The organism is Lentilactobacillus senioris DSM 24302 = JCM 17472 (genome assembly GCF_001436555.1).
Taxonomy (GTDB): domain Bacteria; phylum Bacillota; class Bacilli; order Lactobacillales; family Lactobacillaceae; genus Lentilactobacillus; species Lentilactobacillus senioris.
The window spans coordinates 145,417-370,706 of record NZ_AYZR01000008.1 but is presented as its reverse complement, the minus strand read 5'-3'; the positions used below and the strand labels follow the sequence as shown (position 1 = coordinate 370,706).

Here is a 225,290-nt window from a genome sequence, read left to right as displayed (position 1 = left end):
CCGTATAGCTTGTTTTCTACAAAAGCTCTAACTACTCCCGCCGTTCCTTCCGGACGTAAACTAATATGACGATCACCTTTATCATGGAAATCATACATTTCCTTAGTAACTACGTCAGATGTATCTCCAGACGTTCTTGAAAAAACTTCAAAATTTTCAAATAAAGGAGTTCTAATTTCTGAGTAACGATAATCTTGAAATAGACCCCGTGCTGTTTCTTCAATATAATTCCATTTTTGTGATTCTCCGGGTAAAATATCCGCTGTTCCCTTTGGCCGTTGAAATTTCATTTCAAACCTCCCAATTTTCAATAAAAAACCACTTTTGGTTAAAAGTGGTAAGCGCAAGTTTTTTAAAAATCGTCCGATTAAGGGCAATTAATCGTTTACTAACAGCATTTAGCCTAATTGAAAAATAAAAAAAAGTCAAGATCCAACCAATTATAGATTTGGTATAAAAAAACTGCGGTATAATAATGGCAATTCTTATTTTTTAATTGGAGGATTTTAGTGAAAAAGATTGTACAAAATCGAGGTTGGATAATTGCTGGAACAATTGCCATTTTTACCTTTTCAATTTTATTAACCATTTTTTTCTCCAACTCTGTTACCGTAAAAGTGGCTGAATTAAACGTCCGTTCCGGGCCGGCAATATCTTACTCCGTCAAGGGAACTGTTAAAAAGGGTTCTCATCTACAAGTTATTAAACGCCAAAATAATTGGTTAAAAGTAATCGCTAATCACCGACAAGTAGGCTGGGTTGCCTCGTGGCTGGTTAACGATACCCAAATTACTAACCCTCATAAAATTGCTGAAGCTACCATCGTCATTGACCCTGGACATGGTGGAGCTGATACTGGGGCTATTTCTAACACTGGAAAGCAAGAGCAAACTTATACCCTAAAAATTGCACAAAAAGTAGCCAACCGCTTAAAAGCTACTGGGGCACGTGTAATCATGACCAGAAATTCCAACAGCACCGTTTCACTAAATAAACGGCCTGATATTGCTGAAGCTAACCACGCAGATGCTTTTATCAGTTTCCACCTAGACTCATCTGATGATCCTAATAGTGCCAGTGGTGTAACTAGCTATTATTACCATCCTGGCCGCTCTAAACAAATTGCCACGGCCATTAACGACCAATTTAGAAGCACTCTGCCACTTCCTAATCGGGGAGTACAATTTGGCGATTTCTTAGTTATTAGAGATACTAACGTTCCATCAGTTCTTTTAGAAACTGGATATATTAATTCCGACTCCAACTTTTCAGAAATTAAATCTCCAAGTTATCAAAATCAAGTTGCTGACTCAGTAACTAAGGGACTAACTAACTACTTTGCTAAGCAAGCTTAAAATAAAAAGACCTTTAATGATGATACTCATTAAAGGTCTTTTTATTAACTTTTAGCTAACCATAACTTTAGTTCTGGCATAGCAGCAACTCGAATTTCTGGATCACCAGTTTGGACAATTAGGCCATCTGGATCAAATAGACTAGAAGCAATATTAGCATTATGGCCAGCTAACACATCTAGTTCACGATCCCCAATCATCATTGCCGCTTTACGGTCAACATTGTGTTTATCAATCAAATAATTCAAGGAATCTGGCTTGGGCTTTCTTGGAAATGGCATATCAGCAGTTACGGCATCCACAAATTGGTTCTTAAAACCATTGTCAGCTAATAACTGTTTAGCTTGATCGTTTCTGTGAGTAAGCAAATAGTTAGCTCCACCGTTATCAATCGCTTGTTGCAAAATTTCGGCAACTCCAGCAATTGGCTTTGCACCAGCAACTTCCTGAACTTCATGACGGTAGTAAGTGATTTTTAATTGGTCCAAATTAAGTCCAAATTCTGCCCCGTATTGGTCAAATGCTGTTCCCAGTGATTGTTGCCGCATTGTGGTATAGATAGAATGATCGTCAATTTCAACTTCGTCTACATTTAAGTCCATCAAGGTTAAATGAAAAGCTCTGACCATTGCTGGGTAAGTATCAAACAACGTTCCATCAAAATCCCAAAAAAGTTGATTAATCATAATCGTTTCTCCTAAATAATTAATTATTTATTTTGTGTATCAAACAAAATGGTTACCGGGCCATCATTGGTTAATTCTACCTGCATATCAGCCCCAAATTCACCAGTGGCAACCTCAATTCCGGCATCCTTTAATCTTTGAACAAATTGTAAATATAATTGTTCAGCGTGTTCTGGCTTACCGGCTTTAGTAAAGCTTGGTCGATTTCCTTTTTTAGTATCAGCAAATAACGTAAACTGCGAAATAGCTAAAATCGAACCATTAACGTCCGTTAAGCTTAGGTTCATTTTATGATTAGTATCTTCAAAAATTCGTAGGTTAGTTATCTTATGAACCAGATAATCAAGTTCAGCTTCCCCATCTTCATCGGCAACTCCGATTAATAAAACGTAGCCCCGATCAATTTGACCGACTATCTTACTAGAAATACTGACCTGGGCCTGAGACACCCGTTGTAATACAACTCGCATCTATACCCCTCCTATCTAAATACCCGTTCCACCAAATAAACGTCCTTAATGGATTTAACACTATTGATCACTCTCTCTAGTTGTTCAATATTTCTAACTCCCACCGTTAGTGAGATGGTAACTAATTTGTTGTGATCAACTTTACCATTAATAGAAGCCACGTTTTTAGTAACATTGCTTACGCTACCTAAGACATCTGCTAACAGTCCGCCACGATTGTAACCTTGAACGGCAATATTAGCCAAATAATTACTACCATCGCCATCAATCTTATCCCAGGCAACTGAAATTACTCGTTCAGCATTTTGTTCTGCTTCCTTAACGTTAGGACAAGTATCACGGTGAACGGAAACTCCACGTCCTTTAGTAATGTATCCGATAATGTTGTCTCCTGGAACAGGGGTACAGCAATGACTTAAGCGCACCAATAAATTGTCTACGCCTTCGATTACAACTCCATTCGATGGTTTGCTCTTAGGCTTATGGTTACGTTCATCCACTTCTCTTCCGCTAAGCGTTTGATGTTCTTCTAGCAATTCTCGTTCAGCTTGATCTTGTCGTTCACGCTTTTGAGCAGCCCGTAAGTCCTCCGTTAACCGATTGACAACACCGGTAGGTTGAACATCCCCAAAACCAATTGCTGCCAATAAATCATCAGCGTGCTGATAGTGCATACTTTGAGCAACAGCTTCTAAACTATTGTCATCTAAAACGTTAAAGTCATCAAAGCCTTCACTGTGAATTTTATGCAAAATGGCTTCCCGACCAGAAGCGATATTTTCATCTCGATCCTTAAGTCTGAAGAATTGCTTGATTTTATTTCTAGCTCGCCTGGTATGCACCAATGGGATCCAGTCACGGCTAGGTCCAGCTGAATTAGTAGAGGTGATAATATCAACAATATCTCCGTTTTTCACTTGATAATCTAGCGGCACGATCTTACCGTTAACCTTAGCACCGGTAGTATGATTACCCACTTCAGTATGAATCATGTAAGCCATGTCTAATGGGCCCGCTCCCTTAGGCAGTTCATAAACGTCGCCCTTAGGAGTAAATACATAAACCCGGTCCCCAAAGAGTTCTCCCTTAACACCATCCATAAAATCAGCAGCGTCGTCAGTATCTTCTTGTAACTCAATAATTTGTTTGAACCAGTTTAATTTACTGTTATCGCTAGTGCCTTCAACTTCATCAGTAATGCCCTCTTTGTAAGCCCAATGAGCAGCAACCCCAAATTCAGCAATTTGATGCATTTCCTTAGTTCGAATCTGCACTTCTAACGGCTTGCCTTCTGGTCCAATCACGGTTGTATGCAAGGATTGATACATGTTAGCTTTAGGCATAGCAATATAATCCTTAAACCGTCCTGGCATTGGTTTCCACTCAGTATGAATAGCTCCCAAAACAGCGTAACAATCCTTAATAGAATTAACGATAATCCGAATAGCCAGTAAATCATATATTTGATCAAATTGTTTATGTTGATCAACCATTTTCCGATAGACCGAATAGATGTGCTTAGGTCGACCGTAAATTTCAGTCTCAATTCCTAAATCACTAATTGAATCCTGAACTTCACTAATCGCCTTATCAATATAGTCAACCCGTTGATCTCGTCTGGAATTCATTAAATGCACAATTCGATAATATTGTTGAGGATTTAGATACCGTAAAGCAGTATCTTCTAGCTCCCACTTAATGGTTCCAATCCCTAGTCGATCAGCTAACGGAGCATAAATTTCTAATGTTTCTTTAGAAATTCGACGTTGTTTTTCTGGGCGTAGGGACTTCAACGTTCTCATGTTATGCAATCGATCGGCTAACTTGACAATCATTACCCGAATATCCTTACACATTGCTAGCAATAGCTTTCGATGGTTTTCTGCTAAACGTTCTTCGTTAGATTTGTACTTAATTTTGCTCAATTTAGTAACGCCATCGACAATCAAAGCCACATCATCACCAAATAATTCTTGAACATCAATTAATTCAACACCGGTATCTTCTACAATATCATGTAAAAACCCAGCACTAATGGTAGCAGGGTCCATGTGAAGATCCGCCAATATTCCGGCCACTTGAACGGGATGAGTAATATAAGGTTCTCCCGACTGTCTACGTTGATCACGGTGGGCGATTTGAGCAAACTGATAGGCTTTTTTAACTTCCGTCAAGTGTTCTTCATTCATATATTCACTAACTTTTTGAAGTACTTGGTCAGCAGTCCATTCGATTTTAACCATTTTTATCCTCCTCCCAAATTACATTTGGCTTAATTCCAAAATAACAGAAACAGCACTCAAAAAGTACATTGGGGCGGTTTCAGTTCTTAAAATTCTAGGTCCCAACCCAACTGGTTGATAACCATGATCAGTTAGCCAATTGACTTCCGTATCAGTAATTCCACCTTCTGGTCCAAAAACGCAACTTACTGACTCACCTGAACTTAGTTGTTCCAAATTCTGTACCAGCTGCGCTTTTTCTCCTTGCTTAGCTGCTTCTTCATAAGCAATTAAAGCTCGGTCATAATTTTGATCAGCTAATTCGGTTAATTTAGCTAGATACCTAATATTAGGGACGCTATTGCGGTGAGACTGTTCTGCGGCACTAACTGCTACTTCTTGTAAACGTTCAATTTTTTTCTCACTCTTACTTCCCCACTTAACGATTGAACGTTCCATAGGAATAAAAATTACTTCAGCCACCCCTAACTCAGTTGCTTTTTGGACAATTAGTTCTGGCTTACTTTGCTTAGCCAGTCCACAGATAATTGTGGCTTCAACTGGCAAGTCGGTCTGTCGGTCTAATTGAGTTTCGATTTTGACGGTTCCTAGTTCCGGGTCAATAGCAATTGCTTGAAAAACAATATGGTTTTCGTCTACCAACTCTAATTTTGCTTTTGGCTGTGACCTTAAAACTCCAAAAAAATGATGTTTGATTTTAGTAGGTAGTTCTACAATTTGATCGACTACCAAAGATTGTTTTAAAAAATAATGTTGCACGTCTTACTCCTTAGTTGGATCTGGTCGTTGTGCAATCACTCCGTACCATTCACCCATTTTTAAAGTTTCGCGAATTGCAAACCCTTGTTGCTTCATTGCATTAGTTACTAAATCAAGTTTATCATCAATAATTCCGGAGGTGACGAAATATCCATTCACCGGCAGATTATTCCAGGCTTGTGGAACTAATGGGACAATTATTTCAGCTAAAATATTAGCCACGATAATATCTGCAGTTTGATTAATTCCATTTAATAAATCGTTAGCGATTACGTTAACCGGACCAATTTCAGGGTTTAACGCTAAGTTTTTCTGAGCTGAATCTACAGCGACATCGTCTAAGTCAGTTGCTAGAATTACGTTAGCTCCTAACAACTCAGCTCCGATCGTTAGTACGCCAGAACCAGTTCCCACGTCAATTACTGTTTCTCCACCACGAATCACTGATTCTAATCCCTGTAAGGATAATTTAGTAGTAGGATGAGTTCCAGTACCAAAGGCCCGGCCTGGATCCAGTCGAATTACGCGTTCATCATTATTTTTAGGAGTGTATTTCTCCCAATCAGGCACAACCGTCAAAAAACGGGTAACCGGAACTGGATAGTAATATTTTTCCCAAGCAGTAGCCCAATCAGTATCGTTAACCGGCTTGGCAATTACTTCGGCAGCTCCAGGATTTAGTCCTGCTTGATTTAAGTTTAATACTCTTGTGGTAATTTGAGGAACTTGTTTTTCCACTTGTTCACTCTCAGGAAAATATGCAGTTACCAATGCCCCGGTTTCAATATGTTTTAATGAATCAGGATCCACAATTTCACCATGGTCACCGTATTTGCCAGCTTTAATATTTGCAAAATCGGCAGCATCTTCAATTGCTACCCCGCTAGCTCCTGTTTCCATTAAAATATTGGCTACTGCTTCCACTGCCTCACTACTTGTTCGAACTGCTACCTGCATCCATTCCATAAAATACCCTCCCAGGCTTAATTTAAAATACAAAAAAAGCATCTTTTAACGAGATGCTTCTTTAGAATTTTCATTTTAACTAGTCTCGTTATCGTGAACCTTTGCTTCATGACTTAGAAGATGGTCTTCTAAATAACCCAATAAATCTGTTTCGGTCGCAAAAACACGTGGGTGTCGTTGCTTGTGTAACCTTAAATCGATTTCTTTAATTCGTTGCCGCCCAGTCCATTTATGGTCATAACGAATAATTAGTCGATTATCTAGCTTTTCACGCCCAAATTTGAAAATATAAATATTAGCAGGCGTCAATAACGGACGCATGTATTCTTTTTTATACTTATAACCATTATCGGTCAAAAATTGCTTTGTTCTTTCTAAAATTGTGGCCACCTCCTCACTCATTAAAGTATTACGTTAATTAACGATAACCTTTCGTCAAGAAAAAAAGAAACGTGTTATGATATAAAATAAACCATATTCGGAATGATTTCCAGTTAAAAATTTATTAATCCAATTGGCGGAGGATATCATGCAACTATTTAAAATTTCTTTTATTAATAAGATCAAGCCAGATACAGTAGAAATCAATTACGTCGCTACTCTTGAAGGAACTCAAAGTGCTCCTATCTTTGAAGGTCGACAATTATTTTATCGAGATAATATTGATTCTCAGCACCTTAAAAACGGAGCAGTTGCAATTAAAGCAATCATAAACATTCTCTCCGTAACTTCTCCTGATCTTATTTTAGATCGAGTTTTATTAAACCAATCCCAAGATAAAAACATTTTAAATTCTATGTCCAAACAGGACTTCGACAAAGCGCTAACGGCTCGTCACTTATTAAATAGGTTAAAAACCCATTTAGATGATAACCAGCAACCAGTTATTGATACTGAAATTATTACCGAAATGCGCATTGGCTAGCTTGAAACGACCAGTAATGGTCGTTTTTTTGTATCAGGTAGGAAAATGGTAGGAAAAACCGCATTTATGGACTTTTTCCAAAAAGCAAAATGCCTATTTGGCGCCACTTTCGTCGTCTCCGGTCTGTAAAACTGCCATGAAAGCTTGCTGTGGAATTTCCACCTTACCAACTGATTTCATCCGCTTTTTACCACGTTTTTGTTTATCTAATAACTTAGCTCGCCGATCAGGATCACCAGTGTGAATTTTAGCGGTAACATCCTTACGATAAGCCTTAATATTCGTTCTAGCCACGATCTTAGAACCAATTGCAGCTTGTACTGGAATTTCAAAGTTTTGTCGGGGAATAATAGTTTTTAGTTTCGAAGTAATTTCTCTGCCTCGATCTGCAGCAAATTGACGGTGAGCGATAAAGCTTAATGCATCCACCTTATCACTATTTAATAAAATATCAATTTTTACTAAATCACTTGGTCGGTACCCAGCTAATTCGTAATCTAGAGAAGCATAACCTTTAGTGCTTGATTTTAACTTATCAAAGAAATCAAAAATAATTTCAGATAATGGCATGTAATAGATCACGTTTACTCGATACTCGTCTAAATATTCCATAGTATCAAATTCGCCCCGTCGATGTTGGCAAAGTTCCATGACTGCCCCTACGTAGTCATTAGGAACCATAATGGACGCCTTAACATAGGGTTCTTCAATTGACTTCATTGCTGAAACATCTGGCATATCCGCTGGATTATCAACTGTTTTAACACTACCATCTGCCATGTTAACTCGATAAGTTACAGAAGGAGCGGTGGTAATTAAGTCTAAATTAAATTCTCGTTCCAGACGTTCTTGCACTACGTCCATATGCAATAATCCTAAGAACCCACACCGAAAACCAAATCCCAAAGCTTGAGAAGCTTCAGGTTCAAATTCCAATGCCGCATCATTTAACTTAAGTTTTTCCAAGGCTTCTCGTAAATCATCAAACTTAGCGTTATCAGTAGGATAAAGACCAGCATAAACCATCGGGTTCATTTCCCGATACCCTGGTAATGCTTCATCTGCTTGATCATTAGCATTAGTGACAGTATCACCCACTCGTGTTTGGGTGATGTCTTTGATACTAGCGGTAATATAACCTACATCACCAGACATTAAATAATCTCGTTTAACGGGACTAGGAGAGTTAACTCCCACTTCAGTGACTTCGTATTCACTACCACTGTTCATTAAGCGGATTTTATCACCAGGCTTAACGGTTCCTTCAAATAATCGCACACTAAGAACCACTCCGCGGTAATCGTCATACACGGAGTCAAATACTAAAGCTTTTAACGGTTTGCGTAATTCTCCATCCGGAGCTGGAATTTTATGGACAATCTGCTCTAATAAATCCTCAATTCCGATCCCCTTTTTCGCACTAGCTAAAACAGCATCCTCAGCATCAATTCCAATAACGTCTTCAATTTCTTGTTTGACCTTTTCAGGATCAGCGGAGGGTAAGTCAATTTTATTAATAACCGGCACGATTTCTAAATCATCGTCTAAAGCCAAATAAACATTAGCTAACGTTTGCGCTTCAACACCTTGGGCCGCATCGACTACCAGCACAGCCCCTTCGCAGGCTGCGAGGCTACGAGATACTTCATAAGAGAAATCCACGTGTCCTGGTGTATCAATTAAATGTAACTCATAATCATGACCATCTTGAGAATGGTAAGTTAGCTCAACCGCATTTAGCTTAATCGTAATTCCCCGTTCCCGTTCCAATTCCATATTATCAAGAAGTTGATCCTTCATATCTCGTTTGGAAACGGTATCAGTTAGTTCCAAAATTCGATCAGCTAAGGTTGATTTACCATGATCGATGTGAGCAACGATGGAAAAATTCCGAATATATTTTTGGTGCTCTGCCATTTGTTCTAAATCCATGTTGTTAATCTCACTTTCATACGTATTCAAACCATTATAACAATCAAAACGGCTTTAATAAAGCATCTTACCGCCGAATTAACAAAAAAGCTTAAGGAACTTTGTCCTTAAACTTTTAGTTAGTTATTTTTTGCCCTTTAATTTATCGAAAATATTGCCGCCTTTGCTACTTGGTTTTTCACCACTAGCTTCAGCAAATGCTTTTAAGGCATCTTTTTGAGATTTATTCAGTGATTTAGGAGTAGTAATTGCTACCTTAACTCGTTCATCACCATTACCGTTTCCTCGAAGTTTAGGGGCACCTTTGCCCTTCAACTTAAAGGTAGTCCCAGTTTGGGTACCAGCAGGAATCGTTAACTCAACATCACCATGAACGGTTTTAGTTTTAACTGTGCCGCCTAACGCAGCGGTAGCAAAACTAATTGGTTGGTCGAAGTAAATGGTTGAACCATCACGTTTAAAGTCTTTACTTGGTTGGACGTAAAATACGATGTACAAATCACCATAAGGTCCACCGTTAGCACCGACATCGCCTTGTCCTTGAAGTCTCATTTGTTGACCATCTTCAATTCCGGCAGGGACAGTAACATCAATTTCATGACGTTCATCAACCTTACCACGGCCATCACAAGTTGGGCATTTTTCCTTAATTTCTTTACCAGTCCCATGACAAACTGGGCATTCTTGACGACTTTGCATCCGACCCAGTGGAGTATTAGTTTCAACAGTAACAAAACCAGCTCCGCCACAGTTCGTACATTTAATTGGAGAAGTTCCTGGTTTAGCACCAGAACCCTTACAAGTATCACACTCCGCTTCGCGGTTATACTTAATGCGGGTCTTCTTTCCAAAGATAGCTTCTTCGAATTTCAAATTCATTTCATATTGTAGATCACGACCCCGTTGTGGTGCTGTCGGATCAGCTTGGCGTTGGCCACCACCAAAGAACGAACTGAAGATGTCATCAAAGCCGAAGCCACCACCGTCAAAGCCGCCGCCAAAGCCGCCACCCGCGCCACCAAATCCTTGGGGACCATCAGCAGAACCATATTGATCGTAATTAGCTCTCTTTTGCTTATCTCCTAAGACTTCGTAAGCTTCTGTAACTTCCTTGAACTTAGCTTCAGCATCAGGTGCCTTATTAATATCTGGATGATATTTTTTCGATAGCTTTCGATAAGCCTTCTTGATCTCATCGTCGCTGGCATCCCGAGAAACTCCCAGGACTTCATAATAATCCTTATTTGCCATGCGTAACTCCCATCTCACTAAAAATGTTAAACTTCTAAAATAGAATACCACATTTCAATAAGAAGCCAAAACTCAATAGTCTTGGCTTCTTACATTAGGGTTTATTTTTTGTCATCGTTAACTTCGCTAAAGTCACCATCAACAGTACCATCATCGTTACCATTGTCAGCTGCGCCTTGAGCTTCTTGACTATTATCTTGTTGTTGGTATAACTTAACTGCAAGATCTTGGGCAATCTTAGTCAATTCGTCTTTCTTAGCTTTCATTTCGTCAACGTTATTATCTTCACGAGCCTTCTTCAATTCATCACGAACGTCAGTAGCCTTCTTGATTTCATCTTCAGAAACTTTGTCTTTAACTTCTTCAAGGGTCTTATCAGTTTGGAAGATTAATTGGTCAACTTCATTATTCAAATCAGCTGCTTCTTTACGTTTCTTATCAGCTTCTTCGTTTTCTTGAGCTTCCTTCATCATCCGATCAATTTCAGCATCATCTAAACCAGATGAATCTTGGATGGTGATCTTTTGTTCTTTACCAGTTCCCTTATCCTTGGCAGAAACGTTAACAATCCCGTTCTTGTCAATATCAAAGGTAACTTCAATTTGAGGAACCCCTCTAGGAGCAGCAGGAATGTCAGTTAATTGGAATTGACCCAATGTCTTGTCATCTGCGGCCATTGGACGTTCACCTTGGAGGACATGGATATCAACGGCTGGTTGGTTATCAGCAGCAGTTGAGAAGACTTGTGACTTGCTAGTTGGGATAGTAGTATTTCTATCAATCAACTTAGTGAACACGCCACCCATAGTTTCAATACCCAATGATAATGGAGTAACATCAAGCAAGACAACGTCTTTAACATCACCGGTAATAACCCCACCTTGAACGGCAGCCCCTAAAGCAACGGCTTCATCAGGGTTGATGGAACGGTTAGATTCTTTACCAGTCCATGACTTAACGGCTTCTTGAACGGCAGGAATCCGAGTAGAACCACCATTTAAGATAACTTGATCAATATCAGAAGTTGAAAGACCAGCATCTTTTAGTGCGTTATCAAATGATACTTTTGTTTTTTCAACTAAATCTGAAGTTAATTCATTGAACTTAGCCCGGGTTAAAGTAGTTTGCAAATGCAAAGGACCATTAGCACCGGCAGAAATAAATGGTAAGCTGATTTCAGTTTCAGTAACCCCAGATAAATCCTTCTTAGCTTTTTCAGCAGCATCTTTTAGTCGTTGTAAAGCCATCTTGTCTTGGGATAAATCAACGCCGTTTTCAGCCTTGAAGTTATCGATTAACCAATCCATGATACGCTTATCAAAGTCATCCCCACCAAGGTGAGTATCACCATTAGTTGAAAGTACTTGGAAAACCCCGTCGCCTAATTCAAGGACGGAAACATCGAAAGTACCACCACCAAGGTCATATACTAAAACTTTTTCATCTTTTTCTTGCTTATCAAGACCGTAAGCTAATGCAGCGGCGGTTGGTTCGTTAATAATTCGTTCAACTTCCAATCCTGCAATCTTACCAGCATCTTTGGTTGCTTGACGTTGAGCATCGTTAAAGTAAGCAGGAACAGTAATAACTGCTTTTTCAACAGTGTCACCCAAGTAGTCTTCAGCAAAGCCTTTAATGTATTGCAAGATCATAGCTGAAATTTGTTGAGGGGTGTATTTCTTTCCGTCGATATCAACGGTGTAACCTTCTTCACCCATATGACTCTTAATAGAGATCACAGTATTAGGATTAGTAATTTCTTGACGCTTAGCTACTTCCCCAACTTGTGGTTGACCGTCTTTAAACGCAACTACTGAAGGAGTAGTTCTAGAACCTTCTGGATTAGGAATAATCTTAGGTTCGTTACCTTCTAAAACCGCAACTGCGGAGTTTGTGGTACCTAAATCAATACCGATAATTTTATTACTTGCCATTAATAAAACCTCTTTTTTATTTATTATTTGATAATCTTAATCAGCAGCGACAACTACCATTGCCGGCCGTAAAACCCGGTCTTTGAGTTTGTAACCAGCTTGTAGAACTGAAACCACCGTATCAGCTGGATGATCGTCATCAGCTGGGACCGTTTGGATTGCTTGGCTAAACTGTGGATCAAACGGTTTGCCCAACACATCCAATAGTTCAACTCCGTTGTCCTTCATTGCACTAATTAGATGGTCAGATACCATGGAAACACCTTTTTTAAGTTGTTCACCACTTTCATCGCTCACTTCTACTTGAAGAGCTCGCTCTAAATTGTCAATAATGGGTAAGATATCTTTAGCCAAAGGCTGTACCCCATATTTAATCAAATCAGCTTGCTCTTTTTTGGCGTGGCTTTGAATATTTTGAATTTCAGCCTCTGCACGCAAGTACTTATTTTCCAACTCATCGATTTTCGCTGTTAACTCATCAACCTGAGCTTGTTGGCTTTCAGCCTTACTTGCTTCAGCATTAGTATCTTGAGAATCTTCCGTGGAATCAGTTTGCGAATCAGTAACCTGTTCATCCTTAGCTTCTTCACTAAATTCAGCCAATTTGTCGCCTCCTAATCGATTTAACGATTACCATTTTCGTAGTAACCGAGTAATTTTTTAGTTAATTCTTCTTGTAAGGCCCCTACAATTCCAATCACTTTAGAATATGGCATTCTAGTAGGCCCCAAGACAGCAATTACTCCCTGACCGTATTCTTTTAAATCATACGTGCCGGTAATAATGCTGTAGTTTTTCAGTAAATCGTTGCGTAATTCGCTACCAATTTTAACCTGAACCTTATTAGAATCGGGATTAATAATTTTAGCCATCCCATCTCCAGTATCTAATAAGTTATAAAGAGGCTTTAGATAGTCTAAATCTTGACGTTCAGCAAACTTTAATAAATTCAACTTACCGCCAACATGCACCCGATCTTTGCTGGCGTTATTTAACATATCACCAAAGATCTTTATAAAGCCATCCGGACTATGCACGTATTGTGCTAATAGAGCCGGCAATTCAAATTGAAGCGCCTTGGAAACCTCACTCAAGGATTTACCAACCAGTTGATCATTAATGATTCTAACAATGATCTCTAGCTGCTCACTTGAGACATCTCCTAATTGAAAAACTTGATTTTCAACGTGACCATTTTGAGTAACCAAAATGGCCATTACTTGGCGCTCATCTAATTTAACCAACCTAAAACCGCCAAGCTTAAAATCATCACTACGCTCAGGGTTAAAAGTCAGTGCCATATAATTGGTTAAATCAGATAAAACACGGGCAGATTCTTGAATGATTTCGTCAATTCGATTAAATTCGCCATGAAGGGAATTCTTAATCATATCTTCGACGCTATCTTCAATTGGATCAGGTTGTACTAAATGATCAACGTAGTACCGATAACCTTCCATGGATGGAACCCTGCCTGAAGAAAAATGAGTTTTGGTAATTAACCCCTTTTCCTCCAAAGCCGCCATTTCATTTCTGACAGTGGCAGAACTAACATGAGTATTTAATTCTGAAGCCAGCGCTTTAGAACCCACTGGGTTACCAGTATTAGTATAATCACGAACAATCACTGAAAGAATTGCTTTTTGTCTATCCGTCAACATAGTTATCACCTCTTTTTAGCACTCTGTTCTTTCAAGTGCTAAGGCACATTTATAATCTAACAAACCCTTACCAATTAGTCAAGAAATATCAGCGTTTTTTTAGCAATTATTTTGTTAGAGTGCTAATTTGAGTTTGTACCGAAAAATTGTCTAGTATTTTGTTCGTCAACTTGTAGCTGATCAATTAATTCTTCAACGCTGGCAAATTTTTCTTCTCCACGCAAATACTTTAACCACTCTACCGTTACAACTTCTCCATAAACATTTTGCTTAAAATCTAATAGGTTAATTTCCACCGTCACGGGGTGATCGTTATAAAAAGTAACGTTTTTGCCAATGGAAGCCATCCCCTGATACCATACTTCACCGATCTTAACTCGAACAACATAAATACCAATCGTAGGCAACCACTGGAGTGGATTATGCTCTACATTAATGGTGGGATAACCGATAGTTCTGCCTACTTGTTCTCCGTGAACAACGGTGCCTATGGTAGTAAAGTTACGGCCTAACATTTTATTAACCGAAGTAACATTACCGCTATCCAGTGATTCCTTAATTGCCGTAGAACTAACCTTTTGGGCCTGTTGTTGCAATTTAGGAACAGTAATAATTTCAAATCGTCCCTGACTAAATTCAGGTAGCCGTTCCATAGTAGCAATTTGCTTTTCACCATAGGTGTGATCAAATCCGGCTACTACTACCTGTGCGTTAAATCTTACTAAGTAGTTTTGAATAAATTCTGCTGGAGTCTGATCTTGAAAAGCATAAGAATAGTTGATCAAAAAAACTTGATCAACTCCTAATTGCTCTAAAAGCTGAAATTTTTGTTCTGGTAACGTTAAATAACGCCTATCATGTTCATCTAACCGCTTATAAACAACTTGCGGATGATGATCATAAGTTAGCACGGCAGCTTTAATTCCTAATTGTTTAGCCCGGTTAACCGCAGTTTTAATCACTTGTTGATGACCCAAATGAATTCCATCAAAAAAGCCCATCGCTAACACAACCGGCTCTGAAAATTGCAGTGAATCTGCCATTGGATGGTGTATTTTAATTACTTTCATCAGTCCCTGATCCCCTAACTATGAATAAACATTTTATATGGTCTGTATAGCTTTTTATCAACGTCCCAACGATAAAGAGCTAGCAGTTGATTTTGATACATTATCCTAACGATTTCTGGTTTAGGATCTACTTGATTGCCCTTAATAAAAGCGCCGTGGTGAACCTTTTCATTTTGGGCTTCATCAATATTTAATTCTGGAAATTGCTTTAAGGCTTCATTTAATGGTTTTAAAACCGAAGTCAAATCATTATTTTCCTGAGCTTCAGCTACCTGTTGTAATGTCGTGGTTTGATCAATATTAAATCCACCACTTTGGATTCTAGTAAGATCACTCATCACCGCAGGTACATTAATCAACTTGCCAAAATCAGTAGCTAAGGTTCTAACATAAGTTCCCTTAGAACAAGCCACTTCAAAATAAATGGTTTGTCGTTGTTGTTCAGTATCATAAGTAGCTGGTTTGGATTGCTTAAAACTAGTAACGGTGATTTTTCGCGGTTTACGTTCTACTTCAATTCCCTCACGAGCGTATTCATATAGCTTGCGGCCGTTAACCTTAACTGCAGAATACATAGGGGGAATTTGTTCAATTGTCCCCGTTAACTGAGCTAACACTGCATTAATTTCATCATCGGTAAGGGGAGTCGTAATTGCTTGTTGCTCAATTACGTTACCAGACAGATCTTCCGTATCCGTAGCAAGCCCTAAAGTGATACTCCCCCGGTAAATTTTCCCGGAATTCATTACAATTTCACTAATTTTAGTAGCTTCTCCCACACAAATTGGTAAAACTCCATCGACATCTGGATCTAAGGTTCCAGTATGTCCAATTTTTTTAGTATGCAAAATTTTTCGTAACGCTCTAATCGCATCAAAGCTAGTCATGCCACGTTCTTTATACAGAGCAATTAATCCGTCCATTTTTATCTCCTATATTAAAACACTATTAGTCAAAATTATAACATAAAAACAGCCACCCTCCAGACGGAAGATGGCTGCTAGATTAATCTTTACGGTTCATTTCGTTAATTAACCGATCAATATTATCACCGTATTGAACTGATTCATCTCGAACAAATTTTAATTCTGGAGTCTTATAGATACTAAGACGAGAACCTAATTCTTTTCGAATCAAACCGGTGGCTTTTTCTAGACCAGCGGCAGTCTTTTGACCTTCACCAGCCTTGTCAGACAAGATGCTGTAGTAAATGGTGGCCTGTTGTAAATCACCGGTCACTTCTACTCCAGTTACGGTAACCCCTTGTACTCGAGGATCACGTACCCGTTTGAGTAAAATATCATTTACTTCTCGTTGCACTTCTTGTTCTAATCGACCTACTCGATATTGAGCCATTTAATAGCCCTCCTTACTTAACTGGAACTTCTTTCATAACGTAAGCTTCGATCACGTCGCCGACTTTAATATCATTGTAATCTTGAATAGTTAGTCCAAGTTCGAAACCTTGCTTAACTTGGTTAACATCATCCTTGAAGCGTTTCAAACTGTTAAGTTCACCATCATAAATCACTACGCCGTCACGAATTAAACGTACTTTACTATTCTTGTTAACTACTCCGCTAACAACCATCCCACCGGCAATGGTACCAACTTTAGATGCCTTGTAAATTTCACGAACTTCAACTTCACCAGTTACTTCTTCTTCGTAAGTTGGTTCAAGCATCCCTTTCATTGCTGATTCTACTTCATCGATAGCGTTATAGATAACTTGGTGTAAACGCATATCAACTTTTTCGGATTCAGCTTGAGCCTTGGCCTGTGGAGTTGGGCGTACATTAAACCCAATAATAATAGCGTTACTTGCAGCAGCTAAGGCGACATCACTTTCGTTAATGGCACCTACTCCAGTATGAATAATGTTGACCTTCACACCTTCGACATCAATCTTTTGTAAGCTATTAGCTAAGGCTTCAACTGAACCTTGAACATCGGCTTTAATCACGATATCAACTGATTTCATTTCGCCTTCTTTAAGGGAATCAAACAAGTTGTCCAAAGTAACGTGGTTAGTTTTCCGACGTTCTTCCATTTGAGCTTCTTTAGCTCTAGCTTCACCCGCTGCTCGAGCACTCTTTTCATCAGGGAAGACTACAAAGTGATCCCCAGCTTCTGGAACTTCGTTAAGCCCGGTAATCTCTACTGGAGTAGATGGGGTGGCTTTCTTTAAATCACGACCCCGTTCATTAGTCATAGTTCTAACCCGACCAAAAGTATGACCCACAACGATTGGATCACCAACGTGCATCGTACCTTGTTGAACAAGCAATGTAGCTACAGAACCTTTACCTTGATCTAATCGAGCTTCGATAACTGAACCAACAGCTGCTTGATCAGGGTTAGCCTTTAATTCCATCATTTCTGATTGAAGGACGATCATGTCTAGTAATTCATCAATATTTTCGCCAAATTTAGCAGAAATATTAACAAAAATAGTATCGCCACCCCAGTCTTCAGGGATTAATCCGTATTCAGCTAATTGTTCAGTAACGTGGGCTGGATTGGCATCTGGTTTATCAACCTTGTTAACTGCCACGATAATTGGTGTTCCGGCAGCTTTAGCATGGTTAATGGCTTCGATAGTCTGAGGCATAACCCCATCATCAGCGGCTACCACCAAAATGGTAATGTCAGTGACGTTAGCACCACGTGCACGCATTTCAGTAAAGGCAGCATGTCCGGGGGTATCTAAGAACGTAATAACATTGTCGCTATGGCGAACTTGGTAAGCACCGATCGCTTGGGTAATTCCCCCAGCTTCTCCAGCAGTAATATGAGAATGACGAAGATGATCAAGCAAAGTAGTTTTACCATGATCAACGTGGCCCATGATAGTAACAACTGGTGGCCGGTTTTCTAAGTGTTCGGTATTTTCCATTTCTTGATCATACAAAGTATCAATATCAGAAATATTTTCTTCTATTTTTTCTTCTGCACCAATACCATAATCAGCAGCTAAAATTTCAATAGTATCTTTATCCAAAGATTGATTTTGGTTAACCATCACACCCAGCATAAATAACTTCTTAACGATTTCGGCTGGTTCTCTGTGCAAAATTTTTCCTAGATCTTGAGCGTTCATGCCATCAGAATAAACTAATACTTCTGGTAATGGCCGTTCTTTTCGAACAGATACATGGTGTTCAGTTTCTTTTAACCGTTGATTCTTTTGTTTCTTTTGGCGTTTGTTTTGCTTCTTGTTAAATTTCTTACTGTTACGGTTACCTGAATTATTATTCCGGTTCAAGCTACCACCGTATCTGCCACCACCATTGTTGCCATGGGATTGATTTCCAGCTGGTTTATGGCTACTGGTAGTCGAACGGTTTTGATTGCTACTACTAGTATAATTTTGGTTACTAGTGTGGCTTTGGTTACCATTCCGATTAGAATTATTAGAACGGTTTTGATTATTATTTCTATTTTGTCCATTAGCATGATTTTGATTGCTAGAATGGTTGTTATTATGTTGGCTATTAGCCGAGTGTTTAGCATCACTGCTGTTATGATTTTGGTTACCAGCATTGTTAGTATGGCTGGCAGTATTTGTAGGTTTAGTAGTGCTCTTTTGATTTTGTTTTGAAAACACTTGGCGAATTCTCTTTTCCTGAGCATCGTCGACAGTTGACATATGATTTTTAATATCATAGCCAGCTCGATTTGCATCATCAATAATTTCTTTACTAGATACATTCAATTCTTTTGCTAGTTCATAGATACGCTTTTTCCCCATATCATCACTCTCCTTTTTGATTATGGATAAGGGTTACCAGCTTTTTAGCCATTCCGGCATCTAAAACACCGATAATTGAACGTTTTTGTCCAATGGCAGTACTTAACTCATCCTTAGTGTAACCGTTATAAACGGGTACATGGTAATAATTTGATTTATCAATAAATTTTTTAGCAGTATTAACCCCGGCATCGGAAGCAACAAACACAAATTTGGCCTTTTGATTTCTAATTGCTGTTAAGACTAAATCTTGCCCCGTAACTAGTTTACGAGCTCTCCGTGCCAATCCCAAAAATTGTAGAGTAGCTTGTTTATTGTCCATTTTCAAACAACTCTTTTCGGGCCTGCTTATGATCAACATATTCAATTAATTCATCATAAAATTCATCAGGTACCGTTACAGAGAATGTTTTTTCAAAGGCATGCTGAGCTTTAGCCTTCTTGGCTACATCCACATTAATTGAAACATATGCTCCCCGTCCGGATTTTTTGCCGGTTTCATCGATGGACACGTTACCTTCACTGTCACGAACGATTCTAACCAGTTCCTTTTTAGGAGCCATTTCTCCGGTTACGACGTCTTTTCGCATTGGAATTTTTCGGTTTTTCACTCGTGCCACCTCCTAATATTTATTAATTGTCTTGTTCAAAATTTGCAGCTTGTTGATCATTATCTAATTCTTCAACATAATGAGCTTCATCAAAACCATCATCAGCTTCTACATCCACACTATTATCTACTTGTTGATCATCAGCGTCATTGAATAACTCTTGAGCTTCTGATTCTGATTTGATGTCAATCTTAAAGCCGGTTAGCCGTGCTGCTAAACGAGCATTTTGACCTCGTTTTCCGATTGCCAATGATAATTGATAATCTGGAACAATTACGGTACATGCCCGATCGTTTTCCTTATCAAAGATAACATCAACTACTTCTGCTGGATTCAATGCATTGGCAATATACTTAGCATCGTCATCATTCCATTCAACGATATCCATGTTTTCACCATGTAATTCGTTCACAATGGTTTGAACTCGCTGTCCCCGAGGACCAACGGTAGTACCCACAGGATCAATGTCACTATTGTTAGACCGCACTGCTACTTTAGCTCGATCACCGGCTTCTCTAGCAATAGATACAATTTCAACAGTTCCATCATAAACTTCAGGAACTTCTTGTTCAAACAACCGCTTAAGCATTCCTGGAGCTGTCCGGCTAACGAAAACTTGAGGTCCCTTGCTAGCATTTTCTACCTTAGTTACATAAACTTTGATCTTATCTTGAGCCCGGTAGGTTTCATTAGGCATTTGATCTTTGGCGCCCATTACGGCTTCCACGTTGCCTAAATCAACGTAAACAAAACGAGTATCTTGGCGTTCAACTTCACCAGTTACCAATTCATCTTGGTACTTGCTGTATTGGTCAAACACGATTTCTCGTTCAGCTTCACGAACCCGTTGCATAATCACTTGCTTAGCAGTTTGGGCAGCAATTCGGCCGAAGTTTTTAGGGGTAACTTCAAATTTAATGTCATCACCTAGTTCATATCCACGATTAATTTGTAGGGCATCGGATAGGCTGATTTCTAGTTGGGGATCCAAAACTTCCTCTACTACCTTTTTAACGGCGTACACGTGAAGGTCACCGTTTTTTTCATCAAAGGTAACATCAACATTTTGGGCTTGACCATAATTACGTTTGTAAGCAGATACTAATGCTGCTTCTAACGCTTCAATAATGATCTCTTTTTTAATCCCTTTTTCCTCTTCAAGGGAACTTAATGCCCCTAAAAGTTCTTTACTCATTTTCCATTCTCCTTTAAAAACTAGAATTTAATCGCCAAACGTGCTTTTGCAATTTGATCACGTGGAATTTCAATTACGGTCTTACGACCTGCAACATTGTCTAATACTAAAGTGTCGGAGTTAACTTCAGTTAAGTCACCCTCAAATACCTTTTGTCCCTCTAGGTTTTGGTAAAGAGAAACGTGAATATAACTTCCCAACACGTCATTTAAATCTTTTTCGTTACGTAAAGTTCTTTCCGCACCAGGGGAAGAAACATCCAAGTAATACGCTTGTGGGATTGGATCAGGATCCATTTCATCTAATTTTTCACTGACCTCATCACTAACTAATACACAATCATCGATAGTGATTCCCCCGGGTTTGTCAATATAAATTCGCAAATACCAGCTCTTTTGTTCTTTAACAAATTCAATATCGTAAAGATAAAAGGAATGTTCAGCCAAAATTGGTTCAACTACCCCTTTGACTGTTTCGACTACTTCACTCAATCAAGCGCCTCCTAATTTTTTCCATTAAAAAGAGCGAGCATTTCTGCTCACTCCTTTCGAGTTATTCAATAGATTAACTATAACACACCTACTGCATAACTACAAATCTTAGTTACATCATATCAAATAGACTAAGTTGATTTTCATCTGGTAACCCAGCTAAAACTCCATTATCGGTCATAAAATCGATCAGGGTCTTAGAAACCTTCCCTCGCTTAGCTAAATCTTCCTTGGATAAGAATGGACGGTCTTCTCTAGCAGCCACAATTTGTTTAGCCACGTTTAAACCTAATCCCGGAACAGAATCAAACGGTGCAATCAAAGAATTGCCATCAATTAACCATTCACTAGAATCCGATTTTTCTAGATCTACCATCTTAAATTTATAACCACGCTCAGTCATTTCATTAGCTAATTCCAAAACGGTTAATAAATTCTTTTCCTTGGTAGAGGCTTCCATGCCTTTATCGTTAATTTCTTTCATGGCTTTTTTAATACCATCCTTACCCCGGCACATTGAAACGATATCGAAATCGTCCGCCCGGACAGAGAAGTAAGCCGCATAATAAACTAGTGGGAAATAAACTTTAAAGTAAGCGATTCGTAAAGCCATCAAAATATATGCGGCAGCATGGGCTCTAGGAAACATGTATTTAATCTTCAGACAAGATTCAATATACCAATCTGGAACATCAGCTTCTCGCATCTTATCCTGCCATTCATCAGGAATCCCTTTGCCTTTTCGCACATGTTCCATAACTTGAAAGGCAATTTCAGAATCTAGTCCCCAATGAATCAAGTCGGTCATGATGTTATCCCGACATCCGATAACATTAGCAATTGTGGCAGTACCGTTTTTGATTAATTCTTCCGCGTTTCCCAACCACACATCGGTTCCGTGAGAAAGTCCAGATATTTGTAGCAATTCTGAATAGTTCTTTGGATGGGTCTCCTCTAACATCCCTCGAACAAATCGAGTTCCAAATTCCGGCACCCCTAAAGTTCCCGTTTTAGACTGAATCTGTTCTTCATTCACCCCTAGAATTTCTGGACTAGAAAAAAGAGACATCACCCCGGGATCGTTCATTGGAATAGTTTTAGGATCTATTCCGGATAAATCCTGAAGCATCCGAATCATCGTGGGATCATCGTGTCCCAGAATATCAATTTTTAAGATATTATCATGAATTGAATGGAAATCAAAATGCGTGGTTTGCCAGGCAGCTGATCGGTCATCAGCCGGATATTGAATCGGGGTAAAATCATAAATATCCATGTAATCTGGCACAACGATGATTCCGGCCGGATGTTGTCCGGTGGTCCGCTTAACCCCGGTGGCTCCCTTGGCTAACCGATCTTCTTCAGCTTGCCGGTACACTTGACCTTTATCTCGTTCATAAGCCTTAACGTACCCATAGGCAGTTTTATCCGCCACGGTACCAATAGTTCCCGCCCGAAATACGTTCTTTTCCCCAAACAACACCTTAGTATAGTTATGGGCAATTGGTTGGTAATCTCCCGAGAAATTCAAATCAATATCGGGAACCTTGTTACCAGTAAAACCTAAGAACGTTTCAAACGGAATATCGTGGCCATCGCCGATCATCGTTGTACCACAGTTAGGACATTCTTTAACCGGTAAATCGTAGCCAGAACTATATTCACCCTTGGTAAAGAATTCAGAATACTGACAATTAGGACAACGATAATGAGGGGGCAACGGATTAACCTCCGTAATTCCAGTTAAAGTGGCTACTAAACTGGAACCAACTGATCCCCGAGATCCTACTAAGTATCCGTCCTTATTACTTTTAGCTACCAACCGTTGGGCAATCAAATAAATTACCGAGAACCCATTTCCGATGATACTTTTCAGTTCCTTTTCTAATCGTTGATCTACAATCTCAGGTAAAGTTTCACCATACATTTCATGGGCAGTATCCATTGTCCGGCGTTGAATTTCATCTTCAGCCCCATCCATTCTCGGGGTATAGAGCTTATCTTTTAAGGGATGAACTTCATCGATTCGGTCGGCAATTAAATTAGAATTAGTAACTACCACTTCTTCTGCTTTTTCCTCGCCTAAGAATGCCAAGTCACTAAGCATTTCATCAGTAGTCAAGAAATGAAGATCTGGAAAAGTTTGCCGGTTTAAGGGATTAGCGCCCCCTTGAGAATTAATTAAAATTTTCCGGTAAATATAGTCGTGAGCGTCTAGATAATGAACGTCACCGGTGGCTACCACTGGCTTATCCAATTCAGCTCCTAATTCAACCATGTTAGTCAAAATTTCTTCGAGATTTTCTTGTCCCTTAATCATTTCAGAATCAATTAACGGTTTATAAGCCGCCGTAGGTTGAATTTCTAAATAATCATATAATTTGGCCTTACTTTTGGCTTCCGCCTTCCCTTTTTGCATCATAGCGGTAAAAACTTCTCCGTTAGAGCAAGCAGAACCAACTAAAATTCCTTCACGATATTTTTCTAACGCACTTCTTGGGATTCTAGGGACCCGGTAAAAGTATTCTACATTAGATAAAGAAACCAGTTTAAACATGTTTTTCAAGCCTTCTTGGGTTTGTGCTAACAAAATAGCATGAGAAGGTCTGGCGTGTTTATATGCGTCATTATCATTCATATGACCGTTTAACTGGTCATGAAATTCAATACCGTACCGGTCTTCAGCATCCTTTAAAAACAAGTAGTTTAGATGACCGGTAGTTTCAGCATCATAAATGGCTCGGTGATGGTGTTCTAGATTAATATCGAATTTTTTGGCCAACGTATTAAGTCGGTAACCCTTTAGATTAGGATATAAGAACCGAGCTAACGTAAGGGTATCAATAATTGGATTAGCAATTTCTGGCATAGAATACCGTAAATAACCAGTGTTCATAAAGCCTACGTCAAAAGTAACGTTATGACCAACAATAATGTCATCACCACAAAATTCGCGGAATAACTTGAAAACTTCTTCTTCACTCTTAGAGCCACGAACCATTTCATTGGTGATCGACGTTAAGTTAGTGGTTTGTTCTGATAGCGGAAATCCCGGATCAATAAACTCTTCAAACTGATCAATTACGTTATTATTTTGCATTTTAACCGCTGATAATTCAATCACCCGGTCATAAATAGCCGATAGACCAGTGGTTTCCACATCAAAAACAACGTATTCAGCATTTTTGAGATCTTCATGGGCATCGTTATACGCAATTGGTACCCCATCATCGACTAAATTAGCTTCCACGCCGTAAATCATTTTAATGTCGTTTTTCTCAGCAGCGTGAAAGGCATCCGGAAATCCTTGGACCCCACTATGATCGGTAATGGCAATTGCCGAGTGCCCCCAACTTTTGGCTTGCTTAACAAAATCTGCGATGTTATTAGTGGCATCCATCTGACTCATTTGGGTGTGTAGATGCAGCTCTACCCGTTTGTTTTCAGCGGTATCTTGCCGTTTAGAATGGGAGATACCATTGATATCATTAGCGTTTAGGGTTAGCTCGTGAGAATAATTATCTTCAGCTACGTTCCCACGGACCTTAATCCAATCACCTGGATTCACCTGATCAAACAAGGCCTCGTCATCTTTACCAGAAAACTTCTTCACCTGAAAAGATGAAGTGTAATCAGTTACTTTCAGCATTAACAGTTTTCGCCCTGAACGCAATGATCGAACTTCTTTGTCAAAAACATATCCAGAAACAATAACTGAATTTTCTTCATCCACAATGTTAGCCATTTGCATTACAGGTGCTTTCGGATCAATTTTACGGCCGATCACCAGCTTGCCGGTAGACGGTTTAGCTTGTTTGGGGCCATTATCGGACTGTTTTTTCTCTTCATTAGCTTGCTTAGCAAAAAACGCTTCTTGGTCAGCGCGCATTTTTTGCAAAGCCTCAATTTTTTGTTGAGAAGCTGATTCATCAATAAAAGTATGGATAGAAAAGTTGGGAAAGCCCACACTTTGGTAAGCTTCTTCGATTGGGCCCAGGGCCTGAGTAGTTAGAAAATTTTTAACTACTTCATTTTCAGCTAAAAATTCAACCCGCTTATCATTCAAGACAGGTAATTTATTGCCGCCACAAAGCTCTTGAATTAGTGGGGAAGTAACCCCACTATTCATTACCGCCCACTGCCAGTATTCCTGCATCAAAGACTCACTAAACTCAGTATCATTAGTCTTAATTTGGAGTTCCACATGGGCAATTTCTTGAAAAGCCGCTTTTAAACGAGCATAAAATTCAGTAAAAACGTCAAATGGCAAGATGTTTTCCACGTGAACATTAAAATTCCAAATTTGGCTTTGTTGGTGAACTTCAATTTTTTCAATTTGGGCATCGTTAAATACCGAATTAGAACTCATTTCGGTCCAGTTTAACTGCTCTAATAACTTGTTGAACAGTTCATGTTGATTCAGTCCCAAGTGATTTTCCTCCCGTATGATTAAAAAAAACTGGGAAGCTCCCAGTTTTTTGGTTTCTCATATTATCTTAAAACATTTTCAAAAATTTGCAATTAGTCAATTGAAGCTAATAAAGTGTTAACCGTCTCCAAAACGTTAGCAACCGGAACTTCTTGACTTTCACCAGTTTTTCTAACCTTAATTTCAACGATACCTTCTCCAGCCTTCTTACCAACCGTTACCCGGACTGGAATCCCAATTAAGTCTGAATCAGCGAATTTAACACCTGCTCGTTCTTTTCGATCATCTACTAAAACTTCTAATCCTGCTTGGGTTAAGTCGCTTTCAAGTTGATCAGCGATGTTCATTTGTTCTTCATTCTTGGCATTAACCGGGATTACGTGAACCGTAAACGGAGCAATTGCTTTAGGCCAAACTAACCCATTTTCATCAGCTTGTTGTTCTGAAACAGCAGATAATAATCGACTCACTCCGATTCCGTAAGATCCCATGATTACTGGTTTGGAACGTCCATTTTCATCTAAAACGGTAGCTCCTAAACTATCAGAATAACGAGTTCCTAGCTTAAAAATATGGCCAATTTCAATTCCACGAGTAAATTTAAGAGTTCCTTTACCGTCAGGAGAAGGTTGGCCTTCTTTAACCATAACTAAATCTGCGATTTGACTAGGTTGATAATCTCGATCGATATTCACGTTAATATAGTGGTAACCATCTTCATCGGCACCAGCTACAGCATTCACTACCTTAGCAGCTTTGTTATCAGCCAAAATAGTAACTTCATCAGAAACCCCAACTGGACCTAACGAACCAAAGCCGGCTCCCATATACTTAACAGCATCATCTGGAGTAGCTGGTTCGAAGAAATCGGCCCCTAATAAGTTTTTAACTTTCACTTCGTTGACCATATCATCGCCACGAACCAATACTAAAACTGGTTTTTCATCGGCAATATACAACATGGACTTAATAGTAGTTAGTGGATCAATATCTAAAAATTCTGCTACCTTTTCAATTGTTTTGGCACCTGGAGTTTCAATTTTTTCTAAAGGTAACATTTCCTTAGTGTCATCTTCAGTGGTATTTAAACTAGTTGCCATCTCTAAGTTAGCTGAATAATCACTTTGATCAGAATATACGATGGTATCCTCACCAATAGCTGCAGGAGCGGAAAATTCTTTAGAATCAGATCCACCCATTGCCCCACCGTCACCGATGATTACCCGATATTTAAGACCAATACGGTCAAAAATATTAACGTAGGCTTTTTCCATAGAATTAAAAATAGTATCTAAGTCTTCTTCATTAATTGAAAAGGAATAGGCGTCTTTCATGATGAATTCACGACTTCTTAGCAGACCATAACGGGGACGATCTTCATCTCGATACTTACTTTGAATTTGGTAAAGTGAAAATGGTAATTGCTTGTATGACTTGATGGAGTCCTTAATTAAGTCAGCAAAAGTTTCTTCGTGGGTAGGCCCTAAAATGAAGTCAGTTTCGTGACGGTTCTTAAATTTAAATAATTCTGGACCGTATGTATCATAACGGCCAGAACGTTGCCATAATTCAGCTGGTAAAACATCTGGCATCAACATTTCTTGAGCACCAGTGCTTACCATTTCTTCTCTAATAATAGCTTCAATTTTAGCCAAAACTCGATATGCTAAAGGTAAGTAAGCATACATCCCAGCTGAAATTTGGCGAATGTATCCAGCTCTTAATAAAAGTTTGTGGCTTAAAACCTCAGCACCACTTGGGTCTTCCTTAAGGGTTGGACTTAAAATAATGGATTGTTTCAATTGTGTTGTCTCCTTTAATAATTAATGCAAGAAATAGCGTTGAATATCATTCCAGGTAACTAAAATCATCAGAATCATCAAAAAGGCAAAGCCAATAAGAGTAATAACCGTTTCTGTTTTTTCCGAAACTGGCTTGTGGCGAATAGCTTCAATAATGTTTAATACTAATTTACCACCATCTAATCCCGGAATTGGAATTAGATTAACAATTCCTAGGTTAAGTGATAGGAAGCCTAAGAAACTTAATACCCCGGTAATACCAAGTTTAGTTGCCTGTGAGGTAGTAGCAAAAATAGCAACTGGCCCACCTAAATCATTTAGACTAAAATGACCAGTAAACATGGATGCTAAGGCGGTAAATAGTTGCTTAGTCATTGACCATGATTGGGTAAACCCTGACAAAATTTTTGCTTTAAAACTATGGTCTAGCTGTTGAGTCACACCAATTACTCCGACTGATTTACCATTTGTAGTCTGCTTATCCGGCGTTAACTCAATTTGCTTAGTTTTACCATTTCGACTAACTGTAACATCAGTCTTTTTTCCTGGTCGTGCCTGAATTTGAGTGGCAACGGATTGCCAATCATCGGTCTTGTGGCCTTCAACCGCAATAATACGGTCACCGTTCTTAATCCCGGCATCTTTGGCAACCGAATCATGACTCATTACGTCTACCTTGTTGGTGTTAGTAATCACACCACCCTGGGCAAATCCCAAAATTGTATAAACAATGATTGCCAATAAAAAGTTATTAAAAACGCCGGCAAAATTGGTTAGCATTCGATTCTTTAAAGATGCTGATTGAAATTGTACATCTTTAGGAGCAATTTGCACTTCCACTCCGTCGCTTTCAATAATCGTAGCATCATGATCTACATTGAATCGCTTAACTTCAGTCTCGTCACCATTTTCATATCCTTCTATCCAAAGATCTTCTTCTAAATCAGAATTAGTAATGGTTAATGGAATGCCTTGGAATAAAGAGGTCTTGTTGCTAATGTTAATAGATGAAACTCGATTATTAGCATCTAATTGCAGTGTTGCCGGAGTCCCCGGTTTGATCTCTTCATCCTCATCATCCGAACTGCCAGCCATCCGGACATAACCACCCACAGGTAATAAACGCAAAGTAAACGTAGTTTCGTTTTTGCGATAATAAAATACCTTGGGCCCCATACCGATAGAAAATTCCCGAACTAAAATTCCCGACCGTTTGGCCATTATATAATGCCCAAATTCATGAAATACTACTAAAATCCCGAAGACGATGATGAATACAATTATCGTTGTTATCAAGGATGTAATTCCTCCCAACTACTTTTTAAATGATTCCCAACAAATGAAGTGTTGGTAATACGAACAATAAACTATCAAATCTATCTAGGATTCCGCCATGCCCTGGCAAAATCTTTCCAGAATCTTTAACTCCATAGTAACGCTTCAATGACGATTCAACTAAATCTCCAAATTGACCGACAATTGACAAGCATAACGTTACTAAGACCATCAGAATACCACTGAACCCTGGAATTGGAAAGAACCAGGCCCAGATGCTACAAATGATAGTTCCAAATAAAGAACCGTAAATAGATCCTTCCCAAGTTTTATTGGGACTAACGTGGGGAGCTAATTTATGTTTACCAAACATTCTACCGAAAATATATGCTCCACTATCAGTAGTCCAAACAATAAATAAAGCATAAAGTAGCATAGTTAACCCGACGTGTCGAGCAGTTAAAAAGTAATGAAAACCAATTCCAATATACAGCATTCCTAAAGTGAGCACTCCAGCATCATCAAATGAAAACCGATTTTTAGAAAAGACCGTATAAAGTAACAACAACATAACTAAGATGTAGAACAAGAAAAATTGACTGGCATGAGCTGGTAAGATATTAATCCAGCTTTCCGGAGCAATAATACTTAAAACCCCGATGTAGGAAATAATAGCTTCAGGAGAAATTAATAATTTCTTCTTCATCACTAGTATTTCAGAAATAGCCACAATCCCTAAGACAGCAGCAGCAATATCAATCCAAATTCCTCCCGCTAAAATAATTGGAATAAAGATAATTAACGCCACTACTGCAGTAATAACTCTTTGTTTCACTTTTTTCACCTACTCCTTTTTATCAGGATCTAACCCACCAAATCGTCGGTGACGTCCTTGATATTCAATTATTAAGCTGGCAAAAAGTTCTGCAGTGAAATCAGGCCAATATGTGTCAGTAAAAATCAGTTCACTGTATGCTATTTGCCACAATAAGAAATTAGAAATCCGTTCCTCACCACTAGACCTAATCAAAACATCTGGTGCTGCCAAATTCCCTAAAAATTTAGTCATTAAATGCTGATCTATGGTTTGTTCATTTATTTGGTTAACATCTAGAGTTCCCTCAGCGGCTTCTTGAGCAATCTCTTTAACCGCCGTCGTAATTTCTGCTCTAGAGCCATAGTTAAGAGCAAAATTAAGAATCATTCCGGTACAATCTTTAGTCTGCTCCACGGCATCATTAACCGCTTTTTGAGTAGCGGCTGGTAACTGATCGACATACCCAATCACTTTTACTGAAACATTATTCTCTATTAAGTCTGGGACGAAACTGCTAAAGAAAGTAGTCGGTAAGCTCATTAAGTAATTAACTTCATCAGTCGGTCGTTTCCAGTTCTCGGTTGAAAAAGCATAAAGAGTTAACACCTTAACTCCCATTTCACTAGCAGCCATCGTGATAGTTTTAACAGTATCCATTCCTTTTTTATGACCCGCAATTCGGGGTAAATGCCGTCGTTTGGCCCAGCGACCGTTACCATCCATAATAATCGCGACATGCTCAGGAACATTGGTTTTATCCAATTGATCGGTCACTATTTTCTTGGTATTAAAAACCATACAACTACCTCCCTATTTATCATTTTATTTCAAAAATAAAGGATGAGGTCTAACTCATCCTTTATTACTATTCTTCAATGTTGGGGTTCTGGTTTTTTTCAATCATTCGCCATTCTCCACGTTTGGCGTCAACCAAAGTATTGAAATATTGTAATAACTGATTAGCTGATTCTGGACTAACTTCACCCATTGAATTTAAACCTTCACCGGTAGTCATTGGTTCAGATAGATCAGTAATTTCGTTGCCATTTTCAATTTCAGCAGTGGAAAAGGCAATTACCCAGTCGTTTTCAACTAGAGGTGCAACGATAAAAAATAAGTTGAAATTATCATCAATATATGCAGGCATTGCATACATGTCAGGTTGGACTTCTTGTAGTTGGTTACCACCAAAGTTCAAGACAGCTAAATTGTCATTATTTACTTCACCATTAATTTTAAACAACATTTGTTCAAATTCGGGTGATCCAGGAATTACTTCAATCTCATTATTTTCGTCTGCCATTATTATTTCCCTCTTTCTTAACCACTAATAACTTCTTTTTCTTTGTCCGCAACCATTGAATCTACCTTTTTAATTGCATCATCAGTAATTTTTTGGACTTTGTCTTCGTAATTGTGTAGTTGATCATCGGTAATTTCGTCAGCTTTGTTACCTTTTTTCAAAGAATCCATCGCTTCACGGCGAACATTTCTAACTGCTACTTTACTCTTTTCACCAGTTGCTTTAACTTGTTTGGCGATTTCTTTACGCCGTTCTTCAGTTAATTGAGGAACAACCAACCGGATAGCAGTCCCGTCATTAGCTGGACTAATTCCTAAATCAGCTTCATAAATCCCTTTTTCAATATTTTCTAAAGCAGATTTATCATACGGGGTAACCATAATTACCCGTGCTTCTGGAATAGATATTGCAGCAATTTGGTTTAATGGAGTTGGAACATCATAATAATCTACCATTACCCGATTCAATAAACTGGCATTGGCATGTCCCGCGCGAATTCCACCTAATTCCCGACCTAAAACATCTTCGGCTTTTTTCATTTTGGTTTTTGCTTCGTTTAAAATTGTATCTACATCTGCCATTTTATTTCTCCTTCACAGTTGTTCCAATGTTATCACCACTGATAACTTTTTTAATGTTACCTGGTTCGTTTAAGTTAAAGACTACCAATGGAATATCATTATCCATTGATAATGAACTTGCGGTTGAATCCATAACCTTTAGACCCTTGCTCAAAATATCCATATAAGTTAGTGAATCAAACTTAACTGCATCTTTGTTAGTTCTTGGATCAGCAGAGTAAATACCATCTACACCATTTTTAGCCATCAAAATAGCATCCGCATCAATTTCAGCAGCCCGCAAAGCAGCAGTGGTATCAGTAGAGAAGTATGGATTACCAGTTCCCCCTGCAAAAATAACCACTCGTCCTTTTTCCAAATGCCGAACGGCTTTTCTACGAATGTATGGTTCAGCAATTTGGCGCATTTCGATTGAAGTTTGTACTCTAGTTGGTACTCCAATGGATTCTAGGTTGTCTTGCAAAGCTAATCCATTCATAATAGTCCCAAGCATGCCGATATAATCAGCTTGAGCTCTTTCCATTCCCATCTCGGCTCCGGCTTCACCACGCCACATGTTTCCGCCACCAACAACGATGCCGATTTGAATTCCCATTTCGTAAATGGCTTTAATTTCTTCTGCTACAGTTTTGATTACTGGTGGATTAATTCCAAAGCCATTGTCACCTGCAAGGGCTTCTCCACTCAATTTTAAGACGATACGTTTGTATTTTACTTCAGACATCAAAATGCCTCCTATGGTTAATCGTTATATTCAATTTTAGCATAATAACTACATTCACAACAATAAATCTGGTCAAATAAAAAACCATGAAAAGAATAAACTTTCCATGGTTTTTAATAAACGGTAATTTAGCCGTTCATTTGTTCACGAACTTCGTCTTCAAAGCTCTTTTGTTCAACTTCGATACCTTCACCTACTTCGTAACGAACGAAGCTAGTGATTGAGCCACCTTTAGCAGCTACATATTGGCCAACAGTTTGGTCAGGATCCATAACAAAAGGTTGGTCTTCAAGGCAAATTTCTGCCAAGAACTTGTTCAAACGACCTTCAACCATTTTTTCAACGATCTTTTCAGGCTTGCCTTCGTTTAAAGCTTCCTTAGTTAATTCTTCTTTTTCTTGAGCCAAACGTTCAGCAGGAACGTCGTTACGGTTCAAGAATTGTGGGTTAGTAGCAGCAACGTGCATTGCAACTTCTTTAGCAACACTAGCATCTACACCCTTCAAGACGGTCAAAGCACCAATCAAACCACCATTGTGAAGGTATGCTCCAAATACTTCATCGTCTTCCTTAGTAACTACTTGGAAACGACGCAAACTAACTTTTTCACCAGTAATTTGAGTAGTTTCTACGATAGCATCATTAATAGTACCTTTAGCAGTAGGAAGAGCCATAGCACCTTCCATTGAGTTAGGTTTCTTAATTGCGATTACATCAGTAACCATATCAACTAAATCTTTGAAAGTATCATTAGTTGAAACAAAGTCAGTTTCTGAATTGATTTCAGTAATAGCAGCATCGTTGTCATGAACGGCAATCCGTGCTAAACCATTAGCAGCGACTTTATCATTCTTCTTAGCAGCCTTAGCGGCACCTTTTTCACGAAGAATTTCAGTTGCTTTTTCGAAATCACCATCAGCAGCAACTAAAGCCTTTTTGGCGTCCATCATACCAACACCAGTTTTTTCACGCAATTCTTTAACTTGAGAAGCAGAAATACTTGCCATATTTAAAACCCTCCTAAAAATAAAAGCTGACCGTCACTAGGCCAGTAAGGTCCGGAGCGACTAGTCAGCCTTGTTAAATATTAATTATTTTTCGTCGTTGTTTTCAACAACATCGACAATTTCTTCGATTGATTCGTTTCCATCAGAAGCTTTTTCAACAAAAACTTCTTCGTTTACATCATCTTCGCCTTGGTGACCTTCGATGATAGCGTCAGCCATCTTAGAAGTAATCAAACGTACGGCCCGGATAGCGTCATCATTTGAAGGAATAACAACGTCAATTTGGTCTGGGTCAGTGTTAGTATCAACCATAGCAACGATAGGGATGTTAAGTTTTTGAGCTTCGTGAACTGCGATTTGTTCCTTACGAGGATCAACGATGAATAATACATCTGGGATCCGTGGCATATCTTCAATACCACCTAAGAAACGTTCAAGCTTTTCACGTTGCTTAATAAGAAGTGAAACTTCTTTCTTAGGCAAACGTTCAAAAGTACCATCGTTTTCCATTGCCTTAAGATCTTTAAGACGTTGAACACGTGATTGGATGGTATTCCAGTTAGTCAAAGTTCCACCTAACCAACGATGGTTAACGTAGTATTGACCTGCACGAGTAGCTTCTTCAGCGATTGAATCTTGAGCTTGTTTTTTAGTACCAACGAATAAGATAACAGCACCCTTTGCAGATTCATCCTTCATAAAGTTGTAAGCAGCATCGATGAGCTTAACAGTCTTTTGAAGATCGATAATGTAGATACCATTTCTTTCAGTAAAGATGTATTGCTTCATCTTAGGATTCCAGCGACGAGTTTGGTGACCGAAGTGTACCCCGGCTTCCAACAATTGTTTCATAGAAATAACAGCCATTGTAATAGCCTCCATTTAGTTTTTTCCTCCCCGCAATTCACCTGATGATCACACCAATCGGCACTTAATCATCATCGTTGCGGGTGTGTATTTAAAACACTCTTAAAATTATACCTAATTATTATTTAGATAGCAAGTAATTGTTTGGTTAATCTACCTGTACTAATTTATCAGACTTACCAGTTTCAAAGAGGTCTTTGTTAGCATCCATGGCATAGTAAACCATATTTTTAACGGCCCGCTTAGTATAAAAGGCAATATGAGGAGTAACAATTACGTTTTCTCGTTTCATTAAATCCTTGAGTCGTTCGTCTGGAATGGCATCAAAGCTACCAAAATCGCTATTGAAAATTCCAACTTCATCTTCATAAACATCTAAGCCGGCACCAGCTACTTTGCCACTGTCAAGGGCTCTAATTAAAGCATCTGTATCAATTAATGTTCCTCGAGCAGGATTTAAAATCCAAACGCCATCCTTCATATTAGCAAAAGCTTGGTCGTTTAACATATGTTCATTTTCTGCAGTGGCAGGAGCATGAAGAGAAATGACGTCACTTTGAGCGTATAACTCTTCTGGAGTATCCACATAAATTCCCTCTGCGTCCAATTCAGGATTACGGTAAATATCATAAGCAATTACCTTAGCCCCGAAGCCCCGATAAATATTAATAGCTGCCCGACCAATCTTGCCCGTAGCATAAACCCCTACGGTCATTTGATTAAGTTCATCAGCAATATCTGGAGCCCACTTAAAATTACCTTGAGACTCTTTACGTATAAACTGACGGGCGTGTCGTAATAACATCATTAAAGTAGTTACCGTGTACTCTCCAATTGCCTCGGGGGAATAGGCAGGCACGTTAGTTACTTGAATATCATTAGCTTTAATAGCTGGCCAATCAATGTTATCGATCCCAACGTTTCTGAGCGACATAAACTTAATTCCATATTCTCCTAGCTTATTAATTACGCTAGCAGTATAAGGTTTTTGTTGGTAGACGACAATTCCATCTGCACCTTTAGCGTCTGCAACAGTTTGGTCATCTAATAATTCACTTTTCCCTACCACTTCAACGTCTGGATTTTCTTTGCTCCATTGATCTAAAAATGGTCGTTCATCGTCACGAATTCCATAAGCAACAATTTTCATTAGTGAAACCTCCTGTAATTGTCAGTTCTATAAAATTATTGTATCATTTTTCCGGCTTCTAGAAGAGGTAAATCGGATTCATTTTCGGTAATATAGGTTAGTTTTTGCTTGCGACTTTTCTTCTTAAATTCTGCTTCAGCATGTAATGCAGCATGCTGATTATCAAATTGTTCATAATAAATAAGCCGCTTGGGTGGGTGAGCTTTAGTATACTTAGCTCCCTTACCACTAGCATGTTGCTTAAAACGACGAAGCACATCGGTGCTATAACCAGTATACAAAGAACCGTCTAGGCACTCAATGACGTACATATAGTAATTATTGTTCACCATATAGCATCTTCTTCACTGTTTTTGAATAGTGATCACCATCGTAAACGATGATATCTTCAATCACTTTTACCCCGTTCAATTTACCATCTTTAATTCCTTCCACTAATACCATATTAGCGTTATCACCTTCACGTGAACGAACAAATTGAATTCGTTTAGGTTCGATTCTATTAGTTCTCATCGTCACCAATAGATCTGTTAGCCGATCAGGGCGAAAAACACAAAAGAATTTAGCATTCATCTTAAGTAACCCCGAGCTCGTTTTAACCACGGTTTCCAGATTAGTTGCTAGTTCATGTCTAGCAATTGCTAAGTGTGGATTAGGATTCTTTTGACTATCATCATAGTTAACAAAATAAGGAGGGTTGACAGTAACTACATCTACGGAGTCCTTCTTTAAATATTCAAAACTGTCTTTCAAATCTGCATTAATTACTTTTACCTGTTCAGTTAAGTAGTTTAATTCTATGCTTCTTTGCGCCATATCTGCTAACCGGGGCTGAATTTCAATCATCGTAATTGAAGCGTTAGTTTTACCGGTTAAAAATAACCCTACAGCACCGTTACCAGCGCATAAATCAACTACTTGGCGATCTCGACCTCCTACCCTACTAAAATTGGCTAGCAAGACTGCGTCTAAAGAAAAAGAAAAAACATCCGTACTTTGTATAATTTGTACATTTTGACTATAGAGCTGATCAATTCTTTCACCGTCTTTAAGCATCTTATATCCTCTTTTCAATACAATTTAACTTGCTAATTATTTTGATTGTACGTACTATTAATCTAGTATCTTTATAATCAAGGAGAGTAATATTGGTATATTCATTTTTAAGAGTTGTCGTTCGTTTTTTACTATTTTTAATTAATGGTAATGCGCATTACTTGCACAAGGAACGGCTCCCCAAAGGAAATTATATTCTCGTCGGTCCTCATAGAACTTGGTTTGACCCCATTTATTACGCCTTAGCAGCTAGTCCGAAAAAATTTAGTTTTATGGCCAAAAAGGAACTTTTCCAAAATCCAATTATCAGATGGATTTTATTACACGTCAATGCTTTTGCTGTTGATCGCAGTAACCCAGGACCGTCCGCAATTAAAACTCCAGTTAAGATCTTGAAGAAAACTGATTTATCGTTAATTGTTTTTCCATCAGGAACTAGGCATTCATCAGAATTAAAGGGAGGAGCATTGTTAATTGCCCAACTGACTGGCCTACCACTAGTACCGACAGTCTACCAAGGACCATTAACTTTTAAGCGTCTTTTTAGTAGAAAAGCAGTTACCGTTGATTTTGGTGAGCCAATTTATATTGACCGCAAAACCAAGCTAACTGCTGAGAATCAAGCTAAGTTTGATGAACAAATGCAAACTGCATTTGACCAGCTAGATAAATCAATTAATCCCGACTTCAAATATGTAGATGTCTCTAAGAAAAAATAGAAAACCTGCCAGACGGCAGGTTTTTTATTTTTGATTACGACTTTGATTTTTCATGCTGTGCATCATTTGATTGATCTTCTTTTGTGAAGGTTTTTGACCCATTTGCATCATCATTTGTCGCAACTGGTCTTCACTAATTGGCGGGTTATCCTTGATGTAGTTTTCCATGTAACGACGTGCGCCATAGAAGCCACCAACAAGTCCCAATACCAAAGCTAATACAATAAGTAAAATCCAAACCCAAGTAGCCAAGTTCAGTCCTCCTTTATAATCTCACCCTTTAATTCTACACAAGAGTAGGCAAAATTAAAAGCAGGAATCTTAAATTTAATCGTCCCGAAGCCCTTTTTCCCGTTGGATATCCTTTACTTTATCAGAAGTAACTTCTTTACCTTCTTTATCGTAAATCTTCATCATTTCAATTTGTGATTTGAAGTTTTCCCGGAATCTCTTAACGTATTTGTCCCGTAAGTCCTTTTGTTCCACTTTTTCCAATTCCGTTAAGCCTTCTGCCTTAGCTTTTTTAGCCAGTTCGTTAATTCGAGGTACAATTTGTTTCATTACCTCATCTTCAATTTGGTCTAATTTGTTTTCTTTTTTATCTTCAGCCATCAAAATGCCCCCTATCGAATTTTCTATCTCAACCATTATACCAGCTTGTTACTAAATACGCTAAGAAATTAGCCGAACATTTGTTTGAATTGGTACCTTAGTTATGCTAAAATGTGATTATTCAAACGATTAAACTGAGGTAAGGAATATGACGGATTCACCAAAAAACAAGCAAATACAAATTTTGCATTACATCTGGGAAAAGGTTAACGAACATGGTTATCCGCCTACCGTTCGCGAAATTGGCGAAGCAGTCCATTTATCTTCAACATCCACCGTGCACGGACACATATCCCGGTTAGAAAAAAAGGGATTTTTAGTTAAAGATCCTTCTAAACCCAGAGCATTAGAAGTCACTGCTGCCGGATTAGAAGAGCTTGGTGTCGAACCAGAACAGAAACAAATTCCCGTGCTAGGTACTGTAACAGCCGGGGAACCTATTTTGGCTGTAGAAGAAGCTACTGATTACTTCCCACTACCACCCAACCTAGGTAACTCCGATCAACCGCTCTTCATGCTACAAATTCGAGGAGAAAGCATGATTAATGCTGGAATTTTAAACGGTGACTACGTCATTGTTAGAAAACAAAATGTCGCTGATAATGGTGAAATCGTAATTGCAATGACTGATGAAAATGAAGCCACTTGTAAACGATTCTATCGAGAAAGCGACCATTATCGTCTGCAACCAGAAAATGATACTATGGCTCCTATTATTTTGACCCAAGTTGCTATCTTAGGAAAAGTAGTTGGTCTTTATCGTAATGAGATTGAATAAAAAAGGAATTAACACTCAGTGTTAATTCCTTTTTGCTTTTTAAATTACCTTGCCATCATAAGGTACTAAAGGTAGGTCTTCAAAATTATAGTCTTGTAATTGTTTATCAGTAGTTAAGTGTGCCTTTAAGCTTTCTGACACCATTAAATTCAAAATAGTGTCTTTTTCATGAAAAATGACAAGAGGTTTATTAGTACTGTATGCATAGCCAATTTCAAATGCTGTACCGCTGTCAACATCGTCATCATCAAAATCAACAACTGCAACTACTACATCACACCAGTCAATTTTTGAGGTATCATACTTAAAAATTTCTTGAGCCCATTTTTTTGTGCCCATTTCATATTGTTCCAATTGATTTTTGCGGGGGCTAAACACTTCACCAACCGTCGGATTGGCTGCTAAGTCTTCCTCAACCCTAGTTACTCGTTCATTTTGTTCATCACTAAAAAATGGTGCGGCTAGATAAATGTTTTTCATGTTGTCACTCTCCCGTTTTTTCTTAATTTTAAGGGAAATATACGAACGTTTCAAGTCAAAATTTAATTATTTTTCGTATTTACATATAATAATTGGTGATTTTGCTGACCCTTCAAGTAAAATTGTGCTTTTTCTTCAGAAAGATCAAATGCGTAATCACCAGCTTCAAATGGTCGTCGGGCCTCAAACATAGCTTCATACTCTTTAATACTTATTTGCCGACGCTGATTCAATGAAGCCTCCATTTGCATTTTTAAATTCTGTAATTGTGTTGACGGGCCCACATTACCAGCAAAGAATTCTCCTTGTGCCCCAGAGCCAAAACTAAAGAAACCAACATGGTTACCTGAAGCAAGCGTTTGTGAATTAACCAACCAAGAAATTAAACTTAAATATAAAGAACCAGTATAGATATTTCCAACTTCTGCGTTAAATTTTTTAGCAGCTTCAAACTCGGTCAGTAAGTCTTGCGAGTGTTGATCATCACTGGTAATTGTTCGTAAGGCCTTTAACCCCATTTTGGTGTAAGGCAAATGAAATAGGAAAGCATCAAAATCACTGATATTGGTATCCGTTCTATTTTGAAACTCCTGCCAAGTTTGATTAAAGAAATCAATATAGACATTATTGGAATAATGGCCATCTACTAAGGCTTCTGATCTATAAAGTGGTCGCCAAAAATCCATTACATCTGCAGAATGAAAAACACTTTCGGCTTCTAATTCGATCAAATCAGGATCAGCTTTAATTAACATTGCCACTGCCCCAGCGCCTTGAGTTACTTCTCCAGGGGTATTTAGACCGTAACGAGCAATATCTGCCCCGATTACTAATACGCTGGCTGTAGGATGACTTCTCACATAATCACAAGCCATTTGTACTCCGGCGGTAGCACCATAACAAGCTTGTTTAATTTCTACTGCCCTAACATCAGCGGATAATCCCAGAAGTGTCTGCAAATAAACAGCGGTAGCTTTAGAATTGTCCACGCCACTTTCAGTTCCAAACAAAACCATTTTGATTGATTGTTTGTCAGCCGGCGTTAATATTTTGGTAGCAGCATTAGCTGCCATGGTTACCACGTCTTGGGTGACTGGGGCAATTGCCTGTTTTCGTTGACCAATTCCTATCAAATATTTGGCGGGATCTTCTCCTCTAGCATTAGCCAACTCAGTCATATCAATATAGGTCTCCGGCGTGTAAAATCCTAATTTGTCAATTCCTACTTTCATGATAACCTCCTAAAAGAAAAAGACCGCATCCAGCAGTCTATGTAACGTTAAATAAAATGAATTTTGTACGTATTTAATCCAGTAATTGATTTGATTTCTTGTCCTTCTTCAAAAGAACCTGCAAAAACAAATCCTTCGAGTTCTGGTGCTCCTGGAACAAATGTCCATTGAACCGTTTGAACTTGACCAGGAATTCCGCCAAAAATTCGTACTCCCGATAATTGCCCCTTAGCGCCATTAGATAAATTAACTTGCTGGTTCCCTAAATTACCATTTAAATTTAAAGTTATCATATTTATTATTCTCCTACCAAAATTACTATTATATTCTATCCTTATTTGGCTAAAAAAGAAACTTTTTGTTTGAAAACTTAGGTATTTATTAATAGACTTATGATTAAAAGAGGTGATAACATGAAAATTCCTATTCATCGATCAAACAATAAAGTCATCGCTGGTGTCATTGCCGGCCTTAGCGAACATTTTAATTGGAACACCAATTTAGTACGGATTTTATTTGTTTTATTAGCAATTACCCCACTGTTTCCAGGAATCATAGCTTACTTGGTACTATGGATTTTAATGGAAGATCCCGTTAACTAAAATTATACAGAATCATCATAAATATGAGAATCTAGTCTAGATAGCTGCTACAATATTTGGAATTAACTTACTTCCCAATCAAAACCTTATAACCGTAAAACAAAAAAGGACTGATAAATTCAGTCCTTTTTTGCTGCTTTAATTTGATAACGAATCATTAACAAAAGCACTAGGATTCCTATAGATACTAATGCCCCAAATAGCAAAAAACAAAGGGCAAAAAAACCATCTGGTAACATATTAATTACTTCGTCACGATTAGGATCGAACAACCAATAATCATTTCGGAAGAATAACTGATGAAACCAAATAAAGGCTTGATCAAAATTAACGAGCATTATCCCCGCGATACCAATTATGATTGTTACTAATATCCTTAAGGGATTTAATAAATTGTATAATTGCTTATTTTGAACCAACTTATTTAGCACTAGCCAACTAGCAACTCCGCTAATTAACATTACAAGGTTATTAACCATAACTAGTGAACGAACATCTTTAAAATGTTGCAAACCCTGACTAGAACTAGCAAAAAAATCAAAATGCAAGCTAGTTTGCCAAGGTAGTTGTAAATAACTAATCATTTTTAAATATTCATGCATCATCTGCGAAGTAGTTAGTCCAGTTTGATCAGTAAGGTGAAATAACGGAATTGATAACCGAAACAGCCATACAGAATTAATCGTAACGAAGATAGCCAGCGAAATAATGAACAAAAATACAATCAGGGCTTGGAACGCTCTTTTAAGCATCTTAAACTTCCCATTCATCAAGACTATTGATGAAATTAGTTGGTTGGATAGCTTCTTTAGCCACCAGTTCCGGCGTTGAAACCCCTGTATAAACCAGTAGTGTATCTACCTGAGCGTTAATCCCCGCCTTGATATCGGTATTGTAATTATCCCCGACCATTACAACATCCGTTGCTGGTAAATTTATCCGTCTTAGAGCTGTATTAATTATCTGAGCCTGTGGCTTGCCAATCATTACTGGCTCTACCTGAGTTGCGTAACGAACAAAGTCAACCACTGCCCCAGCTCCTGGAAGTAATCCTCGCTCCTTAGGAATGTTGGTATCTGGATTAGTTCCCACAAATCTAGAACCGTTTCTAATCGCTAAAACAGCCTGGGTAAGCTTTTCGTAGGTTAAGTCAGAATCTAGTCCCACAACTGTAAATGCTGGATTATCAATAGCTAGTGTGTAGCCCGACTGCAAAATCACTTGTTTTAAGCCATACTCTCCAACTACTAATACGGTTTTGTCTTCAGCTGGCCAATCTTTGGTTTCTTGGTTCAAATAATCTACCGTGGCCATGCCAGAAGTATAAACATTTTGTGCATTTACATAGATATCATGATTATTAGCTAAGTTAGTAGCAACTGCTTCTGGAAGCTGAGTTGAATTGTTAGTAACGAATAAAAACGGAATCTGCTTTTGTTGTAGGCGTTCAATAAATCTTTTAGCAGCCGGAATTTTCTTAGTACCAGCATACACAGTACCATCAAGGTCAATCAGGTATCCTCGATATTGCTTCATAATAAATTATTTTCCCTTCTTATTTTCCTTAATCACAAAATTATGGTTACCGTTCTTGCGTTTTTCTTTCACTACCATTTTACGTTTGCCTTCATTATTTTGTACTTTAGTAGTCGTTGTTTTAAAACCGCCGTTCTTATTATCTGAATTACGTCGATTGCGTTGCCGACCCCTTCTAGAACGTCGACGCCTAGAACTACTTCTAGGAACCGGAATAGGTCTTGGTTCTAGGTTTTGAATAATATAAATATCGTCACTAAAAATCAGTTGCTCAACCAAAATATCATTCAATTGGCCAATAAAAGGTCCGTCTGCATTATCTCGACCGGCTTCATAAAAACCTCTCAGTCGTAATTGATTATCAAATAATTGGCCCACAATGTAATCAAATTTACTAAATGACGAATTAAATGCCATTTCAAATTGATGAACATCAAAACTATTATTATGATCACTAATCATCTTATATTGATGATCATTAATAGAAAACGAGGTTAAATCTTCAAACGTAATTTTTACCATTGGTTTTCGTTTTGCGTTACGTTCTTCAATTAAATCCTTTAGTTCATTTTTATCCATAAGTTACTCCGTTTCATTTCATTTACTTGATAGGAAATTGATCACTTAAATAATGAGCAAATACCTGCCGTAAATTTTCATCAAAGTAAATTTCATTTTTACCACAAATTTGGATAGTTGGGAAAAAGGGAATATACAGGTAATGGTCCAACATCGCAACTTCATAGTTTTGCTGTGGATTTAATGGCTCTCCATGCCATAAAACTTTCCCCGTTGCCTTTTGATATTCAATACCTTGGTAATGTAATTCTCCAAAAACTTTTCCCCGAAATCCCATTCCCTTTTGCGGGTAACGTAAGAGGAAATTTCTGTTTTTTTCCATTTCCTGAATTAATCGCCAAAGATTATAACCATCTAAAGTCACTTTCATGACTTGCATCGCATGTGGCAATACATCATGTATTTGGTTTTCATCAATTATTCCAGCAGGTAAACTCTTTAAAAATAACCCGGTATTGATGACAGCACCCTGAGTTTTAGTTTTAGCTTGTAACGCCTTTAATCCCAGATCAACCATTTCTGAATCACCAATTAATTGTGTAGTTACTGGATGATCTAGTTGGGCAACCTTTTGTGCAGATAATAAGGCAGTCCCCATGCTAAAAGTCTTATTGATCTCTTTTAAATCTACTGGTTCAGAAGGCAATGCTGCCACTTCTTGAACGGAAACAGTTTGTTCAGTAATCTGATGATTATCTAACGTTAACGTAACGTGACCAACGTAGTTTCCCCATTTTTGAGCAGCTGCTAACATTGTTTGGTTAACCAGCTCTCCTTCCATTAACAGGTGATGGGTATGGCCTCCTAAAATTAAGTTAATAGCTGGAAATTTTTGCGCTAATTCACGATCAGTAGGCAGTCCTAAATGAGATAGTAAGATACAAATATCATACTGTCCTTCATATTTAGTTAAAATCCGTTCTGCAGTTTGATTAACATCCTCAACTTCCCAACCTAATTTAGGATAGGTACTAGAATACGGAGCCGTCATTCCAAATACCAAAATTCTGGTATGTTGTGGCGTAACGATTAATTTGGCTTCATTAGCCCATTTAGGCAAAGAATTAGTTTGCGGATCTTTTAAATTGGCTAATAAAATATCAAAGTTGGCTTTCTGATACAGTTGATTTAACTGTTCCTTAGAGTTGGTTAAACCTTCATTGTTACCAATTGTTACCCCGTCATAATTTAATTCATTCATAAATTGCACTCCGGCCTTACCGTTAGTTGCTTCAGTTAGGGGTTCGAAGCGATCCATGAAATCACCAATATCAAACGTTAAAACAGTGTCCCCTAAGGCCCTATCTCGTTGTTTACCAGATTGAATGTACCGTTTAATTTTTGGCCAGTTGGCAAAATGCGAATGAAAATCATTAGTATGAAAAATAGAAATAGTTTCGTGATTATCTTCGTTTAGCAAAATCGATCCCTTTCTGAGTTACAATCTCTTCTAGTTCCGTGGACGACAAGGGCGCCCCAAACGGAACTGCTGTTTTTAAATAGTCTAAATCTCCGGAGTCAGGTCCCACATTAATATTTTCTTTAATCGGAACCGTATAGCGATGTAAATGACCATGCACATTAATGATCTGCTTAACAATTCCCAACATCATCGGATAATGAGTTAAATAATACTGACGATGGTTCATTTTAATTAAGACTCCCACATCATGAAACTCAAATTTAGGTTGACCATCTATCAAAAAGTTATGACGGTCCAAGTACTTAAACAGTTCTCGACTATCATGATTTCCCTTAATTAAAATTAAATGGCCATTTAACCTACTTAAAATTTCAAAAATCCGTTCATCCGCTAATTTACTGGGTTTAGTGTGGAGCATGGCAATATCGCCTAAATGATATACCGTATCATTAGGTTTCACTTTTTCATTCCAATTTTGCACAATAACTTCATCCATGTCTGCCGCATCAATGAAGTTACGATTAGAAAAGTCGTTAACTCCCACTAATTGATCATGAAAAAAATGGGTGTCTGAAGTAAAATACTGCATTTGTGCCCCTCCTTTACTAACTAATTTGATAATACCATTAAAAAAACGGTGAGACCATCGTCCACCGTCTAAACTTAGTTATTTTTTCGAAAAATAGATATCAGCCATAAAATTGCTAGCCAAATGACCGAACCAATCAAGGCGATCAAGGTATTTAATCTCATCACCAAAACTACTATTACGACTGCATAAAATAACAATACAAAGTAATCTGATAATGGAAATAATGGCATTTTAAATTTTAATTTTGACTCGCTTTTAGTTTGCTTAACTGATTTACGGTATCGTAGATGGGCGATCACTATCATACTCCAAACAAACAAGAAACAGGTAGTGGCCACACTAGATATAAAGGTAAATAAGTTTCCGGGCAAGAAAATCCCTAAAATAATTATTAAAGCAATTATTAACGTGGAAAAAATAATACCATTGCGAGGAATTTGCCGGAGGGACAATGAACCCAACTGCTTACCAAACTTAGATTTGGAGTTGTAGTTCATTGAAAAAATCATTCTACCAGTTGTAAAAATAGCACTATTACATGAAGAAGCTGCTGCAGTTAAGACTACGAAGTTGATAATTGCTGCTGCAGATTGAATACCAATTCCAGAAAAAACCTGCACAAACGGACTGGAATTAGGAGAAACTTGTTGCCATGGATAAATACACATAATCGCTAGCAACGAACCGATATAAAAAATAATTACCCGTTGTGGCACTTCATTAATACTCTTAGGAATAATGACTTCTGGATCTTTAGTTTCAGATGCCGTCATCCCAATCATTTCCACGCCAGCGAAACTAAACAAAACCATTTGAAATGAAAGGAGGAATCCTTTAGCACCATGAGCAAAAAATCCATTAGAAACCAAGTTAGACACGCTAGCATGTCCAAATGGTGTTTTATAGCTTACTAATACCATTACGATCCCAGCAATAATTAAACCTAAGATTGCCACGATTTTAATAATTGAAAACCAAAATTCGGTTTCACCAAACGCTGAAACGGTAAAAATATTCATCGCAAATAAAATTGCTAATAATACCAGAGCCGTTACCCACACCGGAATATGAGGGAACCACATTTGAACATATAAACCAGCAGCCGTTAATTCGGCCATGGCAATGGAAATCCAACAAGTCCAATAGGTCCAGCCGACTACAAAAGCAGCCTTATCCCCCATATATTTTTGAATGAAATCAACGAACGAGTTGGTTTCTAAATCAGAAAGTAACAATTCACCTAAAGCACGCATTAAAAAGAAACACGCGATTCCGGCAATAATATAAGAAAGTAAAATGGCCGGTCCCGCTAAGTGAATTGATTCACCAGCACCCAAGAATAACCCGGTTCCGATCGTACCGCCTAATGCGATTAACTGAACGTGCCGATTCTTTAATTCTCGTGATAGTTGCTGGTGATTAGAATTGTTCTCCATAAACTATCTCACCTCTTAACTTTTAAATAATGATAGCATATTTTCTGAAAAATAAAAAAGCACCCCGTAATCGGCAATGCTTTTTTATTTAAAATTATTTTCTTAAACGTTCAATATCACGAACGATCATTACTTCTTCATCAGTAGGAATTAATAAAGTTTTAACTGTGGCATCATCAGAACTTAAATCACGTTCTTCACCACGAATATCATTTTTGGCATCGTCAATTTTAACACCAAAACAAGCTAATTTTTCAGCTAATTCTGCACGAATACCTTTATCATTTTCACCAATTCCGGCAGTGAAGACAATCGCATCTACTCCACCCATTTCAGCAATATAACTACCCACATAACGTACTACTCGGTTAATAAAGATATCGTGGGCTAATTGTGAACGATGATCCCCTTCTCCAGCTTTCTTTTCAATATCACGCATATCAGCAGAAACACCAGAAATACCAAGTAAACCAGATTTATGGTTCAAAATGTCAATCACATCATCAAAATCAGAGATGTCTTCTTTTTGCATGATGTATTGTAATACTGAAGGATCAACATCTCCAGAACGAGTTGCCATAGTAATTCCAGTTACCGGAGTGAATCCCATGGAAGTATCGAAAGATTTACCGCCTTTAATAGCATCTAATGAAGCACCTGCTCCCAAGTGCATGATAATCATTTTAAGATCTTCAATAGGCTTGTCTAACATAGCAGCAGCTCGGGCAGAAACGTAACGGTAACTTGTACCATGAGCGCCATATTTACGAGCACGATATTTTTCGTAGTATTCATATGGCAAACTATACATATAATTAGTTTCTGGAAGTGTAGTGTGGAATGAAGTATCAAATACCGCTACGCTAATAACATCTGGCAATATTTTCTTAAAAGCCTTAATTCCCATAATATTAGCTGGTTCATGCAACGGAGCAAATTCAACTAAATCTTCAATTTTAGCCAATACTTCATCATCAATCACAACGGAATCCGTAAAGTATTCACCACCAGCAACCACTCGGTGACCAACACCAGTGATTTCACTATAATCATTAATAATTTTTAAGCTAAGTAGTTTATCTAACAATAATTGAATTGCTTCTTCATGGTTTTGGATGTTCATAGTTTCTGAAAACTTTTCGCCGTCTCCATACTTAATAGTAACATCAGAATCACCCAAACCGATTCGATCAATGGCACCACTAGTAATAACTTCTTCTGATGGCATTTCATAAAGCTTAAATTTTAAAGTTGAACTCCCTGCGTTAATAGCAATTGATTTTCCCATGACTAAATTCTCCTAATTATTTAAATTTTTTAGTTCCCAATCATCAATTTCTGTTAGGAATCGTTTCATTGCTGCTGGATCCTTGAAGGATGGAAATTCTCCTAGCATCACTTGGCTTACTTGCTTAGCGCCTTTACCAGGTTTTTGTAATACCAAAATAGACTTGGCAGCCGCCTTATTCTGAAATAATTCAGCCGGTAGGTTTAAAATTCCTTGTAGATAAACGGATTCTTTTACCCATTCCAGTAAAGCTTTGGATTCTTTGTCTTTAAAAATATTGCTAGGAATTAAGAATAATCCAAAACCGCCTGGATTAACGTGTTCCATTCCAAACTCGATCAATAAGTGGTGTAGATAAGAATGCCCCTTTTGAGCCTTCGTTTTAAACTGAACCACGTTATCATCTATTGGATAATATCCCACTGGTAAATCAGAAATAACGTAATCTACATTTCCTGCTACTACATCTTGAATTGTATCTTCATGATATAAATTAACTTCGGATCTTTGCAATTCAAAGTTCAAACTAGCCAAATCTGCTAAAGCATCATCATTTTCTAGTCCGGTAGCGACAACCACTTTACCGGCTTCTCGTAAATAATTAACTACCGAAGCTAACAGGTTACCTGAGCCCACGGCAGGATCTAACAGACTAATTTCCTCATCTTTTTTAGATAACCCACTAATCAAATAACTAAATAACCCAGCAATTGTATCAGGAGTAATCTGGTAGTTAGCCTGAAGGTTATCCTGCTTAATCGCTTTTAACATGGCCATTTGAATTGTCTTGCGGGCATCTTCTGCAGATAGGTTTTGAAGATCGAAGCTTTTCATCTTGCTTGTGAAATTTTCAAAATCTTGTGCTGATAGTCCCTCAATCCCTTCAATATCGTTCACATTTTGAATGATATCTAGGCTTTCAATTAATGAATCTATATATGAAAGATCTAGTTTTTCTTGGAGAAAAAGTGAAGAGTCATCAAGAATTTGAAACAATTCTTGGATTTGTTTTTCTGCCAGGACAATCAACTCCTTTTCAGTAATTAAAGTACCACAGTAAATAGTACCAGATACTAGGGGTATAATTCAAGACTAACCCCGATAAAAATACTATCCCAAAAGCGATGAAAGGGGTACCATTTTTCTATGTGCTTATTTTAAATATTGTCTAGTAATTTCCGTAATTGTACTAAACCTACTGGAAAAAACAACACATTGTAAGACTACGAAAATCATTATGATGCTTATGAAAATAATCGCCGCTACTGTTAATGATGATCGTCTTTTAGTTGCCATTAAATATTGAAATTGATGAAAATTTTTCACCATTGTCGAATTCTCCTTTTATTAAAATCTGCGTCGTACTTTGTGATTTCCAACTAGCTTCTTTCACATGCTCTAAGACGGGAATATGGCCTTTAGTAAGTCCTTGTAATCTAAGCGTATCATTATACTTAGTTAAGCGATATTTTTTCCTGGTCTTTGGACTATAAAAATAAATGGTATTAGGATTAATATCCACTAACTTGAATTTAAAATCATTGCTTTCTATAGTACGTAAAAATAGCTGATAATCTAATTGATAGCTATGAGTTTGATTAATCAAGTTTTGCATTACCAAACAAATTAACCCCACTCCCATTCCGCAAAATAATAAACTAACGATGTTGTCGATCATTAAAAAGCCGGTTCGTACTTTTAATTTGTTTTTGTTCATAAGCTCTCCGGGCTTTTTGCATCTGAACTTCTTGATGCATAATTTTTTGATTCATTACTCCAGTTACTTCGCCATATAAAAAGCCAAACATTGTGATAATTGTCAAACCAATTAAAGAATCAGCGGTTGTAAATCCCAGTAACTTTTTTCTTTTCAATCTTAAATCCACTCCACCCTAACTGAAATTTTTGTAAATACTTAAGTTCTCCGTTCAGTGCATACCATTTAACAGTTTGCGGACTGATGAATCCACTAGCAGCCACCCGTACGAGCTGACCACCTGCTAGTTTGATGGATTTAGGTATTGGAATCTTCCTGATAGTTATCGCCTTAGCCGTTTTAATTTGAACCAAAACCTCATTATCTTTTTGGAAAATAATTTGTAATGGAGTCCTATAAATATTGGCTGAAGTACTACTTTCATTCACTGCAGTTTTAAGGGTTTCAAAAAAACGTTGTTCGGCTAACCCCTGTCTTTGGTTTAAAATGGCGATAGCAGTTGTACTAACTCCTAGAACTAGAGTCATAATTAACAGCGCACAGCAGGTTTCTATTAAAGTAAAACCCGCTTTCTTTTTAATTAGCTTCATTATTTGTAATCCTAATTTTTTCAGATTTAGCTTTTTGCACTTGCTTTTTAGTAAGATACCCTTCAGCTTGTAGTTCTTCATAGGTAACATTGAGATCTGATGGATGCACATTAAGATAAGCATCAATTTGAGATTGGACAATAGAAGTCATGGCACCGGCATGGATCGTTTCTGCATTTTTTCGTTGCTTGGTAAGATTGGGAATTATGATCAATATCAGCAGAGAAATTACAAACAAAACAATAGTCATTTCGATTAATGTAAACGCTTTCCTTTTGCCGCTGATTTTCATTAGTAAAGCCCCCTAATAGATTGATATATTGGCATTAAGATTTGAAGATAGGCAATGGTTACTACTAGTCCAATAACAATAAATACTGTCGGTTGGATCAAAGAAATTAATTTATTTGAATCTCGAATTAAATTATTAAATACCAGTTGAGAATAAGCAGTCATTAATTTGGCCATCTCTGTGATCGTTTCACCACTGTCCAATAGTGAAATTAATTCTGAATCTATTAATGAATGACGAAATAACGAAACCCTATAACTATCACCGTTTTGTAAATGATACGCAACTTCACTTCCCAATTCGTAGATCAATGAATTGGGATTAAATTGGGAAATTACCGTTAAAATATCCTTGCTAGTTAATCCGTTTTCTAATAAAACCGCTAAGTTAGTTGCCAAATAATAGTTAACATATTGCTTAACCAATTTCCCTATCAACGGAATCCTTATCAAAATACTATATCGTTTCACCGTTGGCATTTTCTTCAATATCAATCCTATAAATATAATAAATCCTAATGCTATTCCTATTAGTGCTAACGGGCGCGCCTGATTATTGGGTCGAACGCTCATTCCATTTAGATCAGCCAGCTGAGGTAATAAAATATTATGAATCAGCGCTAGCAATACTGCTAAAATCACTATTAGCATTAATGGGTAAACTAATAGCGCCCTGATTTTCTTTCGTTGCTCACTTCGCTGAAAATTAAATCGAGCTAGTTGCTCTAAGGTTGTATGGAGCTGACCATGCTGCTCGGCTATTTTTAGTTGATCTACCACTTCAGAAGTTACCAATTCTGTGCAAGCTTGGGAAAATGATTCACCACGTTTGAGTCCTAATATTATTTGTTGAGTAGTTTTAGTTAGACCCGGATAGGTTTGCCCGATAAATTTTAATCCTTGATTTAAAGAAAAACCGATTGTTAATAAATCTGCTAATTTATTGAACAGTTGGCTTTGTAGCTCTTTAGATAATTTATCCCCACCAATACTTTTCAATATTTTGTTCATCAATTTCACCTTGCTCCACTAATTTTGTGAGATTTTGTTGCCAGTCACGCCAATCATACTTATTTTGTCCGTATAATTCGCCTGGCTCGTTAACAACCATTAACGCCTTAAGCTGTTTGTCACTGTTAGCAATTAAACGTTGATAAACCAGCCCAGTAACTGCTTGTGTAATAAAATCCGGTTCAATTCCCAATTGTCTGAGGCGTTTAATGATTCCTAGTGGGCTTTGAGCATGAACGGTGCTAAACACTAAATGCCCGCTTAACGCTGATTGAATTGCGGCGTTGGCTGTGCCAGGATCTCGAATTTCTCCAATTATGAATATATCTGGTCGATGTCTTAATCCTACCTTGATCAACTCTTCATATCCCATATCCGCTTTATCGTTGACTTGTAACTGTAAAAAACGCGGTTCCAAGATTTCTACCGGATCTTCAATCGTCATCACCAAACTAGTGTCTGTATATTCTTGAGCTAACTGATAAATAGAAGTTGTTTTACCAGAACCAGTAGGACCAGCAAATAAAATTAATCCTCGTTGAGCAACTAGTTTCCGCAACCGATCTGTTTTTGCAGGTAAATACAAGCTCTTCTCCATGGATGTTAGCGGATAGATAATCCGGATTACTAGTGTTTCGTGAGCGTTAAAATCTCCTACCGTTGATAGTCTTAACGAATAAACGTGATTACCTTCATACCAATTTAAAGCCCCAACTTGTGGTCTGCGATGTTCGCTAATAGCCATATCAGCCTTAAATTTACAGTAATTTAACCATTTATGACCATCAATAATTGTTAGTATCTTGTACAATACAATTTTATTTTGCCACCGCATCTTAATGAAGTACTTATCTCCTTGAGGCAGCAAATAAATATCACTTACTTTTTTCTGGACCGCCTCCTTCATTAAATCATTAAATGCATTTTCCACTACCATGTTCTCCCTCCTTTACTTGTACATACGAAAAAAGAACCAATTGGAATTAATTCCAATTGGTTCTTAATTATGAAATATATTATTCAGCATCCTCAGGAAGGGTAGCAGCTTCGTAAACATCTTGAACATCGTCATTTTCTGACAATTCGTCAACTAAGCCGGTATATTGTGAAACCTTACCTTCAGGAACTTCAGTAGTATTTTCTGGGAACATGGTTACTTCAGCAGTATCCAAATCATAACCCTTAGCTTGTAAAGCATCACGTACTTCTGGTAATGATGAAGGATCAGTGTAGATTTCGAAAACTTCATCTGAAGTCTTCATATCATCAGCGCCAGCATCTAAAGCATCCATCAACATAGTATCTTCATCAGTATCTAAACCGTCACGTAAGATAACAATGTAACCTTGACGATTAAACATGTATGAAACAGAACCACTGGCTCCTAGTGAACCACCGTGATGAGTGAAAGCTGAACGAACTGCAGCAGCAGTCCGGTTCTTGTTGTCAGTTAAGGCAGAAACCATGATAGCAGTCCCACCAGGTCCGTATCCTTCATAAGTGATTTCTTCGAACTTAGCTCCACCAACGCCAGAAGCCTTGTCCAATGCACGTTGGATATTATCCTTAGGCATGTTAGCAGCCCGTGCTTTTTCCATAACAAGACGAAGTTGAGCGTTACTATCTGGGTCTACCCCACCAGCTTTGGCAGCTTGATAAAGATCACGAGAGATTTTTTGGAAAATTTTTCCACGTTTTGCATCTTGGGCGTTTTTACGTCCTTGGATGTTATGCCACTTTGAATGTCCTGACATATTTAAACAACTCTTTTCTTAATTAATTTAATTTACTGTTTACATACTCATTTATTTTATCAAACTAACAGCGGTGTTTCAAGGTTAGCAGCTAACTTGCTTATCGTATTAAGTTAATAAGATCTATCTAGTTTAAATTGTTATCTTAATGATATCATCTGAATCTGTTTACACTGACTAGGTTAATCAATTGCTTTCTTAATAATCACCCCCATATAGTCAGGTAATAAAAAGAGATCTTCTCATATCAAGAAGGTCTCTTTCATCTTAATTAATTATTTAATCCGCTACTTTAATCATTGCCTTGATGGTTTTACGGTTTTGCATATCTTGATAAGCTTGATTGATGTCTACTAAATCATAAGTGTTAGTAAATACCCGACCGGGATTAATGTCACCATCTAATACTGCTTTTAACAAAAAGCGTTTGTCGTAAGTAGTTACTGAAGCTGAACCCCCAGCAATCGCAATGTTTTGCGCAAAAGTTGAGCCAATTGGATGAGTGTTGTAATGTGGTACTCCCACAAACCCAACACGACCACCATTATGCAATACGCCTAGAGCTTGTTCAATGGCTGCTTCAGTTCCGACACATTCAAGGGCAGCATCTGCACCGTCACCACCCAGAATTTCTCGTACCTTAGCAATCCCTTCAGCGCCTCGTTCAGCAACTACCGCAGTAGCGCCAGATTGAAGGGCCATTTGTTGGCGATCTGCATGGCGACTCATCAATATGATTTGGGAAGCTCCCCGCATCTTAGCAGCAATCACGGCACATTGCCCTACCGCACCATCACCAATCACGACGACTTTATCGCCTTTTTGGGCGTTAGCTGACCGCGCAGCATGGTAACCAGTTGGCATAACATCGGCTAAGGTTAAGAGAGACTTAAGCATCCCATCAGTGTAATCTTCGGGATGGCCCGGAATTTTAATCAATGCCCAATTGGCATAGGTAAACCGGATATATTCTGATTGAAAACCGTTAGACCAGTTAGTGTAACCGGGATGCCGATCACAGGTGCCATCAAATCCAGCTAGACAAGCAGCACACTCCCCACAACCATGGGTAAATGGTGCAATCACGAAATCGCCTGGTTTAACGGTCGTAATTGCTGAACCAATTTCTTCCACAATTCCGATAGCTTCGTGACCATCATTAATGGAATGAGCCGGTTTTTCGTCACCATTAGCATATGACCACAGATCCGAACCACACACACTGGCTCTAACTACCCGAATAATAACATCATCGTCAGCTTGAATTGTGGGTTTATCCACATCTTCAACTTGGACTAATTCTGATTGTTCAAAAATAGTTGCTTTCATATTGTTCTCCTCTGTTAAAACGCAAGTTTAATCAAGTAAATACCTTATTAATATTGGTTTACTTTTTACCAGATTTCCTTAGCCAAATTAAACGCTGACCAAGCTTTCGGCCAGCCCACATAAAAGGCCAAGTGGGTGATCATGGCGACAATTTCTTCTTTAGTAATCCCGTTTTGTTTACCGATGTTTAAGTGCGCTGGTAATTGTTCTAAGTTACCGCCAGAAATTAACGCTGAAATCGTGATCATACTTCGATTATGAGCTGATAACTCATCCTCTTTAGCCCAGACTTCTCCGAATAAAACATCATCATTTAAAGCAGCAAATTGAGGAGCGAACTCACCTAAATTATCGCGACCGGCTGTTTGTTTTTTTGCCATTATTAGTCCTCCAATTGATCGTATTCTGCATCGCTAACTGGTTCCAACCATTCCGGAGTGCCAGCAGTAATTGCAATGTGTTCAAACCAACTATCCTTAGTCGCTCCGTGCCAGTGTTTTACGCCGTCATGGGTCACAATCACGTCACCCGGATGCAGAAGTTGAGCAGGTTGCCCTGCTTCTTGATACCAACCTTCACCACCGGTAACTAATAAAATTTGATAACCATCATGATGAATGTGCCAATTGTTGCGACAACCCGGTTCAAAAGTCACGTTGCCCACTCCCACATTAACGGCCGGATCATTGACTAATCCTTGTAAATAACTTTGGCCCACAAAGTATTTGCCGTACTCTACGTTAGGTTCACCAACTGGAAAGATAATTCCATTTTTAACATTTTCATTTTTTACCATCGAACTTACTCCCTTACTCAAATCGTTTGAGATATTCTTCAAAAGTTTCATCTTTATCAATGGAATGATCAAGTTTGCCATCGTACCAGTCAATTTTCTTACTAAGGACGGCCAAACTATTTTGGCGTTCCCGGATTTCGGCTTCACTTTCTCGCTTCACCCGCTCTAATAACTGACTCCGCTCCGCAATAGTGCTGTCTCCTTGCGCTCGTAATCTAACGTAAGTTTTCAGATCCGTGATCTTCATCCCGGTTCCTTTGAGATGCAATAAGAATCCTAACCATTTAACATCCTGATCAGTATAGTAACGGACGCCATTGGTATCTCGTTGGGACACAATCAACCCTTCATTTTCGTAATATCGTAACGTATGGGTCGATAAACCTACCAACTGAGCAAATTCACCAATTTTATAGTATTTGTCCGATTCCATTTGATCACCCCCTTAAGATTGTCTCCATTTAATCACTTAGAGTGTACTCTAAGTCAATAAAAAACTTTTAATAATAAATTATGATGCAATTTAATACCAGATCCTAACTACTTATTAAGTTAATCCAGTCATTATCATCTGTTAAACAAATTCAACTAGTTCATTTATTAGCGACCCATTAATTACCTTTTTATCAGCAGATAGCACAAGTTAGCCAAAAAAAGAGACCCTCTCACATCGAGACGGTCTCCTTTTTAATTATTCAAACTTAGTCTTTGATACCACGTTTAACCTATCACCTTTTTATTACTTTACTTAATATTTTTTATGATAAATTACTTATTATTATTTATAATTAAACCTTGAAAGCCGGTTATAAAGTGAACAAACAAGAAGTATTTGATTATTTAGATAGCAAGAACATTTGGTATGAAGTCACAGAACATCAAGCCGTCTACAATATGGAAGAGGTCGCAAAGTTAGATGTGCCATACCCCACCGCCAATGCTAAAAATCTATTTGTCCGTGATGGCAAAAAAAGAAACTATTATCTTATCACAACAAAGGCTGATAAACAGCTTGATTTAAAGGAATTTCGCAATCATAACAATACCAAAAGACTATCGTTTGCTTCCCCAGATGAATTAATGCAAATCTTAGGTCTAATTCCAGGTGCTGTCACCCCACTAGGCTTATTAAACCCTACTGAGAGTAATATCGAATTCTTCATTGACGAAGAATTCCTAAGTCAGCCCGGAATTATTGGTGTTCACCCTAACGATAATACCGCTACTGTCTGGATTAAAACACAAGATTTAATCCAATTAATTGAGGATCATGGAAATTCAGTTCACATTATTAATCTGGAATATAAATAACAAAAAGAGCTAACCACATTTATGGTTAGCTCTTTTACGCTCTCATTTTAAAAATTATACAACTGATTAACTAAAATCACGTCGATCAAGGTTAATCATTTGTAGTACTCCTTGGGCACAATCACGCCCTTTATTGCCACCTTTACCACCAGATCGATTAAGGGCTTGTTCAATATTATCAGTAGTTAGCACCCCAAACATAACCGGGTTAGCACCTTGCAGTGATAATTCTGCTAAACCTTTTGCAGTTTCAGCACAAACATAATCATAATGTGACGTTTCACCACGAATTACCGCTCCTAATGCAATGATTCCGTCAAATAGCTCAGTTTCCATTAATCGCTTAGCAGCCCGTGGCAATTCGAACGCACCGGGTACATGGACAACTTTAATATCTTTCGTTTGAATTCCTAAGTGGTTCAACTCTGATAGTGTACCTTCTAGTAGTCGTGAAGTTACAATCTCATTGAAATCTGCTACTACAATACCAATCTTGGCCGTTGACTTTTGAGTTAAAGTTTGCTGGTTATTCATTAGTTAATCTCCTTCAATAGATGATGAAATTTATGCTTTTTAGTTTCCAAATACTTAAGGTCTTCTTTAGTCGGTTTTATCTCTAATGGCACCCGTCTATTAACATGAATACTTAAATTTTCTAGTTGCTTAATTTTATCCGGATTATTCGTCAATAAATCAACGTTTTGAATCCCTTTAGAATGCAAAATAGCTACCGCGGTACCATAATCTCGTTCATCAGCACCAAATCCTAAGTGTTCATTAGCTTCTACCGTATCGTATCCATTTTCTTGTAAATGGTAAGCTCGCAATTTATTAGCCAAACCGATCCCACGACCCTCTTGCCGTAAGTAAAGCACTGCCCCGCTGCCATTTTCTTCTATCATTCTTAGAGCAGTTGCTAGTTGCTCACCACAATCACATCGTTGTGAACCCAATACATCACCAGTTAAACATTCCGAATGAAGCCTTAATAGTAAGGGTCGTTCAAGATTAATTTTCCCCTTGGTTATGAGCAATGTTGGTTCTTGATTTTCACTAGTTATAAAAGCCTCTAAGTTAAAATGACCATATTTAGTAGGTAAATCAACTTTAGCAATGGATCTAACTACATCAATATTTTTAAGATAACGATAATTTCGAATATCTTGAATTGTAATCATGGGTAGTTTCATACCTTCAGCTAGTGCTTTTAAATCATGTCTTCTAGCCATTTTACCGTTCTTTTTGAGAATTTCGCAGATGTAAGCCACCGGAGCTGAACCTGCCAGTTGGGCTAAATCGATCGCTGCTTCTGTATGCCCGCCTCTTTGCAAAACACCGTGTGGTTTAGCATTAAGTGGAAAAACGTGTCCCGGCTGATAAAAATCATTAAACGTTGCCAACGGATCTGCTAACTTACGAATGGTTCTCGCACGATCAGCTGCTGAAATACCAGTCGAAGTGGTTTTAGCATCAACACTTATAGTAAAAGCCGTCCCAAATGGCTCAGTTTCGTTGACCACCATAGGAGCCAATCCTAATTTTTGAATATAATCTGTACTCATTGGTACACAAAGTAATCCTCGCGCTTTTGTTACCATCATATTAACCGTTTCATTAGTAGCATATTCAGCTAATCCCACCAAATCACCTTCTGCTTCACGACTCTCATCATCGGCAACAATGATTAGTCCACCTCGTTGTAAACTACTAATAGCTTGCTCAACACGTAAAATTGATTTATTTTTCATCGATTACGCCCTCCTGCAAATGCACAAGGTACTTCCCGATAATATCAGTTTCCAAATTAACCTTTTCCCGCTTAGATAATGAACCTAAGTTTGTATGCTTAAGGGTGTATGGAATTAATTTGACCGTAAAGTTAGTTGGCTGCACATCAGTTACTGTCAAACTAACCCCATTGATCGCAATAGACCCTTTTTCAACAATATAAGGAAAATATTTACTACTAAAAGCAATTGTTAAGTTAATTGTTTCTTGATCACGCACAATGTTCAATACTGAACCAGTAGTATCCACGTGACCTAATACAAAATGGCCAGCCAATCGCTCTGTTGCTAATAATGCTGGCTCTAAATTTATCTGTTGGTCAATTTTTATTTGTTCTAAAGTTGTTCTGTTCAATGTTTCTGGCATAACATCAACACAGATATAGCGTTGGTCCGTATCCGTAACGGTTAAGCAAACTCCATCAATAGCAATACTATCTCCATTCTTAATTTGCCAGTTTTGTGGTTGATTAAGCTCTATTCTTAATCGCTTAATATTATTGCAATTTCTAATATCTTTTATTGTGCCGGTGCTCTTTATTTCTCCAGTAAACATTAGCTTTCTCTCCTTGCATCAATTCTTAAGTCTTTACCTACTTGTTTAATCGCCTTTATTTCAAAATTTAATTGCGAACTGGCCGTTCCGTAAACGGCAGGTAAAGCAGTACCACCTAAAACTAAGGGCGCTAAATAAATAGTTATTTGATCTACAATTTCTGAAGAAATAAACCGACTGTGTGTACGACTACCACCTTCAATCAATAGTGATTGAATTCCTTGCTCGGTTAGTAATCTGGTAATTTCTGTAGGTGTCCAACTTTTTTGGTCAAATACTGTCACAAAATCAGGCCAATGACGATAATTTGGCTGTCGTGATAAAAGCCAAATCGGAGCAGAGTTTGTAAAAAGTCTTAAATTAGGATTTACCTGGTTAGCATCATCAACCACAATAATTCGAATTGCTGGAAAATCCGTTTGTTGATTTGGCACAATTAATAAAGGATTATCTATTGTCAGAGTGTTTTCACCAATCAAAATTGCTTGATACTGAAGTCTTAATTTTTGACTGTCTACTTTAGACTCCTTGCCAGTTAATAATGTCCGTTTAGGTTCAGGACCATTAATCTTTCCATCTAGTGAGACCGCATACTTCAAAGTAACAAACGGACGTTGTTGGTGATAAAAGAAATTATAAAATTGATTTATATTACCCGTTTGATTTAAAATCGTAACTTCTATTCCTGCTTCTCGTAAGTGTTTAACCCCTTTACCGGCAACTAATGGATTAGGATCTAATTGACCAATTACCACTTTTTTAATACCAATATCAATTAATTGTTGGGTGCATGGCGGAGTCTTACCAAAATGATTACAAGGTTCTAATGTTACATAAATGGTGGCCCCCTGAGCTATCTTTATTGATGGCAAATTTTTGATAGCATTAACTTCTGCATGGGATTGTCCATAATGTTGATGATATCCAGTTGCCAATACTTGATCATCCTTGACGATTACTGCTCCCACCAATGGATTAGTCCAAGTCTGCCCCATTCCATTTTGGGCTAATGAAAAAGCTAAATTCATATATCGTTGTGTTGCTATAATCTTACTCACCTCATTAAAAAAAGCCCTGCAAATTGCAGGGCTTAGAATTTTGATAAGCTAAATAAGATTTCATACGAAGGAAGCAACGACAAAAAAGCCGTCACTAAAACTATGAAAGGTTATTTTTTCTTCTCTCATCCAGACTATACTGTCGGTCCTAGACTTACACTAGGTCCACCGCAAAAGCGGGTCACGGACTTCAACTTATGTTGTCACCGTCGGTCGGGAATTACACCCTGCCCCGAAGAAATCTATTCAGTTTTCAATAACATGCTAACGTAATTGTTTTTGAATTGCAATAACTTTTAGATAGTAGTTTCTCACTGGTGACCGTTTTATCATACGTTATTGCAAGTCAGCAAAAAAGAGACCCTCTCACATCGAGACGGTCTCTTTCATTTTAATCAATTTAATTAGTCAAGCTTAGTCTTTGATACCACGTTCACCTTGTCACTATTGGTTCACCAGTAGCTATTTCAAGGTTGATTATATCTTCACCAGAAATGCCTTCGATTTTTTCGTCTCATATGCATACTCATTAATTTAAAAAAATATACATTTTAATCTAAATTCCAAATTTTGCTAAAAATAAAAACGGCCCTTAGACCTAATAGTCATGAGCTGTTTCACATTTCGATACTTTATTAAAGAGTCTCTATAACCTAATCTAAATTAATATAAGTTCGACTATTAACTGGTTGCCTTTATCCCTGTCCATCCTTAAACGCTGGGTAGAGGGTCATTCCACCATCAATGAATAAGGTAATCCCGGTTACATAGCTAGATTCATTAGACGCTAACCAAGCCGCACCTGCAGCAACTTCTTCGGGGTCCCCTATCCTATCCATAGGCACCATATTAACTGTTTGATCATATTGAGCTTTATCAGCAAATTTTTCAGCATTAATTGGGGTATTAATTGCCCCAGGACCAATTGCATTTACCCTAATACCATCTTTAGCGTATTCCATCGCAATAGTTTGAGTAAACAATTTCACACCGCCTTTAGCAGCCGCGTAACTTGCAAATGTGGGCCACGGAATTCGTTCGTGAACTGATGACAGATTGATAATGTTTCCTTTTTTCTGCTGTTTTTTGAAGTAAGCAAGTGCTGTTTTCGATCCTAAAAAAACACCAGTTTGATCAACAGCAATTACCTTATTCCAGTCTTCCAATGAAAGTTCATGGGTTGGGGATTTGATTTCTAAGCCTGCATTATTAACCCAAACGTCTAAATCACCATAGTTATTAATAGCTGCGGTTAGTAATTCTTGAACACCCTGTTCCGTAGCCACATCTGCTTGTACAATTATTGCGTTTCCGCCAGCTTCAATTACTTCATCAGCGGCTTTTTGGGCACCAGCTTGATCGCTATTATAGTTAATAACTACCTTCATCTTTTCTTGTCCAAAACGCTTAGCAATTGCGGAGCCAATTCCTTTCGATCCACCTGTTACTACTGCTACTTTTTCTTTTAAATCGTCATACATTTTCTTCACTCCTTTTTAAAATAACCTCATTATCAACTTTTAGAGTTGAAAACATCCCCCGTCATTAACTACCTTTAGTAGTCACAACAATTTTAACATTATGGTGGCAAAACAGATAAAATAACGATGGTAAGAATCAAGCTCCATTACCGTACATAATATGAAAAAGCGACTATCTCAATGAGACAGTCGCTTCAGATTTAATTGCTAGTTCGTTGTATTAATTTGGCCAAATATTGCGTAGTTAAACTAGTTGAATTTTTAGCTAATTCCAATGGACTTCCAGCAGCCATAATTTTACCGCCATTATCTCCACCCTTAGGCCCTAAGTCAATCATGTAATCGGCATTGGCCATCAGATCAAGATCATGAGTAATCGTAATAACAGTAGCTCCCTTATCTAGCAGTTGTTGTAATACTTGAATCAGTGTTTGAACATCAAGTGGGTGTAACCCAATTGTAGGTTCATCAAAAATAAACAAGGCCTGATTAAGTTTTCGCGCCAGGTGGGTAGTTAATTTTAAGCGTTGAGCTTCTCCTCCAGAAAGACTAGGAGTGGCTTCACCTATTAGTAGATAACCTAATCCTATATTATTTAGGATTTGAAGGGTTTGTAATATTTTATCATTGTCTTTAAATGTATTGATAGCTTCTTTTACTTCCAAGTCCATTACATCCGCTATGCTGAGATCATGCCATTTAACGGTCAATACTTTAGGATTATATCGTTTCCCATGGCAAGTCGGACAAACTTCTACCATGTCTGGTAAATATTGGATATCTAATGATACTTGCCCAGTTCCTCCACAAGTTGGACAAGCTCCTTCTTTATTGTTGTAAGAAAAGTAAGCACTAGTAAAATGTTTGCTTTTAGCCTCTGGTTGAGCTGCAAATAATTTTCTTAGTTCATTCATAATATTAGTGTAAGTTGCAACGGTAGATCTGACGTTTTTCCCGACTGGGGTAGCATCGATACTAACAACTTGGTTAATATCTGGATCAGTTAATTGAGTTACATAACTAGGTAATTGCTGATTGTTAAGCTTATCCTGTAACGCCTTATAGAGACCATCTAAAATCAAGGTAGTTTTACCCGCCCCAGAAAAACCAGTAACTGCAGTTAAACGATTAATGGGAATATCTACGGATACATCATGTAAATTAAACCGTTCGTTAATCGCCATAGTAATTTTGCCAGCAGTCATTATGTCTTCAGCTGATTTAGGCTTTCTCACTAGTAACGGTGCCGTTCCTTTTAAGAAGGGCCCAATTAAAGATTTAGAATCAGCTTTAATCTCCGCTGGAGTTCCTTGAGCAATAACTTCTCCACCATCTTTTCCTGATCCTGGACCAATTTCTATAATCCAATCAGCCGCATTAATGATTGAAGTTTCGTGATCAACTACTACTAAAGAATTCCCTTGATTAATTAACTCCCGCATAATATGAATTAATCCTTGAACATTATCCGGATGTAGGCCCACTGAAGGTTCATCCAATACATAGAGGACTCCAGTAGTCTCCGTCCTCAACGTACGAGCCAATTGAATACGTTGCAATTCCCCAGTAGATAACGTCCCTCCCGAACGTTCCATCGTTAAATAATCTAACCCCAATTCCAACACTGGGTTTAATTGATTTAATAATTCGGTGGTTAAATTATCTGCCAACTTGGCCATATTATCAGGTAACCATTGTTTTAGTTGAGCCACCCAATCAGTTAAGTCCGCTAGTTCTAAGGTGCTCACTTCAGCAATATTTTTGCCATTCACTAATTGAGTTAATCGATTAGGATTAAGTCTGGTTCCATGACAGAGAGGACAAGTGGAAAATTCATAAAACCGATTAAGTCGTTTTAAAGCCACTTCACTTTTGGTATTAGCCATACTTTCAGAAATAGAATCATAGGCGTTTACGTATTGGGCATTATCCATATGAAAAACCCGACCAGTTTTAGTCGGTATATTAATGTCATACGTTTTTTTAAGACCATGTAAAACAAAGTCCTTTTGCTGGTCAGTTAATTGTTCGTACGGAATATCAATCGGAATACCAGCAGCTTCAGCTACCGTAGGCATGAAATTACGACCGGGTAACTTCCAAGCAGCAACTGCTCCATCCTTAATAGATTTACTAGGATCATCGATTAATTTATCTGGATTAATTTGCTTAGTTACTCCTAATCCATCACAAGTTGGACAGGCTCCGGCAGAATTAAATGCGAAGTCTTCTGCACTATAGGCATGAAATTGTACCCCGCAAACTGGACAGGTAATTAATCCCATTGCATCACCAGTTAAATTCATGGATTCAGCAATCTTTATTGTGGGCGAATCTTGATGGCCATTAGGGCATTTAGGAGATCCCAACCGAGAAAAAATTAACCGTAACACGTTATAAAGTTCAGTCATCGTTCCCACGGTTGACCTAACCCCCGGGACATCTGGACGCTGTTTTAATGCTAATGCTGATGGAATGTGCTTAACGGACTGAACATCAGCCTTTCCCGCCTGGCTAATCCGTCTTCTAGTATATGTAGACAAAGCATCTAAATAGCGTCTAGAACCCTCAGAATACAAAATTCCCATTGCTAGAGATGACTTTCCAGATCCAGATAATCCAGAAATAGCTACAAATTTGTTTAAGGGAATGTTAACATTTATGTTCTTTAAATTATTAACTTTGCCCCCGCGAACCTCAATTTGTAAATTATTTTCCATAATTTTCCCCAAGTTATCTTTTATTTGTAATGTATCACTGTTAGCCAAGCATGTCAGGCATTTAAACTTACGATAAAGATCAATAGGTAAAAAGCAATAATTGAGGGTCATTAACCAAATAAAAAAAGTTCAATGAATTATTAATTGAACTTTTTTATCACATTATTTTAATGAAAGACCATCCCACCATCAACGGTAATGGTTTGTCCGGTAATATAATCGGAATCTGGCCCAGCTAAGAAAGAAACTACAGCAGCAACATCTTCAGGTTTGGAAACCCGCCCTAAAGTAATATCCTTGGCGAAAGTTTGCATTCCCCATTCATCACTTTCACCGGCGTTTTTACCGACTTCGTGCGCAATATCTTCCATCATTGGAGTAATCACAATTCCTGGAGCATAAGCATTTACCGTAATATTATCGGCTGCTAATTCTTTAGCTGTAGTTTGGGTAATTCCCCTAATCGCAAATTTGGTAGAACCATAAACAGTTAAATTAGGGTTACCGACTTCTCCGGCTTGAGAAGTTGCATTGATGATCTTACCACCATGACCTAATTTTTTCATAGCAGCATGAGCGGCTTGAGTGCCCCAAACTACCCCACCGGTATTGATCATTGTGACATTTTGTAGTTGCTCAGGCGTTACTTCATCAATTGGTGTAGTTGGGGCAACCCCAGCATTATTTACAATAACATTTAAATCGCCTAATTCACTAACGGTTTGATCTACGACTGAAAATACTTCATCTCGATTGGAAACATCAGCTACTAAGGAAATAGCCTTTCCACCGTTTTCTTTAATTTCACTAGCTACCCGATCAATTTTATCAGCATGCCGGCCGATTAAGGCAATTGCAAAACCATCGTTTGCCAATCTTTTAGCAATACTTTCACCAATTCCTTGTCCCGCTCCGGTTACTAACGCTACTTTATTAGTCATGATATCTCTCTTTTCTTTTGTGATTAACTTAACAATAGCATTATATCACTTCGTTCAAAAAGATTCAGCAATTATTTTTCATTTACCTTAAAACCTTTTATGACTGAACATTAGCCGTTATTTGAATGAATTAAATAATATCGTATTTTATTCACAATCAATATAACTAAGTTTGGTAATAATTTATCGCATAACAATTACTAAGATTAGTTTTCCAAACAAAAACGCCTCGTACAATGGAAGGCGTTTGGGATTACTAATGATGTAATACAATTACAATTACAAGTGTGATGGTGTCCCATAAGAAATGGCAAAGATAAGATACCCAAAGGTTCTTAGTCCGAATGTATACCCCGTTATAGAAAATTCGAGAACCTCCAATGAGGATAATCATTTGGGCCCAGTGCCAATCATAAGTTGAAAAATGCATAAACCCAAATACAAAAGATAGAGATAATAGTTCCAAGTAATAATGCCCCACCTCTACTAAAGTGCCAATATTTATTAGCCAAGGTAGCAAAGACTAACATAGGAATCAATGCTAGCAATTCTTCTGAAAGAAGGGTTGTGTCATTACTAATTGTTTCGACAATAAAGACTAATACCATTTTGATGGTTGAGATATGATTTAGTCCCTGATTATTAGCATTGGATGTAGTCGAAGAATATGTAGTAAATAATTGACTGACCACAGTACTATAAATTCCGTCTAGGATTAAAACCAAAACGCCATCCCAAAAGTCAGATTTAGTAATCTTATGAAAGTACGTTTTTAATGGCGTACCAACCAAAGAATTAAGCATCCAAATAAATATTTTTGCTTTGAATATGAAGCACTTGTGGTATCACACCAATAAAGAAAATTAACGGTGTTAAGATTGCAATTAACCACAATCGTGACTGAGACAATGGTTTAGCATCATCTAAAATTGGAAAAACTCGATTGTCATTTTTACGCTCTAAAAACATTTCCCCTCATTATTCATACATAACTCCCCCTGTGTAATTAAGTTTCACAAACATCAGTATAAATTTTCTAAAATGCAAGTTCAAAGATTATGACTTATAAACAATGATGATTATCAATTATCAAATGCGACTTGAAAAATCGGGTCAGTTTCTTGAGGGCAAAAATAAAAAGAGTTTTCTTTTCAGAAAACTCTTCTTATTGTGTAATTTATTTAGTTGAATCTCGTTTCATCAATCCATAAGGAAGTAAAACGTTCTTTTCAGTAACTTCTTCATTATTCATCAATTTAGTAAGTAAGCGCATTGCAACGGCACCAATATCATAAAGTGGTTGTGTAATTGATGACATCTTTGGTCGAACAATTTCAGCAATCTTAGTATCGTTAGAAGTAATTACTTCAAATTCGGAAGGAACTTTTACCCCAGCATCAGTCATGCCGTTCATAATACCGGCAGCTAGTTCATCATCTGAAACCATGGCAGCCGTAACCCCCATTGAGCTTAATGCAGGTTGTAATAACATTCCTGACTTGTATGAGTTATCAGTTTCAAAAACTAACTTTTCATCATAAGGAATACCGGCACTCTTCAAAGCTTCTTTGTACCCTTTCAAACGGTACTTGCTATTAATTGCTTGTGATAGTGGACCACAAACAAAGGCAATCTTCTTATTACCTCTATCAATTAAGTTCTTCACTTCTTCTTGAACAGCAGCCACGTAATCAATATTAACACTAGGGTTAACGTTTTCTTCATCAATTGATCCAGCCAAAACAATTGGCGTTTTAGTCCGACGGAATTCATCTCTTAATTCTGGGGTAATTTCATTACCCATGAAAATAATTCCATCAACTTGCTTAGTTAGCAACGTATTTAATACTTGAACTTCACGTTCTCCATTAGAATCTGAATTCGCTAAAATGATGTTGTATTTATACATTGCAGCTACATCATCAATTCCTCGAGCTAATGAAGCAAAAAACATATTGGTCATATCAGGAATAATAACCCCAACAGTAGTAGTCTTTTTGCTTGCTAAACCGCGGGCAACGGCATTAGGTCGATAGTCTAGTCGATCAATTACCTCTAACACTTTTTTTCTTGTTGCCGGTTTTACATTGGTATTTCCATTAACTACCCGAGAAACCGTCGCCATTGAGACGTTGGCCTCACGAGCAACGTCATAAATTGTAATTGTCTGTTTTTCCATCGTGACAGCCCTTTCTTACTAGATTTTATCTGTTTTCATTAATTTTCAAAGCACTATCAAATATACCAAAATTAATCCCCAATAGCAAATTGAAAACGTTTTCAAAGCCAATGATAAACTATTCGTTTCCTTTTTTCAAGTGAAACGTATTCTTAACTATGCTATACTTACCTAAATTCATACTTAAGGAGAGGTTGATCATGAACAAAATTGAACAGATTCAAAATTGGATCGCTGAAAACAAAGGTGATTTTGGTTTAATCAGCGACCCTAAAACAATTCAATACTTAACTGGATTCTACAGTGATCCAGTAGAACGGGTTTTGATGTTAGCAGTATTTAAAGACGCTGAACCATTTATCTTCGCCCCAGCGCTAGAAGTTGAAGCAATTAAAGATACTGGCTGGAATCATCCCGTTTATGGTTACTTAGATCATGAAAATCCTTGGAAAATGATTGCTGATCGAGTTCAAGCTTTATTAGTTGATCAAAAAACAGTTGCCATTGAAAAAGCTAATTTACCAGTTGAAAGATTAGAAGCCCTTCAAAGATTCTTTCCAGCAACTAATTTCGCTTTAAACCTCACTCCTGAAATCGAAAAAATGAGATTAATCAAGTCAGCTGATGAAATTGAAAAATTAAATGTCGCTGGTAAGTGGGCAGATTTTGCTTTTGCCAAAGGCTTTGAAGCTGCTAAAATCGGAACAAGTGAACAACAAGTAGCAGCAGACCTTGAATATGCCTTGAAAGGTGAAGGGATCATGGAAATGAGCTTCGACACCTTGATTCAAGCCGGTGCTCATGCTGCTGAACCTCACGGCGCTACTGGTCCTACTAAAATCGAAAATAATCAATTAGTATTATTTGATCTTGGAACTGTTTGGGAAGGTTATATTAGTGATGCTTCTAGAACCGTTGCCGTTGGTAAACCCGATCAAAAATCAATGGATATTTACAATGTCTGTTTAGAAGCTCAATTAACTGCTCAAGCAGCAGCTAAACCTGGTATGATGGCTTCCGAACTCGATAAAATTGCTCGTGACATTATTACCCAAGCTGGTTATGGCGAATACTTCATTCATCGTCTAGGCCATGGTATGGGAATGGGTGAACATGAATTCCCATCTATCATGGAAGGCAATGATATGCTATTACGCCCGGGAATGTGTTTCTCAATTGAACCCGGCATTTACATTCCTGGTGTTGCTGGAGTTCGTATCGAAGACTGTGTCCACATTACCGAAACCGGTGCAGAACCATTTACTCATACTACTAAAGAACTTCAATACGTTGACTAAGTTATTCCAGACAAAAAGGGCCATCGCTTAAGCGATGGCCCTTTTTAGTTAAAACTAATCTTTCTTAGTTTCTTCTTTTTTAGATTCTTTTTTAGGTGCTACTTTTTTAGATTCTTTTGGAGTTTCTTCTGATTCTTCTGGTAGATCTTTATGTTGATTTTGTAAGGCTTCATCAGCAGTGATTACAATATCATCTTGGGCTTCTTCATCCTTCAAATCATCAACACCATTGGCAACTTCAGAACGAAGCCGTTCTTGAGCTTCGTGGAATTGAGTGGCTTTTTCATTAATTTCAGAACTAACTTCTTCGCCAACATCAGGAGTATTGTTTTGAGCTTGCCAGTCCTTAATTTGACTCTTAGTTTGATCCATTTGGTCTCTAACCACTTCTTTTAAGTCTTCAACGGCATCACTAGCGTAAAAAGCATAGTCAACTGCTCGATCTTTTAATTCTGCCGCCTTATCCATTGCGTCGTGTTGAAGTTGTTGCTTCTTTTGAGCATCCAACTTTTGATAAGCTGCATATAATCCCGCACCAACAGCTGCAATGAATAAACTACCCGCTAATTTTTTTCCCATAATCTTCGACCTCCAAAAGTAAGTTTAAATTTCTTTATTTCGTTTTGCTTGACGATGATTTTGATACATTCCCCAGGCTGTTTTACCAACCTTGGTTGCAACTCCAGCCTTAGCACCGGTTTTACCGGAATCTTTGACTTTTTGAGTTAGGTTTTGTGTGGCAGCATTTAAGTCAGACACACTTTGACCTAAGTCAGCGGCGGCCTGAAATACTGGCGTTACAATATTGACTTTGTCATTTACGTCCTTGATAAAAGTATTTGACGTTGCCATAATTTGTTCAGTCTGTTTGGAAATAACATCAACGTCACTAGTAATTGAGTTGATGGATTTGTTAACCTCAGACATGGTTTTATTGATTTTCATTAAAAACATACCAATGAATAAAACCAATACTAAAAATGCTACTGCGGCAATGATCGCTGCTACTTGACCACCTGTCATTGCACACCCTCCTTTAATTGTAGTTCAATACCAGAATAGCATTGAACCCTTGGTTTGACAATGAAATTGTTCCCTAAGCGGCTTTGAATCTATTAACGTCTTTGCTAAAATAAGAACAGATAAAGGCAGGAGGCCAACAAGTGATCAATCAAAAATTAAACTCAGCCATCAATTGGCAAAAGTACCTTCAATACTTTGAATGGGACAAGATTTTAACTAATTTAATTCAGTCAATTGTCTGGATCATTTTCTTTTCAATTTTATTTATCATTATTCGTAAAATTGGTCGTGGCTTAATCAACCATTTTTTCAAGCGTTATCGGTCTAAATATGCGGATAATTTTGTTGAAAAACGAATTTCAACCTTTCACTCCCTATCCTTAAATGTTTTCATGTATTCATTATGGTTCTTTTGGATTTATTCTATTCTATCAGTGATTGGTATTCCAGTCGGAACACTAGTCGCTAGTGCTGGAATTTTTAGTTTGGCAATTGGACTGGGCGCCCAAGGATTCGTTAGTGACATAGTCAGCGGTTTTTTCATTATTTTAGAAAAACAAGCTGAAGTCGGTGAATACGTTCAGATCGGTACCATCAAAGGAACGGTAGCTGCGGTGGGGTTACGAACCACTCAAATCGTTTCAGATGATGGCACCTTAAATTTTATCCCCAACCGTTCCATCACCACTATTTCTAATATGTCTCGTAATAACATGGTGGCCATGATTCAAATTACAATTCTACCGGAAACCCCTATTCAACAAGCATTAGAGATTATTGAACAAGTTAATACCAAAAAAACACCTGAGTACCCAGAAATTGTTGACTCCCCAAATGTTTTGGGCACCGTTACTTTACCTACTGGTAAGTTAGCACTTCAAATAAACATTACCGCTAAAAATGGAACTCAAGGAAAAATCTCTCATGATTTCTTAGGCTTTTACTTAGAGGCACTTCAACAAGCAGATATTTTACTGCCTAGTCAAAATTATCCCAATCAATAAAAAAACAACTTCAATTGAAGTTGTTTTTTTATTTAAATCACCACATGATTAGACTCAGCATGATAATACTTATCGTAATTATGAGTTAAAAAATTAATTTCCTTTAGAATCTCTCGTCTAGTAATAATCCCTTTAAAAACGTCATCTTCATCAATGTATGGTAAGAAGTTTTCATCGACTAAGTATCTTAAAATTACTTCTAGATTTTCCCGTTCATAAATAGCATGGACATCCGTTTGCATAACGTCTTTAACCAAAATATTTTCTAGACGGTGACCATCAATGCCCTCGTTAGTTAGCATCTGATCAGTAATCATGGCTAAAGAAATGAGACCTTTAAAGTGATTATCATTATCCAACACCGGAATTTTAGAATATTTAATTTTAGATAACACTAGAAAAACATGTTGTAAGTTATTATTTTCATTAACGGTAGCAACCATTTCAGCAGGAATCACAATATCTCTCTCACTGCGGTTCATAACATCTTCAATCGATGGTTCAATCATTTAATCGTCTCCTTCGTTAAAATGACATTCTAGTTCTGGTATCGGATCAAAATTACGATCGTAGAATTTCACTGTTACTTGATTATTAAGCGTTTCAACGATTGCGTATGTACCGCCAATAAACGCATATTTGCCTCTTGGTTGAGCAATACTTCCCGGATTAATAAAAATCTGACCGTGGCTTATTTCAGCCCCTAGCTGATGAGTATGGCCAAAAAATACTAAATTAGCATTTTCTTGTTGGGCTAATAACTCTAATTTAAGTAACCCACCATTTACTCCAAAACGATGACCATGAGTTACTAAAATAGTTTGATTATCAATTATTTTTTTTTGGATGAGCGGAAAATTAGCTAGATCCATATTTCCTTGAACCATAGTTAACCGATCCAGTAATGAATCAGTTGCCTTTAATTCCGAATCACCGCAGTGAATTACTGCCTCAACTTGATCTTGGTAATGATCAAGTAAATCAGCAATTATTTGCCGATCTCCGTGGCTATCACTGACTACCAATAGTTTCATGGCTATCGCACCTCATTAGTTTCCTTCATTCATTAATGTTAATTATACTTGAACTAAAATCCTTACGCATCTTAATTATCGATCATTTTGGATTAGTGATCAACTAGCAAGCACCTTCTAGTAAAAATATTGTATAATGTTTTATAACATAAGCGATGGAGATAAAAAATGGATAGCCAAACATATAAGCAAATTTTAAATGATGACCAACTTAATTCATTATTAGGTCAAGAATTAATCAGGGACGACCTCCTTCCAGAAATCTTAGGAACTGAGATTCACCAACTATCATACTGGGCTGGTAAGCGACTAGCTCGCAAATATCAACTGGCTGATTTAGAGGCTATCTCAACTTTCTTTTTACAGTTTAATCTGGGGAACTTAAACTTAACTAAACGAACTGCGCATAAAATTAATTGGACTTTAACTGGAAAGATTGTTACTAAACGTATTGATGCAATAGATGACGTGGACTTTTTCTTAGAGGCTGGAATCATTGCTCAAAATGTAACTGAGATCTTAGAAACTCCTGCCGAGTCGGAAGTGATGAAAGTTAATAAAGGTAAAGGGACCGTTATCATTGAAACTGAAATTGGAGATCCCAAAAATTATCAACCTAGTGAAGGAACACCGTTTGAACTCGACTTACAAAATTCCGAGTCAGAATAAAAATAGGGACAGTATCTAAAAGGATACCGTCCCTATTTTTATGAAATTAATCAGTATATTGATCTAAAATCTTCTTCAATTGAGCTTTATCATGATAACCAACAATAGTATCAACTACTTGGCCATCTTTTTTCACCATCAAAGTGGGAATACTCATGATTCCAAAACTAGAAGCAGTTTCAGGGTTTTCATCAACATCCATTTTGGTGAACTTAACGTCACTCATTTCTTCTGATAATTCCTCAACTACTGGTGATTGCATCCGACAAGGACCACACCAAGTTGCCCAAAAATCGGTTAAAGTTACACCATTTGCTGTATCATCAACAAAAGTTTTATCTGTAGTTTCAATAACCATAGTAATCCTCCTTAAAAGCAATATGCTTACTTAATAATAGTAGTTTACAACCTTTTGAAAAAAAAGCAACTATTACGTTTAGCTTTACTTGAATTTTACCACGGTCGAACCATCCCCGCCCGCATTAGGGGCTGAGTAACCAAAACTTTTAACTTGTGGGTGACTACTCAAATAATCATTAACCCCTTGGCGCAATGCTCCGGTTCCTTTTCCGTGGATAATGGTTACAGTAGGATAACCAGAAACTAAAGCAGCATCAATATATTGATCTAGACTATGCATAGCTTCTTCATAACGCTGTCCCCGTAAATCTAAAGTAGGTGAGGTCCCAGCAGACTTAGTTCTCGCAACTCTAGGCCGTGCGGCTTTTTTAGGTTTAGGAGCACTACCCTTTTCTAAGTCGCTTTCGTCTAATTTCATTTTTAAAATACCAATTTGAACTTCCCATGAATGATTTCCCATTTTTCTGACTAAAGTTCCTGGTTGTCCGTAGGATTTAACCAGCACTTCATCCCCTTCATGGAAGTCATGCTTAGCTTTTTCACGTCGAAGAACTTTATTCTTCTTTAACTGTGGAGCAACTTCTAATGAGTTAAGGGCTCCCTTGGCATCCATTAATTCATTTTCTTTTACCGGGCTGTTAGCTACTTGTTGTTGCTTAGCTCTAAGATCGGCAATAATGGTGTCTGCCTTTCCCTTAGCTTCTTCCACAACTTGGTTAGCTTGCTCTCTAGCCTTTTCAGCTAATTGTTCTTTATTAGCTTGGTATTTTTCATAAGCAGTTGTTAAATCACGATGAAGATCAGTGGCATCAGCTAATTCAACTTTAAGTTCGTCCGCTTCCTGACGTGCTTTTTTAGTTTGCTCAGTCAATTCATCAATCATCGTATTGATATCTTGGCTATCCTCATCGGTAAAATCACGAGCGTTAGAAACAACCTGTTTATCTAAACCTAGTTTTTCAACGATACTTAGCGCATTACTTTGACCAGGGATTCCAATTAAGAAACGGTAAGTGGGTTGTAGTTTCTCAAAATCAAACTCCATTGAAGCGTTAATAGTATTGGGACGATTATATGCAAAAGCCTTTAATTCAGGATAATGCGTAGTAGCTACTAATTCACTACCAATCTCTGTTACCCTATCAATGATTGCCATCGCAAGTGCCGCTCCTTCTTTAGGATCGGTTCCAGCTCCCAATTCATCTAATAGAATTAAGCTATGGTTAGTGGCCTGATTTAAGATATTGATTACGTTATCCATGTGCGAAGAGAAAGTACTCAAACTAGCTTCAATGGATTGGTCGTCTCCGATATCAGCAAAAATATCGTCAAAAATCCCAATTTGGCTATGCTCTAAAGCCGGAATAAACATACCAGATTGTCCCATTAACTGTAAGAGACCTAGAGTCTTCATCATGATGGTTTTACCACCCGTATTAGGACCGGTAACAATAATGGTACGGTAGTCACTACCAATAGCAATGTCATTAGCCACTACCATTTGGGGATCAATTAACGGATGTCTAGCCTGCCGTAAATTTACGTCGTTATCAATTGATAACGCAGGCTCCGTACTATGAGTTTGATGGGCTAATTTAGCCTTAGCATTAATAAAGTCAAGCTGACCAATAATGTTACCGTTGAACTTCATTTCATTTCTAATTGGGCGAAGCAGTTCGGTTAATTCCGCTAAGATTCGACGTTCTTCAACTCTTTCAGCCAATTTGTCTCTTCTCAACTGGTTATTTTTTTCAACTACGTTATTAGGTTCCACATATAACGTCTGCCCAGAAGCACTCTGATCATGGATAATACCACCAAAGCTTTGTTTGTATTCAGCTTTAATTGGTAACACAAACCGATCATCACGGATAGTAATAATGGGTTCGCTCAAGTATTTAGCACTGGCGCCCTTAATAAAATGATTCATAATTCCGCGGATTTCTGCTTGAGTTCTGGTAATTTGTGCCCGAATAGAACGTAATTCCCTTGAAGCGCCGTCTAAAATTCGGCCATCCTCAGCAATGGAGCTAACCAGTTGTTGAGTCACTTCCGGTTGTAAACTTAATCGATCTACTAACTGGTTTAATGTCCGTAATTCCACTTCGTTAACTTTTAAGCTTTCAAAGAAGTTATAAATTGCTTGGGTAGTCCGTAATAATTTGGTGACCGCTGCCAGCTCAGTCCCACTTAAAGAAGCGTCTTCAATGTTGAGTCGCTTAATAATATTAGAAATATCATCTAGTTTGGGAATCGGAATTTCTCCCTCTAAACGCATAATAGTGGCCCCATCCGCACTTTGATCCAGCCATTTAGCCACTACATTTACATCAGAACTAGGTAATAATTCTTTAACCACCTGCCGACCCTGATCGGTACTTAAAAACGGCAGCAATTGGTCTTTAATTTTTTGATACTCTAAAGTATCTAACACTTTAGAATTCATATTCGTATGTCACCTCCATAATTTTGCCATAAATCAAAAATCTGACTGGAAATAATAGGAGTTTTAGCTAACATCCATTTAGCTACTTCGGAATTTTCAACCATAGATTGCCAATTAATAATTGGCATATCATGGACAATAAATAGCACTACAAAAGTGATTAGATAGGTTAACGCAAAACTAGCTAAACCACCTAAGGCTCCATTTATCGGTCCAATAATCGGTAAACTCTTAATAGGCATCAGCGTTCGTTTAACGATCCTAAAAATCGTCCAAATACTGGCAAAAACGCCAAAGAAAATAACATTTTTTAATCCAAAAATGATAAAAGGACTAAGGTCTGTATTAGTGTTTAGCCAATCCTGAATCAATAAATTAATTGGCCTAGCAATTAACAATCCTCCAAAAATGGAAAGACCATAACCAATTAAATTAATAATTTCATGGATAAAACCACGTTGGATACCAGTCCGAATGGAAATTAACAGGATAATTATAATAATAATATTTAGTATCAAACTAGTTATCTTTCTCCTTGTTGCCCTAATGCAGAATTAGTTTCCATGTCTAATTGCTTAGAAATAGCATTGAAAGCCAGCAAAATAGCCCGGTCTTTGTCCGTAATTTGCGGCGCAGCTTCCTTTAATTCCGTTAATTGTTCATTTAATAAATCAGAAACGGCTTGCATATGTTCTTGGGTGCCTTCTCCTACTAAAATATACGTCTTACCATCAATTTCAGTTTTAAATCGGCGTTTACTGTCAGCCACTATCTTTTTCCTCCTATGAATGAAAAAGGACTGAGCCAACCCACTGAGTTAGTTCAATCCTAATCAACTAATTAAATTTGGTGTTATTCTTTTGGTTGATCGGCTACTTCGTCATCGTCACCATTTAAGAAAGTGTTTAGAACTGATTCAATCATGTCCCATTCTTCGTCAGTTTCGATTGGCTTTAATTCGCCACCTTGAGGATCACTTGGGTTATCACCGTCTGGTAATGCGAATGCCAAAATTTCAATTTCTTCATCTTCACCTTTACCGGTTGGGTAAACCAAAATGTATGAACGATCATAATCTTCAGATTGGAAAGTGAACAAAACATCATATAATGTTTCATCACCGTTTTCATCTGCAATGGTAATTTGTTGTTGAATTTCTTCAGCCATAATAAGCTCCTCACTATTTCTGTGTTAGTTTACCTTTTCGATCCAAATAATTTTGAAGGATCAATCCAGCTGCTACTTTATCAATTACTTTTTTTCTCTTTTTTCTAGAGACGTCAGCTTTTTCCACCAACATTCTCTCAGCTTCAACCGTTGTTAGTCGTTCATCTTCAAAATCCACCGGCAAATTAAACAATTTAGTTAACTTTTCAGCGTATTGTTGGGATGCCTCGGCTCTAGGCCCTAAGCTATTATTCATGTTTTTGGGTAGTCCAACTACAAAGCCTTGAACTCCATACTGTTCAACTAGCTCCGTAACTCGATCCAATCCAAACTCTTGATTTTCCTCATCAATGGGAATAATTTCGATTCCTTGAGAAGTCCAACCAAAAGCATCACTCATTGCCACTCCTACAGTTTTGGAGCCGACATCAAGTCCCATTAGTTTCATTAGTTAACCTTTCTGACCGTCATTGGGTTGATTATCCATATAAAATCTTACTAATTCTTCGATAATCTCATCTCGTTCATGACGCCGAATTAAATTTCTAGCATCCTGATTACGGGGAATGTAAGCAGGATCTCCTGAAATCAAATAACCAACAATTTGATTATATGGGTTGTATCCCTTTTCCTCAAGGGCCCGATAAACGGTCAATAAAGTATCCCGAACATCTTTGGGTTGATCAGCGCCAAAATCAAAAAACATCGTTTTATCTAGTGAACTCATACCCTTCACCCCTAAACATAAGTTGTATGGTCTAATTCTAACCGAAAATTACACAAACTACAATCATCCAGCAATCATGTAATCGTTATTTAATACTAGCAAGCCAATCTTCAGCCGCTTTCATTGCATCAGCTAATCCAGCTGGATTTTTACCGCCGGCCTGAGCCATGTTTGGCCGACCGCCACCACCACCGTTGATTTTAGGTGAAATAGCTTTGATTAAATCACCAGCCTTTAAACCAGCTTTGACCGTTTCATCACTCATAGCGACAATCAGATTAGCTTTATCGTCCTTACCAGTTCCTAGTACTAAAACGTCTGATAAAGCTTTAGTTCTCCAAGTATCTGCTAATTGCCGTAGTTGATCCATACCAGCATCCTTAATAATACCAGTAATTAACGTATGATCATTAATTGTTTGTTGATTATTAAAGACATCAGCTGCTTGTTGACTAGCCATTTTAGCTTCTAAACTTTCATTTTTTTGTTTCAAAGCTTTAATTTCTTCTAACTGTTGATCTAAACGGTTAGGTAAATCTTTAATTTGGCTAACCTTTAGCTTATCAGCAATTAACTGTAAGTCATTGTGAGAGCGATTCAAAGCTTCATAAGCCTCTGCAGAAGTAACAGCCTCAATTCTCCGTACTCCGGCTCCAACCCCTGATTCTGAAATAATCTTGAATAGTCCGATTTCATTAGTATTCTTAACGTGGGTTCCACCACAGAATTCAATTGAGAAATCACCAATTTTAACTACCCGAACCACATCACCATATTTTTCACTAAATAAAGCAATGGCACCCATTTCTTTACCAGTCTTAGGATCGGTTTCTACCGTGGTAACTTCTAATTCATTAAAAATTTGTTCGTTAACCAATGCTTCAACTCTGGCTAAATCCTCATCAGTAACTTGACCAAAGTGGTTAAAATCAAAACGCAAATAGTTTGGTTCTACCAAAGAACCGGCTTGTTGCGTATGGTCACCTAAGATATTTCGCAATGCTTGATCCAACAAATGAGTTGCAGTATGGTTCTTTTCAATCTTGCTATGACGATGTTGATCAACCGTTAAAATATACTCATCATCAGTAGTCAAAGTTTTCACTACTTCAACGGTATGCAAGTTTTGGCCATTTGGAGCATGTTGAACGTCAACTACCTTAGCAGCTAATTCACCATCAGCAGTTAAAACCTCTCCGTTATCAGCAACCTGACCACCCATTTCAGCGAAGAATGGAGTTTGGTCAAACATTAATTCGGCAGTCGTACCAGGTTCTACGCTGGTAACTCTTTGTTCATCAGCGATCGCTACAATTAATTTAGCTCCGGTTACCGTTAACCGATCATAACCAACGTATTCACTGGCATCTTTAATTTCTAGTAATAGGTCTCGTTGGACACCCATAGATTTGGCTCCACTACGAGCATTCCGGGCTCTGTCCCGTTGTTGTTGCATTTCATCAGCAAACCCTTCTTGGTCAACCGTAATGCCAGCTTCGGCAGCCGCTTCACTAGTTAATTCTAAAGGAAAACCATAAGTATCATAAAGCTTGAATGCAGCAGCCCCATTAATCTGGTCGTTATTATTTTCATGAGCATCTGCTAAAACAGTTTCCAATAATTTAAGACCATCAGCAAGAGTAGCATTAAACCGTTCTTCTTCTGACTTAACGACTGACGCAATATAGTCACTTTGCTTTAAAACTTCTGGATAGTATGATTGCAAGATTTCTCCAACTACCGGTACCATCTTGTACAAGAAAGCATCTTCAATTCCCAATTGGTGGCCTTTGACAATAGCCCGCCGAATTAACCGTCGAATAACATAGCCACGTCCTTCATTAGAAGGCAAAGCGCCATCACCAATGGCTACTGTGATAGCTCTAGCGTGATCTGCAATTACCCGAAAACTAACGTCGTCTTCGGCAACTTTACCATAATGACGGTCTGCGCTGAGTTGTTCCGTTGCTTTAATAATTGGTAAAAATAAATCAGTTTCAAAGTTAGTTTTAGCATTTTGAAAAATGGAAACTACTCGTTCTAGTCCCATTCCCGTATCAATATTCTTTCGGGGAAGTGGTTCATAGGTGCCCTCAGGAGTGTGGTTGAATTGAGAAAAGACAATGTTCCAAACTTCTAAATACCGATCGTTTTCGCCACCAGGATAATTTTCTGGATCATCTTCGCTAACGTTATTAAACTCCTGTCCTCGATCGTAAAAAATTTCAGAATCTGGTCCAGATGGTCCCTGACCAATATCCCAAAAGTTATCTTCAGCTTCAATCAAATGATCTGGAGCAATACCCGCTTGCAACCAAATTTCCTTAGCTTCGGTATCCTTAGGGTATACCGTAACGAATAAGCGGTCCTTATCCCAACCAAACCATTTGGGTGAAGTTAATAGTTCATATGCCCAAGGAATGGCTTCCTTCTTAAAATAATCCCCTACTGAAAAATTACCCAACATTTCAAATAATGTTTGGTGGCGGGGTGTTTTCCCTACATTTTCAATATCATTAGTCCGGATACTTTTTTGTGAACTAGTCATTCGTGGATTAGCCGGCACAACACTACCATCAAAGTATTTTTTCATAGTAGCAACACCAGAATTGATCCATAGTAAGGTAGGATCATCAACCGGGATTAGTGATGCACTAGGTTCAACTGCATGTCCCTTTTCTTGAAAAAAGTCTAAAAACATTTGCCGCACTTGGCCACTGCTTAATTCCTTCATCGAAACTCTCCACTTCCTTTAAATAAAAAAGCCGGTCATTACTTCCCGGCACTTTAATTTAATCTTTTTAGTAATCTAATCTGACAAAATTTAACACTAAAATTATACTTTTTAGCAGAAAAACTGTCAATTTATCAAAGCCTATTTATAACGAGTTGAGCTTTGCTTCTTATGCTTCCGTTGAGCTCTGGCTTCTTCACGTTTCTTAATTCGACGGTCCATTTCATCTTTTCGTTGGATCGACATTTTAATTTGTCGTTTATATCCCGGCTTAATCTTTTTCTTTTTCTTTTTAACTAATCCAATCATAGTTGGATCTAATTTTTCGTTTTTCTTCCGGTGCGTCTTTCGTCGATTACGATCATAAGAATCCACGACTTCATAATTTCTGATGTCTTTGGGTTCAAATTTAATACCCATAGATTCTAGTTCCGCAACGCGTTTTTCCTTGCCTGGTTCGTATAACGTGATGGAAATTCCCTTCATGTTGTTACGACCAGTTCTACCTACACGGTGAACAAAAAATTCAAGATCTTCGGGAATATCATCATTAATAACGTGAGAAACTCCCTCAATATCAATTCCACGAGCTGCTAAATCAGTTGCAACTACGTATTGAAATTCAAGGTTCTTAACCCGCTTCATAATTCGTTTACGTTCTCGAGGCTTAATATCACCATGAATCATTGCTACGTCTAGGCCCTGTTGCTTTAAAAATTGACCAATTTCCTTTACCCGTTCCTTGGTATTAGCAAAGACCAACGCCAAGTAAGGTTCACCCATGGTCAATAATTCATAAATCATTTGGTTTTTATCCCGACCCTTAGTTGAGATTAACCAATTAGAAACATTGGGATTAATAACAGTAGCTACCGGGATTTCTTCGATTAACGGGTTAGTTAGATATTTCCGTAAAAATACCCGTAATTGTTGAGGAATTGTTGCTGAAAATACTAATGTTTGGACTTTTTTTCCAAAACGAGTAGCAATTTTATCAATCAAGTCCATAAAGCCCATATCCATCGTCATATCAGCTTCATCAATTACTAATTGATTAGCTTCATGAATATCCAAAGCCTCACTCTCAATCAAATCCCAAATTCTTCCGGGAGTTCCAATGACCAATTGAGGTTGTTCTCTATGAAGTCTTTCTACTTGCCGTTTTTTGTCAGTACCACCAACAAAAGTTCCGATTAAAATATCTTCATCAACAAATCCGCGTAATTGTTTAGCTGCATCAGCGATCTGATAAGCTAATTCACGACTAGGAGTAGTAATTACGGCTTGAACCGCTTTTTTGTTACTGTCTAGTTGATTAAAAATTGGCAATAAAAAGGTATGGGTTTTCCCACTACCAGTGGCAGATTGGCCTACCACATCTCTACCGGCTAAAACTTCAGGAATTAATCTTTCCTGAACCGGAGTTGGAGTTTGAAAATTAATGTCAGCCACTGCTTCAAGCAATGCCGGCTTTAAATTAAAATCGTTAAAACTTGTCATAAATTCTCCTGTTATCTGGTTGCGTGGTATTTATCTACCACTTTGTCTAGGTTAGCGAGAAATTCTGGAATTTCTTTTTCATCTGATAGCACAGCTCCACTGGCTAGCGGATGGCCGCCACCTCCATATTGTTTGGCTAGTTCATTAATGGCTGGCCCCTTAGAGCGAAGACGAATTCGATAGTCTCCTTCTTTTTGTTCCACCAAAATGGCCCAAGAAGTAACTTCCTTTAAATTACCTGGGAGAGGAACAATTGAAGAAGTACTTTCATCCCCTAAGTTAAAGGGTTCTAATGCAGCGTTGGTTAAAATTAAATGGGCAGCACCGTTATCGTTAATTACTAGATTATCGTAAGTGTACGCTGCTAAATGAGCTAATGGTAAGTTAATTTCATCTTCGTGCTGGTTAATCGCACTAGCATCAAAATCATATTCCGTTAACTTAGCAGTAATTGCAAAGGTTTTAGGCGTAGTAGCTGGATACTTAAACCGTCCTGTATCACCAACAATCCCCGCGTACAAAAGTCTAGCGGCGTTAGACGTCATTAACAATTGTTCTTTAAGTTGGAAACAAAAATCACCAATCAGTTCTGACGTACTAGATGCTAGCTCATCTACCCACATCAAATCACCAAATTGATCGTCATTAGGATGGTGATCAATTTTAATTAACATCTTGCCGTTCAAGTAGCGATCATCATCAACTCTTGGTTGATTAGCAGTATCCACGACAATTACTAATGCATCTTGATACACATCATCATCAATTTCGTCAGTAACTCCTAACCATTCAAAGCTAGCATATTGTTTACCAACCGTATAGATTTTTTTAGCCGGAAAACTAGTTTTTAAAATTTCAGCTAACCCCATTTGAGATCCTACTGCATCTGGATCTGGTCGCTTATGGCGGTGAATAATAATGGTATCAAAACGTTGAATTGCATTTAATATTTGTTCTTGGATTGTCATTTTATCGCTCCATCCCAGTTTTCTTAAACACTTAAGTATAACGAATAACTAGTCAAAATTCAAAAACTAATCGCTTAAAACAAGTTTAACGCTAAATTTTCATAATTTAAATCATCCAAGCTAGTTAAGGTAATTCCCAATAATCTAACTCCAGCATTGACTTCTGGAAGTTCTTCTAATAATTCGGTGGTAATTTCCAAGTAATTTTCAATATCGTTATCAATATAGTCCAAAAATGTTGCTCGTTTAGTAACCGTTTGAAAATCCTGATAACGCACCTTCAAGACTAGCGTTTTACCGTGTTTATGCTTTGTAACAACGTCTTTAACAACCTGAGTTGCAATTAACCTTAATTGAGTTCTAACCGCTGCTTCGGAATCTAACACTGGCCCAAAGGTTCGCTCTCGACCAATTGATTTACGAATTCTACTAGCTTCCACCGGCCGTTCATCAATGCCCCGTACTCGTCGGTATAAAACATAACCGAACTTGCCGAAATGTTTCATTAAATCCAGTTCCGACAATTTTAATAAATCCGTACCGTTATTAATCCCTAGTTCTTTCATCTTAGGCACCGTTTTTTTACCTACTCCCCGAAATTTTTCGATGGGTAGGTGTGCCAGAAAATTGGGTGCATCATTAGCAGAAATAATAGTAAATCCTGCCGGTTTTGTATAATCAGAGGCCTCTTTAGCCAAAAACTTATTATAAGAAATTCCAATTGAACAAGTTAATTTAGTCACTTGTTTAATTTTCTGTTGAATCTCTCGGCCGATCTGGATGGGATCGGTCAACCTTAATTTATTGTTGGTAACATCAAGATAGGCTTCATCTAGGGCATATGATTCGATTGTGTCAGTATAGTGATGAAAAATATTATGAATTTGCTGAGAAACTGCACGATATAATTGAAAACCTGAAAACCTAAATATCGCTGCCGGACATAGTTTCAGAGCTTCGTTAGAGCTCATCGCTGAATGAACTCCATACCTTCTAGCAATATAATTAGCGGTAGATACCACCCCGCGGCCACCAGTTTTACGAGGATCTTTCGCCACTACTAATGGTTTTCCTTTCAAGCTGGGATCCTCTCTTTCTTCAATCGAGGCATAAAAAGCATCCATATCAACGTGAATAATCCAGCGGTCGTTCATTCAGCTCACCTCCGAACATATGTTTTTTCATGTGGGTAAAAAAAGAGCTGTTATCAGCTCTTTATTTTGCTTCAGAATCTGAATCTTTAGTATCAGTTTCTGGAGTTTCGGTTGATTGTTCTTTTGGTTCTGCTGGTTGTTCAGTAGTACTAGTTTCCTTAGTACTTGAAGTAACTGCACGTTCTTTAACTTGAGCAATCGCATTTAGATCAAAAGTCAAGAAAATACCGTCACAATCTAAAGTAACTGTTTTATCAGCTTCGTTAATTTCATCGATTACACCATGTAGACGACCAATGGTAACAACGCTGTCGCCAACTGCTAGCTTAGATAATTGTTCCCGACGCTTTTTTTCTTGCTTTTGTTGTGGCCGAATCATTAAGAAGTACATCAAAATAAAAAGAACCACGATCATCAAAATAGAATAAGTAGAACTGTTCACTATATCTCACCCACACTTTCTGTATAAAATAACTTTAACAAACTCTCATACAATCGTCCAGTGTTTAAAAGTTCTTGGCGTTAGGTAAATTATAGCCATATTGTTCAAAAACTTCTTCTCTTAATTCAAGTAAGTTATCATCCATAATTGCTTGGCGTACTCGTTTCATTAAGTTAAGCAAATAGTACAAATTATGATAACTAGCTAGTCTCATTCCAAACGATTCGTCGGTCTTCATTAAATGGCGAATGTAAGCCCGAGTATAGTTACGACAAGTGTAACAGTTGCACTGATCATCCAATGGAGTGAAGTCGCGTGCATACTTAGCATTTTTAACCACTAGTCGACCATGAGAAGTCATTACCGTACCATTACGAGCAATTCTAGTTGGAAGTACACAGTCGAACATATCGACTCCGCGAATGACTCCGTCAATCAATGAATCGGTAGTTCCCACGCCCATTAAGTAGCGTGGCTTATTGGTTGGTAATAATGGTGTAGTGAATTCAAGCACCCGATTCATTTCTTCCTTAGATTCCCCAACTGATAGTCCACCAATTGAGTATCCAGGAAAATCTAAGCTAACTAGATCAGCAGCTGATTGCTTTCGCAAATCCTCAAAACCGGCCCCTTGAACAATGCCGAATAAGGCTTGCCAATCAGGATTTTGATGTGACTTTAATCCTCGTTCTGCCCACCGTGAAGTTCGTTCTACAGAATGTTTTACGTAGTCGTAACTTTCAAAATATGGTGGACACTCATCAAAGCTCATCATGATATCCGGTCCTAGCGCATTTTCAATTTGAATGGCTTTTTCGGGTGATAAAAACATCTTAGAACCATTAATTTCGTTTTTAAAGGTTACCCCTTCTTCGGTAATGTTTCGGTTACTAGCTAAAGAAAAGACCTGAAAGCCACCGGAATCGGTCAAAATACCCTTATCCCAATTCATGAACTTGTGTAATCCACCAGCCTGTTCAACGATATCTTCTCCCGGCCGTAACCAAAGATGATAGGTGTTAGCTAAAATAATCCCAGCACCCATTTCATCCAGTTCTTCTGGCGCTAATGTTTTGACGGTGGCTTGAGTTCCTACCGGCATGAACATTGGAGTTGGAAACGTCCCGTGGGGGGTAATAATTTCTCCTAAACGAGCGCCAGTGTGTTTTTCGGTTTTAATTAAGCGATACTTAATCGCTGGTTCCATATATGAATCCTCCGTTACTATTGAAACTAATAGATATACATCGCATCGCCAAAACTAAAGAAGCGATATTTTTCTTCAATGGCATGTTGGTACGCGTTCAAGATATTATCTCGACCAGTAAAGGAAGCTACCAACATTACTAACGTTGACTTAGGCAAGTGGAAGTTGGTAATAAAGGCGTTAACCACTTTCCAGTCATAACCCGGTTTAATAAAAATATCGGTCCAACCAGAATCAGCCTTAATTGCACCATTAAATTTAGAACCAATGGTTTCAAGAGTTCTAATAGAAGTGGTCCCAGTGGCCACAATACGGCCACCATTTTGTCTAACTTCATTTAAAGTAGCCGCAGCATCTTCGGATAACCGATAGAACTCGCTATGCATCTTGTGATCTTCAATGTTATCTTCGTCGACTGGTCGGAAAGTTCCCAACCCAACATGAAGAGTCAAATAAACTAGTTTGATCCCTTTTGCTTGCACTTTATCTAATAATTCTGGAGTCCAATGAAGACCGGCTGTAGGCGCAGCAGCAGATCCCATTTCTTTAGCATAAACAGTTTGGTAACGATCCGGATCATCTAGTTTTTCCTTAATATAAGGTGGCAGTGGTGTTTCGCCTAATCGTTCTAGAATCTCAATAAAAATACCATCGTACTCAAATTTAATTTCACGTCCACCATGGTCTAATTCCTTAGTTACCACTGCTTTTAATTGACCATCGCCAAAACTAACAACAGCCCCTACCTTAAGCTTCCTAGCTGGTTTCATTAAAGTTTCCCAACTATCACCTTCAATGTTGTGTAGTAATAATACTTCTACGTGCGCTCCTGTATCTTCTTTAACCCCGTAGATCCGTGCGGGCATTACTTTAGAATCATTCATTACCAAGGCATCGCCAGGATTTAAATAATCGATAATATCATAAAAATGCTTATCAGTAAGTTCACCAGTTTCGTGGTTCATCACCAATAATCTAGAAGTATCTCGCTTTTCAATTGGAGTTTGAGCAATTAATTCTTTAGGCAAATCGTAATCAAAATCTGCCAATGTGTATTTTTCTGTCACGGTTGATCATCCCTTCGTTTATTTTTGTTTGGGGGTGTAACCCAAGTGTAAGTAAGCTTTATCCGTAACCATTCGACCGCGTGCAGTACGTTTTAACATGCCAATTTGTAGTAAATATGGTTCATACATTTCCGCAATCGTATCCGTCTCTTCACCAATATTAGCCGCCAACGTATTTAAGCCGACCGGCCCACCGTTATAAAAATCAATCATGGTCTTTAACAGTTTAATATCAGTATCATCGAGTCCTAGATCGTCTACTTTCAACAAACGCAATGCATATTGCACAATTTCTAAATCGATTTCTGATTTAGAAGCTACCTGTGCAAAATCTCTAATTCGTTTTAATAGGCGGTTAGCCACCCGGGGAGTTCCTCTAGAACGCAACCCAACTTCATGAGCTCCTTCGTCACTAATTGCCGTCTGAAAAATGTCAGCAGTTCGTCGCACAATTTGCTCTAATTCATTCACCGTATAGTAATTCATGTGTTCCACAATACCAAAACGATCTCGAAGTGGTGCTGACAGCATCCCTGCTTGAGTAGTCGCTCCGATCAACGTAAATGGCGGTAATGGAAAATGAACTGGATGAGCTGTTGGACCCTGACCGATCACAATATCGACAAAGAAATCTTCCATAGCAGAGTACAACATTTCTTCTACGATTTTAGGCAAGCGGTGAATTTCATCAATAAATAAAACATCCCCCGGCCTTAATTCGTTTAATAATGATAATAAGTCCCCAGGTTTTTCAATAGCGGGGCCACTAGTAGTTCTAATATTAACTTGAAGTTCATTAGCGATTACCATCGCTAAAGTGGTTTTCCCTAGTCCCGGTGGTCCATACAGTAAAACATGATCTAAAGCTTCTTCTCGTTGTTTAGCTGCTTGGATGTAAACTTGAAGTTCACTTTTAATATCTGACTGACCAATGTACTGATCCAATAATTGTGGTCGGATTGAGCGTTCAATATTTTCTTCACTATCATCTAAATTATTGGCTGAAATAATGCGGTCATCATTTTCCGTCAATTCATTCACCTTTTTCTACTTCATTAACAATTTAAGTCCCTGACTCAAATATTCATCGGTTGTCGTTTTAGGTAGTTCTGCTAACTCAGGTTGAAGTTTTTGAACTTGCTTGTCAGTATAACCTAGTGCCTTTAACGCCTCTAAAGCATCGCTTAGGGCTTGATTATCAGGCTCAGTTAATTGAGACTGTTCTGGAGCTAAAAGATCCATTTGCGCACTAAAGTTCCCTAATTTACCCCGTAAGTCCAAAATAATTTGCTGAGCAGTTTTCTTACCTACCCCCGGAAATTTAGTTAAAAATTTCACGTCTTCACTAGCAATAGCGTTAACCAGCCCGTTACGATCATGGCCGGCTAAAATAGCCAACGCACTTTTAGGACCAATACCTGAAACCGCGATTAATTTCAAAAAAAGTTGTTTATCTTCAACATCATGAAAGCCATAAAGCAGCATGGCATTTTCGCTAACAGATTGATAAACATATATGCGCTGAGTTGTCTCAGAGATGTCATATTGATATGGATCCGGTGAATAAACTAAAAAACCAATGCCATGGACGTTAATAACCACCGCGTCAGGTCGTACGTCAATCACTTGACCTTCTAAAAATTCGAACATGTTCCAGTTCCCTTCTAAACATATGTTTGCTTATCCGATTGTATCATATTAGTTATCTACTCGGCGGAATTTATCAGAATTCTTTAGAATCATGTGAATCTTGAATTCGTTTGAACATTTTTTCGATTTCAGTGGTGGTAATTTCCACTAACACTGGGCGACCATGAGGACAGTTATAAGGATTCTCACATTCTGGCAACCGCTCTAAAAGTGCCTTAGCCTGTTGATCATCTAAATGATGATTGGCTTTAATGGCCCGCTTACAACTCATCATTATAGCCGTTTTTTCACGATAAGCAGCCACCGAAATATGATGATCAGTTAAAATCCAATCAATCATTTCCCTAACGGTATCCTCTTCTTGTCCTGCCTTAAACCAAGTTGGATGCTCTCTTAGAATAAAACTGTTTTGCCCAAACTCTTCCAAATAAATTCCCAAGTTAGCTAATAAATCTAACCGTTCCGAAATAAGGAGAAAATCAGAAGTGGAATAATCGAGAACAATAGGTACCATTAGGCGCTGCTGGTCATCACTAACTTCACCGATTGCCTTTCGATAATATTCGTAGTTTACCCGTTCTTGAGCAGCATGCTGATCTACCAGATACAGGCCGTTTTGGTTTTCGGTTAATAAATACGTTCCGTGTAATTGCCCAATATATCTCAACTCGGGAAATTTAGTATCCTTCGTTTCTTCTGAAAACAGCTCTAAATCTTCAGGCTTAGATATAGGCGCAACCGGTTGCTCTTCAACCTCATTATTTGAAGCCGTCATCTTAGCTACCTGTTCATCAAATCGTTGAATGGTAGGCAAATCTAATTCAGCTTTATTGGTAATAATGATGGGTTCAACAACGGCAGTAGGATCTGTTGCTTTCAGCATTGGAGCTGTATTAGCTGGTAACTTCGAACTTTCTGCAACTATTGGTTTGGGTCGTGAAATTGCCTGACTAAGATTAGGAACCGGATCTGCCTGAGGAATTCTAACCTGAGGACTAACAGCAGCATCAACTGCCTGACTAATCAGCGTCATGATCTCTTGCTCGTTAGAAATTCGAACTTCTTGCTTAGTGGGATGGACATTCACATCTACTAACGCTGGGTCAACGGTTATATTAATCACTGAAATAGGATATCGCCCAACCATTAACTTGGAACCATAACCATCTACAATCGCTCGACTCAACTGATAGTTACGAATGTATCTTCCGTTCAAAATTAACGACATATATTTTCGTGAAGCTCTGGTTAATTCAGGCAAGGAAGTATAACCCGTCACCTGAATTTCCAAATTTTCTTTAGTAATCGGCACCAGCTTGTTTAGATTCTTTTGCCCATAAATCGCTCCTAAAACAGCGTCAACTTGTCCGCGACCAGCTGTTCTCAATAATTCACGACCATCAGAAGTGAATGAAAAACTAATTTGTGGGTAACTAATAGCTAAGCGATTAATCACATCGGTAATTTGTGATAACTCGGTTCCGGGTGATTTGAGGTACTTTAGCCTAGCCGGGGTATTATAAAATAACTGATTAACAGTTACCGTTGTCCCTTTTCTGGGAGCGGCAATCCCTTGGCTAACTAATTTGCCACCCTTAAACTGTAGTTGCGTTCCAACATCTCCAGTAGAAGTTTCGATTGTCAAATCAGAAACAGAATTAATACTAGGAAGAGCCTCGCCCCTAAACCCTAAAGTTTTAACCCTAAATAGATCCCGTTGTTCAGCAATTTTACTTGTAGCATGACGTAAAAAAGCAGTCTGAACCTCGTCGCCAGCGATCCCATCACCGTTATCAATTACTTGAATGACCTTTAAACCAGCGGATTCAACATTCACATTAATTTCCGTACTGTTAGCATCAACGGCGTTTTCAACTAGTTCTTTAACTACTGAAGCTGGTCTTTCAACCACTTCTCCGGCAGCAATTTGATCAGCCAAAAGGACTGGTAATTCGTGAATTTTAGCCACGTTTAATCACTCGTTTCTTTGTTTAACTTCTGTTGCCAACGATAGACTTGATTCATAACCTGCATAGGAGTTTTTCCCATTAGATCTAGATGCCGTAAAGCATGTAATACTTGTTCATCATTTTCATCCAAGGATTGTTCGGCAAATAACGACATCTGCTGATCTTTTACATCTATTGGTGCTGGAGTAATTTGTTCAGTTGGCGTCGGTGTCACGTTTGCCGAAATGGTCTTGGTTGGTTCACTTTCCAGTTCTGTCAAAATAGTATCTGCTCGATCTAACAAACTAGAAGGTAGGCCTGCCAATTTAGCAACGTGAATTCCATAAGATTTGTCCACTGGACCATCTTCAATGTGATGTAAAAAGACAAGTTCTCCATTTTGTTCTACTGCCCCTACATGAACGTTTTTGAGTTCTGGTAATTCAGACTCTAACGTGGTTAGCTCATGGTAGTGGGTAGAAAATAAAGTTTTAGCGTGAATATTATTATGATCGTATTCAATAATAGATTGCGCCAGTGCCATTCCGTCGTACGTAGCAGTTCCCCGTCCGATTTCGTCAAATAAAATCAAACTGTTTGAAGTAGCATGTTGCAATGCGTTATTGGCTTCTTTCATTTCTACCATGAAAGTACTTTCACCAGAAATTAAATCATCAGCTGCTCCAATTCTGGTAAAAATCTTATCAAAAATTGGTAACACGGCTGATTCTGCCGGAACAAAGCACCCAATTTGATTCATTATCACAGTTAACGCCATCTGCCGCATAAACGTACTTTTTCCTGACATATTAGGTCCGGTAATCAATAATATATTAGTTTTTTCCGGCATTAAAATATCGTTAGGAATGTATTTTTGATGACCAATGACCTTTTCAACTACCGGATGCCGACCAGCAATAATTTTGACTTCATGTTGTTTTGTTAATTCTGGTTTAACAAACCGATACTCTTCACTAACACTAGCGAAGCTTTGCAAAACGTCAATTTGGGCGACAATATCAGCTAATTGTTGAATACGGTCGATAGACTCTTTAATAGTATCTCTAATTTTAACAAACAACTCATATTCTAATGATTGACTCTTATCTTGAGCTTCTAAAATTAGAGTTTCTTTTTCTTTTAGCTCCGGAGTAGTAAAACGTTCAGAGTTAGTTAGTGTTTGCTTTCGTTGATAACGCTCGGTTGGTACCTTACTAGAGTTAGCCTTAGTCACTTCGATATAATAGCCAAATACCCGATTAAAGCCGATTTTTAAGTTATTAATACCAGTAATTTCTCGTTCCTGGGCCTCTAAATTTGCCAACCACTGCTTACCATTTTTGCTGGCATCCCGATAAGCATCCAGTTGCTTGTCGTAATCGTCCTTAATAATTCCACCTTCGGTAACCGAAATTGGCGGTTCATCGGCAATAGCCTGCTCAATTAAATCAACTAAATCATCTACAGAAATAATGTTGCGGCTCAGTTTCTTCAGGCTAGTTGCCGTGAAACTATCCAAAGCATGTCTAATTTTAGGCATTTGTTCCAATGACGTTTTTAATTGAATCAGGTCTCGACCATTCACACTACCAAAAGCAATCCGACTAGCTAATCGTTCCAAGTCGTACACTTTAATTAAGTCATCGGTTAATTGATTACGTTCATAATAGTGGTTTAATAAATCTTCTACTACTTCTTGCCGTTTGGAAATGGCATCTCGACTAATTAATGGCCGTTCTACCCACTGCTTTAGTTTTCTACCGCCCATTGCCGTTTTAGTCTGGTCCAGCAACCATAATAAGGTTCCACTCTTTTTAGCGGTTCGAATGTTTTTGGTTAATTCCAAATTGTATTGAGAGTTATGATCAATTTCTAAGAAGTAATTGGGCTCGTAAGCTACCGCTTTTTTAAGATGGTCTAAACTTCGTTTTTGGGTAGCTCGAACATACTCCAATAATTGGGCTAGAACTGCCTTTTGGCCCTCACTATCAATATTTTGGCTTAAATAACTAGTTGCAGAATTAACCTCTTGGTTGGCGTTATGTGAAATTAAAATTCCCAGTTTATTTAATAACTCGGTAACTTCTAAATTAATCTCTGCTGGCAAGACCGTTTCTTTAGTTTGCAAATTAATAATTTCATTGGTTAACTCATCAAAACTCGCCAAAGTAGTTACTTGTAGTTGACCAGTAGCTAAATCTACATAAGCTAAATCATAACTCTCTCCATCATCTTGAGACATAATAGCAGTTAAATAATTATTATCCTTAGCGTTTTCAGCTCCAGTATCAATTTGGGTACCTGGAGTAATCAACTGAACTACTTCACGTTTAACCATTCCCTTAGTCAACGCCGGGTCTTCCATTTGCTCACAAATGGCGACTTTGTATCCCTGATCAATTAAAATATCAACATAGTTTTTAACGGCTTTATGGGGCACCCCACACATGGGAATTGGATGCTCAGAATTACGACTCCGATTAGTTAAAGTCAATTCCATAATTTGAGAGCCCTTGATTGCATCATCATTGAATAATTCGTAAAAATCTCCCAATCGATAAAACAAAAAAGCATCCGGGTATTGATCCTTAATTTGTTGGTACTGTTCCATCATGGGAGTCGTTTCGTTTTTCGCCAAAATATACTTATTCCTTTCTTAATTTTCTATTGGATCATCACTTTTAATTACCATATTTTTTATTTTAAGGGCGTGCCCATCTTTGTCGCTCAAATCGATAACACAAGCACCCAATACAGCGGCACCAGAACTTACGACGTTAAAGCGTACTGGCCGCGCATTTAAGAAACGTGATAGCACACTTTCAGCTTGCATACCCAACACGCCGCCAATAGGGCCTGTCATTCCAGCATCGCTTAAGAAGGCTGTTCCGTGGGGTAAAATTTGAGCATCGTTAGTTTGAACATGTGTATGGGTCCCCACTAGTGCAGAAATCTTTCCATCCAAAAAAGTTGCCATAGCCATTTTTTCACTAGTAGCCTCAGCATGGCAATCAACAAAAATATAATCAACTTCCTTTTGGAGCTTGTCAACTAGTTGCTGTAAGACTACGAACGGATTATCAATTGTATCCAAAAATACTCGACCTTGAATGTTAATCACTGCCAATTTAGTATTATTCACGTTAACAATCGTATAACCATTTCCCGGGGCATCCGGATAATTAGCTGGTCTAATTAATTTAGGGGTATCGTCAATGAATTGGTAAATTTCTTCGTTATTCCAAGCATGGTTTCCCAACGTCACAACGTCGACTCCCATTCCCATCATTTTTTTAAAGATGGCTTTAGTAATTCCGCGACCTTGAGAAGTGGAGTTTTCACCATTAACAATCGTTACTTGTGGTTTGTATTGTTGCTTAAGACTACTAATTCTAGACTCAAGCATTTCCATTCCTCGATCTCCAACTACATCACCAATAAATAAAATTCGCATATTTAAGTTACCAATTCTTTCTGTTTAGTAGGTTCCATTGTACCATTTTACTAATAAAAAAAAGACCAGTTTTATCTGATCTTTTACTTTGCATATTCAACTGAGCGGGTTTCTCGAATAACGGTAACTTTGATATGGCCTGGATATTTCATTTCATTTTCAATCTTCTTTTTGATCTTACGAGCCAGTACGATTGACTGGGTATCAGAAATGTTATCCGGCTTAGCAATCACTCGAATTTCACGACCTGCTTGAATAGCATAGCTTTTTTCAACATCATCAAAGCTGTCTGAAATTTTTTCCAAACTTTCAAGTCGGTGAACGTAGCTTTCCAAAGAATCACTATGTTCTCCTGGACGAGAAATGGTAATTTTTTCAGCAACCGTTACTAATTCTGCAATTATAGATTGTGGTTCATGATCAGCATGATAAGCTTTAATGGCATCAACCACTTCAAAACTTTCATGGTTTTTCTTTACTAAATCGACTCCCAGTTCAACATAGGAACCCTCAGTCCCATTGTTGACTGACTTGCCAATATCGTGTAATAATCCTGCGCGTTTTGCTAATGTAACGTCCTCGCCAAGTTCAGCAGCAAAAGCACCAGTTAGCTTAGCTACTTCAATTGAATGGGCCAATAGGTTTTGACCATGACCAATTTTGAAGTTCAACATTCCGACATGATTAGTCAATTCCGGACTCATCGAATGGATACCTAGATCAAACAAAGTTTGTTCCCCAATTTCTTGAATTCGTTGGGTTAGTTCTTTTTGACTTTTAGCAACCATTTCTTCAATCCGAGCCGGATGAATTCGACCGTCTTTGATTAACTTTTCTAAAGCCATTTTGGCAACTTCTCTTCTAATTGGATCAAAGCCACTTAAAACAACTGCTTCAGGAGTATCATCAATGATTAAATCAATTCCAGTTAAGGTTTCAAAGGTTCGAATATTTCGTCCTTCTCGCCCAATTATGCGCCCCTTCATATCTTCATTGGGTAGCGTTACTACAGAAACTGTAGTCTCAGAAACTACGTCGGCTGCACTTTGTTGAATCGCTTGAACCATCAAGTCCTTAGCGTTTTGATCAGCATCTTGTTGTGCTTGACGATAACTTTCCTTAACCATCTTAGCTCGTTCGTCTTCTAACTGCTTACTGGTTTCTGCTAGTAATAGGTCTCGAGCTTCTTCCTGCGTTAAAGCTGCTACTCGCTGAATTTCAGCTTGTCGTTCTTGAATGAGGGTGTTGGCATTATCTTGTTGCTTTGCAATATTTTGTCGTTCACGGGACAATTTTTGCTCTTTTCGACTCAATGAACTTTCTCGCTTTTGAAAGGCCGTATCCTTTTTATCTAGCGCTTCTTCACGCTGCAAAAGTCGAGCTTCCTGCTTTTGAATTTCAGTTCGTCGTTGCTTTAATTCCTTTTCAACTTCGGAACGATATTCGTGAGCCTTCTCTTGAGCCGTCAAACTAGCTTCTTTAACCGTATTATCCGCCTGTTTTTGAGCTTCTTTAATGATTCCTTCTGCAGAATCATTAGCGGATTTAATATGGGCTTCAAAATTTTTAGTTTGAATGGCCTTACCAGCAACAAAACTAATAACAATAGCGATGATTGCGAGGATTATTGTAACCATTTCAACTATAGTAGTCACGGTTTTACCTCCACATCATCAAAAAGATTAATCTCTTAATCGGTTTTCAGATTTTTGATTATTGACACAAGTACTATTTTAATGTTTAAGCCTTACAGTGTCAATCACATAAGCCCATCATCTCACCGATTAGCCAAATAAAAAAGAGACGCTTAAACGTCTCTTTACTTACCTTCTAAATCTAATTTATCAGCGGTGGTCTTTTTAGCATTTTTATCATCTGAAACCACTTCGCTTTCAGCTTCGTCTTCAGGATTAGAAATTCCATATGCTTCCCGTACCTTTTTTAGTACTTCTGCATACATATCTTTATGGTCTTCCAAATAAGCCTTGGCGTTTTCACGACCTTGACCAATTCGTTCCTCACCATATGAATACCAGGAACCAGATTTATTAATAATATCTTTTTCAACAGCCATGTCAACTAATTCACCAGACTGTGAAATTCCTTGGCCGTACATAATATCAACTTCAGCTTTTCTAAATGGTGGTGCTACCTTATTTTTTACCACTTTGATTCGAGCACGGTTACCAATAATATCGGTACCGTCTTTAATTTGTTCCGAACGTCTAACTTCTAGTCTAATCGTAGAATAGAACTTCAAAGCTCGGCCACCAGGAGTAGTTTCAGGGTTACCAAACATTACGCCCACTTTTTCTCGAATTTGGTTAATAAAAATGGCAATTGTTTTTGTTTTGTTAATAGTTCCAGATAATTTTCTTAATGCCTGAGACATTAATCGAGCTTGAAGACCAACATGTTGATCTCCCATTTCGCCTTCAATTTCCGCTCTAGGAACCAAGGCAGCCACAGAATCCACAACCACAATGTCAACAGCCCCACTAGAAACTAAGGCATCTGTGATTTGCAATCCTTGTTCTCCAGTATCTGGTTGCGACAATAATAAATCATCAATGCTAACGCCTAAATTAGTTGCATATGCTGGATCCAAGGCATTTTCTGCATCAATATACGCAGCGGTTCCCCCTCGGCGCTGAACTTCGGCTACTGCATGAAGAGCAACCGTGGTTTTACCAGAGCTTTCAGGTCCGTAAATTTCAACAATTCTACCACGAGGGTAACCACCTACCCCTAAAGCCTCGTCTAAAGCTAACGAGCCCGTAGGAATAGTTGAAATTTGAGTATCAGCTTTATCACCCATTCGCATAATAGAGCCCTTACCAAATTCTTTTTCGATGTTCTTTAGAGCTTTATCTAAAGCCGCTTTTCTTTCATCAGCCATTCAAATTCCTCCGTCTTTCTTTAAGAAAGTCTACTTCGTAACTATACAAACATTCAGAACAAAAAGCAAGAAAAAAGCGAACAAAAGTTCGATTTTCTTTGTTCGCCGATTCGCCCTTTATATTAAATTACGAAAAAATTCAGTGGTACCTTTATTTTCCAAAAGAGTCTGCAAATACATGACTATTTTTAATGAAGTAATCAGCTCCAGAGTAAATAGTAAAGAATAAGCAAACGTACAATAAAATTTGGTCCATTGGAATATTAATTAGGTCAAAAATCACATTATTCATTAATAAGAAAAAGATTGCAAACATCTGTGATACCGTTTTGATTTTGCCTGGTAATTGTGCTGCGAAGACTTCTCCGTCGCTTTCAACAATAATCAATCGAAGACCAGTAACCGCTAGTTCACGACAAGCAATAATTGCCGCTACCCATGCTGGAACTGTATGCGCTGCAACTAAGAAAAAGAACGCAGTGGTCATCAACATCTTATCAGCTAATGGATCCGCAAATTTACCAAAATTAGTAATTAAATGATTTTTTCGAGCAATCTTACCGTCCATAACGTCGGTCAAAGATGCTACGACAAAAATCAAAGTGCCTAATAGTCTGGAAATAGAAATACTTGTTCCTAAAACCATAACGCTGCCGCCAAACGACAGTGACATTACTATAATAAAAAATGGAATTAAAATAATCCGAAAAACAGTTAATTTATTTGGTAAATTCATCTAAAACCCCTCCAACAATTATTTAAAGTTCATGGTAATGGTTCGAACTTGGTCGCTTGAACCACTTGCTGGTTGAGCCAACTTAAGTCGTGTTCCATTCACATAAATTTTAATTCCTGTAGCATTTCCCGCATTAATGGATGCTTGGGTTGTGTCTGCAGGCAGTGTAACTTTTTTGACTTGCCCCTTAGTTTGAGCTGCTTGCCATTTAATGGTGCTATTAACACTTAGGGAAGTCCAAGCACTTTCAGTGGCTTTGATTTTAACCACCTTAGCTTTGTTAGCTGTCCCACTAACTGTGTATGTAAGATCACTACCAGAAGCGGCAGTTTTCTTAAATTTAACGACTTTCTTTGTGGTCGTCTTTTTGGTCTTATTCACTTTAGGCGCTGCTGTAGAACTAGCTTTTTTATCCTTATCAGAATCAGAAGAAACCGTTACTTTACTGGTTTCAATCTTAGTTTGAGAAGAATCATGCGTATTTCTAGCTGCCGCTACCCAGATCGCAATTAAGATCAAAAGGACAACGATCGAAACTGCAACAATTGGAATGTAGTGTCGAATTCGAGAATTACGTTCGTCAACTTTTCGTTGAGCCGAACGACTTTCAGGGTTATCACCATTAACCCGATCGACGTACTCTGCCGAATGGGTATCTGGCAGTTTAGTCTTATATTCACTTAATAATTCATTTCCATTTAAATCCACTGAATCTGCATATTGTTTCACAAAGGCACGCACGTAAAATTCACCCGGTAAAGCATCGAAATCGTCATCTTCGATAGCAATTAAATATCGTTTTTGAATTTTAGTGGTCTTTTGTAAATCGTCAAGGGTATACCCCTTAGCAACTCGGGCATCTCGCAAAGTTTTTCCAATCGAACCTTTGTTTACATTTTCTTTGTCGTCGTTCATAACTCTCTCCACACTTTACAATAGTCGTTAAATTTAGTATATCATATGAAAGTTAACAATAATTATAAAGAATCGTAAAAAATTACTACGCTTCAATAATTGTTTGTGAAACTTCCACTTGTTCAAAAAACGGGATACAGATATTAATTAAATCATCAAAGTTTAATTCAGTAATGAGCTTTAACTCATCGAATACCGAATCAGTTTCCTCTCCAAAATCACTGAACTGAGATACAATTGCCGTTTCGGAATCCATCATTTCGATATAATTACCAGTTAATTCCTTTTTCTGGAGTTCAAACTGTTCTCGCATCTTAGGTAATTCAGTAGGAATACTTCGAATTACTTTTTGAAGCTGATCAATCGTCTCTACCGGATTAAGTGCATTTCCTAATAACATCGCAAAATGAAATCCATCTTCATTCTCAAACTCATAACTAAAGGAATCATCTAACAAGTTTGCTTCATAAAGTTGATTATAAGTTGATGCAGTTTCGGAAAAGAATAGATCCAAAGCAATTGAAACGGCAATTTCATACTTAATGCCTGCTAAATTTTCCGGAACTTTATCATGCCCCTTTAATCCCAAAGCAAACTTAGGAAAAACTACTGGCGCAGTAAAATTTAAGCTCTTATTTAACTTTCCGGTTAGACTTTGCCTATTTTTTTGAACCTTAGATTCAGAAATAGTGTCCAATCCAAAAGATGCTAATACAGATTCATAAACCTGTTGTGCATTGATATTGCCTACTACAAGTAAATTCATGTTGTTAGGTTGATAAAAACTTGTATATGCCAAATTTAAATCATCCTGTGTAATTTGAGAAACAGATTCAACTGATCCAGCCACATCATTGGCTAGAGTAGTTTCCTGATACATATTTTCCACAGTGTTAACGTACAGCCGATTGTCAGGATCATCCGTGTACATTCCAATTTCTTGGCTAATGATTCCTTTTTCTTTAGCAACGTTTTCGGCACTAAAATATGGTGTGGTTACAAAATTAACTAAGGTTTTAATTACTTCCATTGGATTTTCAACGGTGGAAGCTAAATAACTGGTCTTGGTATAGGAAGTAAAAGCATTAGAATCTGCTCCCAAAGCAGCAAATTTTTCAGTAACGTCGTAACCTTCCTTGTCAAATAACTGATGTTCTAAGAAATGCGCAATCCCTGCCGGTTGAGTAATTAAAGTTCCATCTAACTTAAAGTTACTGTCCACCGATCCAAAATTAACCGTTAGTGCCATTGATGTTCGGACATAATCAGGCTTAACGATTACGTGAATGCGAAAACCATTGGGCAGTTGCATTGTTTTTACATATTCTTTATTCATAACCACCCTCACTTATTCTCCTAATCCAATGTGAACAGCTTGTAATTCTAGCTGTTTAAATACATTCTGAATGTCGTTGATTGTTACGGCCTTTAATCTCTGTTGCCATATTTTTTCGCTCATATCAGCAGCAAAATAGTTTAAAAAGCTTCGATTAGCTTCCGTTCTTAAACTATCACTTCCCGACAAATGTTGATTCAATAAACTGTTTTTAGCAGACTCTAACATGGTCTCGGAAAAATCACCTTCTTTAAGATGTTTAACCTGTAGCCTAATTAATTCTTGAGCTTGATCTTTATTAGTAGCCGCTATCCCGGTTTGAACTGTTAATCGTCCTGCTAAACTATCGTAATTACTATGAACATCGTAGGCTAGGCTAGCCTTTTCACGAACATTCATAAACAATAACGATTGCATGGACCCCCCTAAAATATAATTTCCTAGAAGGGCTGCAAAGTATTGAGAATCTCCCCAGTAAACTGGTAAGTAACCCGACATCGATAAGGTCGTCTGGTCCCCTTGATACTTAGTAACTGACTGATTAACTTTATGTGGGGTAAACCTAACGCGTAAATTGGGGATATTTGCAGTTAACTTATCATCCAAAATTTGGTTTAGTTTGGTTTGTTCCAACAATGAACGTAATTGTTTTTCTGACAGATCTCCAGCGGCAACGGCTACTACTTGGTTGCTATTAAGCATCTCTTGATAGTAGGAATATAGAGATTGATTATCTACTGCTTTAATTTGACCCAAAGTCCCTAAAATGTACTCACTATTGTCGTTTTCGGAACCATAAAATAATTTCCGCACCAGCAATGAACTTTGAAAAGCGTGGTCTTCATCAATTGTTTCAACATAATGGGATAAATTAGATTGTCGTCGCTTAAACACATTATCACTGAATCTGTTATCACTAGCCAAAGGTTCACTAATCATTTGGTCCAAAAATGCAATAACTTCAGGTAACAAATTTACTTGATTAGGCAAGAACTTGCTATTAGCAAATGAAATCTTAAATTGGAGCACATTTTGGCTTCCTAATCTTAAAACGCTAGCACCAAAGCTTGCCCCATACAAATAAGACAACTTTTTAGCTACTGCTTGTTCACTTGGTAATGACTGAGAAAAATTTCCCAGCATTTCTGCTAATAAAGCCCTCTTGGCTAAATTATCTGCCTTGAGGGGTTCGATAAAGTTAATATAAAGAATGTTGTTTTTAAACTTAGTACTTTTTTGTACCTTTAATTGAAAATGTAAACTATTTTGCATTAATTATTACCATCGTTTGCTTTTATTAAGGGTGAAGTAGCGGTATCACCGAACCATTTTTGATTAATCTTAGCTAATTCCCCAGACTTAGCTAACTGATTTAATCCCCGATTAACTTTTTGTTGTAATACCGTGTTACCCTTTTTGATTCCTACACCATAATATTCCATTGGGTAATTGGTATCAATGATTTTGTAGCTTCTTTTGTCTTTTTGGTGATTAATGTAGTAATTAGCGTAGACACTATCGATTAATAATCCTTGAATCCGACCCGCATTAAGGTCCAAAAATGCATTAGTAAATGAATCATATTGTACCGAATCACGGTTTTTCACCTGATTTTTTAATAATTTCGGATATTTATCAAAATCTAACGCCCCAGCTGAACCAGATTGCAGTCCTAATACTTTTCCGTTCATTTGCTTTAAAGAATTAATTTTAGAATTCGTTTTGGTAACCAAAACTTGTTTATTTTGAAGGTAAGGTTCACTAAACATTAAGACTTTTTTGCGTTGATCATTAATCGAAAAGCCATTCCAAATCAGATCAATCGTTCCATTTCGTAATTCAGTAACATTCATCGACCAATCAATAGATTGGAAGTCAACTTTTAAGTTGTACTGTTTAAATACTGCCTTAGCTAAATCAACATCATAACCACTAATGGTTCCATTACGTTGCTGAAATCCCATCGGAACGAAACTATCGTCCAGTCCAATCACCACAGTTCCTCGCTTTTGGATAGCTTTCCATTCAGCTTGACCATTATCAGCTTGGTGATTAGAATTATTTAACTTAGTACACCCGCTCAAAATTATGAGTAAGCTGATTAAAATTATACCTAGCCAATATCGATAGACTTTTTTCATTTTTCACCCACCTAGCTTAATGCTTCTACTCTCATAATCTTATCCGCCACATTTTCTGCAAAGTCCATATCATGAGTAACCACAATTTGGGTCATTCCAGTCTGTTTGAGGTCGGTGATGACCTGACCTACTTCTTGTCGCAAAGCTGGATCCAAGGCAGAAGTTGGTTCATCATAGCACAAAATTTTAGGGTTCATTGCTAACGCTCTAACAATTGCTACCCGTTGCTTCTGTCCACCAGATAACTGATAAGGATATAGTTGATCTTTGTTTTCTAATCCCAGACGTTTCAATAATTTCAGCGCTTCTTCTGTTACTTCTGCTGATTCCATTTTTTTAACTAATTGTGGAGCTAAGGTAATGTTTCTTAAAACCGTTAAATTAGGAAACAATTGGTAATCTTGAAATACCGCCCCAATAATTGATTGGCTTTTTTTCTTGTCACTGGGAGTAAACTCTTGACCGTTCCAGTAAAAACGGCCACTATCCGGTTTTTCTAAGCCGGTAATACAACGAAGCAAGGTTGTTTTTCCCGCTCCCGAAGGACCCACAATGGCTAGAATTTCGTCATCAGCCACCGTCATGGAAAGATCATTAATAATGGTGCGTCCATCAAATTGCTTTGTTAAATTTTTAATTTCTAACATAGTAGCCTCCTAACGCCAAACATTGGCTCGCTTTTCAATCATTCGCAATGCTAAGGTACATACAGCAGTTAATAATAGATAAATAATTCCTACTAAGATTAACGGTACCAATGTCACATCTCTAGCAGTAGCAATATTACCTGCTCTCAGCAAATCTCCTAAGCCGATAACGTAGACTAATGAAGAATCTTTAATTAGATTAATGACTTCATTACCTACCGATGGCAATACGATCTTAAATACTTGTGGAATTACAATGTAGCGAATAGTTTGCCAATAGTTTAATTCCAACATTTTAGCTGCTTCAAACTGCCCCCTAGGAACGGATTGAAATCCTCCCCGAAAGATTTCACCAAAGTATGCCGCATAGTTTAATACGAAGGCGATTAAGGCTGCATCATATCGAGGAAAAACGATACCGATTAATGGTAAACCATAAAAAATAAAAATCAATTGTAGTAGTAACGGGGTTCCCCGCATTAACCAAACATAAAAATCTAAGAACCATTTTAAAGGCTTGATTTTACCAATTAATCCTAAGCCAATCACCGCGCCTAACGGAATAGCAATAATAATCGTAGTAAAAAAAATTGATAAAGTCATTTTAGTACCAGCCAATAATGCTGGTAATATTGAAATTATATAGTCCATTATTTCATCTCCTAAATAAAAAAATCCTCTTAAACAAATAGTTTAAGAGGACGAGTTATCGCGGTGCCACCTCAGTTCATGATCAGCTCGCACTGATCATCTCTGTGAGTTTAGTAATAAAATAAAAAATCCCCTTGATCAATAACTGACCAAGAGGACGATTTTAATCGTGGTGCCACCCCAACTGCGTTAATTATTCACATAATTAACCTCAACGAGTTTATTACTAAACTTCAACAATAACGTGTTCAACGATTTTTCCTACTGTCTTTCAGAAAAATTACTCCCGGATGTGCAGTTTAGCAATTCCTAATCTCATTTTCAGCTAGCTGAGACTCTCTGTTAGCAATATACTAAACCATTCCGATCTAAGTAGATAAGTTATTTAATTAAAACTATCATAATGAGCAATTCTGGATTCGTCAAGCTTTTTTTAACTACGCTTAAACCAACCAGTTACTCGTTGCCAAAAACTCGGGTGTTGTTCAACATCTAAGCTCATTAATGGCACGGATTCGCCTTCCAATCTTCTAGCAATATCACGATAACCTTGACCTGCTAAGTTATTGGGGTCCAATACTACGGGTTCACCTTGGTTAGAGGTTGTAATAACTTCATCATCATCAACGATGATTCCCAGTAATTCCACTCCCAAATGATGGGTAATTTCATCTACATCCATAACAGAACCGTCAGCCATCATGTGCTTACGAATTCTATTAATGATTAGATGAGGTTGTTCTTGTAATGGATGTTGTTCCAACAAGCCTACCACTCGATCAGCATCTCTAACTGCTGAGATTTCTGGAGTGGTAACAATAATAGCACTATCAGCACCAGCAATGGCATTCATAAATCCTTGTTCAATCCCGGCTGGACAATCAATTAAAACATAATCAAAATCCGGCTTCAAGTCATTTACAATTTCCATTACCTGGTCTTCATTTAATGCATCTTTATCAGTATTTTGAGCTGCAGGTAGCAAGTAAAGCAAATCATCAAATCGCTTATCCTTTACCAATGCTTGGCCTAATTTAGCTCTTCCGTCTGCAACGTCTACAATATCGTACATGATTCGGTTATCTAATCCTAAAACAACGTCTAGGTTTCTAAGCCCCAAATCCAAATCAATAAGACAAACTCGTTTGCCCATCATTGCTAAAGCCGTTCCGATATTAGCAGTGGAGGTAGTTTTACCTACTCCTCCCTTTCCGGACGTAATTACATATGCCTTACCCATTGATGGTTCCTCCAATCTGATTAAAGAACTTAGGACTAATTTGCTTTAAATCCTCAAGCTCACCAAAAGCTAATGTATGTAGGTCATTTACATAAATGACCGTGTTAGTTTTGATTTTACTACGTGTTGAATCATCCAAAATTTCGAATTGTTCGCCAATTCTAACCTGTTGCGCTGTTTTAATGTCCCCGATAATAAATTTAGATTCAATATTTGGAAAGCCCGCCTGGACAATTCCTTCAACCGTCCCCATTACAAAGATATTGCCACTTACAAAAAGTTTACCACCCTGATGAATCTGGCCCAAAAATAAAACGTCACCTTCAACGTTAACTTCTTGGCCGTTACGAATTACCCGATCTAAAATATGTACATTTTCGAGATCCTTCATTCGCTGTGCTTTTTCTTTTGTAATTACATTAGAAATTACTTTATGAATAGAAAACAATTGGTAATTAGCAAATATATTTTCTAACCGTTGCCGTTGAGCAGACGTTAATAAACGGTTACCGGTAATAATATCGAACGTAATATGCTTATCAGATGTTGCCATCTGAGTTTTTAAGCCGTCCAAAATTTTTTCTAAAGTCTCAAATGCCGCATCCATGGCAGCTTGATCATTTAAAATAATTTCGTAACCATCTTGAGTCCCCTTAAGTGTCGTTGCTTCCATCCTTTAAACTCCTTCTTACCGGTTAAAAGCTTGATAGAGCCGTTCAATCGGAAAGTACAAAATTGCGAACAACACCAAGTTTAATGCTAGTGTTGGCGCTAAAATATTAACTAAAAAATCGGTCATTGAAATATTAACCAAGCCCACTACTACATTGGCTAAGCAACTAATTCCTTCTACTAAGGTGATCATAATGAAGTAAACCAAAAAACTACTGAAGAAATTAGGAGGTAAGGTTTCAAATATCAACCGACCCAAATAGATAACTAGTGGAAAAATAAAAACAAATACACCAAGCAATCCAGTGTAATACATATCAAAAATAAAACCAATTACTGCTGCCCACAATCCAATTCGTAAAGAACTTCTATCAATAAAGATCATGCTCAGCATTAACCATAAAACGGTAAGATACGGAACCATCGCATTAGGAAAAGCATACAGTTCGTTAGAGAACACTAAGCTAACCGAGCCATCCAGGAAAAACATTAAAATCAAGCCTACAAAAAAGATGACTTCAACTGGAATTCTTTTTGTCATGGGTTAATTCACCCCCGAATTCCTTACAGCTACCGACACCACTTCGATATCATTCAAATTAGCTGCCGGTGTAATATATACTTTTTTGGCTAAACCATAATCATCTTCAGTTATTTTAGCGACTGTTCCAACGTAAATTCCCTTAGGCATTACACCACCTAAGCCACTAGTGGTGACCTTATCACCCTTTTTAAGCTTAGCCTTAGATGTAACGTTTCCCATTGTAATTTGGTTGTTAGTACCATCATAGGAGGTGATAATTCCGTTAACCACTTTTCCTGCACCGTTAATAATTTGGACAGCAAATCGGTTAGAATTTTGAGAAGTATTAGAAACCAAGACTACTTTACTGTTAGTCTTATTAACTTCAGAAACCGTTCCGATCAATCCTTTACCAGCAATTACCGGCATATTCTTTTTAATCCCGGCAGCTTGTCCTTTGTTAATAATAATTTGGCTGTTCCAAGATGAAGGCGTTCGGGTAATAACCGCAGCATTAATTTTACTGTAACTGGTTAATGTATTACCAACCTTAGCTTGGCGCTTTAATTGCTTGTTTTCTTTAGTTAAAATTTGATCTTTAACTTTAGTCTGTGTGAGTTGATTAACTTGTGATTTAAGTTGCTGATTTTCTTCGTAGGTATTTAACAAGTTTTTAATAGAAACAAAGCCGTGATGAATACCGTTCATCGGTGTTGCCACTACGTTATCAGCAAATCCCACAATGTCATTGCCAAATTGTTGAACAACTGGCGGTGTACTGCGCTTATTTCTAACGGCAACTGACACAGTCATCAACCCGAAACTAATGATTAAACAAATGATAAAAATCACTAGTTTTCGATTTGAGAAAAATTTTTGCATTGTTGCCTCCATCGTTTGTGTTTCTTAATTTAAAAATTGAAATTATTGTTTTTTCTTCATAACTTCGATACTTTTAAGAGATTCTCCAGTACCGATAGCAACACAATCTAATGGATCATTGGCAATTGAAACCGGCACTTGAGTAGCGTCAGCGATGACTTCTGCAAGGTTACGTAACAAAGCTCCGCCACCAGTTAACACAATTCCGTGATCAATAACGTCAGCAGCAATTTCAGGAGAAGTTTCTTCTAACGTTTCTTTAACTGTTTCGATGATTTCATTTAGGCCTTCGCTAATTGCGTTATTGACATCTTCACCATTAACTTCAACGGTTGTTGGTAAACCAGAAACTAAATCTCGGCCTCTCACTGGCACAGCTCCAATTTCCTTGGCAGCTTCTTTAGATGCTGAGCCAATATCCCACTTCAATTGTTCAGCTGTTCGTTCACCAATTAACAAATTATAGTTTTGACGAACATATTGAGCAATTGAATCATTGAGTTTATCTCCAGCCATTCGAACAGAACGACTAGAAACAATCCCACCTAAAGAAATGGTAGCTACATCAGTAGTACCACCACCTATATCAACCACCATGCTACCAGTGGGATCCATAACGGGAAGTCCTGCACCAATAGCAGCTGCAAATGGTTCTTCAATTACATAAGCATCTCTAGCTCCAGCTACTCGAGTAGCATCAATTACTGCTCGTTTTTCAACGGCGGTGATACCAGTAGGAACACAAACCATAACAAATGGTTTGCCAGAGTTTTTACCAATAGCTTTTTCGATGAAATACTTCATCATTGAAACGGTAGTATCGTAATCTGCGATTACCCCATCTTTCATAGGTCGAACAGCCTGAATACTTCCCGGAGTTCTCCCAATCATATCACGAGCTTCAGCACCCACAGCGATAATTTCACCGGTCTTGGTACTCTTGGCAACTACGGACGGCTCTCTTAGTACAATTCCCTTTCCATCAACGTATACAATCGTATTGGCAGTCCCTAGGTCTATTCCAATATTTTTATTTCCAAGTCCAAACAAGTTATTCATCCCTTCATCATCACATTTTTTTAAATGTCGGTTTAATATCTCTAGATTAGTTTAACGAAACAAGTATATCATACCAACCTGATAAATAAATAGTTGGTAAACAAACTGATTGCGATTTAATGGATTATTTAACTAACCACCTTCGCACATCAGAAATAAAGTATAACGAACCGGTTACTAAAATGACTTTATCTGGTTGATTTTTAATTAATTCGGCTAATCCTGTTTGCCAGTTTTCCACCACATGAACCCGTCTAGAATTTAATGATTGGGCCAACTTAGTGATGGATGAAACTTGTCGATTTTTAGGGGCATTAAACGTCGTTAAGTATAGTTCCACGTTTTCAATCATTAGTAACCTAGACATCATTTTTTCCGCCTGCTTATCAGCTAAAACAGCAACTAAAATTGAAATTGGTTCCTTGGTAAATTGAGTTTTGAGAGTAGAGACCAAAGCTTCAATTGCTGGTATGTTGTGAGCCCCATCAATTATCACCATTGGTTTTTGTTGAATAACTTCAAATCTCCCTGGCCAGGTGGCCACTTGAATTCCTTTTTTGACCATCTCTACCGTAAAAGGCTTCTGTTGTTGTCGTTGATAAAGCTCAAAAGCTTGAATTGCTGTTACCGCATTGTCTACTTGATAGTTACCGATTAATTGGGTTGTGATTTGGCTAATATTTGTTTGCTCATTTATAAAATCAAATTGTTCACTACTTTGGGTCTCTACCAAATTACGATAATTAAATTCTCGTCCTAATTGGCTTACCGGCGCGCCATTTTGTTCTGCTACCTTCAAAATAGCAGCAGCTGCTTCCGTTCCAATATTTCCAACCACTACCGGAACCCCCGGTTTAATAATTCCCGCCTTTTGAGTCGCAATTTCAGTCAATGTATTGCCCAAAATTTGCATGTGATCATAGCCTATTGTCGTAATAATGGATAATGCCGGAGTGAGAACGTTAGTTGAATCATATAACCCACCAATTCCAACTTCCACAATTACTACATCTACTGGATGACTAGCAAAATAAATAAACATCATCGCAGTAACGATTTCAAATTCAGTGGGGCCACCTTCGGGAAGTTCTTGATCCAATTGATCCACAATGGGTTTTACTTTTCTGGCTAGTTCCGTCACTTCATTATCCGTAATCGGAATTCCATTAACACTAATTCGCTCATTAAATTTAATCAAAAACGGTGAAGTAAAGGTTCCTACGGTTAAATTTTGTTGTTCAAATAAAGATCTCAAAAAGGCTACTGTCGAGCCTTTGCCATTGGTTCCCGCTACATGAATTGGTCTAATTTTAGTTTGGGGATCTTCCAGCAAATCCATAAATCGTTGCATACGCTTTAAGGTTGGAATTTTTTTAAATTTTCCTCGGCCGTGAATAAACGCTAGAGCATCTTCATAAGTATTTATCATTCAATATTGCTCCTCTCAAAAAGGCTCGCACGGCGCTTTTACCGTACGAGCCTCTCATTGTTACATTTGAGCTTTAATTTGGGCTAAACGATCGTTAGCAGCTTGTAATTTAGCTTGGTAGTCAGCTAAACTTTCTTTTTGCTTAGCGACAACGGCTGCAGGAGCATTAGCAACAAATTTTTCGTTACCTAACTTCTTTTCAGCGCGTTGAACTTCGCTTTCAAACTTGGCTACTTCTTTATCTAATCTTGCCACTTCATCATTTAAGTCAACTAATTCAGCTAATGGAATATAAACCGTAGCATCGGTAATCACGCTTGAAAATGCCAAAGTTGGAATGTCTAGTTCTTCACTAGTTCCTACTTCTAATTTTTCTGCATGACAGAAACGGTTAATATAAGTCCAGTTATCGTTAAAGATTTGAGCCACTTCTTTACTATCAGTTTGGACTAACAAATCAATCGCAGATGACATTGGTGCATTAGCTTCTGACCGAATGTTTCGAACTGATTTGATTAATTCAATCAATAGTTGCATTTGTTTTTCAGCGGCTGTATCTTTAAATTCATCGTGAACCACTGGATAATCAGCAGTTACTAATGACTCTCCAACGTGCGGCATGCTGAGCCAAACTTTTTCAGTGACAAAAGGCATGATTGGGTGTAATAAGCGTAAAGTTTGATCTAATACGTATGCCAAAATATTCTGGGTATTTTTCTTTTGTTGTTCATCGTCACTTTGTAAGGTTGCCTTACTCATTTCGATGTACCAATCACAGAAATCATTCCAGATAAAGTCATACAATGCTCGACCAGCTTCACCAAAATTATACTTATCAAATTCACGGGTAACGTGTTCTACCGTTTCATTCAATCGACTCAAAATCCAGCGATCAGATAATTGCCATTGATCCTTAGCTGGCAATTCTGGTTTATCAACACCATCTAAGTTCATGATTACATAACGGCTAGCATTCCAGATCTTATTGATAAAGTTCCAGGCTGCATCCATCTTATCGTAACTAAATCGCAAATCTTGGCCTGGAGTTGTTCCGTTAGATAAGAACCACCGCAAAGCATCGGCCCCATACTTTTCGATTACGTCCATTGGGTCAATTCCATTCCCCAATGATTTGGACATCTTGCGGCCCTGTTCATCACGAATTAAACCGTGGAGTAAGACATCTTTAAATGGTCGTTTGCCGGTAAAGTTAAGACTTTGGAAGATCATTCGAGAAACCCAGAAGAAGATAATGTCGTAACCAGTAACTAAAGTATTAGTTGGGAAATAACGCTTAAAGTCTGGATCATCAACATCTGGCCAACCCATAGTTGAAAATGGCCAAAGAGCAGATGAGAACCAAGTATCCAATACGTCGGGATCTTGTTGCCAGTTTTCAATGTCTTCTGGAGCTGTTTCACCAACGTAAGTTTCACCCGTTTGTTTATTATACCAAGCAGGAATTTGATGGCCCCACCATAGTTGACGAGAAATAACCCAATCATGAATGTTTTCCATCCAATGGTTAAACGTCCCTTCAAATCGTTCTGGGACAAAGTTAACTTTTTCTTCGGTGTTTTGATTATCCAATGCCATTTTAGCTAATGGTCCCATCTTAACGAACCATTGAGTAGAAAGTCGAGCTTCTACTTGGACTCCGGTTCGTTCTGAATGACCAACAGAATGCACAATTGGATCAATGTTAATCATTAAGTCTTGATCTTGTAGATCTTTAACAATTGCTTTTCTAGCTTCAAAACGATCCATACCTTCATACTTACCAGCGTTTTCGTTCATGGTGGCATCTTCGTTCATGGTATTAATTCGTTCTAAGTCATGACGGTTACCAACTTGAAAATCGTTAGGGTCGTGAGCAGGAGTAATTTTAACCATCCCAGTTCCAAACTCTGGATCAACATATTGATCAGCAATGATTGGCACTTCACGATTTACTAACGGAACCACAATCTTCTTGCCCACTAATTCTTTGTAGCGTTCATCACTAGGGTGGACAGCAACAGCAACGTCACCCATCATAGTTTCTGGACGAGTGGTAGCAATTTCAATGTAGTCTTTGCCGTTGAACGTTACGCCGTCAGCAAATGGATACTTAACGTGGTAGAAAGCACCTTCATCGTCTTGGTGAATTACTTCAATATCTGATAATGCAGTCCGGGCTTGCGGATCCCAGTTGATGATGTATTCACCACGATAAATTAAGCCTTTATTATAAAGATCAACAAACACTTTAGTAACTGCCTTTGAAAGACCTTCATCTAAGGTAAACCGTTCGTGACCATAATCTAGGGATAAGCCCATCTTAGCCCATTGAGCATGAATGGTAGCAGCGTATTCGTCCTTCCATTCCCACACTTTGTCAACGAATTTTTCGCGACCTAAGTCATAACGACTAATTCCTTGTTCCTTTAATCGGGCTTCGACTTTAGCTTGGGTAGCAATACCGGCATGATCCATCCCTGGTAACCAGAGGGTATCAAATCCTTGCATCCGTTTTTGGCGAATAATCATGTCTTGTAATGTTGTATCCCAAGCATGGCCCAAATGTAGCTTACCAGTTACGTTTGGTGGAGGTAAAACAATAGAATAAGGCTTTGCCTTTTGATCTCCGCTAGGTTTAAATAAATCTTCGTCTAACCAACGTTGGTATTGTCCAGCTTCAACTTCTGTTGGGTTGTACTTAGTTGACATATTAACTTCTTTAGTCATATGGTCACTTTCCTTTCCAAAATAAAAACACTCCGTCCAAATATATAGGACGAAGTGCTCGCGGTACCACCTAAATTGAGTTAAAAAACTCCACTTAATTAATCATTGTTAACGGTCGATTAAACCGTGCTAAATCGCAAAAGCTCGCAAGCTACCTTCAACCAGTTCTTCGGAAAATTCACAGCAGCCATTTTCTTTCTGAGCAAAGAGCTGGTTTACTCCTCTTGTTCAACGCTTCAATACAATTTAATTCTAACCAAAAATTACTTAGTCGTCAACACGCCGTTGAGTAATCTGATTTAATGCGGCCAAGGCTTCTTTATAATCAGGCTCATCATGTAGTTCTGGAACAATCTGCCGATACACAATTTTACCGGTTTGATCAACTAAGAAAATTGTTCTAGCCAGAGTCCCGTTATTAGGCAAGTAAACCTTCATTGCGTAGCCTAACGATAGTTCCTCATCGGAGAGTAATTGTAAATTAGCTACTCCTTCAGCAGCACACCAATCTCGTTGTTGTTCAATTGTATTGTTCGATACGGTGATAAACCGTGCATCTGGATACATATCAGCTTCTTTGTTAAAACGCTTAGTTTCTAAGCTACAAACCGGGGTATTAATATCAGGAACAGTTGATAACATAGTAATCCTGCCAATAATGTCCGCGGTTTTAACCCAGTTACCTTCAGCATTTTGTACTTTAAACTTAGGTAATTGATCTCCTACTTCTGGAGGATTACCGAATAATGATTCACTTTGACCACCGATAGTAATTTGCATTCCAGTTCACTCCTTATTGCCTTTAATTAACAATAAGATAGCCCAAAAATGTTTAAGAAGCAAGTAATATCCCTATAGTAATTCGGCAAATGCTTCGACATCTGCATTCATAAATTCATCGGTAGCAGCAATGTCAGTAACTTTAATGCCTTCAATTGCCCGTTGCATTAAGCCTTCCACATCGATGTTTTGTTCGAATTTACGAGATTTTTCCAAGTTCGGTCTAGTTTTAGGCGAAGGTGGAGTAAAAATAGTACAGCAATCTTCATAAGGTAAAATCGAAAGTTCATAGGTGTCAATTTTTTCTGCAATTTTGATAATTTCGGTTTTATCCATGGAAATCAACGGCCGCAACACTGGTAAAGTGGTAACGTCATTAATCGCCGCCATACTTTCAAGGGTTTGAGAAGCTACTTGACCTAAGGATTCCCCATTAAAAATCCCCATAGCCCCTCTTTGACGCGTAATTTCAGCAGCAATTCGCAACATCATTCTCCGCTGAACAGTCATTAAGTACCCTTCTGGGACCTTTTCCTTAATGGTTTCTTGGGCTTCTGTAAATGGTACTTGAATAAATTGAATATTGCCACCGAATTTAGCCAGCTTAACAGTTAATTCCTTCGCTTTAGCTAAAGCCTGTTCGCTAGTATATGGGGGACTATAAAAATGAATCATATCAATTTTAACGCCCCGTTTCATGCCTAAGTAGCTGGCTACCGGAGAATCAATTCCGCCAGAAAGCATCATGGTAGCATGACCACCAGTTCCAACCGGTAATCCGCCAGCCCCCTTAATGGTTTCTGAAGAGATATAGGCCCCGTTCATTCGGATTTCGACTCTGACTGAGATATCCGGTTGCTTCATCGATACTTTAATTCCAGGAATATTATCAATAACGTGATCACCTAGTTGCAGGTTGATTTGGTTAGTATCAAACTCAAAATCCTTATCTTGGCGGCGAGTATTAATTTTAAATGACATTCCGGGTTGGTATTGTTGCTTAATCATTTCCAGCACCGTTTGCTTAATGTCAGTCATATTCTTTTCAATTCGAATCGATGGTGAGAAGTTTTCGATCCCAAAAACTAGGGACAGTCGGTTCATGACTTCATTAGCATCAGCACCGTTTAATTGAACATGCAGCCGGTCTCGTTGAGCCTTAACTTCAACTTCAGGAAGGTCTTTTAAAACTGACCGAACGTTCATCCCTAACCGGTAGATAAAATCTTTTCGGTTTTTTCCCTTCGTTGAAAGTTCGCCATAGCGAACCATAATTTCAGTATATTGCATTCCAAACTCCTAACTTAATTTATCAAACTCAGTGTATAATTCATCAAATACTTGGTTAAAAGCCTCAGCTTCAGCCATAGTGTTTTGGTCCCCTAACGAAATTCTTACCGCGCTAGTTGATAAATCACTAGGCACCTTCATTGCTGCTAAAGTACTAGACACCATGTGTTTTTTAGAGGAACAAGCACTCGTAGTGGAAATATAAATTCCATGTTCTTCAAAGGCATGAACAATCGTTTCACCCCGTACTCCCTGAATAGCAAAACAAAGAATATGTGGAGCAAACCGTTCGTCATCTTGGGAAAACAAAGTAACTTTTTCAAACGGCTTGACGTGATCTGCAATCGCCCTTCTAATTGCTATTTCATTATTATTAGCTTGAGTTTCATTAGCCAATAATAATCGTAAAGCTTTAGCCATGGCTGCAATCGCTGGCACGTTTTCAGTTCCACTTCGTTGATTTTTTTCTTGACCTCCACCAGTCAATAGCGGTGCCAACTTCCGGCCCCGTCGACCATACATAAAGCCAACTCCGCGGGGAGCATGGAATTTATGCCCAGAAAAAGTCACAAAATCTACTCGTTCATTAAAGATCTCAGAGTGTAGTCCTTTACCAATTCCTTGAACCGCATCAATATGAAAATGAATCTTAGGATACTGCTTTAAAACTTCTGCAATTTCGGTTAGAGGTTGAATTGTTCCAATTTCGTTGTTAACCGCCATAACAGATACCAAAATAGTATCAGGACGAATCGCCGCTTTTAAGTCTGCAGCAGAAACTTGGCCAGCTTCATCAACCGGTAAATACGTAACCTCAAAGCCAAGTTTTTCTAACTGTTGCATTGTGTTATGGACAGCTGGATGTTCAACAGAGCTAGTAATCAAATGTTTACCGTAAGCTCGTTTTTCCATTGCAGTTCCTTTAATAACCCAGTTATCGCCTTCGGTTCCTCCACTGGTGAAATAAATTTCATCAGGGTTAACCTTTAACAAATCAGCAATCTGTTTTCTGGATTGTTCTAGTAAGTTGAAAGATTGATCTCCAAAATTATGCAAACTTGAAGGATTACCCCAAATCTTTGCACTTACTTTTGAATAGGTATCTACAACCTCAGGCAATGCCTGAGTTGTGGCACTATTATCAAAATAAATCATTACAAAACCTCTTCTATTAATCATTGGTTCGACTCCAACAATTGTACGATCTACTATAATACACCATTCTAGGTAAAATAAAAATCCCCCTTTAATTTGCTAAAGTAGAATTACATAAATTTTTCGATACAAATAAAAAAACGCCCTTACGGACGTTTTTTATTCTTCAGTTTCCTGACTTTCATTATTAGTAACTGGCGCTTTAGCAGCAAAGTATTCTTGTTCAATCTTTTGGTATGATCCCGGATACTGGCTTTCTAATGCAGTAGCAATAGTTGCCAAGCTTTTAGTGTAGTTAAAGTCGTGATCAAATGCTATATGGGCCTTTTTACTAGCTGCAGCAATATCTGGGTCAGTATTAATAAACCGGTTAGCAAATTGTAACGATTCTTCGGCCAAAACCGCATCATCAATCAACTTGGTGGTCATCTCTTCTAAGTTATCCATATCGGATTGGATAATTAATTCTTGCTTAGATACTTCTTCAACATCCACTTTAGGTTGGTTCAATGCTTGACTTAACCGTTCAATTTCCTTAATTACTGCGTTAAAACTATTGCTGTAATCGCTAGGCATTCCGGGTAAGTTATGATTATCAATTCGACGCTTTTTATTACGCATTTCTAAATCAAATTTACGCAGAGTTTGACGGGCTTGTTCCTCTTCTGCCGGAAGATCAATTACTTGATTATAAAGTTCTTTTTGTGACGCCTCGATTTGCTCTAGGTTACGCATAATTTGTTGTTGATCAGCTCGGATACGACTATAAACGGCTTGTCCCCGTTGAATGGCTTCTTTTTGTCGCATCGCTTCCATCCCCATCGCCCGAATTTGTTCGGTATATTGACGGTTATTTTCAATTTCTTTATGATCCAAAACATAATCAATATTTAAGCGTTCCAACTTACGAGTAAGATCGGTATTTTGTCGACGCAAATGATCGATATACTTAGCAATAACGGTTACTTTCTCATCTACTATTTTTTTATCTTCGATAGCATCTTCCAAAAATTGGTAAAGATGATCAATTCGATGAGAAATATCAATATTAACGTCCTTAGCCACATCAACATTTAACGCTGCCAAATTATCGTTATTTTGTTTGACCTGAGTTTTTACATGCTCTAATTGGGTTTCAAAAGTATCATTTTCAAAATTAAACCCTTGTTGCGTAATCATTTGATATCCCCTGCCCAATTCTTGTATCTGTTCAGGAAATTCTGTTTGCAGTTCTTGATTTAGTCCCGGAATGATTTCCATGTAGTCCTTAAGTTGGTCAGTCGTGGCATTTAACTCAGACAAGATAGTCTCAGCGCTGTCATGATCGCCCTTTTTAGTTAAGGTAGTAAATTCATCAAATTGGTCTTCAATATTGGCGAGCATTTTTTCCAACGCATCAATACTAGGACCCAATTTTTCGTTTTGTTCTAATAATTGCTGTCTTAAATCTTGATATTGTTTTTCTAAATCCGTAATCGCAATATTATGTTGCTTGTCTAGATCTTGCAATTGAACCAAGCCAGCTTGAATGCTTTTAACTTGATCTTCAACATCTTCAATTAATTGATTAGTTTCTATCCATTTTTGACGAGAGCGAATGAAGTTAACCCCTTTGGTGTCTTCTTTGACTTCCTTAATTTTATCATCAATACTGGGAATTAAAGTTTCATGAATATTTTTGTACTGACTTAACAGTTGATCGTATTTACGCTGTGACTCTCCCGTTAAGTTTAAATTTTGAGCTAACTCAAATTCTTGATCCAAAGGAATTTCGAATAAGGGTTTTTTATTTTCATAAATCGCGGTGGCTTGTTGATTAATTCGGTGTTGGTAAAAAGCAACCACTAAATAAATAAGTACGCAAACTGTGATAATAATGAGCAAAAAATTCAGCATTCTGGTTCCCGTCCTTCAAATCAAAAGTTTTGCTTGAATTATAGTATTCAAAACAATTATTATGTATTGTTAATAAATTCATTTGTAGTGCATCTAAAAAGCATTATATCATAGTATAATCCATTCAAATCAGTAAATTTAGACGAGAGGTAATAATTATGACTAATCTTAACCATTTACTCAGCAAGCAATTAGACGCTTTATTAACTAACGAAACTAACTTGATCGCCAACATGGCCAACACTTCTGCCTTAATTAATGAAACTTTGCCTAAGATTAATTGGGCTGGCTTTTACTTATATGATTATTCTAATAATTCACTAACTTTAGGACCTTTTCAAGGTAAAGTTGCTTGTATGCATATAAAATCTGGCGATGGTGTTTGTGGTGCTGCCATTGAGCAGCAGAGCGTGATTAGAGTAAAAAACGTTCATGAATTTCCAGGCCATATTGCCTGTGATGCTGCTTCTAATTCTGAAATTGTGGTGCCCTTAATTAAAAACGAACGACTACTAGGTGTCTTAGATATTGATTCTCCTATTATAGATAGATTTTCACTAGAAGATGAAGATTTAATTGTTGAGCTTGCCAATGTCTTTTTAAATCACGTTGACAACTCTGCAGAAAACCTATAGAATGTCCATTGTGTAAAATAATGCAGCGGTAGGCGGTAAGCTCGTCAACATGTTGGTGCCCTTACTAGGGTTGATTAGTAACTCAACGGCTGCTTGAGCGAAAGTTACAAAGCAGCATGCACGAATACTAAACCTACAATGGATTATTTTACTCCAACAAAATATTGGAGGAATCTATTTATGTCAAGATATACAGGCCCAAGTTGGCGTGTTTCACGTCGTTTAGGAATTTCTTTATCAGGTACTGGTAAAGAATTAGCTCGTCGCCCTTATGCACCAGGTGATCATGGTCAAGGTCGTCGTTCAAAACTTTCAGAATACGGAATGCAACTTCGCGAAAAGCAAAAGTTACGTTTCATGTACGGTTTGACTGAACGTCAATTCGCTAACACTTTCGTTCGTGCCGGTAAGATCCGTCACGGCAAGCACGGTGTTAACTTCATGGTTCTTTTGGAACAACGTTTGGACAACATGGTTTACCGTTTAGGTTTGGCTACTACTCGTCGTCAAGCTCGTCAATTGGTTAACCATGGTCACATCACTGTTGATGGCAAACGTGTTGATATTCCTTCATACGAAGTTAAAATCGGCCAAGTAATCAGCGTTCGTGATAAGTCAAAGGATATGCAAGTAATTAAGGATGCCGTTGAAGCTGTTGTTGGTCGTCCTCAATACGTATCATTTGATGCTGACAAGCTTGAAGGTTCATTAGTTCGTTTACCAGAACGTGATGAACTTGATGCAGATATCGACGAATCATTAATCGTTGAATACTACAACAAGCTATAATTTATTAGCCTTTCCAAAGTGTTTTGCTACGGCAAAGCACTTTTTTTATTTGGTAAAAAAATGGTATAATACTGCTCTGCACTGACTTAGTAATTAAGGAGGGTTTTCATCATGCAACAGCCATTGGCTTATAGAATGCGCCCCACTCAAATCGGCGAAGTTGTTGGCCAGCAACATCTAGTAGGCCCCGGTAAAATTATTGACCGGATGGTAAAAGCTAAACTGCTTTCCTCGATGATTTTGTATGGGCCTCCAGGAACTGGTAAGACCAGTATTGCTAGCGCAATTGCCGGATCTTCTAAATATGCTTTTCGCAAATTAAATGCCGCTACTGATGGTAAAAAAGAACTTCAAATAGTTGCTGAAGAAGCTAAGATGAGTGGAACGGTGGTTTTATTACTAGATGAAATTCACCGACTTGATAAAGTGAAACAGGATTTTTTACTGCCATTATTAGAAAATGGTTCAATTATTCTAATTGGTGCAACCACTGAAAATCCTTACATTAGTATTAATCCCGCCATTAGAAGTCGAACTCAAATTTTTGAAGTGTATCCCCTCACTCCCGAAGACATCCAGTCTGCTATCCAACGAGCATTAAAAGATGTAAAAAATGGTTTAGGTAGCTACCAAGTAAATTTATCCGACTCAGCACTACATTTTTTAAGTACCGCTACTAATGGTGACTTACGTTCATCATTAAATGCTTTAGAATTAGCCGTAAAATCTACTTCTCCTGACAATGACGAAATTATTAATATTGACCTACAGACCGTGGAAGAATGTCTCCAACGAAAAGCCATTAACGCAGATCGCGATGGAGACGCTCATTACGATGTTATTTCTGCTCTGCAAAAATCTATTAGAGGCTCTGATACAGATGCAGCTTTACATTATGCTGCTCGGTTAATCGAAGCTGGTGATTTAATCTCGTTAATGAGGCGATTACTAGTAATTGCCTATGAAGATGTTGGTTTGGCTAATCCAAACGCTTGTGAACACACTGTTGCGGCAGTTTCCGCTGCTAAACAACTAGGGTTGCCAGAAGCTCGTATCCCGTTAGCTGATGCCATCATTGAATTATGTTTAAGTCCTAAGTCTAATTCGGGTATTTCAGCCATTGATGCTGCAACAACAGCACTACAAAGCGGTAACTATGGTCAGATTCCAGCCTACTTAAAAGACGCTCATTATAAAGGAGCAGCTAAACTAGGTCACGGTATTGATTATAAATATCCTCACGACTTTCCTAATGACTGGGTAAAACAACAATATTTACCTGATAAAATCAAGTTTGATCAATATTATCAACCTAAGGCTAACGGCAAGTACGAAACAGCATTAAACAATCAGTACTACAAGCTAAGAAAAGCTCAGGGAAAACCCGTTTAATTGGAGGAATTTCATGTTAATCAATCTTTTAGTTCTTATTGTCGTTTTTATCACTGCCTTTTTGGGTGGCTACCTAGTTAGTCACCGTAATAAAACTTTTTTATCACTCGATCCCACTACCGATTCCGTTGTGCATAACGTAGCTAATTGGGGCGGAATTTCATTATTATTTATTGCTTTATTAGGGGTCGTTTCCTTATTTTTGCAAAACTCTATTTTTATTATCATTGTTTTATTAATCGCTACTGTAGTAGCTACAACCATTCAATTTATCCTATTTAACCATTTAAAAATCAAATAATCGATTTTAATATTTTGTATTTTCCCTAAAATAACGTACAATAAAAGTAACAAAACTATAGGGGTGAGTGCTATGTTACAACAATATAAACAGATTTTAGTTCCTGTTGATGGTTCTTATGAAGCTGAATTAGCGTTCAAAAAAGCCGTTGCAGTTGCGATTCGAAATCAAGCAACTATTCACTTAGTTCACGTTGTCGATACGAGAGCATTTCAAAATATTTCTAGTTTTGATACTTCCATGGTCGAACAGGTGACGGATACTGCTAAGGAAACTCTTGAAAAGTATGTTCAAGAAGCCCATCAAGCGGGATTAAAGGATATTGATTATTCAATCGAATACGGAGCTCCTAAATCCGTAATCGCTAAAGATCTGCCACGTAACTTACACATTGACCTCATTATGATCGGTGCTACTGGTTTAAATGCGGTTGAACGTCTCTTAATCGGTTCAGTCACTGAGTTTGTAACTAGAACTGCTCTCTGTGATGTTTTAGTAGTCAGAACTGATTTGGATAACCAACCAGCCAAAAAGCCTGAAAATTAGTTAACAACTTAACTTAGTTAAAACAAAAGCCACTAACAAAATTAATTGTTAGTGGCTTTTTGAGTGCCAATACTATTCTATTCGCTTAACTGGTGATCCATAATATCTGTAATTAATTCATCGACCGTTGGAACATATACCTTAGGAACCTGTTCATTAATATTAGCAGCAGAATCATTAAATTGTCTTGTCCAATAAGCTAATAACGCCATTTTACTTGCCCGTTTACGGTGATTAAGCAAGAAATGAGCCTGACAATTATATTCCAATAATTGTGCTAACCGATACAAGCTTTGATTTTTACCCAATAATTTCACTGCCAACTGAGATGCTTTAGCAGCCAATTCATAATTTCGAGATAAGATGGCAGACCTAATTATGGCATTATATATATCTATCACCCGTTTTAAATTCATTGGCTTCTGTAACGCCGTCTCATTAATCTTAGTTAAAGCAATTCGATAAAAATTATTAGCACGTTCTAAATGCCCTTTTTGCAAGTAAGAACGCCCAATTCCAATAAAACACCAAGCAATATAATGGTCGTTTTTAGAAAAGTTATTTCGTCTAATTATTTCATTTAAAATAAACAAGGCTTCATCAGCATCTTGTAATCTGACTAATCTAATAATGGCTTGAAATAAATTATAACGATCAATATTTTTACTGGTATCAAGTCGCTGCTCTTTGATTTGTCTCCACTGCTTGTCTGCCATTTCAAATTGACAGTTAAACAATCGGGTTTCCACTATTTCCAATGCGCGATCACCATAATTATATTTATTGGTAACTTCTTCGGGCGATAAGCCTATTCGATTACAAATTTTATTTAAAATATCATTATTTTTGCACTCACAACGATTTTCAATCAAGCTAATAGTTGCTTGGGTACAAATATCAATAGCTAACTCCCGTTGAGATAATCCTAACTTAAGCCTTTTATTTCTAATTGTTGAACCATTAACTTTCATTGACGGTAAACTCCTATTTGCTTATATTTCCCCCAAATAGCAATTATAGAAACCGATTTCATAACATCCGTCTTTATCTTAATATAACTAAAAATCATAGTCAACATGTAGATTTAATTAATATTACTTACCTAAAAGAACAGGATTCTATATGATCATTAACCACCCCTACCGCCTGCAAAAAACTATACATGGTTTTATCTCCTACTCGAATAAATCCTAGTTGCTTAAAGTTGCTTACAAAGGGTTTAACAAATTCTGTATAGTCTAACTCCGCCACTGATTTATTTAGATGGTGGTCTATCGGAGTATAGTTTACTGGTTGCCAGACCAAGTCAGTTAATGACTTTTCTAGGTTAGCAACTATTTTGGCGTTATGAATTACCGCCTCTAACTTAGTTCGGTTACGAATAACTCGATCATCATGCATCCATTCATCAACGTTAACTTCATTACATTGAGCCAATTGCTGATAATCAAAATTTAGTAACGCCGTCTCTAATCCCAATCTATATTTTAAGACTGTGTCCCAAGACAGTCCTGCTTGAAAAATTTCCAAACATAGTGCCGCAAACAGGTCTTGGGGATCAGTAACCGGTTTTCCCCACTGCGAATCATGATAATAAAGTAATGCTGGACTCTTAGTCGCCCAATCACATCTATTCATAATAAATCACCTCTACTAGTTAAATACGGAAAATTACAAATAATTCCACGCAGTTGCCACTAAAAACATACTTTTATTTGATGGTGCAGACTTTTCTATGTGGCGAACTACAGAGCCAATATCTGTAATTTGTCCCGTTATTGGTAAAGTTGCCAAAATTTGTGCTTGAAGCGGCCGCCGTACCGTCCAAACGTAAACTGGTCGTTTAAGCTGGTTTGCTTGCTGAAAAAATGCTGGGTTTAAGGTAAATGCTTGTACAGAATAAAAATCAACCGCCTTAGTCATTAAGTCTCCCGTGTTAATGGTAACCACTATCCCCACCGGAATCTTGTTAGTCTCCCGTTTAATTTGTTGTAAATAATCTAGTTCCATGGAATGGACCAAACCATGATTTTGTTCCATCGAACTCTTAAATTGACTAACAAAATCAGTACCTGCAGATTTTGCATTATTTCCTCCAGGCTTAATTTCCACCAATAATCTTTGCTGCTTTTGATTAGCTCTAGCTATATAGTCATCAAATAATTCTACTCGGTCATGTTTTTTAATTTGTTTCAGGGTTAAATCTTCTATTCGTTTCCTTTGATTTTTTCCCCAGTCTAATTCATCATCATGCTGACAAACAAAATAATGATCCTTTGTTTCTCTGACATCCATTTCAACAAAGTTAAATTTTTGGTGACTTGTTTGTGTTAAAGCAGCAATAGAATTAGGGATTTGGTCATTGCGATAAACTCCTCGATGCGCAATTATTTGCTGAGGAGCAGTAGTGAACATCACATTGGTTATGCTAACTCCTAGGGTAATTACTAAAATACAAATAATAATATTAATTACTAACTGATTCTTGATTTGGACAGGCAAATTACCGGCCCAAACATGAACTAAAAAGCGAAGTTGGCCAATAGATAATCCTAAGATCAATCCTGCATTTAAAATTACAAGCATCCACTGTATTTTAAAAACATTAGCAACTAATATTAAAATCAAGGTTAATCCCGCTAGCCAACAAACATACCAGCCTAAGTTTTTTAATATTTGCACAAGTTGTAGCTTAACGCTCGTATGCCAAAAACGGGCCAACATAACGGCTAAGAGTGCCCACACCATAATGGTAAATCCAATTCCTGAAGTAATGACTAGTTTAAAATGGTTATTTAAAAATAAAATGAACGCCCCACTAACTGGGATGTAGGTCATCACCTCTGCCAGTAGCCCCATGAAATTCAACGGGGCCAGCCCTAAAATTCCTAATCCAATTATTATAGATTGAGGTTTACCTTGATTACTTAAGATTTGTCTGCCAATAAAAACTAATCCCATAATAATAATTAAAAAACATACTGGCACCAAAAAACTCCACGTAGTATCTTGACCGGTGCTCCATTGTCCTACTACTGAAATAAGAACTATTAACATTAATTCAGTACCATTTAAACTGACTTTAGTCTGCACGATTTTCCTCCAAAAAAAAGAGACGATTAGTATCGTCTCAATTTTAACATATTTAAATATCTTGATCTTTAGGATCCAAAGCCTTAAAGTCATGAAGGATTTTAGCTTGGTGATCATATTCATCTTCAGCCAACCGAATTAGGCGGTCGATTAATTCAACGTATGAGATACCGGATTTTTCCCACATTTGAGGGTACAAACTAATGTTAGTAAAACCAGGCAAGGTGTTAACTTCACCTAAGTAAGGAACGCCATCTTCAGAAACTAAGAAATCAATACGAGCAAGGCCACGTAAGCCCAATGCCTTAAATGCATTTAAGCCCATTTCAGTAATTTCTTGAGATAATTCAACTGGGATGTCAACTGGGATATCAAAAATCACTTGGCTAGCATCCACGAATTTATTATCGTAAGTATAGAATTCGTCTTCTGATGGAACTTTAATTGCGCCAACTACTGAAGCAATTGGATGATAATTTCCCAGAATAGAAATTTCTAATTCTTCAGGTCCTTGAATGGCTTCTTCAACCAAGACTTTATCATCATATCTAAATGCATCTTCTAATGCTGAAGTGTATTCTGCTTCTGAGGTAACCATGTGGATCCCAACAGAGGAACCTTGGTTAGCTGGTTTAACAAATAGTGTTGGAGTTAATTTATCAGCTAATTCTTGATAAGTATAACGTTCTGCAGTTTGGGGAGTTAATAAAACATAATCTGTGTTTCTAACACCTGCTAAGTTAAGGATTTTTTTAGTAATATCCTTATCAAATGACATTGCAGATCCTAAAACTTCGCTTCCTACATAAGGTTTGTTAAGTAATCTTAGTAGGCCTTGAATAGTTCCATCTTCTCCTAGATTACCGTGAATAATTGGGAAAAAGACATCAATATTTTCCGTATTACCCAAGTTAATGATTGGAGCCAATGGATTACTCATATCTAATTTAGGAAGTTCTTCTGCCACTACTTGATCTTCTGGTTCGCCATCAAAAACTCGCTTAGAAGCTTCTTCAGACAAAAAGATTCCATTTTTGGTCATTAAGAACAAAGCAACATCGTATTTATCTTTGTCCATTGCATCGTAAATATTGTGTGCAGAACGCTTTGAAACGTCGTGTTCAGAGGAGTTACCTCCAAATAAGAGTGCTACTCGTAACTTTTCTTTATTTTCCATGATTGCTCATCCTATTCGTATATATTTCAGAATCTTAAGTATAACATGAATTTTACCTTAATGACCGTCTAAGCGTCAAAAACAAACACTATTTATCATAATTTCTTAACTATGGTAAAATTAATCGTTGAGGAGGATCGTTTATGAATACAGAAGATATTGTCCGTGGGCAATTAAAGCAAGAGGTCAAACGCCTATTTTCTCACAAATGGGGTGTTGCTATTTTAATGGCCTTAGGAATTTACATTTTTGATGTTTTAAGTACTATGGTTCAGAGTTACTATCAAAGCCAAGTACAATTGGATAATGGCAACAACGTTGTTACTAATTTTAGTGGTAAGTATCAAGTCATTATTTTTCTATTATCTACCTTATCCACATTTGTAGCTGTAGCAGCATCATATGGTTACCTAGATTGGTTAAATTCCAACCAGCAACCATCTAGTCCAGCTAAAACTAGCTTTATGGTGTTCACCAAAAAATACTTTACATCTACATTAGCTATCTTTGTTTTAAAAACCATCTTTATATTCTTTTGGTCTTTATTATTGGTTATTCCCGGTATTATTAAAGGATATTCTTATTCCCAAGCCTTTTTAGTTTACAAAAGCCATGTAGATGCTGGTGATCAAAACGTTAGTTACTTAGACTGCATTACCGAAAGTCGTCGACTAATGAACGGTCACAAGTGGGATTACTTCGTCTTACAAATTAGTTTTATTGGTTGGTATCTTTTAGGATTTCTAACATTAGGAATTGGATTGATTTGGGTCATTCCTTATGCTTCGGCTACGTATTCTAACTTCTATCGGCATCTAATTGCTGATGCTAATATTCAGCTAGCTAGTTAATTAATCAAATTAAAACGGGATTCAATACTTTTGAGTATTGAATCCCGTTTTTTATTTAAACTCGTTTGATTTGTTTGCGATTATAAAAGATGTGACTAAACCCAATCATTATCACTGACCAAATAAAGAAAAACAGCATGGAATATACAGGAGTAACAGTTCTTTGCCCCTGGTAGCCTAAAATAAATTTAATAAAATCATCTATCCAGGTAACAGCAATTGTACTTATAGAAGAACTAACAATACCCATTAATACTATCATCGCTACAAAACCACAAATAATAATTAGCCGTTGAACTCTTTTAGAGAATAATGATAAAAATGAGCCTACTGCCAAAGCAGAAGTAACTACTGCAACCAGCCATAGAAGATGGTAGCAAAATCCCACTATCTCATTTAAAAATCCATTAGAAATAAAATCACTATAACATCCCTGATAAAAATTAGTACCGTTTAAAAAGAAATGCATAGCTAGATAATAAAGCTCATCAATCACAGCCCCAATCAAAATAATAGCACCGTACGAACTAATTTGATTCTTAAAATAAGTATTGCGAGAAATTCCGTTTTGAATTAGAAATTTATAATCCTCATATGATAATAATGCCATCCCACCTAATATCAATGTTGTAATGAATCCAACATTACTATTTTCGATGGTGTTACTAATAGAAAACGTCCCAAAAGTACCGCTAATAATAGCAAAAAATATCGGCATCACTACTAAAATGATAAGAGCATATAAGTATGCAACGGCTAATAATTTAATATGTTTCTGGAATAAATATTTGGATACTACCTTATTTTTCACTCCCGTTACCTCCGTTTGTATAATTAGTTAAGAAGATAAAGATCTTTTGTAAATCAACTGGCGAAATTTTTACCGTGTCGGGAATTGGTCTATCGTTTAGTTCACCGTAGATGTAAAATGCAGCTAACTGTCCGATAGATTCCTTTCCGATTACATTGAGATCTTGAGTATATTGTTCAACATCTGCTTTGGGTCCTACTACCACTGATGACTGTGCCAAAACATTTTCCGCTGTATCGTGTAGCAATACATGACCGTTATCCAATACAATTACGTCGCTAATAATAGTTGCAATTTCTTCAATTAAGTGAGTGGAAATAATAAAATTTCGTGGTTGATCTGCATACGTTTTTAACATTTCTGAATAAAACAATTCTCTATGGCTAGCGTCCAATCCTAAAACCGGTTCATCTAGTAAAACATATTCTACCGGCAAACATAAAGCTAAAATCAATTTAAAAATAGACCGGTACCCAGTGGACAATTTGCCAAATCTTTGGTTTAAGTCCAATTCAAATTTATTTGCTAACTCAGTAACCAGTTGACGATCTATTGAACCGTACAATAACTCAGTATCATCAATAATTTTACTAAGCTTAGAACCGTTACTATACATATTTACTTCACTCATCAAGAATAAATGACTTAAAGCCTCATCGTTGTTATCAACCGTATCGCCATTAATCGTAACTTTCCCACCATTAGGAAGTAATCTATTAGTAATAATATTTAGTAGCGTACTCTTGCCGGCGCCATTACGCCCCAATAAACCATAAATTTTATTACCACTAAAACTCAAGTTAACATCGTTTAAAATTGTTTGATTGCCAAATGATTTGCTAATATGGCTTACATCTAAAACACTCATTGCTCATACCCCTTAGATATCATTTTTAGTAGTTCGGTTTCCGAGATACTTAAACTTTTAGCTTGTTTTACTAAAGTTTGAATTTCTTTTTCAAAAAAGGTAGCTCGTCTAGCACCCTTAACCGTTTCTTGAGCTCCTTGAACGACAAACATGCCGACTCCCCGCTTTTTTTCGATTAAGCCATTAGCTACTAACATATTCATTCCCTTCAAAACGGTTGCAGGGTTGATATGGAATTGGTTCGATATTTCCGTGGTCGATGGTATTTGAGTTCCTTCTGGAAAACTACCATTAATAATGGCTTCTTCAATTTGTTCCGCCACTTGCCGATAAATTGGCTCCCCACTATTAAAATCAAAATCGAACATTTCATCCCTCCTTATTTGGTTAATCACTCATGTAACTAACTATAAAGCGTTAAACCTATTGAGTCAATAAAAAATCGAAAGATTTACTCTTTCGATTTTTTACCTCTATTTATTTACTAGACGAAATTGGGAGAACCGCACCTTTGTAATTTTGATTAATCCATTTTTGCGTGCTCTTAGATTTTAATGCCTTGACCAATTTCTTGATAGCTGGCTTATTTTGATCAGCTTTTCTAACAGCAACAATATTAGCATATGGTGAGGTATCTTTCTCTAACGCAATGGCATCTTTTCTAGGATCTAGCTTAGCTTGAACAGCGTAGTTAGAATTAATAACTACTGCGTCGCCTTCGCCTCCTTGGTAAATCTGGGCCATTAATTTAGGCTCGTAGTTATGCTTAAATTTAAGGTGCTTAGGATTACTAGCAATATCATCGAAAGTAGCGGTCGTAACATCTACGCCCTTCTTCAATGTAATTAGTCTCGCATCCTTAAATAACTGAAGTACTCGCCCATAATCAGCAGTACTATTGCTAACTAAGATAGTTGAATTTGGTTTTAAATCCTTTAAACTTTTAGCCTTTTTGGAATAAATTCCAATCGGCTCTAAATGAATACTTCCAACGTTCACCAAATTCTGCTGGTTGTCATGGTTCCACTGTTTTAAAAACGGTTCATGTTGGAAATAATTAGCGTCTAATGCCTTACTAGCTAATGCTTTATTGGGCATTACATAATCTTGAAAAGTAACGATCTTAAGATCAATACCTTCCTTTTTTAACTCAGGTTTAACATGTTGCAAAATTTGAGAGTGAGGAATATTAGACGCCCCCACGGTTAGAGTTGTTTGAGACTTACTCTGATTGGATTTACCACAACCAGTTAATAATAGTGCTAACCCTAAGCCAATTGCTGCTAAATATCTTTTTTTCATGTAGAACTCCTCCAATATTTAAATCGTTCGCTTATCAATCGCTTTGACCCAACGATCCCCTATGAATTGAACTATAAACACAATGCAGGCAATAATCACCGTAGCCACTAACGTCACAGTATTATTATTTGACTGAAAACCATCTAAATACGCTAAGTTACCAAGACCACCAGCGCCAATCGCCCCTGCCATCGCTGAATATGAAATTAATGAAATCGTAGTTACCGTGGCTCCCGCAATCAAAGCCGGCTTACTCTCTGGTAATAATACCTTAGTAACAACTTCCCAGTTAGATGCTCCCATTGTAGTTACCGCTTCAATAACCCCAGAGTCTATGTCTCGCAGATTAGCTTCGACCATTCTAGCGTAAAATGGAGCGGCACTTATCACTAGTGATGGAATGGCAGCCTTAGGACCAATAATGGTTCCGATAATGTCCTTGGTAACTGGAAGTAACAAGACAATTAAGATAATAAACGGAATGGACCGAAAAACGTTCACTAATAAGCTAACTATCCAGTTCAAAATTCTTAACAACCCATTTTGTGAATTGCGAGTTTGGTATAAAAGTAACCCCAATAGTAAACCAATAATTACTACCAGAATAGCTGCTACTACAGTCATCCAGATCGTTTCCCAGGTAGCTGATCGCATTGCTTGCCAATCTACATTTTGAAATTGAAAATAGGATTTAATTCCGGTGGCGTCCATCATTTTTAAGCACCTCACTTTCCACATCCTTAGTTGCCAGATAATCTAACACCTTCATGACCTCATTATCTGAACCAATTAACTCTAAATCTAACATGCCAATTGCTCCATCTCGAGTCTGCTTGATACTACCCTGAAAAATATTGACGGTTAATTCGGAAAATTGCCGAATCACATCACTAACAATTGGTAAACTGGCTTGAGTCCCATGAAAAGTTAATCTCACAACTTGCCCAGTAGCTAGTTCAGTTCTAGCATCTAAATCTAAGTTTGAAACATTAAACTCATCATGAAATTCTTCGTTAACAAATTGTTTGGTAATTGCCTGTTGTGGATGCTTAAAAACTTGGCTAACCCGGCCGCTTTCTACAATTTTTCCCGCTTGCATCACTGCTACTTCTTGACAAGTTTTTGCCACTGCGTGCATTTCGTGAGTAATTAGTAAAATTGTTATTTGCAATCGTTGGTTAATATCCACTAACAAATCTAAAATTTCATTGGTAGTTTCTGGATCTAAAGCACTAGTTGCTTCATCAGAAATTAAAATATCCGGATTATTAGCTAGCGCTCTAGCAATTCCTACCCGCTGTTTTTGTCCTCCTGATAATTCTGCTGGATAAGCAGTGGCTTTATCTGCTAATCCTACTAGCGATAATAGTTCTGTTGCTCGCTGCTTTCGTTTTTCTTTAGCTAACCCAGCAATTTCTAGGGGCAACATTACGTTTTCAATTACAGTGCGAGACCATAATAAATTAAAATGCTGAAAAATCATGCCAATCTTTTGACGTTTTTCGCGTAGAACTTTGCCTTTTAATTCGTTCAAATTCACGTTATCAATTAAAATTTCACCACTGGTAGGAACCTCTAATCCGGCTAAAAGCCTAACTAAAGTACTTTTACCGGCTCCAGAAAAACCAATTAACCCAAAAATTTGACCGTTAGGAATGGTAAAACTGATGTCATCATTGGCTACCAATTTCGTATTTGCTTTTTGATATACTTTAGAAACATGCTTAAATTCAATCATGATCTCACCTCTTAACTATTAAAATAAAAAAAGGTCTTTCGCCCCAATTGCTTATTGCAATCAAAGGGCGAAAGACCTCGCGGTACCACCTTTGTTTACTGAATTTAAATTCAGCCTTAAAAGTTCTCTAATAACGTAGTAATGAACGTCAACCATTATTAATTTACTTGCGCAAGTTCATCAATAAACGCAATATCAAAGACCATATTCGAAAATATCCATCGGCTTGCTTTCACCTTACCAAGCTCTCTAAACGACTTCACATCTTCTACTCATCTTTTCATTTGCTCTTAATAATTATTGGGTCCAATTCTACTTACATTTTATTTATTCGTCAAGCCTTAATTTTAGCAATCCACGAAATACCTTGATCATCACTGTTTAATAAATCCGGATTAGCTTTGAGTTCTTGATTGATCTCAATAACTTTACCAGCAATTGGGGTAGCCAAATCAGAAACGGCTTTATCAGCTTCGATGTTTAACAACGTATCCCCTTCTGCTAAAGTGCTATCCACTTTAGGCAGGGTCGCAAAACTAATGTTACCAAATTCATCGCGCCCAGTTTGACTTAGCCCAATTGTAGTTACTCCATCAACTTCATTCATCCAATAATATTTTGTTTCCATGGTTTTTGCCTCCTAAGAAAATTCTTTATCTTGGCCAAACATGTAACTCTTATTATGATACTGCATGGACATAATTAATCCAATTCCGATCATGTTCCCAATTAACGCCGATCCCCCTGCACTTACAAATGGCAACGGAATACCAGTTAACGGTAACAGTCCAATACTCATCCCCACGTTTTCAAAAACGTGGAAAATAATCATCATAATGACCCCGGTAGAAATATAGGCATAAAAAACATTTCGGGTATCGAAGGTCACTTTAATCATTTGATAAATTAACAGTAGGTACAACAAAATCAAGATAGCACTGCCGATAAATCCAAAATTCTCACCAATCACGGAAAAAATCATATCCGATTCTCGCACCGGAACATAAACGTGTGACTGATTAAATCCGCTACCAAACAAACCGCCAGAGCCGATGGCTTTAATACTTTGCCATAATTGATACCCTTGATTGGTTGTATCCGATGAAGGATGCAGCCAAGTATCAACTCGTGAAAATTGATAAGCTTGAAAACCAAAATGCTCTAAGATTTTTCGACCAGAATCGGTAACCACTAAGCTCAATGCGGTTCCGCCAATTCCAGCAATAAGTATGAACGCCGGCAAAATAATTTTCCAGGTAATTCCGGAAACAAGAATTAATCCTCCCAAGATAGCAAAGAAAACTAACATTGTACCAAAATCATTTTGCAATTTAAGCAAGGCAACCACTGGCAAAGTCCAAAGCGCCATTTTACCTAATAAGATCCAGTCACTTTTCGTCGTTCTTAACGGATGTTCATCATTATGCTCAACAATTACCTTGGCCATCATCAAAATATAGGCCGGCTTCATTACCTCAGACGGCTGAAACGTAAACGGCCCCAGCGCAAACCAACTTTTGGCACCCGTATTCGCCGCATAAGCACGACTGTAGAAGAATAGCACGGCCACCAACAAACCAATTCCAAGCCAATAAACGTAAGGGGCAATTTTCCACAACTGCTCTGAATCAAACTGCATGATTATGGCAACTGCAATAATTCCTAGTACATACCAAATCAACTGAGAAGATACTGCTTTAACCACGCTAGTAGAACTAGAATCGTGAGAGGCTGCTACATAAATAGAACCCAACCCAATCAAAGCTAGCATTAAAACACAAAAAATTATTCCCCAATCAATTCGTGACTCGTCTTCGTCTTTTCGACTGCGTGTATTTTCCAAACCGTCACTTCCTTTCCACTTTTAGTGATGCAAGTGAAATTCCTTGATAAGTTCTTGAATACCCTCATCGAAGCTATTAACCTTAAAGCTTTCATTTTTTGCGGTAGTCATCAAAAACTTATTATCGTCTTCTCTAACGTTACCTAGGAACTGTTTTCCAATGTAAACTTCGGAAACAGTCTTGCCATTACCCGCTTTTTTTTCAGTAATTTCTACTTCAATACTCTTTTTTGCTTTACTCATTTACAACTCCTACTTGTAATTATAGTCGCATTTCTTTTCGATACTTACTTGCAGCTTCTTTATTTCTCCGCAGAGAAAAGTGATCCGGCACCGGATCATATCCCCCTTTAACGAAGGGATGACACCTTAAAATCCGGGCACTGCCCATTAAAACGCCTTTAATAGCACCGTGCTTTTGAATTGCTTGGATCATATAATTGCTGCAAGTTGGATAATAACGACATGACGGTGGAAATAACGGTGAAATATACCGTTGATAGTCATGAACCATCCCAATCATTATCTTTTTCAAGTTTTACCTCTTATTTGCTCTTTTCAGCTTTAGCTTTTGGCTTTCCGTCCTTATTATAGTGTTCTAATAAGATTCCAGCACCCTTAGCAACGTTATCTAGTGGGTTTTCAGAAATAATCACTGGCAAGCTTAAAGCATCCGCAATAACTTGGTCAATATCAGCCAATAAGGCTCCACCACCAGTTAACATTACTCCACGGTCAACAATATCAGATGCTAATTCTGGAGGTGTAACTTCCAATACTTCTTTAGCGCCGTCAATAATCAATTGAATGGTATCTTGGATTGCTTCGGCGATTTCATTACTAGTAATAGTAACGGCCCTAGGCATCCCGCTAACCGTGTCTCGACCACGGACTTCCATTTCTTTAACATTGTCCTCAGATGGTCTAGCAGTCCCAATTTCAATCTTGATCTTCTCAGCAGTGTGTTCCCCAATTTGTAAACCATGGTGTTGCTTAATGAACGCCACAATTTCAGAATTCATTTTATCTCCGGCAACTCTAATTGATTTACTAGAAACTACGTCACCTAATGATAAAACGGCGATATCACTAGTTCCACCACCCATATCAATTACCATGTTGCCTCTTGGTTGGAAAATATCCATTCCAGCACCTACTGCAGCTACTTTAGGTTCTTCCTCTAAGTAGACAGTACCACCACCAGCTTTTTCTGCAGCCTGGGTAATTGCGTTTCTTTCAATTTCCGTAACGTTAGTTGGTGCACAGATCATAATCTTAGGCCGGGACATAAAGCCCTTCACGTTTAATTTATTAATGAAATAAGTCAACATTTCTTCGGTGATATCAAAGTCTGAAATAACGCCATCCCGTAACGGCCGAATTGCCCGAATATTGCTTGGCGTTCTACCAACCATTTTGTAAGCTTCCTCACCAACGGCTAGCACTTTACCTGTTTTAGTGTCAATTGCAACCACCGATGGCTCATTTAACACGATTCCTTTTCCAGCAACGTAAATAAGTACGTTAGCCGTTCCTAAATCAATTCCAATATCTTTTGCCATCTAAGAAAGTCCTCCAAAAGTTCTTTAATCTCAATCAATAATTATATCATATTCAAGACGTTAACATGTTTAATGTTCTGTAAATAAAAAAGCCGAGATTATTCTCGGCCCTAAATATTATTTAGCAACTGGATTATTAATTACTACTTGTTCGTCACTAACGTCTACTCGCTTAATTTCAGCACCTAGAGCTGATAATTTTTTATGGAAATCATGATAACCACGATCCAAATAGTTTAAATTGCAAACCTGAGTATATCCCTTAGCAACTAAACCGGCTAATACTAATGCAGCAGCAGCCCGCAAGTCAGTAGCTGCAACTTCAGCACCATTAAAATCAGTAGGACCGTCCATTACAACTGTTTTGCCAGAAATCGTATATTGAGCATTCATCCGTCTTAATTCTTCTAAATGCATAAAGCGATTTTCAAATACGTTTTCAGTCATAGAACTACTACCATTAGCAGCTAATTGCAAAATCGTCATTTGAGGTTGCATGTCCGTTGGAAAACCTGGATGAGGCATTGTCTTAACGTCGGTGGCCTTTAATTCTTTGGGCCCCACTATCCGAATACCATCGTTGGTTTCAGTCACCTGAACTCCCATTTCCATCATCTTAGAAATCAATGGTTTGTTATGTTCAGCAATTGCGCCTTCAATCAAGACATCCCCTTGAGTTAAGGCCGCTGCAATCATAAAAGTTCCAGCTTCGATTCGGTCTTGAACTACACGATGGGTAGTTCCATGCATCTTGTCTACCCCTTCAATTCGAAGTTGTTCTGTTCCGGCACCATAAACCTTGGCCCCCATTTTATTCAATACGTTAGCCAAATCAACAATTTCTGGTTCTCTAGCAACGTTTTGAATAGTTGTAGTTCCCTTGGCTAAAGTAGCAGCCATCATGATGTTTTGGGTAGCACCCACACTTGGGAAGTCTAGATAGATAGTTGCACCAGTTAATCCATTAGGAGCTGATGCTTCAACGTAACCGTCGTGTTGGTTAATATCAGCACCTAAAGCCTGAAGGCCTTTTAAATGAAGGTCAATTGGACGTGAACCAATAGCACAACCACCAGGTAAAGCAACTTTGGCATGTCCTAAACGAGCCAAAAGAGGTCCCATAACAACAATTGAAGCCCGCATTTTAGCTACGTATTCAAAAGGGGCTTCACTAGATAGTTCTTTAGTGGCATCAAAAGTAATTGTGTTTTTATCTTCTGCAAAATCAACATCAATATTAACGAACTCTAGCACTTTATTCATTAAGTAAACATCTGATAGCAATGGAACATTAGATAATTCACTGGTACCTTCACTAGCTAAAATCATAGCTGCTTGGATCGGTAAAACAGCATTTTTAGCACCGTCAATATGTACCGTTCCCGCCAACCGGTTACCGCCATGTACAATGATTTTTTCCACAACAAATACCTCCAGGTTATTTTACAAGAAAAATTAAATTCCGAATATTATCAATTAACGAGAGAAAAAATGAACTGGTACTATAACCAATTACTACTGATAATAAAACAATTAATAATTTGCCCTGAGCTGCTCGCATTGGAATAAAACGTTCAATATGTAAATCTTGAATACTCCAAAATGCAAGCCCAATAAATCCTACATAAGAAATTAAAGTTATCAGAGCTTGAATTCCTACTATTTTCATATTTTAATCCTCCGGTTAACGTTCTCAATATACCACATAAAGGTTTACAAATCAGCTTTTTTTTGAACTCTTAACAAAAAGAAAAAGCCCAACCTAAGATTAAAATTAATCCTAGGTTGAACTTTTAATTTGAGCCTAATTTAGTTGCTAAATTTTAGAAGTGTTAATTCGGTTAACCGCTTTACGCAATGCCACTTGAGCTCTCGCCAAGCTATCGGTATCGTGTTGAACTTTGGCTTCTTGAATATGTTTTTCAGCTCTAGCCTTTGCATTTTCTGCTCTAGCCACATCAATATCACTTTGATTTTCTGCTGAATCCGCAACGATGGTTGCATGATTATCTGCAAATTCAATAAACCCACCATTAACAGCAACTATATCAGTCTTACCATCACGTTCAATTCGTGCTTGGTCAACATCTAAGTTGGCAATTAAGGGAACATGGTCTGCCATGATTCCTAGTTGGCCTACTTTGGTAGTGACCACTAACATTTTTGCATTTTCTGCGTAAACTTTACCATCAGGAGTTACAATACTAACTTCAATAACTGAATTTTCAGCCATTCAAAATCCCTCCTTAGTTATTTACGTTTGCTTGCATTTTTTTAGCGTTAGCTACCACGTCTTCAATAGGGCCACAGTTTCTAAAGGCATCTTCTGGAAGATCATCATACTTACCTTCTAAGATTTCCTTGAAGCCTTGAACGGTCTGATCAACAGTAACGTATTTACCAGGTAAACCAGTAAATTGTTCCGCAACTGAGAAACTTTGGGACAAGAAGAATTGAATTCTACGAGCCCGGTTAACAATCGTTTTTTCTTCATCAGAAAGTTCATCCATCCCTAAGATGGAAATGATATCTTGCAATTCACGGTAACGTTGCAAAATATGTTGAACTTCTGTAGCCACTTCATAATGTTCTTCACCAACAATATGTGGATCAAGGGCAGATGAAGTAGAAGCCAATGGATCAACGGCAGGATAGATCCCTTGTTGAGTCAATGAACGTTCCAAGTTAGTAGTAGCATCCAAATGGGCAAAAGTAGTTGCCGGAGCAGGATCTGTATAATCATCGGCAGGAACGTAAACGGCTTGAATAGAGGTGATCGCCCCTTTATTGGTAGAAGTAATTCGTTCTTGTAATTGACCCATTTCAGTTGCCAAAGTTGGTTGATAACCAACGGCAGATGGAATTCGGCCAAGCAAGGCAGAAACTTCTGACCCGGCCTGGGTAAACCGGAAGATGTTATCAATAAATAACAACACGTCTTGACCAGCAACATCACGGAAGTATTCCGCAATAGTCAAACCGGTTAATGCAACTCGCATACGAGCTCCAGGAGGTTCATTCATTTGCCCATAAACCATGGCAGTTTTTTCCAAAACACCTGATTCTTTCATTTCATAGTACATATCATTACCTTCACGGGTTCGTTCACCAACCCCGGTAAAGACAGAAATACCATTATGACCTTGGGCAATATTATGGATTAATTCTTGAATTAAAACGGTCTTACCAACACCGGCACCACCGAACAACCCAACTTTACCACCACGAATGTATGGTTCAAGCAAGTCGATAACTTTAATTCCAGTTTCCAAAATTTCAGTCGATGGACTTAATTCATCGTATTTAGGTGCGTCCCGGTGAATAGGCCACCGTTCTGCATCCGGTCCAAAATCAGGACCGCCATCAATTGGATCACCAAGAACGTTAAACACCCGTCCCAAGGTATCTTTACCCACGGGAACACTAATAGATGCTCCGGTATTTTCAACATCCATCCCACGACGTAAACCATCAGTTCCGTCCATGGCGATAGTTCTAACAACCCCATCACCAAGTTCCAACGCAACTTCGACCACGAGATCTTTGTCTTCACTTTCGTGAATTACCAAAGCAGTATTAATTTCTGGAAGTTTTTCATCCAAGGAGAATTCAACATCAACAACGGGTCCGATAACTTGAATAACTTTACCAGTACTCATGTGTATTAACTCCTCTATTTATAAAAATTTGACTATTGACTAAGCGCTTCTTGACCACCAGTAATTTCAGTGATTTCAGTAGTGATAGCAGCTTGCCGAGCACGGTTAAACTGTAGTTCCAAACGGCCAATTAAATCATCAGCGTTATCAGAAGCTGACTTCATGGCAGTAGAGCTAGAAGCGTGTTCAGCGGTCTTAGCATCCAAAATGGCACCGTAAACTAGACTTTCAGAATATTGCGGTAAAATGGCATCTAAAACTGCTTGATTAGATGGTTCTACATCATATTCGGTGTGCATGTTTATCACTTCAACTGATTTAGAAGCTTCGGTATTCAAAGCCTCACCATCAATTGGTAGCATTTTTTCAGCTCGGAATGATGAGGTAATTCGGTTAACAAAATGTTCATAACAAACATAAAGCTCATCAAATTGATTATCCTCAAAGCGAGTCGTTAATGTTTTAACAATGCTTCTAATTTCATCAAAAGTAGGAACATCACTAACTCCACGATATTCAAACGTTACGTTAGCGCCTTGCTTTTTATAAAAATCAGCACCAGTTCCACCAACTGCTAAAATTTGGTAGTCATTTCCTTGGCTATGCTCTTTAATGAATTGGTTGGTTTCACGCAAGACATTACTATTGTAGCTACCAACCATTCCACGATCAGAAGTAATCACCAAGTAAGCACTTCTTTTAGTCGTATTTGCTGCATCTTGATCGGAGGATTTAGCCAAATCGTCGAACATGTGGGCTTGAGCCAAATGATAAACGACGGATTTAACTTGGCTAGCATACACATCATAATTCTTGGTATGCTTGAGAATTTGGTTTAACTTTGATTGTGAAACCATTTCCATCGCATTGGTAATCTGCCGTGTTTTTTTAGTAGATGCAATTCGATGTTTGACATCGTTTAACGATGCGCCCATTATTCTCGCCCTCCTTTTTAATCGTTGACTACAGCTGCTGACTCATCTGTTTTTTTAGGTTCAAAAGTTTGACTGAATTCTTTAATGCCTGCATCTAATTTATCTGTATCTGGTAATTGACCAGTCTTAGCAATTTCAGCCAATAAATCAGAATAGTTACTATCAAAGTAAGCAAAAAGTTCATTTTGATATTGTTCGATATCGTCCAATTCAACTTTATCTAAATAACCGTGAGTCAAGCAATAGAGAATCAATACTTGTTTTTCAACGGGAAGTGGTGAATGAAGTGGTTGTTTAAGAACTTCCACAGTTCGAGCACCACGATTTAATTTAGCTTGGGTAGCTGCATCCAAATCAGAGCCGAATTGAGCAAATGATTCCAATTCATGATAAGAAGCCAAGTCCAAACGTAATGTTCCGGCAACCTTCTTCATAGCTTTAATTTGGGCATCCCCACCAACCCGAGAAACTGAAGTCCCGGCATCAACGGCTGGCCGTACCCCTGAATAGAACATGTCTGAATTCAAGAAGATTTGACCATCAGTGATAGAAATAACGTTGGTTGGAATATATGCAGAAACATCCCCCGCTTGAGTTTCAACGATTGGTAAGGCAGTCATTGAACCACCACCCAATTTGTCACTCAACTTAGCAGCCCGTTCCAATAGACGTGAATGAGTATAGAAGATATCACCAGGATATGCTTCCCGTCCAGGAGGCCGACGAAGAATCAAGGAAAGTTCACGATAAGCATTGGCTTGCTTTGAAAGATCATCATACACGATCAAAACGTGTTGACCTTTGTTCATGAAATATTCACCCATAGTAGCACCGGCATAAGGAGCAATATAAAGTAATGAAGCAGGTTCAGAAGGACCCGCTGAAATTACGATAGTGTAGTCCATAGCACCGTATTGTTCTAAAGTATTTACGGAAGCCCGGACAGTTGATTCCTTTTGACCGATAGCTACGTAAATACAGATCATATCTTGATCTTTTTGATTCAAAATGGTGTCAATCGCAATAGAAGTTTTACCAGTCTTACGGTCACCAATGATCAATTCACGTTGTCCTCGTCCAATTGGAACAAGTGAATCAATGGCTTTAATACCAGTTTGAAGTGGTTCACTAACTGATTGCCGGTCCATAATACCAGGAGCTTTATGTTCGATTGGTTTATGATCGTCAGCTTTAATAGCCCCTTTACCATCAATTGGTTCACCAATTGAATTAACAACCCGACCTACCATGGCATCCCCAACAGGAACTTCCATGATTCGACCAGTTCGTTTAACGGAATCGCCTTCGCGAATTCCCGTATCGTCACCCAAAATCATAATACCAACATCATTGGTTTCAAGGTTTTGAGCCATTCCATAAACACCATTTGAAAATTCAAGCAATTCACCTGACAAGGCATTCTCGAGCCCGTGAGCGCGGGCAATACCATCACCAATGTACGTAACGATACCTGTTTCTTCAACATCGAGTTCATTATTATAGCCTTGCAGCTGTTGCTTGATTAGAGCACTGATTTCCTCAGCTTTAATGCTCATAAAATTCACCTCTTTAATAGATATCGTTAGTTCAATAACAACTTCTTAACTTTGTCGATTCTAGATCTAACGCTTCCGTCAATAATTGTATCGTTGGAACGCATTACTAGTCCTCCAATAATTGATGAATCCACTTTAGTGGTCAAAATTACCTTTTGAGCACCTACTCGCTTAGCAAACGCAGCTTCAATCTTAGCTTTTTGATCAGCATCTAATTCTGTAGCAGACGTTACCTCAGCTCGAACCACCTGAGCATCAGCTTCAGCGGCTTTTTCAAATTCATCAATAATTAACGCCAAATCGGGAAAACGTCGGTTTTGCTTAATAACTTCTAATAACTTCTTAGTAAAAGCAGATGCTTGTTTCTCGATAGGCGCAAGCAAAGCAGATTTTACTTCAGGTTTTACGGCGTTATCATCTAAAACCGATCCCAATTGAGGGTTCTCAGAGAAGATTTGACCCAAGGATAGTAATTCCGGTCTTTCGGATTCGACATCGTTAGTCTCTTTTAAGACTGCCAAAATGGCATTTGCATATTTCTTTGCAATTCCAATTCTATCTTGACTCATTTGGCTTCCCCAACCCTTCGATATAAGAATCAATGAGCGCTTTTTGATCATCCGCATTAAGTTCTTTGGTAATGATCTTGGAAGCAATTTCAATAGATAGACTAGCAACGTCTTTCTTAGAGTTAGCCAAAGCTTCTTGTCGTTGTTGCTCGATATCCTTTTCTGCGGCGACTTTCATATTAGCAGCATCATTGTGAGCATCTTCAATAATTTGATCGTGTTGCTTTTGACCAGTTTGCTTTGCATCATTGATGATCCCAGTTGCTTCTTGACGAGTATTCGCCAATTCAGCTTGTCGTTGACTGGCAAGTTTTGAAGCATCAGCCTTAGACTTTTCAGCAGAATCAATATCATTGGCGATCTTATCAGACCGGTCTTTCATCATCTTAGTGATTGGTTTCCAAGCCAAGACTTTAATTAACCACATTAAGATTAAGAAACTGACCATGATATAGAGCATATCACCATAATAAAGTTGAGCTCCAACTACAGAAAACGTAAACATCTATTGGCACCTCCTTCGTTTAAATTTAAAATTATTACTTGTTCATAAGTAACAATGCCACAACGAAGGAAATAATTGGCATAGCTTCAACAAGACCAACACCAATAAACATTGTAGTCCGTAATTGACCAGATAATTCTGGTTGGCGAGTCATGCCTTCCAAAGTCTTTGAAATAACCATAGCATCACCAACACACGCACCGATAGCGGCACCAAACATACAAATAGCAGCTGCAATTACACCCATAATAAAAAACCTCCTAAATTTTTATTCCTCGATTTCAATTTTCCGAGAAATATATACAGATGATAGTGTAACAAACACATACGCTTGAATACACCCAAGAAAGACTGAGAAGCCTTGCCAAACCATTTCTACCGGCAACACGGCAATCCAAGTTAATGGACCTCCTTTAGTTGCCAAACTAGTGATCATGCCCAAAAGCATTTCACCGGAATAAATGTTCCCGAACAAACGAAGTCCTAACGTCAAGAAGTTCGCTAATTCTTCGAACACATTAAGAACGATAAAAGGCGCAAATGGTTTAAGGTAATTAGTGAAATGATCCTTATACCCTAACTTTTGAACTCCCATAAATTCAGCAAAAGTCAGCGTCATTAATGATAACGTCAAGGTAATTAACGGATCAGCTGTTGGACTTTTCACATAAACGACACCAGAGATGTCAACATGCAAGAAGAGTCCTTGTAAGTTAGCAATTAAAATAAAGAAAAATAGCGTGAACGCCCATAATCCTAGCTGCTTACCAGTTTCACCCGAAACCGATCCTTTTACAATTCCGTTGGTAAAATCAATCATAAACTCTAAAACATTCTGCCTTTTACCCGGTTTTAACGTTACTTGCCGTGATAATGCAAAAACGAGCCCCAACACCAACAAACAAGCAACGGTAATTGAGACTAGATTCCCAACGTTAAACGTTAATCCCAGAAACGTAAAAGTAGAAGTAGGTTCTCCCATAGGTTCTCACCCCTTTCTGTTATAGATTTCGCAACGTCAGTCAAGATGGTTAAACCAAATCGAATTCATTATGCGAGTATTTGCCCCAGACCGGCGATCAAATACACTTGAAATAATACCACCAACTAGACCAAAGTTCAAAGCAAATTAACAAATTTGGAATATGTTTTTAAATTACAAAAAAGCGGCAAAAAGATGTATTTATATTCAATATATGGTCATAAAAATGCATATTAATGTTTGATCAACATTTGTCAATAAAAAAAGAAAAAGACATCATAAGATGTCCTTTTCTTTGATTTAAAATTATTTAGTTCCGAATAATCGGTCTCCAGCATCTCCGAGCCCTGGAATAATGTAGCCTTGATCATTAAGACCTTCATCCAATGCAGCTGTATAGATGTCAACATCTGGGTGAGCTTCTTGTAAAGCAGCAACCCCTTCAGGAGCAGCAACTAAACAAACAAACTTAATGTTACTTGCACCACGTTTTTTCAAAGCATCAATAGCCATGATGGCAGATCCACCAGTAGCTAACATTGGATCAACGACAAAAACTTGGCGTTGTTCAATGTCTGATGGCAATTTAACAAAATATTCGTGGGGTTCGAATGTATCTTCATCACGATACATACCAATATGGCCAACCTTAGCTGCAGGAATTAAATTTAAAATTCCATCAACCATTCCAATTCCGGCTCTTAAAATAGGTACAATTGCGACCTTCTTGCCAGAAATTTGTTTAGCATGGGCAATTCCTTCAGGAGTTTGAACATCAACATCTTCTAATGGCATATCACGAGAAACCTCAAAAGCCATCAAAGTTGCGATTTCATTAACAACTTCCCGAAATTCTTTAGTACCACAATTTTTGTCTCTAATCATTGTTAATTTATGTTGAATTAACGGATGATCCATAACCTGAAACTTACCCAAACTCATTCACTCCTTTTTTATTTCATACTATTGTATCACAATCTTTACCGATTTAATCAGCGTTTTCCATCATTTGCTGGTCAAAATGACTTTGCCCAGCAGACTTATTTAACCTGTTCATATAAGCTTCCCCTAAGCCAGTCGTTTCAAACGCTTGTGTAAAAATAGATTTAACTTCTGAATGATTATCAAATTCACGAAGTTCATCAAATAAGCGATGACTAGCACTTTGCACGTCTGCTCCTAGTGATACTACCCGTGCATTTTCAGGCCAATCAATATTATTAATAATATCATCGGTCCCCATCACCCCAACAATTTCTTGAGGATGGTGATTGATCCAGCGGACAACTGCTGGCCAATCATTTGGTTGGTCAACGATATAAACCTGAGCGTTAGGAGCATAATGCTTATATTTCATCCCAGGAGCTTTAGGGACTTCTTTGATTCCAACATGGTGTTGTTCGTCATTAATAGGGTGAGCTAAGACCGCTTCAATCTCGTCTTTACTAACTCCACCAGGTCGTAAAATAGTTGGCGTCTCCACTGACATATCTAAAACCGTAGATTCCACCCCCACTCTGGTAGGACCGTCATCAACTACCGCTGCAATTTTACCAGATAAATCGTGTAAAACATGCTCAGCAGTAGTTGGGCTAGGTTTACCAGAAGTGTTTGCAGAAGGACCGACCATTGGCACCCCTGCGGCTTTAATCAAAGCTAACGTAGCTTGATTATCTGGAAATCTAAAGGCAGCTGTGTCTAAACCGCCAGTGACCGCTGGTGATAATACGTTAGGCTTTAACTTAAAGATCAACGTTAATGGTCCCGGCCAAAAAGCATCCATTAGTTTTAAAGCATCTGGACTTAAACTAGCTGCATACTTTTTTACTGTCTCAACATCGGCTATATGAACGATCAATGGATTATCACTAGGTCGTCCCTTAGCTAAATAGACTTGCTTAACAGCGGTTTCGTTAGTTGCATCCGCACCTAATCCATAAACTGTTTCGGTGGGAAAAGCAACCAGCTGTCCCGCTTTAATTAATTCTGCTGCTTCACTTATTGTTTCAAGATTTAATGTTTTAGTTTGCATTTTACCGCCCCATCTTCATCCGAATCATTCGTGGCTTACCAGCAACATCCTTGCGAACTTCGATTTGAGCCGTTGGGAATTTCTGCCGCAACATTTTAGCCACTGCGTCACCCTGTTTAAAACCAATCTCTAAATATAACTGTCCATTTTTCTTCAAATGCTCTGCCAATTGATCAATAATGCGTTGATAAATTGCTAGCCCTCGATCTAACGCAAATAAAGCCGTTTCGGGTTCAAATTCTAATACGCGTTGATCCATCAACGGTTTTTCTGCTATATCAATATAGGGAGGATTAGACACGATGATATCAAAGCGACCATCAATTTCAGCCAAGACATCACTATGGACAAACGTAATAGCCGTTTGATTTGCTACTGCGTTTGTTTTAGCTACTATCAACGCCTCATCAGAAATGTCAGACGCCATTACCGCCCACGTAGGTCGATTAGCTTTAACTGCAATTGCAATTGCACCACTTCCCGTACCAATATCTAAGACAGACTCTGAATCAGATTCATTATCAGCCAAAACCCAATCTACTAATTCCGCCGTTTCCACTCTAGGAATTAAAGTAGATTGATTAATTTTAATGGGAAGATCATAAAATGTGGTCTGTCCAATCACGTACTGTGGCGGCATACCTGATAACAACTTAGCCATATCTACTTGAAATTGTTTCCAATCACTAGCGGGCATCGGTTGTTGATAGTGAGTTAATAACTCAACTGCCGACATATTCAGTCGCTGTTCTAGGATAAAATCAACATCAAAATGGTCACCCATGTCTTGAGCCTCTAATTCAGAAATTCCCCATTGACGAGCCTGAAAAAAGGTTGGCTGAGCTGGCTTATTCATTGTTCAAGTTTTCCAATTTTTGTGCTTGATCTGAAACAATCAATGCGTCAATAATTTCCTCTAGTTCACCGTTCATTACTCGGTCCAACTTGTTTAAAGTTAAGCCAATTCGATGATCAGTGACTCGGTTTTGAGGAAAATTATAGGTTCTAATACGTTCAGAACGATCACCAGTCCCGACAGCCGACTTACGTTCAGCGTTATATTGATCCTGTTCTTGTTGTGCATAGTAGTCGTAAACACGAGCCCGCAAAATTTGCATAGCTTTGGCCCGGTTTTGTTGCTGGGATCGTTCGTCTTGCATTGCTACCACAATTCCGGTTGGCAAATGAGTCATCCGAACAGCTGAAGAAGTCTTGTTAATGTGCTGACCACCAGCCCCTGAAGAACGGTACACATCAGTTCGAATATCCTTAGGATCGATATCAATATCTACGTCCTCAGCTTCTGGCATCACACCAACCGTAGCGGTAGATGTGTGAACCCGTCCGGCAGATTCCGTTGACGGAATTCGTTGAACTCGGTGAGCCCCGTTTTCAAACTTCAACTTAGAATAAACATTATTACCAGTAATCATAAGGACAATTTCCTTAAAACCACCAACTTCGGTATCGCTACGATCCACAATTTCAACCTTCCAGCCCTGCTTTTCAGCATACCGAGAATACATGTTAAAAAGATCCGCAGCAAAAAGACTACCTTCATCTCCACCGGCAGCCCCATGGATTTCCATAATAATGTTCTTATCATCATTAGGATCTTTAGGTAGTAACAAGACCTTTAATTTGTCTTCTAATTCAGCCTTTTCACTACGTAAATCAGAGATTTCTTCTTTTAACATAGCTTCTAATTCTGCATCGTTTTCTTCACGAAGCATAGTTTCATCATCATCTAGTTGAGAACTAACTTCCTTGTAGTGATTAAATGTCGCAACAGTTTCTCGTAAATCAGCTTCTTCTTTAGAAAGCTTCATAAACCGTTGAGTGTCAGAAATAATTTCTGGATCACTGATTAATTCATTTAGTTCATCATAGCGGTCGACAACCGCTTGTAATTTATCAAAAATTTCGTCCATTATTAATCCTTTCTACTATTCTTATAGTAAGGGATGATTGTAGTGCCGGCGACAAACTGGATAGTAAGATTCGTTACCACCCATTTGAATTTGTTCACCCTCGTATACTGGTTTACCATCGTGAATGCGCAGGTTCATAATAGCTTTTTTGCCGCAGAACCAACAAATTGTTTTCATTTCTTCTATTTTATCTGCATACAATAATAATGCCTGAGAGCCTTCAAATAAATGATTTTGAAAATCATTTTTTAATCCAAAAGCAATTACCGGTATATTCAGCTCATCAACAATTTGGGTTAATTGCAAAACGTGTTGCTTGGTTAAAAATTGGGCCTCATCAATTAACACACAGCTGGCATTTCTATCTATTGCCTGAACTTCTTCAAAGATATTTGTGTCATCTGCAATTGAATAAGCTTCTCGTTCAAGTCCGATTCGAGATTCAATCATCCCCTCTTTTTCTCGGGTATCAATTGCACTGGTCATAATAATGACACTTTTGTCTTGTTCCTCATAGTTGTGAGCTACTTTAATAATTTCAATAGTCTTACCACTATTCATTGCTCCGTATCGATAAAATAATTGCGCCACGTTGATCACCTTTCTTTGCGTACTCGTTTTTATTATACAGAAAATACCCCTAGATTTCGATAACTTTTCTGCTTTCTACCATTCAAATTATTTGGATTGTGCAAAGTTGTTAGTAAATCCAGAAAATATTGGTCTTTTTATGGTAAACTATCATTTTGATGAACAATCGCTGACTAATTGTTAGAGGAGCAGATATAAATGTCATTACAAAGTTCAATTGCAACTGCTGCTGGTAAGAGTTCTTACTGGTTTTTGCACACTTTTCGCAACGGAGGTAGTTCACTTCCTGGGAAAATCACGTTAAAACTAGATCCTAACATCTTAGATGAATTAGGCAAAAACTACGACGTCATTGTGATTACCGGTACTAATGGTAAAACTCTGACTACAGCTTTAACGGTTTCAGTTTTAAAAGAGAAATACGATAACGTCCTCACTAACCCTTCTGGTTCCAACATGGAACAAGGAATTGTTACTACCTTCTTAACCGCTAAACGAGGTAGAAATGAGCGTCCTCTAGCAGTTTTAGAAGTTGACGAAGCTAACGTTATTAAAGTTACTCAACACATTAAGCCAAAGGCATTCGTGTTTACTAATATTTTCCGTGATCAAATGGATCGGTATGGCGAAATTTACACTACCTACAAGAAAATTTTAGACGGTGTGGCTTTAGCTCCTAACGCTACGGTAATTGCTAATGGAGATGCCCCTATTTTCCATTCGGTTAATCTACCTAACCCGATGATTTACTATGGTTTTAATAACCAAGCAGACGGTGATATTAAAGCCACTCCTAACACGGATGGCGTTTTGTGTCCTCGTTGTCAACATATTTTACACTATAACTTTATTACCTACGCCAACTTAGGTAAGTATTTCTGTCCTCATTGTGGTTACAAGCGGCCAGAATTAAATTATCAGGTAACCAAGTTAACTGAATTAACTCCCAAGTCTTCTTCTTTTGAAATTGATGGAGAACCAATGAAAATTGAAATTGGTGGAGTTTACAATATTTACAATGCCTTAGCAGCTTACGCTGTCGGTCGTTTCATGGGAGTGACTCCTGCCCAAGCTCAAAAAGCCTTCCAACGTGACGAACGAATTTTTGGGCGTCAAGAAGAAATTAAGGTCAACGACAAGTTAGTTACTCTAATCTTAGTAAAGAATCCGGTTGGTTTAAACCAGGTATTAGACACGATCGCAACCGATAAAGATCCGATTTCATTTGTTGGTTTGTTAAACGCTAACTATGCAGACGGAATCGATACTAGTTGGATTTGGGATGGTGATTTTGAACGACTAACCCAGTTGAATATTAAAAAATACATCACTGGTGGTGAACGCTATAAGGATATTACCTTCCGTTTACAAGTGGCTGGTGTCCCAGATGAAGATCATATGGTAGAACCTAATTTAGATAAAGTAGTAGAAATGATCGACGACCTACCTACTAAAAAGGTATATATTTGCGCAACTTACACAGCTATGTTACAATTGCGGAAAATTTTTGCTAGCAAAGGCTTTATTGAGGGAGGCATGGAATAATGCAATACCATTTAAACGTTGCCCATCTTTACGGTGACTTGATGAATCCTTACGGAGATATTGGTAATATCTTAGTACTTCAATATTTTGGTAAGCAAATGGGAATTGAAGTTACTTCAGAACTAGTTAGTTTAGACGATCATTTCGATCCGGATAAATTTGACATTGTCGTTTTCGGCGGTGGCCAGGACTTTGAACAAACTATTGTCTCTAAAGATATCCAAACTAAAAAAGCTGATCTAACCAACTTTATCGAAGATAACGGCTCAGTGTTAGCTATCTGTGGCGGCTTCCAATTGTTAGGCCACTACTACGTTGGGGCTGATGGCGAAAAAATTCCTGGTATCGGTGCGCTAGATCACTACACCGAAAAGCAAGAAGATAACCGTTTTATCGGCGACATTGTAATTCAAAACCAAGAAACTGGTGATAAATATCACGGGTTTGAAAACCACCAAGGTATTACCTTTTTGGGGGAAAACGAACGCCCATTAGGTAACGTTCTTGAGGGTCACGGTAATAATGGTGAAGATGGCGTTGAAGGAGCCATTTACAAAAATGTTTACTGCACTTACTTCCACGGACCAATTTTGGCTCGCAACGGTGAATTAGCTAAACATATTTTGATCAATGCCTTAAAACGTCGGTATCCAGATGCTGACTTATCTAACGCAGAAAAAGTCACTATTCCCGCAACTTATTAATATTAAAAGACTGATTTCTAACAGAAATCAGTCTTTTTTTGTTTGCATAAAAATTTGAGTTAACCGTTCACGATACTGCTTATATTCTTGACGGGTAGAAAATAAATTTACCCGATTCGTTAATAAAATTAAAGCCCGTTGATTTACCCGATCAATTACCATTAAGGGGCCGGTAAATCCGGTATGAACAATGTAATTTCCTGTTCTTTCTTGTCGCAAATCCCAACCAAACGAACGACTATTAGAATGCATAGGAGTCTGATCAACAAAACATGCAGTTATCAATTCATCAGGTACAACCTGGGGATAACTTGTTTGACCTAATAACCACTTGGCCACAATAGTTAAATCTGCCAGCGAAGTAAATAACCCTGCTGCTCCACTGTGTTCACCTAAAATCGCAGTTTTAGGATCATGGACCTGTCCCACAATCAATCCTCTGCGCGAATCTAACTCAGTAGGAATTACGTCTAACGGACTACTATTTGGATCAAACGTCGCATTCGGTAAATGTAGCGGACGCAAAATTCGGTCAGAAATTGCAGCTTGAATACTTTGCCCCGTCAAGGACTCGGCAATCCATCCCAACAAAATAAAATTAACGTCTTGATAATGAACGACCTGCCCTAATTTATCCCCCGCCCGTAATCCTAATAATCCAGCAGTTAATTCAGCAGCTGACAAAAAATTACGGTTGGGAATATATCCCACTATATCACTAGTATGAGTAAGCAAATGCCTAACGGTCACTTGAGGACTTTGCCACTCAGGTAAAAATTTACTGACTGAATCAGTTAACTGTAATCGATGTTGAGAGATCAACTGTAAAATTAGCGGTACAGTTCCAATAACCTTAGTTAAAGAAGCCACATCATATAACGCTTCTTTCTGAGAAAAGGATTCTCTTTTGGGAATTGCTATTCGGTTACCCAATTGAAATTCCTCCTCCTGGGTTGCATTAATAATTGCTACCCTAGCACCCGGAATAATATTTTGGTCAATTAACTGTTGTAAATAATCTATCACCTGTTCATTAATTTTTATCACCTCCTTTTCATTGTACAAAAAAATAACGAACAGCCCAAATTAAGCTGTTCGTTATTTAAATTATGCTAAATCGTTACCAATAAATTGAGAATTATATAGATCTGCATAGAAACCATTTTGTTTCATTAAAACATCGTGATTACCTGTTTCAATAATTTGACCATGGTTCATCACCACAATATTTTCTGCATTTTGAATTGTTGAAAGTCGGTGAGCTACCACAAAACTAGTCCGTCCGGCTGACAAACTATCCATTGCATCTTGAATCATTTTTTCAGTTCTTGTATCAACTGAAGAAGTGGCTTCATCCAAAATTAGAATTTCTGGGTTAGCCAAGAACGCCCTGGCAATCGTCAACAACTGGCGTTGGCCTTGAGAAATATTGCTAGCATTTTCGTTCAATACAGTTTGATAACCATTAGGCAATTCGCGAATAAAAGTATCTGCATGAGCTGAACGAGCTGCCGCATATACTTCTTCTTCCGTAGCATTTTCATTACCATACTTGATATTATCATAAATAGTACCTGTAAAGAGCCAGGTGTCTTGTAAGACCATTGCCATGTGTGACCGCAATTCTGAGCGGCTTTCTTCGCGAGTATCTTTACCCTTCATCTTGATAGATCCAGATTTAATATCATAAAAACGCTCTAACAAGTTAATGATAGTAGTTTTTCCGGCTCCGGTTGGTCCAACGATGGCTACCATTTCACCCGGATTAACTCGCAGATTAAAGTTTTGAATTAAAGGTTTCTCTGGTACGTAAGAAAAGTCTACGTTTTCAAAATTGATCATACTGTGATCAGCATTATCTACAGGAACGTCTATTGGTTCATCTGTCATTTCAGGTTCATCCAAAATAGCAAAAATTCGTTCTGCAGAAGCGATCGTAGATTGAATAGTGTTAGACAAACTAGCCAATTGAGTAATTGGTTGTGACAACATATTCGTGTATTGTAAGAAGGCTTGGATATTACCTAAAGTAACTTGACCGCGGGTAACTTGAATCCCACCAATTACCGCTACAAATACGTAATCTAAGTTTTTCACTAAGTTCATTAATGGGAACAAAAAGCTAGATACAAATTGAGCTTTCCAAGAAGCTTGGTAGTACTTTTCATTTTGTTTCTCAAAATCATCAATAGTAGTTTCTTCACGGTTAAATGTCTTAATAATGTTATGACCAGAGTAATTTTCTTCGGTCATGCCGTTTAAATTCCCTAATTCTTTTTGTTGAGTACCAAAGAATTTTTGAGATTTAGGAGCCACAATGCCAACAATAATTCCGCTCACTGGCACAGTTGCTAAAGCAACCAGTGTTAATTGCCAACTAATCGTGAGCATCATGTATAACACCCCAAAGAACATAAAGAAACTAGTAATTAATTGAGTTAAACTGGACTGCAACATAGTGTTGATGTTATCCATATCATTAACTGCTCGGGACATGATATCCCCGTTAGAATTTTGATCGTAAAATGAAATTGGCAACCGTTCCATTTTAGCTTTCATGTCTTTTCTCATTTGGTAAACAATACTTTGAGAAATTCTAGACATCACAATTTGTTGAACTAATTGTGCTAAACCAGCTAGTATATAGAGAATAATTACTTCACTAATAATATGAAGAATTTTGGTGAAATTGATTGGTAAATGGGTAATTCCCAATCCCGCTTTTAATTGAGCGGTCCCAGCCATCACTCCGGTGTAAATTTGAGTGGTAGCTTTTCCTAAAATTTTAGGAGTTACAATCTGAAGATAAACGGCTAAAATGGCCATCACAATGGCTAAAATAATCCCCGGCATCCACCGCTTAGTATAACCGATTAACCGACCAGTAGATTGCCAAAAATTGTTGGGTTTACGAATGGCTTTACTATTCCGCATCAGAAGTCACCTCCTGCTTAATTTGGGAGTTCAAGATATCTTGATAAACTTTATTAGACTTAACTAGTTCATCATGAGTCCCTTGGCCCACAACTTTTCCTTCATCAATTACCAGGATTAAATCAGCACTGGCAACAGTAGAAATTCGTTGGGCTACAATTACACTAACAGCATTTTGAATTTGCTTATCTTGCTTCAAACTAGTTCGTAACTCGGCATCAGTCTTAAAATCCAAAGCTGAAAACGAATCATCAAAAATATAAACCGCAGCCTTTTTTAAGATAGTTCTAGCAATGACTAAACGTTGTTTCTGACCACCAGAGAAGTTAGCTCCATCTTGCTCTACCATATAATCTAGGCCGCCCTTATCATCCGTAATAAAATCAGCAGCTTGGGCAATAGTTAAAGCATGCCAAATTTCATCATCAGTAGCATCAGGCTTTCCAAATTTCATGTTTTCTCGAACGGTGCCAGAGAACAATACTGCTTTTTGCTGAGTAATTGAAATTAAAGAATGTAACGTATGTTGAGTCATTTGGTTGTTAGCCGTACCGTTAATCAAAATTTGACCACTTTCAGGATCAAATAGACGTGGAATTAAGTTAACCAAGGTAGATTTACCAGAACCCGTACCCCCGATAATCGCCACCGTTTGACCAGCCTTAGCACTAAAATTAATATCGGTTAAGGCTAATTGCTCAGCATTAGTATAGCGGAAGTTCACGTGATCAAATGCAAGTGAGTTTTCCTTACTAATTTCTTGAATAGGGACCGGATTACTTGGGTCTTGAATAGAATCCTTAACATCCAACACTTCATTAATCCGGGCTGCTGAAGCTGAAGCTCTAGGAATAAAGACAAAAATCATTGAGAGCATCATAAAGCTAATTAAAATTTGAGCTGAATAAGTCATAAATGAAATTAAGTTTCCAACTTCTAAAGCTTGAACTGAAATCAATTTTCCACCATACCAAATGATACCAGCGTTGGTTAAGCTCAAAATCAATGTCATCACTGGCATTACAAAGGACACAATCGTAAAAACCTTCATCCCAGTTTGGGCAAAGTCCTTGTTGGCAGAATCAAAACGATCCTGTTCAAATTGATCTTGGTTAAAGGAACGAATAACCCTAACCCCAGTTAATCCTTCTCGGAAAATCAAATTAATACGGTCAGTCTTTTTTTGCAAACTCTTAAACAACGGTACCGCAAAAAACATGATGGCCCCTACTAGAACTGCTAATAATGGTAAAGAAATCAAAAAAATGGTAGTTAGGCGTGGACTTTTCACATAGGCCATCACCCCAGCTCCCACTAACATGATGGGCGCCATCAACATCATTCTTAAAATCTGAACCATCACGTTTTGAATTTGGACAACGTCATTAGTAGTTCGAGTATCTAATGAAGCTTCTCCGAATTTATCCATATCTTCGTCAGAAAAGTTCATTACCTTTTTAAACAAGTCATTTCGAATATTGCGTCCCATTTTCATAGATTGAGTAGCTGCAAAATAAATATTGCCAGCTGCTGCTAATAATCCTAAAAATGAGACGAAGATCATTCGAAATCCTTCGTTCCAAATGTAGCCAATATTGTTAAGGGAAATCCCTTTATCAACAATATTGGACGTTACAGTTGGTAAGTACAGGTCACAAGCAACCTGTAAAATCATGAACACGACGGCCCCAGAAACGGCCCACCAGTTCAGTCGTGATTTTGCTAATTTAAACAATATGTTACCCCCAAATACTTTCAGAGTTTTTAATTAGAAAATAGAGCATTAAGCCATTATACGCTTCTTATTTTTTAAATTAAAGAGTTCTCTGCTGAGAATTTTAAATCCAGAGTAATTTGTCTTGCAGTAAATTGTTTTCTAACTTTTCTCCATTATTTTTGTTAAAATAGACATGAGAATACTAACAGCGGAGGACACAAATGCTAAGTAATTCGGACTCGATTTTTCAAGTTCTTACCTATATAAAGAGCCATCCTAAAAGCATAATTATTTCAGCTACCGAGTATACCAACGCCGTCCGAATGTTTATCGACGACACAGTAGCGGTTGGTAATGCTCAAATGTACTTTCCAGATCACGAAATTGTTGTTACTAGAATGTCTCCAGAGTTTATTAGCACCAATAGTAATTTATTAGATTACTTTTACGACTTTACTAAACAAAACGATCAAAGTTACGATGAACTATGGGTCACCACAGGCCATTTACAAGATTCCAATAAGTATATGGTGGAATTGTCATTTGAATAATAAAAAACACCTTCAAATAGGTGTTTTTATTTTAAAGATTTTTATTCATACTTTGAATTAGTCCAATTACAATTTAGATTGTTTTATAGTTTATAACTTTTAGCTAAATAAGTTATTAGTTAATATTGAAAAGCTTATAATCCCATGATATGCTCCATGTGTGGATCATATCTACATAAACTATCTATGTATTGGAGGAAGTTTTTACCATGAAGAAAACTTTCATAGCAACGGTTGCTTTATCATTAGGCATGGTCGGAATTATTGCTACCCCAACCGCAACGCAAGCCAAAACTAAGCCTATCCCCACTTCCATTCGTGGTAAGTGGCGTTCAAAAGATCCTTACACCCACAAATATAACTACAAAATAATCGGAAAATATACAATCACCGATAAATATTCAGGATCAGGTAAGACTTATTGGACAATTAAACCAACTAGAAGTAAAAAATATCAACGCCTATATATGGGGCATTTAAAAAATGGTTACTATAAATTTGAAACTCAATTTAGTACTTTTGGAGATGCTTTTAAACGGATTAAAACTAAGAAGCATAGAGTAGCACTTAGAAGCTATGCATCTGCAATGGATCCTTATACTAGGTTCGGAAAATATGCCTATTGGTATCACTACTAAAAACTAGAAGGTAAAAAATGCAAATACTTTGGATTGTATGTATTGGAATTTTGGCGCTATTAAATAATGATGATGAAAAGTAAGTAGTAATTTATTACAAACAATCTGTATACATTTGTACATGTATAAATTAGTATTTTAGTACTGGAATTATCCAGTATTAAAATGCTTTTTTTATACAAAAAAACCGTCCTCATAAGCTTTTTACAAGCTTACAAGAACGGCTGATATACGCTTATTGGGTATACTGGGCTCGAACCAGTAAATTACGGATTCAGAGTCCGCTGCCTTACCAATTTGGCGAATACCCAATGAATATTACATCTAATAATATTAGCTAAATAATATAGCTTTGTCAATAATTCTAATAGGAAAAATTAAAAAGCGTTGACAAAAGGATAACAAATCAGCTAAACTATTATAGTAGTTTGAAAGCATTGCCCGCTGGTCAAACTGGTTTAAGACGTCGCCCTCTCAAGGCGGAGTTACGGGTTCGAGCCCCGTGCGGGTGATAATCAAAGCCAGGAAAACAATTTTACTGTTTTCCTGGCTTTTTGTTTCGTCATTTGTATTTCATTAGCATTTTCTACTATAATGAATTGTATTGTTCAAATTTAATTAAGGACGGTTGCCATGTCTACACATTCTTTTCACTTTAACTATGGTAAAGTTCGCTACATAGTCAACGGACTCCTCATTGGTTTTTTTGCCGGAATAGTTGCTGATCTTTTTAGATACGGAATTGAAATTTCACTTAAACAATCACAGCAACTGTTTAGATCCATTCAACATGGGCACTGGTTATCTTTACTCACCCTTTTGATATGGATTCTAGCAGCCACCATTGTTGCTGGTCTTTTAATCAAACAGCAACCAAACATTAGTGGCTCAGGAATCCCTCAAGTTGAAGCTCAATTAGATGATGAACTTAATTACAATTGGTGGTCAGTCCTTTGGCGAAAACTCATTGGTGGTATTTTAGCAATTGGACCTGGTTTGGCACTAGGTCGCGAAGGTCCTTCTATTCAATTAGGGGCTGCGGTTGGACAAGGAGCCGCTAAATTTTTAGACAATCACGGATCTGACAGACGGATAATGATTGCTGCCGGTGCTGCTGGTGGGTTAGCTGCAGCTTTCAATGCTCCAATTGCGGGTACCATGTTTGTCTTAGAAGAAGTTTATCATAATTTTTCTTATCCAGTCTGGATTACCTCATTAGCTAGTGCAGTGAGTGCTAATTTAGTTTCCTTATATATTTTTGGAATGCAGCCTGTATTAAGCTTACACTATCAACATTCTCTTCCTATTTCTCAATACTGGCATTTAATTCTGCTAGGAATACTCCTTGGGGTCTTAGGGCGTATATACCAATGGGTACTTCTCCACCAAACTGATTTTTATAAGTTATTCACTTGGGTTCCTAAATTGTTGTGGGGTTTAATTCCTTTTGCTGCGCTAATTCCATTAGGAATTTGGCACCCTACGTGGTTGGGTGGCGGTAATGGAATTATTTTAAGTTTTAATACTGTTAACTACTCTTTAGCGACCTTAGTTATTCTTTTGCTAGTACGTTTTGCTTTTTCAATGCTGTCCTACGGTTCAGGATTACCTGGTGGTATTTTTCTGCCTATCTTGTCGTTAGGTGCTATCATTGGTGCGATTTATGGAGTGGGAATGAGTCAACTTCACTTACTTGCTCCTCAATACGTGTATAATTTAATTATTATTTCTATGGCTGGTTATTTTACCGCTATTGGTAAAGCTCCATTTACCGCTATATTATTGGTTACTGAAATGGTTGGTTCCTTAGAACATTTAATGCCGTTAGCCGTTTTAAGTTTAGTGGCTTACGGAATTGATGACCTATTAAATGGTAAACCTATTTATGCTGAGTTGCGAGAACGATTAGTACCAAGCAATATTGGTCATGTTGGTAATACTACCGAAATTCAAGTTCCGGTCTTTGAATCTCATCAAGTAGAACCATTTTATGTCAGAGAACTTCCTTGGCCTAAAAATTGTTTACTTGTAAAAATCCAACGGGGAGAAAAACAACTAATTCCTAACGGTAATAGCCTCATTCGCCCTGGAGATACTTTAATAGTATCCGTACCTCAACTACAAAGTTTCACTGCTAAAAAAAATATTATATCTGCAATTCAACAATTAAATAATTAAAAAAACGATCCTACAAATGCAGGATCGTTTTTTTTATTTAAAGTTGATCGTTTAATTTTTTACCAATTTCTTCATAGCCGGGTTTGCCCAATAAACCAAACATATTGGTCTTATAAGCTTCCACTCCGGGTTGATTAAATGGATTAATTCCATTTAAATAACCAGAAATTCCTACAGCTACTTCAAAGAAGTAAATAGTATAACCCAAAGTATATGCGGATTGATCTGGAATATGAACAGTCATAACTGGAACACCGCCATCGGTATGTGCTAACACAACCCCTTCATAGGCTTTAGTGTTAACCCAATCCATTGACTTACCTTGAAGATATTCAAGACCATCTAAGTTACCTTCTTGACTAGGAATCTTAATGTCTTTAGTTGGCTTGTCTACTTTAACTACTGTTTCAAAGAGGTTACGTAGACCTTCTTGAATGTATTGACCTAATGAATGCAAATCAGTAGTGAAGTTAGCTGATGATGGGTAAATACCTTTTTGGTCTTTACCTTCAGATTCACCCATTAATTGCTTCCACCACTCTGAAAACATCCGCATATTAGGTTCATAGTTTTCCAATAATTCAGTAGTAAACCCTTTACGATACAAAATATTTCTCAAAGCAGCGTATTGATATGCTTCGTTCTTAGTTAAATCGGCATCAACATATTCATTTTGTGCATCACGAGCACCCTTCATTAATTCATCGATGTCAGCACCAGAAACAGCAATTGGAAGTAAACCAACGGCAGTTAATACTGAGAAACGACCACCGACACCATCTGGAATCACAAAAGTTTCCCAGCCATTGGCATCTGCTTCTTCCTTAAGAGCACCGCGGTTAGCATCAGTAGTAGCGTAGATTCGTTTATTAGCTTCTTCTTCACCGTACTTAGCAATCAAAATTTCCTTAAATACCCGGAAAGCTACTGCAGGTTCAGTAGTAGTCCCTGATTTAGAAATAATATTGATAGAAAAATCAGCATCTCCAACTAATTCGATTAAATCTTGTAAGTAAGTAGAGCTTAATGAATTACCGGCAAAAACTACTTGAGTAGTTTCTTCTTCACGAGTGTAGAAATTATTGTGTAAGAAGTCTAATGCCATTTGAGCACCTAAGTAAGAACCACCAATCCCAATAGTAATTAAATATTTAGAATCTTGGTTAATCTTAGCAGCAGCTTTTTTAATGCGATCAAATTCTTCGTGATCATAATTAGTAGGAAGGTCTAACCAGTCACGAAAATCGCTACCAGCACCGGTACCGTTTCGTAATTCAGAATCAGCAGCATTTACCATTGCTTGCATTTCTGCTAATTCGTTATCATGAACAAATTTTGTTAACTTGGAGCTATCAAAGTTCAAATATGCCATTTATATCAATCCTTACTTTATGTTATTTAACTTAACAACATTATTTTACTACAAATTAGTTCAAAAATTAACCGTTTACAGAAATTTGGTATATACCTTTTTTATTCATCATCCTGCTTTTTACTATTTTCATCTGGGAAAGTAATCGTAAACGTTGTTCCGACTCCCAATTCAGAGCTAACTTCAATAGTTCCACCATGCTGTTCTACTAATTGATGAACAATTGCTAATCCTAGCCCAGATTCACCGTATTTACCGCTTCGTCTGGAGGCATCGGCTTTATAGTAACGTTCAAAAATATTTTGAGCCTGTTCGTTAGACATCCCAATCCCAGTATCGCTAATCTCTAGAACGGCAGCATTATCTTCTTTATTTCTGAAGCCTTTAACTGTAATAACCCCGTCTTTAGTAAACTGAATTGCGTTGGTGCTGATATTAACCATGATTTGAACAAAACGATCATAATCAGCATAAACCGGAAAGTTTTTAGGAGCATCAATTACAATCTCATCGTTAGCAGCACTTGCTTTAGCAGAAATTTGACCAGGAAGTTGGTGCATTGCATCGTAAGCATTGAATTTAGTTTCATGTAACGGAATAGTATTGGAACGAATTTTTTCATAATCCAAATTTTCATTGACTAATCTAATTAATCGTTGAGTTTCACTCATCATTAGATCCAAACTTTTTCCCCTTGAATCTGCAGGAATTATATCGTACTTAACACCCTCTAAAATACCATTAATTGTAGTTAATGGCGTCCGCATTTCGTGTGCTGCGTCTGCCAAAAATTCTTGGCGCCGTTCTTCTTGACGTTGAATTTCGTCAGCTGATTTTTCTAAATTTTCGGTCATATGGTTAAAATCAGTAGTCAATTCATCTATTTCATCTTTACCTTGATTTACCAATCTGATTCTATAGTTTCCCTTAGTTACCTGATTAGCTGCATCTCGTAGCACATTAATTCGCCGATTTAGCCTTCTGGAAATAAAGAAACTAATAATCATGGATACAATTAGGGAAATAATTAACGCTTTAACTAAGTCCCGGTTAATTTTATTAAGAGTTGAGTTTACTTCCGATGTATATAACCCCACTCCGATCACAGCTAAAAGTTTATTATTATAATAATACGGTTTTAACACTTCAAGCATTGCCGGGTTATTATTATTCTTATTTTCAGCAGTAATTTCATCGGTTTTACGTATCATTTGGTTGTTCTTCAGCCGTTTCCACTCTGAAGAAGTTATTTTATCAGTTTCTTGATTTTTAGGGTAAAGCGGTTTTTCATTTGGTTGATATATCGTAAAGTGGACTGATTGATTTTTTAGAAAAGCTTCATAATTATCTAATTTTTTTATATTAAAGGCCGTCTTACCAGTTTTACGGTTCGCTGTAAGTGATTGCTCGACTAAGCCATCAGAATAACGTTCTAACTGATCCCACCTATTGTTGTACATAAATGACTTGGTCATTCTGCTAAAAGAAATTCCCAGCAGTAAAATCGTTACGGCAATGACCGCAAAAAACGAAAGAACTTGCTGATAAATTAATTTCATTACTTAGCAGCCTCAGAATCATCAAATTTGTAACCTACCCCCCAAACTGTTTGGATAACTTGGGGGCCAGCCTTTTCAATTTTAGAACGTAATTTTTTAACATGAGCATCCACTGTCCGTTCATCACCATAGTATTCGTAATCCCATACTTCTTGTAATAATTTTTCCCGGGTAAATACTTGGCGAGGCTTTTTGGCCATGGCCTTTAATAGGTCAAATTCTTTGGGTGTTAGGTCAGGAATTAATTGATCATTTAAATAGGCTTCTCGAGTCCCACTATTCATCTTAAAGTTATCAGTCACTACGTCAAACCCGTCTTCAGCATCTGCTCCAGCTGAACCATTACCGTTATTTGAACGGCGACTAACAGCTTTCATTCGAGCGATTAACGTAATAGGACTAAATGGCTTGGTAACGTAGTCGTCTGCTCCCATTTCAAATCCTAAAACTTGTTCACTGTCGGAATCACGAGCCGTTAACATGATGATAGGAACACTTTCAGAGATTTCTCTAATCTCTTTAGCTACTTGCATTCCGTCTTTTTTAGGTAAATTCAAGTCTAAAGTAATGATGTCCCAATCATCGGCTTCTTTTTTAAATTTATCTACTGCTTCTTCACCATCATAGGCATAGGTTACATCCCAGTCTTCTTTTTGAAAAAACATTGCCATCATTTCCGACACTGATTTATTATCTTCTACCATTAATACTTTCATTTTTAATCTCCTTAATAACTAATAGCTTCATACGAGCCATTTTTCCAAAAATGCTTTAAATGTTTTTGTGAAATCACTTCTAATTTTCCAGACCAAGGATTGTTATAATAATACAATTTACGATTAAATCCAGTTAACACAATCACATTGGATTTAAGGTTATCTAATCCATTTACTCGTAATAGTATTGGTCTTCCCCTCAATAATTGTCGATTCAACTGACGAAAATCTGCTTGATTTAAGTCTCGAATAGAATTAGTTTGATTAATAATTAGTTCACTTAAATCTAATAATTTACGAGAATTATCGTGCCAACCTTGGACCCAATCCCTTAATTTGGCTTCATCCATTGGTTGGTCGGCATAGTCAAATAACATCATTAAAGCAGCTACGTAATTGTCTAAATCTGTAGCTGTTCGCTGTTTCAATGGCTTTACAGCCAATCTTCTAAATGCCTTACTAATATTTCGCTTAGCTAACCAGCCTGAAGTATTTTCCCCTTCAAAATAATACCAGACTTGGTTATTAAAAAAACTGATCTGATTAATACTAAAATCATGTGTTAAATAACTTTTAGGCATCTTTTGTTTATTTTTAGTATTGCCTTTTTCTGGTAGGTACCAATGGTCACCAGGGATTTTACGCAATCGCACAAAAAACGGTTTGGTGTGTTCATCGGCTACCGTTGTCTTTTTCATTTTTCCACCCCATTTATCTTTATTTTACCAATAATTAGCGCAATATGTTAACAAACTAAGCGAATAATTATGCTAAAATTGAAGCTAATACTATTATTGCTAATTTAATTAAAGGAAGGTCCTTATCTTATGTACAAAGCACTCACCTTTTTTGACCTAGATAATACACTGTTAAATGCTCAAACCCAAGTTGATCCTGAAGTGGCAGATGCTATGCACCAATTAATGTCCAATAACATTTTACCGGTGATTTCAACTGGACGCAATCTCTTCGAGATCCCACACGTTATGGAGGCTACTGGAATCTCTACAGTGGTTTCAGCTAACGGCGACTTCGTGGTTTATGAAGGTAAGCCGGTGTACGAAGCAACCTTCTCCAATCAGCAAGCAAAAGAATTAGCTGAATATGCTAAGACTTTTGAAGAATCCATCGTAGTCTTAAATGATAAAGGTGCCCGGATCAACTTTAACACGGAGTTTGCTCAAGGAGCTTATGACTCTGTTAACAGTACGGTTCCCCCAGTTGGTGCGGAAGAATTTTGGCTTGCCAATCCCGTTTATATGATGCTAGTAATGACCAAGGGACATGATGAAGATTACCGAGATAAATTTGATGATCAATTTACTTTTTATCGTAATACTCCATCTAGTATGGATATTGTCATCAAAGGCAACTCTAAAAGTCACGGGATTCAAGAATTAATTAAAAATGCCGGACTTGAAGATATTCCTACCTATGCTTTCGGTGATGGTAATAATGATATTCCAATGCTTGATTTTGTAGATCATGCCGTTGCAATGGGTAATGCATTAGACCACGTTAAACCATATGCCGAATTTGTTACCACGGCTAACACCGATCACGGTATCGTAAACGGTCTCAAACACTTTGATTTAATCTAAATTTTTTGCTATTTCCCTGAAATGTGCTACAATTATAGATACAATTTTGGGGTCGTTATGGATTCGACGGGTATAGGTCGAGCCTGGACTGCGTTTCGTGCGGTGCCACGTTAAACCACCCAGTTTAAAATTATAACTGCAAAAAATAATTCAAACTCTTACGCTTTAGCTGCCTAATAAGCGCTTAACGTAGATCCTCCTATCTTCGCCCATGAGATAGATCTGGGTCCTATAAATAAGTGGGCTTACGCAATTGGCTCCCATCTGAAGTCAATTGAAGAGACTAATCAGATTAGCTAATAACGAGAGCCTTGATTTATGGCGTTTTTATTAGTGAAATTTAAATAGTAAATCTATGAACGTAGATGTTCAGGTGGCGATATGCTCGGACGCGGGTTCGACTCCCGCCGACTCCATTTTATAGCTTTTAATAAATCGTAACGGCGGTTAAAGTACTGGTATAAAGGCATTTCTATTTTTTAGAATTGCCAACAAAGGCCAATAATTGCTAATCAATGGCAACCGTTTTGGCAACCATTATATTAGGTATACCAATTTAATATAGACCGTGCGGGGCGTGTATGTGCTGTTATCCTTTTGGGTAACAGTTTTTTATTTGTCTAAATGCTTGCTGGTTGTTTGCCAACTGTGATGTTAAAATTAGTTGCAGCGATTAACCGCTGCTCGTTTGAAGAAGTATTGCTTTTTGATTCCCCCTCGCCTATTTGGTCGAGGGGTTTTATTTTGGCATTACTACTATAATATTAGAGCCACCCAAACCCACAAACTAACCACCCCACTTTTAAACCGTGCGTCAGAATGCGCCTATATAACATATTTTTTAGTTATACCGCGGCTATACTACTGTATAATAAGAGTTGAAAAAAAACATTGAGGAGATACATACATGAAAAATATAAAAAAAATTGCTAAAATTGCTGTGGCAACTTTAGCTATTACAGGAATGAGCCTGATTATTCATCAAAATAATTCAAGTGCATCTAGCTATAAAGTGGAAAAAGTCACAATAAACAGTAGCATTTCAGAAAATTTTTACCACGTCAAAAACAAATCTAAAAATGTTTATTTGTGGAATTCAACTCGAACTAAAGTAAAAGCTAACTTAAAAAACTACAAAAATTACAGTTGGATTTATAATGGTAAAAATGCTGTAGTATCTCATAATGGTAAAAAAGCAATTTATTATTACGTTTCTAGCTATGATCCATCACATAAATATGTTTCAAAAGTTGGTATGGTTTGGCATGGTTATTTAGATCGTGGTTTCAATACAAATTATAAAGTTTTAAATGACGTTAGCCCTTTCCGCTTTATGAATGATAATGAATATATGAACTATATTAAACAATCACCATCACAAAAAGTAACCCGTGAAGTATTAAAACTATTTCCAAATACCAAAATTTCATTAAAACTAACCCAAAACTTTGAGCAATATGAAAGTTTAGATAATTTAGGATATTCCAAAGTTTTGGCTTTCCCAGCAGCTACGAAATACATGGATCATATTATATATAAAAAGAATATTTCCGATAAAACTAGAATTAATTTAATTAAATCAGCATTGAATAATGCCGGTTATACTCAAGCAAAACGTAATTCTTTAAGTAACTATAAAATTGGTATTTTCTATTATGCCAATGCCAAAAATCAAACTTTTGACGATTATCCTGGAATTGTTTTGGCAAAATAGATATTTACGGTTTTATTGGTTACTTACTGACATAATAACCGCAAAAAACAGACAACGATTCATAATAAAAGCCCTCAACTACTCCAAATAGTTGGGGGCTTTGGTAACTCATCATGCTACTTTATTTCAAGGAGTATTGTAGCACGGTCATTTAACAATATCCAACTACATACATATTATTAGAGCCACCCAAACCCACAACTAACCACCCCACTTTTAAACCGTGCAGCAGAATGCGCCTGTACAACGTCATGCCAAACAAAAAGCCCACCATTCTTACATGGTAGGCAATTGGGTAACTATTTATTTCTTGGTACTAGCTTTGGCGGCTGCTGTTCCTGCTGGCAAAGTTAAGTTTAACATTGCGTCCGGATTAAGCAACTGATAATCAGTTCTTAAGATTGCAGCGAATGCAGTCCCATAGTTATCAAATACATCGTACTTAATTTCTAGATTGTTCCTAGTAATTACGGCCACCGCTTCCCGCAATGAGCCAATGAATAATGGTGTACCAGCTAGGAACTTATCGTTAAGTACTAACAAAGGTAAACCGAAAATAGCTTTACCACTAGGTGCCTTTACATCGTCCATTAACATGAAATGGCCGTCTTCATACTTCAAAGTATCCAAGTAAGCCAACCCGGTCATGTTAGTAACCGCAATTTCTTTGAAATTAGGGTCAAGTTTACCGTCATAGGCTTTAATAATATCGTCCATGGTGGTGACTGGGGTAGCGGTTAAACCGCTTAAGATAGTCGAGATTTGGGCGTTGTTAGTGTTCAAGACTAACCGTTTTAATTGATCGCTAATGATAGAAGATAAGTCTACTGCTGAATCATCAAGGATTTCATTAGATAAAATGATCTTACCAGTACGGGTTTTCACTTCATACTTAACCCCGTCAATGCCGTTTTCGGTTTCTGGGATTGCAGCAAGTTCTTCTTTAGTAGCTAATACCGCTTGACTGTCAGAAATAACTGGGATCTTACCCATTGAAGAACTAACCGTTAAGCCATAAGAATATTTAGCTAAATCTTGCTTAGATAGTTCTTCCATTACTGGTTGGGCTACTAGTTCAGGAATTACGATATTCCCGTCTGCTGTAGTTAAACCGTCCCGCTTTTCACCGTGGGAACGGATATAGTTATCAAAGGATCTTAATTCTGCTTGTTTCGTTTCGTTATTTGGATCTAAAGTTTCAATAGGCATATGTTTGCCCTCGCTTTCTTTTTTAGTTAAATAGTTTTCGTATGAGCGGGCGGCGGCGGTAGAAACTTCCGTTTCATCATAAGCCGCAATCGAAACCACGCTCACATCATATAAATTACTGATCTGCTTAACGGTTCTAACCGTCTTACCGTCAGTATCAGTAGTAAATTCGTCACCGTTATCAGCTACATCAAAGCTAAATGAACAGTGGCTTAAGTTACCGTTTTGGATTTGTTTGTAAGCGTCGGCAATATAACTAACGCTAGTATCTAGTTGGGCGTCAAACTTCAACCCCGTTTCATCAATGGCTAAAGTAAGATTATTGTTGGCCACACTGGCTAGGATCTGGTTATAGTCATGATTAAATAACAAGACTACTTTAGATAAATCCGTATCAGCCAACGCATTAGGGTCGATGATCTCAATGAAGCCCCCTAAATCCTTGCTGGGTGCATTGAACTTCAAAGCGTAACCGCTAATACTAGTATCTTCTTTAGGATCGTCTTTGGGTTCAGTATCCTGCTTCTTATCGTCAGTATCCTGTTGGGTATCATCTGACTTCTTGCCAGTGTCTTCTTTGTCGTCTGTCGGTTCGTTAGCTCTAACTTCCGAATCATCTAACAACAATTTTTCTAAATTAGTTCCCATTTAATAAGTCCTTTCTCTCGTCCCCATTTTCTAATGGTTCCAAGTTCATCATTTTACGGGCTTCATTAATCGTGATGATTCCAGCGTTGTATTGTTCCATGGCCATGGTTGATTGAGCTTGAACGTTAGTGTTTAGTAGCCTACTCAAATCATATTCAAAGTGTTGGCCAAGTTTAAACTCTAGTTCACTAGTAATTGCGGCCATATAATTAGATAAGGCATGTTCTACATAAAAGCTTTTAGCCTGCTCGGCGTTACTATGCTCACTTTCAATTCCCAGCCAATCAACCGGAATGCCGTACACCGTCGCAATATCTTTTTTACTGGCGTTCTGAACGTCACTAATCAACTTAACAATGCCAGCGTCAGTATTTGAGTTCAGGGGATCGACGGACATGGTTTGATCTGTGACAATGGTTCTACCAGAATTATCCCCAGTGATAGAACTCTCAAAGGCGTTTCTGATATGATCCTTTGCTTCTTGGTCAACCGCACCAGCATTTAATGTTAAATGCCATTTAGAATAACCCATATTAAAATAATTATTCCGCATGCTATCCGCTTGGTTCATGGCGTTGCGTTGCTGGTGTAGGGCTTGTAGTGGTGATACCCCTTGTACGCCCCTAACCGGGAATAACTTGAAGTGCAAAATATCAGCGTTCTTAATTTGGCCTTTACGTTTGGAACTATCCGCCCAGTAATAAGTTGGCTCTTGGTCGTCAGTATCATACTCGACCCGTACATTACCATATGGGATAAATTCAAAGCCAATTACGGCATTGTTTAAGCTTGAGCGGTCAACGTAACAAAATGAATTACCGTACAGCAGTAAATTAGTGAATAATGACTGTTTTAGATCGTGGCCATTAGTAAAGTCGTTGGGATCATCGTTTAAGATCTTTTCTAGTTTGCTGCTATCCGACTTAATCCGGTTACTGGCCAGATCCCCAGCAATTAGGCTTACTGCTGAAAAGATAGCACTGTTTCTGTAGCCACTATCTAGTGGTACTTCTCCGGGATTATCGGCCCAGCTACTAATCACTTCAAAAATGGGATCGTTAATCGGTTCAATAGCCTTTTTTCTTTTGAAAATACTCAATCTATAGCCCCCTATCTTTTTTATTTAGTTTAGTGGTGCTTTTTTCTATATTTTTTTGTTAAAGATACTGTTATATCAACGTTTAAAACAGTTACCCCCCTATACTTTTATACTCGTTTTTTGAACATTTCTGTGAGAAGACTCCATTGTATGGCGGAAAGCCTTGGGAGAGTAAGGCCGGGGGTATTTTGTTAGGTACACCAAACTTTCTAGATTGTTATCAGAATCATAAGTTTATAATTCAAATCCTTTGTGCTTGGCTACTGCTTTAATAAATTTATTTGTAACTCGTGATACTTTTGCGCCAGAAACATGCAAGTGTTCCGCTGCTTCTCTGGCTGTCAGATAATTATTAAAGAACACTGCTGCAATAGTCTTTAAATCCTTCTCGTTTAGTTCAGCCAAGCAACTATTAATTACGTCTTGGTTCTCTTGTAATCCTGCTAAATTGTTATCACGTTTTAAAGCCCATGTTTTAGGGTCTTTGATCGTGGGATCTTTGTACCCATCGTACAAGGCTTCTTTGATCTGCTTTTCAGTCAGATCTTTGTTACTATTGCGCAACGATTCTTCTGCTGCTTCTTGAACCATGTTCTTAACTCGATCATCAATGTACTGATCGCAACGAGGGTAATCGTGCAGGATTGATTCAATATACTTCTTGGCATTGAACGACATAACAGCAACCTCCCAATATTAAGTTAGTAAATAAATGGCTTATCAAAATCAATTCCCAGATCTACACCAGCCAACTTCAATAGCTTCATAGCTTGGCGACTGATCAACATTTTGCTTACGTTTAATTCGTACAATCCTCTTGCAAGATAAGCACGGTCTAACTTCTCGCCTTGCTCATAAACTTCAAGCGCTCTAGCGTCGTCTTCTGCTTGTAGCTTCTCAATACTTTTCTGTTGTGCTGCTACTTGCTCCATGATCTCTACAGCAGATTGGATTAACTCAATATCATGCTTAGTTAATGGTAATTCTGCTGGCCGTTTGGTTAGTAAGAAGTTATACAGATCCTCTCGTGACTTCATAGACTTCACCCTCTTTCTGAATACAACATTTGTCTATAGTATTATTATATTTCGTATAGTATTTTCATGTGGGTCATTTGTGGGCCAACTTTAGCCAAACAAAAAAGCCCTAACCGTTGTGGTTAGGACTTACTTTTATATTATTATTATTATTTAGCCAATACAAGCGTACCCATCCGAGATGATCCATCGTTTGAATGTTGTTTAAGCTCACTTGGATATCCATATTTTCCAGCACTATAAGCGCCAGAACAATCAACACAGATCCCTAGTTTATATCCTTGCTTAAATAAACTATCTAATTTTTCAGAGGTATACCCATGATGTTCTAGAATTGCTTTCACATTCTTAGCCGTCTCCGCTGCAGTGGGAGCATTAGTTTGGAGTTGATACCTAATGTAAGTAGAGTACTTAAACCCGACCTCATCTTTGACTTTCATTTCCAAATTAGACAATGGAATAACATTGCTGTATCCATTAATTTTTGATAAGTCTGACGCTTTAGCAGCTGCATAAGATAATTTATAATCCACTTCAGCATTAGGCATTAACTTTAAAATGGCCCGTGCAACCTTTTGGGATTTATCAGTATTTAGATAATTTAAATAATCGGCATCACCTTTAAAACTGTTCATTGGTTTTAAAATATACGGCGCAACATTGCCACGCCAAGTATAGCCATAAACCTTACCACTTAAACCGCTTATCTTGTAATACACTCGATGATTATACTTTACTTGCTCACTAACATACCATGTGGTATTGGGGTAATTTTTTAAATTGTTAGTTCTTTTAGTAAACTTAGTATTCCAAACATAGGCACTCTTGTTAGAAGCAGTATAATATGCTTCAACATCTTCAACGCTGATTACTTTCCACATACGTTTGATCGTTGATTTTGCTTGTACTGATTGCTGATTGGCCGATACACCAATCCCAACAGCCATTAAACCGGTCATGATAATTCCAATTGTTTTCTTCATTTCTTTCAACTCCTTTTGGGCTATATTATCCGTGTTTATTGGGTACTAATCAATAGGCCATTTAATTTAGCGATTTGAAATCCGTAAAATACTACCAACGTTACCCAAACAAAAACCCCCGCAACTATTAAAGTTACGGGGACAAAAATAAGGAGATAAATATTAGAAAATAACGAAACCACGACAGAAACAATAATACATAAAGGAAGTAATGAATCATGAAAATAATATGGATCGTATTAAGCAGAACAATTAAATTGTTCGCTCACCGTCAACAAGTTTCTCTTAGCTCGGCCGATCATAACATAATCAGCAAATATCTAATGGGTGCAATGTGATCAAACATTGAAGCAACTAACCCCCGTTGGTTACTTCTCAATCTAATACCGCCGTGCTGCTTCAACAGTAAAGCAACAACTAAGGCCCTAAGTAAGGCCCTTTCTGGATATATTTGCAATGAATTTTCCGCTTCATTGCATAACTATATTATAGACTGCTTTAAATAATCGTGTGGGTCATTTGTGGGCCAACATTGGGCAAATAAAAACCCCACCACCATTACAGTGATAGGGATTGCTTTTGATGTATCTAATAAATGATAGAAAGATTTATGACTTTTGCTCCAGCATACAAAGCCCTGCATAGGTTAATAACCTATAAATATATTATAACATTATTTTATTTTCGCTCAATGCTTGAGCCATGCCACAACAGCAAACTAAAACCCCCAACCGTTTGAAGTTGGGGGCTGGTTCGTTGATTACAAGAAGAATTGCATAACTATATTATAACACGTGTCTTTATTCTGGCTAGGCTAGTGCGAGGGCTGGTCATTGCCTTTCAGGCACACACATGCCCCTACCACATACAATGAGTAATTAATTTCATATCATTTCTAACCTTTCAGCAAGCAGCCTCTTAACCTCTCTCAAGCGACGATCAACACTGCTATCAGAAGCATGATGATCCAAAGCGATGTACACAATTTCTTTTTTCCATAGCCAATGTTCATAAGCCATAGAATAGAGTTCGTAATCAGATTCCTTCAAATCATTCATAAAGGAATCGAGAATATCGTACATTTTTTTATAGTTGTGAAGTCGGTTTGTTAATATACCTGTTAATTTCGGATTGTCTTCACTGCTAGGATCAATTAGGTAACCTTCTATTCTGGTCATGGCTTCCGGCATATCTCGGTATTTCTCAAGCAACTTCCCACAATACGAAAGTGCTTCTCTGGTGATTTTTTCATTTTCTGTTATTGCCAACAATTCCACTTCTTTCTTTTAAATTTGGTTTGTGGCGTTACCGAACTAAAACACTGTTATATCAATGGTTTGGGATTGGTGTTACCGTTTTGTTACCGTTCTGGTTTCGGTTCGGTAACAGCAGAATGCTGTTATACCAGTGGTTTAGGCTATGCTGTTACCGAAATGGTGCTGTTACCGAAACTTTTTATTTGTCTGTATACACAGCAGTTTATTGGGGCCATATATTATATTAAAAAGTTATAAAATAGAGTAACAGAGTAACAGCACTGGTTAACCTCCACTCCCACAAGGGTTTGTGCCGTTACCCAAATTATAAATTTCGGTAACAAACTGGTAACAGCAGGCTATTTCGGTAACGGCATTTATTTGAATTGATTTAAATGGCGAGGGATATTTACCTTCACATAACATTTATTCATGTCAGCACCTTCATATTGAAGTAATCTCTGGCCAACGTCCGAATTATTACCGCGGGTAAACTCTTCAAACTTCCATGAATTATCTTTCAGCCGGTAACTTTTCCGTTCGTAATCATCTGCGATGAGTTCCCCAAACTGTTTAGTGAACTTTCGTTGGCTCATGATATTTCGTTGGCCGTTATCTTTTTGGTATTGAACGTAGTAAACATAAACCGCGCCTACTGGAATAACTTCGGGTTCGTATTTGTCAAAAACTTCACTCTTGAAATTAAAAAGCGGGTTGTTGTCTTCTTTGAAGATCTCCAGTTGTTTTTGAACTATATCCGGTTCAATAAACTTTTCGAATCTATCCATTGTTAGGGCCTTTTTGAGTACCCATTTACTTACATCTGGATTCGTTACGTATTCGTCTTTAATTCTCCAGTCGTCGTTGTTACTAGTAAATTGATGATTAAACGGAACAATAATTAATCGCCGGTTAGTACCGTTGGAAGTGTTCTTGAACTTTGGCATTTCATTAGTAGACTGAATAACTGTTGGCGTTAGCTGCATAGCGTATGCCGGTCTATTCTTTTGCTCTACTTGGACAACGTCCCCAGTTACCACTGCATTAAAATTACTGGAATCGTCAAGGTAAATACCAGCCGGAACATCATCACCGATAACCACACTCTTGCCAACCAGTTGAGCCATAGCAAACCGTTGTGAGAAATCGTTAATCTTTAATGCCGCCGTGTTTTGCTGTCCCACAACTCCCATGATGAGTTCTTGAAATGTTCCCTTACCATCGTTACCCTTACCAAGCAGCCAAATACTTTTGCGGTATGAAAATGATCCGTTGATTGACGCATGTATCACTTGCCAAAGTAAGGTATTAACGTCTTTGTCACCGTTTGCAATTCCCATTAACCATTCTGACGGTTTCCAATTATTCGGCCCTAACTCTGGTTCTTTGGCGTCTGGGTCGAATGGTGTAGCGATCTCGGAAGTAAAAATATAATCGCTACTAAACGGAAGTAGTTCACCGGTATCAACCTTAAAAATACCATTCTTAACCGGAATCAAATTTTTATCCTTGGTGGGTTCAACACGATTACAGCTTAGGGCTTGCCAACTGATTTTCTGATGAACTTCAGTGATTTGGCGAGATGTTAGCCGTGGGGCCTCCTGTAAAATAAGAAAATCAATAAAATTATCAGAAGTTCTATATAAGCCTTGTTGTTTATCATATACGGCAAGTGGTGAATTTTCTTCATGCCCTAGAATTACAAATTTATATTCAGTCATCATCAGCCCCATTACATGGGTCGTGTCGGGAGCTTTTTCGCTGTGTTCTTGTTCGTGATATTCATCCGCCAATGCCGCTATATTCAAACGCTTTTGCTTTGGTTGGCTCTCGTCGGTGTCTTCCGGTACTTCTTCATATTGGTATTCTGGCGCTTTATTAAGACCAAAGTAAGTTTTAAATGGAAGTTTGTTTTGTCCGGGAGCGGTGTTATTTAGCCGATAAGCTAAATCCCGTTTGTTGTTCTTCACCCATTCGGGATCACCATTAGCAGCCAAAACCACAGCACGATTAGCAACGGTCTTACTAATTTCGTTATCCAAAACGTTGCCCACAATTTCAAATAAGAATGTTTTGTATTTCGCCTCGTCTTGCAGGTCATCGGAATGACGTTCGATGTAATTTTGAATGGCTCGAATTGCAGTAGTATCGTCTACATAAGCCCGTTCAATACTTTCCGTTGTATATTGCTGTTCTTCTTTTAATCTCTTTTCCTCAGCTATAGCATTGTTAACCCAATCCGGGGCGACTTTAACATCGTCCCAATTGCCGTGTGGCGTGTAGGCTTTCCCGTCAATCTTGGAGGGGGAAACAACTACATGCTGCATTTTAATTTCAACATGTGCGCCGTTATCTAAAGTAACGGGAATTGTTTTACGTACACCAATCTTCTTTTTAGGATCGATCATATAGAAGAAGTGGTAGCCGTCATTGGGAGTTGTTTCGTAATAAGTCTCTTTCATTTCTTCCAAATCCGTACCCAGAGCGGCCACGTTATCTACACCGTTATGGCGATCAACATCGATCACTAAATACTTGGTATTTTCTAGCACAATCCCTACATTATCTTCCGGTGATTTTCGTAAACTGTTAAAATCATCTTCACTTTCAACAGCGTCCTTAAAACCGCGTTGGCCTAAATTAGGGACTTTGCTATTGGCTGCGAGTGGGAATACTTTAAATCCCCGGTTAATCCAAAGATAAGGCGACATTAGTTCATTAGCCATTCACAACACCCCCTTCATTGCTTTTTAGATCAGGAGTGTTATAATTAATACAGTCCAACAACCGGATACATGACGCCTTTTGGTATGCCCACCAAGGTGTCTTTTTTTGCACTTTTTTCATCATTAATAATCCTTCTTTTCTTTTAGTTTTTCGTACAATAAGCTGGCAATAACGTGCGATTCTTCCGCCTTAATGATTACGCTGGGTTCCGTCGCGTCGGCTTCTAAATCAGCCAATAAATCTAATAAAATGCTGGTTAGGGTATTGATTTCCTTGTTCATGTGTTGACCTCCGTTGGTGTGTGTTGTTACTTGAAAAATTCTTTCGGATCTTGAGCAATCTTATAAATGATTACCCCAATTCCCCCAGCAAGATAAAGCTTTAGAAAAAACAGCATTAAGTAAGCTAACATAGTTTTTCACCTCCCTTCATTGAATTTAAATAAAAACGCCCCGCATTGGCCTGTATTTTATTTAAATCTGATGTTCAATAAAAAAGCGATCTGCTTCATTTTGGCAAACCCGTTGAATGCCGTTAATCGTTGCAACTTTTAGACCTTGTTTAATGAAATTGTTCAAAGTGGCTTTTGAGACACCCATGTAGCCAGCAGTTTGAGTTAAATTCATCCAGTTAGGAAAATCTTGTTTCTTGCCAGCGGTCTTAAATGCCTCTACAGCCGTTTCAAACATTGTTGCTTTAATCTGCTCTAGGGCTTCCTCGGGAAGCTCTAACGGTACTGATATGGCCATTTTTTTGTCACCCCTTTAGATGTGTTGGTATAGCCAGTTGTCGAGCTTTTTAATCGTGGTTCTATTGGCGCTGGTATGCTTTCCTGAAAGAATAGGGCTTAACGTCCAACGGCTTATCCCAGTGGAATTTGATAATTCCGCAACCGTCAAATTAAGTTCCCCACGCTTTCGCCTTACCGCTAATAAAAGATCTGGGTTAACTTCTGGCATGTTTTTCACCTCTTTTCAACTATCAATATTCAACTTTTAGTTGTAACTCTATCATACTCAACTTTTTGTTGTTGTCAATGCTTGTTCAACTTTTAGTTGTGATTTTGTATTGTTTAGCATTATAATTGTTGTATGAAAAGGGGTGAGTAATACGAATAGACTTTCAGAATTACGGAAAAAAGAAAACCTTTCCCAATCGGCTTTAGCAAAGATAGCTGGGGTTACACCGCAATCAATTAGCCTTTATGAAAAAGGACAACGAGAACCAAAAATAAAAACATGGAATAAGTTGGCGGATTATTTTAATGTTTCAGTTTCCTACCTTATGGGAATTGATGAAGAATCCGACTATTACGACAATAAAACCATGGCAAAGAAAATCGCTAAACTATTTGAACCCGAAAAAAAAACCCCCAAAGAATTAGGGGAAATGTACCAACAAGATCTAGATTACTTCACCAAGTTTTACAACAACCTGCTAGAAAATAAGAAGTTCGATCAATTAGAAACAATTAGCCGCTTCTTTGATGTAGTCAAAAAAGCCTACAAATAAACCACATAGCAGCAACGCCACAAACAACCTTACATAACATGCCCCGCATTGGCCGTTATAAAGGAAGTTTTTATTATGGCAAGCATTAACACATATTTAACTAAAGCAGGCGAAAAACGTTATTCAATTCATTTATATGGTGGGACTAATCCCCAAACTGGTAAACCAGTGAAGATCCACCGACGGGGTTTCAAGACAAAAAAAGAAGCCACGTTAATGGCTTCACGGTTGGAATTAGAAATACAAAACGGTGGAATAAACAAGGAAAAGCATGTTCTATTTCGTGATGTTTACTCTGAATGGTATGAAACCTATATTCATACCGTCAAGGAAAGCACCGCCTTGCGTGTTCCTAAAATGTTTGACAACCATATTTTACCAGCTTTTGGCAATAAACGCATTAAAACCATAACCGCCAGAAACGTTCAGCAGGCTGTTAACCAATGGTTTGATGAAGTTAAGGTAAATTATCGCAAGTGGTATCATTACACTAATATGGTCTTTAAATTTGCTCTACAACGGGGCTACATTCAAAAGAACCCCGTCAACGTTGTTACCCTACCCCAGCACAAAGGTGAATGGGAAGACGATCGCAATAACTACTGGACAAAAGAAGAACTATCTCGGTTCTTTAGTTACATTGACCCAGAAACAGAATTAGAAAAGTTCACCCTGTTTAGAGTGTTGGCCTTTACGGGTATTCGCCGGGGTGAGTGCTTAGCACTTACATGGGGCGATGTTGATTTTGATAAGCACGCCCTTGATATTAATAAGACTGTTGCCCAAGGCCAGAACGGTAAACAAATCATTCAGACCCCCAAAACAGCACGAGGCAAACGGGTTATAACTTTAGATCGTGTTACTATTGATTTGCTGAAACGTTGGCAAGCAAAACAGAAAGAACAGTACACCATTCTAGGTTTTAACACCAGCAAGCCTAAACAATTAGTTTTTGCCAACACTAAGAACGGTCTTAAATCATTAAATACCCCCGGCAAGTGGTTGCATAGTATCATAGATGATCGGCCAAAGGAATTTACACCAATCACCATTCACAAGTTCCGCCACACTCATGCCACTATGATGTTAGAATCTGGGGCAACAATTAAAGAAGTTCAATCTCGGTTGGGTGATGCAGATATGGACGTTATTTTAAACGTTTATAGCCACGTTACCGAGAATAAGGAAAGAGAAACAGCGGAAAAGTTGGCCAATTATATTACTGAATAGGTCAGCCATACCACTTAGAACTAACCCTATACCTTTTAAGTGGTTAATATGTTGATTGGCAACCAATGGCAACCGTTATGGCAACCACCAAGCTTTTAAAAGCTATTTAATGCCTTGATATTGCCGGTATAACAGCAATACACAAAATTCACAAATGAAACCCCGCCGACTCCATTTTAGTAACAATAAGAAGCATTTCAAAAAAGCCTAAGTCCTTTTATATCAAGGATTTAGGCTATTTTTTTATTTTTAAAAAGCATAAGAAGCCATAAGAACGTTAATGACTCATGCACGTTTTTTGCACGCGCAAAAATTTGTGCGCAAAATTTAAAAAAATCGCTCTCCTTTTTCGTATCTATCTATATAAGATAAAGGGAGTGATAAAATGAATTCTGATTTTTGGTATCACAAGCACGCTGGTCATTTTTGCATCATTGCCAAGGGTAACTTGAGCGAAGATGTTGTTCTGCTGCAAGTTGGATATGGAGAGCAACACCTGCACTACATCATGAGCTTAGATGAGTTTAGAGAGATTGAAAAAATACTGGAGTAATTAACAGATACAAATGTATAAAATTTTATACAAATAACTTTACTTGTCAAAAAAATATGCAAGAATGAGCTCAACGACTAAATCGAGTTCTTCTTACATATTTTTCAAGCATCCAGTTATGGGTGCTTTTATATTATTCTTCTTGGAATCCACTTGAAAAGTTAAATGTTGGTAAAACAGTCACATCACCCTTATCAAGGGCTGTAATCATGGAAACTAAAGATCTAACATACGGAAACATAATAGCCGTACCATTAGTTAATAAATATTTTCTTGCCTCTTCTTCATCAGTAACGGCGTCTCCAATTTTAAATTGCCCTAAAAAAGTTAACAATCCAATTTGTAAATTTTTTTCGTTTGCAAAATTAACAGTTATTTTGATTTGAGATATTCTATTTTCAAAATCCATAGAAATTTCAACTTTAAATTTTGTCATATCTACTTCGGAAGATCTTTTTATAAAGTTTTCTTCCGAATATGCTTTATATTCTAAATTAGCAATTCGATACCCTTCAAAACTAATAACAGGTGCATTCTGATTTGTCATTATCATCCACTCTTTGTTTTTTTACGCTGCTAAAATATTATCAGTATAAATAATATTACTAGTTGGAAAATTCAATGAATCTTCAACCACAAAAATACTATCATCATCTTCAGTAATTTTGTTTTTATTGTGTTCTATTGGAGTGTTAAAGTAAATTTCATCGTCAAGTGAAAATCCCATGTCAGCTAATTGTTTTAAAAGATCATTTTCATATTCTGATGAAAAATCACTAAATGCTTTCGACATTTCTTCAAACGATTTATTATACTTAGCCATACAAACACCTCCTCGTTAAATTAACATTAACATATCATATGAAAGAAAATCAATTATAAACATTAAGACTTTCCAAATCTATACCATCTAAGTTCCTTATGCACACTTCAACTCCGTTGGGAAATGTAGTTATTTTAGAAGCACTATCGTTAAAATAAGTGTGTGTATTTGCCACTACAGCGTCTAATTTTGTTACGTACTTAAACCTTTTCACTAAATCATATATATATAGTTCTAGGATAGCTCCATCAAGTGATTTTTGATGACCATTATTTGAATATTTTTTTCTTAACTCATTAAATAATCTACTTCTTTTATCATCATTTATCCACTCATTAAATAATTTCAAATCCTCAGAATCACGTAAATCAAGAATATAGTCATTGTTTGAAACAAAATTAAAATATATCACTTGTGCAGAGTCTGTATGAAACCCCTTTGCAAATTCAAAAGCATTTTCGCGACTATTTTCAAAGCAATATAAACCATATCCCAGTGAACCGGGATCTTTTGGAGTTTTTCCCATATTAATCTGTCCAACATTCGGAAAATAAATAGCATCAAAGCCTTTTTCTCGTATTTTATTGGCATTCTCTTCATAAGTTCCATGATAGAGATGAAATGATACCTCACTACACAATATCAAACACCTTTACTTTCATAATAACTACTAAAACTAAACCGTGGTAAATCATAACATACTCGTTTAGTGCATTCAATAATTTTCATTTACTTCAAACAAAAAAGCCCCCAACCATTACGGTTGAGGGTTTCTTTGGGTTATAAGGTTTACATACCTAGAATTCTCTAGATGTCCTTATTTTACTATTTTGTTTACGAGTTTGTTAGCACTGATGTAGTCTCCATTAGCTAACAAGAAGCGTGACGCTTTGCCATATGGCATAACTTTAACGATGTCAAAGTACGTTCCCTTAGGGAAATGAGCGTTCTTGTGGTTAAACTTGATGTCATCATACCGGCCACTGCCTTTTGCAGCAACTGATCGCACTTGCTTGATCTTTGATTTAGGCAGGTAATAAAGATTATTAACATAGTCTTTATTAGCGGTTACGTAAGTGCCATCGATTAGTTTGAAACGGTGACCTTCAAGTTTGGCAACTTCCATTACTGCTTTGGGCTTATAGATCTTTTTAACGTTCTTACCAGAACCCACTTGAGAAGCTTTGGCATAAGCTGCTACTTGCTTCTTAGCGTAAATTTTATAAGGCGTCCAGTTAAAGTATTCAGCCTTCTTAGGTTTAGATGGCTTAGCTGTGGTGGATTCTGAGCCGCTCAAGCCATACTTAATATCGTGAGCTAGTTGACTCTTACTAATGCCCCATTTAGCGAGGTATCCATAAGGGTCAACGTGATCCCCACCATAATTGTTAGTGACCCATTGATGAGTTTTAACACCTGTTCCAGCTCCGTCTAAGGTTAAGGGAATGCCATATTTAGTAGCATACTTGCGAATTAACCAGATGTAACGCTTATAACTTTCGTTGAACCGTGCTTGACTATCCACATGAGCTAGTTCCACTTGCATTGGTGAGTAAGGGTTAGCATCTAAAGCACCCCATGCAACGTAACCGGGTTCACCTACTTGGAAGATATTTTTGTCATCCACGATGAAGTGAGTATAAGCAGCTTGCCAATGACCTTTCATGTAACTTGCTTCGTTGCCAGCTGAATTTGACCCTTTGTTATTATCGTTACCGGTATCATGGATAATGATGTAGTTTTTAGACGCAATCCGTGAATCGCCTTGTGAGCCACTTAGAGCGTAAGACTTATTAATAGGATAACTCATTATTTGCCCCTCCCGATTAATTCTGAAATTGAGCTAATCAACTCATGTCCGCCAGCTGATGCAAATCCACCGGCGAGAATACCGTCAGCAACACCGACTAAGAGTCCGGTTGATGGACTATAACCACCCCAGATAGCGCCACAAATCATACCAACAAACAACGCTACAATAGGAAGATATTGGTTTTTGTTAAAGTATGGCGTTACTTTTAAAGTTCCTACAATTACGTAGGTCACTACAAAAATGGTCATCACCACATTTGCGTTCACTTGATTTAACAGTTCTACAATATCCATTATGTTTCCTTCTTTCTTAACTCATCAATTTCAGCTTGTAATTTATCGGCTCGTGCTTCGGCATTTTCGGCCCTGGTCTTCATTTCCGTGTACAACGTCCGCCAAGAATCCACATCATCTTGTTCCTTTTGGTGCTGTGATTTTTGTCGGCTTAAATGATAAGTCCAAAATCCCGTGATAATCGTTGGTACAAGAGGAATGATCTGGCTCCATAGTTGGTTCAACTTGCATCACTCCGATACGCTAGAATATTGATGATGAGGGTTAAGCCGAGATTAGAAATCCACGGCATATCTAACCCTAAAATGACCCAGTGTAGAAATTGGTACGCTGTTAGCAACATCATCAACATGCTAGCAACAATTAAAATGATGTGATCAATAGTGGTAGATTGTCTTTTCCATAACGCCCAAACAATCATCGCTGTTCCGACTAAGCTAAACAGCCCGCCAATAATATCGTCATTAAAAAAGCCCACTGCCATTGGCGGCCACTTAAAATAACGATCGTGGGTAATTAAAAAAATCCCAGTCAGTAACATGGTTAACCCGATAGTTACATGAAAAGGATTTTGCTTAATTTTATAAAAAAGGTAATTCATAACCTGGCCTCCTAAGCAGTTGGCGCCACGTATTCTTTGCCCATAAGGTCTTTATATTGATCTTCTGTGATAGTTCCGATTCGAACATACTCCATAGCGTCTTCGTCAGTAAGCATACCCATTGAAGCTAACATTTGAATCATTGCGTACATATCCATGATTATTCACCTTCCTTTGGAGTTTCTACTGGGGTAACCGCTGCTTGAAGTTGGGCAATTTGCATGGTCAAACCAGCCGCCATCTTCTTTAAGGTGGTATTGTCAGTAGTCAAAGTATCGATGCTGGTACCTTGATCTGTGATAGTCTGTTGCTGTTCATTGATCTTTTTAGTTTGATCCGAGATCGTTTGGCTAGCTGTTGCTAGTTTGCCATCGAGATCATCTACTTGATCGCTGAAATCTTTACGGGTGATTGGTGGTAGCCATCCGTGGATTGGTGTACCCAACTCGTTTACGCCCCATTTGTCCCAGGTTTCGCCAAAGACTTCATCGAATTGGGTTGGGACGTAAATATGGATAAAATCTTTATCCGTTGAACTAAGCTCTGATTGAACCTTTGTAATATAACGATTGCTATCTAGTTGTACATAGTATTGTGCCATCGTGGCACCTCCTCATTCATAATAAATTTCTGCCATTTTTCCATAGTGCATCGGTGCATATGTCACCACTTGAGCTTGCAAACTTAAATTTTTCATTTGAAGATAATTAGTATCTGGAGATATTCTACAAAGAACTGTATTGCTTCCACCGACTAAATTTGCGGACATTGAAATACTTTTGATAGTTTTACCGCTTAAAATACTGGTTAAATCCGCAACGTTTAAACAGCTTCCCAAATTTAATGTATCTGGAAGGGAATCCACAATATATCCTGTATACGTAATAGAGATTGTTTTATCTTGTACATTATCGATATAAGACAATCTGAACTCACTTATAATTTCTGTAGATCCCGTAATAAGACCAACACCATTAACTTTATTGGCATCTATGATTAATTTATCGCCAAAATAGATTTTCGATATTTCTTTGTCACCGATATTAATAGCCAAAATAACCACCTCCTAAAATTAGAAAGTGGTTAGAAGGACTATAGGGACGGGTTTCTAGCCCCCCAAAAAAATAATTAGAGTATTTCTATTTTTTCTCATTTTTATCCTTCTATAATTTTGAAATGTTCACTGTTAAATAAGGATGAATACCATTAAAACTAGGACAGTCAACGCTGTATGCCGAAAGAGATAAAATTGTATTCCAATCGTCCCAACTATAATTCATAGAATCTACGGGTGTAACAACGAGTTTCCCATTAACAATACTAGTCTTTGCTTTTCTTGGCCCACTGCTCTTTTCAAAATTGAAAGGTACATTATCATTTTTTGCTCCTGTAAAATTGTAACCATCCGGTGGATTAACTACTGTAATGCTATTATCAGTATCACCAGAAAATTTAATTCCACCTGTTATACTAGCCGTGCCATCACCGTTATCTCTAAAAAGAATTAATGAGTCAGTAATTAAATTATCAGCGTGGTCTAGTTTAATCCAACCATCCGATTTAGTTGTATCCATAATGATTTTGTCGCCAACACTAATCTTAGTAATTTGATGCTCATTATTAATGATCGCCATTATTGTCCCCCTTAGTAAATTAAATATGCCGTCCCAGAATCCAAAGCTCCATTTGCTTTGGTAGTATCATAATCGGCCTGTGATATGGTAACCCACTTCATTTGAGCATCAATTTGCCCCTTTAAATCAGCAATCTGATCCACTAGTTTTTGAGCATCATCAGACGTAGATAAAGTCGCTCCATTAGAGAGTTTAGGTGCTTTGTCAAAAGTAAATTGTCCACTAACAGTAACATCTTTGTCCGAGTAAACTAAATCGCTTGGCAAAGAATCAGCAATATTGTCTGCGGTTAAAACGTTTTCCGGTAAAATATTATCATCTGGATTTGGACTGTAGTCCGTTGAAAAATCGCCAAGTTCAATTTGAGGTTCTGATAGCCAGTACTGAGTACCAGCATCAACTGCGATGATATAGACTCTGCCAGTATCGCCTAGAGTCAACTTGTAAGAGTAGCGTTTCCAGTCTTTAGTTAATCTAAGATCTGTCTTGCTGTAACCTCCATGAGCTTCCAGATGAAAGTTAGCCCCGGTAACGCTCGCTTTGGCCCAGAAAGATACAATGACCGTTTGATTCGATATGGCAGACATAAAATCTTGATTAATGGAATTTTCGCCAGTCACCGCTGCTTTAGTTGGAGTTGCAGTAACTACCCCATCGCCATGGAAAGTGGTTGAATCAATTTTCCATAAATCTCCTAGCCAGTTATCTAGTCCTTTAGAAAAATCACTATTTAAAAAGTAATTTCTTCCACCAATTAACAAACTATCTTTATCGATGTAGTTTTTTAAATCATTTTTGGTGGCAACATCAGCATCATTCACTGTTGGTACCTTCTCGAAGTCCCACGGACCAGTGATGTGTTCTGCTTTAGTTGAGTCAGTTAAGGTATCCGGAATCATTTCATCAATATTTGTTTTTAAAACATAGTTGGAAAGGATACTTTCTAATTCCTCATTAGAAACAGATCCATCCGGAGAGACAACAATAGTTACGTTAGCCGCATCACCAACATGTAATTTAACTTTAAAAGTTGTACCAACAACTGTAGAACCATTTTGAGCTGGGATCAAATCCGGATTTACCGAGGTGGCGATTCCATATAGAATTTCTTCTCCACCTTCAATTTTTGCAAAAATGGCAATACCATATAGTAAGTAATCTTCTTGCAAATCGCTATTCATTACCTTGATTGGAACATTTACAGTGTGATCATCTTGTACTGAAACTGTTCCAAGGGGTAAATCTTGGACTACACTTTCTAACTTAGTAATTTCTTTTAATTGTTCTGACGTTAATCCGCTCATATCCTTATCGGTTGTTTGAGCGCGTGTGTAGCGGATTGTGTTTCCGGCTAAGGTTGCGGCTGATAATTGGTATCCAGCATTAGTAATAACAATTTTATTCCATTTTGCCATTTCATACCTCCTCGCTTTCGATTTCATAAACTGTAGAAATAGTTTGTGCCGATCTCATGTAATTTGTATTAGTTAGTTCATGTTCAATGATTTCAGTATTAACATCACTTTCTAGCTCAACAACATTCATTGTCACTAGTGCAGTTCCTACATAAATATCACTCGGTAAGCTAGTTTGAAAAGTTACTCTAGATAAGGTAACTCCAAGCGCTAAAGCATTTTGGATTTCATCGATAAAAAGTTGAACGATTTCTGGATGTTCAATATTATCTAGCGGTAAATCTTCTACTGAAACATGAAATGGATCGCCTTTAGCAGTTCCATCTTCTTGAATTTGATAATCATTTCTAACTTGAACTTCTGTTTTATCAATATCAAATGTAGCAGCTACTAGGCGAATCAAATCATTAAAGGTGGATTGAGAACTTCGATTAACTGATTTCATTTTTAACAGAAATCGATATAAATCATCTGGCTTTCCTAGCCTAGGCAAGTCAAAATCATCACCAATGTCATCTAATTGACCACCGACCGCATTATTTAAATCACTTAATTTAGCGATATTTTCAGCATCTTGCATATCGTCATAAATAAATTTATCAAAGACCCTCATAAGTCTTTCTGTAGGACTTCCTGGAGTCGTATTAATACGGTTAGTTGGTATCGATAAAACTTCATCTTCGTGATATAGTTCAAAATCCGATTTAGTCACTGGCTACCACCTCGATTGCATCATCATTAGTAATTGCAGTTGCAAAATCAGTCAATTCAATGTTTGTGCGTCCTAGACTGGATTGTTCAGTTCCCCAGGTTAAATCCACTACATCATTTACGCCTTCAACATCATAAATAATGCCAAAAAGTTGAGTGTATTTAAGTGTTTCACCCATAGAAAACGAATCTAGCCAAACTTGTATATTATCGCGAATATCAGCTATTATTTCGTCTTGAGTAGTATCATCAACCTGTGAAAATTCAACAGCAATATGCATATAGATAGTTTGACTTGAGCCCACAGAAAAAGCGACGTGATTAACGTCGCCATTATCTAGTGGAATATCAATTTTTTCTGTACCAGTTAAAGTGATTCCTAATGCAATATTATCTGAAATTGTCTGAGCGATGGCTTGCCGTTCTCCACCTAGCACATAAATATGTGTGGTATAAGGCGGATCTCCGGCACTATTGGTTGTTGCTGCAGCGTTAACTACATATCGAACACTTTTAACGCCAGCAATGCTAAATAACGCCGATGCTACCCCATTAGGAGTTGAGGAACTAACACTCTTTTGAGCTAACTTAATTCTGGCCCGCAAATCATAATCAGTTTCCATGTCTGCTCCACCAGATGCTGCTTCAAGATTGGTCACTTCTTCAATTTCTTCTACATACATCACTTGGTTAATTATGGTATTAGCATCACAGTTATATTCTTCACCAGTATCTTCAGCATAAACTCTAACTGTTATGGTTCCATCTAAACCAATAGTAACTTCGGAGTCCGTTAGGTAGATCATATCTTGATTATTACTAAACATAGACTCAGCATCAATGACATAGCCCGGAGTTCCTTTAATTGTTAAAGTTGTAGTTGCATAATTGGCCACATTACGTGAGATACCGTAGTTACTAGCAAGTCGATCTAAAGAAATATTTTCAGCTAGGGAAACAAATCTTGAGTCGTATACATCTAGTTTAGTTAAATCCGATTGTGCCAGTTGTCTAGCCAATGATTCGGCCATATTTTCATAAAAAGAACCCGTAGATAGGTCAATATCATTACCTATTTCCGGGTCAGCTCTTAGACTAGTTTGTAAGGAATCAAGCCACTGGTAGTAGTCCCATGGTTCAAATCCTGTTTCTAATAATGGCAAACATTCTCACCTCCTTAAATGGTAATCGATGTATTGAAATCTAAGTTTGGATCACCGTTATCAGCTATCAAATCACTGTCAGATAATTGCATAGTTACTTTAATCATTGCTTTTCTGGTTTTGTAGTCTGGGTCTACAGTTACATCAGTGACAACAGCAACACGGTCATCTTCTTCTAGTGCTTCAGCTATTTTGTTAGCAGCTAAATCAGCATCCTGAAACTCACCGAAGAAATCCAACCACTCAACACCAAAATCGACATCATCTACAGCCCAGCCAACTTGAGAGAGTAATCTCATTTCTAACGATTGTCGTAGCTCATCAACCCCAGTAACGTAGTCTTTGCCATTACTCAAGTTAGGGTTACCATTTTCATCAAGCCTTACATCCGTACTCACTTGACCACCCCCACAATAATGCTGGAATCAACGCTGTTCTTTCTAAGTGGATCTTCACGGAAGTCCTTACCTTTAGAATAATTTTCCATGCTGTCAGTAAAGACCAGTACCAATACTTCATCGCCCACTTTTAATTCTCGTGTGTGTCCGGTATCATCTGAGCCTTTAATATAGAAGCTAAAATCAAGTTGTTCACACTCAACTATTGGCATTTTTTTACTACCATCGAAATCTAAATTAGAGGGCTGAACCGTTAACGGTGATGTAGAGATGATTCTACCCCGGTATATGTGAGGGCCGGAATCATGTTCTTCAATTAGTAAATTAATTAATGGCACTAATGAGTTTTCTCCTGCTTTCACTTCTTGCCGTCTCCTTTCTTCTTTGTTTTTCGTTTCCTACGTTTTTTTCTAGTAGCATCCTTTTTAACTTTGTCTTTCGCACGATCATTTTTTTCTTTGAGCTTAGCCTTGGCTTTGTCTTTAGCGGCATTAGCTTTAGCTTTCTTAAGGCTGGCCGCATTAGCTTTTTTATAAGCATTGTACGGAACGAATTGAAAAGTAACGGTACTAGTTGAAGTCGTATATTCTCGTTGACCGCTAAGAATCACGCATTTACCGTAATTTTTAACCCCATCATCGATATAAACTAACGCTCCAACCCTGACTTCTTTCCGCATAAGAGCTTGAGCTTCGAATTTTTGGCCATCATATGCACCGTCATCTGAAGGCGTTGGATGACTAATTAAGCCCGTTTCTGGGTTCAATTTCAACGTGGCTTTCTGACCGGTAGTTATTTCACGAATATAAAGTTTGCTACCTTCGATCACTATGTCAGTGTTAGCACCATCAGCGACTTTTTTAATAGCGCTTAATGGCTTGCCACTGACGGTAAAACCATTAGCGTATTTATGATCGTAATTAAGTTTCACAGCGCCTAATGGGATATGCGCCCGCTTTGCAATATCTTTAATGATAGTCGACGCTTTGGTCCCTTTTTTGTACGAAAGATTAGCGTAATGAACTTGCTTAGCATAATGGGCCTGAGCCTTTTTTGTTTTTGTTTTTTTAGAATGCTTTTTTCTAATTGTTGAATTATATTTTTTACGTGCTTTGGTGAATTCTTTTTGCTTTCTTCCTCGTTCGTGTGATGTAGCTTTAGGGTGGGCAGCCAACCATTTTTTGTACTCAACAGTTTTAGCCTTACTATATGCACTTATTAAATCCGAAACACTAACCGTGCCGGCTTTTTTTCTAGCGCTAGCTTTAACCGCTACTCTAACTTTAGTCACTTTTTTTACTTTAATAACATCTTCTGAAATGTCCGGAAAATGATTAAAGTTAATTTGAATTGATCGATCTACACCGTCTAAGGACATTGGTGTCATAGATTTGATTGTTCCAGTAGTGATAAGGCCACCATTTTTGGCGCTAGCATCGGAATTATAAAAACCGGCAGTTATCGCAACTTGCCGGCCTTTTTGAAAGTAATTAAATTCATCTTTAGTAAGGTTATATAAGGTCAAAGAATTCATGTCAGGATTAACGCCGGTAGTAAATGGTGAGGTCATTTCAATAGATCGATTATTAGGCGCTTTGTCCCATGATAAAAAGTGTTTTTGGTGACCGGACCATTTAACGTAAACACGCAAATAGCGGTGTACAAAGTTCATTAAGCATCACCTCGATCCTCAATGAAATCATCTAGGCCATCGAATTCTTCATCATCCATAGAGTCGTCTGAATCATCGTCATCCATCCCCATGCTGGTATCATCTCCGTCTGGGTTGTAAACACCATCATTAGTGTTATCCGGATCCATTTCGCCAGTAAAAGTATCATCGATAGCAATGAAAATCTCCTCATTAATATTGGAAAAATTAACACAGGTAGATTTTCCAGTTTCATCAATCATAACTAGATCTTCACTTGGCAAATTAGCGTCACTAATGTCAGCAAATAATGGTTCTCTTGCCACTAGTTTTTCATTAGTTACTAATGGTTCACCATTTTCATCAGCCAAAGTTAAATAAAGTCGGTCATTTACCTCGTTATAATTAACTGTGATTTCATAGTCATTGCCACTGAGGGTTACTATAAATTTTTCTGGTAGTTGAAATTTATTAAATTGTATCGTGTCCCTATACATATTAACCACCTACTTAACTCTGACTTTTTTACCAATCGGTAGGTATCTATCCGGGTAGCCATTCCAACTTCTTAGCTTGGCAATTGAAGTGCCGAATTTCATGTGGTAACCCCAATAGGTATCACCTTTTTTAATTGTGAGATATTTACCTGCTTTAGGTTTAGTTTTCTTTCTATCTCCTTTAGTTGGACTTTTAGTACCAGTATTATTAGTTTTGCTGGTATTTGTTTTCTTTTTTGATTTTTTCTTATTAGTACTAGTAGCCCACTTAACATCTTGTGCAGATATTGAAACCGCCAGTGCATTATCTCTTGGTTGGTCAAAATTAGCAGCTACTGAAGTTAAAACAGTACTAGAACTATATTTTTGACCATGAAATTCCAGCTCCGTGCCATTAGTAGCCCATCGTCTAAGCATGTTGAATTGTTTTTTTAGATATGAAACTTTAGAAACTGACGAACCACCTAGTTTACCTTCAATTTGGCGTTGAATTGGTTGGGTTTGTGTGTAGTGATTAACATATTGCCCTGGTGAAATGGTATTAGTAGTCATTTCAGTAGACGTTGTTTCACTTTCAGAAGTATTATCAACGAAGACGTAACTATTTTCGGATCCAGGATATTTTGGAATAAAATATGGTCTTCCAGATTTCCAATATCCAGGCTTGTCCTTCTTCATTTTGGTAATAACTTTTTTCTTAGTTTTTAAAGCCGCTTTGCGTTTGTTAGCCGCTGAGTTCTTTTTAAATGTGCTTAAACTTTTTTTAGCGGTTGAATATTTTCTTTTTGCTTTTGATACATTAGTTTTAGCATGTGAGGTTGACGATTTAGCCCTAGCTATCTTTTCTTTAAGCTTCGCTTTTTGGCTACTATTTGCTTTCTTATATTTGGCCTCTAATTCTTTAACTTTGCTAACATCTTTTAAGTAAATTTTTTTGAATTTGTTGTAATTAGATTTGGCTTTATTGTATGCACTCTCGTATGTTTTTAATGTTTTCTTTTTAGCCATGGTTTTACCTCCTAAAATTATTTTTATATGTATAAAAAAGAGCTTCCAATTAAGGAAACTCTTTTAATTTTGCGCAGCAAGGATCTTGCTGAACAGGTTATTAGCCATTGATTCAAACTTCCTTTGATCTTCCGTAAGTTGTTTAGCTACAACGTCACCAATCCGTTCTGGATCGCTAGCACCTTCAATATGAATTTCTGGGTGGTAATTCATATTTGGTTTTATCGATACCGCTTTTTGACCAACAGAATTTGCTTTAACCGATTCATTGAAATCATCACGCGATAGTTTCATCTTCTTGAATTCATTTTGAATCTTCGCAAATTCTTTAAGCTGACCAAAAATACCATTTGGTTGTTTAGAAGCACGATCGCTCATAGCTTCCATGATCAATTTATCCGCTGAAGGACGGCTAGTATTGATAGCAACCTCATTTTGACCAGGAACTTCACCAAAGACATTAACCTTACCATTTTCTGCCCAACCACCATTAGCAAATCGACGGTGACCTGAAGGTCCTGACGCATTTCCGCGCCATTCTCCCCATTTACCGTTATACCCAATACCGATATCGGTTTTATAGTGACTGTTATTAAAGAACGCTAACATTTGGTCCCATGCAGATAAAATATTATGGTGTCCCTTAACTGCATATGCACCAAACGTAGATTTTTTATATTGAAGCAATCCCATAGCTGCGCCAGTTCCATCACCATCGTTAATACCAGTGATGCCAGCACGACCACCAGACTCGTTTTTAATCATCGCAAGAAGATACTTCATGTAATTACCGCCAGGGATAGTGGCATGCATTTCTTCTGCTGCTTTTCTGATTAATTTAACAAGGTCTTTAGCATTTGCTGGACCGGCACCAATAGTGCCCAGATCGCCATCATCTCCTAATTTATCAGTGACCCACTTAATACGGTTACCCAATTCTTTTTTAACTAGTTTGGTTAATGCAGGATTTTTAGTTTTCTTGTTGTCTTTTGTAGTACCACTACTTTTTCCATGCATTTTAGTAATATCGTACCAACCTCTAGTCGATGTTCCACCATGGTCCCATAAAGAACCATGAGATACACCAACATGCAAATGGGCGCCAGATCCTGCACCTTGAAGGGCTCCCAAAGTACCAATAACTTGTCCTGGCTTAACAACATCACCAACGCTAACTTTGATATTTTTAGAACTACCAAATTCTTGATAGATTTCTTGCCAACCATCATCAGATTTGATAGTAATAACATTTCCGAGTGCACCGCCTCCCCAGCCTGTGTGACCAGTTTTAGTAACTGTACCGCCGTGCATTGCTCTAAATGGAGTGCCTAAAGCAGCACCAAAATCGACCCCGTCATGGGCAAATCCCCGACCACCATTAGACCCAAAAGTTTGTCCTGCACTACCAGTACTCCAACCAGATCCGGGACTGTTTAACCAATTTCCTCCTGCTCCTCCACCAGATAATGCATCATTTAATTGTGACCAAACTTCAGTATTCCAAGGTAATCCTACTTTATTAGAAGCACCTTTAGACGTCTTAGATAAAGCACCAGCTAAAAAGGTGCTGACCTTGCCTTGAGCCTTACTAGTGAAGTCGTTTTTCCATGCAGTTTTAGGGTCTTTATTGTTCTTTTGGATCAATCGTTTCAGTCCGCCAGTACCTTTAGCAAAGTGTGGCAAAGCCCCGACATCTTGTAATTTAGCAGTTTCAGAACCATTTAAGACTTCGTCTCCGGGTCCTAATGGTAAAACTACATCATTACCTTGTGGCATAAAGACACGTCCGTTAGGCTTAACAATCGCTTCCTGACGAGGGCCAACTTTAGCATCATTAACTACGGCCATGGTGTGTTTGCTTATGGGTCCTTTAGAACCTTGAGCATAATGGATCAATGGCAGAACGCTTCCACCACCACCGAACTTATTAAGAACAGTGTTAATTCCACTAATACCGCCATTAAGTTGCTTAATAGCAGCTGCCATAGCTTTATGAGCGTAATTGTCTAAACGTCCAAAGATTTTATAGAAATCATTTACCATTGCATTAGCAACGGCGTTCATTCCTTTGTGCATTTGATTCATCTGAACGATTGAACTTTTCTGCATTTGGTCAAAATCTTTAACAGTATTTTTGTGAAGTTTTCCGACGTTACGGTCGCTATCCTTAACAATATCTGATGTAACAGAATTCATGCCCTTATTAAGTTGCTTAACTTGAGTCACTGATCCTTTTTGCATATCGTTAAAATCACGAATAGTATTCCGTTGAATCTGTTGTGTTTGCTTCTTGGTACCAACTTTTAAGGATCCGAAAATCTTGGTGGACTTAGAATTCAACTGATTAAGTTCTTTCGATCCATTCTTGTTAGATTTTTTATATCCATTAGTAATGGTACTAGTAATTAAACGCATAGATTTTTTGGCCGAACGAGCACTGCCATCTAATCCTGACCCTTTCAAACTAACCGAGCTTTGTACAGCAGCTACTTTTAGCTTACCAGTACCTTTAGCATATCCGGGTAAAGTCCTACCCTTACCAAGACCGCCAGACAGCACTTTAGCAGTATCCTTGGCATTTAAGATATGTTCTCCAGCGTGAACCTTAGCTAAAGTGGGTCCGTTGCCTAGCAAGCGGAAACGTCCTTTTCGAGGATCGTAAGCCATTTCGGTTCCAGCTTCATTAACCATCGCAACATGCGTACGATTAATTGGGCCACCATCAGCGTGTCCTTTGAGTGTTTCTTCACCAGCTTCATGAGCTTTTCCAAAGAACTTACCAACTTTGCTAGTTACTTTTCCTGTAAATCCCTTAACACCATCAAGTATATTTCCTACTGCGTTACCAATCTTATCAAAGATTCCCTTAACAGAATCCCAAGCGTCCTTAATTGGTTTTACTATGGCATTTTTTACTGCGTTAAAAGCTTTAGAAGCTACGCCTGATATGGAATCCCAGGATTTTCCTAGCCATGAAGAAATGCCACTCCATGTTTCTTTAATGTAAGAACTAACGCTATGCCAAACATTTTTGATGGGTTTGGTAATAGCATTCCATAATTTAGTAGTCATTCCGACAAACGATGACCATTTCTTGCCAATCCAAGAACTAAATCCATTCCAAGCCTTCTTTACCGATGACCAAACGGCAGACCATGCTTTGGCGATGGGTTTTGTAATGGTATTCCAAACTTTGCTAATAGTTTTCCCCATCGCTTTAAGTTTTTTACCAATCCAAGAAGCAAAACTGTTAATAGGCTTCTTCATCTTATCCCAAGCCATACGTACTAAACCTACAGCTGTTACAAACGGATATGAAATTACCTTAGCGAAACCCTTAAAAGCTTTTTTTACCGGCTTGATAACAGCTTTATTTATTGATTTGCTAATTCCGCCAAACCATTTACCAATGTTATTTCCCGCTTTAGAAGCAGCTTTCCCAATGTTGGTAAATAAACTCGATATAGACTTTTTAACCTTAGGTAAAGCTTTTTGGATTTTTTTACCGATCTTGCTTCCTAAATCGCCGCCAAACATACCGCCTAATGCGCCACCAGCAAGACCTAATAATCCTCCGACTGCAGTACCTGCACCAGGAATAATAGAACCAATAGCGGCGCCTGCAGCAGCACCGCCTTCCATTCCCGCGAGCATACCACCAGCTCTACCAACTTTGCTTCCGGCATTTTTCTTGTTAATACCAATTAAATTTGAACCTGCTACCGCCATATCTAAAAATGGTATTTTACCAGCAACAGACTTAATACCACTCAAAAATTTGCCTTTACCAGCAAATTTAGCAACTCTAGATCCAACTTCAGGCAATGTCTTTTCTGCAGTTTCACCAAGTGCTTTGCCAGTAGCTTTTGCTCCAAATAATTTGCTTACACTTCTGCCGGCTTTAGGAACCAATTTACTACCGCCAATAAATTTAGAAACTGCCTTAATACTTTTGCTTACCTTTAATAAAGTTCCGGCAAGTATTGCTAATGGTCCTATGGCAGCCGTTACAACAGCAGCTAATCCTACAAACTTCTTAGCCGGTTCTGGTAATCTTTGAAATTTTTCCAAAACATCAGCAACGCCTTTAGCTAACTTTGTTAGCGTTGGCATCCATGCATTTGCGATTTCAACACCGGAGTTTAATAACCCTTGTTTGATACGATCCCACTGCTTAGATAAAGTGTCCATATTCTTTTGTGAAAGTTGGGCCACGTATCCTTGACCCTTATTCATGTTTTGGGATTGCTGAACTTTCTTGTCCAGTTTTGCAACATCTTTGTAGCTTTCACCTAAAGCCTGAGCCGCACTAGATGCATTAACACCAAATAAAGCTGCGTAAATAGCACCTTTGTCGGTCCGACTCATCTTCATTTTGTCCATTCGAGTTGCTAATTTCTCAAATACCTGTTGAATGGGTAGTAAGTTATGATTTGCGTCGCGGAAATCATCATAATCCATTCCCAACTCTTTCATGGCACTTGGTGCTTTACCTTTAGTTGGCGGGCTAGTTAAGCGCTGGTAAATTTGACGCATTGAGGTACCGGCTTGTGAACCATCTCAAATTGTTATCGTAAGGGCTATTTATCCCTTACTTCTATATGTTTCCATACAGTTCAGACTATCTTTTCACCTACAGCAAAACTGTTTAGGTGTTCCGCCTTCGTGGATATTTCACCATACAAAAAAGGCACTCATTAGAGTGTCTTTGCTTAGGTTATTTTATCTAGTCGTTACGCCTTCCCAGAGTTTCCTTCTGGGCTTGGTTCGGGATCAACATGTGATAAAAAATTATTCAAATATGAATAGATTTGAGATTTCAATGAATCAAAAGAATACCACCTTTTGTATGGAATGGCAGCCAATGTAATGCCATGAGATTCGCAATAATCTTTCTTAATTTGGTCTCTAATTTTTGTTAATTTAAATACTTCTGATCCAAATTTTGGTTTATAATGCTGAACCCCCTGATATTCAATCAAAAACATTAAATGATTATCTTTAAATACTGCAAAATCAAATGGTAATCGTCTCTTATAAACACAATCATCGAATGTATATTGTTCTTCGAAAGAAAAATCATTGTCTAACAAATATTGGCGAACTGCATCTTCTCCATGTGAAGCGTAGCAATAAGGGCAACCAGAAACATTATGAATTATTGGACTCGGTTTCGCACTGAATGTTTTTCCGCATTTTGTATGCATTATAGTAGCTTTTGAGGTCGCTTTACTATAATTTGCAATAATTACATATTCACCATTTCTGTTAGACTTCAAAAGATCATTCGCTTGGGTTAATGTCATGATTTGCGGAGCGGTTCTTCTAATATTCACTTCTTCAGGACGCGTACATCTTTGACCAGCCAAGAATGCATGCGGAGTCATGTTAAATTCATATCCACATTTATTATGACGAAATTTAATCAATGTAGTCGAATTGACGTATTCTCCCAGTACGGAATATTCAAGCCCAACTAATTTTTTAATTTGCTTGCGAAACAACTGCGTATCTTTTTTTCTCATACCAGAACAACTAGGACATCCAAATCCCATAGCATAAATTACATACGGTTCAGTTTCCCATTCATAACCACATTTATTGCAATGCATCAAAGATGGTGTTCTAGCACCTTTATACGTACCAATAAATTTAATTGTATTATTGGTAGATTTAAAAATACGATCCGATACCATTTCATAAGTCATATTTATGTGGTGTTTACATTCTTTTCCAATTCTATTTCTGAATAGAGTATTGGGTATGCATTCCCATTCAATTCCGCAAATTCTACATCTAATTAATACTTTTGAGTCTTTATTTTTGTACTTACCAAGTAATTCGTATTGTCCTTCTTGCTTAATATCTATTCTTTTTTGAACTTCTTTTTGAGTTAATTTTTTCATAACTCTATTTTATCATTTAGTCTTCCCCGAATTAACGGAATTTATTACGCAGCCATTTCTGGTTGCGAGGACAGTTTCCAAATCCCAAAGTTCGACAAGCCGCCAATCGCTGATACTGTTTCATGCAACGTTTGGTTAGCCGCATGGGCGTCAGGCCCAGCATACTTAAGAGCTTCCCCCAAGTCACCGAATGAAGTAGCGGTTAAATCAGCCGAGTAAGCCATTTGGTTAATAGCAGTTTTACTAGCGTTAGCCATCCCTTTAACGGAATTAACTTTCATACCAAATTGTTCGATGGCAGAAGCAGCATTATTGACCACGTCAGTATAACTATCACCAGACGCAATCGCACCTTGTAAGTAAGATTTTTGAGATCCCAATGCCTGGTTAGTTGTATAACCACGGCGAACCAAGGTTTCGTAACCTTCACCAATCTTTTTAGTTGAAACACCATACTCGTTAGAGTACTTTGTCCCATCTTTTTGCATTTGGCTAACATTACGCTGAGCTTCAGTCTGTTTTTCACCGCCGGTTACCGCCAAGTTGGTGATAACTTTGTAGCGATTTTGTAACTCTGTAGCAGTCTTTAATGCTATAGCAGCGCCTGCTGTAATTCCCGCTGTAACTGCCGTAGCTTTAGTCCCAAAACTTTGCATCTGACTGCCCAACTTGCCCAAATCACGAGTATGCCTATTAAAAAAGGACTTCCCAAAGGATTTATCCATTGAGTTGCCCAGTCGCGTTGCTTTAGATTTAGTTGTGTCAGCTTCTTTTCCAGTCTTTTTTAAACTATCGCCAATCGCATCAACTTTTCGTTTATCTTTTTCTAAACCACTAGTCTGTCCATGACTCATGTTAGTGTTTAGTTTCTTTAAACTATCGTTAGCGCCTTTAACAGATTTATCTAGTTTAGGCATAAGCTTATCAATTTGCTTGATAACTCTTTGCATGCCATCTAGTTTGGAAAGACCATCAATATCAATTTTGTAACTGATACGATCTCCAGCGATTTCAGCCATTAGGATCCCTCCTTACCGCCAAATGCGAGTGCGATTGCCATTGCTTGGTTATAGCGACTAGTTTTCAACCTCTCTTGGGTTGCATACTGTAAGATGCTTAGTTCGTTGCCGTTCATATTACGGATCTCTTCACGAGTAACGTTTACAGATCCGTTAATATAAGCGGACCATTCCATCGCTAGACCGGGATTCTTATCGAATAGTTTTTCAATTTGACGTTTATTGAAAAAAATATTACTCCTCGAGGTAAAACGTGGCGATGATGCCCATATAATCATCTAGTTCGCCTTTGGTCATCCCAATTTCTGACAAACTCTTAAAAGTTACGGTGTGAAGTGGTGCTTCATTAACAAGAATTACTCGAATGAGTTTTTCCATAATTAATTTATAAACACCAAAGTTATTAACCATCATTTCTTGATTACCATCATTGGTTTGATTAAAGCGAATTGTAGTGTCAGATAGTTCGGTACTGATCGCCAAATCAGGCTTAGCAACTGACGTTTTAAGTTTCTTACCGTTTTTCAAAACGTAAACAAAGTTAAAATTATCATCAACGGCTAAAACTTCTTGCCGTTTGATCGATGGCATATAGTCCAACACTTCTGGATGAGTTTCTTCAGCCTTGGTCACTTCTTGTTTTTGGCCTGAATAATCTTCTAGTGGAGTTGCTTGGTTATCTACTGATCCTGTAGGAACTCCTTCGTTTGCTGATTGTTCTTGAACTAATACATCATCTAAATTTTCATTTTCCATAGTACGGTTACCTCACTTTTTATTTGTTTTTGTTACCTTCAAGAGCGATATTTACACATGAGAATGCACAATCAACGGTTTGAGCAGTACCACCAACGTTGATATCAGGATTCTTAGTAAGCAAAGCCTTACCAGCGTAAACATGTTCATATGGGGTTGAAATATCAATCTTGTGGTAACCAGTGGATACGCCATACCCCATAATGTCTTGCCAAGTATCTGATGCTCGGTTTAAATGCATCGTAATAGTTCCTCGGCCATCGTGGTTTCGTACCGCAGTACCAGCACCTTGAGCATCAATATCCAAAGTAACGTTATCAGTAGTCCAAGAAACAGAAACCATATCATTGCCGTTAAAATACTTAACTAGTTTTCCATCTAAAAACACCGCTACATCAGCGGCGTCAAATAATGGTTCATCATCTTCAAGTGCTTGGTTTGCTAAATTTTCAGCCATTAAGTTATCCTCCTTACATCACAATCGTATTTTCGATATAAACGTCTTCTACCATGCCCATTGGGTGGTACTTAGTATTTACTCCGCGCATTTCACGCTTAGTCTCATATGACTTAGGTAATTGACCAGGCTGAACAAAATCTACTTGATAGTCTGGTTTCCCAGTTTCTAAGCCATTGGCATCTACTGCTGGTGCGATAATATCCAAGTCAGCAGCATCAATAAATACGCCTTTAATAGCGTTGGCGATTGAGTTAAATCCCACTTCTGAGTAAGGAATTCCCTGCTTTGCATTCTGAACAAATAAATTTGCAACGCGTGCATTAATTGAGTTTTGGATCCAATCCCATCCTAAAATGATGTCAATATGCATGTTTTCAGCAGCTGTTCTTGAACTCGTTAGTAGTGGCAAATCAAGTACATATGCATAGGTGACGATATTATACTTATCCAGTTCAGCCTGATCGTCTGGAGTAAATTCATATCGATCTTGCGGTTGTGTGTATGGCAAGTCGCCTAAAGCATACTTAGTAGCTGAATGAGGCTTACGACCATACATAGCACCTACATAAGCAGCATCAAACACATTATTGTATTGATCTTGCATTTCAACTGTTGAATCATCTACTTCTGGCAAGGTTAAGAGCTGAGTCTTTTTGTTGTCAGCATAAGTTTGTAACTTAGTTGCGTCAGTAGAATAGGCAACATAAACGCCAGTATTTTGTAGTTCAACAAAATTAGAAATAGCATGAGAGACTTCATCATCAAATTCTGCCAAAATCCAAAATTGAGGACCTGCGAAATAATATTTCTTAAGTGCTGTCACTGCACCAATCGCATCAGCTGATAATTCTGAACCATCGCTAGTAGCCTCAGCTGCTTTAATAAGTGCGCCGTCCTTGGTTGGAGTTGCAGTAACATTGCTTGGGGTAGGCGCTGCTTCTAAAGTGCCTGGAGCAAAAGTCAAAGCTAAAAGATTGGAAGCATCACCATTGGCAGCAAAATATGCCCGTGCCTTTTTCCAAAATGGCGAGTAGAGTTCAAAATCTTCAGCAACAGCATCTAAATCGCTGTATACCTTGATACCTTGGGTAGTTCCCTTAACTAACATTCCCATAAATGGAGCAATTGTTTCGGTAACATATTGGTTTGAAATATGAACCGGTGAAATTCGATTTACGGTACTGAATAATGCATTTGCCATTAAAATTATTCCTCCTTAAAATTCGTTGTAATATCAACATTTGATATTTGGTCAATGGGGCTTTGAAAGTGACGAGCATAACGAATAGTTACGTCAAACCCGTGATGGTGTACGGAGTTGAATGGCAGGCTATTAATAGCCCTACCTTGTGGAGATTCAACACTAGCAATGACAATTCCATCGTTCCGCACTTCCTGTCTTACATACGGGTCACGTAAAAAGACGTGCAATGCGCCGGCCTTTTTCATTGCTTCTGATAGGGTCTTGCAAAACACGTCTATGGAAATAGTTGCTTCAAATTGCCCACTGTTAATGATCGGATCTGAATAAACCGGATCGTCATACATCAACGGGTAGTAACTAATGAATGGGAGTTCTTTAGTTTCCGCGATTTGCTCGTTTGGAATTACTGGGCAATCAGTAATTTTTTCAATTTCCGAAATTAAAGATCCAATTACTGAATCATAATCAGTTGGTTGCTGATCAAACGGTCGACTCAAGCAAATCATCCCCTTTCAATTTGTATACAAAAATACCGGCTACGTGGTTGTAGTCGGTAACAGTATCAATTTGCATAATGTGATTGTCATATTCGACGATGGTACCAATAGGAAATTCATGTTGTGAGTACCAGCTATACCGGCGAGGCAACGTATTACCACCGCCACCTAGGCTCTGAACCATAGCTAAAGTAGTCACTGAATTAGATGATTCTGGTACCACTGGTTCAGATAAGCTCACTTTATCTGAATCATTTACAACATCATTTTTACTAATCGGGACCAATTCATTTAATGCATTAGTTTTACCTCCTCTTAAAACATTGAGTTTTGGGTGAACGGTAACTGGTACATAAAACTCTTCTAACGCTTCAAAAAAATCATCAATGATCACGGTGTGTCACCTTCTCATCAATCGAACGATATAACCCGCCGGTATCTACCAACGGTTGATTTCGCCCTTTCATTTTGACAGTCGCTGGGGCATTAGGTGGCCCGATAATATCGATTTGATGTCTAACATCATCAGCCATTTGGTCGCCTAGTAGCTTATAAGCTTGATTGCCTGTTAAACGTCCTTTTAAAACGCCTTTAACGGCTATTCCGGCAGTATATTTCCAACTATGCTTACGATTACGAGCGCTTGCACCACGTAAAAAAGAACGGGCTGGTATTTTATCCGTACCAAACTCGTTCCATCTCACAATTTTTTGCAATTCTTCAGGAGAATGTTCAGGAACGTTTTTAAACGCCCCTACATTAGCCTGATTGGTATTTAGTTGCTTTAACCGTCTCTTTTGCAGCTGCAGTTTTTGAATAACTTTATCTGCTCCAGAACTCATTTTAAATTACCAACGGAATCTTTAATGTCTTCACACCAGTTAAATCGTTGCCTTGCAAGCTGTTAGCTGTTTTGATAGCTCCAACAGTACTTTTGTCACGAAACTTAATCCAAATACTGTAAAGAGTTTCGCCTTCCAACACTTTATAGGTGGCAAAGTCTGCAGTGCGTCCATTCACTTTAGTTTGTCCCGCAATCTTTAGTTCTTCAGTTTTAACATTTTTCTTAGCCATTCATATCACCTCTCTAACAAAATCCGGTTACGGTGTTGGTGTAACCAAATTCGTTTAATAAATCTAAAAAATCATCCCAGTAATGATTTTTATCCGCATCGTCAGATTTGGAATAGCTTGCATCCTCAATTTTTACTGTTTTGAATTTATTCTTTGGCTGAATAAGATCCTTGAAGAGTAAATTACAAGCGTATAGGTACAACGCTCGATTAATTGAAGTTCCCGGCCATTCATATTTGCTGACGATATTCTTTGCATCCGCTACGGCATCGATGATGTCTGCTGGATCAACAGACTTAAATTGTGGGTTACGGGTTATTCGATCGATAACGTTTTGTTCGTCCACTATCTACGCCCCCAAATCAGCAGCTAAAACTGTAAATCCTTCAACAGCAACACGTGAAGACTCAGATAGATTATCACCGGTGTGAGTTACTTCATAGTCACCAGTTGCTACAACAGTTCCGGCAGCTAACCCTGTAATTGCAACACCAGTATCATCACCATTAAATGAGGGTGTAGACTCGCCCTTTTTATAAACATTGAGTTGCATTGGATTACCCCCTAACTACTTCTTGGTAGATTTAGTAGCGGTCTTCTTTTCTACTGAAGCTTTTTGTCCTTCAGTTTCAGTAGATGGAGTTTCTGGTTCTTCCGGTTTAGTGATCGTTAATCGGAATACACTTTGTGATCCTTCAAATGATGGCAAGCAGTTCATGGAAACTAAATCTTCAGTTTGAACTAATGAATCATTGAAGTATTCATGATAAGCAACACCGGTATCAAAGAATTGAACAGTGTTAGAAGCGATCTTACCATTACGTAAGCCTAATTCTTCTGGAGTAGGAGCAAATGCCATATGTCCAATTACTGAAGCTGATTGAACTAAACCGGTAGAAGATGAGCCAGTTTTAGCAAATTGTTGCGGAATTGGCGCGTTCATAAGAACAACCTTGCCTGGAGTTAAGAACGGCGTGAACTTGTCAGTACCAGTTGCTTCTTCGTCAACAAAGCCTTGATCGTATACTACTGGGATAACGTGTAGATTGCGAACAATAAAGTCAACCGCTTGGTCTTCGGTCATCATCATTTTAGAAGTATCAAAATTAGCTGGCCAAAGTGTGGTCTTGATCCGTTCGTTATTTAGCAGCATCCGGAAAGTATCATCATTCATTAACACCTGGTTGGGAGTAATACCTTTATGTTTCATAGCTGTAATTGCTTTTCGCATATCTTCGATCGGATTAGCGTTAGCAGTATCAGACCAGGCTACATCTACATCGGCATTTAAATCTTCATCAGTAGCATATTCAATTAGAGTATTAACACCGTTAGAACTTAGGTTGATTTTGCCAGTCATTAAGGCTTGCATTGCCATCCATTCACGACGAGTCCGCATGCCAAGTAGCATCTTAGTTTTATCATCAAATAGACCTAAGATTAATGATTTAACCAAGGTATCATCACCATTGAATAGCGCACGGTTGATTTCTTCTAAATCAGTTTCATTCAATGCCGAAGCAGAACGGAAGAAATTAGTTTGGAAATATTCTTTATTGAATTTTTCACGATTCATAGGAATTGCTTGGGCATCATAAGTTGATGCTTTAGCCATAACTGGAGCACCTTGTTTTTGAGTAAGGTAAGAGAGCATATCAGTAGCAATCTTAGTTGCAGGGAAATAAGATTCACTTAAATATGGTGGTAAAGTTAGCAACTTTCGTTCGTAATAAACGGACATTGCTTTCAAGTTGGTTAGTTCGTCAATATTAGCCATTAAAAAAATCCTCCTAAACTAAAATAATGTGGGTAAGAGCTTTTTGAATTTCGTCAGTGAAGAGCGCTTGGACATCTTCAGCCATGTTGTCATAAGCAATGTCCCCACGTTTAATAACAGTTGCCGCCTTGGGGCCGTCAGTAATATCAACATTATGCATAGCGATCGCTTGAACCTTGGTAGCGTCGGTGACAGGGGTCAAAATAACTCCTGCGTTACGACGAAAGTCTTTATCTGCCCCTAATGGAGTACCCGCTTTGATAACTTTGCGTCCCTCTTCATTTGCCGTTGCCGCTTCATCATTCATTGTTGCTGGCAAGGTTAAGGCTTGAGCGAAATTCATTAAAATTTCTGGTTGAGTTTCGTAACTTCCTTGATACATAGATATTTCCTCCTCTATTTTTGTGATCCAAATTGTTCATCCAGCATGCTGCCTAAGAAATCTTGTGGATTACCAATCTTGTCGCTTCTCGTGGTATTAAAGCCCGTATCAGTGCTTTTAGTTAGCGACTTCTTCAACGCTTCATCATGCGCCTGCATATAGTCCACAAAGGACTTAACATTGGCTTTAGTCGCATCGTCGTTGTCTCCCACAAAGAAGCTTTCAAGACCGTCAATTTCCAGATCGGATTCCTTGGCAATGGATCTAGCCAAACCTAATGATTCTTTGCGTTGTTGCTTAGCAAGTTGCTGTTTAACAACTTCTAGTTCGCTAGGCTCATCAGGTTCAGGCTGAGTTCCATCCGGTTTGTTAAATTGTTCAAACAACTTGTCCATTTTTTCACCTAAGTTATCTAGTTGAGCTAATTTTTCGCGTAATTCCTTTTGATCTACGTTCTTTGGTTCTGGGTTTCCACCCGCTGGTGGTTGTGGATCTGTTACTTCTGGTTCAGTAATAGTTGGATCTTCTGCCATTGTTTGGCCTCCTTTTAGTAATAAATAACAAAGCAGCGACACCCAATATGTGGCTTACTAGGAATATCACTAGCTGCATATGGGTTTGCCCCTTGAAGTGACTTGCATGCCTGGCAAACGTGAGAATCCTCAACGGTGTACCAGTCAGCACGTTTCAGTTTCCAATGGGTAGCTAAAAAGGCACCGATAGCCGCAACTATCAATGCCTTTTCGTTTAGTAATAAAGCGTGCACATAATATTTAATTGTCGAATCACTAACTGACTTGACTGAATCTTCATTTAACCGACTTGTTTCATAAAATAGCTGATCATCTATCGAATCAACATCAATACCAGCCACTAACGCCTTATGAATGGCTTGATTAATCTTAGCTGCTAACGCATCAGCCTTTAGCCATATACGATTAGATAACGTTAAGTCTTGAGTTTCTCGGTTGATAAAGTTTTCAACAATATCATTAATCTGCTGGTCTAAGTCGCCATCGGGAATCCCATTAATTTTAATTACGTTCCCCTGAAATGTGACCTCTTTACCAGCCTCGGACTGAATTGCTTGCTTAATGAACGTCTCAGCGTCGATAGCCACTTTAGATGTAATTACCTTAATAATTGAATTAAGTAACGTCTCACGGTCAAATCCAGCCATTTTTTGAGCTGATTTAATTCGATACTGTGCTTCACTGTTCCCATACAATAACTGCTTGTATCTTTTAATGAATTTCTTCCAAGTAGTTAAGTCAGTAGTATTTGGGGCAGTTCGCATGGCGTTGATTGCTAACGTTCCGTCTTCGTTGTAATTATCAACAAAATAACTCACGTATTGCCTAATATCAGCACTGGCACTAGTCAATAAGTTAGCTAGTGTATCAGCGTCGCTAGAGTCATCAGCTTTGATTTCTCTTTCACGCTTCTTAGCTAATGATTTACTCGGTTTCACTAAGCATCACCGCCTTTTGGTGGCTCATCTTGATCATTACTTGAAGGTTCTTCCTCGGAATCTGGTTCATCAAACATTGTCATATGTTTTTCAGCTTCTTCTTCCTCTGCCTTAAGTTCATCATCGATGTTCTGAACTCGGCTTAAGTAACTAATCAATGTTCGCTTAGAAACAATACCGTTAAGATTTCTGACAATAGTAGACTCATCAACTTCTGAGTGTGGGATGTTAGGCGTAAATTCGACTTTTATATCACGAATAATATCGGCAATTTCTTGATCGTTACCCATATCATTGTGCTTTAAGATAATCCGTAGTAATCGCTTAATAGTCTTGCGCATTTTTTCGCCTTTGGTAGATGCAGCCATGAGCATAGGTTGCATCTTCTGGGTTAAAGCAAAACCTGAAGCAGCAGTACTAATATTAGGATCGGCAAGGTTAACAACTTGAGCTCCGTCGTAAATTTTATCGGACAAATGCTTCAAAGTGTTTTCTTGTAGTCCATCACCGTCTGGTTTCTGCAAATACTTAACTTCCGGATTGATCTTTGGATCTGTATTTTGCACCTGCATAACTCGCCAGCGTTTAACCTCTTGCTTTTGTAATGGCGAAAAGTCGGCCACACCCATAGTTAGCAAGATAGCATTTGAGAAATTATCGTTATCATCAATCTTTTCGGACATTACTTTATCCTGGGCATCGATTAGCGATACTAAGTCATCAAACATCCCTAAGCGTTCGTCATTCTCAGGTAACTCCGTAATGAATTCCATTCCCACGGCGTTGTCAATGACGTTATCATTCCATTTGACACTAGCTTCAAATCCACCAGAAGCTGCTAAATCTTCATCACTAAATTTATAAATCTTATTCGGCGTGTGAAGCATCCCAAATTGACGACCATCAACCTTTTCAAAGGTAAACCCAAACAACGGTCTGCTATCTTCATTATTGCTATAAACAACAAAGGCATTTTCGGGCGCCTTGTGCGTAAACTTCAACGTCTTTCCATCATCGTTAGCAATATAAGCTACTAGGTAACTACGTCCATAAATATCAGCCTTCTTAGCCAGTTCATAGAAAACATCGTCAGAATCACTCTCAGATAACGATTGGGCAATCAGCTCGTTAATTTCACTAACTTTGCTTTCTGAAACGTTTTTATCACTGTTTGGTGCATAGGTGATTTTAGGCGGGATGCCGATAAAGAATCCACTAAATGTATTAACTAAGTTACGGGCTACGTTAACTACCACTCGGTTCTTATCTGGATCAATGGTATTAAATTGAGTCCTATCTCTTATCGCTTCATGGTCACCCTTGTAGTAACGCATCTTTAAATGATACTGGTTGCGAAGCATAGTGTCATAAGTGCTTAGCATTACACTAACTTCATCAAGATTTTGCTCAATATCAAAATCCGGCGAACAACGTGGTACGTCATTATCATCTAGATAAACATGCTCAGATAACCAACGATTGCTTTCGCCAGTTATACCACCACTAATAAATCGACTAGGACCATCACGATCCTTTAAATATCGAGAAATAGAACTTAATTGTGTCATTTAGGCTACCTCCTTTCTAATAAAAAAGCCGATCATTACTGACGGCTACTTGTGCTGGCTGTGCTGCAACTTCACGGCTTAATGCTTGAGTCATCGAATCTACCTCATCGTCGTGTTCCATATTAGGAAATCCAGTCCATTCGTCTAACATTTCACGGACCCAAGGTTGCCATTTAGGATGTGGCAAATAGATATTTCCAGCCTCAAAAAAAGGAACCACTACATTAGCCCGGGTAACTTTATCGCCCTCCGGAACTACTGGAATGATTCCTGATACTACATTTCGAATTGTGTTAATGATCGCCGAGCCATTCGCCTTATCTTCAATGTAAATGGCTTTGGCTTGTGGTTGCCGTTGATGCATACTCATAATCGCTTTTAACTGATCATTAAACGCCATACGATCATGTACTCGATCAAGCAAGTAGAAGTTGGCCCCTTGCTTACCCCATGTTTGACCAGCCACATAATCACTGGTATCTGACATCGTAAAGGTAAGATCCCAACTACTCCATGTTTTGTCTAGCTTAGGCAAAATAGCTACTGACTCATCATGATCTAACCCCAATCTAGTGGCTGTTGCCCCGTCGGGTAGATAGTAATGCACTTGATTAGCTTTAAAGATGTTACCACCATCTAACACTGGTCTTTGCTGGTACAACGCTGCCCATGTTTTAGAACCAGATACTCGCATGGTTTGTTCTGCCCAGTCTTTGCCCTTATTCATGGGTGGGAACGGGCATAATGGTTCGCCAACTTCACGGCCTAACATATCGTTTTCTTCGGCAATCGCTGGCAGCTTGACTTCTTCCCACGGTAACGCCATCTCTTTAAGTAGTCGACCAGCTAAGTCATCAACGTTCCAGCGAGTCATAATTACTATAACTGACCCAGTGGCTGATAAACGACTATAGAAACTAGCCTGCCACTCATCCCAAATCTTATTACGAATTGTGGTTGAGTTAGCGTCCTGCATCCCTTTAATCGGATCATCAATGATTAATAAATCAGAATGCTTACCAGTAGCTGAACCTAAAATAGTAGTTGAATGCATAGCCCCACGGTGGTTAGCAATTTGCCATTCATTACTCGTATGCTTAGTAGGAGAGCTGGTTAATCCATACATATCCCTGCCAAATTCATTAAACTTAGCTAAGTTGCGACTACCAAAGCGTTGTGCTAAATCATCAGAATAACTGGCTACCATAACTTCTTTTTCGGGATGCTTCATCAAATAATAACTAGGAAAAGTTTCCGTGATAGTAGTCGACTTGCCATGTTGTGGGGGCATTTCAACAATTAAAAAACGACGCTCACCGTCAGCAATAGGCTGCAGAGCGTCGCACAATAATTTTGTATGTGGAAATAACTTCATTTGATAATCTTGGGACATTTGGAAATAATCAGCGTAACTGCGTCTAGCTAATTCTAACCGTGACTGCTTAGCCAGCGCCGCACGTTCACTCTTCGTTAGGCTCATTAGCTAATCGCCTCAATTCTTCGGTACTTAACTCTTTTAAGTTAGGCATGTTTAAGCCACCTGACACATCAATATCTTGCTTATCACGCCATTTTTCAGGTTTCCTGTTCTTCAACCAGAATATTTGGGCCGTGGTATCTGGTGGCACTTCTTTTTCTACTTCTTTAAATACCTCAAGTCTTCCTGACTCTTCCGATATAGCCTTAGTAACTTCGATAGTTGTATAACCTAATGCTCGCCTTAAAAGTGCATTCTCAACTTGATAATCAACAACCGTTTTACCCTTTTTTAAGGCGTCGGAAATGTCGGGATATTTTCTTTCCCAGTCATACAAAGTCGTCCTATTAACGCCCATATTTTGCGATATTTGTTCATCAGTGAGGCCATCACGAGCCCAACCTTCAATTTTGATTAATCCTTCTGGCGTTAACCACTCTTGATATTTTCCTTTTGCCATGATGCCTCACCTCCTAATTGTGATAACAAAAAAGGCAGCCGTTAAGCTGTCTTAAAACTTATTTCGTATGAATAAAGAAATCTCTATGACGATCAGAAATCACAATTCCTTTTTCATCATCTGAAATTGTAATTGGGGCGTCAAATATTTCTTGACCAGAGAATGTTTTTAAAGTTAGCTGTCCTCCGGGTTCGTTATCATTTTCTGTGTTTATTAATCTATAAGTAGTGCTAAAATTAATGCCATAATTATCATATAAATCTGTTTGCATAGCAGGCGTAATAGCAGACCAATCAGCCATTGAATTAATTTCATATTTCATAACATATCTCCTAATTTTTGTTAATTATTATTCATATATAGTAACTTTTTCATAAATGTTTGTTATTGCTTCGAATTTGCGGGGGCTATCTTTTAGGGAAGTATCCTCTGGATAATCTACATCACTAATAGGTTCGTCAGATATAACTTCCCAGTAGTTAGTACTCTCTAAATTGTGATATTGATAATAAAGATTTTCATATTTAGTTGAAACCCAAATATTAATAACATTTGGATTGTGACCAGACGTTTCTATAGTAGATCTTGGAATATAGTAAATATAATTATGAGCTCTGATAATAGGTATCTGAACTCGTTCTATAAAGGGATGGATTCCATCAGAATTATTAATCAATTCAACAGAAATATTAGTTGCGTCTTTATCTGATGTATTTTCTATTTTGAGAGATGATAGAAACAGTTTTTCATGTTTTCCTAGTTTTTTATTTGTTTTTAAAAAGTTATCAGTCTGTCTTGAATGGTTATTTATAATTACATTATGAAAATCTTCGACACTGTTAACATCAAAAACATCAAATTGAATTAAAAAATCAGGCCTATCATTCTCTCTTATTCTTCTACGATCTTCATTTAACTGTTTTCGAAACAATTCATTATTATTTTCTATTTGTACTTTAAGTGACCAGTAAACCCCTCCTATAGAAAGGATAGCACCTAAATATCCACCCCAAAATCCAAGCCAAGCTCCATTATCTGCTTCTGAAAACCATCCAAAATTTAAAAAATGTTCTCCTAATAAAACTAAAAATGGTATTATTACAAAACCGATAAACGAAAACAATAATCCTATTTTCCAATATTTTTTAAAAAAATCCACTTTGAACACTCCTAAATAATTATTAATTCAAGAGTATCAAATAGTAAACACCGTGGCTACATATTATTCATTTTTATGTTTCTTTTCATAAGACATAGCGGCTGCAACTAAAACAACGAAAGCCACAACAAAAATATTTAGCACTAGTAAAATGCCACCATAAATAATTATTGGCAACCACGTGATAGTGGTCCACCCTAATGCCTTACATAAAATCAATGCTAGTAATATGAACCACGCCAATTTATTAACGAATCCCATTGAACTTCACCTCGCCCCTTTTATTTTTATTCTTTTTCTTACTTGATTTAGCTAGCTTCCTCTTCTCATCTAACTCACGTTGTAGCTTACGATCTTCTCTAACTTCTTCCCAGCTGGCGTAGTAGCCATCCACTTTAGTCATGCTTGACATGATGAATCACCAACTTGTCCTCGTTATAAAGAGCAATGTCGCCACTTCTAACACGCTTGCCTTGGATAAATAACGGAGCGTGCTTTTTACTGTAATCAATATCCAGTTCTACACTTGCCATAGCCTTTTCTGTGCAGACATCTAGTAACTGGTAAAGCAGCGCATGGCCGTCATCGTGTAAACTATGTAACTTTAGTTTTCGCATATAAATTTCCTTTCTTTTTTAAGTGTTTTAATTGACAATACGTGTAACACGTGCGACAATATATCTTGTCAGGAGGTATAGTGCACATGCCAATGACACAAAAAGCCATGGTGAAGTTGCTTAAAAGTCACGGTTGGACTAAAACCGACGGTGGCAAAGGTTCCCATATTAAAATGGATAAACCCGGCTTCCGACCCATTACAGTGCCTCACGGTGAATTAAATAAATACACCGAGCGAGGCATTAAAAAAGAAGCTGGACTACTATAGTCAGCTTCTTTGGCATATCTAAGGAGGATTAATTATGTTAGTAACTTACCCTGCTTTATTTTATTATGATGAATCAGAAACTCCGGGATACTTTGTTCACTTTCCAGACTTTGAAAACTCTGCAACTCAAGGAGAAGACGTTTCAGACGCTATGTATATGGCATCTGATTGGTTAGGTCTCGTGGTATCTTCATTAATAGAAGATGGTAAAGATTTGCCTAAACCATCGGATATTAATAAGCTATCTCTATCAGATAACGACCCATTTAAAGATGACGATGACTTTGATTTAGAGTACGATCCTGCTAGATCGTTCAAATCCATGGTTACTGTTAACCTAAACGAATATCTCGACAGTCAAAAACCCGTCAAGAAAACTCTAACTATTCCCAAATGGGCTGATAAGTTAGGCAAAGATTTAAAGCTCAATTTTTCCGAAACTTTAACCGATGCCATCGTTGAGAAAAAAGTAAATAAATAACATCAAAACCAGACAATTAGTCTGGCTTTTTTAGTACAAAAAAACAGCCCGGAGGCTGTTAACTTAATCTTTTGATTACTGGTTGTCCTGTAATAACGGACTTTACGGTTGCTTTTAAATCTGCTTTAAATTTTTCAGCACCAACTGCTGTATTTTTATAAAAAATAGTAGTATTTGATGAAATATCAAATGGTAACTTACCATCATAATCTTTTTCAAATGAGTCTGTATCACAAATTGTGATAACTGGTTTCCCAATAGTATTAGCTATTCCTAGTTCATAAAAAACGTTTGGATTTTTGCCACTTAAATCGCAAATAATAAATTTTGAAGTATTAATGTATACCCAAATATTTTCCATAATACTAGGACTACTTGCATCAAAGATATCTCCTGATTTAATAACGTTCAAATTAAACTCATTTTCAATGATAGGTTTTATAAAACTATTAAAAAATTCCAAACGATCATCATCAAATTGAAGAATTCCAAATACCATTTTATCGTCAATCGTTAAATCTCTTGCCTTAAATATAGGATTAAACTGCATTTTCTTACCTCTTTCAATGATTCTAATTACCGTAGATTTTGTAGAATTAAAAATACTTAAATATAAGCTTTCGTTATGACTAACTATCCATGAGTTAGTTTTTAAATCTTTATCATCAGCATTGGCGATTTCATTACTAATTTCTTTGATATCATTGACATTTATATCTACGTAATCATTAAAGTTAATTCCTGACATTAAGTTCAGGCTGCTTTGTTCTTGCTTTACACTGCCATCAAAATAAACAGTACTTATTCCCCTAATAGCTTTATCAGAAGAAAAATAGATCCTAGCTTTGTCGCCAATGTTATAAAGAACATAAAAATTTAATGGAGAATCGATTACTTTTTGTTCCATCGTCAATCCAATTAGATTTCCAAAATAGTTAATACCTTCAGAAATAATTCCCCAAATAAAATAAAAACACCGTTGTTTGTTATTTCCGAATATACTTATTTCTAGTTGCTCATTTCCATTTAATACTGAGGAACTTGCTAAAGAATAATTTTGCATATCATAATAAGACAAATTAATAACCACCTTAAACGTTTGTTAATTTATCTTACCAAGAATATTATGATTTTTCTATCATATCAAAAAAGGACTGTCCCCAGTCCCTTACCTCGCCGTTGCTTATGAGTACGACACGTTATTTTATTTTTGTTTGTAGCGAGTTTGACCATGAGCGTGTTAATTTTTACAAAAGAGGGATTCCTCCTCGATTGTTATTCGGATCGCTTATGATCTACACCATGTAAAGGACTCGAACCTTTGGTTGTATCGGCAACCGCTCCTAGCACATGGTACTTCTGGGGTCTTGGCGACAAAAGTCAGCTTACGAGGTTGCCTTGATTTCTACACTAAAATCAAAATGTCGCTCACCCAAGGGATCATCGCACGCTACCAGCATTCCGACGCCAGTGTGGCTCCCCCAATGAGGTAGCAAGGAATCGAACCTTGCATATAACCCGGCAAATGCCTGCAAGCTATCATAGCCGTTTAATACCTCATGTTGCCCCTAGAGTTGTTTCGATTATTTTTGCGGGGCTATAACGTGTGTAGGAGTTGAACCTACAACTATCACCGGTCACGTCACTGCTGCTGGATTGTATTTATATATATATCTAATTTCAGAAAGGAGTGAAAAATTAACATAGTCTGGAGGACTCAGTAATGCAAAATCAGTAAGTAGTATCACAGCAGCAAAGCCATGTGACGGAGTCGAACCGTCAGACAGTCCGGTCATGGCTAAGAAGTTTTTGCCATTGGCAAATGTTGTCAGTCGGAATCGAACCGGCTTAATAGCTCCTAGCGACAACTAGGGATATAACTTTATCTTTCGATGCTACTAATATAATCCCCTTTTTCGTATCGTGAGACTGGTCATAGTCCGGTAAAAGTCCGGTCAGAGTCTGGTTTTTTATCCAAGAATTGATTGTATTAATGACAATTCCGGAACAGTTGCTTCATAAAGAGAAACCATAAGCCAAATAAAATCAATTACGATTGGAATAAATGCTATACAACCAGAAATAGCAAACTCTTCCCAATCAAAAAATTCATCCTTTGATACTTTAATAGCCATCAAAACTAAAATAATTATGATTGCTAGCAAGATTATTCCTGCAATTACGGATTGAACTATCCCCCAAATTTGATATTGATGGACGAACATCTTAACTGTTTCTGGTAATTGTTTTGCCCCATCGTTGAGCGTGTTTAATAGTTCTTGTGCAGCTTTACTTTTATCCAAATTAATTCTCCTTATAGATATGTAGATCATCCATCATGTAGCAGTCTGCGAATTGCAGTAAGGCTTCTGGCTTCACTACATCAAAATAATGTGATCGACTATATCCAATGTGCATAAAACACATCGTGTCGGAGTAGTCTTCTAAGTAGAGTAAATCTAATACTTCTTTTGAGCGCTGATCACAATGACCAATGGCTTCAATAGTCCGCTTAACAATCTGTTCCGCCGTTAGTCGTTGAACAATCCGCCGTTCCATTGAGTTTTCGGTATTTTGTGCTTTAGGCATTCCATCACTACTTGGCGACTTAAGTATGGCTACAGATACACCACTGATTCGCACCATGCGTGGAAATGTTACGTTGAAAAAATGTTTGCAGTTGTTAATAGTTGCTTCCCGATTCACCTCGGGAAATAAGCTTGCTGATAAATCGTCCAATGTAGTTACACCCCTGTATTTAGCGTCTTTGTATATAGCAACAAATATGGTAAAATAAGATGTAACTTAATTCGATTATTAACAACTACTAAGTCGCCTGCCGGGGCGGCTTTTTTTGTACAAAAAAATGCTATTAAATTGCTACCTTGATTTCATTCAGATCAAAGCCAAATTGGCTGTTAATCCTATCGATTTGCCGTTGTGTTAAAGCGTAATTGTCTCTCCAAGGCCATGAAGTAAATTGCGGTGTCCCCTCATGATCAATCAACCAAGCAAATTCCGAATCATAATTAGTTACTTGGAATGGAATATGATGACTATCGGTCACCCATTCACGCGTATCACCGCTATGAGTGGCTATATAGTCAACAGTGGGAGAAAGCAATAATACATATTTTTTACCCATTTCTACTCCTTTAAATGATCAAAACGATTACTAAAATTAGAACATTAGTGATAGCTATTCCTGATGAAACGTTCATTGCCCATTGCTTATCTATAAAACAAATTCCTAAAGTTATCTGTGCAATCAACAGTAACAGTTGAACAATAACAAGCCCAAGTTTTAACTCAATCATTGTTTTCCTCCTACTGGTAAGATTTTTACTTCTTGAATTTCGTAGCCCTGACCGCACCCACGATGTTCAAAACCACGTTCTGCTCCTCGTAGATCTGCATACACAATGGCACTGCCAAATGATGTAAATTGATTTTTAGTATGCTTGCCATCTTTAGTGACATGGTCACGGCTGTAGTCAGTTCCGTATACATACTTCTTAGTACGTTTGTTGATAATGGCGTATGACATGATTTCCTCCATAAAATAGATATTTAATTGCCATTCTTACGACGCAACTACCCCTCCAGTAATTCCGGATTCTTAGGCAATTCAATAAATGTGTACTTTCTATCGGTGGTCAAAAGATTTGGATCTACACGACTGAACTCACCGTAATTGATCGTATACGGTATTCTTCCGGGAATCATTTTTGATCGTCCACCCTCAAACACCATTGTGTAACTGCCATCTTTTTCTTGAACTACACTTCGATAAAGCATAGAAACGATCGGAGCGGTGTTACAGTACTCTACAAAATCACCTACATAAATTTTGCGTCCGTTCATATCGGTAGATCCCGTATATGTCCGACCCTTATTTCGCTTATTTTTAGCCATCGTCTTCCTCCACTAGTTTGAAAAAATCCATTGGTTAATTTCTTTTTCTGAATCCAGCCACCTTTTAATTCCGGGATCTGAAGCTCCTCTTTTAGTCGTTGATGGAATCTTTCCCGCAACTCTTAGCTTATGAATTCGATGTTCTATAGCGTTCTTAGATCGTTCTGACCTTTTAACGATCTCTTGAGTGTTGGAAACTATATTATTAGCATCCAGCTCGATATGCTCTAACAGCCATCTATCCTCATCGTCAGACCACGGTTGGCAAACGTAATTGATCTTGTTTTGATGAATTAATTTACTGCGTAAAAATGAAATACCTTTAATTGTTCGATTGAAACGCTGAGCAACTTCTTCATTACTACAGCCATATTCGAACATTTGAGAAATTGATTTTAGTTCACTATCAGAATATGGACGGTTATACTCATCGAATTGGTTACGCTTGTTGATCTTAGGAAGTTCTCCAACCTTTCGCAGTTCGATAATCCTCCTACGCATTGTAGTTTTAGCAATATCAAATTCAGACGCGCATTCTGAAAGATTTAGTACTTCGTTGGTATCCGGATCCAGAATTAGTTTTCTTTTAAGCTTTTTGATATGGTTCTGATCCCAAGCATTACGAGTCATAGGCTACCTCCTCATCTATTTCATCCATTCGTTTTCTTGTCATGATATGTAGCCGGATCAGGTCATCGTCGGACAACCTAACGGGCCGAATATGGTGCTTTAACATGAACTGCTTAGCGCCCATGTTGTGGATCGAAGAATGGCACGACCTACACAATGCCATGAACCACAACTTACGGTGATCAACTAACTTCCGGCTGCGATTACCAACAGCAGTAAAGTGATGAACGTCTGCTGGCTTGCCACAAATCACACATTTTCGATACCTCAAGCACTGAACAGCTAAGTGGTAATCGGTTGGGATTGAATCCCACAATTTAGTTCTAAAAGGAATATCCCATTCAAAGCAGAAGTCCAATATAAACGTTAGAAACTGATTAGCCGTAGTCATATCACAGTTAGACATTGAAAAGCTGTCAGCGCCCGTCTTAGCGTAGTAGCGATACTTTAATTCCATCTCGGTATCTCTTTCGTCATATCCGGTAAACTGGCTCACATCGTGAATCAAAGCGAATATCTTTTTGCGTTGGTCTGGGCTAATTAACCGCTCATCTTGAATTATCAGCTCAGCGGTTGGTTGCTTGCCATTGGCGAATCGCTGGAGCTGATCCATATTCAATTCGTCATCTAGCTGTAAGGTTACTTGATTGCCCTGCAGGCTAATTATTTTGGCAAACAACGTTTAACCTCCTCCGGTTTATTCATGTGGCGTAATTTCTACCTCAATGCGTGGATTCTCTTTATCTACAGAAAACTCATCGAAGTAATCGCCAATCTGTTTCCAGCCATCATTTTTAATCAATCCTGCTTTCATCATGCCGTCTTGAATAAATTTGATAGCAAAGCGGATATTGTCTTTGTCCTTTTTGCGATTTTTCATGTACCAATGGCAATGAATATCGATCTTACCGTCAACCGTTAACCCCTTGTTCATCGCTGCTTTAACACACATGGAACATAGAGCTGTATTAGCACGCTTTAAATTACTTCCGTGGTACTTATTGCCTCGTTCAGCGTCCGAATACTCGTTTAGCGTAGGTAATTCACCGGGAATAATTATTTTATTAGCTGTTGGACTAGTCATCTTCATAAACCTTTTCTAAAATCATTAACCCTCAAGTCAAAATTATTAATATTCAAGTAAGGTGTATTTTTAAATGCCTCATTCCATTCTTTTTTGGTCGCTTTAAATTCATTGCATCCCTGCATTGATACATAGGGGAATCCATTAATATCTTTAATTATCTCTGCACACCTTGTTTGAAATTCTTTCGTGGCAATGTCGTACGTTTCAAAAGCCATGCAGTACCTCTTTTCTTCTTCCAACTCAACATCGACACCACGAAGAATTGCGTCAGTAACCTTTAAGATGTCATTTGCACTCATCTCTGTTCCATCGGCAAGATCATTAATTTCACCAGCGAAAGCTTCAAGCAGAGCTTGCCATTTACTATCCCCGTACTCACACTTGGCACTGTCGTAACATTCGTAAACTGTTGAATCTTTGATTTTAATTGGCATGTGTTGGCCACCCGTCCTTTACTTGAATGATGTACATCGGTTCTGGATAAATTGGATTCATCACTTTGCCGTTTCCATAGCGATTAGGGTCCAGATTGTATCGCTTAGGGTATTTCACTGACGGAAACATATCTTTAAGCAAGCGGTGAACTGCCTCGTAGGTATTTGCCACGAGATAAGTTTTATGTGTTTTGCTACCCACTGCTTTAAACATTGACCTTTTCCTTAGGCGCATATGGCGCCCATTCCTTTCTAATGGCTTCAATTCTTCTGTGTGACTCTTCTTGACTGATTGGCCCACATACTGGGCAAGGTTCTGCAGTCATTTCAAACTCTGGGCCCGTCTGTAAAACGTGAGTTCCATTACACATTGGGCACTTAGGTTCAACAGATACCAAGTGTCCGTCGTAAGCTCTAACTTTCATACGTTACGTACTCCTTTCATGTTTTCAAAACTAAGTTGATGCTCTGGATTCTTAGTAAAAATTCGATCTATTAACTTAGGGTCGTACATTCTAACTAGCTCTGTGCCTTTGTTATTCGAGGTAATAATCATTGATCCTCTAGACTGGTTATTTGCAAAATCAACCCTGGCATTAGCGATCTGATACAGGAAGTCCTGTAGGTCTTTATGAACCGATCTGACGTTACCGTCTTTCTTACCGGCTTCAGTGCCAAGATCATCTAAAACGACCACGTCAGCCTCGACCATTGACCGTTTAACATCTTCAATTTTTCTTGCTAGCTCTGGAAAGTCGTATTTGTTTTGTAGCAGTTTAAGCAGCTCCATGGTCGAAACAAAAATTACTGACTTTCCTTTTTCTTGCAACGCATACATAATCGCTAACGCTAGTGAAGTTTTACCCACTCCTGCTTGGCCTAACAAAGCCACGTTAAAATCTTCTTGAGTAAGCTGTTTAGCAATACTAAAGGCTTGATTGCCTAATCGTTTAGCTTCTTCTGCATTTTGTTGACTATCAGTTTTCCAGTCGCTAAACGTAAACTTCAGTTCAACGTCACCGCTCCATAAAGAGTTATCGAAGTAGTATCTAGCCTTTTTATCAGCAATTTCTTCAAGGCTCTTAGCAACCGTTTGAGCATCACGTTTAGCTAAATGTTCAGCAATGCCTTCTGGCGTGTCTGGAAGATGGTCCACATCAGCACCTTCACGGCGTGCCGCTTGTTTTGCCCGTTCAATCATCAATGAGTCAATAATCATAGGTCGAACCATCCTTTCTCCGTTGAGTTAACTGGTTTTTGATTTAAATACTTTTCAAAATTGCTAGGTCTAAACAGTGTGCTTGGCTGTAAATACTTGACCATCTCATCATCGTTAAGCCAATCCTCAACCTTGTTATCAATAACCGTCTTAAAGTCCTCAAGGGTTCGGCCTTCCGATAGGCGACCGCTGATTAACTTTCTGGCGTCCTTGGACTTTCCAGAAAAACCTTTTCCGGTTTGCTTATTCAGGTAATCAATAACTTGTTGAGTAATAGCGTTGCGCTTTTGAGTTTCGGGATCAGGTTCAGGTGGCTGCTCGACAATATCTTTTTTCTTAGATTCTTCAACTTCTCTAAGTTCTTTAAGTTCTTGTTTGTGTTGAACCGTTGTTGAACTGCTGTTAAGTTGATGTTGAACCGTTGTTGAACTGTTGTTAAGTTGGTTGTCAGCTTCTGAATCATCAATAGCCTCAAACACAGTGATGACGGTATATTCAGACGTCGATTGCATGTCAATTAGGTTGTTAGCTTTTAACCACTTGAGCCACGAATACATAGTGGAACTTGATACAAAGTGTTTTGAATTTGCACGGTGACCCTCATTAAGTTCTAAATTTAATGCATTTCTACCTGTTAAAAATTGTCCTTGTTTCAAATCAACTCCGTATACCTTACTTGGAGCATGCCCTGCTTTCATCAGTAGCAAAAGATAAAATCGAAGTTTATCAGGATTGGCCCAAAGCTTGGTATGGACAATATCACGATGCAATTTCACCCAACCATTGTTCATGGGCTACCTCCTTTTAAAACGGCAAATCATCATCTGAGATGTCGATTGAATCGTCACCATTGTCAAATTGATTATCACTTGCCTGAGTTTTGTTATCTGGTAAATCAAAGTCAGTCACGTTTACATTGAGTTGTGGGTTACCATCGTACTCATCGAGTTCAAATGTCCCCGTCACGGTTACATGACTACCCTTATGGAAAAAGCGTTCGATAGTAGCGGCTCTTTTACCCCAAACAGAACATCTGAACCAATCGGTACCGTAATTGCCTCCATCGTCCGGACGGCTCTTACGAACTGCAACGCTAAAGTTAGCTACTTCCATTCCATTTTGAGTGGTATTAATTTGTGGATCTTTTCCTAGATTTCCTGAAATTGTTATTTGTCTCATTCGGCTGCCTCCAAATTATCCATATCATCTTTCATAGTTTGAGCTGCTTCCTTATTAATTTGTTTTTTCATCGCTTCGGCTTGTGGCATAGTAAGTTCTTTCCAAGTAGGAATTCCTAAAAGTAGCATTATTCGTTTACTATTTTCTTTATCGCTTTGCCCGTTTACTAGCGATAAAGTTTTAATTTCACTGGTTATTTCGGATCGAATAGAATCATCTGCCAGAGGATCATTAGACTTATGATTATTACTTGGCTTTGGATTCTGCTTTTTAGTTCCTTGCCCTGATGCCAAATTGCCGTCATCGTCGGGATCTGAAGTAATTCCAAATACCGCTGATAAACTATATCGACGAGCATAGGTTTCAACTGATCCCATGTCTTATGGCGTGTCTTTTTTAGCTTTCATAGAGAAAGGTTCAAATTGAATGTACTCACCTGATGCGTCTAAAACGATAGTAGAAACGGCCACATTTTGACCATCTGATGTAACTTCCTGAACGTATGTTAGGCCCTCCGGAAGCGCATCATCGATAGATTGTTGAACATTTTCCAATGGTACATATTTTGATTTAAAAAAAGGATTATCAGCATCTTTCGTTGGTTGAACTACTTTAGTTCTAAAAGTTGCTAACTTTGTTGCGATGTTTGATATTGATTCACTAGTTTTCATCACTTACCTCGCTTTCTGGTAATCCAATCACTGTCATATTAGGTTTATAAGTCACTTTGGTTTCTTCTTGAGTAGTGATCCCCTCAACGATTTCACCATTTTCATCAACTGCCTTACCATTTACTGGCTTAAGCGTCTTTTTAAAATCGCCCCATTTAACTTTCGAAGTGTTCTCAATAAATTCTGGGTGATTGGATTCAACATAAGCTAGCAACGCATTCTCGTCTTTAATGAACTTTTTAGTAGTTCTAACGGACGTTTTACCTGACGGAACATTGACCTTACCGTCTGGCTTAGTTAACCGATATTCTTCAATCAAGCCTTGAAAATAATTAATTTGATCTTGAACGCTAGTGCTTTGTGGGTTGTACCAGTCATCAATTTTTTGTTGATATTTAGCAACAAATTCGTCTCGTCGACTTTCTAACTGTTCGGATTGGTGTTTATACTCTGCTAACTTTTCAAACGCCCAATCAGCTTCATCATCATTTTTTATAAAAAAGCGTTCTTTAACTTCGTCCATTTTTCATTGCCTCCATTTTTGCTAACTGGATTTTCCAGACATTCCTTCGATTCATAAGTCCAGCGATGTATCCATCTGGACTACCTTTGGCAAAAGCTTTTTGAATTTTATTATCAAGTTGTTTAACACGTTCGTTGTAGTGGCCTGAATTAACCATGAATCAGACCCCCTAGCCGTTGCCAAATCGTTAATTTTGGCTTAGAATTAACTGTAATAATATTTTTATAAAAGTTATTGACTACACCGATCGGTTGCACCCGGTTGGTGTATTTTTTTGCGCTTTTATTTAAAGGTGTCATTGAATAATTCCCTCCAACTACTGTATTGAGATACATACTTATGAAGTCCCCATCCAATCGCTACTGCAATGAATGCCTTGAACAAAAACAAACATAATTCTCCTAAAAATGTATACATACTTACGCCTCCCAATTAATTAAATTCCAGTTGCGGTCAATGAAGTTCTTCATTTCACTAGCTTTAAACAACCAGCGGCCGCCTTTACCTTTAGCCTCGATGATGAATTTATTTCGCTTCATTTCTTCATAGTCCTTTGATAGTCGAGGATTATATAGAACTCGCTCTTTAATCCAATCGAATGACCGTCCACCTAGCAAATTGCGTAAATCATCTTTGGTCCATAACTTCCCTTGAACTTCATTAGCTTTTAAATCGTCATATTCTGATTTCTCAATAAGCTTGTAGTCATCTGGTATTTGAACCGGCATAGTTACGTTTAAAACTTGCGGCATTTTTTAACCTCCAATCTTTTCGTTAACTTTTTTAATAAGTTCCATTGGGTCTTCGTGATTGTAAACACACCAGCTAAACCACATTGTTAGCTCTGAGCTAATCTCCTCTGGAAACTCTTTGTTCATACGATTGATGTTTTCCCAATCTTTGGACGTCTTTTGCCTGTCAGGCTTAATCGCACTAGCAAACGCAGCTGCTTGAATTTCGATACGTTCTTTTTCTTGCTGCTGTTGATCGATTGTTGCGGCGAAGAGGTCGTCTTTTACCTTGCCATCGTCTTTGAAAGATAATGTTTCAAATTCCTGACGAGAAGCTGAGTAAATCAACTTTGGATTGTGTAAGTATTGTGCAATTAATCTAATAGCATGAGGATCTACGCTACGTTTACCACTTGCCCACTGACTAAGCGCTGCTTGTGTCGAATGCGCCTTATCCGCTACATCTTTCCTACGGATACCCTCAGGCAATTTACTTAAAGCCAAAGCTAACTGATCAGCTAATCGTTTCCTTCCGTTTTCCAACGTTAATCACCTCCTTTTGTTAAATTAGTTTGTTTAATTTAACGGTTTGAAGATTGATAATTAAGTTAGTAAGCAAAGGCAGCTTCGGCTATTTCATTACCAAGCTCTTACTTAGTAATTTCAGCTAAATTGCTGATTTGCTCATCACTTAAAAAATTTAAAACAGCATCGCTAGTAGTTGGATCGCTAGCTTTGATAAACTGAATATTTTCTTTACGAGATCGCATGTAAGCACCTCCTTTCTACATAATTGGTGAGGACTTACTAACGAAGTAATCCATGAAGTACTTCTGACCTTTTGGGGTGAACATTAAGCCCTGACTGTCATCGATTTCTAGCAACCCCAATTCTTGGGCTTTCTGAGTAGGACAGTAAAACCAGTAAGATGAATTGTCCTTGATCAAGAATCCTTCTTTCTGCATAAAAAACAGCACAGTATAGCCATCCCAGAAAGGACTAATTTGATCTTCAAGATCTTCGATAAACTTGTCTCGGGTAATACTTGTTGATACTGGTTTTGGTGCTAAAACATAGTTCTTCATTTTCTTGCCTCCTAGCTGGGTTGTTTCTCTTTACCCACATTTTTAATAACGGAATCCGTTAGTTTATCATCAAAAAAAACATTAATATCTACTCCTAAAAACAAAGCAATATTGTTTAAATCATCAGTAGATATTGTCTTATTTATTTTTTCAATACGATGATATTTTTGACTACTGTAACCAAGAAAAGAAGCAACTGCACTCTGTTTAACGCCTTTAGCTTCTCTAATCTTGGCGATATTCTTTTGAACTTGCAATCTATCACCTCCTACTTGATTACAAATACAAGTATACTAACGGATTACGTTATTGTCAATAAAAAATTCCATAATTCCGTTATTTTTATCACGAAATCCGTTATTTAGTTTATAATACAAATACATAAGGGGTGCTAAGCATGAATAACGTAGGAAATAAAATAAAACAATTAAGAAAAGATAAACACCTTACCCAAAAACAATTAGGTGATTTAGTTCATTTAACGCCTCAAGTGATTTCTAATATCGAACGAGGATATACATCTGCAAGCGCAGAAGATTTAGCCAATTTTAGTAGAGTATTTAACGTAAGTATTGATGAATTAAGTAAAAATGATGTTAATCCATATGATCCACCTACTCCTAGTTGGGCTAATGAAGAAGATAAAATCGACCTAGAAAAGTTCTTAGATGAAAATCTTGATTCCATGACATATGGCGGTGAAGATTTAACCGAGGAAGAAAAAGCTAAAGTACGAGGAGCCATGATTGGTATTTTCTGGGATCGTCATAAACACAATTAGGGACGGTTATTAATGAATGCATGATTTAATTAAGAACACAATAAAAACAATGATAAGGCGGTATGGAACCGCAGACCCCTTCGTCATTGCTGAAAAATTAAATATTGATGTACGTTGGGTTAACTTTGGAGAGCGTCCGTTTGGAAAAACATTCTATGATGAACACGCCCCCGTTGTTATGCTTAACAAGTCGTTAAAATATAAACCACAAAGATATTTCACCCTAGCCCATGAAATTGGCCATGTAGTTATGCATGCTGATTTGAACGGCTACTATACAGGAAGGTTGAGCTATGGTCCGCTAGAGCTACAAGCTAGTGAGTTTGCTAGCGGCCTACTTGCCTTACTATATGTAGAAGAAAATGGTGTTGGTCCAGAATATCGAAGTGACTTAGTTCATGCTTACGGATATCCCGAAGAATAAAAACCTGTTTATCGGTTTTTTATTTAGTAAAGGTGGTAATTGAATGAAAATTGGTTATAGAAAGCCTAGCTTAAAGAAATCATTTAAGGCAAGCACTACCGGCAAATTAAAAAGAGAACTTAAGAGAAGCGTAAACCCCTATTATGGTAAAAAAGGTACCGGCATGATTACCGACCCCAAGAAGTCTGTTTACAACAAGGTTTACAAACAAACAACTGTGCAAACTCCTGCACCTAGATTTGGAGAGAATGAAAAAGCAACATCAAAAAGTATAAAAAATAATTCAGAAAACGAAATTAAAATTGATAAGGCAAACAATGAACAAGAATCTGTACCACAAAAAAATGGACATCCTTGGTTTTGGGCTATTTGTGCCGGAGCAATTATTACTATAATGTTTTCTACTAAATTTTCTTTTTTGATGCTTATACTATTTGCATTTTGTATTTGGAAATTTGTAGATTTAATAAGTTAATCTCTAGTGAAAGCTGATAAATTTGCTGTCCAAATTCTGATGACTTTAAAAGCTGACTACATATCCGGTTGAGGGGCCGGAACATTGGAGGATTTACCATGAAGTTAAAACACTTAGTAATTACCGGGATTTCTGCGCTGTCATTCTGCGGTTTTATGGCTATTTCGAATTTAACAGCAAACGCAAAAACAATTCATTATTACACTCCTAAAAGTTGGAGAGGAACTTACTATGCTCCAAATGGGAGTGAGATGAAGGTTAATACATACTCAGTTTCCTATAATGGAAAAACTTTTTACAAAAGTAGCTGGTCTGGATGGAAGAAGCTAGCCTTTTCTAAGGTAACGAAAGCAACCTACACTTTTAATGCTTTAGCTAAATATGGATTTCAAAGTAGCCGCATGTGGAAAATGAAACATAAAAACGGAAAAACCTATTTAGTTAACTATAAAATAATGGGTGAGGTAACTTATTGGAAAAAATATGTAAAGCCTAAACCACTTAAAGGCTATACCGTTGCTGACAGTGACGACTTTTTCTATAATGCCTGGCGCAGAGCTTACCTAGATATGTACACTGATGAAGCTGATCTATATAAGAATTTCAACGACGCCAAGGATAGTTTGGAAGAACCTGACTATAAATTAACTAATTACAAGAAAAAAGTTTATGCTAAGTGGCCTTCTGCTGATTCTCCATACGATGTTATCCTCGTTAAAGTAGATGGCAAAACATATTACTTAAATGATTCCCTGCATGATATTAGACCATATAATGCGTCTCGTAGTGGAAGCGATGGCATTTTTTCTAAGTTTAAACCAACAGATAAAAACGTTGTTTTAAAACACGGCACTAAGGTATACAAAAATACTGAATGGTACTTAGATAGTGGTAAAGGATTTACTTATAAGAATACCGGTAAGAACTACCATTCATGGAAATTTGAATATTAAACTTCCCCCCGCTCTGGTGACTGGCAGCAGTTCGATTCTGCTGGCGGGAATTAAAATATGATAGTCAGGAAGTGGCAATTTGTTCCCAATAAAATCCTTTTTCATAAATGCACTAACGATTAATGATCTAAATCCTGATAATTTCCATCCCATTACTATAGACAATAAAAATGATCGTCTTACCTTTTCAGGAATTTTAACTTCAAACTTACAAAATATATACATTGGCGATAAGGAACTGATTTTTGGAAAAGACAATAAATTGTTCGTACAACTAAATTTAATTCAAAATGTTTCTACATCCAATGATGAATATAAGTATAAGAGTTATCCATTGGACAAAAAAGAAGCACTAATTTCTGAAATGCCTCAATTTTCGGAGCCTGTTAAATTTACAGTGGAACTTAATCCATTTAGAGATAATATTATATATTCTTTTGATTTATCCAAACCATTAGTGAATTATTATTTTAATATTGAATGCTCAATAGAAATAAATAACAATTTGACTACTGATAATTTCTTTTCTTTTGATTTCTTAGTGAAAATAAAACTAGAGGATGGTAAGTAAAATGGACAATCCCAATGGTTTACATATAGTTTCAGATGATAAATTTAAAACCTCCCCTCTTCCAACTGTTGACCATTATACCCAAACCATTGATAATGAAGAAAAATACAATAATGGCAATGGAGGCGGAAATATGGAAGATTATGTAACACATAGAGAACTTCAAAGTGAATTAGAAAAACAAGATTTAAAAGTTAAAAACCAATTTACTGAAACCAATTCAAAAATTAATGAACTAGAAATTAAGATGAACAGTCGTTTCAACAAAATCGACGCTAGATTCGATAATATTAATGATAAATTCGATTCTTTACCAGAAAAAATTGAAAATATTGTTATGAAAAATAATCAGGAACGCGATAAAGAACAAAAAGAGACTCGAAGGTATTTGTGGGGAACCATTTTTATCGGAACAGTATCCATGATAATTTCAATAATCGCGTTGTTTTAATAACCCCCTTATTGGGGTTTTATTTTTAAACCCAAAAGAACATATGTGCCCCAAATGAGCGTTAATTTCAACCCTAAAACTTAACGATTGGAGATAATAGTATGGCATCAATAACTAAACGTGGTAAAAAGTGGCAAGTCAGAGTTTCTTATAAAGATAAAAATGGCGATTGGCGTACTAAAACTAAAGGTGGATTTAACACAAAAAAAGAAGCTGAAATTTATGGAACAGACATGCAGCGAGACGTTAATAACGATGAACTCATTACTAAGTCCACCCCATTCCCTGAATACTTTTGGAATTGGTTTGAACTTTTTAAAGAAAAAAACGTTAACTCAAGAACCTATACAACTTATAAACACACTTACAGGATTCTCGAAGAATACTTTAAAAATATTCCTGTGGACAAAATAACCCGGAAAAAGTATCAAGAATTCTTAAATGATTATGGTAAAAACCACGCTAAGTCAACCATGACTAAACTGAATAGTTTGGTCCGTTCTTGTATTGATAATGCCGTCTATGATAATGACATAAAAAAAGACTTCACCAAAAATGTAGAAGTCGTTTTTAATAAGGACCGTAGCCAAAAAATTGAATATCTTAGTATCGAGGATATGAACAAAATGGCTGATTACATTTTGAACAACTTGAATGTAAATTACACGTCCCCATTCATGATCCTGGTAGCCATCTACACCGGAATGCGCTTAGGTGAAATTCAAGGGTTGCAATGGCAAGATATAAACTGGAATTTTAAAACTATATCTGTCAAACGGTCATGGGACGCTGATAAACGTGAATTTATTCCAACAAAAAATGAATCATCTAAACGAACTATTAGAATTAATCAAACCTTGTTAGATACTTTGAACCAATTAAGGCTAGCTTATAATCCCTCTGAGAATGACCAAGTTTTTTTAAATCAGACGAAGAACGTTCCGACCTCTGACGCAGCCAATAAAGTCTTGAGAAATATTATGAAGAAAGCTGAAATTAAGCGAGCGGGATTTCACTTCCACTCTTTGCGCCATACTCACGTCGCTTACCTGTTAGCTAACCATATTGATCTATATGTAATTTCTAAGCGTTTGGGGCATTCTGATATTGCTACTACTAGTCGAGTGTACTCATACTTGATCGATGAGTACAAGGTTCAGTCCGATAATGAAATTGAGGCCGTACTAGACAAGATGGACAACCCCGACACTCCACATTCTCAAACCAATAAAAATTTTGCCTGATTTCGTTAAAATAATAAAACTTTCATGCACGTTTTTTGCGCAAAACCCTTATAACCACCGGTCTATCAACATCGAAAAAGCCCGCCGACTCCATTTTATAGCTTTTAATAAATCGTAACGGCGGTTAAACTACTGGTATAAAGGCATTTCTGTTTTTTAGAATTGCCAACAAAGGCCAATAATTGCTAATCAATGGCAACCATTTTGGCAACCAGTATATTAGGTATACCAATTTAATATAGACCGTGCGGGGCGTGTATGTGCTGTTATCCTTTTGGGTAACAGTTTTTTATTTGTCTAAATGCTTGCTGGTTGTTTGCCAATTGTGATGTTAAAATTAGTTGCAGCGATTAACCGCTGCTCGTTTGAAGAAGTAGTGCTTTTTGATTCCCCCTCGCCTATTTGGTCGAGGGGTTTTGTTTTGGCATTACTACTATAATATTAGAGCCACCCAAACCCACAAACTAACCACCCCACTTTTAAACCGTGCGTCAGAATGCGCCTATATAACGTCATGCCAAACAAAAAGCCCACCATTCTTACATGGTAGGCAATTCAACTATTTATTTCTTGGTACTAGCTTTGGTGGTTGCTGTTCCTGCTGGCAAGGTTAAATTTAACATTGCGTCCGGATTAAGTAATTGATAATCAGTTCTTAAGATTGCAGCGAATGCAGTTCCATAGTTATCAAATACATCATACTTAATTTCTAGATTGTTTCTGGTAATTACGGCCACCGCTTCACGCAATGAGCCAATAAACAATGGTGTACCAGCTAGGAACTTATCGTTAAGCACTAACAAAGGTAAACCAAAAATAGTTTTACCACTAGGACTAGATACGCTGTCCATCAACATAAAGTGACCATCTTCATACTTCAAAGTGTCCAAGTAAGCCAAACCGGTCATATTAGTAACCGCAATCTCTTTGAAATTAGGATCAAGTTTACCGTCATAGGCTTTAATAATATCGTCCATGGTGGTGACTGGGGTAGCGGTCAAACCGCTTAAGATAGTCGAGATTTGGGCGTTGTTAGTGTTCAAGACTAACCGTTTGAGTTGATCGCTAATGATTGAAGATAGATCTACCGCGGAATCATCAAGGATTTCATTAGATAAAATGATCTTACCGGTACGGGTTTTGACTTCATACTTAACCCCGTCAATGCCGTTGCCAGTTTCTGGGATTGCAGCCAATTCTTCTTTAGTGGCTAATACCGCTTTACTATCAGAAATAACGGGA

General features: G+C 37.8%; 258 protein-coding genes, 2 tRNA genes, 1 other RNA gene, 2 pseudogenes, 1 riboswitch and 3 other annotated features. Of the genes and pseudogenes, 36 read left to right on the top strand and 227 right to left on the bottom strand.

Features of this window, described 5'->3' with window-relative positions; genetic code table 11:
• The coding region (locus FC56_RS08235) for an ATP phosphoribosyltransferase regulatory subunit (RefSeq protein WP_225425411.1) at positions 1-290 on the bottom strand (290 nt) is incomplete at its 3' end.
• 219 nt (positions 291-509) lie between these two features.
• Here FC56_RS08235 and FC56_RS05200 point away from each other — a divergent pair.
• Entirely contained in the window at positions 510-1,355 is an 846-nt protein-coding gene (locus tag FC56_RS05200) for an N-acetylmuramoyl-L-alanine amidase family protein (protein WP_056978286.1), read from the top strand.
• A gap of 44 nt (positions 1,356-1,399) precedes the next feature.
• Here the strand turns inward: FC56_RS05200 and FC56_RS05195 are convergent, their stop codons facing one another.
• The 6 genes from FC56_RS05195 to FC56_RS05170 form a co-directional block, all read right to left on the bottom strand.
• On the bottom strand, positions 1,400-2,041 hold the full coding sequence (locus tag FC56_RS05195) for an HAD-IA family hydrolase (RefSeq protein WP_056978285.1): 642 nt from the start codon (positions 2,039-2,041) through the stop codon (positions 1,400-1,402).
• A gap of 23 nt (positions 2,042-2,064) precedes the next feature.
• Positions 2,065-2,511 carry a D-aminoacyl-tRNA deacylase gene (dtd, locus tag FC56_RS05190; RefSeq protein ID WP_056978284.1) on the bottom strand — a complete coding sequence of 149 codons (447 nt, stop codon included), beginning with the start codon at positions 2,509-2,511 and terminating at the stop codon, positions 2,065-2,067.
• Between the two features lie 11 nt (positions 2,512-2,522).
• Positions 2,523-4,754 (bottom strand): RelA/SpoT family protein, encoded by a 2,232-nt coding sequence (locus FC56_RS05185; protein ID WP_056978283.1) that lies wholly within the window; start codon positions 4,752-4,754, stop codon positions 2,523-2,525.
• Between the two features lie 18 nt (positions 4,755-4,772).
• Positions 4,773-5,513, bottom strand: coding sequence for an RsmE family RNA methyltransferase (locus tag FC56_RS05180; RefSeq protein ID WP_056978282.1), 741 nt, complete (start codon positions 5,511-5,513; stop codon positions 4,773-4,775).
• Between the two features lie 3 nt (positions 5,514-5,516).
• Entirely contained in the window at positions 5,517-6,479 is a 963-nt protein-coding gene (prmA, locus tag FC56_RS05175; protein WP_056978281.1) for a 50S ribosomal protein L11 methyltransferase, read from the bottom strand.
• Positions 6,480-6,554: 75 nt separating this feature from the next.
• Complete coding sequence (locus tag FC56_RS05170; RefSeq protein ID WP_147649697.1) at positions 6,555-6,869, bottom strand: hypothetical protein; 315 nt, start codon at positions 6,867-6,869, stop codon at positions 6,555-6,557.
• Positions 6,870-7,008: 139 nt separating this feature from the next.
• On the opposite strand from FC56_RS05170, the gene FC56_RS05165 reads away from it, so the two are divergent.
• A complete protein-coding gene (locus FC56_RS05165; RefSeq protein WP_054668878.1) occupies positions 7,009-7,404 on the top strand; it encodes a hypothetical protein in 396 nt (131 codons plus the stop codon).
• A 93-nt stretch (positions 7,405-7,497) separates the two neighbouring features.
• On the opposite strand, the gene lepA is transcribed toward FC56_RS05165, so the two are convergent.
• From lepA to FC56_RS05035, 26 genes are all read right to left on the bottom strand, one after another.
• The gene (gene lepA, locus FC56_RS05160) at positions 7,498-9,336 is read right to left on the bottom strand and encodes a translation elongation factor 4 (protein WP_056978280.1); all 1,839 of its coding nucleotides are present in this window, start codon (positions 9,334-9,336) and stop codon (positions 7,498-7,500) included.
• A gap of 123 nt (positions 9,337-9,459) precedes the next feature.
• Positions 9,460-10,587 carry a molecular chaperone DnaJ gene (gene dnaJ / locus FC56_RS05155; protein ID WP_056978279.1) on the bottom strand — a complete coding sequence of 376 codons (1,128 nt, stop codon included), beginning with the start codon at positions 10,585-10,587 and terminating at the stop codon, positions 9,460-9,462.
• Positions 10,588-10,688: 101 nt separating this feature from the next.
• Positions 10,689-12,521: a molecular chaperone DnaK gene (gene dnaK / locus FC56_RS05150; RefSeq protein ID WP_056978278.1), complete on the bottom strand. Its 1,833-nt coding sequence runs from the start codon at positions 12,519-12,521 to the stop codon at positions 10,689-10,691.
• A gap of 36 nt (positions 12,522-12,557) precedes the next feature.
• On the bottom strand, positions 12,558-13,124 hold the full coding sequence (grpE, locus tag FC56_RS05145) for a nucleotide exchange factor GrpE (protein WP_056978277.1): 567 nt from the start codon (positions 13,122-13,124) through the stop codon (positions 12,558-12,560).
• Positions 13,125-13,144: 20 nt separating this feature from the next.
• Positions 13,145-14,182 (bottom strand): heat-inducible transcriptional repressor HrcA, encoded by a 1,038-nt coding sequence (gene hrcA, locus FC56_RS05140; RefSeq protein ID WP_187116930.1) that lies wholly within the window; start codon positions 14,180-14,182, stop codon positions 13,145-13,147.
• A 122-nt stretch (positions 14,183-14,304) separates the two neighbouring features.
• The gene (gene ribF, locus FC56_RS05135; protein ID WP_056978276.1) at positions 14,305-15,252 is read right to left on the bottom strand and encodes a riboflavin biosynthesis protein RibF; all 948 of its coding nucleotides are present in this window, start codon (positions 15,250-15,252) and stop codon (positions 14,305-14,307) included.
• Positions 15,253-15,266: 14 nt separating this feature from the next.
• Entirely contained in the window at positions 15,267-16,175 is a 909-nt protein-coding gene (truB, locus tag FC56_RS05130) for a tRNA pseudouridine(55) synthase TruB (RefSeq protein ID WP_056978275.1), read from the bottom strand.
• 82 nt (positions 16,176-16,257) lie between these two features.
• Entirely contained in the window at positions 16,258-16,608 is a 351-nt protein-coding gene (rbfA, locus tag FC56_RS05125; protein WP_056978274.1) for a 30S ribosome-binding factor RbfA, read from the bottom strand.
• Between the two features lie 13 nt (positions 16,609-16,621).
• Positions 16,622-19,003 carry a translation initiation factor IF-2 gene (infB, locus tag FC56_RS05120; RefSeq protein WP_056978273.1) on the bottom strand — a complete coding sequence of 794 codons (2,382 nt, stop codon included), beginning with the start codon at positions 19,001-19,003 and terminating at the stop codon, positions 16,622-16,624.
• Positions 19,004-19,007: 4 nt separating this feature from the next.
• The gene (locus FC56_RS05115) at positions 19,008-19,325 is read right to left on the bottom strand and encodes a L7Ae/L30e/S12e/Gadd45 family ribosomal protein (protein WP_054668888.1); all 318 of its coding nucleotides are present in this window, start codon (positions 19,323-19,325) and stop codon (positions 19,008-19,010) included.
• Positions 19,315-19,614: an RNase P modulator RnpM gene (gene rnpM, locus FC56_RS05110; protein WP_054668890.1), complete on the bottom strand. Its 300-nt coding sequence runs from the start codon at positions 19,612-19,614 to the stop codon at positions 19,315-19,317. Before rnpM ends, FC56_RS05115 begins: the two co-directional genes overlap by 11 nt.
• Before the next feature lie 22 nt (positions 19,615-19,636).
• Complete coding sequence (gene nusA, locus FC56_RS05105) at positions 19,637-20,809, bottom strand: transcription termination factor NusA (protein ID WP_056978272.1); 1,173 nt, start codon at positions 20,807-20,809, stop codon at positions 19,637-19,639.
• A 20-nt stretch (positions 20,810-20,829) separates the two neighbouring features.
• Positions 20,830-21,300: a ribosome maturation factor RimP gene (gene rimP, locus FC56_RS05100; RefSeq protein ID WP_056978271.1), complete on the bottom strand. Its 471-nt coding sequence runs from the start codon at positions 21,298-21,300 to the stop codon at positions 20,830-20,832.
• Between the two features lie 112 nt (positions 21,301-21,412).
• On the bottom strand, positions 21,413-25,723 hold the full coding sequence (locus tag FC56_RS05095) for a PolC-type DNA polymerase III (RefSeq protein WP_056978456.1): 4,311 nt from the start codon (positions 25,721-25,723) through the stop codon (positions 21,413-21,415).
• A gap of 98 nt (positions 25,724-25,821) precedes the next feature.
• Positions 25,822-27,531, bottom strand: a complete 1,710-nt coding sequence (locus tag FC56_RS05090; RefSeq protein WP_056978270.1) for a proline--tRNA ligase — start codon at positions 27,529-27,531, stop codon at positions 25,822-25,824.
• A gap of 21 nt (positions 27,532-27,552) precedes the next feature.
• Entirely contained in the window at positions 27,553-28,827 is a 1,275-nt protein-coding gene (gene rseP, locus FC56_RS05085) for an RIP metalloprotease RseP (RefSeq protein WP_056978269.1), read from the bottom strand.
• A 25-nt stretch (positions 28,828-28,852) separates the two neighbouring features.
• Positions 28,853-29,641 carry a phosphatidate cytidylyltransferase gene (locus FC56_RS05080; RefSeq protein ID WP_056978268.1) on the bottom strand — a complete coding sequence of 263 codons (789 nt, stop codon included), beginning with the start codon at positions 29,639-29,641 and terminating at the stop codon, positions 28,853-28,855.
• Positions 29,642-29,650: 9 nt separating this feature from the next.
• Positions 29,651-30,421, bottom strand: coding sequence for an isoprenyl transferase (locus FC56_RS05075; RefSeq protein ID WP_056978267.1), 771 nt, complete (start codon positions 30,419-30,421; stop codon positions 29,651-29,653).
• A gap of 67 nt (positions 30,422-30,488) precedes the next feature.
• Entirely contained in the window at positions 30,489-30,926 is a 438-nt protein-coding gene (locus tag FC56_RS05070; protein WP_056978266.1) for a hypothetical protein, read from the bottom strand.
• A gap of 17 nt (positions 30,927-30,943) precedes the next feature.
• The gene (frr, locus tag FC56_RS05065; RefSeq protein WP_056978265.1) at positions 30,944-31,507 is read right to left on the bottom strand and encodes a ribosome recycling factor; all 564 of its coding nucleotides are present in this window, start codon (positions 31,505-31,507) and stop codon (positions 30,944-30,946) included.
• Between the two features lies 1 nt (position 31,508).
• Positions 31,509-32,231 carry a UMP kinase gene (gene pyrH, locus FC56_RS05060; RefSeq protein WP_056978264.1) on the bottom strand — a complete coding sequence of 241 codons (723 nt, stop codon included), beginning with the start codon at positions 32,229-32,231 and terminating at the stop codon, positions 31,509-31,511.
• 128 nt (positions 32,232-32,359) lie between these two features.
• The gene (tsf, locus tag FC56_RS05055; RefSeq protein ID WP_054668902.1) at positions 32,360-33,238 is read right to left on the bottom strand and encodes a translation elongation factor Ts; all 879 of its coding nucleotides are present in this window, start codon (positions 33,236-33,238) and stop codon (positions 32,360-32,362) included.
• Between the two features lie 84 nt (positions 33,239-33,322).
• Positions 33,323-34,105 (bottom strand): 30S ribosomal protein S2, encoded by a 783-nt coding sequence (gene rpsB, locus FC56_RS05050; protein WP_054668903.1) that lies wholly within the window; start codon positions 34,103-34,105, stop codon positions 33,323-33,325.
• Between the two features lie 148 nt (positions 34,106-34,253).
• On the bottom strand, positions 34,254-35,255 hold the full coding sequence (locus FC56_RS05045) for a D-2-hydroxyacid dehydrogenase (protein ID WP_056978263.1): 1,002 nt from the start codon (positions 35,253-35,255) through the stop codon (positions 34,254-34,256).
• 35 nt (positions 35,256-35,290) lie between these two features.
• Positions 35,291-35,587, bottom strand: a complete 297-nt coding sequence (locus FC56_RS05040) for a GIY-YIG nuclease family protein (protein WP_054668905.1) — start codon at positions 35,585-35,587, stop codon at positions 35,291-35,293.
• Positions 35,574-36,311 carry a tRNA1(Val) (adenine(37)-N6)-methyltransferase gene (locus FC56_RS05035; RefSeq protein WP_056978262.1) on the bottom strand — a complete coding sequence of 246 codons (738 nt, stop codon included), beginning with the start codon at positions 36,309-36,311 and terminating at the stop codon, positions 35,574-35,576. The genes FC56_RS05040 and FC56_RS05035 overlap by 14 nt, the downstream gene beginning before the upstream one ends.
• A gap of 92 nt (positions 36,312-36,403) precedes the next feature.
• Between FC56_RS05035 and FC56_RS05030 the strand changes: the two genes are divergently transcribed.
• The gene (locus FC56_RS05030; protein ID WP_056978261.1) at positions 36,404-37,030 is read left to right on the top strand and encodes a lysophospholipid acyltransferase family protein; all 627 of its coding nucleotides are present in this window, start codon (positions 36,404-36,406) and stop codon (positions 37,028-37,030) included.
• 24 nt (positions 37,031-37,054) lie between these two features.
• Here FC56_RS05030 and FC56_RS05025 read toward each other — a convergent pair whose 3' ends face one another.
• On the bottom strand, positions 37,055-37,282 hold the full coding sequence (locus tag FC56_RS05025; protein ID WP_054668907.1) for a YneF family protein: 228 nt from the start codon (positions 37,280-37,282) through the stop codon (positions 37,055-37,057).
• A 75-nt stretch (positions 37,283-37,357) separates the two neighbouring features.
• Complete coding sequence (locus FC56_RS05020) at positions 37,358-37,591, bottom strand: DUF896 domain-containing protein (RefSeq protein ID WP_404819905.1); 234 nt, start codon at positions 37,589-37,591, stop codon at positions 37,358-37,360.
• A gap of 199 nt (positions 37,592-37,790) precedes the next feature.
• Here FC56_RS05020 and lexA point away from each other — a divergent pair, with 199 nt between their 5' ends.
• Complete coding sequence (lexA, locus tag FC56_RS05015) at positions 37,791-38,420, top strand: transcriptional repressor LexA (protein ID WP_054668909.1); 630 nt, start codon at positions 37,791-37,793, stop codon at positions 38,418-38,420.
• Positions 38,421-38,459: 39 nt separating this feature from the next.
• On the opposite strand, the gene FC56_RS05010 is transcribed toward lexA, so the two are convergent.
• From FC56_RS05010 to FC56_RS05000, 3 genes are all read right to left on the bottom strand, one after another.
• Positions 38,460-38,900, bottom strand: coding sequence for a nucleoside 2-deoxyribosyltransferase (locus tag FC56_RS05010; protein ID WP_056978259.1), 441 nt, complete (start codon positions 38,898-38,900; stop codon positions 38,460-38,462).
• A 62-nt stretch (positions 38,901-38,962) separates the two neighbouring features.
• Positions 38,963-40,132 carry a hydroxymethylglutaryl-CoA synthase gene (locus FC56_RS05005; RefSeq protein WP_056978258.1) on the bottom strand — a complete coding sequence of 390 codons (1,170 nt, stop codon included), beginning with the start codon at positions 40,130-40,132 and terminating at the stop codon, positions 38,963-38,965.
• 47 nt (positions 40,133-40,179) lie between these two features.
• The gene (locus tag FC56_RS05000; protein WP_054668911.1) at positions 40,180-40,425 is read right to left on the bottom strand and encodes a hypothetical protein; all 246 of its coding nucleotides are present in this window, start codon (positions 40,423-40,425) and stop codon (positions 40,180-40,182) included.
• A gap of 120 nt (positions 40,426-40,545) precedes the next feature.
• Here FC56_RS05000 and FC56_RS04995 point away from each other — a divergent pair, with 120 nt between their 5' ends.
• On the top strand, positions 40,546-40,734 hold the full coding sequence (locus tag FC56_RS04995; protein WP_056978257.1) for a PspC domain-containing protein: 189 nt from the start codon (positions 40,546-40,548) through the stop codon (positions 40,732-40,734).
• A gap of 119 nt (positions 40,735-40,853) precedes the next feature.
• On the opposite strand, the gene FC56_RS04990 is transcribed toward FC56_RS04995, so the two are convergent.
• The 19 genes from FC56_RS04990 to FC56_RS04905 form a co-directional block, all read right to left on the bottom strand.
• Entirely contained in the window at positions 40,854-41,486 is a 633-nt protein-coding gene (locus FC56_RS04990) for a TIGR01906 family membrane protein (protein ID WP_056978256.1), read from the bottom strand.
• Position 41,487: 1 nt separating this feature from the next.
• Positions 41,488-42,270: a TIGR01457 family HAD-type hydrolase gene (locus FC56_RS04985; RefSeq protein WP_056978255.1), complete on the bottom strand. Its 783-nt coding sequence runs from the start codon at positions 42,268-42,270 to the stop codon at positions 41,488-41,490.
• A gap of 6 nt (positions 42,271-42,276) precedes the next feature.
• On the bottom strand, positions 42,277-42,849 hold the full coding sequence (locus FC56_RS04980; protein WP_056978254.1) for a YutD-like domain-containing protein: 573 nt from the start codon (positions 42,847-42,849) through the stop codon (positions 42,277-42,279).
• Positions 42,850-42,871: 22 nt separating this feature from the next.
• The gene (locus FC56_RS04975) at positions 42,872-44,269 is read right to left on the bottom strand and encodes a bifunctional metallophosphatase/5'-nucleotidase (protein WP_056978253.1); all 1,398 of its coding nucleotides are present in this window, start codon (positions 44,267-44,269) and stop codon (positions 42,872-42,874) included.
• Positions 44,253-44,861, bottom strand: a complete 609-nt coding sequence (locus FC56_RS04970) for a metallophosphoesterase family protein (RefSeq protein ID WP_054668920.1) — start codon at positions 44,859-44,861, stop codon at positions 44,253-44,255. The genes FC56_RS04975 and FC56_RS04970 overlap by 17 nt, the downstream gene beginning before the upstream one ends.
• Before the next feature lie 74 nt (positions 44,862-44,935).
• Positions 44,936-46,300, bottom strand: a complete 1,365-nt coding sequence (locus tag FC56_RS04965; RefSeq protein WP_056978252.1) for an amino acid permease — start codon at positions 46,298-46,300, stop codon at positions 44,936-44,938.
• 94 nt (positions 46,301-46,394) lie between these two features.
• Positions 46,395-47,588 (bottom strand): acetate/propionate family kinase, encoded by a 1,194-nt coding sequence (locus FC56_RS04960; protein ID WP_056978251.1) that lies wholly within the window; start codon positions 47,586-47,588, stop codon positions 46,395-46,397.
• 12 nt (positions 47,589-47,600) lie between these two features.
• The gene (locus FC56_RS04955; protein WP_056978250.1) at positions 47,601-48,617 is read right to left on the bottom strand and encodes a class I SAM-dependent methyltransferase; all 1,017 of its coding nucleotides are present in this window, start codon (positions 48,615-48,617) and stop codon (positions 47,601-47,603) included.
• Between the two features lie 256 nt (positions 48,618-48,873).
• The gene (locus FC56_RS04950; RefSeq protein ID WP_056978249.1) at positions 48,874-49,305 is read right to left on the bottom strand and encodes a ComGF family competence protein; all 432 of its coding nucleotides are present in this window, start codon (positions 49,303-49,305) and stop codon (positions 48,874-48,876) included.
• The gene (locus tag FC56_RS08155) at positions 49,247-49,462 is read right to left on the bottom strand and encodes a hypothetical protein (RefSeq protein ID WP_054668927.1); all 216 of its coding nucleotides are present in this window, start codon (positions 49,460-49,462) and stop codon (positions 49,247-49,249) included. Before FC56_RS08155 ends, FC56_RS04950 begins: the two co-directional genes overlap by 59 nt.
• Positions 49,425-49,895 carry a hypothetical protein gene (locus tag FC56_RS04945; RefSeq protein ID WP_056978248.1) on the bottom strand — a complete coding sequence of 157 codons (471 nt, stop codon included), beginning with the start codon at positions 49,893-49,895 and terminating at the stop codon, positions 49,425-49,427. Before FC56_RS04945 ends, FC56_RS08155 begins: the two co-directional genes overlap by 38 nt.
• Entirely contained in the window at positions 49,882-50,187 is a 306-nt protein-coding gene (gene comGC, locus FC56_RS04940) for a competence type IV pilus major pilin ComGC (protein ID WP_056978247.1), read from the bottom strand. Before comGC ends, FC56_RS04945 begins: the two co-directional genes overlap by 14 nt.
• Entirely contained in the window at positions 50,187-51,197 is a 1,011-nt protein-coding gene (locus FC56_RS04935; RefSeq protein WP_056978246.1) for a type II secretion system F family protein, read from the bottom strand. Before FC56_RS04935 ends, comGC begins: the two co-directional genes overlap by 1 nt.
• Positions 51,163-52,134, bottom strand: a complete 972-nt coding sequence (comGA, locus tag FC56_RS04930) for a competence type IV pilus ATPase ComGA (protein WP_056978245.1) — start codon at positions 52,132-52,134, stop codon at positions 51,163-51,165. Before comGA ends, FC56_RS04935 begins: the two co-directional genes overlap by 35 nt.
• Positions 52,135-52,213: 79 nt before the next feature.
• A complete protein-coding gene (locus tag FC56_RS04925; protein ID WP_056978244.1) occupies positions 52,214-52,951 on the bottom strand; it encodes a YebC/PmpR family DNA-binding transcriptional regulator in 738 nt (245 codons plus the stop codon).
• A gap of 279 nt (positions 52,952-53,230) precedes the next feature.
• Positions 53,231-54,280, bottom strand: a complete 1,050-nt coding sequence (locus tag FC56_RS04920) for a zinc-binding dehydrogenase (RefSeq protein ID WP_056978243.1) — start codon at positions 54,278-54,280, stop codon at positions 53,231-53,233.
• 65 nt (positions 54,281-54,345) lie between these two features.
• Complete coding sequence (locus FC56_RS04915) at positions 54,346-54,660, bottom strand: carboxymuconolactone decarboxylase family protein (RefSeq protein WP_054668935.1); 315 nt, start codon at positions 54,658-54,660, stop codon at positions 54,346-54,348.
• A gap of 2 nt (positions 54,661-54,662) precedes the next feature.
• Positions 54,663-55,076, bottom strand: a complete 414-nt coding sequence (locus FC56_RS04910) for a cupin domain-containing protein (RefSeq protein WP_054668937.1) — start codon at positions 55,074-55,076, stop codon at positions 54,663-54,665.
• Between the two features lie 13 nt (positions 55,077-55,089).
• A complete protein-coding gene (locus tag FC56_RS04905) occupies positions 55,090-55,509 on the bottom strand; it encodes a MerR family transcriptional regulator (RefSeq protein ID WP_054668939.1) in 420 nt (139 codons plus the stop codon).
• 380 nt (positions 55,510-55,889) lie between these two features.
• Between FC56_RS04905 and FC56_RS04900 the strand changes: the two genes are divergently transcribed.
• A complete protein-coding gene (locus tag FC56_RS04900; RefSeq protein ID WP_056978242.1) occupies positions 55,890-56,387 on the top strand; it encodes a prolyl-tRNA synthetase associated domain-containing protein in 498 nt (165 codons plus the stop codon).
• 66 nt (positions 56,388-56,453) lie between these two features.
• On the opposite strand, the gene ribH is transcribed toward FC56_RS04900, so the two are convergent.
• From ribH to ccpA, 11 genes are all read right to left on the bottom strand, one after another.
• A complete protein-coding gene (ribH, locus tag FC56_RS04895) occupies positions 56,454-56,921 on the bottom strand; it encodes a 6,7-dimethyl-8-ribityllumazine synthase (RefSeq protein ID WP_056978241.1) in 468 nt (155 codons plus the stop codon).
• Positions 56,921-58,135, bottom strand: a complete 1,215-nt coding sequence (locus FC56_RS04890; RefSeq protein ID WP_056978240.1) for a bifunctional 3,4-dihydroxy-2-butanone-4-phosphate synthase/GTP cyclohydrolase II — start codon at positions 58,133-58,135, stop codon at positions 56,921-56,923. The genes ribH and FC56_RS04890 overlap by 1 nt, the downstream gene beginning before the upstream one ends.
• A complete protein-coding gene (locus FC56_RS04885) occupies positions 58,125-58,730 on the bottom strand; it encodes a riboflavin synthase (protein WP_054668945.1) in 606 nt (201 codons plus the stop codon). The genes FC56_RS04890 and FC56_RS04885 overlap by 11 nt, the downstream gene beginning before the upstream one ends.
• Complete coding sequence (ribD, locus tag FC56_RS04880) at positions 58,730-59,788, bottom strand: bifunctional diaminohydroxyphosphoribosylaminopyrimidine deaminase/5-amino-6-(5-phosphoribosylamino)uracil reductase RibD (protein ID WP_225425410.1); 1,059 nt, start codon at positions 59,786-59,788, stop codon at positions 58,730-58,732. The genes FC56_RS04885 and ribD overlap by 1 nt, the downstream gene beginning before the upstream one ends.
• Before the next feature lie 113 nt (positions 59,789-59,901).
• Positions 59,902-60,032, bottom strand: a riboswitch (FMN riboswitch).
• 451 nt (positions 60,033-60,483) lie between these two features.
• Positions 60,484-61,269, bottom strand: a complete 786-nt coding sequence (locus tag FC56_RS04875) for a glucose-1-dehydrogenase (RefSeq protein WP_056978238.1) — start codon at positions 61,267-61,269, stop codon at positions 60,484-60,486.
• A gap of 200 nt (positions 61,270-61,469) precedes the next feature.
• The gene (locus FC56_RS04870; protein WP_056978237.1) at positions 61,470-63,989 is read right to left on the bottom strand and encodes an ATP-binding cassette domain-containing protein; all 2,520 of its coding nucleotides are present in this window, start codon (positions 63,987-63,989) and stop codon (positions 61,470-61,472) included.
• A 167-nt stretch (positions 63,990-64,156) separates the two neighbouring features.
• On the bottom strand, positions 64,157-64,930 hold the full coding sequence (locus tag FC56_RS04865; protein WP_056978236.1) for a (S)-acetoin forming diacetyl reductase: 774 nt from the start codon (positions 64,928-64,930) through the stop codon (positions 64,157-64,159).
• A gap of 256 nt (positions 64,931-65,186) precedes the next feature.
• A complete protein-coding gene (locus tag FC56_RS08280) occupies positions 65,187-65,360 on the bottom strand; it encodes a CPBP family glutamic-type intramembrane protease (RefSeq protein ID WP_082620580.1) in 174 nt (57 codons plus the stop codon).
• Positions 65,341-65,721 (bottom strand): hypothetical protein, encoded by a 381-nt coding sequence (locus FC56_RS04860; RefSeq protein ID WP_056978235.1) that lies wholly within the window; start codon positions 65,719-65,721, stop codon positions 65,341-65,343. The genes FC56_RS08280 and FC56_RS04860 overlap by 20 nt, the downstream gene beginning before the upstream one ends.
• A gap of 4 nt (positions 65,722-65,725) precedes the next feature.
• A complete protein-coding gene (locus FC56_RS08150; RefSeq protein ID WP_156410665.1) occupies positions 65,726-65,899 on the bottom strand; it encodes a hypothetical protein in 174 nt (57 codons plus the stop codon).
• Between the two features lie 208 nt (positions 65,900-66,107).
• The gene (gene ccpA, locus FC56_RS04855; RefSeq protein ID WP_056978234.1) at positions 66,108-67,109 is read right to left on the bottom strand and encodes a catabolite control protein A; all 1,002 of its coding nucleotides are present in this window, start codon (positions 67,107-67,109) and stop codon (positions 66,108-66,110) included.
• Between the two features lie 200 nt (positions 67,110-67,309).
• On the opposite strand from ccpA, the gene FC56_RS04850 reads away from it, so the two are divergent.
• Positions 67,310-68,407 carry a M24 family metallopeptidase gene (locus tag FC56_RS04850; RefSeq protein WP_054668953.1) on the top strand — a complete coding sequence of 366 codons (1,098 nt, stop codon included), beginning with the start codon at positions 67,310-67,312 and terminating at the stop codon, positions 68,405-68,407.
• A gap of 54 nt (positions 68,408-68,461) precedes the next feature.
• Here FC56_RS04850 and FC56_RS08205 read toward each other — a convergent pair whose 3' ends face one another.
• Entirely contained in the window at positions 68,462-68,986 is a 525-nt protein-coding gene (locus FC56_RS08205) for a YtxH domain-containing protein (protein ID WP_054668955.1), read from the bottom strand.
• A gap of 24 nt (positions 68,987-69,010) precedes the next feature.
• The gene (locus tag FC56_RS04840; RefSeq protein ID WP_056978233.1) at positions 69,011-69,430 is read right to left on the bottom strand and encodes a DUF948 domain-containing protein; all 420 of its coding nucleotides are present in this window, start codon (positions 69,428-69,430) and stop codon (positions 69,011-69,013) included.
• 140 nt (positions 69,431-69,570) lie between these two features.
• Here FC56_RS04840 and FC56_RS04835 point away from each other — a divergent pair, with 140 nt between their 5' ends.
• Complete coding sequence (locus tag FC56_RS04835; protein WP_056978232.1) at positions 69,571-70,434, top strand: mechanosensitive ion channel family protein; 864 nt, start codon at positions 69,571-69,573, stop codon at positions 70,432-70,434.
• A gap of 32 nt (positions 70,435-70,466) precedes the next feature.
• On the opposite strand, the gene cbpB is transcribed toward FC56_RS04835, so the two are convergent.
• Positions 70,467-70,943, bottom strand: a complete 477-nt coding sequence (gene cbpB, locus FC56_RS04830) for a cyclic-di-AMP-binding protein CbpB (protein WP_054668959.1) — start codon at positions 70,941-70,943, stop codon at positions 70,467-70,469.
• Positions 70,944-71,468, bottom strand: coding sequence for a metallophosphoesterase (locus FC56_RS04825; protein ID WP_056978231.1), 525 nt, complete (start codon positions 71,466-71,468; stop codon positions 70,944-70,946). It abuts the gene before it with no gap.
• A gap of 168 nt (positions 71,469-71,636) precedes the next feature.
• On the opposite strand from FC56_RS04825, the gene FC56_RS04820 reads away from it, so the two are divergent.
• On the top strand, positions 71,637-72,137 hold the full coding sequence (locus FC56_RS04820) for a DUF2507 domain-containing protein (protein ID WP_056978230.1): 501 nt from the start codon (positions 71,637-71,639) through the stop codon (positions 72,135-72,137).
• A gap of 46 nt (positions 72,138-72,183) precedes the next feature.
• On the opposite strand, the gene trxA is transcribed toward FC56_RS04820, so the two are convergent.
• From trxA to FC56_RS04625, 39 genes are all read right to left on the bottom strand, one after another.
• Positions 72,184-72,495 (bottom strand): thioredoxin, encoded by a 312-nt coding sequence (gene trxA, locus FC56_RS04815; protein WP_054668963.1) that lies wholly within the window; start codon positions 72,493-72,495, stop codon positions 72,184-72,186.
• Between the two features lie 84 nt (positions 72,496-72,579).
• Positions 72,580-74,943, bottom strand: a complete 2,364-nt coding sequence (locus FC56_RS04810; protein WP_056978229.1) for an endonuclease MutS2 — start codon at positions 74,941-74,943, stop codon at positions 72,580-72,582.
• On the bottom strand, positions 74,940-75,461 hold the full coding sequence (locus FC56_RS04805; RefSeq protein WP_054668965.1) for a CvpA family protein: 522 nt from the start codon (positions 75,459-75,461) through the stop codon (positions 74,940-74,942). Before FC56_RS04805 ends, FC56_RS04810 begins: the two co-directional genes overlap by 4 nt.
• Positions 75,462-75,466: 5 nt before the next feature.
• Positions 75,467-75,715, bottom strand: a complete 249-nt coding sequence (locus FC56_RS04800) for a cell division protein ZapA (protein ID WP_054669543.1) — start codon at positions 75,713-75,715, stop codon at positions 75,467-75,469.
• A gap of 80 nt (positions 75,716-75,795) precedes the next feature.
• Positions 75,796-76,110: a DUF1292 domain-containing protein gene (locus FC56_RS04795; protein ID WP_054668971.1), complete on the bottom strand. Its 315-nt coding sequence runs from the start codon at positions 76,108-76,110 to the stop codon at positions 75,796-75,798.
• 13 nt (positions 76,111-76,123) lie between these two features.
• Entirely contained in the window at positions 76,124-76,558 is a 435-nt protein-coding gene (gene ruvX / locus FC56_RS04790; protein WP_056978228.1) for a Holliday junction resolvase RuvX, read from the bottom strand.
• A 3-nt stretch (positions 76,559-76,561) separates the two neighbouring features.
• Complete coding sequence (locus tag FC56_RS04785; RefSeq protein WP_054668973.1) at positions 76,562-76,837, bottom strand: IreB family regulatory phosphoprotein; 276 nt, start codon at positions 76,835-76,837, stop codon at positions 76,562-76,564.
• A gap of 85 nt (positions 76,838-76,922) precedes the next feature.
• A complete protein-coding gene (gene alaS / locus FC56_RS04780; protein WP_056978227.1) occupies positions 76,923-79,571 on the bottom strand; it encodes an alanine--tRNA ligase in 2,649 nt (882 codons plus the stop codon).
• A gap of 141 nt (positions 79,572-79,712) precedes the next feature.
• Positions 79,713-81,071, bottom strand: coding sequence for a DEAD/DEAH box helicase (locus FC56_RS04775; protein WP_056978226.1), 1,359 nt, complete (start codon positions 81,069-81,071; stop codon positions 79,713-79,715).
• An 11-nt stretch (positions 81,072-81,082) separates the two neighbouring features.
• Complete coding sequence (locus FC56_RS04770) at positions 81,083-82,039, bottom strand: DHH family phosphoesterase (protein ID WP_056978225.1); 957 nt, start codon at positions 82,037-82,039, stop codon at positions 81,083-81,085.
• A gap of 74 nt (positions 82,040-82,113) precedes the next feature.
• Positions 82,114-83,193, bottom strand: a complete 1,080-nt coding sequence (gene dinB, locus FC56_RS04765; RefSeq protein ID WP_056978224.1) for a DNA polymerase IV — start codon at positions 83,191-83,193, stop codon at positions 82,114-82,116.
• Between the two features lie 61 nt (positions 83,194-83,254).
• Positions 83,255-83,608, bottom strand: a complete 354-nt coding sequence (gene yajC, locus FC56_RS04760; RefSeq protein ID WP_054669546.1) for a preprotein translocase subunit YajC — start codon at positions 83,606-83,608, stop codon at positions 83,255-83,257.
• A 91-nt stretch (positions 83,609-83,699) separates the two neighbouring features.
• The gene (gene tgt / locus FC56_RS04755; protein WP_056978223.1) at positions 83,700-84,842 is read right to left on the bottom strand and encodes a tRNA guanosine(34) transglycosylase Tgt; all 1,143 of its coding nucleotides are present in this window, start codon (positions 84,840-84,842) and stop codon (positions 83,700-83,702) included.
• A gap of 26 nt (positions 84,843-84,868) precedes the next feature.
• The gene (queA, locus tag FC56_RS04750) at positions 84,869-85,909 is read right to left on the bottom strand and encodes a tRNA preQ1(34) S-adenosylmethionine ribosyltransferase-isomerase QueA (RefSeq protein ID WP_056978222.1); all 1,041 of its coding nucleotides are present in this window, start codon (positions 85,907-85,909) and stop codon (positions 84,869-84,871) included.
• Positions 85,910-85,927: 18 nt separating this feature from the next.
• Entirely contained in the window at positions 85,928-86,941 is a 1,014-nt protein-coding gene (ruvB, locus tag FC56_RS04745; RefSeq protein WP_056978455.1) for a Holliday junction branch migration DNA helicase RuvB, read from the bottom strand.
• 15 nt (positions 86,942-86,956) lie between these two features.
• Complete coding sequence (gene ruvA, locus FC56_RS04740; protein WP_056978221.1) at positions 86,957-87,559, bottom strand: Holliday junction branch migration protein RuvA; 603 nt, start codon at positions 87,557-87,559, stop codon at positions 86,957-86,959.
• A 73-nt stretch (positions 87,560-87,632) separates the two neighbouring features.
• Positions 87,633-89,528: a DNA mismatch repair endonuclease MutL gene (gene mutL / locus FC56_RS04735; RefSeq protein ID WP_056978220.1), complete on the bottom strand. Its 1,896-nt coding sequence runs from the start codon at positions 89,526-89,528 to the stop codon at positions 87,633-87,635.
• A 2-nt stretch (positions 89,529-89,530) separates the two neighbouring features.
• Positions 89,531-92,146 carry a DNA mismatch repair protein MutS gene (mutS, locus tag FC56_RS04730; protein ID WP_056978219.1) on the bottom strand — a complete coding sequence of 872 codons (2,616 nt, stop codon included), beginning with the start codon at positions 92,144-92,146 and terminating at the stop codon, positions 89,531-89,533.
• 18 nt (positions 92,147-92,164) lie between these two features.
• Complete coding sequence (locus FC56_RS04725; RefSeq protein WP_056978218.1) at positions 92,165-92,962, bottom strand: TIGR00282 family metallophosphoesterase; 798 nt, start codon at positions 92,960-92,962, stop codon at positions 92,165-92,167.
• 83 nt (positions 92,963-93,045) lie between these two features.
• Positions 93,046-94,599: a ribonuclease Y gene (rny, locus tag FC56_RS04720; protein ID WP_056978454.1), complete on the bottom strand. Its 1,554-nt coding sequence runs from the start codon at positions 94,597-94,599 to the stop codon at positions 93,046-93,048.
• Positions 94,600-94,781: 182 nt separating this feature from the next.
• Positions 94,782-95,861: a recombinase RecA gene (gene recA / locus FC56_RS04715; RefSeq protein ID WP_056978217.1), complete on the bottom strand. Its 1,080-nt coding sequence runs from the start codon at positions 95,859-95,861 to the stop codon at positions 94,782-94,784.
• A 151-nt stretch (positions 95,862-96,012) separates the two neighbouring features.
• Positions 96,013-96,597 (bottom strand): CDP-diacylglycerol--glycerol-3-phosphate 3-phosphatidyltransferase, encoded by a 585-nt coding sequence (gene pgsA / locus FC56_RS04710; RefSeq protein WP_054668979.1) that lies wholly within the window; start codon positions 96,595-96,597, stop codon positions 96,013-96,015.
• Positions 96,598-96,615: 18 nt separating this feature from the next.
• The gene (locus tag FC56_RS04705; protein ID WP_054668981.1) at positions 96,616-97,512 is read right to left on the bottom strand and encodes a helix-turn-helix domain-containing protein; all 897 of its coding nucleotides are present in this window, start codon (positions 97,510-97,512) and stop codon (positions 96,616-96,618) included.
• 85 nt (positions 97,513-97,597) lie between these two features.
• A complete protein-coding gene (gene yfmH, locus FC56_RS04700) occupies positions 97,598-98,848 on the bottom strand; it encodes an EF-P 5-aminopentanol modification-associated protein YfmH (protein WP_147649693.1) in 1,251 nt (416 codons plus the stop codon).
• 12 nt (positions 98,849-98,860) lie between these two features.
• Entirely contained in the window at positions 98,861-100,120 is a 1,260-nt protein-coding gene (yfmF, locus tag FC56_RS04695) for an EF-P 5-aminopentanol modification-associated protein YfmF (RefSeq protein ID WP_056978216.1), read from the bottom strand.
• Entirely contained in the window at positions 100,120-100,989 is an 870-nt protein-coding gene (locus FC56_RS04690; protein WP_054668989.1) for an amino acid ABC transporter substrate-binding protein, read from the bottom strand. The genes yfmF and FC56_RS04690 overlap by 1 nt, the downstream gene beginning before the upstream one ends.
• Positions 100,990-101,000: 11 nt before the next feature.
• Entirely contained in the window at positions 101,001-101,636 is a 636-nt protein-coding gene (locus tag FC56_RS04685; RefSeq protein WP_056978215.1) for an amino acid ABC transporter ATP-binding protein, read from the bottom strand.
• Positions 101,637-101,645: 9 nt separating this feature from the next.
• On the bottom strand, positions 101,646-102,287 hold the full coding sequence (locus FC56_RS04680; RefSeq protein WP_056978214.1) for an amino acid ABC transporter permease: 642 nt from the start codon (positions 102,285-102,287) through the stop codon (positions 101,646-101,648).
• 150 nt (positions 102,288-102,437) lie between these two features.
• Positions 102,438-102,667: a binding site (T-box leader), on the bottom strand.
• A 53-nt stretch (positions 102,668-102,720) separates the two neighbouring features.
• Positions 102,721-103,527, bottom strand: a complete 807-nt coding sequence (gene minD / locus FC56_RS04675) for a septum site-determining protein MinD (RefSeq protein WP_056978213.1) — start codon at positions 103,525-103,527, stop codon at positions 102,721-102,723.
• On the bottom strand, positions 103,520-104,200 hold the full coding sequence (locus tag FC56_RS04670; RefSeq protein WP_056978212.1) for a septum site-determining protein MinC: 681 nt from the start codon (positions 104,198-104,200) through the stop codon (positions 103,520-103,522). Before FC56_RS04670 ends, minD begins: the two co-directional genes overlap by 8 nt.
• A gap of 15 nt (positions 104,201-104,215) precedes the next feature.
• A complete protein-coding gene (gene mreD / locus FC56_RS04665) occupies positions 104,216-104,740 on the bottom strand; it encodes a rod shape-determining protein MreD (protein ID WP_054668993.1) in 525 nt (174 codons plus the stop codon).
• A 3-nt stretch (positions 104,741-104,743) separates the two neighbouring features.
• Positions 104,744-105,604 (bottom strand): rod shape-determining protein MreC, encoded by an 861-nt coding sequence (mreC, locus tag FC56_RS04660; protein WP_187116929.1) that lies wholly within the window; start codon positions 105,602-105,604, stop codon positions 104,744-104,746.
• Between the two features lie 42 nt (positions 105,605-105,646).
• Positions 105,647-106,663: a rod shape-determining protein gene (locus tag FC56_RS04655; RefSeq protein WP_056978210.1), complete on the bottom strand. Its 1,017-nt coding sequence runs from the start codon at positions 106,661-106,663 to the stop codon at positions 105,647-105,649.
• 124 nt (positions 106,664-106,787) lie between these two features.
• On the bottom strand, positions 106,788-108,092 hold the full coding sequence (locus tag FC56_RS04650; protein ID WP_056978209.1) for a bifunctional folylpolyglutamate synthase/dihydrofolate synthase: 1,305 nt from the start codon (positions 108,090-108,092) through the stop codon (positions 106,788-106,790).
• 60 nt (positions 108,093-108,152) lie between these two features.
• On the bottom strand, positions 108,153-110,819 hold the full coding sequence (locus FC56_RS04645; protein ID WP_056978208.1) for a valine--tRNA ligase: 2,667 nt from the start codon (positions 110,817-110,819) through the stop codon (positions 108,153-108,155).
• 42 nt (positions 110,820-110,861) lie between these two features.
• Positions 110,862-111,060 (bottom strand) — a binding site (T-box leader).
• Positions 111,061-111,086: 26 nt separating this feature from the next.
• Entirely contained in the window at positions 111,087-111,599 is a 513-nt protein-coding gene (locus tag FC56_RS04640; RefSeq protein WP_054668999.1) for a thiol peroxidase, read from the bottom strand.
• Between the two features lie 72 nt (positions 111,600-111,671).
• Positions 111,672-112,889: a tRNA uracil 4-sulfurtransferase ThiI gene (thiI, locus tag FC56_RS04635; protein WP_056978207.1), complete on the bottom strand. Its 1,218-nt coding sequence runs from the start codon at positions 112,887-112,889 to the stop codon at positions 111,672-111,674.
• A 9-nt stretch (positions 112,890-112,898) separates the two neighbouring features.
• Positions 112,899-114,044 (bottom strand): cysteine desulfurase family protein, encoded by a 1,146-nt coding sequence (locus FC56_RS04630; RefSeq protein WP_056978206.1) that lies wholly within the window; start codon positions 114,042-114,044, stop codon positions 112,899-112,901.
• Positions 114,045-114,203: 159 nt separating this feature from the next.
• Complete coding sequence (locus tag FC56_RS04625; RefSeq protein ID WP_056978205.1) at positions 114,204-115,940, bottom strand: septation ring formation regulator EzrA; 1,737 nt, start codon at positions 115,938-115,940, stop codon at positions 114,204-114,206.
• 158 nt (positions 115,941-116,098) lie between these two features.
• On the opposite strand from FC56_RS04625, the gene FC56_RS04620 reads away from it, so the two are divergent.
• The 5 genes from FC56_RS04620 to FC56_RS04600 all read left to right on the top strand — a co-directional run bounded on the left by FC56_RS04620 (position 116,099) and on the right by FC56_RS04600 (position 119,603).
• A complete protein-coding gene (locus FC56_RS04620; RefSeq protein WP_054669005.1) occupies positions 116,099-116,575 on the top strand; it encodes a GAF domain-containing protein in 477 nt (158 codons plus the stop codon).
• A 180-nt stretch (positions 116,576-116,755) separates the two neighbouring features.
• Entirely contained in the window at positions 116,756-117,364 is a 609-nt protein-coding gene (gene rpsD / locus FC56_RS04615; protein WP_054669007.1) for a 30S ribosomal protein S4, read from the top strand.
• A gap of 111 nt (positions 117,365-117,475) precedes the next feature.
• Positions 117,476-118,756 carry a replication-associated recombination protein A gene (locus tag FC56_RS04610; RefSeq protein WP_056978204.1) on the top strand — a complete coding sequence of 427 codons (1,281 nt, stop codon included), beginning with the start codon at positions 117,476-117,478 and terminating at the stop codon, positions 118,754-118,756.
• A 13-nt stretch (positions 118,757-118,769) separates the two neighbouring features.
• Complete coding sequence (locus FC56_RS04605; RefSeq protein ID WP_056978203.1) at positions 118,770-119,057, top strand: hypothetical protein; 288 nt, start codon at positions 118,770-118,772, stop codon at positions 119,055-119,057.
• Positions 119,058-119,129: 72 nt separating this feature from the next.
• On the top strand, positions 119,130-119,603 hold the full coding sequence (locus FC56_RS04600; protein WP_054669011.1) for a universal stress protein: 474 nt from the start codon (positions 119,130-119,132) through the stop codon (positions 119,601-119,603).
• A 77-nt stretch (positions 119,604-119,680) separates the two neighbouring features.
• Here FC56_RS04600 and FC56_RS04595 read toward each other — a convergent pair whose 3' ends face one another.
• The 4 genes from FC56_RS04595 to FC56_RS04580 form a co-directional block, all read right to left on the bottom strand.
• Positions 119,681-120,574: a helix-turn-helix domain-containing protein gene (locus FC56_RS04595; protein ID WP_054669013.1), complete on the bottom strand. Its 894-nt coding sequence runs from the start codon at positions 120,572-120,574 to the stop codon at positions 119,681-119,683.
• Positions 120,575-120,701: 127 nt separating this feature from the next.
• A complete protein-coding gene (locus FC56_RS04590; RefSeq protein ID WP_082620578.1) occupies positions 120,702-121,241 on the bottom strand; it encodes a DNA-3-methyladenine glycosylase I in 540 nt (179 codons plus the stop codon).
• A gap of 33 nt (positions 121,242-121,274) precedes the next feature.
• Complete coding sequence (locus FC56_RS04585) at positions 121,275-122,696, bottom strand: glycerophosphodiester phosphodiesterase family protein (protein ID WP_056978201.1); 1,422 nt, start codon at positions 122,694-122,696, stop codon at positions 121,275-121,277.
• 52 nt (positions 122,697-122,748) lie between these two features.
• Positions 122,749-123,873, bottom strand: coding sequence for a D-alanine--D-alanine ligase family protein (locus tag FC56_RS04580; protein ID WP_056978200.1), 1,125 nt, complete (start codon positions 123,871-123,873; stop codon positions 122,749-122,751).
• Positions 123,874-124,016: 143 nt separating this feature from the next.
• On the opposite strand from FC56_RS04580, the gene FC56_RS04575 reads away from it, so the two are divergent.
• On the top strand, positions 124,017-124,724 hold the full coding sequence (locus tag FC56_RS04575; protein WP_056978199.1) for a DUF975 family protein: 708 nt from the start codon (positions 124,017-124,019) through the stop codon (positions 124,722-124,724).
• A gap of 55 nt (positions 124,725-124,779) precedes the next feature.
• On the opposite strand, the gene FC56_RS04570 is transcribed toward FC56_RS04575, so the two are convergent.
• The 26 genes from FC56_RS04570 to FC56_RS04445 all read right to left on the bottom strand — a co-directional run bounded on the left by FC56_RS04570 (position 124,780) and on the right by FC56_RS04445 (position 145,608).
• A complete protein-coding gene (locus FC56_RS04570; RefSeq protein WP_056978198.1) occupies positions 124,780-125,535 on the bottom strand; it encodes a hypothetical protein in 756 nt (251 codons plus the stop codon).
• Positions 125,525-126,403: an ATP-binding cassette domain-containing protein gene (locus tag FC56_RS04565; protein ID WP_056978197.1), complete on the bottom strand. Its 879-nt coding sequence runs from the start codon at positions 126,401-126,403 to the stop codon at positions 125,525-125,527. The genes FC56_RS04570 and FC56_RS04565 overlap by 11 nt, the downstream gene beginning before the upstream one ends.
• Positions 126,400-126,771, bottom strand: a complete 372-nt coding sequence (locus FC56_RS04560) for a GntR family transcriptional regulator (RefSeq protein ID WP_056978196.1) — start codon at positions 126,769-126,771, stop codon at positions 126,400-126,402. Before FC56_RS04560 ends, FC56_RS04565 begins: the two co-directional genes overlap by 4 nt.
• Before the next feature lie 109 nt (positions 126,772-126,880).
• Positions 126,881-127,705, bottom strand: coding sequence for a MetQ/NlpA family ABC transporter substrate-binding protein (locus FC56_RS04555; protein WP_054669026.1), 825 nt, complete (start codon positions 127,703-127,705; stop codon positions 126,881-126,883).
• 18 nt (positions 127,706-127,723) lie between these two features.
• On the bottom strand, positions 127,724-128,419 hold the full coding sequence (locus FC56_RS04550) for a methionine ABC transporter permease (RefSeq protein WP_056978195.1): 696 nt from the start codon (positions 128,417-128,419) through the stop codon (positions 127,724-127,726).
• Positions 128,397-129,443 carry a methionine ABC transporter ATP-binding protein gene (locus tag FC56_RS04545; protein ID WP_054669028.1) on the bottom strand — a complete coding sequence of 349 codons (1,047 nt, stop codon included), beginning with the start codon at positions 129,441-129,443 and terminating at the stop codon, positions 128,397-128,399. Before FC56_RS04545 ends, FC56_RS04550 begins: the two co-directional genes overlap by 23 nt.
• Positions 129,444-129,503: 60 nt before the next feature.
• Positions 129,504-129,736: a binding site (T-box leader), on the bottom strand.
• Positions 129,737-129,777: 41 nt separating this feature from the next.
• Positions 129,778-130,071 carry a glycine cleavage system H family protein gene (locus FC56_RS04540; protein ID WP_056978194.1) on the bottom strand — a complete coding sequence of 98 codons (294 nt, stop codon included), beginning with the start codon at positions 130,069-130,071 and terminating at the stop codon, positions 129,778-129,780.
• Between the two features lie 12 nt (positions 130,072-130,083).
• Positions 130,084-131,286, bottom strand: a complete 1,203-nt coding sequence (locus tag FC56_RS04535; protein ID WP_056978193.1) for an FtsW/RodA/SpoVE family cell cycle protein — start codon at positions 131,284-131,286, stop codon at positions 130,084-130,086.
• 21 nt (positions 131,287-131,307) lie between these two features.
• Positions 131,308-131,529 carry a DUF2969 domain-containing protein gene (locus tag FC56_RS04530; RefSeq protein WP_054669032.1) on the bottom strand — a complete coding sequence of 74 codons (222 nt, stop codon included), beginning with the start codon at positions 131,527-131,529 and terminating at the stop codon, positions 131,308-131,310.
• A 19-nt stretch (positions 131,530-131,548) separates the two neighbouring features.
• Complete coding sequence (gene yidD / locus FC56_RS04525; RefSeq protein WP_056978192.1) at positions 131,549-131,821, bottom strand: membrane protein insertion efficiency factor YidD; 273 nt, start codon at positions 131,819-131,821, stop codon at positions 131,549-131,551.
• 10 nt (positions 131,822-131,831) lie between these two features.
• The gene (gene mreB / locus FC56_RS04520) at positions 131,832-132,848 is read right to left on the bottom strand and encodes a rod shape-determining protein (protein ID WP_056978191.1); all 1,017 of its coding nucleotides are present in this window, start codon (positions 132,846-132,848) and stop codon (positions 131,832-131,834) included.
• A 117-nt stretch (positions 132,849-132,965) separates the two neighbouring features.
• Positions 132,966-134,270 carry a UDP-N-acetylglucosamine 1-carboxyvinyltransferase gene (murA, locus tag FC56_RS04515; protein ID WP_056978190.1) on the bottom strand — a complete coding sequence of 435 codons (1,305 nt, stop codon included), beginning with the start codon at positions 134,268-134,270 and terminating at the stop codon, positions 132,966-132,968.
• 16 nt (positions 134,271-134,286) lie between these two features.
• Positions 134,287-134,517, bottom strand: a complete 231-nt coding sequence (locus FC56_RS04510; RefSeq protein ID WP_054669036.1) for a DUF1146 family protein — start codon at positions 134,515-134,517, stop codon at positions 134,287-134,289.
• A 147-nt stretch (positions 134,518-134,664) separates the two neighbouring features.
• Complete coding sequence (locus FC56_RS04505; protein WP_054669038.1) at positions 134,665-135,081, bottom strand: F0F1 ATP synthase subunit epsilon; 417 nt, start codon at positions 135,079-135,081, stop codon at positions 134,665-134,667.
• A gap of 13 nt (positions 135,082-135,094) precedes the next feature.
• A complete protein-coding gene (atpD, locus tag FC56_RS04500; RefSeq protein ID WP_056978189.1) occupies positions 135,095-136,507 on the bottom strand; it encodes a F0F1 ATP synthase subunit beta in 1,413 nt (470 codons plus the stop codon).
• A 32-nt stretch (positions 136,508-136,539) separates the two neighbouring features.
• Positions 136,540-137,442, bottom strand: coding sequence for a F0F1 ATP synthase subunit gamma (locus FC56_RS04495; RefSeq protein WP_054669042.1), 903 nt, complete (start codon positions 137,440-137,442; stop codon positions 136,540-136,542).
• A 17-nt stretch (positions 137,443-137,459) separates the two neighbouring features.
• Positions 137,460-138,998: a F0F1 ATP synthase subunit alpha gene (atpA, locus tag FC56_RS04490; protein WP_056978188.1), complete on the bottom strand. Its 1,539-nt coding sequence runs from the start codon at positions 138,996-138,998 to the stop codon at positions 137,460-137,462.
• A gap of 26 nt (positions 138,999-139,024) precedes the next feature.
• On the bottom strand, positions 139,025-139,567 hold the full coding sequence (gene atpH / locus FC56_RS04485) for an ATP synthase F1 subunit delta (protein ID WP_054669044.1): 543 nt from the start codon (positions 139,565-139,567) through the stop codon (positions 139,025-139,027).
• Positions 139,554-140,072, bottom strand: coding sequence for a F0F1 ATP synthase subunit B (gene atpF / locus FC56_RS04480; RefSeq protein ID WP_056978187.1), 519 nt, complete (start codon positions 140,070-140,072; stop codon positions 139,554-139,556). Before atpF ends, atpH begins: the two co-directional genes overlap by 14 nt.
• 34 nt (positions 140,073-140,106) lie before the next feature.
• The gene (gene atpE, locus FC56_RS04475) at positions 140,107-140,319 is read right to left on the bottom strand and encodes a F0F1 ATP synthase subunit C (protein ID WP_054669045.1); all 213 of its coding nucleotides are present in this window, start codon (positions 140,317-140,319) and stop codon (positions 140,107-140,109) included.
• Positions 140,320-140,340: 21 nt separating this feature from the next.
• Positions 140,341-141,054 (bottom strand): F0F1 ATP synthase subunit A, encoded by a 714-nt coding sequence (gene atpB, locus FC56_RS04470; protein WP_054669047.1) that lies wholly within the window; start codon positions 141,052-141,054, stop codon positions 140,341-140,343.
• Positions 141,055-141,360: 306 nt separating this feature from the next.
• Complete coding sequence (gene upp, locus FC56_RS04465; RefSeq protein ID WP_056978186.1) at positions 141,361-141,990, bottom strand: uracil phosphoribosyltransferase; 630 nt, start codon at positions 141,988-141,990, stop codon at positions 141,361-141,363.
• A 52-nt stretch (positions 141,991-142,042) separates the two neighbouring features.
• Positions 142,043-143,086, bottom strand: a complete 1,044-nt coding sequence (locus FC56_RS04460) for an L-threonylcarbamoyladenylate synthase (RefSeq protein ID WP_056978185.1) — start codon at positions 143,084-143,086, stop codon at positions 142,043-142,045.
• Position 143,087: 1 nt separating this feature from the next.
• Positions 143,088-143,942, bottom strand: coding sequence for a peptide chain release factor N(5)-glutamine methyltransferase (prmC, locus tag FC56_RS04455; protein ID WP_056978184.1), 855 nt, complete (start codon positions 143,940-143,942; stop codon positions 143,088-143,090).
• Entirely contained in the window at positions 143,935-145,017 is a 1,083-nt protein-coding gene (gene prfA, locus FC56_RS04450; protein WP_056978183.1) for a peptide chain release factor 1, read from the bottom strand. Before prfA ends, prmC begins: the two co-directional genes overlap by 8 nt.
• Positions 145,018-145,038: 21 nt before the next feature.
• Entirely contained in the window at positions 145,039-145,608 is a 570-nt protein-coding gene (locus tag FC56_RS04445) for a thymidine kinase (protein ID WP_056978182.1), read from the bottom strand.
• Between the two features lie 198 nt (positions 145,609-145,806).
• Here FC56_RS04445 and FC56_RS04440 point away from each other — a divergent pair, with 198 nt between their 5' ends.
• Together FC56_RS04440 and FC56_RS04435 are read left to right on the top strand one after the other, a co-directional pair.
• Positions 145,807-147,153, top strand: coding sequence for a Mur ligase family protein (locus FC56_RS04440; RefSeq protein ID WP_056978181.1), 1,347 nt, complete (start codon positions 145,807-145,809; stop codon positions 147,151-147,153).
• On the top strand, positions 147,153-147,857 hold the full coding sequence (locus tag FC56_RS04435) for a type 1 glutamine amidotransferase (protein WP_056978180.1): 705 nt from the start codon (positions 147,153-147,155) through the stop codon (positions 147,855-147,857). Before FC56_RS04440 ends, FC56_RS04435 begins: the two co-directional genes overlap by 1 nt.
• A gap of 27 nt (positions 147,858-147,884) precedes the next feature.
• Here the strand turns inward: FC56_RS04435 and FC56_RS04430 are convergent, their stop codons facing one another.
• The 3 genes from FC56_RS04430 to FC56_RS04420 all read right to left on the bottom strand — a co-directional run bounded on the left by FC56_RS04430 (position 147,885) and on the right by FC56_RS04420 (position 152,526).
• Entirely contained in the window at positions 147,885-148,883 is a 999-nt protein-coding gene (locus tag FC56_RS04430; protein ID WP_225425421.1) for a serine hydrolase domain-containing protein, read from the bottom strand.
• A gap of 81 nt (positions 148,884-148,964) precedes the next feature.
• Complete coding sequence (locus FC56_RS04425; RefSeq protein ID WP_056978179.1) at positions 148,965-150,791, bottom strand: ABC transporter ATP-binding protein; 1,827 nt, start codon at positions 150,789-150,791, stop codon at positions 148,965-148,967.
• Entirely contained in the window at positions 150,781-152,526 is a 1,746-nt protein-coding gene (locus FC56_RS04420) for an ABC transporter ATP-binding protein (RefSeq protein ID WP_056978178.1), read from the bottom strand. The genes FC56_RS04425 and FC56_RS04420 overlap by 11 nt, the downstream gene beginning before the upstream one ends.
• A gap of 203 nt (positions 152,527-152,729) precedes the next feature.
• Between FC56_RS04420 and FC56_RS04415 the strand changes: the two genes are divergently transcribed.
• Positions 152,730-153,059, top strand: a complete 330-nt coding sequence (locus FC56_RS04415) for a hypothetical protein (protein WP_054669061.1) — start codon at positions 152,730-152,732, stop codon at positions 153,057-153,059.
• 209 nt (positions 153,060-153,268) lie between these two features.
• Complete coding sequence (locus FC56_RS04410; protein WP_056978177.1) at positions 153,269-153,697, top strand: hypothetical protein; 429 nt, start codon at positions 153,269-153,271, stop codon at positions 153,695-153,697.
• A gap of 238 nt (positions 153,698-153,935) precedes the next feature.
• Here FC56_RS04410 and FC56_RS04405 read toward each other — a convergent pair.
• Positions 153,936-154,008, bottom strand: a tRNA-Gln gene (locus FC56_RS04405).
• A 127-nt stretch (positions 154,009-154,135) separates the two neighbouring features.
• On the opposite strand from FC56_RS04405, the gene FC56_RS04400 reads away from it, so the two are divergent.
• Positions 154,136-154,209, top strand: a tRNA-Glu gene (locus tag FC56_RS04400).
• Between the two features lie 121 nt (positions 154,210-154,330).
• On the top strand, positions 154,331-155,875 hold the full coding sequence (locus FC56_RS04395; RefSeq protein ID WP_056978176.1) for a ClC family H(+)/Cl(-) exchange transporter: 1,545 nt from the start codon (positions 154,331-154,333) through the stop codon (positions 155,873-155,875).
• Positions 155,876-155,912: 37 nt separating this feature from the next.
• On the opposite strand, the gene FC56_RS04390 is transcribed toward FC56_RS04395, so the two are convergent.
• The 4 genes from FC56_RS04390 to FC56_RS04375 all read right to left on the bottom strand — a co-directional run bounded on the left by FC56_RS04390 (position 155,913) and on the right by FC56_RS04375 (position 160,220).
• Positions 155,913-157,247, bottom strand: coding sequence for a glucose-6-phosphate isomerase (locus FC56_RS04390; protein ID WP_056978175.1), 1,335 nt, complete (start codon positions 157,245-157,247; stop codon positions 155,913-155,915).
• A gap of 101 nt (positions 157,248-157,348) precedes the next feature.
• Positions 157,349-158,806, bottom strand: a complete 1,458-nt coding sequence (locus FC56_RS04385) for a sensor histidine kinase (protein WP_056978174.1) — start codon at positions 158,804-158,806, stop codon at positions 157,349-157,351.
• Positions 158,806-159,522: a response regulator transcription factor gene (locus FC56_RS04380; RefSeq protein WP_056978173.1), complete on the bottom strand. Its 717-nt coding sequence runs from the start codon at positions 159,520-159,522 to the stop codon at positions 158,806-158,808. Before FC56_RS04380 ends, FC56_RS04385 begins: the two co-directional genes overlap by 1 nt.
• An 11-nt stretch (positions 159,523-159,533) precedes the next feature.
• Positions 159,534-160,220 carry a cysteine peptidase family C39 domain-containing protein gene (locus FC56_RS04375; RefSeq protein ID WP_056978172.1) on the bottom strand — a complete coding sequence of 229 codons (687 nt, stop codon included), beginning with the start codon at positions 160,218-160,220 and terminating at the stop codon, positions 159,534-159,536.
• 129 nt (positions 160,221-160,349) lie between these two features.
• Here FC56_RS04375 and FC56_RS04370 point away from each other — a divergent pair, with 129 nt between their 5' ends.
• The 3 genes from FC56_RS04370 to FC56_RS04365 all read left to right on the top strand — a co-directional run bounded on the left by FC56_RS04370 (position 160,350) and on the right by FC56_RS04365 (position 162,837).
• Positions 160,350-161,123 carry a Cof-type HAD-IIB family hydrolase gene (locus tag FC56_RS04370; protein WP_054669067.1) on the top strand — a complete coding sequence of 258 codons (774 nt, stop codon included), beginning with the start codon at positions 160,350-160,352 and terminating at the stop codon, positions 161,121-161,123.
• 48 nt (positions 161,124-161,171) lie between these two features.
• Positions 161,172-161,542: a transfer-messenger RNA gene (ssrA, locus tag FC56_RS08040) on the top strand.
• A gap of 488 nt (positions 161,543-162,030) precedes the next feature.
• The gene (locus FC56_RS04365; protein WP_054669069.1) at positions 162,031-162,837 is read left to right on the top strand and encodes a hypothetical protein; all 807 of its coding nucleotides are present in this window, start codon (positions 162,031-162,033) and stop codon (positions 162,835-162,837) included.
• A gap of 303 nt (positions 162,838-163,140) precedes the next feature.
• Here the strand turns inward: FC56_RS04365 and FC56_RS04360 are convergent, their stop codons facing one another.
• From FC56_RS04360 to FC56_RS04320, 10 genes are all read right to left on the bottom strand, one after another.
• A complete protein-coding gene (locus tag FC56_RS04360; protein WP_056978171.1) occupies positions 163,141-164,694 on the bottom strand; it encodes a phage major capsid protein in 1,554 nt (517 codons plus the stop codon).
• Positions 164,684-165,793, bottom strand: a complete 1,110-nt coding sequence (locus FC56_RS04355) for a phage portal protein (RefSeq protein WP_056978170.1) — start codon at positions 165,791-165,793, stop codon at positions 164,684-164,686. The genes FC56_RS04360 and FC56_RS04355 overlap by 11 nt, the downstream gene beginning before the upstream one ends.
• Before the next feature lie 234 nt (positions 165,794-166,027).
• Complete coding sequence (locus FC56_RS04350) at positions 166,028-166,471, bottom strand: hypothetical protein (protein WP_054669078.1); 444 nt, start codon at positions 166,469-166,471, stop codon at positions 166,028-166,030.
• Between the two features lie 23 nt (positions 166,472-166,494).
• Positions 166,495-166,830: a hypothetical protein gene (locus FC56_RS04345; RefSeq protein WP_054669080.1), complete on the bottom strand. Its 336-nt coding sequence runs from the start codon at positions 166,828-166,830 to the stop codon at positions 166,495-166,497.
• Between the two features lie 149 nt (positions 166,831-166,979).
• Entirely contained in the window at positions 166,980-167,813 is an 834-nt protein-coding gene (locus FC56_RS04340) for a hypothetical protein (RefSeq protein WP_056978169.1), read from the bottom strand.
• Positions 167,814-168,697: 884 nt separating this feature from the next.
• Positions 168,698-169,081: a hypothetical protein gene (locus FC56_RS04335; RefSeq protein ID WP_054669084.1), complete on the bottom strand. Its 384-nt coding sequence runs from the start codon at positions 169,079-169,081 to the stop codon at positions 168,698-168,700.
• Between the two features lie 365 nt (positions 169,082-169,446).
• Positions 169,447-171,795 (bottom strand): phage/plasmid primase, P4 family, encoded by a 2,349-nt coding sequence (locus FC56_RS04330; protein ID WP_056978168.1) that lies wholly within the window; start codon positions 171,793-171,795, stop codon positions 169,447-169,449.
• Between the two features lie 123 nt (positions 171,796-171,918).
• Positions 171,919-172,077 (bottom strand): hypothetical protein, encoded by a 159-nt coding sequence (locus FC56_RS08140; protein ID WP_156410664.1) that lies wholly within the window; start codon positions 172,075-172,077, stop codon positions 171,919-171,921.
• A gap of 192 nt (positions 172,078-172,269) precedes the next feature.
• The gene (locus tag FC56_RS04325) at positions 172,270-172,545 is read right to left on the bottom strand and encodes a hypothetical protein (RefSeq protein ID WP_054669092.1); all 276 of its coding nucleotides are present in this window, start codon (positions 172,543-172,545) and stop codon (positions 172,270-172,272) included.
• 15 nt (positions 172,546-172,560) lie between these two features.
• Entirely contained in the window at positions 172,561-172,755 is a 195-nt protein-coding gene (locus FC56_RS04320; RefSeq protein ID WP_054669094.1) for a helix-turn-helix domain-containing protein, read from the bottom strand.
• Between the two features lie 142 nt (positions 172,756-172,897).
• Between FC56_RS04320 and FC56_RS04315 the strand changes: the two genes are divergently transcribed.
• The 3 genes from FC56_RS04315 to FC56_RS08135 all read left to right on the top strand — a co-directional run bounded on the left by FC56_RS04315 (position 172,898) and on the right by FC56_RS08135 (position 175,091).
• A complete protein-coding gene (locus tag FC56_RS04315) occupies positions 172,898-173,308 on the top strand; it encodes a helix-turn-helix domain-containing protein (RefSeq protein ID WP_056978167.1) in 411 nt (136 codons plus the stop codon).
• Between the two features lie 75 nt (positions 173,309-173,383).
• The gene (locus FC56_RS04310) at positions 173,384-174,538 is read left to right on the top strand and encodes a tyrosine-type recombinase/integrase (RefSeq protein WP_056978166.1); all 1,155 of its coding nucleotides are present in this window, start codon (positions 173,384-173,386) and stop codon (positions 174,536-174,538) included.
• A 385-nt stretch (positions 174,539-174,923) separates the two neighbouring features.
• Positions 174,924-175,091: a hypothetical protein gene (locus FC56_RS08135; RefSeq protein WP_156410663.1), complete on the top strand. Its 168-nt coding sequence runs from the start codon at positions 174,924-174,926 to the stop codon at positions 175,089-175,091.
• 133 nt (positions 175,092-175,224) lie between these two features.
• Here FC56_RS08135 and FC56_RS04305 read toward each other — a convergent pair whose 3' ends face one another.
• From FC56_RS04305 to FC56_RS04105, 43 genes and pseudogenes are all read right to left on the bottom strand, one after another.
• Positions 175,225-175,638, bottom strand: coding sequence for a protein-export chaperone SecB (locus tag FC56_RS04305; RefSeq protein WP_054669098.1), 414 nt, complete (start codon positions 175,636-175,638; stop codon positions 175,225-175,227).
• A gap of 21 nt (positions 175,639-175,659) precedes the next feature.
• Positions 175,660-175,914: a hypothetical protein gene (locus FC56_RS04300; RefSeq protein WP_054669100.1), complete on the bottom strand. Its 255-nt coding sequence runs from the start codon at positions 175,912-175,914 to the stop codon at positions 175,660-175,662.
• A gap of 49 nt (positions 175,915-175,963) precedes the next feature.
• On the bottom strand, positions 175,964-176,554 hold the full coding sequence (locus FC56_RS04295; protein ID WP_056978165.1) for a hypothetical protein: 591 nt from the start codon (positions 176,552-176,554) through the stop codon (positions 175,964-175,966).
• Positions 176,555-176,731: 177 nt separating this feature from the next.
• Positions 176,732-177,724, bottom strand: a complete 993-nt coding sequence (locus tag FC56_RS04290) for a DUF5776 domain-containing protein (RefSeq protein WP_056978164.1) — start codon at positions 177,722-177,724, stop codon at positions 176,732-176,734.
• Positions 177,724-178,020, bottom strand: coding sequence for a holin (locus FC56_RS04285; RefSeq protein ID WP_054669106.1), 297 nt, complete (start codon positions 178,018-178,020; stop codon positions 177,724-177,726). Before FC56_RS04285 ends, FC56_RS04290 begins: the two co-directional genes overlap by 1 nt.
• A complete protein-coding gene (locus tag FC56_RS04280; protein WP_056978163.1) occupies positions 178,020-178,244 on the bottom strand; it encodes a hypothetical protein in 225 nt (74 codons plus the stop codon). Before FC56_RS04280 ends, FC56_RS04285 begins: the two co-directional genes overlap by 1 nt.
• Positions 178,241-178,621 carry a hypothetical protein gene (locus FC56_RS04275; RefSeq protein ID WP_054669108.1) on the bottom strand — a complete coding sequence of 127 codons (381 nt, stop codon included), beginning with the start codon at positions 178,619-178,621 and terminating at the stop codon, positions 178,241-178,243. Before FC56_RS04275 ends, FC56_RS04280 begins: the two co-directional genes overlap by 4 nt.
• A gap of 11 nt (positions 178,622-178,632) precedes the next feature.
• Positions 178,633-178,779, bottom strand: coding sequence for an XkdX family protein (locus FC56_RS08035; protein ID WP_082620574.1), 147 nt, complete (start codon positions 178,777-178,779; stop codon positions 178,633-178,635).
• Positions 178,780-178,781: 2 nt separating this feature from the next.
• Positions 178,782-179,222, bottom strand: a complete 441-nt coding sequence (locus FC56_RS04270) for a hypothetical protein (protein ID WP_056978162.1) — start codon at positions 179,220-179,222, stop codon at positions 178,782-178,784.
• A gap of 12 nt (positions 179,223-179,234) precedes the next feature.
• Positions 179,235-179,675: a hypothetical protein gene (locus FC56_RS04265; protein WP_054669112.1), complete on the bottom strand. Its 441-nt coding sequence runs from the start codon at positions 179,673-179,675 to the stop codon at positions 179,235-179,237.
• A gap of 109 nt (positions 179,676-179,784) precedes the next feature.
• Entirely contained in the window at positions 179,785-180,255 is a 471-nt protein-coding gene (locus tag FC56_RS04260; protein WP_054669114.1) for a hypothetical protein, read from the bottom strand.
• Between the two features lie 11 nt (positions 180,256-180,266).
• Positions 180,267-181,670, bottom strand: coding sequence for a carbohydrate binding domain-containing protein (locus FC56_RS04255; protein WP_056978161.1), 1,404 nt, complete (start codon positions 181,668-181,670; stop codon positions 180,267-180,269).
• Between the two features lies 1 nt (position 181,671).
• Positions 181,672-182,382: a hypothetical protein gene (locus FC56_RS04250; RefSeq protein ID WP_054669119.1), complete on the bottom strand. Its 711-nt coding sequence runs from the start codon at positions 182,380-182,382 to the stop codon at positions 181,672-181,674.
• Positions 182,375-183,544, bottom strand: a complete 1,170-nt coding sequence (locus FC56_RS04245; protein WP_054669121.1) for a baseplate J/gp47 family protein — start codon at positions 183,542-183,544, stop codon at positions 182,375-182,377. Before FC56_RS04245 ends, FC56_RS04250 begins: the two co-directional genes overlap by 8 nt.
• A 14-nt stretch (positions 183,545-183,558) precedes the next feature.
• Positions 183,559-183,942, bottom strand: a complete 384-nt coding sequence (locus tag FC56_RS04240; protein ID WP_056978160.1) for a contractile injection system sheath initiator — start codon at positions 183,940-183,942, stop codon at positions 183,559-183,561.
• The gene (locus tag FC56_RS04235; protein ID WP_056978159.1) at positions 183,939-184,304 is read right to left on the bottom strand and encodes a hypothetical protein; all 366 of its coding nucleotides are present in this window, start codon (positions 184,302-184,304) and stop codon (positions 183,939-183,941) included. The genes FC56_RS04240 and FC56_RS04235 overlap by 4 nt, the downstream gene beginning before the upstream one ends.
• A complete protein-coding gene (locus tag FC56_RS04230) occupies positions 184,301-185,614 on the bottom strand; it encodes a hypothetical protein (RefSeq protein ID WP_056978158.1) in 1,314 nt (437 codons plus the stop codon). Before FC56_RS04230 ends, FC56_RS04235 begins: the two co-directional genes overlap by 4 nt.
• On the bottom strand, positions 185,614-186,090 hold the full coding sequence (locus FC56_RS04225; RefSeq protein WP_054669132.1) for a phage baseplate plug family protein: 477 nt from the start codon (positions 186,088-186,090) through the stop codon (positions 185,614-185,616). The genes FC56_RS04230 and FC56_RS04225 overlap by 1 nt, the downstream gene beginning before the upstream one ends.
• 9 nt (positions 186,091-186,099) lie before the next feature.
• On the bottom strand, positions 186,100-187,098 hold the full coding sequence (locus tag FC56_RS04220; RefSeq protein ID WP_054669134.1) for a LysM peptidoglycan-binding domain-containing protein: 999 nt from the start codon (positions 187,096-187,098) through the stop codon (positions 186,100-186,102).
• 63 nt (positions 187,099-187,161) lie between these two features.
• Entirely contained in the window at positions 187,162-188,874 is a 1,713-nt protein-coding gene (locus tag FC56_RS08255; RefSeq protein ID WP_263862243.1) for a peptidoglycan DD-metalloendopeptidase family protein, read from the bottom strand.
• A 2,223-nt stretch (positions 188,875-191,097) separates the two neighbouring features.
• Positions 191,098-191,643, bottom strand: a pseudogene (locus FC56_RS08250) (phage tail tape measure protein); the annotation flags it as partial.
• Between the two features lie 188 nt (positions 191,644-191,831).
• On the bottom strand, positions 191,832-193,004 hold the full coding sequence (locus tag FC56_RS04210; RefSeq protein ID WP_054669142.1) for a hypothetical protein: 1,173 nt from the start codon (positions 193,002-193,004) through the stop codon (positions 191,832-191,834).
• 44 nt (positions 193,005-193,048) lie between these two features.
• A complete protein-coding gene (locus tag FC56_RS04205) occupies positions 193,049-194,023 on the bottom strand; it encodes a phage tail tape measure protein (RefSeq protein ID WP_056978156.1) in 975 nt (324 codons plus the stop codon).
• 234 nt (positions 194,024-194,257) lie between these two features.
• Positions 194,258-194,779, bottom strand: a complete 522-nt coding sequence (locus tag FC56_RS04200) for a hypothetical protein (protein WP_054669146.1) — start codon at positions 194,777-194,779, stop codon at positions 194,258-194,260.
• Positions 194,780-194,798: 19 nt separating this feature from the next.
• On the bottom strand, positions 194,799-195,236 hold the full coding sequence (locus FC56_RS04195; RefSeq protein WP_056978155.1) for a hypothetical protein: 438 nt from the start codon (positions 195,234-195,236) through the stop codon (positions 194,799-194,801).
• A 13-nt stretch (positions 195,237-195,249) separates the two neighbouring features.
• Positions 195,250-196,440 (bottom strand): DUF3383 family protein, encoded by a 1,191-nt coding sequence (locus FC56_RS04190; RefSeq protein ID WP_056978154.1) that lies wholly within the window; start codon positions 196,438-196,440, stop codon positions 195,250-195,252.
• A 5-nt stretch (positions 196,441-196,445) separates the two neighbouring features.
• Positions 196,446-196,940 carry a phage neck terminator protein gene (locus FC56_RS04185; protein ID WP_054669153.1) on the bottom strand — a complete coding sequence of 165 codons (495 nt, stop codon included), beginning with the start codon at positions 196,938-196,940 and terminating at the stop codon, positions 196,446-196,448.
• Positions 196,924-197,334: a hypothetical protein gene (locus FC56_RS04180; protein ID WP_056978153.1), complete on the bottom strand. Its 411-nt coding sequence runs from the start codon at positions 197,332-197,334 to the stop codon at positions 196,924-196,926. Before FC56_RS04180 ends, FC56_RS04185 begins: the two co-directional genes overlap by 17 nt.
• Positions 197,324-197,782, bottom strand: a complete 459-nt coding sequence (locus tag FC56_RS04175; protein WP_056978152.1) for a hypothetical protein — start codon at positions 197,780-197,782, stop codon at positions 197,324-197,326. Before FC56_RS04175 ends, FC56_RS04180 begins: the two co-directional genes overlap by 11 nt.
• A 1-nt stretch (position 197,783) precedes the next feature.
• Positions 197,784-198,014 carry a LysM peptidoglycan-binding domain-containing protein gene (locus FC56_RS04170; protein ID WP_054669160.1) on the bottom strand — a complete coding sequence of 77 codons (231 nt, stop codon included), beginning with the start codon at positions 198,012-198,014 and terminating at the stop codon, positions 197,784-197,786.
• A 13-nt stretch (positions 198,015-198,027) separates the two neighbouring features.
• On the bottom strand, positions 198,028-198,360 hold the full coding sequence (locus FC56_RS04165; RefSeq protein ID WP_054669162.1) for a hypothetical protein: 333 nt from the start codon (positions 198,358-198,360) through the stop codon (positions 198,028-198,030).
• 3 nt (positions 198,361-198,363) lie between these two features.
• The gene (locus FC56_RS04160) at positions 198,364-198,567 is read right to left on the bottom strand and encodes a hypothetical protein (protein ID WP_056978151.1); all 204 of its coding nucleotides are present in this window, start codon (positions 198,565-198,567) and stop codon (positions 198,364-198,366) included.
• Between the two features lie 15 nt (positions 198,568-198,582).
• A complete protein-coding gene (locus FC56_RS04155) occupies positions 198,583-199,791 on the bottom strand; it encodes a major capsid protein (protein ID WP_054669166.1) in 1,209 nt (402 codons plus the stop codon).
• A 13-nt stretch (positions 199,792-199,804) separates the two neighbouring features.
• Positions 199,805-200,173, bottom strand: coding sequence for a hypothetical protein (locus tag FC56_RS04150; protein WP_056978150.1), 369 nt, complete (start codon positions 200,171-200,173; stop codon positions 199,805-199,807).
• Positions 200,174-200,187: 14 nt separating this feature from the next.
• Positions 200,188-200,706: a capsid assembly scaffolding protein Gp46 family protein gene (locus tag FC56_RS04145; RefSeq protein WP_054669172.1), complete on the bottom strand. Its 519-nt coding sequence runs from the start codon at positions 200,704-200,706 to the stop codon at positions 200,188-200,190.
• A gap of 14 nt (positions 200,707-200,720) precedes the next feature.
• Positions 200,721-201,644 carry a hypothetical protein gene (locus tag FC56_RS04140; protein ID WP_056978149.1) on the bottom strand — a complete coding sequence of 308 codons (924 nt, stop codon included), beginning with the start codon at positions 201,642-201,644 and terminating at the stop codon, positions 200,721-200,723.
• Positions 201,644-203,212 (bottom strand): phage portal protein, encoded by a 1,569-nt coding sequence (locus FC56_RS04135; RefSeq protein ID WP_054669175.1) that lies wholly within the window; start codon positions 203,210-203,212, stop codon positions 201,644-201,646. Before FC56_RS04135 ends, FC56_RS04140 begins: the two co-directional genes overlap by 1 nt.
• 16 nt (positions 203,213-203,228) lie before the next feature.
• Positions 203,229-204,692, bottom strand: a complete 1,464-nt coding sequence (gene terL, locus FC56_RS04130) for a phage terminase large subunit (protein WP_056978148.1) — start codon at positions 204,690-204,692, stop codon at positions 203,229-203,231.
• Positions 204,673-205,149 (bottom strand): helix-turn-helix domain-containing protein, encoded by a 477-nt coding sequence (locus tag FC56_RS04125; RefSeq protein ID WP_054669177.1) that lies wholly within the window; start codon positions 205,147-205,149, stop codon positions 204,673-204,675. Before FC56_RS04125 ends, terL begins: the two co-directional genes overlap by 20 nt.
• A gap of 58 nt (positions 205,150-205,207) precedes the next feature.
• A complete protein-coding gene (locus FC56_RS04120) occupies positions 205,208-205,471 on the bottom strand; it encodes a hypothetical protein (RefSeq protein ID WP_056978147.1) in 264 nt (87 codons plus the stop codon).
• 27 nt (positions 205,472-205,498) lie between these two features.
• Positions 205,499-206,308 carry a hypothetical protein gene (locus FC56_RS04115; protein ID WP_056978146.1) on the bottom strand — a complete coding sequence of 270 codons (810 nt, stop codon included), beginning with the start codon at positions 206,306-206,308 and terminating at the stop codon, positions 205,499-205,501.
• Positions 206,309-206,371: 63 nt separating this feature from the next.
• Entirely contained in the window at positions 206,372-206,569 is a 198-nt protein-coding gene (locus FC56_RS04110) for a hypothetical protein (protein ID WP_054669183.1), read from the bottom strand.
• A 134-nt stretch (positions 206,570-206,703) separates the two neighbouring features.
• Positions 206,704-206,925: a hypothetical protein gene (locus FC56_RS04105; RefSeq protein WP_054669185.1), complete on the bottom strand. Its 222-nt coding sequence runs from the start codon at positions 206,923-206,925 to the stop codon at positions 206,704-206,706.
• Positions 206,926-207,011: 86 nt separating this feature from the next.
• Here FC56_RS04105 and FC56_RS04100 point away from each other — a divergent pair, with 86 nt between their 5' ends.
• Together FC56_RS04100 and FC56_RS04095 are read left to right on the top strand one after the other, a co-directional pair.
• The gene (locus FC56_RS04100) at positions 207,012-207,194 is read left to right on the top strand and encodes a type II toxin-antitoxin system HicA family toxin (RefSeq protein WP_054669187.1); all 183 of its coding nucleotides are present in this window, start codon (positions 207,012-207,014) and stop codon (positions 207,192-207,194) included.
• 34 nt (positions 207,195-207,228) lie between these two features.
• Positions 207,229-207,675: a type II toxin-antitoxin system HicB family antitoxin gene (locus tag FC56_RS04095; protein WP_056978145.1), complete on the top strand. Its 447-nt coding sequence runs from the start codon at positions 207,229-207,231 to the stop codon at positions 207,673-207,675.
• Between the two features lie 58 nt (positions 207,676-207,733).
• On the opposite strand, the gene FC56_RS04090 is transcribed toward FC56_RS04095, so the two are convergent.
• From FC56_RS04090 to FC56_RS03985, 24 genes and pseudogenes are all read right to left on the bottom strand, one after another.
• Positions 207,734-208,753: a hypothetical protein gene (locus tag FC56_RS04090; RefSeq protein WP_056978144.1), complete on the bottom strand. Its 1,020-nt coding sequence runs from the start codon at positions 208,751-208,753 to the stop codon at positions 207,734-207,736.
• Positions 208,754-209,645: 892 nt separating this feature from the next.
• Positions 209,646-209,978 (bottom strand): hypothetical protein, encoded by a 333-nt coding sequence (locus FC56_RS04085; RefSeq protein WP_056978143.1) that lies wholly within the window; start codon positions 209,976-209,978, stop codon positions 209,646-209,648.
• Between the two features lies 1 nt (position 209,979).
• Positions 209,980-210,381, bottom strand: a complete 402-nt coding sequence (locus FC56_RS04080) for an ArpU family phage packaging/lysis transcriptional regulator (RefSeq protein ID WP_318635509.1) — start codon at positions 210,379-210,381, stop codon at positions 209,980-209,982.
• A 166-nt stretch (positions 210,382-210,547) separates the two neighbouring features.
• Positions 210,548-210,820 carry a hypothetical protein gene (locus tag FC56_RS04075; protein WP_054669196.1) on the bottom strand — a complete coding sequence of 91 codons (273 nt, stop codon included), beginning with the start codon at positions 210,818-210,820 and terminating at the stop codon, positions 210,548-210,550.
• A gap of 10 nt (positions 210,821-210,830) precedes the next feature.
• On the bottom strand, positions 210,831-210,992 hold the full coding sequence (locus tag FC56_RS08125; RefSeq protein WP_156410661.1) for a hypothetical protein: 162 nt from the start codon (positions 210,990-210,992) through the stop codon (positions 210,831-210,833).
• Entirely contained in the window at positions 210,989-211,222 is a 234-nt protein-coding gene (locus tag FC56_RS04070; RefSeq protein WP_054669199.1) for a hypothetical protein, read from the bottom strand. Before FC56_RS04070 ends, FC56_RS08125 begins: the two co-directional genes overlap by 4 nt.
• Positions 211,223-211,269: 47 nt before the next feature.
• Positions 211,270-211,590 (bottom strand): hypothetical protein, encoded by a 321-nt coding sequence (locus tag FC56_RS04065; RefSeq protein WP_054669201.1) that lies wholly within the window; start codon positions 211,588-211,590, stop codon positions 211,270-211,272.
• A gap of 12 nt (positions 211,591-211,602) precedes the next feature.
• A complete protein-coding gene (locus tag FC56_RS04060; protein WP_054669203.1) occupies positions 211,603-212,220 on the bottom strand; it encodes a hypothetical protein in 618 nt (205 codons plus the stop codon).
• Positions 212,210-212,899, bottom strand: a complete 690-nt coding sequence (locus FC56_RS04055) for a putative HNHc nuclease (protein ID WP_054669205.1) — start codon at positions 212,897-212,899, stop codon at positions 212,210-212,212. Before FC56_RS04055 ends, FC56_RS04060 begins: the two co-directional genes overlap by 11 nt.
• An 18-nt stretch (positions 212,900-212,917) precedes the next feature.
• Positions 212,918-213,304 (bottom strand): RusA family crossover junction endodeoxyribonuclease, encoded by a 387-nt coding sequence (locus FC56_RS04050; RefSeq protein WP_082620573.1) that lies wholly within the window; start codon positions 213,302-213,304, stop codon positions 212,918-212,920.
• A 2-nt stretch (positions 213,305-213,306) separates the two neighbouring features.
• The gene (locus FC56_RS04045) at positions 213,307-213,741 is read right to left on the bottom strand and encodes a hypothetical protein (RefSeq protein WP_056978141.1); all 435 of its coding nucleotides are present in this window, start codon (positions 213,739-213,741) and stop codon (positions 213,307-213,309) included.
• Complete coding sequence (locus tag FC56_RS04040; RefSeq protein ID WP_054669211.1) at positions 213,731-213,955, bottom strand: hypothetical protein; 225 nt, start codon at positions 213,953-213,955, stop codon at positions 213,731-213,733. Before FC56_RS04040 ends, FC56_RS04045 begins: the two co-directional genes overlap by 11 nt.
• Positions 213,948-214,166, bottom strand: coding sequence for a hypothetical protein (locus FC56_RS04035; RefSeq protein WP_054669213.1), 219 nt, complete (start codon positions 214,164-214,166; stop codon positions 213,948-213,950). The genes FC56_RS04040 and FC56_RS04035 overlap by 8 nt, the downstream gene beginning before the upstream one ends.
• A complete protein-coding gene (locus FC56_RS04030; RefSeq protein WP_054669216.1) occupies positions 214,163-214,960 on the bottom strand; it encodes an ATP-binding protein in 798 nt (265 codons plus the stop codon). The genes FC56_RS04035 and FC56_RS04030 overlap by 4 nt, the downstream gene beginning before the upstream one ends.
• On the bottom strand, positions 214,957-215,751 hold the full coding sequence (locus tag FC56_RS04025) for a conserved phage C-terminal domain-containing protein (protein ID WP_054669218.1): 795 nt from the start codon (positions 215,749-215,751) through the stop codon (positions 214,957-214,959). Before FC56_RS04025 ends, FC56_RS04030 begins: the two co-directional genes overlap by 4 nt.
• Positions 215,752-215,764: 13 nt before the next feature.
• Positions 215,765-216,139 (bottom strand): single-stranded DNA-binding protein, encoded by a 375-nt coding sequence (locus FC56_RS04020; RefSeq protein ID WP_054669220.1) that lies wholly within the window; start codon positions 216,137-216,139, stop codon positions 215,765-215,767.
• A pseudogene (locus FC56_RS08230) lies at positions 216,136-216,810 on the bottom strand (ERF family protein). The gene FC56_RS04020 and the pseudogene FC56_RS08230 overlap by 4 nt, the downstream one beginning before the upstream one ends.
• Positions 216,800-217,333: a host-nuclease inhibitor Gam family protein gene (locus tag FC56_RS04005; RefSeq protein ID WP_056978140.1), complete on the bottom strand. Its 534-nt coding sequence runs from the start codon at positions 217,331-217,333 to the stop codon at positions 216,800-216,802. The pseudogene FC56_RS08230 and the gene FC56_RS04005 overlap by 11 nt, the downstream one beginning before the upstream one ends.
• On the bottom strand, positions 217,320-217,490 hold the full coding sequence (locus FC56_RS08120; protein WP_156410660.1) for a hypothetical protein: 171 nt from the start codon (positions 217,488-217,490) through the stop codon (positions 217,320-217,322). Before FC56_RS08120 ends, FC56_RS04005 begins: the two co-directional genes overlap by 14 nt.
• Positions 217,483-217,632, bottom strand: a complete 150-nt coding sequence (locus tag FC56_RS08115; RefSeq protein WP_156410659.1) for a hypothetical protein — start codon at positions 217,630-217,632, stop codon at positions 217,483-217,485. The genes FC56_RS08120 and FC56_RS08115 overlap by 8 nt, the downstream gene beginning before the upstream one ends.
• 120 nt (positions 217,633-217,752) lie before the next feature.
• Complete coding sequence (locus FC56_RS04000) at positions 217,753-218,085, bottom strand: DUF771 domain-containing protein (protein WP_054669227.1); 333 nt, start codon at positions 218,083-218,085, stop codon at positions 217,753-217,755.
• Between the two features lie 3 nt (positions 218,086-218,088).
• The gene (locus FC56_RS03995; protein ID WP_054669229.1) at positions 218,089-218,607 is read right to left on the bottom strand and encodes a helix-turn-helix domain-containing protein; all 519 of its coding nucleotides are present in this window, start codon (positions 218,605-218,607) and stop codon (positions 218,089-218,091) included.
• A 242-nt stretch (positions 218,608-218,849) separates the two neighbouring features.
• Positions 218,850-219,149, bottom strand: coding sequence for a hypothetical protein (locus FC56_RS03990; protein ID WP_056978139.1), 300 nt, complete (start codon positions 219,147-219,149; stop codon positions 218,850-218,852).
• An 11-nt stretch (positions 219,150-219,160) separates the two neighbouring features.
• Positions 219,161-219,406, bottom strand: a complete 246-nt coding sequence (locus tag FC56_RS03985; protein WP_054669233.1) for a helix-turn-helix domain-containing protein — start codon at positions 219,404-219,406, stop codon at positions 219,161-219,163.
• A 140-nt stretch (positions 219,407-219,546) separates the two neighbouring features.
• On the opposite strand from FC56_RS03985, the gene FC56_RS03980 reads away from it, so the two are divergent.
• The 7 genes from FC56_RS03980 (at position 219,547) to FC56_RS03950 (ending at position 224,048) form a co-directional block, all read left to right on the top strand.
• Positions 219,547-219,930 carry a helix-turn-helix domain-containing protein gene (locus FC56_RS03980; protein ID WP_054669235.1) on the top strand — a complete coding sequence of 128 codons (384 nt, stop codon included), beginning with the start codon at positions 219,547-219,549 and terminating at the stop codon, positions 219,928-219,930.
• Between the two features lie 16 nt (positions 219,931-219,946).
• Entirely contained in the window at positions 219,947-220,354 is a 408-nt protein-coding gene (locus FC56_RS03975; RefSeq protein WP_056978138.1) for an ImmA/IrrE family metallo-endopeptidase, read from the top strand.
• A 43-nt stretch (positions 220,355-220,397) separates the two neighbouring features.
• On the top strand, positions 220,398-220,829 hold the full coding sequence (locus FC56_RS03970; RefSeq protein WP_054669241.1) for a hypothetical protein: 432 nt from the start codon (positions 220,398-220,400) through the stop codon (positions 220,827-220,829).
• A 98-nt stretch (positions 220,830-220,927) separates the two neighbouring features.
• Positions 220,928-221,782: a hypothetical protein gene (locus FC56_RS03965; RefSeq protein WP_147649689.1), complete on the top strand. Its 855-nt coding sequence runs from the start codon at positions 220,928-220,930 to the stop codon at positions 221,780-221,782.
• 79 nt (positions 221,783-221,861) lie between these two features.
• Positions 221,862-222,353, top strand: a complete 492-nt coding sequence (locus tag FC56_RS03960; protein ID WP_054669243.1) for a hypothetical protein — start codon at positions 221,862-221,864, stop codon at positions 222,351-222,353.
• Position 222,354: 1 nt separating this feature from the next.
• Positions 222,355-222,804 (top strand): hypothetical protein, encoded by a 450-nt coding sequence (locus FC56_RS03955; protein ID WP_054669245.1) that lies wholly within the window; start codon positions 222,355-222,357, stop codon positions 222,802-222,804.
• Between the two features lie 101 nt (positions 222,805-222,905).
• A complete protein-coding gene (locus FC56_RS03950) occupies positions 222,906-224,048 on the top strand; it encodes a site-specific integrase (protein WP_054669248.1) in 1,143 nt (380 codons plus the stop codon).
• A 563-nt stretch (positions 224,049-224,611) separates the two neighbouring features.
• Here the strand turns inward: FC56_RS03950 and FC56_RS03945 are convergent.
• Positions 224,612-225,290: phage major capsid protein (locus tag FC56_RS03945; protein WP_169790259.1), on the bottom strand; the 679-nt coding region annotated here is incomplete at its 5' end.

Excerpts from the sequence above, each read along its gene's own strand:
- FC56_RS05195 (WP_056978285.1), bottom strand. The coding sequence starts at position 2,041 with ATGATTAATCAACTTTTTTGGGATTTTGATGGAACGTTGTTTGATACT.
- dtd (WP_056978284.1), bottom strand. The coding sequence starts at position 2,511 with ATGCGAGTTGTATTACAACGGGTGTCTCAGGCCCAGGTCAGTATTTCT.
- FC56_RS05185 (WP_056978283.1), bottom strand. The coding sequence starts at position 4,754 with ATGGTTAAAATCGAATGGACTGCTGACCAAGTACTTCAAAAAGTTAGT.
- prmA (WP_056978281.1), bottom strand. The coding sequence starts at position 6,479 with ATGGAATGGATGCAGGTAGCAGTTCGAACAAGTAGTGAGGCAGTGGAA.
- FC56_RS05165 (WP_054668878.1), top strand. The coding sequence starts at position 7,009 with ATGCAACTATTTAAAATTTCTTTTATTAATAAGATCAAGCCAGATACA.
- lepA (WP_056978280.1), bottom strand. The coding sequence starts at position 9,336 with ATGGATTTAGAACAAATGGCAGAGCACCAAAAATATATTCGGAATTTT.
- dnaJ (WP_056978279.1), bottom strand. The coding sequence starts at position 10,587 with ATGGCAAATAAGGATTATTATGAAGTCCTGGGAGTTTCTCGGGATGCC.
- dnaK (WP_056978278.1), bottom strand. The coding sequence starts at position 12,521 with ATGGCAAGTAATAAAATTATCGGTATTGATTTAGGTACCACAAACTCC.
- hrcA (WP_187116930.1), bottom strand. The coding sequence starts at position 14,182 with ATGTTGACGGATAGACAAAAAGCAATTCTTTCAGTGATTGTTCGTGAT.
- ribF (WP_056978276.1), bottom strand. The coding sequence starts at position 15,252 with ATGAAAGTAATTAAAATACACCATCCAATGGCAGATTCACTGCAATTT.
- truB (WP_056978275.1), bottom strand. The coding sequence starts at position 16,175 with ATGGACGGATTAATTGCTCTGTATAAAGAACGTGGCATGACTAGCTTT.
- rbfA (WP_056978274.1), bottom strand. The coding sequence starts at position 16,608 with ATGGCTCAATATCGAGTAGGTCGATTAGAACAAGAAGTGCAACGAGAA.
- infB (WP_056978273.1), bottom strand. The coding sequence starts at position 19,003 with ATGGGGAAAAAGCGTATCTATGAACTAGCAAAAGAATTGAATGTATCT.
- FC56_RS05115 (WP_054668888.1), bottom strand. The coding sequence starts at position 19,325 with ATGGACAATAAACAAGCTACTCTACAATTTTTGGGATTGGCACGGAGA.
- nusA (WP_056978272.1), bottom strand. The coding sequence starts at position 20,809 with ATGAGTAAAGAACTTTTAGGGGCATTAAGTTCCCTTGAAGAGGAAAAA.
- FC56_RS05075 (WP_056978267.1), bottom strand. The coding sequence starts at position 30,421 with ATGGTTTTTAATACCAAGAAAATAGTGACCGATCAATTGGATAAAACC.
- FC56_RS05070 (WP_056978266.1), bottom strand. The coding sequence starts at position 30,926 with ATGGCAGACGAAAATAATGAGATTGAAGTAATTCCTGGATCACCCGAA.
- frr (WP_056978265.1), bottom strand. The coding sequence starts at position 31,507 with ATGGCAGATGTAGATACAATTTTAAACGAAGCAAAAACCAAAATGAAA.
- pyrH (WP_056978264.1), bottom strand. The coding sequence starts at position 32,231 with ATGTCTGAAGTAAAATACAAACGTATCGTCTTAAAATTGAGTGGAGAA.
- tsf (WP_054668902.1), bottom strand. The coding sequence starts at position 33,238 with ATGGCAAGTATTTCTGCTTCTCAAGTTAAAGAATTGCGTGAAAAAACT.
- rpsB (WP_054668903.1), bottom strand. The coding sequence starts at position 34,105 with ATGGCTGTTATTTCTATGAAACAATTGTTGGAAGCCGGGGTACACTTC.
- FC56_RS05045 (WP_056978263.1), bottom strand. The coding sequence starts at position 35,255 with ATGAAAATTGTTGCTTATGGAATTCGTGACGATGAACGACCATTTTTA.
- FC56_RS05040 (WP_054668905.1), bottom strand. The coding sequence starts at position 35,587 with ATGGTGAACAATAATTACTATATGTACGTCATTGAGTGCCTAGACGGT.
- FC56_RS05035 (WP_056978262.1), bottom strand. The coding sequence starts at position 36,311 with ATGCTTAAAGACGGTGAAAGAATTGATCAGCTCTATAGTCAAAATGTA.
- FC56_RS05020 (WP_404819905.1), bottom strand. The coding sequence starts at position 37,591 with ATGAAACAAATTGTACCTCGAATTAACGAACTGGCTAAAAAAGCTAAG.
- lexA (WP_054668909.1), top strand. The coding sequence starts at position 37,791 with ATGACGGATTCACCAAAAAACAAGCAAATACAAATTTTGCATTACATC.
- FC56_RS05010 (WP_056978259.1), bottom strand. The coding sequence starts at position 38,900 with ATGAAAAACATTTATCTAGCCGCACCATTTTTTAGTGATGAACAAAAT.
- FC56_RS05005 (WP_056978258.1), bottom strand. The coding sequence starts at position 40,132 with ATGAAAGTAGGAATTGACAAATTAGGATTTTACACGCCGGAGACCTAT.
- FC56_RS05000 (WP_054668911.1), bottom strand. The coding sequence starts at position 40,425 with ATGATAACTTTAAATTTAAATGGTAATTTAGGGAACCAGCAAGTTAAT.
- FC56_RS04995 (WP_056978257.1), top strand. The coding sequence starts at position 40,546 with ATGAAAATTCCTATTCATCGATCAAACAATAAAGTCATCGCTGGTGTC.
- FC56_RS04990 (WP_056978256.1), bottom strand. The coding sequence starts at position 41,486 with ATGCTTAAAAGAGCGTTCCAAGCCCTGATTGTATTTTTGTTCATTATT.
- FC56_RS04985 (WP_056978255.1), bottom strand. The coding sequence starts at position 42,270 with ATGAAGCAATATCGAGGATACCTGATTGACCTTGATGGTACTGTGTAT.
- FC56_RS04980 (WP_056978254.1), bottom strand. The coding sequence starts at position 42,849 with ATGGATAAAAATGAACTAAAGGATTTAATTGAAGAACGTAACGCAAAA.
- FC56_RS04970 (WP_054668920.1), bottom strand. The coding sequence starts at position 44,861 with ATGCAGTATTTTACTTCAGACACCCATTTTTTTCATGATCAATTAGTG.
- FC56_RS04965 (WP_056978252.1), bottom strand. The coding sequence starts at position 46,300 with ATGGAGAACAATTCTAATCACCAGCAACTATCACGAGAATTAAAGAAT.
- FC56_RS04960 (WP_056978251.1), bottom strand. The coding sequence starts at position 47,588 with ATGGGAAAATCAATTGCTATTAACGCAGGGAGTTCAACTTTAAAATTT.
- FC56_RS04950 (WP_056978249.1), bottom strand. The coding sequence starts at position 49,305 with ATGAACAAAAACAAATTAAAAGTACGAACCGGCTTTTTAATGATCGAC.
- FC56_RS04945 (WP_056978248.1), bottom strand. The coding sequence starts at position 49,895 with ATGAAGCTAATTAAAAAGAAAGCGGGTTTTACTTTAATAGAAACCTGC.
- comGC (WP_056978247.1), bottom strand. The coding sequence starts at position 50,187 with ATGAAAATCAGCGGCAAAAGGAAAGCGTTTACATTAATCGAAATGACT.
- FC56_RS04935 (WP_056978246.1), bottom strand. The coding sequence starts at position 51,197 with ATGAACAAAATATTGAAAAGTATTGGTGGGGATAAATTATCTAAAGAG.
- comGA (WP_056978245.1), bottom strand. The coding sequence starts at position 52,134 with ATGGTAGTGGAAAATGCATTTAATGATTTAATGAAGGAGGCGGTCCAG.
- FC56_RS04925 (WP_056978244.1), bottom strand. The coding sequence starts at position 52,951 with ATGTCAGGACATTCAAAGTGGCATAACATCCAAGGACGTAAAAACGCC.
- FC56_RS04920 (WP_056978243.1), bottom strand. The coding sequence starts at position 54,280 with ATGAAAGCAACTATTTTTGAACAATCAGAATTAGTCCAAGTTGAAGAT.
- FC56_RS04915 (WP_054668935.1), bottom strand. The coding sequence starts at position 54,660 with ATGGCAAAAAAACAAACAGCCGGTCGCGATAATTTAGGTGAGTTCGCT.
- FC56_RS04910 (WP_054668937.1), bottom strand. The coding sequence starts at position 55,076 with ATGGTAAAAAATGAAAATGTTAAAAATGGAATTATCTTTCCAGTTGGT.
- FC56_RS04905 (WP_054668939.1), bottom strand. The coding sequence starts at position 55,509 with ATGGAATCGGACAAATACTATAAAATTGGTGAATTTGCTCAGTTGGTA.
- ribH (WP_056978241.1), bottom strand. The coding sequence starts at position 56,921 with ATGAATAACCAGCAAACTTTAACTCAAAAGTCAACGGCCAAGATTGGT.
- FC56_RS04890 (WP_056978240.1), bottom strand. The coding sequence starts at position 58,135 with ATGAAAAATAAATCAATTTTACGTGTTGAGCAAGCTATTAGTAGTTTA.
- FC56_RS04885 (WP_054668945.1), bottom strand. The coding sequence starts at position 58,730 with ATGTTTACTGGAGAAATAAAGAGCACCGGCACAATAAAAGATATTAGA.
- FC56_RS04875 (WP_056978238.1), bottom strand. The coding sequence starts at position 61,269 with ATGTATGACGATTTAAAAGAAAAAGTAGCAGTAGTAACAGGTGGATCG.
- FC56_RS04870 (WP_056978237.1), bottom strand. The coding sequence starts at position 63,989 with ATGGAAAATAATTTACAAATTGAGGTTCGCGGGGGCAAAGTTAATAAT.
- FC56_RS04865 (WP_056978236.1), bottom strand. The coding sequence starts at position 64,930 with ATGACTAATAAAGTAGCGTTAGTAACCGGAGCGGGACAAGGAATTGGT.
- FC56_RS08280 (WP_082620580.1), bottom strand. The coding sequence starts at position 65,360 with ATGCATTTTTCAACTTATGATTGGCACTGGGCCCAAATGATTATCCTC.
- FC56_RS08150 (WP_156410665.1), bottom strand. The coding sequence starts at position 65,899 with ATGTTTTTAGAGCGTAAAAATGACAATCGAGTTTTTCCAATTTTAGAT.
- ccpA (WP_056978234.1), bottom strand. The coding sequence starts at position 67,109 with ATGGAAAAACAGACAATTACAATTTATGACGTTGCTCGTGAGGCCAAC.
- FC56_RS04850 (WP_054668953.1), top strand. The coding sequence starts at position 67,310 with ATGAACAAAATTGAACAGATTCAAAATTGGATCGCTGAAAACAAAGGT.
- FC56_RS08205 (WP_054668955.1), bottom strand. The coding sequence starts at position 68,986 with ATGGGAAAAAAATTAGCGGGTAGTTTATTCATTGCAGCTGTTGGTGCG.
- FC56_RS04840 (WP_056978233.1), bottom strand. The coding sequence starts at position 69,430 with ATGACAGGTGGTCAAGTAGCAGCGATCATTGCCGCAGTAGCATTTTTA.
- cbpB (WP_054668959.1), bottom strand. The coding sequence starts at position 70,943 with ATGATTGAACCATCGATTGAAGATGTTATGAACCGCAGTGAGAGAGAT.
- FC56_RS04825 (WP_056978231.1), bottom strand. The coding sequence starts at position 71,468 with ATGAAACTATTGGTAGTCAGTGATAGCCACGGAGATCGGCAAATAATT.
- FC56_RS04820 (WP_056978230.1), top strand. The coding sequence starts at position 71,637 with ATGGATAGCCAAACATATAAGCAAATTTTAAATGATGACCAACTTAAT.
- trxA (WP_054668963.1), bottom strand. The coding sequence starts at position 72,495 with ATGGTTATTGAAACTACAGATAAAACTTTTGTTGATGATACAGCAAAT.
- FC56_RS04810 (WP_056978229.1), bottom strand. The coding sequence starts at position 74,943 with ATGAATTCTAAAGTGTTAGATACTTTAGAGTATCAAAAAATTAAAGAC.
- FC56_RS04795 (WP_054668971.1), bottom strand. The coding sequence starts at position 76,110 with ATGGCTGAAGAAATTCAACAACAAATTACCATTGCAGATGAAAACGGT.
- ruvX (WP_056978228.1), bottom strand. The coding sequence starts at position 76,558 with ATGAAACTAATGGGACTTGATGTCGGCTCCAAAACTGTAGGAGTGGCA.
- FC56_RS04785 (WP_054668973.1), bottom strand. The coding sequence starts at position 76,837 with ATGAGTTCACTAGATAAAACGATGTTTTTTGATTTTGGCGCTGATCAA.
- alaS (WP_056978227.1), bottom strand. The coding sequence starts at position 79,571 with ATGAAGGAATTAAGCAGTGGCCAAGTGCGGCAAATGTTTTTAGACTTT.
- FC56_RS04775 (WP_056978226.1), bottom strand. The coding sequence starts at position 81,071 with ATGACAAGTTTTAACGATTTTAATTTAAAGCCGGCATTGCTTGAAGCA.
- FC56_RS04770 (WP_056978225.1), bottom strand. The coding sequence starts at position 82,039 with ATGACAATCCAAGAACAAATATTAAATGCAATTCAACGTTTTGATACC.
- dinB (WP_056978224.1), bottom strand. The coding sequence starts at position 83,193 with ATGAACGACCGCTGGATTATTCACGTTGATATGGATGCTTTTTATGCC.
- yajC (WP_054669546.1), bottom strand. The coding sequence starts at position 83,608 with ATGATCGTGGTTCTTTTTATTTTGATGTACTTCTTAATGATTCGGCCA.
- tgt (WP_056978223.1), bottom strand. The coding sequence starts at position 84,842 with ATGGAACCAGCGATTAAGTATCGCTTAATTAAAACCGAAAAACACACT.
- ruvA (WP_056978221.1), bottom strand. The coding sequence starts at position 87,559 with ATGTTCGAATTTTTAGAAGGTCAAGTGATTGACGTACGACCTGACGCG.
- FC56_RS04725 (WP_056978218.1), bottom strand. The coding sequence starts at position 92,962 with ATGCGAATTTTATTTATTGGTGATGTAGTTGGAGATCGAGGAATGGAA.
- rny (WP_056978454.1), bottom strand. The coding sequence starts at position 94,599 with ATGGTTACAATAATCCTCGCAATCATCGCTATTGTTATTAGTTTTGTT.
- recA (WP_056978217.1), bottom strand. The coding sequence starts at position 95,861 with ATGGCTGATGAAAGAAAAGCGGCTTTAGATAAAGCTCTAAAGAACATC.
- pgsA (WP_054668979.1), bottom strand. The coding sequence starts at position 96,597 with ATGAATTTACCAAATAAATTAACTGTTTTTCGGATTATTTTAATTCCA.
- FC56_RS04705 (WP_054668981.1), bottom strand. The coding sequence starts at position 97,512 with ATGAACGACGACAAAGAAAATGTAAACAAAGGTTCGATTGGAAAAACT.
- yfmH (WP_147649693.1), bottom strand. The coding sequence starts at position 98,848 with ATGAATAAAGAATATGTAAAAACAATGCAACTGCCCAATGGTTTTCGC.
- yfmF (WP_056978216.1), bottom strand. The coding sequence starts at position 100,120 with ATGCAAAATAGTTTACATTTTCAATTAAAGGTACAAAAAAGTACTAAG.
- FC56_RS04690 (WP_054668989.1), bottom strand. The coding sequence starts at position 100,989 with ATGAAAAAAGTCTATCGATATTGGCTAGGTATAATTTTAATCAGCTTA.
- FC56_RS04685 (WP_056978215.1), bottom strand. The coding sequence starts at position 101,636 with ATGTTAGAAATTAAAAATTTAACAAAGCAATTTGATGGACGCACCATT.
- FC56_RS04680 (WP_056978214.1), bottom strand. The coding sequence starts at position 102,287 with ATGGACTATATAATTTCAATATTACCAGCATTATTGGCTGGTACTAAA.
- minD (WP_056978213.1), bottom strand. The coding sequence starts at position 103,527 with ATGGGTAAGGCATATGTAATTACGTCCGGAAAGGGAGGAGTAGGTAAA.
- FC56_RS04670 (WP_056978212.1), bottom strand. The coding sequence starts at position 104,200 with ATGGAAGCAACGACACTTAAGGGGACTCAAGATGGTTACGAAATTATT.
- mreD (WP_054668993.1), bottom strand. The coding sequence starts at position 104,740 with ATGACAAAAAGAATTCCAGTTGAAGTCATCTTTTTTGTAGGCTTGATT.
- mreC (WP_187116929.1), bottom strand. The coding sequence starts at position 105,604 with ATGCAAAAATTTTTCTCAAATCGAAAACTAGTGATTTTTATCATTTGT.
- FC56_RS04655 (WP_056978210.1), bottom strand. The coding sequence starts at position 106,663 with ATGAATAACTTGTTTGGACTTGGAAATAAAAATATTGGAATAGACCTA.
- FC56_RS04650 (WP_056978209.1), bottom strand. The coding sequence starts at position 108,092 with ATGATAAATACTTATGAAGATGCTCTAGCGTTTATTCACGGCCGAGGA.
- FC56_RS04645 (WP_056978208.1), bottom strand. The coding sequence starts at position 110,819 with ATGACTAAAGAAGTTAATATGTCAACTAAGTACAACCCAACAGAAGTT.
- FC56_RS04640 (WP_054668999.1), bottom strand. The coding sequence starts at position 111,599 with ATGCAAATTACTATCGGTGGTCAAAGTGAATCATTATTCGGTAATCCT.
- thiI (WP_056978207.1), bottom strand. The coding sequence starts at position 112,889 with ATGCAATATACTGAAATTATGGTTCGCTATGGCGAACTTTCAACGAAG.
- FC56_RS04630 (WP_056978206.1), bottom strand. The coding sequence starts at position 114,044 with ATGATTTATTTTGATAATAGTGCCACAACTCAGGCATTGCCTGAGGTT.
- FC56_RS04625 (WP_056978205.1), bottom strand. The coding sequence starts at position 115,940 with ATGCTGAATTTTTTGCTCATTATTATCACAGTTTGCGTACTTATTTAT.
- FC56_RS04620 (WP_054669005.1), top strand. The coding sequence starts at position 116,099 with ATGACTAATCTTAACCATTTACTCAGCAAGCAATTAGACGCTTTATTA.
- rpsD (WP_054669007.1), top strand. The coding sequence starts at position 116,756 with ATGTCAAGATATACAGGCCCAAGTTGGCGTGTTTCACGTCGTTTAGGA.
- FC56_RS04610 (WP_056978204.1), top strand. The coding sequence starts at position 117,476 with ATGCAACAGCCATTGGCTTATAGAATGCGCCCCACTCAAATCGGCGAA.
- FC56_RS04605 (WP_056978203.1), top strand. The coding sequence starts at position 118,770 with ATGTTAATCAATCTTTTAGTTCTTATTGTCGTTTTTATCACTGCCTTT.
- FC56_RS04600 (WP_054669011.1), top strand. The coding sequence starts at position 119,130 with ATGTTACAACAATATAAACAGATTTTAGTTCCTGTTGATGGTTCTTAT.
- FC56_RS04595 (WP_054669013.1), bottom strand. The coding sequence starts at position 120,574 with ATGAAAGTTAATGGTTCAACAATTAGAAATAAAAGGCTTAAGTTAGGA.
- FC56_RS04590 (WP_082620578.1), bottom strand. The coding sequence starts at position 121,241 with ATGAATAGATGTGATTGGGCGACTAAGAGTCCAGCATTACTTTATTAT.
- FC56_RS04580 (WP_056978200.1), bottom strand. The coding sequence starts at position 123,873 with ATGGAAAATAAAGAAAAGTTACGAGTAGCACTCTTATTTGGAGGTAAC.
- FC56_RS04575 (WP_056978199.1), top strand. The coding sequence starts at position 124,017 with ATGAATACAGAAGATATTGTCCGTGGGCAATTAAAGCAAGAGGTCAAA.
- FC56_RS04565 (WP_056978197.1), bottom strand. The coding sequence starts at position 126,403 with ATGAGTGTTTTAGATGTAAGCCATATTAGCAAATCATTTGGCAATCAA.
- FC56_RS04560 (WP_056978196.1), bottom strand. The coding sequence starts at position 126,771 with ATGTTCGATTTTGATTTTAATAGTGGGGAGCCAATTTATCGGCAAGTG.
- FC56_RS04555 (WP_054669026.1), bottom strand. The coding sequence starts at position 127,705 with ATGAAAAAAAGATATTTAGCAGCAATTGGCTTAGGGTTAGCACTATTA.
- FC56_RS04550 (WP_056978195.1), bottom strand. The coding sequence starts at position 128,419 with ATGATGGACGCCACCGGAATTAAATCCTATTTTCAATTTCAAAATGTA.
- FC56_RS04545 (WP_054669028.1), bottom strand. The coding sequence starts at position 129,443 with ATGATTGAATTTAAGCATGTTTCTAAAGTATATCAAAAAGCAAATACG.
- FC56_RS04540 (WP_056978194.1), bottom strand. The coding sequence starts at position 130,071 with ATGGAAACAAAATATTATTGGATGAATGAAGTTGATGGAGTAACTACA.
- FC56_RS04530 (WP_054669032.1), bottom strand. The coding sequence starts at position 131,529 with ATGAGTAAAGCAAAAAAGAGTATTGAAGTAGAAATTACTGAAAAAAAA.
- mreB (WP_056978191.1), bottom strand. The coding sequence starts at position 132,848 with ATGGCAAAAGATATTGGAATTGATTTAGGAACGGCTAACGTACTTATT.
- FC56_RS04510 (WP_054669036.1), bottom strand. The coding sequence starts at position 134,517 with ATGAAAATAGTAGGAATTCAAGCTCTGATAACTTTAATTTCTTATGTA.
- FC56_RS04505 (WP_054669038.1), bottom strand. The coding sequence starts at position 135,081 with ATGGCTGAAAATTCAGTTATTGAAGTTAGTATTGTAACTCCTGATGGT.
- atpD (WP_056978189.1), bottom strand. The coding sequence starts at position 136,507 with ATGAGTACTGGTAAAGTTATTCAAGTTATCGGACCCGTTGTTGATGTT.
- FC56_RS04495 (WP_054669042.1), bottom strand. The coding sequence starts at position 137,442 with ATGGGCGCATCGTTAAACGATGTCAAACATCGAATTGCATCTACTAAA.
- atpA (WP_056978188.1), bottom strand. The coding sequence starts at position 138,998 with ATGAGCATTAAAGCTGAGGAAATCAGTGCTCTAATCAAGCAACAGCTG.
- atpH (WP_054669044.1), bottom strand. The coding sequence starts at position 139,567 with ATGAGTCAAGATAGAATTGGAATTGCAAAGAAATATGCAAATGCCATT.
- atpF (WP_056978187.1), bottom strand. The coding sequence starts at position 140,072 with ATGTTTACGTTTTCTGTAGTTGGAGCTCAACTTTATTATGGTGATATG.
- atpE (WP_054669045.1), bottom strand. The coding sequence starts at position 140,319 with ATGGGTGTAATTGCAGCTGCTATTTGTATGTTTGGTGCCGCTATCGGT.
- atpB (WP_054669047.1), bottom strand. The coding sequence starts at position 141,054 with ATGGGAGAACCTACTTCTACTTTTACGTTTCTGGGATTAACGTTTAAC.
- FC56_RS04460 (WP_056978185.1), bottom strand. The coding sequence starts at position 143,086 with ATGCAAACTAAAACATTAAATCTTGAAACAATAAGTGAAGCAGCAGAA.
- prmC (WP_056978184.1), bottom strand. The coding sequence starts at position 143,942 with ATGAATAAGCCAGCTCAGCCAACCTTTTTTCAGGCTCGTCAATGGGGA.
- prfA (WP_056978183.1), bottom strand. The coding sequence starts at position 145,017 with ATGGACGAAATTTTTGATAAATTACAAGCGGTTGTCGACCGCTATGAT.
- FC56_RS04440 (WP_056978181.1), top strand. The coding sequence starts at position 145,807 with ATGTCATTACAAAGTTCAATTGCAACTGCTGCTGGTAAGAGTTCTTAC.
- FC56_RS04435 (WP_056978180.1), top strand. The coding sequence starts at position 147,153 with ATGCAATACCATTTAAACGTTGCCCATCTTTACGGTGACTTGATGAAT.
- FC56_RS04425 (WP_056978179.1), bottom strand. The coding sequence starts at position 150,791 with ATGCGGAATAGTAAAGCCATTCGTAAACCCAACAATTTTTGGCAATCT.
- FC56_RS04415 (WP_054669061.1), top strand. The coding sequence starts at position 152,730 with ATGCTAAGTAATTCGGACTCGATTTTTCAAGTTCTTACCTATATAAAG.
- FC56_RS04410 (WP_056978177.1), top strand. The coding sequence starts at position 153,269 with ATGAAGAAAACTTTCATAGCAACGGTTGCTTTATCATTAGGCATGGTC.
- FC56_RS04395 (WP_056978176.1), top strand. The coding sequence starts at position 154,331 with ATGTCTACACATTCTTTTCACTTTAACTATGGTAAAGTTCGCTACATA.
- FC56_RS04390 (WP_056978175.1), bottom strand. The coding sequence starts at position 157,247 with ATGGCATATTTGAACTTTGATAGCTCCAAGTTAACAAAATTTGTTCAT.
- FC56_RS04385 (WP_056978174.1), bottom strand. The coding sequence starts at position 158,806 with ATGAAATTAATTTATCAGCAAGTTCTTTCGTTTTTTGCGGTCATTGCC.
- FC56_RS04380 (WP_056978173.1), bottom strand. The coding sequence starts at position 159,522 with ATGAAAGTATTAATGGTAGAAGATAATAAATCAGTGTCGGAAATGATG.
- FC56_RS04375 (WP_056978172.1), bottom strand. The coding sequence starts at position 160,220 with ATGAAAAAGACAACGGTAGCCGATGAACACACCAAACCGTTTTTTGTG.
- FC56_RS04370 (WP_054669067.1), top strand. The coding sequence starts at position 160,350 with ATGTACAAAGCACTCACCTTTTTTGACCTAGATAATACACTGTTAAAT.
- FC56_RS04365 (WP_054669069.1), top strand. The coding sequence starts at position 162,031 with ATGAAAAATATAAAAAAAATTGCTAAAATTGCTGTGGCAACTTTAGCT.
- FC56_RS04360 (WP_056978171.1), bottom strand. The coding sequence starts at position 164,694 with ATGGGAACTAATTTAGAAAAATTGTTGTTAGATGATTCGGAAGTTAGA.
- FC56_RS04350 (WP_054669078.1), bottom strand. The coding sequence starts at position 166,471 with ATGTCGTTCAATGCCAAGAAGTATATTGAATCAATCCTGCACGATTAC.
- FC56_RS04345 (WP_054669080.1), bottom strand. The coding sequence starts at position 166,830 with ATGAAGTCACGAGAGGATCTGTATAACTTCTTACTAACCAAACGGCCA.
- FC56_RS04340 (WP_056978169.1), bottom strand. The coding sequence starts at position 167,813 with ATGAAGAAAACAATTGGAATTATCATGACCGGTTTAATGGCTGTTGGG.
- FC56_RS04330 (WP_056978168.1), bottom strand. The coding sequence starts at position 171,795 with ATGGCTAATGAACTAATGTCGCCTTATCTTTGGATTAACCGGGGATTT.
- FC56_RS08140 (WP_156410664.1), bottom strand. The coding sequence starts at position 172,077 with ATGAACAAGGAAATCAATACCCTAACCAGCATTTTATTAGATTTATTG.
- FC56_RS04325 (WP_054669092.1), bottom strand. The coding sequence starts at position 172,545 with ATGGCCATATCAGTACCGTTAGAGCTTCCCGAGGAAGCCCTAGAGCAG.
- FC56_RS04320 (WP_054669094.1), bottom strand. The coding sequence starts at position 172,755 with ATGCCAGAAGTTAACCCAGATCTTTTATTAGCGGTAAGGCGAAAGCGT.
- FC56_RS04310 (WP_056978166.1), top strand. The coding sequence starts at position 173,384 with ATGGCAAGCATTAACACATATTTAACTAAAGCAGGCGAAAAACGTTAT.
- FC56_RS08135 (WP_156410663.1), top strand. The coding sequence starts at position 174,924 with ATGAATTCTGATTTTTGGTATCACAAGCACGCTGGTCATTTTTGCATC.
- FC56_RS04305 (WP_054669098.1), bottom strand. The coding sequence starts at position 175,638 with ATGACAAATCAGAATGCACCTGTTATTAGTTTTGAAGGGTATCGAATT.
- FC56_RS04300 (WP_054669100.1), bottom strand. The coding sequence starts at position 175,914 with ATGGCTAAGTATAATAAATCGTTTGAAGAAATGTCGAAAGCATTTAGT.
- FC56_RS04290 (WP_056978164.1), bottom strand. The coding sequence starts at position 177,724 with ATGAGTTATCCTATTAATAAGTCTTACGCTCTAAGTGGCTCACAAGGC.
- FC56_RS04285 (WP_054669106.1), bottom strand. The coding sequence starts at position 178,020 with ATGGATATTGTAGAACTGTTAAATCAAGTGAACGCAAATGTGGTGATG.
- FC56_RS04275 (WP_054669108.1), bottom strand. The coding sequence starts at position 178,621 with ATGAATTACCTTTTTTATAAAATTAAGCAAAATCCTTTTCATGTAACT.
- FC56_RS08035 (WP_082620574.1), bottom strand. The coding sequence starts at position 178,779 with ATGGATATGTACGCAATGATTCAAATGTTAGCTTCAATGGGTATGCTT.
- FC56_RS04270 (WP_056978162.1), bottom strand. The coding sequence starts at position 179,222 with ATGGCACAATACTATGTACAACTAGATAGCAATCGTTATATTACAAAG.
- FC56_RS04260 (WP_054669114.1), bottom strand. The coding sequence starts at position 180,255 with ATGGCGATCATTAATAATGAGCATCAAATTACTAAGATTAGTGTTGGC.
- FC56_RS04255 (WP_056978161.1), bottom strand. The coding sequence starts at position 181,670 with ATGGCAAAATGGAATAAAATTGTTATTACTAATGCTGGATACCAATTA.
- FC56_RS04230 (WP_056978158.1), bottom strand. The coding sequence starts at position 185,614 with ATGAACTTTGTACACCGCTATTTGCGTGTTTACGTTAAATGGTCCGGT.
- FC56_RS04225 (WP_054669132.1), bottom strand. The coding sequence starts at position 186,090 with ATGTATAGGGACACGATACAATTTAATAAATTTCAACTACCAGAAAAA.
- FC56_RS04220 (WP_054669134.1), bottom strand. The coding sequence starts at position 187,098 with ATGGCTAAAAAGAAAACATTAAAAACATACGAGAGTGCATACAATAAA.
- FC56_RS08255 (WP_263862243.1), bottom strand. The coding sequence starts at position 188,874 with ATGCCACAAGGTAATGATGTAGTTTTACCATTAGGACCCGGAGACGAA.
- FC56_RS04210 (WP_054669142.1), bottom strand. The coding sequence starts at position 193,004 with ATGAAAAAATTAACTCAAAAAGAAGTTCAAAAAAGAATAGATATTAAG.
- FC56_RS04205 (WP_056978156.1), bottom strand. The coding sequence starts at position 194,023 with ATGGCTGAAATCGCTGGAGATCGTATCAGTTACAAAATTGATATTGAT.
- FC56_RS04200 (WP_054669146.1), bottom strand. The coding sequence starts at position 194,779 with ATGGAAAATGAAAATTTAGATGATGTATTAGTTCAAGAACAATCAGCA.
- FC56_RS04195 (WP_056978155.1), bottom strand. The coding sequence starts at position 195,236 with ATGGCTGAAAATTTAGCAAACCAAGCACTTGAAGATGATGAACCATTA.
- FC56_RS04190 (WP_056978154.1), bottom strand. The coding sequence starts at position 196,440 with ATGGCAAATGCATTATTCAGTACCGTAAATCGAATTTCACCGGTTCAT.
- FC56_RS04175 (WP_056978152.1), bottom strand. The coding sequence starts at position 197,782 with ATGAGTTCTGGAGCAGATAAAGTTATTCAAAAACTGCAGCTGCAAAAG.
- FC56_RS04170 (WP_054669160.1), bottom strand. The coding sequence starts at position 198,014 with ATGGCTAAGAAAAATGTTAAAACTGAAGAACTAAAGATTGCGGGACAA.
- FC56_RS04160 (WP_056978151.1), bottom strand. The coding sequence starts at position 198,567 with ATGCAACTCAATGTTTATAAAAAGGGCGAGTCTACACCCTCATTTAAT.
- FC56_RS04155 (WP_054669166.1), bottom strand. The coding sequence starts at position 199,791 with ATGGCTAATATTGACGAACTAACCAACTTGAAAGCAATGTCCGTTTAT.
- FC56_RS04150 (WP_056978150.1), bottom strand. The coding sequence starts at position 200,173 with ATGTATCAAGGAAGTTACGAAACTCAACCAGAAATTTTAATGAATTTC.
- FC56_RS04145 (WP_054669172.1), bottom strand. The coding sequence starts at position 200,706 with ATGGCAGAAGATCCAACTATTACTGAACCAGAAGTAACAGATCCACAA.
- FC56_RS04135 (WP_054669175.1), bottom strand. The coding sequence starts at position 203,212 with ATGACACAATTAAGTTCTATTTCTCGATATTTAAAGGATCGTGATGGT.
- terL (WP_056978148.1), bottom strand. The coding sequence starts at position 204,692 with ATGAGCCTAACGAAGAGTGAACGTGCGGCGCTGGCTAAGCAGTCACGG.
- FC56_RS04125 (WP_054669177.1), bottom strand. The coding sequence starts at position 205,149 with ATGGCAAAAGGAAAATATCAAGAGTGGTTAACGCCAGAAGGATTAATC.
- FC56_RS04120 (WP_056978147.1), bottom strand. The coding sequence starts at position 205,471 with ATGAAATATGAAATTAATTCAATGGCTGATTGGTCTGCTATTACGCCT.
- FC56_RS04110 (WP_054669183.1), bottom strand. The coding sequence starts at position 206,569 with ATGGGATTCGTTAATAAATTGGCGTGGTTCATATTACTAGCATTGATT.
- FC56_RS04105 (WP_054669185.1), bottom strand. The coding sequence starts at position 206,925 with ATGCGAAAACTAAAGTTACATAGTTTACACGATGACGGCCATGCGCTG.
- FC56_RS04100 (WP_054669187.1), top strand. The coding sequence starts at position 207,012 with ATGCCAATGACACAAAAAGCCATGGTGAAGTTGCTTAAAAGTCACGGT.
- FC56_RS04095 (WP_056978145.1), top strand. The coding sequence starts at position 207,229 with ATGTTAGTAACTTACCCTGCTTTATTTTATTATGATGAATCAGAAACT.
- FC56_RS04075 (WP_054669196.1), bottom strand. The coding sequence starts at position 210,820 with ATGGGTAAAAAATATGTATTATTGCTTTCTCCCACTGTTGACTATATA.
- FC56_RS08125 (WP_156410661.1), bottom strand. The coding sequence starts at position 210,992 with ATGATTGAGTTAAAACTTGGGCTTGTTATTGTTCAACTGTTACTGTTG.
- FC56_RS04070 (WP_054669199.1), bottom strand. The coding sequence starts at position 211,222 with ATGTCATACGCCATTATCAACAAACGTACTAAGAAGTATGTATACGGA.
- FC56_RS04065 (WP_054669201.1), bottom strand. The coding sequence starts at position 211,590 with ATGGCTAAAAATAAGCGAAATAAGGGTCGGACATATACGGGATCTACC.
- FC56_RS04060 (WP_054669203.1), bottom strand. The coding sequence starts at position 212,220 with ATGACTCGTAATGCTTGGGATCAGAACCATATCAAAAAGCTTAAAAGA.
- FC56_RS04050 (WP_082620573.1), bottom strand. The coding sequence starts at position 213,304 with ATGACTAGTCCAACAGCTAATAAAATAATTATTCCCGGTGAATTACCT.
- FC56_RS04045 (WP_056978141.1), bottom strand. The coding sequence starts at position 213,741 with ATGCCAATTAAAATCAAAGATTCAACAGTTTACGAATGTTACGACAGT.
- FC56_RS04040 (WP_054669211.1), bottom strand. The coding sequence starts at position 213,955 with ATGTTTAAAGCAGTGGGTAGCAAAACACATAAAACTTATCTCGTGGCA.
- FC56_RS04035 (WP_054669213.1), bottom strand. The coding sequence starts at position 214,166 with ATGAAAGTTAGAGCTTACGACGGACACTTGGTATCTGTTGAACCTAAG.
- FC56_RS04030 (WP_054669216.1), bottom strand. The coding sequence starts at position 214,960 with ATGATTATTGACTCATTGATGATTGAACGGGCAAAACAAGCGGCACGC.
- FC56_RS04025 (WP_054669218.1), bottom strand. The coding sequence starts at position 215,751 with ATGAACAATGGTTGGGTGAAATTGCATCGTGATATTGTCCATACCAAG.
- FC56_RS04020 (WP_054669220.1), bottom strand. The coding sequence starts at position 216,139 with ATGAGACAAATAACAATTTCAGGAAATCTAGGAAAAGATCCACAAATT.
- FC56_RS04005 (WP_056978140.1), bottom strand. The coding sequence starts at position 217,333 with ATGGACGAAGTTAAAGAACGCTTTTTTATAAAAAATGATGATGAAGCT.
- FC56_RS08120 (WP_156410660.1), bottom strand. The coding sequence starts at position 217,490 with ATGGTTAATTCAGGCCACTACAACGAACGTGTTAAACAACTTGATAAT.
- FC56_RS08115 (WP_156410659.1), bottom strand. The coding sequence starts at position 217,632 with ATGACACCTTTAAATAAAAGCGCAAAAAAATACACCAACCGGGTGCAA.
- FC56_RS04000 (WP_054669227.1), bottom strand. The coding sequence starts at position 218,085 with ATGCCGCAAGTTTTAAACGTAACTATGCCGGTTCAAATACCAGATGAC.
- FC56_RS03990 (WP_056978139.1), bottom strand. The coding sequence starts at position 219,149 with ATGAAGAACTATGTTTTAGCACCAAAACCAGTATCAACAAGTATTACC.
- FC56_RS03980 (WP_054669235.1), top strand. The coding sequence starts at position 219,547 with ATGAATAACGTAGGAAATAAAATAAAACAATTAAGAAAAGATAAACAC.
- FC56_RS03975 (WP_056978138.1), top strand. The coding sequence starts at position 219,947 with ATGCATGATTTAATTAAGAACACAATAAAAACAATGATAAGGCGGTAT.
- FC56_RS03970 (WP_054669241.1), top strand. The coding sequence starts at position 220,398 with ATGAAAATTGGTTATAGAAAGCCTAGCTTAAAGAAATCATTTAAGGCA.
- FC56_RS03965 (WP_147649689.1), top strand. The coding sequence starts at position 220,928 with ATGAAGTTAAAACACTTAGTAATTACCGGGATTTCTGCGCTGTCATTC.
- FC56_RS03955 (WP_054669245.1), top strand. The coding sequence starts at position 222,355 with ATGGACAATCCCAATGGTTTACATATAGTTTCAGATGATAAATTTAAA.
- FC56_RS03950 (WP_054669248.1), top strand. The coding sequence starts at position 222,906 with ATGGCATCAATAACTAAACGTGGTAAAAAGTGGCAAGTCAGAGTTTCT.